This window comes from Paraglaciecola arctica, from assembly GCF_018861065.1.
Lineage (GTDB): Bacteria > Pseudomonadota > Gammaproteobacteria > Enterobacterales > Alteromonadaceae > Paraglaciecola > Paraglaciecola arctica_B.
Map to the genome: position 1 here is coordinate 57,672 of NZ_JAHKQO010000031.1, position 230,686 is coordinate 288,357.

Sequence of the window (230,686 nt, forward strand, 5' to 3'; positions counted from 1 at the left end):
TTGACCGGCTAGTTCACTGGTTTGATGATAAATATCGGCGCTTGGCACTAGCTGTTTGTCTTCAACTAACACTTTATAAAGAGGTGCAGATTTGCCATTCGCGAGGTATTCAAATAATACGTTTAATGCATAGGAGTCAGGGTGGTACTGTTCTACGGTAGGATAAGTGCGGGTAATTTGTGGCTGATTGGCAAAGTTATCTTCATGGTAACGTTTTTTAGTCTCTGTTAACTTTGCAGCGCGTTTTTTAAGTGGTGTGATTTTTTCACCCGCTTTGATTTCAGAAAAATATTTTTCTACCCACTGTTTTGCCTGCACAGGGTCAAAGTCACCAGCCAGCGTTAATGTTACGTTATTAGGCACATACCAACGTTTAAAGAATTGTTTAACATCATCCAAAGTGGCGGCTTGTAAATCTGCTAAAGAGCCTATGACTTGCCAATTATAAGGGTGATCTTGTGGATAAAGATTTTGGTCGATGACATACCAGTTGTGGCCATATGGGGCGTTATCACTGCTTTGGCGTTTTTCGTTTTTGACGACTTGTTTCTCTTTTTCTAAAACGGGCACTGTAACTGTATTAATAAACCAACCGAGCTTATCAGCTTCCGCCCAAATCATTTTTTCTAGGGCATCTTTTGGTATGGTTTGTAAATAATTGGTTCGGTCTCTCGAGGTGGAACCGTTAGCCCCAGAGCCGCCAATTCTCGCTGATAGTTTATCTAAGCCGCCTTTACCTAAGTTTTCTGATTCTAAAAACAACAAGTGTTCAAATAAGTGAGCAAAACCAGTGCGACCTGCTACTTCGCGAGCCGATCCTACGTGGGCAGTTAGGTTCACTGCTACAACCGGATCAGAACGGTCAATGTGAAATACCACTTCTAGGCCATTGTCCAAAACAAACTTCTGGTAATTGACCTCAAATTTCGGATTTTTAGCAGGTTCTTGTGCCGATATGCTGTGAAATGTAGTAAAAGTGCTAGTCAATAACACTAGGTAACAGAGTGCTTTTTTCATTTTGAGCCGTTATTAAGTGGAAGGAAATTAACCTTCAGATAATTGCATACTTAGGTAAGGACTAAAAGCTTTGGGGTGTTTATTGACTTCATTATATTGTTACATTGAATGTCAGCAAATAAGACGTCTATATTCCCTTCTTCCAAGTTTCTCAGGAAATCATTTGCAGCGAATTTAATGCCTAATCACGTGGCAAGTGAGAATTCGACTAATCGATGTAAGTAGCGACTAGCCGAGTGTAGACTCTTAATATTTCTGGCTGTTCGATGGCGTTATTTTATTTCGCACCGAAGGCTGTAATTAGTGGAGTGAGCTGCGCCTCAAAATTTTTCCATTGTTCTCTAGCACTCGAGTTTATCGGCTGGCGGACCTGCTCAGAGCTTGGGGTTTTAATGGTACGTTTAGTTTTGTGAAAATCTAAACATGATGCTTCAAAGGGCAATTGGCAAAAGTCTAATAGACGTCTGACTTGGCCTTCTAAATAATCAATCACGTCTTCGTGCTGCACTTTTAATACGTAGCCCGGTAACACGCTGTTCCAATGATCCATTAATGACAAATAGGATTGGTAGTAGTGGATCAGATTGTCTAAGTCATAAGAAAATTCTTGCCCTTCTGCAAACAACTGTTTGTATCCACTGAAGCAACAGGCTATGGGATCTCGTCTAGCGTCAATTATCTTGGCATTGGGTAAAATCGATTTTATCAGACCAATATGCATAAAGTTATTGGGCATTTTATCGATAAAAAATGCTGCTCCTTGACGATAACACCGCGTATCAGCGATAAATTTATTACCAAAACGGGTGAAATATTCATTGTCTAATTCGGTCACTATTTTGGGATAACCGCTTTTACTACTTCTTAATCTAGCTGCGAGCCCTAATACATTGTGCAACTCCATAGTGCCATCTACTTGAGAGTGTGAGGCTAATATTTGCTCTAGCAAAGTTGAGCCGGCTCTAGGAAGTCCAACAATAAAAATAGGATCAGGGCTCGGGTCGCCCAAATTTTGATGAGCGTTAAAAAAGTCTGTGGTGAAAACGGATTTTTGCGCCTCAACTTGTTCAGTCACCTTAGCCTGTGAATAATGATTACGCTGATTTTTTGAAGCATTACCGTTTTGGTAATAGTTAAAAGCCGTATCGAATTGTTTGCGATCTTCATAGGCTTTGGCCAAGGCGAACTCAAGATGCGCCTTGTCGTCTTGTTCAAGATCCGCTTTTTCCAGTTGAGTCTGCATCAAGGCTAATTCTTCGTCGGTAAAGCGGTAGGTTTTAGTGTTGGCCAAACTCCAGTATGCATCACCGAAGTCAGGGCGAATTTTGTAAGCTTGTTGATAAGCCGCTATCGCCTGTTCAATGTTGCCGTTTGCTTTGTAAGCATGTCCAAGAAGCAGCTGAATGCCTGGTAGATCGTTGCGATCACCAATAATTTGTTGATAAAGCTTGATGGCCGGTTCAACTTCTCCTATTCCCACCATAGCGCCGGCTTTTGCTGCAAGATACTGGTGATTGCTAGGATGTTCGTTTAGTAACCATTCGGCCTGTTGTTTGGCCTGCTCAAATTTACCTAATTTAGATAATAATTGTACGTACTCAGCTCTGGCTGCTTCATGGGTTGAGTGGATCTCAACGCAGCTTTCTAACAGGAACTCGGCTTCATGATAGATTTTTAACTTGATGCCAATCTCAGCTAGTAGCAGCATGGCTTCAGCATGGTGTTTGTGATTTTGCAAAAAACGTCGACATACGCTGTCGGCTAGACCTAACTTTCCTTCATACATAAGATCTCGAGCGCCACGTATTTCAACTGGTAGTTGCGATAGGTAGGTGATCCGTTGTGTTGCAATATTTTTTCCTACGCTATGATTCAACTCAGCATATAAAGGGGCTAGTTTCTGCCAACTTGATAATAATGCCGGATTAAGCCTAGTGGCTCTGGCGAAAGCTGTTGCTGCGCTGGGCTTATTACCTGAACTAAGGAATAGATAACCATTTTCTTGGTGAGCGCGAGCGTGGTTGGGATCTATCGCGATGAGTGTTTTGAGCGTTTCGGTCGCCTCGACTATGAGTCCTTTGGTGCGCTGGGCAACGGCTAGCATATAGTAGGCTTCGATTTTTTCTTGAGTCTCTTTTGGGTTTTCTAATACGCGCTGGCAAAGTGATATGGCGTTGTCACTATCGCCTGCTTGTAGCGCTCGTTTAATATCGTCAATCTTGATGCGATTTTTGCTGTTGTCTTCGCCAACGTTTGTTACCACGCGTTTCCTCCAGAGGATTAAATTTATTGTGCTACTGAGACGAGAGTTGTTTGTGGGATTTTTCACTACATAAAAAATAAAGGCAAGCTAAACGCTTGCCTTTATTAGTTGGGAAATTCACCCTATAACACTATCTCTAATAGAAATCGTAAGATAGTCTTAGCCCTAATGTACGAGGACGATTTGTGACAACTTTTGGCGTAAATTGTTGTGTATCTATATAAAGCACTGCACTTTCGTCTGTGAGGTTATCGATATACAACTCAGCTTTCCAGTCGTCTTTAGTGATACCTACAGATACGTTAGCAATAGCGTAGCTCTCTTGAATGTAACGTCCGCCTTGGAAAACATCACCATTCGAATCTGTAAATGAGGTGCCATCGTAAGTGGCGGCTTCATTTTGAATCGGTAAACCGGAACCTGTTCCGTAGATCAATCGTGTAGCATCTTCAGTTACATAGGCATCCATCGACATTCCAGCTAAACGGTCGCCCGTGTAGCTTACTGAAGCATTGAAATAACCATTGTAACCATCATCAAGCTCGAAATAATAACGTGCACGAATATTACCCGAAAATTCGGCTGAATAGGGCAGTTGTGCGCCTACTCCCGGTGCGATACCTGCTAGCTCAGCGTTAACTCGAGTTAATTCTGTATCGAGCACACTAAAAGCCGCATTGATTACTAAGTTGTCTGTTGCCAGCCAAGTGATATCCGCATCTATGCCTTTTATCTCTGCATCACCTACATTATCGGTAAATACTAAAAAGCTGATGTTGGTAGGGTCATAACGTGATGTTTGTAAGTCAGTAATCTCAGAATAAAAAGCAGTGGCATTGACTCGTAAAATACCGTCTAAAAAGTCACCTTTCATGCCTATTTCGAAGTTATCTAGGCTATCGGTAGTGGAATAAACCGGTATTCTGAATCCTTCAAACGCACCACTTTGATTGCTCGCAAGATCACCACCTTGGCGGTTGGTAACAGGCGGTCTAAATCCTTCTGAATAAGTCGTAAATAACAGTAGGTCGTCATTTACTTTGTAATCTAATGAGGCTTTGAAGATGGTGTCGTCAACAGTTAATGTGCCACTATCGTCTAGTAAACTTACATCTAGTTGACCGCTTGCAATGGCCGCTTGGAGCACTCCTGGGCCATCACCACCTGTTGCTAAATCTAACTCAGCAGGATCTTGGCTTCCAAAAGCGCGAATTCTGCGGGTAACATCTGTGCTGGTTGTTGAGCCTTTGAAAATATCATCAATTTGGTACCAACGAGCGCCGAAAGAAGCAGTCAGTTTATCGGTAAGATCGTATTCAATTTGACCAAACACTGCGACTTGTTCAATGGTGTGGGTCACATCATTAACAAAACTAATGCCTGACTCGAACGGTCCGCCGTCAGAATTAATTCCTTCACTACCTGGAAGTGTTCTAGCTAGATCAGGGAATTTTTCTGTACTGGCAATTTTGAATTGACCAACGGTTGCAACTTCTTGATCATCATAGAAAATACCGGCGGTAACACGCCAAGCGTTATCTACATCTGTATTGAAACGCAACTCGTGAGTTGTACGCGATGTATCTGTTTGTTCTTTGTAGTACTTAGTGGGGTCTAAGCAAAGCTCATCTTCTACTGCAACCGAACCACCGTATTGGCAAACATAATATGCTGAGAACAAGCCACCGTTGGTATAACCGGTGTAATCGATAGTAGAGCTAATTTCACGATCTAGATAACCACCAGTGTAAACTATATCAAGCTTGTCTAAACGACCTTTCAACGTCCAAGTGGTGAGTCCAAATTCATCATCATTGTCTTCAGGTGTAAAACGGTTGACCGAACTTTCACCTTCAAGGTTAGGATCGTAAGAAAACACACCTTCGGTCTCAAGAGACTGAGCGGTGTGCTGCACCAACAATGACCAATCGTTATTGATCAAATAAGACATACCAAATCGAACACCCGTATAAACTGCATCATTAGTATCATCTTCTACTAAGGAGCCATTTTCAGGCGAAATGATAGGGGTGTTTTCAGGGTCGTTAAGCACGCCACCTGATATTCTGTCAATTACAACAGCACTGCCAGTATAACCACCTTCACCGGGCTTATTGAGGATATTGTCAATCCATCCACCTTGTTTATCATTGTAAGCTACAACGCGTAGGGCTAATTCATCAGTAGGCGTAAAGTTCATAAAGGCTTCGACGGAATTGCTCATTTCGCCGCCTTTAGTGCTGCCAATATTGACATCCATACCTGCAGCAAAACCCGTGTGATCCGGTTTTTTACTGATCATGCGCACTGTGCCTGATTGCGAACTTGCGCCAAACAGGGTGCCTTGTGGACCTGGCAATACCTCGATTCGTTCCACATCAGCTGCATACACATCTAGGTTTCGCCCTTGCATGGAGACAGGCTGTTCATCTAGATAAAATGCGACAGAGGGCTGTAATGCCTGGACTGAAGATACCGAAATATTGGTTTGTGTGGTGGCCGCACCGCGAATATATATTTCATTTTGACCAGGACCTGTGCCCTGGAAAACAACGTTTGGAAGAAATTCTACGTAGTCGTTAAAGCTTTCTACGCCTAAATTTTCCAACGCTTCGCCGTTCAAAGCTGAAACTGATACGGGAACATCTTGTATCGATTCAGTTCTTTTTGTTGCGGTAACTTGAATGGTTTCTATTTGTGCTTTTGACGTTTTCTCTTGTGCTATCGCTGGATTAATAGCGAGAGCTGTGACTATTGCACAGCTTATTTTTGTTCTGTTCATGTGGTAAGAACCTTTTTTGGGTTTGCATACACTGCCCAGGGGTAAGATTTATTCTTAGCCCAATGTGTACAATATTTAGTTTTAATACAAATTTTAATTGACGTGGCGTAAAACACTATACCAGATTTTTGGGCCATTTTCTAAGGTGATTCCCTACTTTGGCAAAAAGTAGACAGAAATAAATGCATAGTATTCTAATTATCAGCTTGGTTTAAAATAAACCTAAAATAGAGTATATTGGCGAGATAATAATTAGATTTACAGGCTTAGCTACGTGGTCCTTACTCGAATAGATCAATACCTCAATCGCCCCGTTTTTTATCTTTCTTCACTTTCAATTCTAGTTTTAGTTTTATTTGCGTTAATTGCCCCCCAAGCGGCGGACGTATTTTTTACTGATTTACAAAGCGCCATTATCGAAAACGGTAGTTGGTTTTACGTAGTATCGGTAGCTATCATTCTGCTGACTGTGTTGTATGTTGGTTTCTCTAGCTTTGGCGAAATACGTCTAGGTCCAGATCACTGTAAGCCTGATTTTACGCTGCCTACTTGGCTCTCCATGTTGTTTGCTGCAGGTATGGGAATTGGACTAATGTTTTTTGGCGTAGCCGAGCCAGTTATGCACTTTTTGTCTCCGCCTACTGCCCCTGAAGGGACCACCGAAGCGGTACGAGAAGCGATGAAAATGACCTTTTTTCATTGGGGATTACACGCTTGGTCAATCTACGCAGTAGTAGGTCTAATTTTGGCTTATTTTAGTTTCAGACTAAATTTGCCCCTCACTTTACGCTCTGCTTTGTACCCAATGATTGGCGACCGGATTTACGGATGGGCTGGTCATACAGTCGATATTCTCGCTGTGGTAAGTACTGTTTTTGGTATTGCCACTTCGCTGGGATTAGGTGCTGCGCAGATCAACTCAGGGTTAAGCTATCTGTTTGGACTTGAAGAATCAGTTCCTGTGCAGATTTACTTGATGATAGGCATTATTGCGGTGGCAATTGTCTCGGTGGCTACTGGGCTAGATAAGGGCATTCGACGCTTATCAGAATTGAATATGATTTTGGCAATCGCATTATTGTTATTTATTTTGATTTTGGGTCCGACAGTGTTTTTACTGGCCGCATATGTGCAAAACACCGGCGCGTATTTGTCAGATATTGTGCGCAACACCTTTAACTTATTTGCCTATGATAAAACGGACTGGATTGGTGGATGGACCATTTTTTATTGGGGCTGGTGGTTAGCATGGGCTCCATTCGTGGGGTTGTTTATTGCGCGTATTTCCCGCGGACGAACTATTCGCGAGTTTGTGATTGGGGTGTTAGTTATTCCTACCGCTTTTACTCTATTTTGGATGACTGTGTTTGGTAATTCGGCCATTGATCTAATTTATACCCAAGGGGTAGACAAGTTAGGCGAGATGGTGAGCACTAATGCGCCAGTGGCGTTGTTTGTATTTTTGGAAAACTTTCCGTTTCAGCAATTGTTAAGTTTTATCGCAACCTTGATGGTTGTGGTATTTTTTGTCACATCATGCGACTCAGGAGCAATGGTAGTGGATATGCTTTGTTCCCATGGAAAAAACGATACGCCCGTTTGGCAACGTATTTATTGGGCTGTTGGAGTAGGCTTGGTCGCTGCAATATTGCTCACTGCAGGTGGTTTAAATGCACTGCAAACTATGACCATTGCTACGGCTTTGCCCTTCGCCATTATCTTATTGGTATCTTTGGTGGGTTTGATAAAAGCGTTACGTATAGAAACCCACAAAAAGGCTAGTTTGTCCATGAACTTGCACCCACATCCAACTACCACCGACAGTGGATGGGAACAACGTTTGTCCGCTATCATAGAATTCCCTAATAAAAGTGCGGTTACCCAATTTATAGAGGGCACAGTGCGCGCTGCACTGGAGAGCGTCAGTAAAGAATTGGCTAACAATCAAGTAGAATCAGAGATTTCCAGTTCAACTAATATGCTGAGATTGAGCGTACAACATGGCAATGAGTATTCATTTACCTACGGAGTGAAGTGCGAAAAATACCTACAACCTAGCTTTTCACCAGATAATGAAGAGTCACAAGAAACAGACGACGATTGTACTTATTATCGCGCCGAGGTGCACTTAGTTGAGGGCGGCCAAGACTACGATATTATGGGCTGGTCTAAACAAGCGGTTATTAACGATGTGATTGATCAATACCATAAACATTTACACTTTTTGCATCTATTACGTTGATATGCAGTTTGGCTATTTGTTAGCAGATAATGGCAGGCAATGAACCATAAAAAGCATCGGATCCTCGATGCTTTTCAGTATACTCGGGGCATAGAGTTAACCCTTTGAAACTAAGGAATAAACGTGCGTATTAAGTCGCCCCAAGGTATTTTGTCTTTAGACAGTATTCTACCCGAAGAACCATTATTGATGATGGGGGCGGGGCCAGTTCCTATTCCGGCCAGAGTGGCAGCGGCGAATGGTATCGTAATCAATCATTTGGGCGATACCATGGCGCAGATTATTGAACAAGTTAAGTTGATGTCGCGGTATGTGTTTCAGACAGAAACTGGGCATATTTTAGGTGTGGCAGGTCCAGGCTCAGCTGCGATGGAAATGGCCGTGGCTAATTTAGTGTTACCTGGTAGTAAAGTATTGAGTGTTTGTAATGGCTTTTTCAGCAACCGTTTAGCGGAAATGGCAGAACGAGTAGAAGCCAAGGTGACTCGTTTGCATGTAGAAGAAGGTCAAAGTGCCGACCCTGCAATTGTCGCTGAATATATTGAACAACATCAACCCCAAGTTCTGACTATAGTCCAAGGTGAAACCTCTAGTACCGTTTGTAATGCCGATTTAGCTGCAATCGCAGCCGCTGCAAAAGCGCACAATTGTTTAGTGATTGTTGATGCGGTTTGCACCTTAAGCACCATGAAGTTTGATATGGATGAATGGGGTATAGATGCAGTGATTACCGGTGGTCAAAAAGGATTATCTTGTATTCCCGGGGTGTCTCTTATTGGTTTTTCTAGTCGAGCTTGGGAACACATTCAGTCTCGTACAGATCAATTGCGGCATTGGTGTTTAGACGCTAAGTTAGCCGACCAATTTTGGTATAAAAAATCCTATCATTACACCGCGCCAGTTTCTGGAATATTAGCGATACATGAAGCGTTAAGATTGGTGTGCACAGAAACCTTGAGCGCTAGGTTTGACCGACATCTAAGAAGCTCATTAGCATTGCAAGCTGGTATTGAAGCAATGGGGTTATCCCTATACGTCAAACCAGATGCACGACTCAATTCTGTTGTAGGTATTACCGTGCCCAATGGAGTGAACACTAAACAATTACTCAGCACTATGTCTAGTCGTTATAAAGTAGAAATTTCTGGCTCCTTTGGGGCAAACATTGTGCGTATTGGGCAAATGGGTGAACAATGCCGTGCCCATAACTTATTCCGTACTTTGCATGCCTTTGGTGCGAGCTTTAATCTTTTGGGTCAAAAACTAGACTTGCCAGCAGGTATGGCTGCACTTGAAGGTGCGTTAGATCAACAAGGCTTTGTGGATCAGGTTTAACCGTCAAAAATGCATATTTTTATGTAAGTATTCGACTAATATTTCGCCTGCTTCAGAAATATGTTGTTTTAAGATATTTTTAGCTTTGCCTAGTTGTTTCGCTTTTATTGCATTTAATAGTTGATAATGTTCATGTTGGCTGGTTTTTTCATAATGTAGTTCAACCGAATGAAAACCAATATATCTTGAGCATAGTTGGTGTAGGTGGTAGATATTGTTGAACAAAGTAGGCCGATTGGCGGCTTGATAGAGGCACGCGTGGAACTGCCAATTGAGATCGCCATGTCTGCTAATGCTTAACTTTGGTTGGTCGAGTTGTTCTAGGATATCTGTGGCTTGGCCCAAAATTTGGTGATTGAATTTTGGCATCGCGTGACTAAGAATGAGCGGCTCTAAGTACATACGCATCATGTATAAATCTTCTGCTTCGGTGGCGCTTAGCGGATGCACCATCACCCCACGCTTGCCACTTTGTGTTAGCCATCCTTCATTTTTTAAACGCCCTAACACATCCCTAATCGGAATACGGCTCACCCCATAATCTGACGCTAATTGCTCTTGTTTTAAGGGGGTGGCGATTGGTAATTTGTTATCACGAATGTCTTGTTTTAATTGCTGATAGAGAGTTTCAGCTGGTTGCCGTTCAGTCATTAGTTAGGTTCTCGTTACTCGGCTTATGGCAAGTGTGACAAGCCCAAATGTAATACCCCAAAATGCTGATGCAATATCAAAAAAAGATACCCCAGAAGCCGTAACCAAAAATGTAATTAAGGCAGCATCGCGGTAATTGGTTTGTTCAAAAGACGATTGCAAACTTGCGCCTATGATACCCAATAACGCGAGCCCCGCTAACGCGGAAATCATCGCTGCTGGAAAAGCCGCAAATAAACTGACGACTGCTGCGCCACAAATACCTGCCAATATATTAAATATGCCAGCGAATACACCGGCAACATAACGTTTATCTGAATCAGGATGCGCTTCTTCGCTGGCACAAATCGCCGCTGTGATAGCTGCTAAGTTTAATGTAAACGCTCCAAAAGGCGCAAACACTACGTTTAACCCTCCTGTCCAGCTGAGTATGGGTGACACCGGTGCTTGATTGTAACCTGTGGCACGTAGAATAGCGATACCAGGCACATTTTGTGATGTCATGGTCACCACAAATAGGGGCAAACCAACACCTATTAATAGACTTAAATTAAACTCAGGCATTGTCCAAACAGGCATTGAGAGCTCCCATCTGACTTGTTGTAAACCGATTTTCTCAAATGTGAAGGCATATATAAATCCGGCTAGTAGCACTATCATAATTGTGTATCGCGGTAACCATTTTTTGGCGAGTAAAAAAGTCACCAACATGATCCCTACCATTACTGGCTCACTTTGTAACGAGGTAAAAATATTTAAACCAAACTGCACTAATATGCCTGCCAACATCGCAGAAGCGAGTGGTAGAGGGATACGTTTGGTAAGCGCGTCGAACCAACCTGATAAACCTGTCAATAACGTTAACACGCCCACAAATACGAAAATACCTATAGCTTGAGCAATGCTGCTACCACTAAGAGTTGTTGCTAACAAAGCAGCGCCCGGAGTAGACCAAGCAATGATGATTGGACGTTTGTAATATAACGATAAACCTAAACAGCCCAACCCCATACTCAGACCTAGGGCCCATATCCAAGAGTCAATCATTTCTTGACTAGCCCCAGCAGCGATTGCGGCTTGATAAACTATTACCCAAGCGCTGGCATAGCCAACTAAGACTGCAATAAAACCAGCGCTGATAGCTGAAAAGCTAATGTCAGAAAAACACTTCTTGAAGTTCATTTTTGTATTCAATTTTAAAAATGTATACAAAAAATAACATGGTTGTGAAAGTTTTCAAAGTGTATCAATGCATTACTCACTTTTTTCTCTGGGATTTAACAAAGAATTATAAGAGCAATTAATGTTCGGGAAGGTTGAGTATCACGCTGTCTTCGTGTTTTGGTTGAATGCGCAATTAGACAAGAACTTTGCCTAATTGCTTACCCGGGTCATATCGCAGATTTGAGCCATTTAATAAAGTCGTGAGTAATGTCGTCTCTGTTGATTTCATTAAACAACTCGTGCCGCGCGTCAGGATAAAACTGCTGGGTTACGTTTCTGAGACCGTTTTTTTCATAGGCTTTAAGTAGACGTTTGACACCTTTGCCATTTTCGCCAACGGGATCCTTAGTACCACTAATGACATAAATGGGTTTAGTTTTATCCCATTTTTTCAGAGTCTGATCTGTGGCTAATGTAGTCAACGCATCTAACATGCCTTGCCAACTTGCTACAGAGCATTCAAATCCACATAGAGGGTCGGCTACATATTGGTCGACTTCGTCTTTATCTCGACTCAACCAGTCAAACTCGGTACGGTTAGGTTTAAACGCCTTATTGAATGTTTTAAAGGTCATGGCTGACATAAGGGCACTGTGACCGTTTTTTCCGAGTCTTAATTTTTCAATACGTATAAGCAATTGCGCAACTCTTCCAAGCAATCCTGGTGGACCGTTGCTGGCTGATAGGGCTGCGGCAGCGATATTATCGCCGTATTGACTAAGATAAGACTGGGTCAAAAAGGACCCCATAGAATGCCCTAGCAGAATAATAGGTAAACCTTGATGACGGCGGCGAATCTCGCCGTTAAGCATATTGAGGTCGTCTACGGCTTTGTTCCAACAGTTTTCATCAGCCATGTGTCCAAGGGGCAGCCTTTCTGATATGGATTGTCCATGACCACGGTGGTCATTGGCGTAAACAGCAAACCCCTCGCCGTTTAAACTAGCGGCCAAGCGCTCGTATCGCGCGCCATGTTCTGCCATACCATGTGCAATCTGTACCACGGCTTTAATGTCTGCTTTCGGTAACCATTGGTAGCAGTGAAGCTGTAAATTATCTGCGCTGATCAGTTTAAAACTTGTGATATTGTTTTCTCCCTAACTGGATACGTTTTATACATGGATTGATTTAGGGTCACGTTGTGTATTAGTTTCATTCCTTTTTAGTGCCGCGTACACCGTTGTTGAGACTAAGATCTGTGATTGCGCCACTTTTGTCCCTTTCAAAGGTCACAGTACTGCCATCTATCGCAAAAAACGTGTCTTCACCTTGGTGCCAGTGTTTTTCATTTTCTACATAAGGAGAGGCGGTAAGTAGAAACCCATTTTCAGAGACTTCTATAACAATATCCACTACAACAGGCTGTGTAACTGCGTAGGTTCCAAGATATTCAGACAGTTCATTTGTGCTCAGAGCCACTATGGTTTTAGTTTCGGGCTCGGAATAACCTACGTCAAATGCTTCTTTTATTCTTATCTCAAGCTCACTAATTAATTGATTGCCGTTGTTACCATTGGTCATAATGGCGTAGCCGTTGCCTGAGTTTAATTCGAGATACAATTGCGACATAAAACCTTCGTCTGCACCGCCATGGCCAAATCCAAGAATTTCACCCTCATCTGACATATTAATAAAAAAGCCTATACCCACATTGGGACTTTCAGTTGTAGGGGCATTGGAGGTGAGTATTTCGACGGCGGTGGCCTGTGAAATCCAGTGTGTATCAGATCCTAAATAGGCACTACGTACAGCACGTGCCATGATTAACATATCTGTTGGTGTGCTCCACATTCCCGCTGCTGCAAGCGTGGCATAGGTGTGTGCTCCACCTAGCACTGCTGTGCCATCACTCTTGTAAGGTGTTGCCATATTATCTCTTAACTTCGAGGATATGGGTTGCTCGAAGCTAGAACGTTTCATGCCTAAAGGAGCGAACAATAAGCGCTCAGCCATTGTGGGTAAAACTTCGCCAGTCACGTCTTGCAAAGCTAGCTGTGCCAGGGTTGTGCCGCCACCCGAATACCGCATTCTAGAGCCTGGTTGGATATCGACCAGCACAGGTCCAGTGTTGGCAGGTTTAGTGCCATTTAAGACTTGTACCAAAGTAGGTACGGCTTCATTAGCTGCATACCCTGGAAAGCCATGCACTGTGGTACCTGCGGTATGACTTAATAACCTACGAAGAGAAACCACTTCTTGGGTATGCCATTCATGCTGTGGCAATTGCCAACTAGTGAGTAATTTGTTGACGTCAGTATCCAGATCTAAGCCATTTTCTTGACGATACTTCATCAATACTGCGCCAAATGCGGGCTTGGAAATACTGCCAGCTTGAAACATAGTGTTTTCATCTAGAGGGTGATGAGTGGTGAGATCTTTAACACCGCTTTGTAACGTCCAATTTAGTTGGCCGTTGCGCATAAAAGCCACTGATACGCCCGGAACATTATGGTGTTTTTGTCGCTGTTCTAAGGTTTGCAACGAAAGCGCTTGATCCTTAATACGAATTCGCTCAGTCAGGCCCGTTTTCAAAAGTTGTGATTCGCGTTGTGGCTTTGTTTGATTCGATTTTGTCTGTTGTGGTACTGACTTATCACAGCCAAGCACCGCTAGCATACAAATACTAATAGCGAGGGTCTTAATATTGGCGTTTATTTTCATCTGAATATTCCGTTACTTAGCACGATATCAGAATACGTTTATAGCATAACCTCGTCAATCAACCGCTACCTTTAACCAGTTGAGCTTTTTGTTTATGCAAAAAGGTCGTCAATTACTTGGGACAAAATTGATAGTCGCGAGATATTTGGTTGCGATACGTCACGGTGCTATTTACTGCTTTCAATTTTATTGGATGGTTGGCAGTGGTGTTGTTTAGTCTTCAGCAAAAACAGTATTGGGTACTTGCTTTAGCGATAGTTTTAGCGTCTGGCCTATGCTTTACCAGAATCAAATTTTGGTGTGGTTATACCAAAGAGTTAAGGGCATAAAAGTCATTGAAACTTTTCTCATAATTTTTTGTTTGTTTTATTTTTTTAGCTTGTGTTAAGTTATCAATAAGAAGCTTCATAAAATTAGGAGTTCATTACAGTGTCAACCAATACGCAAAAAGGTCTCTACCAATTACATTTGGAGGGCAATGTATTGTGCGTAGAGATGAATAGTGTTTGGTCAAAAGGCACAGTTAAAAAAGTATTAGAGGAAACCCAACAACTGGTTGCTGGTATTAAACATCAACCTTGGGCTGCGGTAGTTGATTTGCGCAATTGGATCATGCCAACCTTTGAAGCTGTCGAAGGCTTTCAGTTAATATACGATTGGTGTGCGGCGAACAATCAAACTCACGAAGTCACAATATGCCGCTTTGAGATGCAGAAAAATATTATTGGTGATGTGTCTAACTACGATATAGAACATCAATTTTATACTCAAAATATTGAGGATGCCGAACAATGGCTAGTCAGTAAGGGGTTTGTTGTTTCATTGGAATATTGGCAACAAGTTAAACAACAAAACTCATCTTGAAAATCTACGTATCATTATTCATTGTTGTTGCATGTGTGCTAGTGAGTTGCGAACGAACTCATGTTAATGACAACATTACCAAAACCTATGGCCTGCCAGATAACAGTTCAGAATACCAAAAGCTCAAAACACGGCAGCCTGAAAGCCTCAGCGACCAAGCTCTCTATAATCGTGTACTGACGTTATGGAATACAGCTTACCGTGAATTAAAACTGCCTACTTCAAAGGGTACTGCACATATCATTGTCTCTGGACCTGCCGATGGCCTACCTGTTGTTTTACTTCATGGCATGAGTGCAGACTCTACTATGTGGTACCCAAATATTAAGGCGTTATCAATAAACCACAGAGTGTATGCGATTGATGATATTTTAGGACCTGGAAAATCAGAATGGGATCATGACGAAGAGTCACTCGAAATACTTATCTCTTGGTATTTCGAAATATTTGACGTCCTAAAACTGCAAAAACCAACCCTTATTGGTGCGTCACAAGGCGGCTGGATCGCAACTAATTTAGCCTTGGCAAAGCCGCATCGCGTGAAAAAACTCATATTGCTTAGTCCAGCGCAAACGTTCACTTGGTTAGAGCCCAGCCTTGGTATTTTATCCAACCTACTATATGCAATAAATCCTCAGCGTGAAGGGTTGCGTAATAACTTAGCGACTCTATCGAGCAATGTAGACGGAATTGAACAAATGTATATTGATCATTTTTTCAGAACTATCACTACCGCATCTACATCGCCTTTGCTAATGGACATGAAACCATTCGACGAAACGCAATTGTCGTCGCTTGTTATGCCAGTGTTATTCTTAGCAGGAGACCATGATCTTTTTAATAATCAGCAAAGTGTCGATCGCGCCATTAAAATTTTACCTAAGGTACAAGCGGAAATCATTACCGATAGCGGGCACTTTATTAACGTGGATCAAGCGAGTTTAGTAAATGAAAAGATATTGACGTTTATCTCCGAGCATCACAAATAGCAAGAATTGGACTGGTAAAACTTCACAAAACTTACAACCGTTCATAACAATGAAAAATTCTACTTTTGTTCATTAGTGGGTACACTGCAGTTACGTTAAATTTCTGTTGAATTTGGGGAGAATTAAAAATGTTTAGTCATGTAATGTTAGGCGCGAATGATATTCAAGAATCGAAAAAGTTTTACGATGCGGTCTTAGGCGCATTAGGCTACGATGAGGGTACAATTGATCCTAAAGGTCGTTGTTTTTACTTTACTAAAACTGGCGTATTTGGTTTAAGTTTGCCAATTAACGGAGAGTCAGCTACTCACGGAAATGGCAGTACTTTGGGTTTTGCCATTGAAAACGAAGAGCAGGGCTTGGCATGGCATGCTGCGGGTCTAGCAAATGGTGGTACCGCCTGTGAAGATCCTCCTGGAGTACGTGATGGTGGTACAATGAAGTTGTATTTAGCTTATCTTCGCGATCCTGCCGGCAATAAAATATGTGCTATGAAACGTGTCGAGTAATTATAGTTAGACGATTTGCAATTAATCACATGTCGCATAAATGAGTGGTCACTTGTTTATGCGACTTGGATTAATTTAATGGAGAGCAATTACAAGTGATAAACCAGCAATGGGCACTGGATTCTAGTAAGGAGTGTAACTCTGGCGACATTGAAAAAGTTCTTGTCTTGTATAACGACAATTTTACTATGACGTCACCTTATATAGTGCAAAGTATGGATATTTAGCGGGTAAAGGAGCAAGTGCGACCCTATTGGCAACAAGCATTAAACTCAGAGTCCACATTGCAATTCAAATTGCTGAACCTATTTTCGAGTGTTTCATCGGTTAGTGTTCATTATGAAAGTATTGGCCGAAAAGTGGTAATCGAAACCTTTGAGTTTAATCAACAGGGTAAGGTAGTAGCTGGATGTTCCAGCCACATTATTTAAGCCAAGTATAACTGCGTCAATCATTCAGCAGAGCATTGCTAATTTGATACTGGAATACGCTTAGCACCAAAGATTAACAAGCCCGCACCTAAATACATCACCAAGCCATAAACGCCAGCTGCAATGGCATAATCGGGGCGATCTAGAAAGGTGATGGCAATTAATATCGCCATCGAACTATTTTGTACGCCAACCTCAATACCAAGTGTTACGCAGTCTCGTTTGACTAATCTAAATAGCAAACCCAACAGTAAACCAGTGACTATGGCTAGTAGGTTAAGTGATAAGGCTGCTTCAGATACTAAAACAAATGAATCAACCAAATTTTCACGTTCTTGGTAGGTAATAGCTACAATCATTAACACTAAAAATGCAGTAGAGAGGTGCCTAAAAAAAGCCTCGCTTCGGTTCGCAAATGCAGAAAATTTATGTCTGATCAAGATACCGATAAGTACCGGTATTAAAGTAATAAAAATAAGACCTAATGTAGTACTTAGCAAAGAAAATGATTCAGTTTCGGTTTGGCTAAACTGTTCAATCGCAAAACGAATAATAAGTGGAGTAGTGATAACACATATTAAGGTAGTGACAGCGGTTAAGCTCACTGACAACGCCAAATTTGCTCTAGCTAACTGACTAAGAATATTTGAGCTAGTGCCTCCGGGGCAGGCGGCTAATATCATGATGCCTACGGCCAAATGTTCAGAAAGGTTAAATGTAATCGCAATACCGTATGCCAATAGAGGTAATAACAGCAGTTGTCCAAACAAACCTACTGCAACGGGTTTAGGCTCTTTTCCTAATTCTAAAAAATCTTGTTTGGTGAGGCTTAAACCCATTCCAAACATAATCAGTGCCAACACCAGTGGCATGATGACTTGGGTTAAAAAAGAATCCGTCATTGAAGATGTGTTCCTGATAATAATAAAAAGTGGCTCGAGCTATGGAGTCAGCCCCATGGCATAACGGTGTGTGAATTAACTCATTTTGGCTAACTGACTAAGCGGTGCAATTCGCGCTAAATACCTAAACAAGGCCCACGGCCATTTAGGCACAAAACTGTTGGCGACTTCTTTTTCAATGTCTTTAACCATGGCTTTGCAACCTGTTTCTAAGTCAACAATAAATGGCACAGCTTTTACTTTTTCATTAATTTCAGTACGGATAAAACCAGGGTGCACAGTTGTCACTTTTATTGGGGTATTACGCACATCAATGCGGATCCCTTCGCTTAAAGAGCTCAGAGCGGCTTTTGTGGCAGCATATACTGTCATTGCTCTTTGCGCGCCGCGTATCGCACTCACAGAAGATATTGTCACTAAATGGCCGGCGTTTTGGTTGCGGAATATTTCCATTGCTACTTCACATTGAGCTATCGCTGAGACGAAATTAGTGACTGCAGTTTGTTTATTGGCATGAAAATATCCGGTGCCAATCGACGCCCCTTTGCCCATTCCAGCATTAACAATGACACGGTCCAAACTACCTAAATCCTCTGCAAAGGCTTTAATTACCTCAAATACTTGGTCATGGTCGTTTACATCAAGGGAGCGAATAAACACTTTAATGTCAGGGTTAATTTCTAATAGTTCTTGTTTAAGTGATTCTAGGTTTTCCATTCTTCTAGCACATAAGGCTAAGTTTCGGCCTAATTTAGCAAACTCAATAGCCATGCCTTTGCCTAACCCTGAACTCGCTCCAGTAATTAAGATATTTTGTCTGATCATAGTGTTCTCTTATTATTGTTTGATTAATTACCCCTTGGGAATACAAAAGCGGGGTGTTGTTAACTGCTAATGGCCTTACTTAGCTAATAGCTTCTATTGTCAAATTTCTTATTAGTTCGCATGCTTTATTGGTGTTTACTTGTACGTAAGAAGACCTTTGTTGTTGCCCTCAAATGCACTGTGTTCGTTGAGTGTGGACAAAATCACTGCTTTCTTGGTGTTAATGAGTTTAGTAATACCACAGTTCACTAAAGTCCAGTTAAGGGTCATTAGATTGTTTGCGGGGACGCCCAAAAGAGCCTGAGATAATAATGCTATTGGGCCACCAGAGGTGAATACCGCCACATTTTTTTCATCTTTTAGGTTATTCACTAGGTTAGCCAAAGCCGATTGTATTCTTGCCTGATAAACAGGCCAAGATTCAATGTAGTCGTCATTATGCAAACTACTTATCCAGCGATTAAAGGCCTGTGCAATAACTTGTTCTAAGGCTTTGTGCGGATTGTCTTGGCGACTAACATACTCTCTTACACCAGCAGCTGTGGCCAACTCGGGATTAAATTGTGCGAGTATGTCTTGATGGTCATATTCGTTCCATTTTGCATCCTGTTGCTGTGCAACATCGGCTTGCCCTAATGCTGTTAGGCAGCCGGTTGCCGTTTGTTGATGGCGTTGCATGCTGCCACGCACTACTTTGTCAAAGCCTGCTAATCTGGCTTTAAAGCTATTCCCAAGGTGGATGGCTTGTTGTTCGCCTAGTTCAGATAAACAATCATACTCGGCCTTACCAAAAGACGCTTGGCCATGCCTAATGAGATAAATTGCGGTCATTTTTAGAATCCTTTAACGTTTACCTTTGATGGCTTTACGACATTGCCACAGCAAATAATGTACGAAGAACCAGATGTTTTTAAAGGCCGGATTATCGGTTTGCTTGTGGTGATAACGGTAGTAAATCTGCTGGGCAATTGCCGCCAACCTGAACAAACCATACACTTCATAAAAAGCGAAATTTTCCACTTTAAATCCGGTTTTCTTGAGGTAATAGTCAATGACTTCTTTGCGGCTCAACATGCCTGGTAAATGAGTCGGTTGACGGCGTGTTGATTTCGCGAGCTTATCGTCATCTGCTTGTACCCAATAGGCCAAACTATTGCCTAAGTCCATTAACGGATCGCCAAGTGTGGCAAGCTCCCAATCTAATACACCCAAAATTTTGGTTGGGTCATTTACATCTAATACTAAATTATCAAACCTGAAGTCGTTATGGGTTAAACAAATATGTTCATGACTAGGCATATTGTTTCTAAGCCAATTCATGACATAATTACCGCTGGGAACGTTCCACGTTTTGGCTTTAGTATATCGGGCACTCCAACCTTCAATTTGACGTTGAGTGTAACCGTTGCCTTTGGCCAAATGACTGAGTCCTGCGGCTTGGTAATCGACTTGATGTAACTCAATTAGACTATCTAACGCGTTTAAACATAGTTGCTTTGTGGTTTGTGGCTCTAGCTTGAAACCTTTTGGCAGGTTTTTTCTTGGTATTAATCCGTTGAGTTTTTCCATGACGTAAAACTCGGCGCCTAATACTGATTCGTCTTCGCAATGGCCTAACATTTCTGGCACATAGGAATACACCGGTTTTAACGCGGCTTGTAAGCGATATTCACGGCCCATATCGTGTGCACCTTTGGCTTTTGTTCCTGCAGGCGCGCGGCGTAAAATAACGTCGCGGTTAGTTCCATTTTTGTCTGTATAAGTTAAACAGTATGTCCAGTTAGATGCCCCGCCAGAATATTGAGTCACCATGGGTTGGCCTTTTAGGCTAGGAATATTACTTTCAATCCAAGGGATTAACTTTGTTAAGTTAAGTTCTTCACCTTTCCTTACTTGGCCAGCGGTGTCTATCACCTGTTGATTGGTTGAGTTGGACTTAGAATCAGGCATCGGGTCTAGGCCTAAAGTTTCGTAATTGCCTTTTCATCATGGCTAAATAACGCATTGGTGTTAACCAGCGTTTTAAACGAAAAGCTGCTCGCCCGTCTTTATGGGTAACCGTCATAAATTTTAAATTTTCACTGTCTTGATAAATCGCTTCTGCTACCTGAGCTGCAGTGATGTCGGATGAACTGTGAAGCATTTTACTCACAAGTTTTGCCACCCCAGGCTGTTTACTGCGAAGTGATTCATCAAGGTTGGTTGAAAAGAAACCGGGACAAGCCACACTGACATGGATATTGTCGTGAGTGAGCTCTAAATGCATGGTTTCTGAAAAACTGACCACAGCGGCTTTACTGGCGTTGTAACTACCCATCAGAGGTGCAGGCGTGATCCCCGCTTGTGACGCGATATTCACAATTTTCCCCGCGCCTTGCTGCTTCATCATAGGTACAAAGGCACGGCACATTCGTACCATACCTAATACGTTAATATTGATTACCCATTGCCACTGTTCAATGTCTTCAAACTCTAAAGCACCCCCAGTTGCGACACCGGCGTTATTCACCAAAACATCAATTTTATTCCAACAAGATTGAAGTTGTTGTTTTAGAGATTCGATGTCAGAGTCGTTAGTGATGTCACAACGCAAAAAGAATGCTTTTCCTTGCGCATTATTGATGGCTTCTACCACCTTATTACCACGTTCGTGGTTGAGATCGGCGATACAGACTTCAAAATTTTGTTTGGCATAATGTAATGCCAGCGCTTCACCTAAACCTGAAGCGCCACCGGTTATCAGTACGGTTTGCATCATTGGTACTTCTTCAGCTCTAGACGAGCAACCATACCTTTATGCACTTCGTCTGGGCCATCAGCCAAACGTAAGGCACGGGCACCAGCTGCAAATCGAGCAAGGGGGAAATCATCACACATACCGGCTCCACCATGAATTTGGATCGCCATATCAACCACTTCTTCTAACATTTTTGGCACTGCAACTTTAATGGCAGATATGTCCACCATGGCATTTTTAACGCCTACGTTGTCAATTTTCCAAGCGGCTTGTAAGGTTAATAAACGAGCTTGCTCAATAGCGATTCGCGCTTCTGCTACACGTTCACGGTTACCACCTAACATCATTAGCGGTTTGCCAAAAGCAGTACGCGACATGCCCCGCTGCATAGCCAATTCTAAGGCTTTTTCAGCACCACCGATTGAACGCATACAATGATGTATACGGCCTGGACCTAGGCGACCTTGTGCAATGGCAAATCCTTTGCCCATGCCTACTAGTAAGTTTTCTTTAGGTACCCGTACATTAGTGAAATGCATTTCACCATGGCCAGATGGTGCATCGTAGTCACCGAAAGCTTGTAACATACGTTTAATTTCAATCCCAGGAGTATCAAGAGGTACAACAACCATGCTGTGCTGGCTGTGTTTATCATTTTCAGGGTTAGATAGAGCCATAAAAATAGCAATTTTAGCGTTAGGATGTCCTAAGCCGGTTGACCACCATTTTTTGCCATTGAGCACTAACTCATCACCGTCTGATTCAACTGTAGCTTGCATATTAGTGGCGTCAGACGAGGCAACGTCTGGCTCGGTCATTCCAAATACGGAACGTATTTCGCCAGCTAACAAAGGTTTGAGCCACTTTTCTTGTTGGTATTCGTTACCAAAGTGATAAAGCACTTCCATATTGCCAGTATCTGGGGCATTACAATTAAAAATTTCAGAGGCAAATAATACTCGGCCCATTTCTTCTGCAAGAGGCGCATATTCTAATGTAGTTAAACCTTTACCTAACTTGTCATCAGGTAAAAACAGATTCCAAAGTCCGGCTTCTTGGGCTTTTTTCTTTAGCGGTTCAATTAACGGATGGGCTTGCCAATTTTTCCAATTACCATCGGGATTGAGTTCAAGAGTTTCAGTATAAATTTGTTCTTCAACTGGATAAACGTGTTCATCCATAAAGGCTCTAACACGTTCGATATAACCTTGTGTTTTTTCGCTGTGGTTAAAATCCATAATAGTGACTCCAAAGTAGGGGTAAATGAAACTTAACGCTAGCATAGTCTCTTTATTTGATTGAATGAAATGAAAAATACTATATGGTTAGTGTGAATTTAATTCATTGGGTTGAAAATGGCAGACGTATCAAAAATTCAGCATCTTGACCTTAATTTACTTAAGGTGTTTGAGAGTATTTATCATGAGCAAAATATGTCTCGGGCGGCCGACGTATTACATATTACTCCCTCGGCGGTGAGTCATGCGTTAAAGAGATTGCGAGAGTATTTAGGTGATCCACTTTTTCAGCGAAGCAATAATCGCATGTTACCTACGCCTGCTTGCCAGCGTATGGCGCCACAGATAATTGACAATCTAACGAGGTTACGACAAATACTTCAGCACTGGGGGGAGTTTCAACCCTTCAACAGTCAACATCATTTTCGTTTGGGGATTCATTACGCTCTCGAACCCTCCATTTTACCAAGGTTAGCTAAAAAGTTGGCTGAGTTAGCGCCCAAAGCAACGTTTTCTAGTGTCAAAGTGGATAGAGAAAATTTAACCAGAGAGCTAGGGGCAGGGCATATTGATATGGCATTTGATGTGGCGTTGCCAATTAAACCTCCGGTATTGCATACCAAACTAATTGACGGAGAGTTTTGTGTATTAATGCGTAAAGGACATCCTCTAGAAAATAACTTAACTCAAAATAATTACTTTGCTGCCAAACATATTGGTGTGTCCAACCGCCCAAGTGGTGATGCGGCAGAGGATATTTTGTTTCAACAGCAGGGGCTTTCAAGAGATATCAGTATTCGTTGTCAAAATTACTATGCTGCAAAAGCCATGTTGATCGAATCTGATTTTCTATTAACCGTACCCTATATGTTGAGCAAGGAGTTGCTGGCAGATTCAAAAAGGCCCAATGATTTAACTGAGGTGTCTATGCCTGTGCGCCTCACCAATATTGAAACCCACCTTTACTGGCATAAAAACACCCAAGATGATGAGGCTTTAAGCTGGTTTAGGGGAGTGGTGCAGTCAATGTTTGAAACATTCTAAGTTGTAATAAAATACGGATTAAGTAAATTTTTCAGCTGTGTTTTAAGACCATATCCTTAATTTTTATGGCTTTTTCAAAATGATCTAATTGATGAGTGGCAATCCACCATGTGGCGGCTTCCATTAGTAGTTCGGGATCGTCGTTTGTGTTGGCGAAAAAGGCATAGAACGATAAACCTACAGATGGTCCTTTTGTTGCTATTTTTTTATCGCACACTTCGATGATTTTGTTACGCAGCGAATCTCTCATGATTGGGATACAGTCTTGATATGGGAGAAGGGAAGTTATGAGGCATATCCTATGCCTCATAACTTGTATTTTAGTTTTGTTAAAACCTAAAAGATGCAATGTTTGGCAAAGTCTTTGCCTTCTGTTGCTGTCCAATCTGCTTTAGGCTTTTCTTTCATGTCTGCGCACCATTCTTCACTACCGATTTCTGGAGCACAACCACTTAAAAATAATGCGACGGCAAAAACACCAATTAACTTTTTCATAAATTACTATTCCTTAAAATTGCAAACAAAGTTCTTAAATTAAATTTTAATGTTTAGCATAAAAGAATTTGTTTATGGAGTACAGAGACCATAAGCTAGTCTAGTGTTTATTTAATTGTTGTTTTAACCTTTGTTATTGCGCCTGTTAGTTTGGTTTGAACAGGTGAAAATCGAAAAGAGCCACTTACCTTGCTTAGTATTGTAATTCCTACCTTAAATGAATCTAAAACTGGTTACTTGGCTAAAATTCTTAGCACATACCATGGTTTAGCAAATATTGAGATCATTTGTGTAGACGGTGGTAGTCACGATAATACTGTTTCGCTAATTCAGCAGTTTAATACTCGCCTAATTAAAACAGATATTGATTCTCGGGCTGGGCGTCTAAATATAGGGGTTAAGCAAGCTAAATTTAACATGGTACTGCTACATCATCCTCGCAGTTTATTAGATGTTGCGGCCATTGAAGACTTAGTTAGTTCAGCAACAACAATAAAATGGGGGGCGTTTACTCACCAGTTCGATATTCAACATCCGCTATTAACTTTTACTTCTTGGTATTCGAATCGAATTCGTGGTGATTGGCGGGAGATATTTTATTTGGACCATTGTTTATTTGCCCAGAAACAGTTGTTGCTTGATGTAGGACTGATTCCAGACATCGATATTTTTGAAGATACAGAAATTTGTTTGAGACTTAAGCGCAAAGCGAGGCCAGTTAGGCTACCCCACATCAGTCGAACCTCTGCCATTCGTTTTCAAACCAATGGGATCTTGAGTCAGGCGCTTAAGAACCAATATATGAAGTGGCGTTACTATTTTAGAAGCTCTGATAAAAACATGAATGCCCATTACGAAAAGGGTATGGATTTAAATACTAAGTATAAAAAATAACCCAAAAATAAGGCTGATTTGAACGCAGAAATTGTTAATATGTTCAAGGCACAATAAGTTTGCATTCTGTTCATACAGCTTAAGTTAAGGAAGATATGGCTGCCCTAGAAAAATTTCACATGGCTATTTGGTCAAAAACGCTATCCATCGCCTTGTTCAGCGTGACTATGTTGTTATTTTTGCCGCTGATTTATCATTTTGGTTTGGCTTTGAAACCCGCTACCAAAACAGCAATTAATGGCCACGCCACAATTGAGTCCGCTGATTTTTTACAAAGAAAAACTCTCGCATTAGATGGACAGTGGTTATTTTATTGGAAGCAACTACTTGAGCCCGAACAAATACAAAAGTCGGAGGGTAAGTCGACTTTCATCCAAGGACATGGCGGCTGGCAATCCTCAAATAATAATCAACACTATGGTGCTATTGGATTTGCTACCTATCATTTAGAGGTTGAATTAGAGTTTGGTGCGAGCAATTTGGCTCTACAAATACCGCAAATTGAAAGTGCCTATAGTGTTTATATAGACAAACAACTTATGGCATCAGGGGGCGCGGCGTCAGATACCGAATTATCTGGAAAGCCCGGTTATAACACTGCCATTGTAAGAATTCCTGAAGGTCTTAAACAGTTTACGATAACGATACAAGTCTCAAATTATCATTCAAGCTGGGGTGGGTTATGGGCACCAATCGTTTTGGGGGATGCTGATGCTTTACATACCTTACAACGAGACAAAGTGGCACTAAGCCTTTTTATTATGGGAGCCTTGCTAATAACGGCGATCCACTCTTTGATTCAATTTTTTGTACGGCCAACAGACAACATTCCTCTGGTATATACTTGCTTGTGTTTACTACTTTTTCTTAGGGAATTTACGGTTGAACACATGAGTTTTGCATTGTCATCACTCGCTGGTGGTTTTGTTTTGATAACTAAGTTAAATTTCTTGAGTTTTTATGCTGGCATTCCAATCGCGCTGTATTTTTTTCATCTGAGCTTCAGTGAAGAGTTCCACCACAAATTTTGCCGTTTTATCTATGTGCTGAGTATGTTGTTTTCAGCCTACATTTTATTTTTCCCGACCCGTTATTTTGGCGTCCCTTTAATTATGTATGAAGTGATCGCGGTGTTCGTGATGCTTTATATCTTACAACGTGTTTGGGTTGCAACTAGGCATAAGCAGCGTGGCGCAGGCGTCTTATTGATTGGCTCGTTGATCGCTTTTTCCTTTGCTCTCAATGATATATTAAATGCTTCTGGTGTGATTACAACTGGCCGATTTTTTAGTCTTGGAATTATTGGTTTTATTATGTCGCAGAGTTTTGTGACAAATAATCGTTATAATCAATTGAGTAGTAACAATGAAACACTGACAGATAAGCTTAAAGAGCGAAATGCCGATTTAATGTTAATGAGTGAACTGTTGGAGACAAAAGTTGAACAGCGAACCCGACAACTTAAGTTGGCTAATAAAGAACTTAAGGCTTTGGCTAATAATGACCCTCTTACGAATACATACAATCGACATGGTTTACAACAATACATACAGGCGGCTTTTGAGCGCTATCGTCGCTCCCAAGAGTGTTTTTGTATCCTACTGATTGATTACGATCATTTTAAAGAAATTAATGATAGTTACGGCCATGATGTGGGCGATATTGTGTTGATTACCGGAGCAGATCTAATTAAGTCCGGCATTCGGGAACAAGATAAACTAGCACGCTGGGGAGGGGAGGAGTTTTTGGTTTTGCTACCTAACACGGACCTAAAAGGTGCATTTGAAATCGCCAATAAACTTAAGGATGCAATTTGTGCCTACCCGATAGGCCAACCTGTAGGTGTGAAAGTATCGGTAAGTGGCGGGATCGCTGAGGTCCAGAAGGATGATACCTTCGAAACATTGTTTAAACGGGCCGATGATGCATTGTATCAAGGTAAACAGAACGGAAGAAATCAAATACGTAGTTAGCCCGTAACGGGCTATAAACCATTTAACATGTCACGCAATTTTTTGTCCGCCAACTCAGATGGCGATAAGGATTCATCTTGTTGCGTTGCTTCTGGAAGCTCGTCGCCAAATAAGGCTGCTAAATCAGCTTTGGCTTGAGCCGATTTTTGTTTGTCTAGGTTACTAGTTGATTTGTTACTGGGTTTGAAATAGTCGCAAAAGTTAGCTTTTTCGGTAACACTGATATGTTCGGCTCGTTCTTCCTGGCAACGCTGGCTAACAAAATAAACGCACATCTTGCAAACATGTTGATCTGCTTTACAGTTGTCACATTCTTCTCGTCGTGACATTGGCTGGAGAACGTTTACCAATGGTTTTGTGCATTTCCAACAAACAAATTCAGTAGACATAACTTCGAGTGCTCACTAAAACTGGTCAAACATAATTGAGTTTCCATCTGGATCTTTTAATACACAATGGGTCGGTCCAGATTCGCCTTGTGTTGGGGTATCGATGACAATGCCATTGTCTAACAAATGTTTTTCAATTGCTCTTACATTTGTAGGGTTAAATGTGAGAATGTTGGACTCGAACATTCCTTCAAATATTCCAATCACTGTGGTGTCTTTCTGTAAAATTAACCATTTATCTTCGATTGAGCCACATTGAGGGTGGGCCTTAAATCCTAGGGTTTCATAAAACGTTTTTGATTTATTAATATCTTTGACACTAAGGCTAACTGAAAACTGACCTAACTCCATTGGAGCCTCCTTATGTTTGGGTAGTCGCTTGTTTCTGAGATGTACGAAATGCAATTGCACTTACTACAGAAAACAATAGTCCAATAATAAACACAGTGGCAAACATCACTGCCGATTGCGTAAGGTTACTACTCATCAATTCGCTATATCGAGCTAATTCTTCGAGCTGTTGTTCAATACTAAGGGGGTCAAGATCACTGTCGCGAATTTGTTGTTCTGAATATTGTATATAAGTAGTAGTGAACTCTGGATTGATAAATTCTAAATATACCCAGTTATATGCTGCAAAAATGCTCGCGGCAAAAAAACTGATGCCTAAACCCACATTAAAGCCAACTATAAAACCTAATGGAGCAGGCGCGATGTTTCGTTTGAATTCTTTGATCCCCATTACCACAGCTAGCGAACTGATAATCATCACGCTATAGCCAACAATTTCACCTTTTGTGAAATTATCTGGACTGGTTCCTAACAATAAGTGTGACAGGTAAAAACTGATTACCAGCGCTAACCCATATAAAAATCCAAAGCGAATAATAGAACTCATGCTGCTAGCCTGTATTGAGATTGGAAAATCTAACTGTATGTTATTTATGTGGAAAATAAAGCTTTTGTAGGGGTGAAAATCGGGTGAGTTTGAAAATATAAGTGATTTACATTGATCAGTAATTTGCTACAAGACTTCGTCCTTGAAGTCTTCTGAAGTATTCAAGTTAGTCGTGATTAACAGAGCCAATGCTGTGGATGCTTAAGTCGGCACCTTTAAACTCTTCTTCTTCCGATAGTCGTATGGTTGTGACTTTATTAACTACTCCATATACAACTAGACCACCTATTAACGCGATAAGTATACCGGCAATGGTGCCAATAACTTGTGCTGTAAAAGAGACGCCACCCAGACCACCTAATGACTCAAGACCAAATATACCCGCGGCAATACCGCCCCACGCACCACAAACGCCATGCAAAGGCCATACGCCTAACACATCATCAATTTTTTTGGTTTGCTGCATGATGGTAAACAGTTTTACGAAAATCCACCCTGCAATTAAGCCTACAAATAAAGAGCCAATGGGATGCATCACGTCTGAACCAGCACATACGGCCACTAAACCCGCTAACGGTCCGTTATGAATAAACCCAGGATCATTTTTACCGAACCATAAGGCCGCTAAAATACCTCCGACCATAGCCATTAACGAGTTCATCGCGACTAAACCACTGATCCCGTCCATGCTTTGCGCCGACATGACGTTAAAACCAAACCAACCAATGCATAATATCCATGTCCCTAAAGCAAGAAATGGAATATTGGATGGGGCAAAGGCAATGAGTCTGTTGTCTTTTTCCCTGCCTCTTCGTAATCCTAAAAAGTAAACACCCACTAACGCTAACCATCCTCCCATACCGTGCACCACAACGGAGCCGGCAAAATCATGGAAACTCGCCCCTGTAGTTTGTTGTAACCAAGCTTGAAAACCATAGTTACCGTTCCAAATTAATCCTTCAAAAAACGGATATACCACAGAAACAATGAGTGCAGAGGCAATTAAAAATGGATAAAACCTAGCTCTTTCGGCAATGCCACCGGAAATAATTGCAGGTATAGCTGCGGCAAAGGTCATTAGGAAAAAGAATTTTACTAAGTCATAACCGTTGTTGGATGCAAGCGTTTGGGCACTGTTAAAAAAAGTTACGTCGTAAGCTATCCAATACCCGATGAAGAAGTAGGCAATGCATGAAACTGCGAAGTCGGTAATAATTTTAACTAAGGCATTAACCTGATTTTTATGTCTGACTGTACCCACTTCTAAAAATGCAAAACCAGCGTGCATGGCAAAAACCATGATTGCACCTATAAGTAAGAAGTATGTATTAGAACTATGTACCAGTGTTTCAACGGCACTATTAATATCTTGCATGTGGGCTCTCAATTTATAATTAGAATAATTTTTCTGGAAGTACTAGGTTTATTAACGTTAAACCTTTTATATGGCGTCTTCGCCTTCTTCTGAGGTGCGAATACGTATGGCGCGCTCTACGTTAAAGACAAATATTTTACCGTCACCAATTTTGCCAGTATTAGCCTTAGTGGTAATCACTTCAATACACCGCTCAACTTGATCATCAGCCAGTACAATCTCAAGTTTCATTTTAGGTAAAAAGTCTACCTTGTACTCAGCCCCACGATAGGTTTCGGTATGTCCTTTTTGGCGGCCATAACCTTTTACCTCTGTTACTGTTAACCCTAATATTCCGGCTTCTGTTAAGGCTTCTCGCACATCCTCAAGTTTAAATGGTTTAATTATGGCTTCTATCTTCTTCAATTTTTTATGCTCCATATTGTAAAAATTGACATATATTACAGAAGCATAACGAACAGGTGAGGCAGTCTTTAGAACGAAATAAGATAAATAATTATTTTTAGTTAACACCTGATTAACACTTGGTTGATGTTCTCTAGTGTTCTAATTAAGACTCAATGAGCTTTAACTGTTTTGCTTTGGCAACCGCTTCGCTGCGATTTTTCACTAATAATTTGCGGTAAACTGATTTTAAGTGGGTTTTGATCGTATTAACTGAAAGAAACGAGGCATCGGCTAATTGTTGATTGGTTAACCCTTGCGCTAAACCCCGGAGCAGTGTCAGTTCTTTGATTGTTAATATAGGTGGAGCCGCTTTTTTGACCCTAAGGCTTAAACGCCACCATAAACAAGTCGTCGCCACCCCTAAAAACAAGAAAAAGCAGGCAATAATACCAATATATAATTGTTGATTCAGTCGGAAGGAAAAGACTTGGTACTCGAGTGTTTTGATGCATACCAGTGCAAAAGCTAACAGTGTTCCATACCGGATCACTAAGGGGATGGTTGTAATTTGTTGCCGCAGATTTTGAAAGTGTTTTTTCATATTTAGACTTTTTTTGAGTGAACAGAGTGTCTCAGACAATCATTCAAGGGTAAACCTCTAAGGGTAAATAATGAATTAGTCACACTAGATAGACTGTCATCAGGGGACATGAAATAATTGCACCGCTATTGAAAATAGCGTCACATTATAAAAGGCAACTAAAAATAGATGAGTAATTTAAAACGCATACAATTGATATTGGTTATTTGTTTGATCAGTATAGGAATTGATCAAGGTACTAAGTGGTATGCCTCTGAGTATTTACCCAAATTTGAGATGACTAGTTATTGGGGAGACTTGTTACGTATTGGTTATATCGAAAATACCGGTGCTTTTTTAGGCATGGGAAGTGGGATGTCAGACACGGCCAAGTTTTGGATATTTGTGTGTGCAGTAGGTTTGATTCTTGCCGCTTTGTTGGTTTATATTTTAAGAACAAAAACCCATACAGCATTTGGTTTATCTTCGTTAATTCTTATTTTTTCTGGCGGAATTAGTAATTTTTACGATAGGGCGCTTAATAATGGCGCAGTGATTGATTTTTTAAATATTGGAATTGGATCTGTAAGAACTGGGATCTTTAACGTAGCTGATATGGCAATTATGCTAGGGGTCTTTTTATTATTGTTTGCCAAAGATAGAAAAGCTGATTCTAAGGTGTAAAAGTCAGGTGGTAAACAACACTCAATCCGCTAAGTCAGGGGTGTATCAATCACCCTTATCAAAACTTTTTGCCCGCCAGCAGCCTAAAGTGAAAGCTAAAAAGGGTATGGCAAATTTGCTACTTACCTATGCCGAGCACGACAACGAAAGAATTGCAGATCTTTTAGGTCGTTGGATAGACGATAAGAAATAGTGTCAATTAGGTTGTAGTGGTTATCGGCTTGACTCAAATATTTGATGAAAATGACTAATCCCTATGAATTAGTAAGGTTTGTGAATATATAGTTAAAGTACGAGCGTGTCTTAGACCGATAAAATGGCAATTGTTGTTGTTGAACGTATTTTCTCATTACAAATTGGCATATAGTGAGCCTATTGGATAGCTAGATTAGTTGTGTATCTAGACGAGTTTAATTCCGCTAGTTAAAAAGGATTGCCAGCGTTTTATGTCTATAGTTAAAAATAATCGGATTACCCTGGTATCTCGCTTTACATCCATATTACTATTTTTGGCTTTCATGGTGATATTTGCTCCGATAATCGCGCACTTTGGACACGCATTAAGCCCAGCAGAAAAAAACGCCGAAAAAGGTGAGGTATTTCTAGAAATCTCTCACTTTGAAGAAGATAACAAAGTGGCATTGACCCATGGTTGGATGTTTTTCGAAAGCCAATTGCTGCTGCCTCATGAAGTTGCCGGCTTGCGTCAACAAGCTAACTTTATTCAAGGGGTGAATGGTTGGAAGTTTAAGGGGCAAAAAGGCAACCACTTGAATGGTTTCGGCACCTATCATTTGACTATTCATCTACCCACAGAAAAACCCAATTTAGCCATAAAAATTCCTCAGATAGAATCTGCATATCGACTCTATATTGATGACAACCTTGTTGCCCGAGGCGGTCAAGTCTCAGATGTAAAATCTACCGCTAAACCTGGCTACAACAGCAAAATTATTTTAGTACCCAATAGTAAAGATAGTTTTACGTTAACGATACAAGTGTCAAGTTACCATACCGCTTGGGGCGGATTGTGGACACCAATTGTGATTGGCAATGCTGATGATATGTTTGCTACTCAGCGCGACCTTGTTGCCCTGAGTATGTTTATTCTTGGGGTGCTAACCATCACAGCGGCTTTCTATTTAATTCAATTTTACCTGCGACCGACTGAGAAAGTGCCGTTAGTGTTTGCCTGTTTATGTGCGTTGTTATTACTTCGGGAGTTTACTAACGAACATATGCTGTTTGTTTTACAGTTTTTAGGCGTCAATTTTGTCGCAACTGTAAGAATGAATTATTTAACCTTTTATCTCGGTGTTCCAACCGTTTTGTATTTTATGCAGCTGTGTTTTCCGCAAATCTTTAAGGAAAAAGTCACTAGAGTTTGTTATTTAATTTCCGGGATTTTTTCAGTATTTGTACTAGTTGGTCCAACACAAGTTATTGGTTATTCGTTATTGAGTTATCAAGCTTATTGTCTTGTGATCGCACTCTATTTGATTGTCTGTTTGTGCATCGCTAGCTTAAAAAAATTACCTGCAGCAAAAATGATGTTGCTTGGATGCCTGATTCTGAGTATTTTTGCTATTAACGATATTCTCTTTGAGATGGATTTATTAGCAACAGGACGTTTCTTTAGTTTAGGTATAGTGGGATTTATATTATGTCAGGGTTATGTAATCAATAACCATTTTAACCAAGTACGCAGTCGCAACGAAGCGTTGTCTGAGCAATTGCAGCAACGTAACAATGAATTACTGCAACTAGGTTCTGAGTTGGAATCAAAAGTTGAACAACGTACTCGTGAGTTAGAAAAGGCTAATAGTGAATTACAGACCTTAGCCGATTTTGACCAATTAACCGGCTCTCTTAATCGTCATGGTATGCAGAAGTATTTACAATCTTCATTTGAACGATTGCGCCGCTCAAATGAGCCAAGCAGTATTGTGTTATTCGACTTTGACAATTTTAAGAATATTAATGACTCTTATGGTCACAATAATGGCGATAAAATATTAAAGTCAGCGGTTACCATAACCAAAGAATTGATCAGAGAGCAAGATAAGATAGCAAGATGGGGAGGAGAAGAGTTTCTGGTTTTACTACCCGACACTGAAATTAACGGTGCCCTGGCTATTGCAGAAAAGTTGCGTTTGGCAATTGACGAGCAACTATCCAATAGCATAGCTGCAGAAGTGCCAGTCACCATTACAGCGGGTGTGGCACAATTTCAACATAACGAGATTTTTGAAATTTTGTTTAAAAGAGCAGACAACGCCATGTATAAAGGCAAACGTATGGGTCGAAACTGCGTACAGAGTTAGTGGTGTTGGAGATTAAGTTTGCGCAGCCTTTTAATGATTTTCTTAGTTTTTTAGACCTGGGTGTTTTGGCGGATTAAATTATGATAAATGTGGTGTAATCGGTCTAATTCCTCGCGGTCAATGTGAGGGTTCTGCAGAAGTGCTTGAATACTTTGATCTAGTTGGTATAAGGTCTCACGTATGGCTCCGTTTGGTACTAAACTTTGCATCCAAGTGATGGCGGCTAATCGCTGGCCTTTAGTCACTGGGGTCACTTTATGTAAGCTACTTGATGGGTACAATATTGCATCGCCCGCCTGACCTTTAAAACGCTGTTCACCAAATTCTGTTTGAATAACTAATTCGCCACCTTGGTAGGTATCCGGATCAGATAAAAATGTGGTCATCGACATATCTGAACGTAAAACATCTTGGCTATTCGGCATACGCATAATGGCAGCATCGACGTGAAAACCGTAGGTTTCACCTGTTGTGTAACGGTTAAAAGCGGGGGGAAATATTCTGTGGGGTAACGCGGCCGACACCAACTTTGGATTGGCACCAAAAATACCTAATAGTTGGTTGGTTAATTGTTTAACTTTGTCATCATCAGGATTGGCTTGAGCGTTTTGTTTTACGGAAGACGCCATTCCCATTGCAGTTGTTTTACCATCAAGCCATGGTACATGATTAAGGCTATCTCTGAAGCTAGTGACCTGTGCCTCAGATAATAATTGCTTAATAATGACCATGGCTAATTTCCTTACTGACTAATTAAAACTCGTATGTGAGGGTAGCGCGAACCGTGCGACCGTCACCTAAATACATAAATGCGCCTGAACGATAGGCTGCTGTCCAATATTCTTTATCGGCTATGTTACCGATATTAAGTCTTAAGGTCATATTTTCAGTGGCATTATAGTTAGCAAATAGGTTGACCACATTGTAACTAGGTACCACTATGCTGTAATCACCTAGCTCAGCATTGTAACCCGCTGCTGAGTCTGGCTGCCCACCGAACATTTCGCTTTTGTAGGTAAAATCACCACCAAAGGCGAATTTTTCTGTAGGTTGGTAGCGCAACTGCAAATAAAAGCTGTCTTCAGCAAAGTTACTTAGAGCTAGACCCACATTTTCCGCTGTATAGGATTCTAATACTTCAGATTCCATGGTTGAGGCACTAATTTGTACGCTCAATGTTTCTGTTACATTACCGTTAAGAGCGAATTCAATACCGTCTACACGGTTCTTACCCGTGTTTAATGTACCTAAGGTAGAATAGTCATCACCCACACTTTCCATGACATCAGATTTGGTCATTTGGAACCAAGTCGCGGCTAGAAATAGGCGTTCGTCCAAAAATTCCCACTTTGTACCAAGTTCAATGTTTTCCACTAACTCAGGGTCGGCTACTGAAGCTTGGTCGGGATCGCCACATAAGCCGCCATAACCACAACTAGAACCCACGTCAGATTCACCACCATTGATATTAGTGGCTGTGGCGTAAGTCGCATAAACGTTGCCGTGCTCAGCGACACTATAAACTAGGCCTAAGTGTCCATTGTAGAAGTCATCTTTATAAGCATAATCTAAAGGTGTACCGCGACTAACTACATCATTGCTGTAATCAATACTATCAACACGGACCCCAAAAAATATCTGCCAATCTTCACTGATTTGTGCAGTATCCATTACATAAGCCGAAATGGTTGATGCGTCAAACAATGAATCTGAGCTGCCTTGCGAAAATGTGCGACCAATGATTTGTGAAGGGTTGGCATACATCTCGGTGTTTTCATCTAACAAACAATAACCTTCACTTACTCCATTTCTGCCAGATGTGGCACAATTAGTTGGGTTATTGTAGGTAATATCATAGGTCCCGTTAGTTACTTGCTCATCGGTAAATTCAATGCCGAACACTAAGTCATGTTCAATTTCACCGGTTGTCACGTCCCATAAGAAGTTAAATTGTGTGGCGAAATATTCAATTTCTTGCCAACCTTGGTGTGTACTTAAGCCAATACTTGCAACATTGGGAGCCAATGTATCTTCTTCGGCTCTAACGTTGCCTCGCGCACCTGTTGAGATATAACCGTTTTCTGTTTCACCGTAACGGGTGGCATTGTAAAACTTGAAGTTTTCGTTGATGTCATATTCAGTTCTGACCGTAAAGGCCATAATTTCTGAATCAAGAAAATCTTCGTCTTGAGCGTAAACAGGAATATCTTCTACAGGTTTACGTGTGTCTGAGTCAAAATAGCTACCTAAATCAGGGGTATCTTCGCTTTCAAGGTAATAGAAATCAGAAAATACTCGCAGATCATTAGTATTGTCATATAGACCTGATAACAACACGCCGTCTCTACTTCTTTCTATGCCATCTCTGTTTGGCGCTTCCTCGCTCGCGGTTAATAAGTTGATTCGTGCCGCAAAATTTTCGGTTAGCGGTTTATTGTAATCAACCACCACTCGATTGTAGTCATCGGTGCCAAGTGAGGCGTCAACACGTCCAAAGTCATAAGCTGTTGACGCTTTTTTGGTGATACTATTTACCGCACCTCCCGAAGAACCTCGACCTGCAAAGGTAGAGCTTGGACCTTTCGTTATTTCAATTTGTTCCGCTGAGAAACTCTCTCGGGTAGACATGCCGGGGTCTCGTAAACCGTCAACAAAAACATCTGAACGAGCTTCGTGACCGCGAATAATATATCGGTCGCCAAAGGCATTACCATTTTCGCCCGTACCCAGTGTCACACCAGCTTGCGAAGATAAAATTTCTTTTAAATCGCTGCGACCTGATTCATCAATTTGGTCTTTAGTTAATACCGTAATAGTTTGTGGGATATCAAATAATTCAGCCTGACGCCTAATATCACCAGAATGATCAACTTTATAAATAGAATTTCTGACACCGTGGATCCTGATTAACTCCATTTCTTCTTGGGAGCAATTTGTCTCCTCGCATTGAGTCGTTTCGTCATTTGCCAGTGCATTGGTTGACGATAAAGCTAAGGTCGTAAGTAAGGCAGCAGAGCCCAATTGTAAAGGAGAATGTTTGTGTTTAGACATGAGTTTTGTGTTCCCAGATAATTATTCGGGGAGATACTAACTCAATGAATACACCAACGCAAATGATAGTTATTATCATTTGCGTTGGTAATGTTATTTATAATTCTTTCTTTTTATATAGGTAAATAAGTGACAATCAAGTAAGTGGCTCGCCATCAAATTTTAGCCCAGACCAACCTGTTGTTATGAAGTGACGAATATTGAGGTGATCTTCGCCCATTGGGTTGGTTAATACATCGTCTCGATAATAACTTCCAAACAACGCTAGAGTTTGGTTTTCATTTAATTGCTTTAGTTTTGCAAAATAAAAGATCTTACAGGAGCCCTCATTACTGCCCGCTGGATTTATCAAAGTACCATTTGTAAAGCGAGTAGGTGTGTAGGCATAGTCCCGATTAATTAACGCTATGACTTCTTGAAAATCAATTGAGTCGGTGGCGTGACGTAACTGTAACAATAAGTCGTTTATGCTCATAAAAAATTCCTGATTTAATTCAATTTATTGAACAACTGAGAGTCGCTATAGGGTTATTAAGGTTGCAAGGTAGACAGCTAATTTGCGGTTAAGGCAACGGTTATTTTACAGTCGATATGTTTCAGCACTTTATTAACTAGGGCAGGTATTTCAATCTTTGAGGGGGGATTGTGCGAAGAAACTGATATTAGGATATCACAATCTTCTAAAACCACTTGTTGGCGTACAAAATAGATATTCAGATCGTTGATGTTGTCTAACATTTCAGTTAATGCAACCACACCAGTAAAGCTATCGTTGTTGTGGTTGGCATGATAAATCGCCCCTGTGATTTCTCTGGTAAGGGTAATCCCTTGCAATTTATTCAAATTCAAAAAGCGAAAAGAAACCTGTGTCTTAATGATTAACACCTTAATTTAAACGGTAATAGACATAACTTAGAGCTCAAAATATAGCTTTATTCCAGCTAACGTATTGGTGGTCGCCACTGCCGCTAGAATAAGCCCCATGACTCTACTCACTACACTTGCACCGCTGCTACCTATCAAGCGGTTTATAAAGTTTGATGCAAGCATCAATATATACACAATAACCAATACTAATAACATCATACTGACAGTTTGCATTTGCTCCAAAATATTAAAGCGAGAATTCTCAGTTAGAATAACCGCTCCAAGCATGGCTCCAGGGCTTGCGATTGAGGGCACCGCTAAAGGGAAAATTGCGGTATCGCTGTGGGTTTCGGCAAGTTTTACTTCAGAGTCAGGTTTACTCTCGCCAAATATCATAGATAGAGCGAATAGGAATAAAACGATGCCGCCTGCTATTTGAAAAGCACTAAGTGGTATACCCATAGCAGTTAATATAAGCTCACCCGCCACAACAAAAAATATCAACATGGCGGCTGAAGTTAAGGTCGCATACAAAGCGATTTTACGGCGCGCCGCGTTGTCAAACTTCTGGGTCACGGCAATAAAAACAGGTACAGTGCCAATAGGGTCGATAACTGCAAAGAAGAAAATAAAGGTAGCTAAAAAATCAATCATAAATCGGAACCTCCAAAGGCGTGTGGCGCGTAGTTAATTCTTTGTACCTATTTAATTTTCTTAAGAAGGATTGTACAAAGTGCTGGGTACAATAAGATTTTGCAAATGTCCTCTAGGAATTGATTGGTAAGTATCTTATCAAAATAGTTGCTTTAACTGAAATTGAATACTTAATTAACCGCAGAGCAAAGGAACAAAAATTCAAAAATTACAGTAATTTCGCTCCCAAATTAGGTAACCTAATGCGAGAGTTAACAAAAATATTCGAATTAATGAACGTATGCATTTCTTAAAAACAGGACAGATATGAAAGTTGTCATTGGGAAGTTTAGTCATGAACCTTTTCATGCATTGTCAAAAAAAGACCTGAGTTTGTTATTAAAACTCGTGCCAAAAGAATGGATAAAACAGGTATCTAGCGTTGTTTTAAGCTCGAAGATATTTAACAAAACCAAGTTACCCCATCCAATAGAATATAAAGTGACAACTCAACAGCTATGTATTTATTCTAGAGGCCTAGGGCGCGAGGAGATTGCCAGACAGCTACTGTGTGAATTAGCCATATTGGGTGAGCCAAAAGAACAAGCTAATTCTGATAGAGCACCCGAACTAGCTAGTCTGATAAAGCCGTTTATGGATAAATTTTTGAAAACTAAAGTGTGACGAAAAAAATGCATTTGGACAAAACGTGCGTCAATTAAACGGCGCGAGATGCCGTAATAGTTCAGCAAAACCTTCCCAAATTTATTTATTAGGTTTGGTTTTGCACTTTTGTTAACCACTGCTCCAATACTTGCTGTAGTTTCAGAGATTCCACCGGCTTTGAGATAAAGTCATTCATGCCTGAATCAAGACATTTCTCACGATCACCCTGCATAGTGTTGGCTGTCATGGCAATAATAGGAATTGAGCGGTCGCGCACTTTTGATTGTGGATCTCGAACCCTACGGGTAGCCTCAAAACCATCCATCACCGGCATTTGACAGTCCATCAATACTAAGTCGAAGGGGAAGTTTTCTAGGGCTCTCAGGGCTTCTTCACCGTTAGCGGCCACGTCAGATTGAATTCCAAATTGTTCCAGCATTGACTGGGCGACCATCTGGTTGATGGCATTGTCTTCAACCACTAAAATTCGAGCTTTAAACTGTGGCGTCTGGCGAGCACTATATTCATTGAGTATGGGCGCATCATCTGTTGTGATTTTTGCTACTTGTAATAATGTGTTGTACAAAACGGCTTGATCGACTGGTTTATTAAGATAAGCGTTAAACCCTGCGGCTTTTAGTTTTTTTGTATCGCCACGTTTTCCTTGAGATGTAAGCATGACTAAGTGTGTGTTGGATAGGGCCGGATTATTTTTGATTTTTTTCCCCAATTGTACGCCATCCATATCCGGCATCTGCATATCGATTATAGCAATGTCATAAGGTTGCTGCTCTGCTGCTGCGGCGTTGAGGCTTTCAAGCGCCACTTGGGCACTCTCGTCCAAAGTGTGTTCGACATGCCAATTAGTCAATAAATGCCCAAGCAAAGTGCGGTTGGTCAAGTTGTCATCTACCACTAAAATCTTTTGTCCTCTTAAGTCCGCCATAGAAAAGGTGGTTGCAGAAGCCTCTACATTTTCAAGATCTAGAGTGAACCAGAACGTAGAGCCTTTACCTAGGGTGCTCTTAATGCCAATTTCGCCTCCCATTAAGTCTACTAACTGTTTGCTAATAGCGAGGCCTAGCCCAGTACCACCATGACGGCGGGTTGTCGAGCCATCAGCTTGACTGAAACGCTCAAATAGACCAGTTTGTTGTTCTTCACTGAGACCAATGCCGGTATCAGATACTTCAATGAGCACTTTGCTACGTGTCTCATTCTTTTGCTGCACATGATAATAAACTGCAACTTCACCTTGTTCGGTAAACTTGATGGCATTGCCAACCAAATTATTGAGGATTTGTCGTATTCTACCCGGATCAGCGCTGAAACACTGATTTTGTATCGGATTAGCAGGACAGATTAACTCCAGACCTTTTTCGTGGGCCCGCATCGCAATACTGCTTCCAAATTCGTTCATGAGCAAATCCATATCAAAATCTATTGACTCCATTTCCAACATTCCTGCTTCTACTTTAGAAAAATCCAGAATGTCATTGATAATGGAAAGTAATGACTTGGCGCTGCTTTTGACTATTTTAGCGAAGTTGTGCTGTTCCGGATTCAGCGGGGTGTCCAATAATAAGTTGGTCATGCCTATCACTCCGTTCATCGGGGTGCGGATTTCGTGACTCATATTAGCGAGAAATTCACTTTTGGCCAGATTGGCTTGCTCGGCCGTGTGTTTGGCTTCATTCAATGCAGCTTCAACTTGTTGGCGCTCAGTGCTATCGCGGATGATGCCAACAAAACGTTTCGTATTGTCGATAGCCAGTTCACTTACCCCGAGTTCCATTGGGAAGGTAGAACCATCCTTTCGTTTACCAATAACGACGCGTGCAATCCCGATAAGCTTTTTTTCACCTGTTTTAATATGATGCCGCAGATAATCATCATGTTCTCTGTAATAAGGCTCAGGCATTAAAATTTTAACATTCTTCCCAATTACTTCCTGTTCGCTATAGCCAAATATTTTCATTGCTGCTGGGTTAAATGATTCGATAATACCGCGTTCATCAATGGTAATAATTCCATCCACAATATTATCAATAACTGCAGAAAGTCGCTTGGTTTGTGAGGCAACTTCGTTTTTTAGTTGCGTTGTCGTCTGTTGCTGATTTTTAACAAACGAATTGATGCCTTGGTATAAAGTAAGAATTTCATCATTAACTGAAGCTGTATCGAGACGTACTGCCAAATCGCCGCCCTGGAAGCGTTCATACACTGCAGCCATAGTAACTATTGGAGTTAAGATTTTTCGAGAAACAAACCAAATAATAAATACAATTGCCAATATGCCTATAAATAGACTGAACAAAAGCAAATTTTGCAGGGAGTCTGTGATCTCAGTAAATACGAGGCCTTCTGGAATATGGAAAGTCAGTACCCAATAATTAGTTCTATCTTGAGGTGAGTAAAATATTTTCTGAAAACCTTCCAGTTCTTTCTCGCTTTGGTCATAACGTATGAAAGAATCCTGAGAAAGAATGGTCTTAGCCATTTTAGGCTCATCGTTACTCAATTTGTTGTCAACACCGAGATCAAACCCAAAAGTTTTAGACACATCGGAATGTTTAATATAGAAACCATGGTTGTCAACAATACTTCGTTGAATACCATTGTGCTCAGAAATAATACCTGCAAAAAGTTGTTCTGTAGATAAATTTAATACCATTAACCCAGCTATTTTTTCGTCTTTTGCGAATACTGGAGTCGCAATTCTTAATACAGGCAGGTGTGGGATCTGGATCTCGCCGTGCTCTCGGTTTAGACTGACATTAGAATAATAGGTTTCTCCATGTCGTAATTTAAGGGTTTCTATGACATAAGGTGAATCCGCTTTATTCTGTAAATCATTCAATGCAACTTCAATTGGCCCGCCAGACATACTGCGTTGAACTCTTACCATTTCATCTCCAGTTGCACTAATAAATCTCAATTGCTGGTATTCAGTATGGTTGGTTATAAATGCCTTCATTATGACGCTTAGGCGTTGCCGCCATTGTTCTAAAGTTGCTCCGCTTAAGGGATCAATGTCATTGTTGGCACGAGTTCTTATGATGGCTTGGATAGGTGGAGTATCGCGCAGTGATTGTAGGTTTTGATGGTGATTTTTCAAAGCCAATTCTATTGCCTGTTTAAGCACGAATGACTTACTTTGCTCCAACTCAAGCACTGTAGTTTCGGCAAGGTGTCTTGACTGCCAGTTACTGGTAAAGCTGATAACAACCAATGCAATAGCAATCAGTCCGCCCAATACTAGAGTCGTCTTAGCCCTAAGCCCAAACTTAAAATTTTTTGTCATTGTAAAAGTCCTAGATCATTTTCGGGCAGTAAATGGGAATGCATAACTGTATCATCAGTTTTATACAACCCATGATATAAGTGAAAGCATTATACAAGCAAGGCAGAAGTGTTTGGATAATTTGATATGTTCCGTACCTAAACTATAGGATTTTTCTGAAGTTTTTTGACATATCTGTAAGCGACCCTTAAGTTAAAGTTCAAATTATGTTCTTGGACCACTAATAATTTGCACAAGTTTTCCATTGTGAAATACGAGTGTCTTCGATAGTTTCCCTCTACCTTAATCATAAATATATTGCTTAGCATTAACGTATTCATTGTCGACTTTGATATATCCAATATCTTCTTCATATGAGGGAGTTCCGCACTTATCTTTAACTTCAAAAGTACTATAGCCAACCATAACCACTTTGCTATGACATCTAAAACTATCGGCCTTAACGGTTGCAGAACAAGTAAGAAAAAGAATGAGTATGTTAAGTTTTACTAATTTATAAATATTTTTCATAGAGTTAGTGGACATCAACTAATTAGATGAATGTTTTTTGAAGGTCTTTCATCTTTTATTTAATTTCCTTTCTTTAAACGTTAACTACTAACGAATGACAATATTGAAACTATAAAATTGGTGGCCAAGAGCTGTACAGTAAGGAAGCGTTGTCAAAAACATCTATAGATGACTCTAAACGCAATAGTTGTCTCTAGATATTAACCTTTGTTTAAGTTAATAAAAAACCGGCTTACGCCGGTTTCAATTTAATCTTTTAAAAGCTAGAAGATTAAGACTTAGCAGGACGTCCAGCTTGCTTACGTAAGTTTTCAGTCAATAACTTCTTACGAATACGTATACTTTCAGGAGTCACTTCTACTAACTCATCGTTATCGATGAATTCAAGTGCTTGTTCCAACGACATATTAACAGGCGGTACTAAGCTTTGTGCTTCATCGGTACCAGATGCACGTACGTTAGTTAACTGCTTACCTTTAAGAGCGTTTACAGTTAAGTCATTCTCACGAGAGTGGATACCTATTACCATGCCTTCGTATACTTCAACACCGTGACCGATAAACAAACGTCCACGACTTTGTAAGTTAAACAATGCGTTAGTCAAAGCTTTACCTGTTGCGTTGGCAATCAATACACCGCTCTTACGTTGACCAATTTCGCCGCCTTTGTGCGGACCGTAGTGATCAAATGTGTGGTACATCAAACCAGAACCTGAAGTCATAGTCATAAAGTCAGTTTGGAAACCAATCAAACCTCGGCTTGGGATCATGAAATCCATACGGATTCGGCCTTTACCATCAGGTGACATATTGGTTAACTCACCTTTACGGGTACCAATTTGTTCCATAACCGAGCCCTGATGTTCTTCTTCAACATCGATGGTTACTGACTCAAAAGGTTCGTGAGTTTGTCCATCAACTTCTTTCAAAATAACTTCTGGACGTGACACTGCTAACTCATAACCTTCACGACGCATATTTTCAATCAATATACCTAAGTGTAATTCACCACGACCCGATACACGGAATTTGTCTGGATCAGGCATTTCTTCTACTTTAAGCGCTACGTTGTGCACTAATTCATTATGCAAACGTTCTAGAATATTACGCGAAGTAACATATTTACCTTCTTTACCGGCGAAAGGTGAATTGTTTACTTGGAAGGTCATTGTTACTGTTGGTTCATCTACAGACAATGCTGGTAATGCTTCTACAGTACTAGGGTCACATATGGTATCGGAAATCTTAAGTTCACCTAGACCCGTAATTGCGATGATATCTCCGGCATCTGCTGCGTCTACTTCGTGACGAGCTAGGCCTAAATAACCTTGAACTTGGCCTACTTTGCCATTTCTAGTTTTACCATCAGCACCAATAATAGTGACTTGTTGGTTAGGCTTAACAGAACCTCGGGTAATTCGACCAATACCAATTACACCCACATAAGAGTTGTAATCTAGCTGTGAAATTTGCATTTGAAATGTACCATTGATGTCAGCGGCTGGTGGCTTAACGTGTTCAATGATCGTTTCAAACAAAGGAGTCATAGTGTCGCTTTCTACATCTAAATCGTTGGTTGCCCAACCATTAATAGCCGATGCATATACAACTTGAAAATCAAGTTGGTCATCTGTTGCACCTAAGTTATCGAATAAATCGAATACTTGATCCATTACCCAATCAGGACGAGCGCCAGGTTTGTCGATTTTATTGATGACCACTATAGGTTTCAAACCTTGAGCGAAAGCTTTTTGCGTCACAAAGCGAGTTTGTGGCATTGGGCCTTCTTGTGCGTCAACCAATAATAATACTGAATCAGCCATAGACATGACTCGTTCTACTTCTCCACCAAAGTCGGCGTGTCCAGGAGTGTCTACTATATTGATGCGGTACTCGTTCCATTTTATTGCAGTGTTTTTTGCAAGAATGGTGATGCCACGCTCTTTTTCAATATCGTTTGAGTCCATCACACGCTCTTCGGCTTCGCCGCGGCTTTCTAAGGTGCCAGACTGTTGTAATAGCTTATCAACTAGGGTGGTTTTACCGTGGTCAACGTGCGCTATTATGGCTATGTTCCTCAAATTTTCGATTGAGGTGGTTGATGAACTCATTGTCTTTTCTCTGTTAGGGCCAAGTATTCTTCATTTTGGAATGGTTTTTCGCCAATCTGCCAATGAAATACACAGCTAAAATTTACTGAAATTTATTGGGCGCGGATTGTACAGTTTTATCCTACGTTTAGCGAACTTCAAATGCATTTTGCCGTAAATAAAAGATAGCGCAGCATTTCTCTAACGTTACGTTAACATTAGGAAGTTAAAATGAAGCATTAAAGTGCGGTTGAGCTGTAATGGTGCGTGTATGCATTAGTTTGGTGCGTTTGTTGATGTTTTTTTCGTTTACTCTATGCTAAAAAAACATAAACAAAAGGCATTCCAAACACTTAGGTATGTGGCATGATTATCGCAATGTTTTGGCACGTTTTAGAATTTGGAGTGAGTTGACTCCGAGTAACGCATTTATACTTTTAAACTGGAGGACACCATGTCAGCACAAAAGGCCTTTGACCTTATTAAAGAAACCGAAGCTAAATTTGTAGATTTACGTTTTACTGATACTAAAGGTAAAGAACAACACGTTTCTATTCCCACTCATCAAGTTACCGAAGACTTTTTCGAAGAAGGTAAAATGTTTGATGGCTCTTCAATTCTTGGCTGGAAGGGCATTAACGAATCAGACATGATCTTAATGCCAGACGGCGACACTGCTGTTCTTGACCCATTTGCCGAAGAAGCACAAGTTAATATCCGTTGTGATATTTTAGAGCCAATGACAATGCAAGGTTATGATCGCGATCCGCGTTCTGTTGCCCGCCGTGCCGAAGAATATTTGAAATCAACAGGTATCGGTGACACTGCGTTTTTTGGTCCTGAGCCAGAGTTTTTCTTATTTGACGACGTACGTTTTCACACTGATATGTCGGGTTCAATGTTTAAAATTGATTCGAGTGAAGCTAAGTGGAACTCAGGTGCGGAGTTTGAAGACGGTAACATGGCACACCGCCCAGGCGTTAAAGGCGGTTACTTCCCGGTTCCTCCTGTCGATTCTGCCCATGATACCCGCGCCGCAATGTGTATGGTTATGGAAGAAATGGGGTTAACTGTTGAAGCGCATCACCACGAAGTTGCTACTGCAGGCCAAAACGAAATTGCTTGTCTTTTCAATACGTTAGTTAAGAAAGCTGATGAAGTACAAATCTATAAGTATGTGGTACATAACGTTGCCCATGCATACGGACAAACCGCTACTTTTATGCCTAAGCCAATTGTTGGAGACAATGGTTCAGGTATGCATGTGCATCAGTCTATTTCTAAAGATGGTAAAAACATCTTTGCAGGTGACAAGTATGCCGGTATGTCTGAGGAAGCTTTGTTCTATATTGGCGGAATCATTAAACATGCTCGTGCAATTAACGCTTTCACTAATGCTTCTACTAACTCTTACAAGCGTTTAGTGCCTGGATTCGAAGCACCTGTAATGTTGGCTTATTCTGCTCGTAACCGTTCTGCATCTATTCGTATTCCTTTTGTGACTAGCGATAGAGCTCGTCGTATTGAAGTGCGTTTCCCTGACCCAACTGGCAACCCATACCTAGCATTTACTGCTATGTTGATGGCTGGTCTTGATGGGATTAAGAACAAAATCCACCCTGGTGATTCAATGGATAAAGACTTGTATGACTTGCCTGCTGAAGAAGCCGCAGCCATTCCACAAGTATGTAGTTCATTTGAGCAAGCACTAGAAGCACTTAACAATGACAGAGAGTTTTTAACTGCCGGTGGTGTAATGACAGATGACTCGATAGATGCGTATATCGCTCTTAAGAGTGAAGAAGTACAGCTATTGAATATGTCAACTCACCCAGTTGAGTTCGACATGTACTACAGCGTTTAATATCAGTGATTTAATAACTATTTCACTTAGTTATTAAATTAGATAACAAGCCCGCATTTGCGGGCTTTTTTTTACTTGAAATAACGCTACACTTGGATTTACTGGTTTGTGACCTAAGTGTCGCTGATGATTGGAGTAGAAACCTGCTATGAAATTTGCCGCGATTGTATTGTTATTTCTACTGTGTATTAGCGCCTCTGCGCAGGTTATTTATAAAACTGTAAAGGCTGATGGAACCGCAGTTTACAGTGATATACGCAGCGATGGAGCAGTACCTGTTAATTTATCGGCAATGAATACTGTTGTAGTACCTTCGCTAAATAACCCGTCAAACCCTACTGCTAGTCACAATAAGCCCGTATCTAAATCAAAACCGGTTGTTCAATACGTGGTGTCTATCCGTTCGCCTTTGGATGAGGAAACGTTGCGTGATAATTCAGGTGCCGTCACAATTAATGTTGATGTATCGCCAAAAAAATCAGGTAAGTTTGAATTAATACTTGATAATCAAATAGTTAAAACTCAATCAAACAATCAATTTCAACTTGAATCCGTCGAACGTGGCGCCCACACTATTCAAGTTAATTTTCTCGACAACTCAGGCAAGATCCTTGCATCGTCTAAGTCGCAGACCTTTTATCTGCATAAAGCTTCTGCTCTGATCAATGCTAACTAGTGCAAATTAAAGATTTAGCAAAAAATAGTACCAATATCAAAGCAGCTAAATAATACTTTGCACTATATGAGTGCGTAAAATGTTGAGTTTATGTCTGAATCCGTTACTACAGAAAATTTGCTAGATAACCTATCTACAGCGGTCGTTATACTGGATGGCAATTTGATTGTGCAATATGCTAATCATGCTGCTCAGGGGGTATTTGAGCGTAGTTTGAATTTACTTATTGGTTATTCAGTTAATCAGTTTATTACCTCTTCTAGCTTGGACTTCGATCGCTTTCAAAATGCTATGCAATTTGGCGAAGTGTATTCCGATAGTGAAGTCACCTTCAAGTTTACTGATGGAAGGCACACCCAAGCTGATGTATCTGTTACCAGTATTTTGGAAAATCAAGATAAACGATTATTAGTCGAAATTAGATTGGTTGAACAACAGAAAAAAATCAGTCAGGAAAACCATCAATGGGCACAACAGCAGGCTGCTAGAGAGTTAGTCCGTGGTTTAGCCCACGAAATTAAAAACCCTTTGGGTGGAATTCGAGGGGCAGCACAGTTATTAGGAAAACAATTACCTAATGAAGAATTAAAAGAATTTACCCAAGTCATTATTGAACAATCCGATAGATTAACTAATTTAGTTGATCGTTTGTTAGGGCCCAATCTTCGCCCCAATTTTGATTGGCACAACGTGCATCAAGTGCTCGAAAAAGTCTGTACGTTAGTGCGACTGGATCCAAGTCATAATATTTCCATTATAAGAGATTACGATCCTAGTATCCCTGATGTGTATCTTGATCAAGACATGCTGCAGCAAGCTACGTTAAATATAGTGCGTAATAGTGTGCAAGTGTTATCAGAAAACCCAGACATTATCGGCGAGATCAATGTGGTCACTCGGATAGAGAGACAGGTGATTATTCATGGTGAATGTTCGCCTCTATGCGTGAAAATTCAAATTATTGACAATGGCCCTGGCATACCAGCCGAACTTAAAAACACGTTGTTTTATCCTATGGTGACGGGTAAAAAAGAAGGCAGTGGATTAGGTCTATCTATATCGCAAACCTTAATTGGGCACCACAGAGGAAAAATTGAAGTGGATAGTTGGCCTGGCAGAACAGAATTTACTTTATATATACCTATTGAAAAAAAGGATCCCCAGACATGAGTGCAGAACCCGTATGGATAGTCGATGACGACAGCTCGATTCGCTGGGTATTACAAAAAGCGTTACAAGCGGCGAATATCCCTTGTTTTAGTTTTGAAAACCCCGAAGATTTGTTGTTACAGTTAGAAACGTCGCAACCTCCTGAAGTGATAGTGTCAGATATACGCATGCCACAAATGGATGGCATGGTATTATTAAACGAAGTGCATAAGCGCTTTGCTAATATACCTGTGATCATTATGACCGCTCACTCAGACTTAGACAGTGCGGTTAACGCCTATCAAAGTGGTGCATTTGAATATCTGCCGAAACCTTTCGATATAGATGAAGCGGTCAACCTAGTGCAGCGAGCGTTAACACATGCCCGTGAACAATCCAGCAAAAATCAACAGCCTGAACAAATAAAAGCTACTGAAATTATTGGTGAAGCACCGGCAATGCAAGAGGTGTTTAGAGCGGTGGGACGTTTATCTCGTTCTAGTATCAGTGTCTTGATCAATGGTCAGTCGGGTACAGGTAAAGAGCTAGTGGCCCATGCATTACATCGTCATAGCCCCCGTTCAGACAATACTTTTATTGCCCTTAACATGGCTGCTATACCCGCAGACTTAATTGAGTCTGAATTGTTTGGCCATGAAAAAGGTGCGTTTACTGGTGCTCAAGCTGCAAGACAAGGGCGCTTTGAGCAAGCCAACGGCGGCACACTGTTTTTAGATGAAATCGGGGATATGCCTTTAGATGTTCAAACTAGGTTGTTAAGAGTTTTGGCTGATGGGCAATTTTACCGAGTCGGGGGGCATAATCCAGTTTCAGTTGATGTACGTATTATCGCTGCGACCCACCAAAATTTGGAACTGCGGGTGTCTGAAGGTAAGTTCAGAGAAGATTTATATCACAGATTAAACGTGATCCGAATCCATATTCCGACCCTTAGCGAAAGACGTGAAGATATCCCTCTGCTGGCTGGCCATTTTTTACAAAAGGCGGCAGCAGAACTAGCGGTAGAAGTTAAATCTCTGAGTAAAGAGACTAAAAAAATTCTATCTAACCTGCCTTGGCCCGGTAATGTTCGGCAGCTTGAAAACATGTGTCGCTGGCTAACAGTCATGGCTAGCGGGCAAGAAGTTTTGCCGCACGATTTGCCTCCAGAAATTAATCAACAACCTGTATCAGTAGAGAAAACGGCTCAGTCTGGAGATTGGCAAACACTATTAGCCAGTTGGGCTGATCTACAATTGCAATCGGGGCACAACAATATTCTAGATGATGCCATTATGAGCTTTGAGAAAATTTTGTTAGAAAGAGCTTTGCACTACACCCATGGACATAAGCAGGACGCAGCTAAACGTTTGGGTTGGGGCAGAAATACTCTGACCCGAAAATTAAAAGAACTGAATATGTAATACGCTAACCAATTGGCTTTGCTATTGTTTCGGGCAACAATAGCATGGCTATTGGTTAAAGCGTTCGCTACAAGACTTGAACAATACTACTGCTTATCTGGCTCGCTCACTGGTTAATAATGCGGCCATACCTGTATTGAAAGCCTGCATCCATTTAGTTGAAAACTGCCCTTTGGCGATACGGTTAATTTCGATAACCGCCTTTTTCTTGGGGCGTTTTGTGTGGCTCTGATGTGCCCGAGCGTGTGTAATGGCGTCAAAGGTATCTAAAATGGCTAATAACTTGGCGCCTTCGCAAATATCATTTTCCTTAATTCCTAGTGGATAGCCACTGCCGTCGATACGCTCATGATGTTGCATTACAATTTTTCGTGCTTCATTCCATTGCGTGAGGTTTTCTAACAAGCGTGCACTTTTATACACATGTGAACGCATTAAATTAAATTCGACTTCTTGAAGTTTTTCTTGTTTGTGTAGCACTGCAATTGGCATAAAGGCCATGCCAAAATCATGCATATAACAGGCTACTGCTAGCTGAACTTCGTTAATAGGCGAACCTGCTATTTTATTGATATAACCGGCTAGTTTCGCAATTCTATCGCCGCGGCCATCCCAATACTTAGAGCGTTTTTCTATGGGTTTCATCAATTCTCTAAAAAATACTAAATCTTCCCTCTCTTCGTTGCTAATGGATTTTGGTATGCCTGTTGTCGCAATACTGACCGGCGCCTCAGAAGCTGTGGTTTCATTGGATAATTCATGCTCTTGGCCAGTATCAAAACTCGGATCTAATAAGACCACAGCTTTGGCTAGCAAATGTTCATGCTGGGGGCCATTTTCTGGCGTAATACGTTGAATGGCGGTAACCAATTGTTCAAACAATTGTTTGTCATATTCAGCTTGCCCAGTTTGAATGCAGCTTTGAACAAACACTTTCACTTTGTCCATTATCAGTAGCACTAAGTCACTCATGTTACTGGTATATTGAATTTGCCCTTTACGCAGGTAGTCGAGCAATTCTTCAGCGTACTGTAGCAGCGGGATAAGGGGAGAGAAGTTCACTAAGCCTAAGTCACCCTTAATGGTATGGATAGAACGGAACAATGAACGTTGTAATTCGTTATCTTCCGGCTTCAACTCTAATTCAATTAAGGTTTGTTCGCTGGCTTCATAAAGCTCGTTAATTTCTTCCAAAAGGTCTGTGAGAATGTCTTCATCGAGTTCTTCATGTTTAAACATTTGCATAGAGTGAATGGCCTTAATGATTGAAAGAATTTATTGTTTTTTTAAGTATCGGCTAAATACAAATTTTATTCATTTATTTATGCAGCAAAAAGAACAACCTATTATGTAACTAAGTAAATCAACGACCATAATTGTTTTAGGAAACAGTTAAAATGAGTATACTCAGCGCCCATTTCACTGGTTAGGGTATGCCTTGTTAGCGTTACTACGCATTATTGCGATATTCTTTTATTTTTTGCTGATCAATTTGTTATTGATTTTGGTGTGTGTGTTGCGGCCTTTTCACCGTGACAACGTTCACGCTGCCGGTGTGTTGTATAGTTCTGTTTCTTCTTTATTAGGATTAAAACTTGAAGTACGAGTCCCTGATAGTGTTAAACAAGGAGGGCCTTATGTCTTTATTGCCAACCACCAAAATAGTTTTGACTTACTAACTATATGCGCCGCAGCGCAAAAAGGCACAGTAACTGTTGGTAAAAAAAGTCTCATATGGATCCCAATAATAGGGCAAGTGTATTGGCTAACGGGAAACATTATGATCGACAGGAAACACTCAGGTCGAGCACATGATACTTTACAAGACACAGTACAAAAAATTCAAAAAAGGCGCTTATCTGTGTGGTTTTTCCCTGAAGGAACACGCAGCAATGGTCGTGGCTTGTTGCCTTTTAAAACCGGCGCATTTCGAATCGCTAAAGCGACTAACGAACCCATAGTAATGGTGACAGCCAGTAGTTTACATAACAAAATAAAATTGAATAGATGGGACAACGGTACGTTAGTGATACAACTGTCTGAGCCAGAATTCATCAATGAAACTCAGTCGGTTAAATACAATGCCGAATATTTTCATCGTAAAATGCAGCAACAAATTACACAAATCAATACAGAAGTAGATAACAAAAAAGTCTAACTAACTTGCCCATAGGAGTATTTCATGAATTCACAGCAAACATCCGAATTAGCCGAATGGCATGCATTTAATCAAGAAACAATCGAAGCGTTAATCGAAGATGGTAGTGACGCCAGTAAAGCACATACCATAGAGTATCATTTTGCTAGTGCCGACTTTGAGTTGTTAGAAAAGGCTGCAGTTGATGCCTTTAAAGCAGGTTTCGAAGTAGGAGATGCGGAAGAGTTTGAGTTAGAGGACGGTGAAGAAGTGTTTTGTTTTGATGCCGTTGTTGAGCGTATGTTGGATGTGGATTTAGTTAATCAGGATACCGATAAACTCTTTGCCATTGCCGAAAAGCATGATGTGGATTACGACGGTTGGGGCACATTTTTTATTGAAAAATAGCCACTAATAATAACTACGGCTAAAATTCGAATTTAAGTTCAAAAAGCAAACTATTGACATAAAAGTGTCATTAGTTTGCTAAAAAAGTGTAGTAAAACCATCATCTAAGCGTCAATAAAAGTACATCCCAGTTACACATTGCTCATTCATATTACGCCCCATAAAAATAAATCAACTGGGACTACACATTTAATGAACAGCAAAACACCATCTAAATTAGCTTTATCGATATCCTTAGCGCTGAGTGCCTGTGCGATGACTATGCCAGTGATTGGCGCTGAAGAGTCAGACAAAAACGAAAACTTGGAGTCAATTACAGTAGTAGGCAAAAGTGTGTCGTACGCCAACAATCAAACTTCTGATGAGATGGCGAAGCAACAAAGTAACTTAACGAGTGTGTTAGCCCAAATAGACAACTTACCAGGCGTACTGATAAACGAGGGAGACACTTTTGGCTCAGACGATTGGTCTACTACTGTTTCAATTCGTGGTTTCCAGCTAAGCCTAGACGAACAGCAAATCGGTATTACTATCGATGGGATCGCTAACGGTAATTCTAACTATGGTGGTGGAGCCAAAGCGAATCGTTACATCGACACTGAAAACTTAGCTGCTGTTGAAGTATCACAAGGTACCGGCGACATCGCTTCCCGTTCCAATGAAGCTCTAGGTGGCACTTTAAATTTTACAACTATCGCACCTAACGATGATGAGCAAATGACTTTGAGTTGGTCACAAGGCAACTTTGAAGCACAGAAATTTTTTGCACGTTACGATACAGGTGAAATTGCTAAAGATACTTTTGCTTGGGTGAGTGTTTCAAATAGTCGAAATTCCGATTGGGTTGATCAATCTGCCGAAAATAGACGTGATCATATTGCAGCCAAGGTAGTCAGTCTTTTTGGTGACATTGAAGTCACAGCTTATGGTTCTTGGGATGACACTCATGAAGATAACTACCAACGTGTCAGCCTTGCGCAATTCCAGCAAAACCCAGAATCAGATGGTTTGATTTCTCAGTGGACGGGTATTCCTTACGTTGACCAAGTGTATCGTCAAGGTTGGTCTACTCTGCGAGAGAATCTCTTTGGATATGTGTCTGCCCAATACAAAGGCGACAATATTGACTTGAGCGCCAACGTTTATTATCACGAAAATGAAGGTCGTGGTGACTGGGTACCGCAATATGTTGTTGATGTGAAAGCGGATGGTGACAATGCGCCTCATTCTGAATTAGTGTCTGGCCAAACGGTTAGTGGCGGTTCGGCTTTAGGTCAACTTTTCTTTGTTGATAAAGCGGGCAATGCTCTTAGTCCTGAAGCGGGATGTGAGAGTTCGATTACTTTCCCTTATGGTGGTGCCGGTGCGGTATATGATCCTGCATGTTATTCAGATGGTGCGATACCAGTGGGCTCTTACCGACATACTCATTATGAAAAAGAACGTTTCGGTTTTAATGCTGACTTTACTTGGTACACCAAAATTGGCGACATGGATAACTCCTTACGAGGCGGTGTTTGGTATGAAGACTATAGCCGTAATGAATCTCGCGATTGGCATAAAATTATCGATTCTCGTTCTAGCGCTGAATTTGACCATACCCCATATTGGGTGGAATACGAACGCACGTTCCCAGTAGAAACTACTATGTTGTATTTAGAAGATGAATTGGATTTGGATTTTGCAGTGATACGTTTAGGTGCCAAGAAATTCTTAGTCGATTTAGAGCGTGAAGACAACTTCGACTCTACTAATGGCGCTACGGTATCATCAGATTCTGATGTGTTAATTTCAGCGGGTATAGTGGTGCCAACCCCTGTGGATGGCTTAGAGGCCTTTGCTGGGTATGCAGAAAATTTTGCTGCAATCAAAGACACCGTACTTGAACGCGACGCTTCCACTTTGGATTTAGTGACTCCCGAATCAGCCGAAAACTTAGACTTAGGTCTACGTTATGTGTCGCAAGATATTAATGCGAGTTTAACTTACTACAGTATTAAATTTGATGACCGTTTAACCTTTATTGCACCTGATTCACCTGATGGTATCGATTATCTAATTGGCACTAACGGCAGTTACGTGAACGTAGGTGGGGTTGAATCAAGCGGCATCGAAGCCTCACTATCAGTACGATTAACCGAGACAATCTCTGTTTATGGTGCCTTTACTGCGAACGATTCTGAATACACAGAAGGCTCTATTGGTTACCCAGCTGGAAACACAGTATTTGGTTCAGTCGAAAACATGATAGTGGTGTCGCTAGATTGGCAACAAGATAACCGTTTTGGAGGGCTTTCCTCGAAATGGGTTGACGATCGTTTTATTGATGCTGCCAATACCGCTGTTGCCGATGCTTACTTAGTCACAGACTTGTACGCTGGGATTAGTATCCCTTCTTTAGCTGAAGGGATGGGCGATTTAGAGCTTCGTTTTACAGTCAATAACTTGTTTGATAAGAGTTATTTAGGCGGTATCGCTGGCCAGTCTGCTTGGATTGGCGCACCTCGCACAGCAGCATTCAATGCTACTTTGAAATTTTAAACTTTTACAATAACCAGTTTTCCCTGTGTGTCACTTTTGGGACGGACTTTATGTTCGTCCCTTTTTTTATTTGCGATGAATTAATATGAAATACTTATACGTTTATGTGCTGTTGTATCTAGGATTTTTTAATGCGCCAATAATGGCTGCGGATAACCTGTTAGTAGTGAGTCTCGACGGACTGCGCTGGCAGGAAGTGTTTCGGGGTTATCAAGATGATGTGCTCAACTTAGAAGACTTTGAAGGAAAGAGAGAGGCGATTGAGCAAGAGTTTGCTGGTAATTCGGCACAGGAGAAGCGTCATAAGTTACTGCCATTCTTATGGCAAGTTGTCGCCAAACAGGGCATTTTACTGGGTGACCGAGATAATCATTCATCGATGCAACTCACTAATAATTTATGGTTTTCGTATCCTGGTTATAACGAGTTATTAACAGGTAAAGCGGACCCCAAAATTGACTCTAATCATGCCAGTGATAATGCAAACGTCACCTTTTTAGAGTGGCTAAATAGTCAGTCTGGCTACCAAAATCAAGTGGCTGCATTTGCCAGCTGGGATGTCTTTCCGGCAATTATCAACCGAAAACGCAGCAAAATTCCCATAAACGCAGGGTTTGAGTCAGCCGCTTGGCCTAATTTATCTGAAAAGGCCAAGTGGTTAAATGCGCTACAAAAGGAAATTCCCAGTCCTTGGCACAACGTGCGTTTAGATGCTTTTACTGCTGGTTTTGCACAGGAGTATATTTTGCAATATCAACCTAAAGTGATCTATCTTGCCCTTGGAGAAACTGATGATTTTGCTCACCAGGGTAACTATCCAGAGTACTTGCGTGGAGCCAAAAGAGCGGATCAATTTATTGCCAATATATGGGAGTTATTACAATCCTTAGAGCAGTATCAAGGCAAGACTAACTTAGTGATTACCGTTGATCATGGCCGTGGAAATTCAGCAAAAACTTGGCAACATCATGCAAGTGCTAAAGCGGTAAAGGGGTATTTAAATGGCCTCAATCATTTTGAAAATGGCATACCTGGTGCGGATCAGGTTTGGTTAGCCGCGATGGGACCTGATGTAAAAACTCGCCTAGATACTAAGCAACAACAGAATTTGAGTTTGAATCAGGTTGCGGCTACTGCAATTCAATTGCTCAACCTAGACTATCAGAAATTTTCTGCTGATATTGGACAACCTTTACCTATAGTCAAACAGAGATAAATGATCATGACATATGTCGTAAACAGTATTTTGCTCGTTCTTATATCAATGAGCATTCCGGCCATGGCTAAAGAGGTCTCCGCGACCAAGATTAAAATTTTGTTTGGTTCATGTTTGCATCAAGACAAACCTCAGCCCATTTGGCAGCCAATGAACCAAGAGCAAGCCGATTTGTTTGTTTTGTTGGGTGACAATATTTATGGCGACACCCAAAATATGTCAGAGCTGGAGGGTAAATACGCCAAACAATGGGCCACCGCAGGTATGCAAACTATGTTGGCTAACACCACTACTATTGGTATTTGGGATGATCATGATTTTGGTGAAAACGACGCCGGCGCTGAATACCCACAAAAAGAAGCCTCGCGTCAAATCCTCTTGGATTATTTTAAGGTTCCAAAAAATAGCATAAGGCGCACTAGGGCTGATGGTATTTATACGAGTCATATGTTGACTCAGGATGAGATTCGAGTACAAATTATTCTTCCCGACTTGCGCTGGAATAGAGGCCCCCTTAACTCGGTTTCTAAGCTTGAATATATCAGTAACAAAGCACCCAATAATTTAGGCCCCTATTTACCTCACTCTGATCCCAAAAACACTTTGTTAGGGGATGCTCAATGGCAATGGTTAGAGCAACAATTACAACAACCAGCGGATGTGCGTATATTTGCCAGTAGTATTCAATTATTGCCAGAATTTTCTGGGTGGGAGTCATGGGCAAATTTACCCCATGAAAGGCAAAGATTTTTAGGCTTACTAGATAAATATCAAATTGATAATTTGATTATTGTTAGTGGTGACACCCATTGGAGTGAGTTAAGCCAAATATCCCGACAAAACGGCAAAGCCTTGTGGGAAATGACCACCTCAGGTTTAACTGAAGAGTGGAAGGCCGTAAGCCCGAATACCCATCGTCAAGGGCAAAGCTATAGTAAAGCGAACTACGGGGTAATTGAACTCAATAATAAGCAACTTAGTATGTCCATTAAAGATGTTACAGGCAAAAAGGTCATGACAAAAACACTGTCTTTGGACAAAGGTTAGGGAGTAAAGGTAGACTCAATCATCACACTTTTTTGGGAAACGATGATGAGTATGTTTAAGTTGGGTTTGATGGTGTTAATTGGCTTGAGCCTAGTTAAGGTTCAAGCTAAAGAACATTTAGCTGAATTCTCAATTGCAGGCTCACAAATACGCACTCTTGAGTCTCACGTTGTTAATCAAGAATATCAACTTTTGATTAATACACCGGCAAGTTATGGCGAGTCAGATAAAAGTTATCCCGTCATTTATTTTCTTGATGCGCAATGGGACTTTCCTTTGATGGTGTCTACCTACGGACAATCCTTCTACGATGGTTTTATTCCCGAAGCCATTTTAGTGGGTATTCAATGGGGAGGAGAAAATCCTAATCCAGACGTTTTACGGGCGCGGGACTTCACACCAAGTCATTTGTCATCAGTGCCAAATTCTGGCGGTGCTGAAAAGTTTTTGCAGTTTATCAAACAAGAGCTTATCCCTTTTATGAGCAGTGAATATAGTACTAGCGATGATAGAATTTTGATGGGAAGCTCCTACGGCGGGTTATTTACCTTATACACTTTGTTTACACAGCCCAATTTGTTTAATGGATATGTTCCCACGGCATCGGCCTCTGGTTGGGATAATGATATTTTGTATTCTTATGCAAAAGGGTTGAAGCATAAAAAACTCACTCGGCCCATTAAACTGTATTCTGCAATAGGTGAATTTGATAGCTTAATCTCAGCCTTCGATGATCTTGAAAGTTACTTCAAAACACAACACTTCAAAGATGTGTCATTTAGGTTTGAACGTATAAAGGGGTTGGGCCACGCAAGTGTCAAAGCTGCTGCTAATACTTGGGGGTTACACTATGTGTTTGCGAAAGAGAATGTTGTTTTAAGCAAGCAACAACTGACTCAGTTTGTTGGGCTTTACCGAAGTAAAACAACAAACATTTTAATCGAAGTTTTGCTGCAAAAAGGGCAGTTAATGCTGCAACTCGAATCTAACAAACATTCGCTACTAGCTAGCTCAGTTCAAAAATTTTATCAGCTAGGGGAGCGATTTGAAGTGGTGTTTGATTCATCTGTTGAACCACAAAAATTGTCACTAAGTCGCTTTATGAATGTCGATGAGTTTTTTCGAATTCAAAAATAGTCAATTGAAAGGCGCTGTTTAAAAGCGCCTTTTTTATTCGTCAATAAAGAGTAACTGGAATTAATCGTTACTATGTAAGCTGGCGTTTAGACCACCCCATTTTGAAGAGTCAGCAACTACGGCTTCTACTGCACCTGATTGACTGTTACGACGGAACAATAAACCGTTTAAACCTGATAACTGACGGGCTGCGACAACTTCACCATCTGGGGTAGTGACTTTAGTACCAGCTGTGACGTATAAACCCGCTTCAACGATACAATCATCGCCTAACGAAATACCAATACCCGCGTTTGCGCCCAACATACTATTTTTGCCAATAGCGTTAATTGACTTACCGCCACCAGACAAAGTACCCATAGTTGAAGCTCCGCCACCAATATCAGAGCCATCACCTACTACTACACCCTGTGAAATACGGCCTTCGACCATAGAGCTTCCTAAAGTACCCGCATTAAAGTTCACAAAACCTTCGTGCATAACAGTTGTGCCCGGTGCCAAATGTGCTCCCATACGCACGCGATCAGCGTCACCAATTCTGACACCTTCGGGGATCACATAGTCGACCATTCTTGGAAATTTATCGATAGAAGTAACAGCCAAATGATGAGGTTCTGAGGCAATGAGTTCTCTCAATTCTTCTACCTTATTAGGTAATACTGGTCCAGCTGAAGTCCAAGCCACATTGGTCAATAAACCAAATACCCCTTCAAGGTTGATATTATTGGGCAACACTGCACATTCTGATAGTAAATGCAGACGCAAATAGGCGTCTTCAGCAGATTGCGGTGATGCTGTGATATCAACAGTGATTTCCACAAACTCGCCTTTAATCAAGCCGACTTTGCTGGCTAAGCAATGACGCTCAATTTTTTTGTTACTACGAGGAAACCAAACATCTAAGGTTTTGCCACTTTCGACATCAATATATCGGTGACCATTGCGGGTAATTGTCATTATTAGGTCCTAAAAAAAGAGAATTTGAATATAGTGGGATTATCGCGTGAATTGGATCTGTTCGCAGCCAGTATTTGTTTATAGGTTATGCCATAAGCCCATACTGCCGCGAAATGGATATTTCAGGATGTGCGGTTTTATTGGTTACAACAATATTTTAGGTTTGTCATGTGGGTTCCCTAGCTCCGTAATTTGTTGACTAGTAGGGAAGTCATGTAAGTCTAACTCAACACCTCTGGAGTTGGGGTTAGCACTAGTTTTATCAAAAAAGCAAAAGGTCAAAATTTGTTGAAATGTATTAGTTTGCCATAAATAACAGCGGTCAAAGCCACTGTGCATAAGAGCGTAATCTTGTTCTCCTTTCACCCATTTTGAGCTTCTAGAAATGTTACGCTTTTGAAAATACTCTAAGGCTAAGGGGTGTATCTGATCATTGCTTTGTAGTCTTTTAATAAAACGTTCAAATTTAACTTCTCCATTTTTTTGACCACTTAAATCATAGACTTGCTGCATGGTCATAGGTGTGCCAAATTTATCAATTGCGACACTTAGGCTCTGCTCCCTAATGGGGACTATGCTTAAATAGGCATCTTGCAAGAAATAAGTGGCTGTAACTTGTTTAATAAACCCATTGTATTTATCGAAGTACAATTCCACTTTTTGCTCTAGGCGAGAATCTTCATAGGGCTGGTAAAAACTAAGTTTAATCTTATCGCTACGGGAGCCTCCACGAATACGACCTAACTGCCCACCTTGCTCTTCTAGATTGATGGCTTGTTGTAATATGTTGTCGCCAATTTTAATCCCTTTAATTTCAAGTAAAGCATCGGGCGTTTGAGTCACATCGTGCATGGCCAAAGTACTGGATTTATTAAAGCGTTCTAAACCGCGCAATGTTTCAAATGGGTGAGTTTGAGTTGGCGATTCGGCCCATACTAGTGGCGTTGCCAAGACTGCTACCAATCCACTTATTAACGCAAAACGTTTACCCACAATTAAACTCCTAATTGATTTAACTAATATTTTTAAGCATACCACTGCGAGTGACATAAGGATCAAGTTTGGGTTATCTAACCTAACGCAACACTAATACGTAAGCACTTACATTTTTTAGCTTTTTAAGATTATATAATTTGCTAATGTATAACACGTATCCTTAATCTATATGGAATTGTGTTACTTAATGGCTCATCATTTTCGTTACTTTTTTTTATTTACCTGCTTTGGGTTTATAGCTACTTCATCTAACGCGAAAATTTCTGGCATTTTCTCGCAACAGCAAATTGACGTAAATTTTAATATTGATCAACCGGTTTTAATCGCTGACCTGTTACCCCATGCAGGCAAAGAGTTGGTTGTGGTTGGGATAGATGACCAACAACAGCGGATGTTAGTGATTTATTATTTCGATACCCACAGCGATAGCTATATTGCACAGGACACTATCCAAATTGCTCCTAATGTATTTGCTTATGACGTGGGCGAACCTCTACTTGATGGTTTGCAACGATTATATCTTTTAGACAAAAGCAACGTGTATCGATATGAGCCAGCGCATTTGTCACAAAAATCAACTTGGGTGCAGGCTGAGTCAGTTGCGTCTATGTATATTGGTGATAAACCTGACGCGTTTCAAAAAATGGATTTTGTACGACACATCAATAACGACAGCCTTGACGACATAATTTTGCCACACTTTGAACACCTGAATTTATGGTTATCTGACTGCTGCGGCGCGAGGCATCCACAAACATTACCAATAGCTGCGCGGATTGAAATGGAAGAAGGTGGTGTGGGGTATCATGATCAAAAACTATACTTTCAAGATATGAATGCAGACGGTAAAACGGACCTAGTAACAGTTGAGCAAGGGCAACTCAATGTGTTTGCGCAACAAGATGATATGCGGTTTTCCGACATTGCCACCAAGATAGAAATTAACAATAACATTTATGCCTTGGATTGGTGGGATATCAAAGCTGCAAATGGGCAGAGGATGGACCAAAGCAATATTCAACACAGAGTGGTGAGGAAAATTGAGGATTTGAACGCTGATGGTATTCCTGATATCGCGGTTCAGTTTACTAAAAGTTCTGGGGTTTTAGATAAAATAATCGACTTTGAGTTTTATTACTCCGTGATAGAAAAAGGGAAGTTGAGCTATCCAAATATCGCCAATACTAGTGTTACTTCAACTGAAACTTTGTCTGATCTTGTCGTGTTTGACTCAGATTTGGATGGTAAAAAGGAAGTCTCTGTTTCCTCTTTTGATATCGGAATTTCACAAATTATAGGGGCATTATTATCCGGCAGTATTGACCAAGATGTATTAATTTTTTCGATGGATGAAACGGGACAATATAGTAAAAAACCCATTGTAAGCCAAGAAGTAGAAATGACCTTTAGTTTATCCTCTGGGGCACAGGGGCAGCCTTTAGTTAAAATGATAGATATCAACGGTGACGGGGTTAAAGATATAGTGTATTCAGATAGCGATGATAGGATTCGAGTGTTGTTTGCGACTCCTGACCATAAAAGGCCCTATGCAAAACGCGCCCAAAAACAAAAAATAGCCATGCCTAAAAACCCTTTCGACGCTGCTACTGGTGATATTAACGGCGATGGCAAAACAGATATAGTGTTACATCACGGGTCCGCAGATAGTTCAGAGTTATTAAAACGATTTATAATATTGATGGCCAATTAGCGGGAGATTCATTGAAAGTTGTCGAGACTGTGTTGTTATCAGATATGATTTTTATTCCCTATTTATGTGTAGATTTCCGCTTATACTATTGTTCCCTGTAGGCGCAGGGTCATAGTTTACCTAGCTGAGTGGTTATTTTGATTTTCAGAGGTTTTTCCGCTGTGGTAAACTTTGTAAGCGTGTTAGATATCATTGTGGCGAGTAAACTTGATATCATATTATTTGTGTTTTTAAGGGGTTCAAATCTAGATGATTCGAACGACGTGATAATTCAACCAACAACTAAAACTGTTGGCCTTAGGTTTTAATGAAAATACCAAAAAGATTACAACCACTTGTAGAAGATGGTTTGATAGATGAAGTCCTTTATCAGCTTATGAGCGGTAAAGAAGCCACAGTGTATGCGGTGCAATGCGGAACTGAAATTCGTTGTGCTAAAGTCTATAAAGAGGCAATGAAACGCAGTTTCAAAAAGGCCGCGCAATATCAAGAAGGTCGTAAGGTACGTAATACTCGCCGTGCCAGAGCCATGGAAAAAGGCTCAAAGTTTGGCCGTAAGCAGCAAGAAGATGCATGGCAAAATACTGAAGTTGACGCCTTATTTAAGTTAGCGAAAGCCGGAGTCAGAGTACCAGAACCCTACGGTTGTTATGAAGGGGTGTTATTAATGGAATTAGTAACAGACGACGAGGGGGAAGTCGCCCCCAGACTAAACGACGTATCCATGTCTGCCGAGCAAGCCATCGAAGATCATGCCTTAGTGATGCTTTACGTCATGCGAATGTTGTGTGCGGGACTGGTACATGGCGATTTGTCAGAATTTAACGTATTGGTCGATGACTACGGCCCTGTCATTATTGATTTACCCCAAGTAGTCGATGCCGCTGCAAATAACAATGCCTTTAGCATGTTACAGCGAGACGTTAGAAATATGAATGAGTATTACGGACAGTACGCCCCTGAATTAACAAAAACGTTTTATGCAGAAGAAATGTGGGCGTTATTCGAGGCCGGTGAATTAACCGTTGATACTGAATTAACCGGACAATATTTGCAGCCAGAAGAAGATGCAGACGTAGATTCGGTATTAGAAGAAATCAAAGCCGCTTTCGCCGAAGAACAAGCCCGCCAAGAAAGAGTCAAAGAAGCCAACGAACCGCTTTAATCAGTTTACACGGCGTAACAAATCGCGAATCTGATGAAGCTTAGAGAGTAATGAGCTAAGCGATTCTAGGGCAAACAATTAAAGACTCACTAAATTTGTTTAATAGGAAGGTGAAAGGCGACTTTTTAAGATACTTCATTATATCTGCGTAAATGATCAGCAATAGGTGAGGGAGTATGTAAATAACTGTTTTGTAGCTCAACTCACATTAAAAATAGCTTATCTCACCAATAACAATACTCTTGAAACTGACCTTAATTTTTCAATAAATTAAGGTCAGTTGGATACATAGAAAGTAATGTGATTAGAGTACTGTTTAATGTTTTAGTCGCGGTTACGGCCCAGTTTATCGTGACTACTGACCCAATGGCCGCCGATTACGGCACAACCTAATGATATGTCACCCGCTAAAACTGTGGCGGCTACAATTTCGGCTAGTTTGTTTGCCTTGCCTTGACCATAGCAACCTAACAATTCAAGGCACTCCTTTTGTGTGGGAAGTCCGGTTCCACCGCCATAAGTTGCGACTATTAAAGAGGGCAGGGTGACCGACATGTAGATGTCGCCATTATCTAGTAATTCATGGGCTAACAATCCTGCGTGTGATTCCACTACGTTGGCTTCGTCTTGGCCAGTGGCAATAAACAATGACGCAATACCATTGGCAGAATGAGGGCCATTGTACGCAGCTCCAGCCATCATGGCTCCGGTATTTGCTAAAACCGTAGCCCTTGCGAGTGTTTTGGTATCTACCTTCATTATTTTCTTAAGAACGGATTTTTTAAGCACTACTTCGGCGATCACTCGTTTACCGCGAGAATGTAACACGTTCAAATGAGAGTGCTTTTTGTCGGTGTCCATATTTCCTGACAATAAATATTCGCATTCATGGGGATAGTTAGCAGTAATCCATTCACAGGCAGCCAAGGTGGCCTTTCCGACCATGTTTTGTCCGGCGGCATCACCAGTTGTATAGTTAAACCTTAGGTATTTAGTTTTCGAGACTGACCACTGCTGAATATGTTCCAATTGACCTATGCTAGTAGTGACTTCTGCGGCAGCTTTGATTTCGTGGAAATGTTCGGTAACCCAGTGACCAAATTCTCTTGCTTCACGAGCGTCAGCAAATATAAAGGCTGGTGCCCTTTGCATAAATTGCTCAACAACTGTGGTTTTCACACCGCCACATTCGTTAATAACGCGCATTCCTCGGCTATAGCTGGCTACTAAGGTACCCTCTGTTGTTGCTAAAGGTACATAAAACAATCCATTAGCATGCTCGCCATCTATTTGAATCGGTCCAGCTATGCCCACCGGTAACTGCACAACACCGATAAAGTTCTCAACATTGCCGGGTAATTGGCTTGGGTCGACTGAATAGTGCCCAGTGTTATCTAATGTTGCACCAGTTTTTTCTGTTAAAAACTGTCTTCTTTTTTCGGCCCATTCATGGCTATGGTCATTCATCGTGTTGCGGGGAATACGGGTAGGATCACTCATTGTTTTATTTCCTTAATTAAATAACGCTTCCTTCATACAGCTTAAGCTTCTTATGTTTGTTTGTCAGTATTCAATCTAGGCTGACAAACAAACAAAAAAGCGGGTTTGAGTATGTAAGGCATGTGAGTATATGCAGGAGTGAGGCCAAGCTGTAAGCCTATATTTTTTAGGCTTTTTTTGTGCACTGTTAACTAGCATGTGTATAAATAACTGCACCAAAAAACATCCTCCTTGCACTAATATAAGACCAATCTCAATTTATATTACTAGTCGATCGTTATAAATTATGAGATAGCCATATTAAACTAAAATGACAAAATAATAGGAAAATTTTTAACCGAAATGAGAGTCCAATATGTGCATTAAACGACATTTTTTGAAAGTAAAAATGGCTTCTGTTTGTAGATGCCTCAACTAAAAACAAAAATGGTGATGGCAGTGCACCGTAGCACTATTATTTGATAAACATCACCGATTGCTGTTGGTCAATCTTGAAGTCAAATTCCCGTAGAAAGTTCATGCCCAATAGCCCATCGGCGTTTTCAATGCTTTGCAGTGGTAATACCACCACGGGTAAGTTTTCCACAGTCGCATGGTTGATAGTTAATTCTCGAAATTGGTAGATTCTTGCCATTATGCTTCCAGCCGCCGTGGCAATGGTGAATCTGCCTAAATAATTAACCTTATATCTATTGCTTAAATTATCAAAATATTGCTTAGATATGGCGGTAATTGATGCCCCAGTATCAATCAATAACGCCACTTGATTGCTGCTTAGTCGTGCATTGACTACATATTGGTCACCAAATTGTTGCAGTGGGATGGGGTGCCCTAAGTTTGTTTCTAGCTTATTTGAGTCGAGGTTATTGGTTTCGTTTATCTCGGTGTTTTCGGTTTGTGAAGCTTGATGCGCCACAATGATTCGTCTGATTTTTTGAGCGTCTTGATCGTCAAAGTCCAGGGAGGCAAGCGCGTTTTCCATTAAGCTTTCTTGATAAAGTTCAGCGTAAGCTTTTGCAAGACTTAGAATATATAACCTATTATCTGGCTCTAGTTGTAAAAGTGGCTCCACAAACATCGCTAAAATATCCCAAGAGTAATTGCGGGTTAACTGTTCGATGGTGTTAGTGGTTAATTGTTGAATTTGATCTGTAATTTCATGCCGCTGGGCAGCAGTCATCGGCTTTCTTAATAAATCGTAATAATGGGCGATGGCATCACTTAATAAGGTGGTTTCAACATTCACTTTGGCTTCTATCAATAAGAATTCCATGTCTTGGGGATAGCGTTTTAAATAGTCACGTAAAAAGGGCACAAGTTGCAGAAAGTTTTCATTTTTGAGCCACAGATTCGCTTGTGCTAATAACTCAAGGCGCTTAGCAGGGCTTTGTTCTTGTTGTCGTACTTGATTGTTTATTTCGGGAAATTGTTCTCGTGGTGCAACTTTTAGTTCATTAAAAGTAGGATTAAGTGCAGAATTTTGTTGTTGTTCGGATATTCGTTCAGGTTGTGTTGTGAAATGTTTTGATGTTGGCGTGTTAACATCAATAGGAGCAGAAGCATCAGACAATAAATACACGTTTAAGGTGACAGAAACGCTTAGTAATAACAGCAATAAAACTATCCATTTATTCATATCGTTTCAATCATGAACAACTGGCTGTACGTTAACGCCGTATACTTCGGAAAATTCTTTCGGCATTCGTTTAGGTTTGCCTGAAGACAAAGCGATACACACGAACTCTGTTCGAGCCGTCAATAGGGTAAGTTGGTCGCTACGGCGAATAAACTGAAACTGCCGCGCTAATTTAAGTCTATTGTCACATTCTACTATCCAGGTGGCGCAATCAATTAAATCATTCATATGTGCTGCGGCTAAATAATTGATTTCGTGGCGACTGATCGCTAGCCCTCTATCTAACTCTTTATATTGCTCGATAGTTAATCCCAATTGATTAGAATGTTTCCAAGAAGTGATTTCTAACTGACTGACATAGGCCACGTTATTGGCGTGTTGATAATGATCTATCTGCTCTGGCATGACTTGCCATTGGCATAAAAACGGATTAGGAAGCAACCAAGACATCTATTGGTTACACATTCGGTAATGGGTTCGGAAGGTTGGGGTTAATTAATTGCTGCATGATCTGGTGTTCTTTATCCATAACTGGGTTAATAAAGTCGTCTACATCGCCAATGTTCTTAAAGGATTTAAAACCTTTTTCAAGAAACTCATGTAAGGCTAACACTCCTGCTACTTTTGCCGGCTTTCGAGAGATAAATAACAAGCTGGAAATACCTTTCATTCTCACTACATCAGCCAAATCGTTTCCCAAGGTACGGATATAGTCAATTTGTTGTTGTCTGGTTGCGTGATTGTTGCACTTTACATAGGCTGTCGCATAAGTATCTCGATTAATCTCAGTGCCTACTAACTCTTTGGCGAGGTCAAAATCCAACTCGAAAGATAGAGTGTTCAGGTGTAATGCTGAAGCTAATGATTGCAAAGCACTTTCAGGTAAAAATTTCGACATTTTAGGAATAATTCGCGCTATGTCTTGATCACGCTGACTAAAGTCGTTGGGTCCGTAGAGTTCGTTAATAAAAAATTCAACAGCTGGTTTAAAACGTTTCTGTTGGTACATGTGCTGATGACTGGTCAACAGACGTTTGCACTGCCAAGCTTGCACTGCTCTGATGTTTGGCATTAATCCAGCTTTTTCTGCAATTTCTTGCATCGTACTTATGCCATGTAAATGGCGAATAATTTGTTTGGTGCTGTCGCTCATATTTTTAGCTTAGTGTGCCAATATACTTTGGCATCCGTCCATCCAAGGTTAGTGTTTCCATTTTTAAGCTACGATACATCAATTTGTTGGTAAAATAGAAACCTTAGTCACAAAAGACCACCCCTATTTTAGCTGGGTAATCATTTCATAGCTTGGCGTAATTTATGAGCGAAAACAATAGGTAAAACTTATTACACAAAATATTACTGCAATTTGCGACTAAAGCTGCATCTGAAGTAGTTTTGCGTATAAAATGCGGCCCACTATGAATGAATACCTGACCGAAACATCCGAGCAAACATTTTCAACGCTGTCTTTGGCGCAGAGTAATGTACATAACTATCAAGATCTCATTGACCTGTTTAACGCAACTTTTAGCAAAACTGAAAATACAGTTTTAGTGAAGGGAGCCCATGAGCCTATCTATATTCCAGCCAGCGTGAAACACCAGAGTCATCGGATCGTTTTTGCACATGGCTACTTTGCTAGTGCGCTCCATGAAATTGCTCACTGGTGTATCGCGGGCAAAAAAAGGCGGTTATTAGAAGACTATGGGTATTGGTATAATCCTGACGGCCGTGACGCAATACAACAAGCTGAATTCGAAAAGGTTGAAGTCAAGCCCCAGGCTATCGAGTGGGCATTTTCATGTGCAGCAGGTAAATCATTTAGAGTGAGTACCGATAATTTAAATGGTGCACCTGTGAATGTTCAAGGGTTTCAAGAGGCAGTGAAACTGCAAGTTATGCAATACGTAGAATATGGATTTCCCCCTCGTGCTGCTGAGTTTATAAAAGTTTTACAGCGCTTCTATCAAACCCGTGAATTAGACCTAGGAGCCTTTGCTGATGAATCAAAATAAATCGAGTAGATTGTTTAAATTAGGCATCTTAGTGAATCCCTATGCTGGAATTGGTGGTGCCTTAGCATTGAAAGGTAGTGATGGGGCCGCAATTCGAGAAAAGGCCCTCGCCATGGGGGCCGAGAAAAAAGCACTAGATAAGGCGCGTTTAGCCCTTGAACATATTGTACCCATAAAAGAACAAGTGAGCTTATATGTTGCATCGGGTGATATGGGGGAAACCCTAGCTCAGGAGTTGGGGTTTAGTTACAGTTTGGTATATCAGCCTGAAAATATTCAAACGGAAAGCCAAGACTCTGAAGCTACGGCTCAAGCGCTGCTCGATGAGCAAGTTGATCTTATCTTATTTGCGGGTGGCGATGGGACTGCACGCAATGTTTGTCATGTGATTGGCAACTCAGTACCCGTGTTAGGTGTACCAGCAGGCTGCAAAATTCACTCTGCAGTGTACGCGGTAACTCCAGCCGCTGCCGGAAGAGTGCTAAAACAAGTTGTTATGGGTGAAATTGTCAGTGTCAGTGATGCTCAAGTCATGGACATTGACGAAGCTCTATTTAGGCAGGGCAAGGTTAATGCTCAACAATTTGGTGAAATGCAGGTGCCCACTGAACTAAGATATATCCAAGCCGTGAAAATGGGTGGCAAAGAATCAGATGAATTAGTTCTGGCGGATATTGCGGCCCACATAATCGAAATCATAGAGGACCATCCACAACACCTATTTGTAATGGGATCAGGCTCTACAGTTGATTTTATTATGCAAGAGATGGGTATCAAGAATACCTTGTTAGGCGTTGATTTAATTAAAAATAAGCAACTGATTGCCAGTGATGTAACTGCACCTGAGCTATTGAACCTAACTGCCAATCAAAGTCACAAGTTAGTTCTGACGTTAATTGGTGGGCAAGGGCACATCATAGGTAGAGGAAACCAACAATTGAGCCCGAGTTTCCTTAAAAACCTTGGAAAAGAAAACATATTATTAGTCGCGACAAAAAATAAAATAAATAATTTGTCTGGACGTGCACTGATCGTTGATTCGGGTGATCTAGCTTTGGATCAACAGATGGCGGGGTTAATTAACATCATTACCGGCTACCATGATCAAGTGTTATACCCCATAGACAATTTACATTTTAAGGAGCCAGTTTGACAATTGCTAAACAAACACCCAATGAACTGACACTGTTCATCAAAAAAACCGAAAAATACTTAGATCAAGTAGTTGAAAATGGCAGTGATCAAGAGTTATTTATCGCTAGTTATTTGCAGGGGCATTTTGCGGTTGCCGCAGGACAAAGCCAAGTCAGAAAAATGACACAAGTGACTCAATTAAATGACTTAATGGAAACCAGTTTAGATGCAGCTTTTGATAACAACGAATTAGACAAAAATGATCAGCATCAAGTGTTAAAGCTATGGCAAACACTACTTGCAGATTAAGCGAAATAGGCCAACTTAAGCGTAATTAACCTGAACTCGGGATAACCAACGCCTGTAAGCGACGCTATTTTTGCCCTTATCTTCGTTGTTCAACATGAGTTTAGAATGACTAAACAACATGATGAACGCCTCGATAAGAACAAAAATAGCATCACTTACCCCAAATTGACCGTTAATAAGTATCGATGACGTTCGTATCTCATTGAAATTTAATTAAATTTGTTGTTGTTGTCGACATTTCTTATCCCGAGCTCAGGTTAATTAGACTAAGGTATAATTTAAAACGAACAGAAAAAGCACTACTATTTTAGGCTCTGGTGAAACCTTAGTGTCAACAAAATAGGAGCTTGATACGTGAATATTAGTAGCATTTTAGTCAAACACGGCAACGAGCTTTTCAAAGTCGATGCAAAAGATGAGTTTGGGGTGTTTATGCATGTTGACGGATTCAAAATTCATGTGCGTCAATACGATGTCAATCTTGTCACGGGAATGCCACTTAGAGAATGTTATCCACTTATCGATAGTTTGCAAAAAGTGTAGAATATGAGTTACCCAAGTGAGGGTGACAGCTTTATTGTTTATAAAATACGCAGTGAAAAAACGTTACATTTTGACTCAATTCGGCGTTCTCAGCTCGAAGTGTCGCAAATCCTTGTTCACTTATTAGTTTTTTGTTTTTCTTGGTCAATCCTTCAATCGTCGAGTTCATTTTGACGTGTTAACACTTGAAGTTTTTTCAATTGTTGTTGTTCGGTCTATTTAACAGCTGTAATCACGCCAGTAAACTTCATGTTTGAGATCACGCTTGGCGGCGGATAAGCCCCCTGACTAAAAACCGATTAGGGTTTAGGGCGTCTAATAAGTGGTTAGATAAAGGCATGGGTTGGTCCAATATATGGCTCACCAACATTTCGGCACAAAGGGGCGCAGTAGTTAATCCTCTTGAGCCTAGTCCACATAGCATAAATAAGTTTTTATGATTAATCGGCTGTGGGTACTTATGGGCTGGCAAAGCTTTATACAAGTGTTGATATTGCTCGGTTTGTGCGCTGATATCTGGGATTGCGCCTACCATGGGTAAGTGATCAGGTGTACTGCACCTTATCGAAGCCCGACCATTGGCGGTAGGCTGAATGTTGTGTATCCAGTCACATTTGGTTAGCGCTTTTTGATGCATTGCTAGATTAGTTTGTTGCTCAGATAGTCGATAATCGCAGTTTTTGTCTTCCTTAACGTAAGTAGAGCCCAGCGCATGAGACCCTTGATATGCAGGCGTTAAATACCCTTTATGACACAACACTGTGGTTAACTCGGCTAGTTCGTTTTGGCTATGTATGGCTTCGACTTGCCCTCTAATCAAACGAAACGGCAACTGCGACATTTGCTGGCAATTGCCGCTATCACTGCCGGTAGCCATTATCACAATATCCGCATTGTCTTGAGCACCATCTTGCCAACTAAGTTGCCAGGTATTATCAAGAGGGGTTAGGGAAGTCAGTTGTTTCTTAACTATCACTGCCGCATCAGCTGCACGGGTTAGTTCGGCTACCAATTCTGGTAGATTAATCCAACCTCCTTGGGGGAAGTACAAACCTGGATAGGGTAACTGCAGGTTTGCTAACAACGATGCTTGTGGTGCATCAACCCAATTTAGCAGTGCTTCTGGCCAGGTTTTATTGTCAATTAACTTACGGTAGCGACTGATTACCTTGTCATTAAAGCCTAGCTGCAACGTTCCGCACCACTGGTGGCTAAAGCGGAAGCCTTGGCTTATTAATTGTTTATATAGGTTGCTAGCAAAATTAAAAGCTAAGGCTTGAATTTGACTTGAATGCCCAGCATCAGCATTTAGCAAAGGGTAAAACCCTCCTTGAGCATTGCCCGACGCGCCTAGAGCTAATCTGTCCTCTTTACAATAAATTGTAGACGACAGCCCCCGTTTACTCAGTGCATAGGCACAGTTTGCACCAGCTAAACCCCCTCCTATAATCGCAATCTTTGGAGCTGTGTGGCTTGTCGCAGGTACTCGAACAAAATAAGGTAGGCGACTTAGATTCATTGTTGACTTAATAATTGAGCCGGCTAACATATCGCGTTTACGTCCATGACCAGGTCGTTTTTCGACACTAAAGCCTGCTTCTCTTAAGCCACGTTTAACATGACCTGCTGCGGTGAAAGTCGCAAAGTGACATTGGTCTTTAGCTAACAAAGCCATATTTTCAAATAGTGCTTGAGTCCACATATCTGGATTTTTACTAGGGGCAAATCCATCCAAAAACCAGCTATCGACTATGCCTAGAGGTTTATTTTCAATTTGCGGTAGCACTTGGTGTACATCCCCTAACCACAGATCCAAGGTCACCTTGCCTTCTAGAAAGCTCAAACGATGGCATCCTGCTATTGGGATCGGGTATTGTTCGAGCAAAGGTTCTGCATACCGCTGTAGTTGCGGGTAGAGTGCTAAGGCTTTAGACAAGTCTGCGTGACTAATAGGAAATTTTTCGATAGAAATAAAATGTAAGCGAAATTCAGGGGAATTGATTTGTTCACAAAACTTTTCGAAGTACATAATAGTCACTAACACATTCAAACCCGTACCAAAGCCGGTTTCTGCGATAGTAAATAATCTGTCCGAGTGGGTGTGCCAGCGTTCTAATAATTGATTGTTCTTGACAAACACGTGAGTGGTTTCATCAATACCTTGAGCATCAGAAAAGTATAGATCTTCAAATTCAGTGGCGTAGGGGGTGCCATTTTCATTGAAACGAATGTTTGCATTGGTAATAGTCAAATCAGGTAAACTCTTTATTGTCACTGGTAAATCGCTTTGTGTATTATACATGTGCTTTTTTACAATAATCCCAGTTATAATTTGCAAGCATAAGAATTTATATTTAAGCTAACACGTGTACGCTGAAAGCAGACCAGTTAACTGAGTAATTTCATTAGAATGTGGAAAATTTTTTCCTGAAGGGTTAAACATGAGAAGAGCGGTAATTACTGGGCTAGGTATAGTATCCAGTATTGGAAACAATAAAGATGAAGTCACAACCTCTCTAAGAGAAGGTCGTTCGGGTATTACTTTTTCTGAAGAATTTGAGCAAGCGGGTATGCGCAGCCAAGTTTGGGGAAAAGTCGATTTAGATATCAAAGATCATATCGATCGTAAAATAATACGCTTTATGGGCGAAGCAGCAGGATATGCATATATTGCTATGGAGCAAGCTATCGCGGATTCAGGTTTGAGTGACGATATGGTCTCAAACTTAAGAACAGGTATTATTGCAGGGTCTGGTGGTGCATCTTCCAAAAACCAAGTTGAAGCCATCGATATTTTACGCGAGAAAGGTGTAAAACGTATTGGGCCGTATATGGTGACTCGTTGTATGGGCAGTACAGTTTCAGCTTGTCTAGCCACTCCGTTTAAAATTAAAGGGGTGAATTATTCGATTAGTTCGGCCTGTTCAACCAGCGCTCATTGTATTGGTAACGCGTTAGAACAAATTCAATTAGGCAAACAAGACATTATTTTTGCTGGTGGTGGTGAAGAATTGCATTATACCTTGTCTGCTGAATTTGATGCCATGGGAGCCATGTCTACTAAGTTTAACGACGACCCAACCAAAGCTTCCCGCACTTATGATACAGATCGTGATGGATTTGTTGGTGCTGGCGGTGGTGGCATGGTGGTTGTCGAAGAGTTGGAACACGCTTTAGCTCGCGGCGCTAAAATTTATGCTGAAATTGTAGGTTATGGTGCGACATCAGATGGTGCAGATATGGTCGCTCCTTCTGGTGAGGGCGCCGTGCGTTGTATGCAACAGGCCATGCAAGGACTAGATAAACCTATCGACTACATTAATACTCACGGTACCTCTACCCCTGTGGGTGATGTGAAGGAGTTATGGGCGATACGTGAAGTGTTTGGTGATACAACACCACCACTTAGTGCCACTAAAGCTATGACAGGTCACGCACTTGGAGCGGCAGGGGTTAACGAAGCGATTTACAGTATATTAATGATGGAAAACGATTTTATTGCTCCATCGATTAATATTGAAAATCTAGACGAACAAGCTAAAGGCATGGACGTAGTCACCGAAACTCGTGACAGTAAATTAACTACTGTAATGTCAAATAGTTTTGGATTTGGAGGCACTAATGCCACCTTGGTTATGCAGAAATACCAAGGGTAATTATTAATCCTACTTTTAGCATTGTTGAAAACAAGGCTTGAACAAAAAACGCTCACTTAGATGGGCGTTTTTTTTGATTAAGAGTACTGATAGAGCGATTTTGTTGGTTTTATCAGCAGTTAGCAGGATTTAATTAAACTAAGCTTGATTAGTGGACTCAATGTCGCTATCTTGCGGCTCGAATCGGACGCGGGATGGAGCAGTCTGGTAGCTCGTCGGGCTCATAACCCGAAGGTCGTAGGTTCAAATCCTGCTCCCGCAACCAACCGATTCTTCAGTTAACCTTTCGAAAAACTCAAAGCATATTCGCCTTCTGGCTCACTCTTAATATCCGCGAAAGGTCGTAGGTTCAAATCCTGCTCCTGCAACCAACCGATTCTTCAGTTAACCGTTCGAAAAACTCAAAGCATATTCGCCTTCTGGCTCACTCTTAATATCCGCGAAAGGTCGTAGGTTTAAATCCTGCTCCCGCAACCAATTCCGATTTTTCAGTTAACCTTTCGAAAAACTCAAAGCATATTCGCCTTCAGGCTCACTCTTAATATCCGCGAAAGGTCCTAGGTGCGAATCCTGCTCCTGCAACCAACCGATTCTTCAGTTAACCGTTCGAAAAATTCAAAGCATATTCGCCTTCGGGCTCACTCTTAATATCCGCGAAAGGTCCTAGGTTCAGATCCTGCTCCCGCAACCAACCGATTCTTCAGTTAACCTTTCGAAAAATTCAAAGCATATTTGCCTTCGGGCTCACTCTTAATATCCGCGAAAGGTCCTAGGTTCAAATCCTGGTCCTGCAACCAACCTATTCTTCAACGTTATTTTCCAAAGTTCGAATATAAATTCGCACTAAATCTCGATCTTAATCTCCACCTATTACAAATCTATTTTCTAATAGTTAATCTTATTGATACAGGTTTTAGTTTTTCAACGTAAAGGGTTTAAGACTAAAGTATAAAGTAAAGTTTCGATCAGCTTCTGCTTTGGTGTGCTACCCTATCTAAGTGTCTTTCAACATAACCCAATTCTGAATTTTGGGCTTTATCCTCAATAGAAGTATGGGAAGGTTAATAACGAATATGCTAAAAGCTAACTGTGGTAATGTTGATCGTATTATTAGAGCTTTACTTAGTTTGGCCTTGATTTTGTACTGCTTGTTTTTTTGGGGGGAAATAGGAGATGTTTTCCTGCAAGCAATTGTTTTGACTTTTGCCATTTTAAATTTGATATCCACAACCATTGGATGGTGTCCTATTTATCAACTTGCTAATATAAATACTCGTAAATCAGATTTGAATTAGATTTCTGTTTGTAACATGCGAGCCAACGGATTAATCAAATCAAATGCAAGTTTACGCAGGCGTTTGCTTTTTGGCTCTGTTGGCCTAGCAGTTGCGGTATCGGCAATATTTATCTCTGTTGCATACAAATTGGCTCGTGATTTAGGCGAGACTACCGAGCTTGAACACACAAATAAGTTAGCTAAACAACTATTTTATCAAATACCCGTCATAGCTACTCAGGCATCTGAAGATGCGGTCTTTAGTGAAATTCTAACCAACAGTCCCTTAATTCAATCTTTAAATCCAGAAGTACTTGGTTTAGAAATTTGGTTTGCTGGGAATCATGTTAAAATCAGAAGTAACCGAGAATGGACATATCCAGCTTAAATTTCTTTGCTGATGTCAACAGGTGTCAATGGCAGTGGCTTCACTTCTCACCAGAAAGAACGTTTGCTTTGGGTATATAAATCAGACGTTAATACTGGCCTATCAGTTTTATTGCTGCAGAAAACTAATTCACTAAATATTGCGCTAGAATATGTTGCCAATAGACTCTCCATTACCGCTTTTTTGACCTTTTGGCTGGCTGTTTGGGCTGCTCTTGTTATGTCGGCCTTAATTTCCAATCGCTTCGAGCAAAACAACAAAAGATTGGCTTTTATGGCTAGCCACGACGACTTGACGGGATTACCTAACCGCTATCACTTGGTATCGATGTTAAATAACTTTTTAACTAAAGAAGAAACCAGTGGTGTCCCACCTGAAGATCGCAAAGGCGCGTTGTTGCTAATTGACCTAGATAAGTTTAAGGAGGTGAATGACACTATGGGTCATGCTGCGGGAGATGAGTTGCTAGTATCTATTAGTAAGCGACTCTCCGAGTTAGCCGGCACTAAGGCGCAAGTCACAAGGTACGGAGGTGATGAATTTGTTATTTGGCATCAAGAATTGGACAGGATGGAAGCAGAAGTTTTAGCTCAAGATATTGTTGCCGCATGTCGCCAACCTCTTTTAGTTAATAATATTAGGTTTGAAATTGGTGCTAGTATAGGAATTGCCTGTTATCCACAACACGGCTCAGAGGTTGATGTATTGTTCAAGCGTGCAGATGTAGCCATGTACCACGCTAAAAAACATCGATTTGGCTATCAAATGTTTGACCAAACCCTTAGTTCCCAAACCGCGTATTGGACTTCATTAAGGGGGCAACTAAATAATGCTTTGCAGCAAAGTCAGTTTGTTTTGTATTACCAACCTAAAGTGACCTTACCCCAAGGAGTTGTGGTGGGTGTAGAGGCGTTGGTTAGATGGGAGCACCCGGAAGAAGGTTTGCTAGCACCAGGTATGTTTATCGATATCATAGAGCAAAGCACTGTTGTTCATGAGTTTACCCGCTACGTCTTACGACAAGCAATTATGCAATGTCGCCTCTGGCTGAACCAAGGTATACGAATTAGCGTGGCGGTCAACTTATCGCCGTATAATCTTAGGGACGATGAGTTTATCCCTTTTTTAAAAGAGCAGTTGAGCGCTCACCTAGTCCCACCTGAATTAATGGAAATTGAACTAACAGAAAGTGGAACTATGTCAGATTTAAACGTCGCCCAAAGAATGTTTCCACTTCTACGGGCGGTAGGAGTGAAAGTGTCAATTGATGATTTTGGTACAGGCATGAGCTCGCTAGCGTATGTGAAAAAGTTAGATGTTAATTACATTAAAATCGATCGGTCATTTATTACTAATATCACTACAGACTTTCGAGACGTTGCAGTGATAAAAAGTATGTTATTGCTTTGTTCCAATCTAAACAAAGAAGTGATTGCTGAAGGTGTAGAAACGCCAGAGCAAGCTGAAAAACTGCATGAATTAGGCTGCCAACTAGCTCAAGGCTATTATTTTGGTAAGCCAATGCATCCTTTGGTTATTACTCCATTGCTTATCAAAGATATACCTGATTTAGCGATAGTAACGCCTATAAAACCTATAAAAAAGGCTACTCCTTAAACATAATAGTTATATCGATTTGAATCAACTTACATCTTTGTTTAACAATTTAATGCAGCCTATTCTAGTGCAGCTACAAGAATTTAGCATTGAGCATCGCGAGGTTTTTACAAGCATGAGATTTCTTGATTGGGACAAAGGGAAGGCTGTTGTGGTTTCAATATATATGGCTTGGGTATATGAGTCATTCTATTCTTCAGTTAATTATTTATAAAACTTGGCTTAAAAATTGCTAGTATTTATGGATGTTAAGGTTCAACTTTATTGCCCTTACTGTGAATAGGTTAACCTGTGTTGGTTTTTATTTATTAGAGAATTTAATAACGCGATTGCCCATTCAACAAATGGCAATATTCAAGAGTAAAGGGTTACTTTTTAGAGCTATTGGCGATTGCTTTCCATGGAGTAGGGTAAAGCGGCAACGAAGTGCCATCATTTATTCGAGGACCAAAGATGATCAACAGCATTCAATTTAGCGAAAAGTCACTCAACTTATTGAGCCTTAGGCAGCTTAATAACGATGAGGTCCAACAATTCTCTGACATTCTAAACCAAGCCAAAGACCAGCAAGGTTCAGCAAAGGATAAATTATCCGCAATGTCCTCAGATGAACTGGCATTAGTGCAAAAAGCGAATTCGTTAGCCGCAGCAATTAATGTCTCAAGTTTGACTGAAGAAGGTGCCGCGAACCTGTTAAGTCAGCCTGACAACTCAGATAAGGTCGACTTAAATAATGATGGAATTGTTGAAGTCGGCGCAGCTAAGAACCTTATTTTTCCACCGGTTAATGCTCCCGCTTACGTTAATACAGCGTGGGAAAGTGCTACCGCAGATATGAGTGAGTCAGACAAATTCGTACTTGAGTTAAGCATGCATATTGCAGTGTTTGGGATCAATATTGACGGAGTGCAACAGCAACAAGCCCTCAGTCCACAGCAGCAATGGAGTCAACAGGGCATAGATGACTTATTTACCAATTTAAAAAGTAATCTTGAATTTAGAGTCAACCTAGAAGGCTGGACCGACCACAATCTAATGCTGAAAGGTTTTTATGAACGTTTTGAATCGGCCCTTAGCCAAACCTCATCGCTGCTAATCCCTAGTGCTCAAACTAATGCTAACGCCACAACTAACACCACTGAAAACAACCAGTCAACTTTCGAAGAAAGCAACACCACTTATTCCAACATGATGCAACTTTTGCTTGACGCCCGTATGGGCATTGATCGCGAAAAACTTGAGGAAATCGAAGAAAAAATCCAAACCATTGAAAATAACCCAGACCTTAGTGGCAAGCAAAAACAGCAACTGATAAAGGCATTACAACAGCAAAAAGAAGTCATATTTGAAGAGGCTCAAAGGCGCACAGTAGAAAACGAAAAACGCAAGTCGTTGTTGCCTAACAATATTAATCTACTTGAACGTTTAGAAGAACAGCAATTGAAAGAGCTGGGCTAGTTCACTTTTTAAACGAAAATTAAGGGCTTTCTGTGCAACATTGTGCCGCGCTCATTCAAATAATGGACAGACAAACAATATTAATTTTGCGTTTAAACGGATGAGGGAATTGTCAAAGTGCCAGAGCCGTTTTATTCGACTAAATTAACAACGACCCCTTTTATTTTCTAATGATGTTTGGGTAAAAGGATAATTCTTTTTACTCGAACATCTCTTCTTTTTTAAATGTATCAGCAAGATGATCAAGCAAGGCCCGTATTCTTGCCGGTAGGTGCCGGTTTGAGGCGTACACAGCGTTTAATTCCAATATGCTTGCTTCATAGGGTTCAAACAATAACTGCAATGAGCCGTCTTTTACGTAAGGTTCAGTCACGTATTGTGGGCCCATGCCTATTCCCAGCCCTTGGGAAGCCATATGGGTGACGGCTCTGGGGGAGTTAGAAGCAAAATCGCCGCTAACATTGACGGTAAAAGTATTGCCACCTTCTTTGAACTTCCAGTTTTCAGGGTCGTTTTGAGAAGTCTGCAACAAACAATTATGTGTCTCAAGCGCACGGGGATGGTTTGGTTTGCCATTGCGCTTTAAATACTCAGGAGAGGCAAAAAAAACAATACGCATATCCATCAACCTTTTAGCGATCAGCGTTGAATCCTTCAACGGTCCGAACCTCACAGCAACATCCACACCTTCATCGATGATAGCCACGTACCGATCAGACAAGTTCAACTCAACATTGATCTTCGGATGCTGGGCTAAAAATGGGGCCAGTGTATCGACTAATTTGGTACTACCAAATGCGGTAGGTGCGGTTAAGCGAACCGTGCCAGACAGTGCAGACTGTCGATGCTGAATGACATCTTCTAGCTCTTCAAATTGTTCCAACAAAGGAACGCATCGCGCAAAATACGCCTGCCCAGTTTCGGTCAAGGTAACACTGCGCGTAGTGCGGTGGAACAACAAAGCACCGTGCTTTTGCTCCAGCTGAGCAATGTATTTACTCGCCAGTTTAGTGCTTATGCCTAGTTGCTTGGCACCACCAGTGAAAGATTTTTGCTTAGCCACCGCAATAAACGTGCGCATGCCATCCAGTGTATCCATAAAAGCTCCCTATGTTTCCCCGTGTAGTGTTCGGCCTAATTTATGAACATTTTGTACATAGTGATTCTATAAATCAACATATTGTTCATAAGAAACTCAACGCCTAATATTTACCCATGTCACGACAGGTCAGTGGCTAACATCAGAAGTCATCAGTCAACGATTAAATAAGGTAAATATCATGTCAAACGCCATTAAAATTCACGGTTTTCCATTATCCGGTCATGCCCACCGAGTAGAGTTATTTGCGAGTGTTGCAGGCATAGCCCATGAAGTTATTTATGTAGACTTACCCGCTGGGGAGCATAAACAAGCCCCCTTTCTGGCTCTCAATCCATTAGGTGTAGTACCAGTAATTGAGGATTCAGACGTGGTAATTCACGATTCAATATCAATCTTGATTTACTTGGCACGCAAATATGCCCCTTCATATATTCCGCAAGATCTTGCCAGCGAAGCTGAGATGCATCGTTTTCTTGCCATGTCTGCAGGGGAGATATCCTACGGCCCTGGTGCAGCAAGGTTAATTAACGTTTTCAACTCGCCGGTTGATCCTGTTTTCGCTAAAGAAACAGCAGCAAAAGCCCTGACAAAATTGGAACAACAACTCGATGGCAATGACTTCTTAGTGGCTAATAAAGTAAGCCTAGCCGACTTCGCGATATACAGCTATGTCGCCCACGCTCCCGAGGGTGATGTGTCTCTTGACCCATATCCGAATATACGTCGCTGGTTATCTAACGTAGAAGGGTTAAGCGGTTTCGTTCCTATGCAGGCTACAAAAGCGGGACTGGTAAAGTAAGTGTTTGTTTTAGCGGCTCTGCCTTTCAATGAATAGATTTGAGCCCGACATTCTTTTGCATCACCAGTTTAATATTTTGGCAAATGCTTTTCCGGCGCACTGCGCTAATGGAGTCATTATGAACACACACATTACTTCAAGTGCTTTTCACGAAGGTGAACAGCAAATGCAAAGAAGTGCCGGAAGTTACGAAAAAATGCGTACTATTGGCCGCCGCGCGATTCGCGAATTTATGCCTGATCAACACAGGCAGTTTTTCCAACAACTCCCGTTTATGGTGCTGGGTAGTACATCAGATAAGGGGCAACTTTGGGCGTCAATTTTGCCCGGCATACCGGGCTTTGTGATGTCTCCTTCACCGACCAAGCTCACAGTAAACAGCCCAATTTTATCAGGTGACCCATTAGCCACAGCAATCAAACAAGGCGCTCGCTTGGGTTTATTGGGGGTAGAAATGTCGACCCGGCGTAGAAACCGCGTCAACGCTTGTGTTACTAGCGCAGCGAACAACCAATTTGCTTTAGAGGTTGAGCAATCTTTTGGGAATTGTCCGCAGTATATTCAAACTCGCGACCTTCATTTTATCCGTTCGCCAGAACTACCATATCAAGCACCGGCAGCTGAAACGTTCTTCGAATTAGGCGATGCCTTAAAGACCTTCATCCGCCAAGCGGATACGTTTTTTGTTGCCAGTTCTGCGGGTCACGAACCTTCAAACGAAGTAAACCGTCAGGTATCTGCCCATAATGCTATGGGGGTTGATGTGTCACACCGTGGTGGCATGCCAGGTTTTATAAAGGTTGACGAAAACACCCTCACTATTCCTGATTATGCAGGGAATAACTTCTTCAATACGCTGGGTAATTTCCTGTTAAACCCCAAAGCGGGTTTACTGTTTGTTGATTTTACCAGCGGCGATGTTTTTATGTTAACCGGCACGGTTACATTACTGGCGAGTGACTCACCTTTAATAGAAGGGTTTCAAGGTGCACAGCGCGGCTGGCAATTTACCCTAACCCAAGGCGTGACATTAAAAGCGGCACTCCCATTTCGCGCCAGCTTCGATAGCTACTCTCCCAATTCTCAAGCCACCGGTACTTGGTCACAGACAGAAGCGGTGTTAAAAGCACAAGCTAAACGTAACCAGTGGCGCACATTTACCGTCAGTAAAATCGAAGACGAGAGCAGTACAATCCGTTCATTTTACTTGCAGCCAAAAGATGATTCTCCTGTACTGCCATTTTCCCCAGGGCAACACTTAACCCTGCGTATTAAACAGCAAAACTCTGATAGTTGGCTTGTGCGCAATTACACTGTATCCAGTCCCCCAACGCAAAGTGGTTATCGTATTTCAGTCAAACGTGAAGAGTATGGTGTGGTATCAAGTACCTTGCATTCTCGAATATCGATTGGCAGTGAAATACAGATTAAAACACCAAGCGGCCATTTTTTTATCGATAACACACAACAGCGCCCAGCCATTTTAATAGGTGCAGGTGTGGGCATAACGGCAATGGTGGCCATGGCAAATGATGCACTTAATGAAGGTATACGCACTCGCTATATCCGCCCAATGGCAGTTATTCAAGCGGCCAAAAATAGGCAGCAACGTGCTTTCTATGCAGAACTGAGCAACATTGCAAAGCACAGCGCTGGGCGTATTCAGTATCATTCTGTACTAAGTGATATTCACTACGCTCAGACAGAGAGTTCTGCGGCATCGAACGATTACACTTCCCAAGGGCGAATTAGCCAAAGCTTGGTAATGGACGTGCTTAATGCAACGGCCACAGAGCATAGCGACGATTTCCCATCGCTGTTCGACAAAGACTTTTATCTGTGTGGTCCTCAGGGATTTATGCAAAGTATGTATGACTTACTGATCGGCATTGGTGTAAAAGATGAAGATATTCATGCCGAAGCGTTTGGGCCGTCTTCTTTAGCCCGTCAATTAGCAGATACCAGCAACCACGCTGAGCAAGAGGCTGAATTTGCTGTGATAAAGTTTGCTCACTCGGGTATTGAACAAAGCTGGAATAAAGGTGATCCCCCCTTACTAGATGTGGCCGAAAGCAAAGGGCTTACGCCACCATACAGTTGCCGCAACGGCCAATGTGGCTCATGTGCGGCTAAACTAAAAAGTGGTGCTGTAACGTATCGTACCAAGCCAAGTGCGCATATTGACGCATCAGAAGTATTGTTATGCTGCGCGGTACCAGCGAAAGATAGTCAAACAATCACGTTAGCCTTGTAATCGAATTAAAAACGTTAATTTACCCAAAGAGGATTTAAAAATGAGTACACGCCCACCACTGCCCCCCTTTACCCGCGAAAGCGCCATCGAAAAAGTGCGTCTAGCAGAAGATGGCTGGAACAGCCGTAATCATGAAAAGGTATCACTTGCTTATACAGTGGATACCAAATGGCGTAATCGCAGCACTTTCGTGAATAACCGCGAAGAAGCCGCCGCATTTTTAAAAGGAAAATGGGAAAAAGAATTGGAATATCGCCTGATAAAAGAGTTATGGGCTTTCACTGAAAATCGTATTGCAGTGCGTTACGCGTATGAGTGGCACGACGACAGCGGCAACTGGTTTCGCTCCTACGGCAACGAAAACTGGGAATTCGATGAAAATGGTTTAATGCAAAACCGCTTCGCTTGCATCAACGACTTACCCATCAAAGAATCAGAACGAAAATTCCACTGGCCTCAAGGACGCCGCCCCGACGATCACCCAGGGTTATCGGAATTAGGGTTGTAAGCACATCGGATACATTCGATAAAGCTAGCTCTAGCTAGGCGTTCGTGCAGAACGCCTTACCTAATTCCCCTGATCAAAAACACCGAGTGCCCTCACGCGCACCAACAGTGCACTAACAGACAGGCATGAAAATTCTTTTATTTTCAGAGTCTCTATAATGAAAAATCAGCAGTAAAGTTATTCGACTTGTTTAAAATGAATGACTTTTTATCTTCCCCCTTAACGTTAATAAATAGCTTTGTGCTGTGCCTATAAATATCTTTGACTGCACCATTTATTAGTTGAATAACACTTGCTTGTTTAGGTATTTTTATCTGCATAAAAGACACCGATGCTTCATGTCCCAATTTTACAGTACCTTGTCCAAGCGCTATGCTTTTATCTTTTACCTTGCTCTTATCCAGAGCCATATTTTTATCTCTTACAGTGATTTTAAGTGTGGAGTTTAAATGCTCGAGTAATTGTTCTTTAAATTGTTCAGGAGTGGCGTAAGGTGAATCAGAGAAGTGTATTCGCACTTCTTTTCTAAAGGCATCCAAAGATGATGTAATACGTAAATTCCAAAGATTATTTTCCGTTTCGGTCAACACTATAACCGAATAGTCAAATCCATGGGCTTTAACTCCTAACGGAAAACACAATAAAAAAAATAAAAACATAGTAAGTTTCATAAAAATAAATCCAGTAAATATATGCTTGCTTAGGTAAAAAACCTGAATCACGTTAATGTGACCCAGGTACTCTTTTTAGTAGTTAAGGAGGTCCATCACCACCTTCGTCTTCATTTTCAGCCCAAGCACCGTAGAAACAATCGAGAAATTCATTACTTTCTAAAGACAGTACATGATAGTGATAACCTCTGGTTGCATCTTCATGTCCTCTACACTCATCTAAATCAGTCGCGTCATTACCATTCGCATCTAATTTAGCGTAAAGCCCATGTCCATCTAAAGCATATCCAATCATGGCAGAGTGGTCGTCAGACTGTTCAATTCTAGTTGTCATACCAGTATCACCGTGATAATGGTATCCCCCACTATTATTTACATGCCCACCAGCATCATCTACAGGCGCAATTTGATACCCTGCAAGAATAATATCTATGTCTGCTGGATGGTCAAAATTAACACCATTAAATGCAAGCCCTCTGACTGAAGGACCATACTCAACGCCTCGTTCCTCTAAAGTGGGCCCGTCACTTAACACTACAGGTTCATCTTGTTTACTAGGTGTAATGGGGATTAAATATGAAGTCTCAGTACTCACCCATTCAGGTAGGCATTGTGCGCACATATTAGTAAATTCATCTTCTATATTTGGATCCGCACCCTGTTCGCATTGCTCTGCAGTTTCCATTCTGCGCACACTGCCGTCATCTTCATACATCTTAAAGCCTGGATCATCATAGTATGTCGCGAGATTTAAAATAAACGGACCATCCAGGTCGTTTATTTCACCGTTATCAAACCATAACCCGCCACTTTCCGCGGTATCATAAATGGTTTCTGGACACCAAGGCCCCATGTCATGTTCCGATGCGACGTGTTTAGACGTGATTTCATAACACAGTGTTTCGGTACCATCGGTCAATGTACAAGATACGGTATCCACACTGAGATTATCACTGGTTAAAAACAAAGTGGCATCAACGTCTAAGACAACAGATGACTCATCTGAATCACTATCATTGGTATCATCAACTACTGTACTATCACCATCATCACTACTGCCACATGACGCCATAGCAAGGCCAAATAAAATAGCAGCTACTTTTATTATCGTATTATCCACACAACTCTCCTTTAAGAAAATTAAGACAGTGTTATACATAGGTGTATTTTCAATATGCCAAGCTACGCGTAACAAAAGGGTAAACATCAGGCATTGGAGAACATTATTAATCCCCTATGCCATAGCTTTAAGTTACATGTTCTAGAATAAAAAAGTGTGCAAAAAATAAGGACTCTATCAGGACATAAATGGTCACTCCCGTTTGATCAACAGGTTTTCGTTGTCTTTCGCAAACTTCTAAGCGTTATGTTGTCATAATTGGTCTTTTTCCAAACAGCTTTTGCATAAAATGAAGTACGGTCTTGTGACTTATATCCGGCATCTTTATGGCGATATTCATGCTCGCTGTGCCCTCATGTGCACTAACATGCATTAAGTCGTCTAAACCTCACACCTTAATATAACTTGTAACAAGGGATGTTTATTGGCCCGCGAGAATAGCTTTATAAAAATGGGTCGTTAATAATGTCGTCTTCCATTTAAGTCCTCGCGCGACCGCCAAAGAGACTTTATCTTCAATTTCTGTATAAGGACATAATGCATGCGCTTTGCGTCTATTGATGTACTTCGTGGTGTTGCCATTTTGGGTATTTTGTTCATGAATATCCCTTTTCACGCCAACATTTATCTCGGTTATGTGCCTTTTGAGCCAATGTTACTGTCAGATAAGCTGATGAATTTGTTTTACAGCATTTTTGCTGACGGTCGGTTTAGAAGCGTGTTTTGTATTTTGTTTGGCGCTGGTATCGCAATTCAATATGAGTCGTGTAAACGAAAAGGAATAGATAGCAGCATATTTTTAAAGTCTCGTTTGAATTGGTTGTTGTTCTTTGGGGTTTTGCACGGCGTGTTTATTTTTGGTGGCGATATTCTCATGTTATATAGCGTGGTGGGGGTTGTGTTGGTCGGTGGTCTATCCGAAGATCCAGACTCATTACTAAAAAAAGCCCGTAAGCTTTTGACTATAGGTAGCGCGTTAATCTTAATAATCGCGATTGTGCTCATGGTTTTTTCTGATCCTAGTGAAAAAATACTCAGAGGCTCTGAACAATACATAGAAGACATAGCACTTTGGCAGGGCAATTACGGCTTTCAGACATTAGTTAACGCAGGGGTCTCTATTGGTTTGTTACTTTTGTCGCCGTTAACTCTTTTTTGGCAGACTTTGGGGCTGATGTATTTGGGGGTGTATTTGTATCGAACTGACTTTTTCTCTCAGGGGTTTTCGACTGCGACATGCATTAAAATTCTAATTTGCAGCATCGTAAGTACCCTTTTGATGATTGCTCCTCAATTATTAATAGATGACCTTAGTCCTGAAGTGTTGCCATTGTTGTCGAGTGTTTCAGCCATTTTTGTTGGATTACTTTACGCCCACATTATCGTTAAGGTGTGTCAATCGCACAGCAGATTAGTCAAGGTATTCGCTAATACGGGCAAAGTGGCATTTAGTCTATATATTTTGCAATCTATTGTAATGGGCATTTTACTGCGATGGCTAATACCTGATTTTGCTTTAGCGGCCAGCCTAGTGGATTACTTTCTGATTGCCTTGAGTTATACGCTCATCCAAATCGTGGTGGCGAATCTATACCTACGCTACTATGCACAAGGCCCTCTAGAAACGTTATGGAGAACACTCTACAGCCGAAGTGTTGATAAAAAACTGCAGGCGGCAAATATACAGTCAAATACAAAGGAGCTTGGCCAGTAATTCTTGATGGTCAAGTTAATCAATCGTTTTTGCAAGCTCCGCTAGGTCTATATGTTTGAATGGACCACCATATACTTGTGATATCAGATCATACTCTTTTTCTTTCTTAAATAGGCGGCAAACTAGTAGTTGACAATATACCAAGATGATTAACGCTGGGGACTCCCACCCATGAGTATAATTGGACATAATCGCAACTAATGCTTATTCTGTAAAAGTTGGTAGAGCAAAATAAATTAATCTTTTTGTTATAAGAATGTTAACGGCGTTGGGGCAGATACGGCAATTATGGATTCTATTCTTCTTATTATTTTTATCTCTCTGGCTATTGCCTGCGTGCTTAATTTGGTCTTAAAAAAATTCTCAATTTCACACATTATCGGTTACATCATTACCGGTACGATTATTAGCAATATTTTTGATTTTAATGGCAGTGAGAATTTAAGTTCGTTAGATTTAATTGGTGAATTTGGCATAGTGTTTTTGATGTTTACCATAGGGTTGGAAATGTCCTTTGCCAAACTCAAAAAAATGCGTGAAGTGGTGTTTATAAACGGTACTTTGCAAGTGGTGCTCAGTGCGCTGGTGATATATCCTGTTGCCCATTATATCTTTGCATTGGATTCCATTTCTTCAATCGTAATCGCCTTGTCTTTTAGCTTGTCGTCTACCGCCATCGTGCTGACTTATTTAAAAAAATCCAAAGATATCGTCACGCCTTATGGTGAAAAATCTGTGGCTATTCTGATATTTCAAGACTTGGCGGTGATACCCATTCTGCTATTGATTAGTTTTTTAGCGAACAACGAACTGTCAATGCAGGAAATTCTGATTAAAACCTTGCTGTCTGCCTGCGCCGTCATTCTGTTTATGTTTACCTTAGGCAAAAAGCTGATTGAATGGTTATTACATTTTTCTACTAATGCCAAACTTGAAGAGCTGTTTTTAGGTTCGGTTTTAACCATAGTGATAGGTGCATCGTTACTGGCTCACGAAATGGGATTTACCTATTCTCTTGGAGCATTTATCGCCGGGATGATCATTGCCGAAACCCATTACCACGTTAAAGTTGAATCGGATATCGCTTCATACAAAGACGTGTTGCTTGGAGCGTTTTTCTTTTCTATTGGCACTAAGATAGATATCTATTATTTCTACTATGAGTTTTTCTTAGTACTCGGTGTATTACTATTGGCTATGTTAGTTAAAGGGGTAATCATTTTTGGTTTGATTAGGCGTAAAGCTAACAAAAGTGACGCCATTAAATCTGCCATTGCGTTGTGCCAAATTGGTGAATTTTCATTTGCGATTTTTTCTTTAGCTGCAAACCAGCAAATTATTTCTGAGCAGCTGGGAAGTTTCCTAATTTTAGTGACAGTGTTGTCAATGATAGTGACACCTTTTATGGTGAATAATATCTATAAGTTAGCCTCGTATTTTGTGGTGGAGTTTTTTGAGTCAGACAAAATTACACCTATAGCAGCCACTAACCATATCGTTATTTGTGGTTTCACAATTGTAGGGCGTATTGTTGCAACTGAGTTAAGTAAACAAGGCAAAAATTTCGTGATTATTTCGGATAACTTATCTCATGTGTTATTGGCTCGTGATCGAGGTTATATGGCTTATTTTGGGCACTTAGAAAAGCTACCAGTATTAGAGTCGCTTAAGGTTGAGCAGTCTGCAAATATCATTGTCACAATGAATACGTTGCTAACCAAAAAGATAATCTGTCAAGCAGTATTGGATTATTACCCTGAAGCAAAGCTTATCGTTAAGGTCAACAGCCGCGCCGAGCAATCAGCCTTGTCAGGGTTGCATATACAGGCTTTTGTTCACGCTCGTCGTGAAGCTGCTTTGTTACTGGTTAAAAAAAGTTTGGATTCGGCAGCTTGATTGCATTTTTGCCTTCAATATAAAACTTAAATCATTGAACACCCTAGAGTTGTAAAAAAATTCTAGGTTATTTGTACTTAACTTAACAGCACAATGATTGAACCTAGTCTGCTGCTGTGCCAAGATCATTGGCGATATTACTCTCACAATTCTAATGGACAGCCGTTGCGTCAGATACTCCTGTTATTGTTGCTACTGCAATTTTTATTCTTTGCGTTTAGTGTACGTGCCGAATTTAGTACTTGGACTGAATTCAAAAGCTCACATTTTAGGCTTTATTCTGATCTTGATAAGCAACAAGTAGAAAGTGCCTTGTTGGATTTTGAGGTGTTTAGAGCGACCTTGGTTGAGTTATTACACTTAGACAATAAGAACTTTGCACCAGTCGATATCTACGTTTTTAAAAGTCAAAACGATTACGCAAAAATACAACCCAACCGCAAAGTCAGTGGTTTTTTCATGGATACCGTTCGGGGACCAGTAATGGTAGTTGGGCCCGGAAATTTAAGAAAACTCGATTTGAGTACTTTATATCACGAATATTTACATTATTTGCTTAGAGTGAATTCAAGTTTCAGATATCCACGTTGGTTTGATGAAGGCATTGCCGAACTTTATTCGAGTTTGGAATACGATGAGAATTATGTGGTTATTGGTAAAATGGCTAATCGAGCAGCAGGGAAATACGCGAATAGTGGTTTGCTCGATTTAAAAAGTTTATTGACCCAAACCGATATTATGTCTGCATCGAATAACATCATTCAGAAATATTATTCAACGGCTTGGCTTTTTGTACACTTTTTGCAATTTAGTAGTGTGAATGGATTTGAGGATTACAACGATTCGTTGACTAAATTTTTAAATCTGTACAATAAAGGAATGGCTCCTATTGAGGCGTTTGAGCAATCTTTTGCTGTCAGTATTGATGAACTACAAAAACAATTAGAGCGCTACAATCGTAAACGGATCTTATATGCCAAGCGCTTTACAATACCTGAGTTTAGTTTGGATTATCAAAGCGAAGAGCTTAGTCAGGGCCTGCTTTATGCCAATATGTCTCATTTAGCTTTTTCCAAAGGTCAACGCAAAAGTTCCGATAGGTTTCTCCAACAAGCCTTAGAGCTCAATGAGCCAAAGGCGCTATCGGTCAAGTCATTTTTGTTGGTACGCCAAGGGAAAACCACTCAAGCATTAACTCTATTGGATGGATTAGTTCGCACTAAAAATCTGGATGCAGAGGTTTACCTAAATATAGGGCAGGCATACAAGGAACTGATCAAGCGATTACCCAAACGCAACGATGAAATGCGTCGGCTAGCGATATATTATTTAGAACAAGCGAAAAAGAAGGGGCGATTCAGTCAAACCCAAGTATTTCTAGCGGATTTATACTGGCAGATTGGTGAGTACCAAAAATCATCCGAGGAAATTATCGCAGCGGTGAGCCTAATGCCTTCGAATATCTATCTTAACTATAGAGCCGGCTCATACATGGTGAAAATGAAAAACAAGGAATATGCTCACTTTTTCCTAGGCAACGTGATTAATTGGTCAAAAAACTCGCAGCAAATTGCCCAAGCAAAAATATGGTTGGAGAGCCTTTAATCTTTGTCACCATGGCCAGAGCAAGTTATTTTCATTATCGTTAGCGGTGTTCTAGTACTTTGCATACTTGCTCCCCTTCAAAGAGAGTTGCAAGCTTTGACGGCGAGCGCTTCAAAAGTTGCGTGTCGTTATTACCTAACGAATAAAAGCCGAATCAAAAAAGCAAAGGAGGGGATTTGCCGTTGCATCAGGAACCATAAATCAACACCAAAATAGCGAAAACAAATCCAATCCCCGCTATTTTTAAACCATTCTTAAATAATTTGGTTTTGGGTAGAAACATTATAAAAGCCGACACCACAAAAAATAATAGGCTTAGACCAAAACTAATATTGAGCCAATAAAGCGGGCTATTAGTGGTCGCTTTGTGTAATTTAACTAGCTTTTGAAGCACTTTGGGATAGTCTTTTTGGTTAACGACCGCTAGTCCAGAGGTTTTGTCATAGGTTCCTTGTTTAAAGATAATCGTAGATTCATCTTGCTCTAGTACTGCAAAACCCTTGATCCGTAGTTGCTCACCTAAAGCGTCAGCGCTGAGTTGTGTCGCTAGCTGATGTTGTTCTTGTTGTGGGTATTTCAGTATGTCGGTGTTTCTGAAAATTAACAAAATACCGCTGATAGCATAAACGGCCATAATGCCAGAAAGGAAAAATCCTAACCAACGATGGTATTGACGCAAAGTACTGTGAAGCTTAGTAGATGCCATAGAGTTTATTAGACCAAACATAGGTGGTGAATTGGCTTATAAGGTACTTCATTCATCCGCTAAGGTTAATATGCTTGACGGATTTTTTACCAAAAACCAACTGTTGTTTTGATTTAGATCTATTTAAAGGGTCGCCACAGGTTTGATAACACAAAAGATTTGGTGAAAATCACGCAAAGGTATAACCTATTGTTAATGTTTTATTAACTTTATCTGCACAGGAGCCTTATAAATATGGCAAAGAAAAATCTATTGGACGTCTTTAAAAGTGTCGCTGCCAGTATGCTAGGCGTACAAAGTGACGCCAATTATAAGAGTGATTTCGAACAGACCTCTTTTGTGCCTTATGCCATAGTGGGAGTGTTATTTGTACTTGGTCTGATTGGTATATTAGTGTTGATAGTGAATCTAGTACTTTAAAACAGGAATCGTTAAATTTGGCTTAACTTTTCGAGTGCGCTTTTGTCTAAGATGATGATCTTTCCATATTTAATGTTTATGACATTTTCTTTTTGTAAGCTTTTCAATATTTTGTTGACCGTTTGCCTAGAACTATGAATCAGTTGCGCGAGGGCATCTTGAGAAATAGTTAATTCATTTGCTAGTGTATCTTGTTGTTCTTCTAATCCTTTGTGTAACAAGCTTAGCCTTTTACACAGCTGACCTTTTAAAGATAAACACCCCGTTTCATCTAAAAGGGTGAAAGTAGCACGAACTCTTTGACACAGAAGGCGCATAAGGTGCTGCGACCAATCCTGATGCTCATTGAACATTTTCTCAAAAGCTGACTTGGTGATTTTTAATAGCGTCGTTGTATCTTCAGCATGTCCATCGTGCGTGCGTGGTTGTCCATCAATCAGTGAAATTTCGCCAAACCAATTTCCCGGTTGAATCCACGTTAGTACCAGCTCCTTGCCTTCTACTGAAAAGTTACTGACGCGAATTCGACCACTGAGTACACAGTAAAATCCGTCCGCCAAATCATTTTTTTTATGCAATATTTGTTGATCGTTCAGTACTTTTAGCTTTCCATTATCAAGTAATGTATTTGCTAATGATTCTGGAAGGGAAGCAAACCATGGATTTTGCGAAAGGATCTGACGGATTTCGTGTGATTTCATAAAAACTCGACAATTGTCAATTTGGCGACAGTTTAGTTTGTGCCCTCTAGCTTATCGTAAGCTGATTAATATTCAACAGAGAAAGAAACGAATGACAACTTCAGTAAAACAACAAGTGAGTGAACAAGAATGGCAAACCCGAGTTGATTTAGCTGCGTGTTATCGAGCCGTCGCCATGCATGGTTGGGATGATCTAGTGTTTACGCATATTTCAGCCAGAGTGCCGGGGCCAGAACACCATTTTTTAATCAATCCTTATGGAATGATGTTTGAAGAAATCACTGCGTCCAGTTTGGTTAAAATTGACTTACAAGGCAATAAAGTCATGGAGTCGGATTATGAAATTAATCCAGCAGGATTCACTATTCATAGTGCTGTGCACGAGGCCCGAGATGATGCGAAGTGTGTGTTGCATTTACATACAGCCGCAGGTATTGCAGTGTCAGCAAGTAAACAAGGGCTTTTACCCCTTAGTCAACAATCGTTGTTTCCACTTTCGTCACTGTCTTACCATGACTATGAAGGTGTGGCATTAAACCCTGATGAAAAATCACGTTTAGTAGCAGACCTAGGTGAAACGTATTTTATGATTCTTCGCAATCATGGGTTGTTAACCTGTGCTGAAACTATTGCAGATGCATTTGTGTATATGTATTTTCTGGAATGTTCTTGCCAAATTCAGCTTAAAGCACAAGCTAGTGGCCAAGAATTGAACCTTATTCCGTCGCAGATTTTAGCAGGAATACAAGCCCAAGCTAAACAAGTTACACGCTCCGCTGGCGGTGCTTTGGCGTGGCCTGGAATATTACGTAAGTTAGACCGTATCAATCCTGGATACGAGCTTTAATAGTTGTTACAACGTGATTTAGAAGCCTATATAAAAAATGCTGAATTCAGTGAGTTGTGCGGACACCGTATTGCTCACTGGCAATCATTGGACTTCCAAACAAACCCTCACAAAGAAACCATTTTGTTTATTCACGGATTTCCTAGTGCAGCGTGGGATTGGCATTATCAATGGCAACATTTGGCTGAGCAATACCGCTTAGTTAGCTTAGATTTATTAGGCTTTGGTTTGTCTGCTAAACCGACAAACTATCAATATAGCTTGCTGGAACAAGCTAATATTATAGAGTTGCTATTGAGGCAATTGGGAATTGAAAACTATCATATTCTTGCACATGACTATGGGGACTCGGTGGCACAAGAGTTATTGAGTCGCCACAATATATCGGGTCAATCGGCTAAAATTCTGTCGCTTTGTTTTCTAAATGGAGGGTTATTTGCCTCTCAACATCGACCACTATTGACACAAAAATTATTAAAAAGTCGAATCGGTGGTTTGGCAAGTTATTTCATGAACAAGGCGAGTTTAAGTCGAGGATTTAAAAAAATATTCGGTGCTAAGAGTCAGCCCCAAGATGATGAGATAGATACTCTGTGGCAACTCATTGAATATAATCATGGTAAAAGAGTGTTACCGAATTTATTGAGCTATATTGACGAGCGCCGCGAACAAGGCCAACGTTGGACCTCAAATATGCTCAGAACATCGATACCTCTATATTTTATCAATGGGGTACAAGATCCTATCTCTGGCCAACATATGCTTGACCACTATATTGAAATTATTCCTAATCCGAAAACTACCGCTCTAGATGTGGGGCATTATCCACAACTTGAGGCACCTCAAGACGTTTTAGATTTGTATCAAGCATTTTTGAATGAGGTAATTGTTTAAACTTTGTGCAATAGACACTATGTTCTAAACAAACTTAACTTTGATTAGAAACGTGTCGAAACAGCGCCAATTTGTTGCTGTCAAATAAAGCTGTACCTAGCTGCTGTGAGTTATATAGATTCTCGGTAATGGGTCGGCAACTGGGAATAGTTAATTCAAAAAAACATCTCAGAGCGTGGCATAATAATCCCCATCACAAAATTTGTTATTCTCAAATCATGAAAATTTATTATGAAGACAGTATGCCTTATGCTGCTGAGTTTTTTGAAGAGCTCGGAGAGTGTCAGGTTTTCTCCCACAAAACCGTTAACCCTGAAATGCTGGCTGACGCAGATGTTTTATTAGTTCGCTCTACCACTAAAGTTAACGCTGATTTACTTTGTAAAAATTCACGCCTTAAATTTGTAGCCACTGCTACTGCAGGTACTGACCACGTTGACCAGAATTATTTAGAATCGAGAGGTATTCCTTTTGTTTCAGCAGGTGGATGTAATGCAGTCGCGGTAGCTGAATATGTGTTGAGTGCCATGGTGGTGACGGCCAATAAACATAATTGGTCGTTACAACACAAAACTGTAGGTATTATTGGGGCAGGGCATGTTGGGACAGCTTTATCTGAGCGCTTGAGCGTGCTTGGCATTAAATACAAATTGTGTGATCCACCGCTAGATGATGCTGGCGATCCCCGTGATTTTGTGCCCATGGATGACATTATGCAATGTGACGTTATTACTCTACATGTGCCATGGATAAAAGCAGGTAAATATCAAACTCAAGGTATGTTTGATAAACCTAGATTAATGCAATTGTCTGAGCAACAACTGTTAATTAACGCTTGCCGTGGTGAAGTATTGGACAACCAAGCGGCTCTGGAATTATTCGAGCAAGGTAAAAAACTTAATCTAGTGTTAGATGTTTGGGATAACGAGCCGGATATTCAATTACAGTTAATTCCCTATATTACTCTCGCCACGGCACACATTGCCGGGCATACAATTGAAGGTAAGGCTAGAGGCACCGAAATGTTGTATGTGGCATTAAGTGAGTTGTTGGGAAAGCAGGCTCACAAGACTCTCAGTGATTATTTACCGAAACCTAATGTTGGGCCATTTGAGGTGGATGCTGAACAGAGTTTTGTAAAGGTTGCGAGTCAATTGATTCTTAACGTCTACGACATTGCTAAAGATGATCAAGTGTTTAAAAAACAAGCCTTGGGCCCTGAGCAATTTAGATATATCCGAAAACACTATCCTATAAGAAGAGAATTTTCAGCAATCGCGGTAAATACTGGAAATTTTGTTGATTCAAAGGCAATCTACGCTCTTGGATTTTTAGCTGCAAAATAGTGCGGCTTAAATTCATGATAACCCCATTTTATTTAAATTTTTAGGAGTAATAAAACCATGTCTCGGGCCTTTGATGTCGCCGTGTTGGGCGCTACTGGATTAGTAGGACAACACATGATTGAAATTCTTGAACAAAGAGATTTTCCAATCAATAAACTTTATCCATTAGCCAGCGCACGATCTGCAGGCGGAAAGGTGACCTTCAAAGGAAAAGAGATTACCGTTTTAGATGCAGATAAGTTTGATTGGAGCCAAGTTCAGCTCGGCTTTTTCTCGGCTGGTGGCAGCGTGTCTGAGAAATTCGCACCGATTGCGGCTGATGCAGGTTGTGTGGTAATCGATAATACCTCTCACTATCGTTATGATGCAGATATTCCTTTGGTTGTGCCAGAAGTTAACCCTCAGGCATTGGCGGACTTCCGTAATCGCAATATTATTGCCAATCCGAATTGTTCTACTATACAAATGATGGTGGCTTTAAAGCCTATTCATGACGCGGTGGGTATAGAAAGAATTAATGTTTCTACTTATCAGTCTGTATCGGGAGGCGGAAAATCTGCAATAGATGAGTTAGCCCATCAAACGGCGGCCTTGCTAAGTGGTAAAGAGGCCAAACCTGATGTATTTAGTCGCCAAATTGCTTTTAATGTTATTCCACAAATAGATGCTTTTATGGATAACGATTACACCAAAGAAGAAATGAAGATGGTGTGGGAAACCAAAAAAATAATGGGCGATGACTCTATTTTAGTGAATGCAACAGCAGTGCGTGTACCGGTCTTTTATGGTCACGGTGAAGCGATTCATCTAGAGACACGTGCCCCTATTGATGCTGAAGCAGTGAAGGATTTATTGGAAAATGCGCCAGGAGTTGTTCTGCATAGAAGCAGAGAGGATTTTCCTACCCAAGTAAGCAGTGCTAGTGGCAACGATGATACCCATGTTGGGCGTGTCAGGAATGACATATCTCATCCTAACGGGATCAATATGTGGGTTGTTTCTGATAACGTGCGCAAAGGCGCAGCAACTAACAGTGTACAGATCGCCGAGGTGCTTGTTAGGGATTATATGTAGGTCACATTCCAGCGAGAGTCACAGCTCAACTGTGACTCTCAATAATTCCCTATTGTTGCCGATAATATCCTTAGCTAAACCATTAAATCAGACATTTTAGCGTTATACTTTTTTAGGAACCAACCGCTACAGTGATCTTTGCAAACTAAGTTGTGATTCTAGATCAAACTGACCTTCTAGTTTATAGTTGTATAAATAGTTAGTGGTAGCTTTCAAACTTGGAATACGAATTGCTTTAGGTATACGTCTGGGAATGTATCAGTCAATAAAATGACATTAATAGCAATCACTTAGTCAGTTATTCATAACAATAAAAGATACTTTTTAAAACGAATTTATTCTAGATCGGCACTGCTGCGAACAACCATGTTAATAGTGGTAAGTTGATGTTTTGGGGAAAAGGAAACATATGAATTTGCGAAAGATAGCATTACAGCTTTTTATTATGCTGAATTTCGTTACTGCTGTTTATGCTGCTGATTTTCAACAAGTTCAGATAAAAGGCCCCAAGGACGCAAGCGATCAATACTCCGGTACTATTTATGGACCAATAGAATCTTCCGATACCTTATGGCAAATTTCCCAGCGTTATAGACAAAATAGTGGTTTGTCGGTTTATCAGGTTATGCAGGCGATCTATGAACTAAACCCTGATGCGTTTGAACAACAAAATATAAATTTATTAAAAGATGGTTCGATTTTAAAGTTACCGTCCGAACGTTATATCGCCAGAGTTAGTAATCAACAAGCAAGACAAAAAGCGGATCTGGATTCACAGAACTTACAAAACCTCTCATCTAATTCATCCAATGGAAGTAGCGCAAATAGCCAAAACCAATCAACTAACAACAACGCCACTTTGGATGAAACCAAAGAGCTAATAGAGCAAAAGTTAGGGGCTATCGACGAGGCACAAAATCGCCAATTTATGGCAATTAGGAAGCAGTTTGCCGAGTCAATTAGTAGCGTTCAAAGTATCTTAGATGAAAATAAAAGGTTATTTGAAAGACTCGATAAAGTGAATACCGACATTGATGAAATGCGCGGTCAGGAACAACAAAAATCTCTGCAAATGGAGCAGATGGGTGAAAGCATTGAGGAGTTGTTAGAGAAGTCTCGTCAAGAAGATGCCAAAAAAGCGGCACTCTTGGCAGAGCAAGGAGAGTCTTGGTTAAATAACCCAATTATGCTTATTTTGCTGTTCACCCTTCCTGTTTTATTAGTGCTTGCAGCTTTTGCGTATTGGATGATTAAACGCAAAGAATCGGTAGCCGTTACTGCTGAAGAAGATGATATCGACGACCTTTCTTTGGATCCCTTAACCGCAGAAATGGATGACTTGTCAGACGCACTCAGTAACGAGTTGTCGTCGGATGATAGTGACGATCTCGATAACGACAACCTATTTGGTGATGATGATTTACTCGACGATGTTTTAGCTGAAGAGCTTGAAGAATCCTTAGATGATGCGCTTGGCGATAGTATAGAAGAGCCCCTCGTTGATGATTCAGAAATCTTTGATGAACTAGGTGATGACGACCTCGATAATTTACTTGATGAAGAAGAATTCGAAGTTGGCGCCGAAGTTGTAGAGCAAGATGACCTAGACAGCTTATTTGACGAAGATGATGAATTGTTATCTGAATTGGATGAAGAACTTCCAGTTGATTCTGATGAGATCTCTAATGATGACTTGTTAGCGAAAGTGTCTGATGGTGCAGATAACTCAGATATCGACGATATGTTGATTGAAGAAGACGAGCAACAAGTCGAGTCGGAAGCCGATGACATAGAATATGAAGAAGATGCGACACCTGATGAATCTTTGTTGGCGCCAGTAGAGGTTGACGAAGAACAGCCAGAAATTAGTATTGATGAATTGCTTGAAGAACCTGAAGACAAAAACGTGGCCAGCGAGCTACTTGAGGATTCTGGTGATATTAATGAAGAGGTGTTACAGAACCTTGATAATGAGATAGCGTCCCAAAATGAGGAGCTCGACAATGTAACAGGTAGTCTTATTGAAGAATTAGAACAAGTCGAACAAATGCGTTCGATGATGCCTGATGAGGAAGACGAGTTACCTGAATCTGCAAACGAACCACAACTTGATATTCAGAAGTACGATGGTTTAGAAGAAGACATTGATGATGATTTATTAGCTGAGAACTTTGCAACACCAGATTCAATTGATGCAGACGATGATGTTGAAATTGATATATCTGAAGTACTTAACGAGACTGTACATACTGATGTAGACGAATTACTTGATGTTGAGTCACAGCTAGAATCCGAAGATATCGCACCCTCGCAAGAAGAGACAGAACTAACCGATGCGCTAGTAGATATTCCCCAAGTAGCCCCCGCCTCTGAAGAAGCAGAACCTGTCGAAGCAGAAACAATCGATGAAGTAGAAAAATCTGCAGATGTTGGGTCAGTTCAAGAAGCTTCAGAGTCGGCAGAAGCTGACATAGTCGATGAACCCACAGAAATAGAGTCAGTAGAAGATGCCGCAGAACCAGCCCAAGTTGAGTCTGTTGATGAAGCATTAGAATCTACCGAAGCAGAAAAAATCGATGAAGTGGAAGAGTCGGCAGAACTAGAGCCAGATGATGAAACAGCAGGGTCGGCTGAAGCAGTTGAAGTCGATAAAGCTGCAAATATAGAGTCAGAAGTAGAAGCTGCAGAACCAACCCAAGTTGAGCCTGTTGATGAAGTAACAGAATCAACAGAAACAGTCGATGAAGTGGAAGAGCCTGCAGAGCAAGACCCAGAGGATAAAACAACGGAGTCGGCTGAAGCTGTCGAAGTCGATGAGCCCGCAGATATAGAGTCAGAAGAAGCTACAGAACCTGCCCAAATTGAGCCTGTTGATGAAGTAACAGAATCAACCGCAGCCGCGGAAGAATCTGCAGAAGTGGAGCCAGATCTTGAAACAGCCGAGTCTGCTGAAACAAATGTAGTTGACGAACGGGAAGCAATGGAGCCAGCAGAAGAAGCCACAGAGGCTGCTCAAATAGAGCCGGTTGATGAAGCGGTGGAATCTGCCGAAGCAGAGACAATCGATGAAGTATTAAATACAGAATTGGATTCGTCTAGCGACAGTGACACTGCTTTAGACGAAGACCAATTAGAAAAAGCATTAGAAGATTTTGAAAAAGCGGAGCTGGACGAGGTCTTAGAAGATCTTACCTCAAATGAGTCTGCTTCTATCAGTTCTCTTGACGATTTAGAGTTTTCAGCAGATGACTTCGTCTCTAAAGAACAAAGCCCAGATCCTGCGCCTAAACAACCTAAATCTTTAGATGACTACGATTCAATAGAAGATTTTGATGATAGTGAACTTGATAATGCATTTGACGAAAATTTTGAAAACACAAGGGTTGACTCATCACCAAGTGGTAGTGATGAATTAGATGATTTACCTGGTTTGGGGGATTGGTTAGATGATGATGCTTTGCACCCGAGTGAACAGCAAGCGACAGTTAGTGAAGATAAAGAGGTTTTGGATGAATTAGAAGAATCAAACTTTGATGAAATGCTTGAGTCTATTGATCTGGACGAAGAGTTATCAACAATTGAAGATGATGATACTGGGTTTGATATTGCAGCGTTACTAGATGAGACACCTAAAAACGAAGAGAACAATGAGATTCAAGCCGATTCAGAAGACTTTTTAGATGTGGAAGCATTATTAAATGAAAGTGTAGGTGCTGAATCAGAAGATGAAGTAGAAAAAGCATTAGACTTAGATATACCCCTTGAGCCCTTTGTAAACGAATTCGATAATTTGGAAATGATCGACGTTGATGCTGACGATGGGTTAGGCGCGAAATTAGACTTAGCCCATGCTTATATAGAGATTGGTGAAGAAGAATCAGCCAAAGAGTTGCTTGAGGAAATTTTGCAAAAAGGCAGTCCAGAGCAGATAGCCGCAGCGAGAAAAGTCATAGATAAATTGGACTAGAAAGCTATCTTATGAGTCGAATGAAATAATTAAAACTCAACTAGCTGAAAATTAATGAACGATTTTGACGGGTTGCTCTGTCTATGAAGTTTACGAGTCATCAATTAAAGCGAATATTAATTCACTGCGCATTGCATGGATTTTTATGTTGTAGTCTGACATTCAGCTATGTAATAACATATTAAATACAGCGTTTATCTAAGCAGCAGATTACATTCGAATTTAGGCATCTATGTTAAAGTTAATTTTAGTGTTCACTCTATTCTCAGTTTCTTTTTTTGTTCAATCCAATAAAATCTCTGTCAAAGTACTGACACAGGAGAGGCAACGGGTGGGCAATGTTGTGGTTTATCTCACGCCAAAAGCGTCAAAGGTTAGCGCTATCTCTAATAAAATAGAAATTATGGATCAGGTAAATACACAATTTTCACCGCATATCTTGGCTGTTCAAAAAGATACACAAGTGCGCTTTCCTAATTCTGATTCAATCAAACATCACGTTTATTCATTCTCTCAAGCAAAGACTTTTGAACTGCAGTTGTACAAAGAGCTACAAGCTGACCCATTGCTGTTCTCAAATACGGGGGCAGTTGAATTGGGGTGTAATATTCATGATTGGATGTTGGGCTATATTTTTGTTGTGGATACCCCTTATTTCGGTAAAACGGATAGCGAGGGCAATCTCACTCTAGAGTTACCTGACGGAGACTATCAGCTCGACGTCTGGCATCCAAGAATTCAAGATAAATTTAGTGTTTTGTCTCGTCCATTGTCGTTACCAGCTACCTCTGATATTGAAATTGTACTTTCCTCACCGCTTCTGCCTGACGTAAATCAGTATGAAGATATTTCTGGTGAATTTTCCGATTATGAATAATGCGGTAAACTGCAAATTAGTAGGCTTGCCAACTATACTGAAATGGTTGGTTTTGAGCGCGCTGGTTTTCAGTGTTAGGGGGTTAGCGGTCGAAGTTACGGGGCTAGTACAACTTAACTTTGTTAAAGCAAGCGAACAGACCTCATGGTTTGATGAAGGAACGGGGATCCTTGCATACTCTAAAGACGGCGCTCACGTTCAACAAGCATTTGTTGATTTATCAGATAGTTTTTCCAATGGTTTGAGTTATAACCTTGTAGCCAATTATTATCAGTTAGGTGAGCAAAATTTAGGTATTTCTCAAGCGTACATCAGTTACAAACCTTTAAGTCGTTCAAAAATTAGATGGCGTGGTCGTATAGGTTTTTTTTACCCAAAACTCTCATTGGAAAATGTTGATTCGGGTTGGTTGTCTCCTTTCACCTATACCCAATCAGCGGTAAATAGTTGGATTGGCGAAGAACTGCGCACCCCAGGTTTAGAACTTAGCGTATTTAGTCCAGGACGAAGTCGAAACAGTCCCATTTCTTTTGAGTTGCACGGATCCTTGTTTAAAGCCAATGATCCCTTAGGTACTGTAATTAGTTGGCGTGGTTTTGCACTGCATGACAGGCAAAGTTTAAATAATGACCGTGTCCCATTTGCCGCCTATCCAAGTGTCATTGCTGAAGATAGAATCTTTCATCCTAACTATGTTGAGCCCTACCATGAGTTAGACGGCAACATTGGTTTTTATCTAGGCGCACACATCGATTATTATAGACAGTCAACTTTGCGTTATTACTATTACGACAATCAAGGCGATCCATTGGCGGTGAGTCATGAAAGATTGTACGCGTGGCGAACCAAGTTTCACTCCCTTGCGCTGCAGCATAAGTTTGATGGTAATACTCGTGTAGTTGCACAATGGCTGTCAGGTAGCTCAGTGATGGGAACACGTTTTGTTTATATTGATTTTGACGCTTGGTACATAATGCTAAGCCATAAATACAAAGCGCATAGGATCAGTCTACGTTTTGATAAGTTTAAAGTGCGAGAAGATGATGTTTTTGAGTGGGATCAAAATAATAGTGACGGCCACGGTTATACCTTGGCGTGGCGTTACGATTTAAATAGAAATTGGCAAATAGGTTTAGAGCAACATATAAATGAAAATAGTGCCGATATTAGAGCAACGCTAGGAGAAGACCTTGAAGTCAACCAGCAGCAAAGCCTAGCGGTACTGCAATATCGCTGGTAATGACGAGTTTATCTAAACGCTACCTTGTTTTTCAATGACTAACACTCTTGCTTCAGCAATAGGGGCGGCATAATGTTTACTGCCCGCCGGCACGTAAAAAATGTCACCGGTTTCAAGCAATGTTGATAGCTGTTTAGTATCTTGTTGGTAATGCATCATTACCTTACCATCTAACACCACAAACACCTCTTCTCCGTCGTTGATATGCCATTGATAGGGTTGATCTGTCCAATGTAGTCGAGTGGTTATACCTTGCATGCAGGCTATGTTTATTGCGTCCCATGCATTTTCAGCGGTGTAGTCTTTGGCTCGAATAATTTGCATTAGCTACTGCCCCTTTTAGTTGAAGGTGGATATTTTGCTAAGAGTGCTTTTGGACGGATTGGCCTTTTTTCCAAATTCCCTAAGCAGTTTGGACACTGAAGAATATGTATATTTTCAGTACAGGTATCGCAAAAAGTACATTCAAAGGTACAGATATAGGCTGTTGAATCAACTGCTAAGTCGCAGTGACACGTTTCACAGTTGGGTCTAATCTGAAGCATGTGAGTTATCCTGATTTTTGTTAGTCAGTCCATTATTGTTCCAGCGGAATTCCATTTGTTTAGCGGTCGCTAGGGCAAGTTGTTGGCTACTTAATTTGCTCAACAAATGTAGACTCATATCTATGCCTGCACTAATGCCAGCAGAGGTAATAACCTTTTGGTTGTCTACCCAACTCACATTTTCAATTATTGGGATAGTCGAAAACATTTGTGTAAATTGCCGTATGTCACTCCAATGGGTTGTGGCTTTGTAGCCATTCAACACACCTGCTTGCGCTAACAAAAATGCTCCTGTACATACAGAGGCCAAAATAGGCACAGTGATAGCTTGTTGTTGTAACCACTCAATAATACGTGATTTTTGCATTTCTACGGCGTGTACACCTCCTGCAACTATGAGCAACTCAAGTGGTGGGTGACTATCAATATTGTAGTGTGGAGTAACACAAAAACCGCCTCTAGCAAGAACTGACGAGTCGTTTTCTGCGATCAAAAATACCTTAAATTGTTGTGCTGTTTGGTTTAAACGGTTTGCGGTTGTAAACACCTCAAATGGTCCTGAAAAATCCAATACTTCAGCATTTTCGTACAGGTAAATGCCGATATTAAGCTGCGGTTGTTTATTTAACATTTGTTTGATTCCATTAAAGGTAAACCTAGTCTTTACTGTTTCTTGCTGATTTAAGCTGATTCATTAACTTGCGAATTTCGATTCTTAAATCTGTAAATACAATACTAAGACACAAAGTAATTGACTGAAATGACATAAAAGTATAATTTTCTGCCATGTTTATGCCTCGCCGAATTTTGTTTGTAATATTTGACCAATTTGAAATGTTGGATCTCTCCGGGCCGTCCTCGGTTTTTAGTGCTGCTCAAAGGTTTTTAAAACATCCTGCTTATTCTGTTCATACTTTGTCAGTGACTGGTGGAGTAGTGCATTGCCGTGCTGGTATTGAGGTAATGACTCAAAGCTGTGAAGGGGTTAGGGTGTGCCCATCTGACACTATATTAGTTGTAGGCGGAGACAATAACGCTATCGCTGAGATTTCCAATCATCCTAGTTTGCACGCTTGGTTAACTCTCAACGCTCCTATAGCTGAGAGGTTTGGCTCTATTTGTTCAGGTGCGTTGGTACTAGCAGCAAACGGTTTATTGGATGGTAGAAACGCCACAACTCACTGGGCTGACCTCGCACTGTTGGCTCGAGATTATCCTGCTGTGAATGTGCAACAAGATGCACTGTATTGCATAGACGACAATTTATGGACTTCTGCAGGGGTGACGACAGGGATAGACATGGCTTTAGCCATGTTAGGGAGTGATCATAGCAGTAAAATAATGCGAGAAGTCGCTAGTTGGTTAGTGGTTTATGCCCATCGTCCCGGTCACCAAACGCAGTTTAGTGAACTGTTAGCAGCACAGAACCAGGATGTTTTCGCAGATATTGTAGTCTGGTTAGATGCCAACCTACATAAGCCGTTGAGGGTACAAGATATGGCAGAGAAGTCAGCGATGACAGAACGTACTTTTTATCGGCGATTTACTGATCAAGTGGGTTGCACACCTTCAAAATTTTTAGAAAATAGGCGCTTATTTAGAGCTAAACAATTGTTGGAAACAGGAAGCGTGGTTAAGTCAGCTAGCGCAAGTGTTGGTTATAAGTCGATATTGGGTTTTAGTAAGGCATTCGAAGCGAAGTATGGGTTATCTCCAGCTCTGTATAAACGGCTGCATGGCAATAAGGAATAGTGAGGTTGATTATCAGGCCTATAATACTAGGCCTGATATACTCAGTGGTATTTTTAGAAGAAGCTATATACCAAAGTGACAGCAGTTTGTGTATCTAACTTGTCAGTATCACCTTCAACATCAGAGTTATGATCCATCAAAAAAGAGAGTTTAAGCGATAAACCACCACTGATTTGAGCGGATACTGATGTTTCTGATTTAGACTTAGTATTATCGCTACCTACTTCAGTACTCAATAATTGCTTGAAGGTGGCAGTATCAGAAATTTTCCAGTTGTAGTCTAACGCTGCCCTAACAATCATGCCGTTTTGTTCAACACCGTCAGTGGTTTCTGCGAATGAATAACCAGGACCGATGCTGTAGCTAAATTTACTGGTATCGTCTTCCCACATCTTTTGTGACCAACCGGCAGCTAAGGTTGCTTGATAGTTATAGCTGCTAAATCTGTCATCTTCGTATGAAGCAAAACCAAATAAGCGGTGATCTGGGTTTTCTAACTTGTAGTTTCCTTGTGCAGACAAAAAGTACTTTTGTGCGGTTGTCTCGTCTACGGGGCTATCACCCACCTCGTCTTTTTTATAAAGGGCTTCAAGGGTATAGTCATTACTCCACTGTGTGAGTTCTTGATGAGCTGACAATTTTCCTTTCACAGAAGTTGTTTCAGTATTACCTGTTGTGGCTATGTACCCAAATTCACCGTCCATTGTAAATGGTTTTACTTCGTCAGCAGCAAATGCATTTCCAGCAGCACATAGCCCAAGTAAAATTAGAGGTTTTTTCATTCGTATATCCTTTGTATGTATATTTAATTCGTTTTGTGCAGATGTGGGTATTTTGACAGAAGCTAAGCCTCAGAAGAACCCTACTTTAGTCTTACCGCACTATTAAAAAAATTGGTAAACCAGAGTCACAGCCGCTTCCGTGTCTAATTCTTCAATATCGGGTCCAACGCTAGTATCGTGATTCATTATTAAACTTAGCTTCATCGCTAGTGCGCCAGTCAGTTTTGTTGATAGAGAGGTTTCGGATTTAGTTTTGTAATACTCTTGATCAGCTTCGGTGCTAATAAACTGCCGAAATGTCGCATTGCTAGAAAATTTTTGTTTGAATTCCATTGCCGCCCTAACAATCAATCCTTTGGTGTCTTCTTCAGTATTGTGTTTTTCAACTTCTGAAATGGCATAACCGGGTCCTACACTGTATTTAAACTCACTTTGTTTATCGTGCCACAGTCTTGACGTCCATCCTGCAGCTAATGCGGCTTGATAACGAAAACCACTAAATCTATTGTTTTCATATTCACAATAGATAAAAAGCCTATCGTCAGGTTCGGTTAGTTTGTGATCGAATTGTCCAGACAAGAACAATCTTTGAGCCGATGCCAAGTCTTCTTCTTCTCCCTCTATTTCTTGTTGGCTTTGTTTGTACAAAGCGCTACCAATAATTTGATAACTCCAAGATGTTAACTCTTGGCTAGTATTTATCTTAGCTGTGGTGGTTGAGGCATTAGTATTGCCACTTGCAACCAAAAAACCAAATTCGCCAATCATAGATAACTCATCATCATCTAAATCGGGTCTATCCGCTAAATAAAGCGAATGCATGATGTTTTGCCCAGCGAAACAATTATTAGCTGTTAGTAAAACAAAAAGGAGTGGGAGCCACTTCATAGTGTAAACATACTATTAGTCTAGAAATTTAGCGGGAATTATATATAACTTCACGGTAATTGTGCATAGTTAAAGGGCAAAATCTATGAAAAGCTGTTATTTTCCGAATTCAATTAACTAAGTGTCGGGTTCATCACTCCTAAAACACCGTCCGCTTCCATTGATGCAAATTTGACCGCATCATTCAGATCTTCTTGATCTAGTTTTAAGTACTTCAAAACGAGAGGCGTAATTAACTGACTCGCAGAATATAAATTATCATGAGTCATGGCTACGCTGGCACGTACAGCTGTGTAAATAATTGCGATATCTTTGTTTTGTAGCGCTTTATTTTCATCATGTAGATCCATTACTGGAATATATAACTGGCTAGGTAAGCGCCAATATTCCATTAGTTTTGCGCTGCAATTTGCGTAGTCAAAACCTAATACTTGGCGTTGAAGTTTCCAAGGTGAAGTCTTTTTGTCATATTGACTGCAGTCTATTGCCAAGTTTGGCGCTTGCACTGCAACTAACAACTCGCCTAAATTATGTAGTAAACCTAATAAAAAAAATCGTTCACTTCCGCGTATCTTTACCATCTTAGCAAGATGTTTTGCGACCAAAGCTGCGTAAATACTCTGTAACCAAAATCTTTTTAAATCAATCACATCGCTGCTGAAATGTTCAAATGCAGAGCTTGCGGTTTCTGCCATGACCAGATTATATAAGGCTTCACCACCAATAATGTTAATGGCTTTAGCCAGAGAATCAATTTGTGATTCGAACCGAAATAAAGGGCTATTGGCTAACTTCAATAGTTTTGATGATAAAGAAGGATCCAATGCAATGAGCCGACCAATATCTTCAAGATCGGATTGATCGTCATCTAACATGGAGCGAATACGCACACAAATATCCGGCAACGCAAACGATTGCCCGGCGATTCTAGTGATTTCTGAAAGGTTAATTGATGACATAGTTCAGTATTTGGGAATTTGTATTAGCCTAGTATAAACATTCATGATTTGAAAAGAGAGGGTCTTTTTATTTGTAATCACTAATATACAGAAAATAGGTTGATTTTTATTAGTAATTATATAGGGTGTTTTAACAAGTAGTTAACATTTTGAGTTGTATATCTATGGAAGAGCTTTCTGGAATAGACGCATCATTTTTATATCTGGAATCACCAAAGATACCTATGCACATAGGTGGAGTAGCCATTTTAGAAGGTTCTCTCAAGTTTGATGATTTTCGAAAATTTGTGAGTGACCGCGTACACACAGTCGAAAAGTTAACGCAAAAATTGGTCACCGTTCCCTTTAGTTTAGATAGACCTTACTGGGTAGAAGATCCAGACTTTGATATCAATATGCACTTACACCAAACTGCGTTGCCTCGACCTGGTGGTTGGAAAGAATTACGCTATTTGGCTTCAAGGCTGTTTTCTCAACAGTTAAATCGGGAACGCCCGTTATGGGAGTTTATTTTTGTGGAGGGTGTGGACAATATTCCACAAGTTCCAAAAGGTTCGGTTGCCTTAATTACTAAAGTCCACCATTCGGGATTCGATGGCAAGTCTGGGGCCGATTTAATGTCGATGTTGTTTGACGTTTCTGATACTCCTGCCCCTCCAAAGCCAGTTGTTATCAAACCTAAGAAACCCATTCCCGGTCCTGTTGGGTTGATGGCCAAAAGTGCCTATAACTTTATTTCTCGTCCAACTAAGCTGCCGGGGTTATTGTGGGATACTGGAAAGGCGACTTTTAAAGCCGGTTATATGACCCGTGCTCAAGGCATAAAAATGCCAACGATGCCGTTTAATGCCCCAAAAACGAGGTTTAACAATTTGGTGGAAATGGAACGCACTTGGGATTCAGCAATACTGGATATCAATCGGGTTAAGGCTCTTAGAAAGGTGGTAGACGGGGCGACATTGAACGACGTGATTCTCGCCATCTGCGGTGGAGCGCTTAGGCGGTATCTATTGGAAAAAGGTGAATTACCTGATAAACCACTTGTTGCAATGGTGCCAGTATCCACACGTACCGCAGAAGAAAAAAATGCCATGGGTAATCAAGTGTCAGCAATGTATGTGCAACTGGCAACGGATGTTGAAGACCCTTGTAAGCGCCTCGAAAAAATTCAAATTAATACCATGGTAGGTAAACTCTACCAAGATGCCATAGATGCCAAGAGTTTAATGGGGTACGCTGAATTAATTCCTTTTGGATTAGCTGGCGTGGCGGCGCGGTTCTATTCTAGAGCCGCTATCGCCAAACATCATAGTCCGCTATTCAATGTGGTGATTACTAATGTTCCAGGGCCGCAAATTCCCATTTATCTAGCGGGGCATAAACTCATTGTTAATATGGGAACTGCCCCAATATTTGATGGCATGGGTTTAATTATGCCAATTTGCAGTTATAACGGAACTTTGACTATTAGCCCCACAAGTTCCGCTAATTTAATGCCTGATTTAGAGTTGTTTACCCGTTATATTCGTGAAAGTGCCAATGAATTGGAGTTGGCAGTACAAGAAAAACTAGCGGGTCGAGCAGCTCTTGATGCGCTTATGCAAGATGAATAATCTCAACGTTTTATAGGATTTGTGATGAAACATGTATTACCTAATATTCCAAGGCCTTCTTTATTTCATATGTTTGGCGAAGGTCGGTCGTTATTTGAGTTGAGTGCTTTTGGGATTACGCTACCTTTTCTAAAAAGGGCTCCCAACGGTGACGGTCACCCAGTGTTAGTGATCCCCGGTTTTTTAGCCAGTGATCTGTCTACCAAACCCATTCGCTCCTTCTTAAAAAGAAAAGGTTACCAAAGCTATGGTTGGGAGCTTGGACGCAATTTGGGTACACATATAGTAGGCGGCGAACAAGTACTAAGTGATAAACTGATTAATAGAGTAATTGAATTATCAGTAATTCATAACGCCAAAGTGAGTATTGTGGGGTGGAGCTTGGGGGGCATTTTAGCTAGGGAACTTGCTCGTATTATCCCTGATTGTGTGCGACAAGTGATTACATTAGGTAGTCCGTTTAATGGTACACAAGGCTCATCTCTTGCTGTTGCAGGATTATTTGAAATGATAAATGGAAATGTTTCAAAAACTAATCCGGAAATAGTACAACATATGCATACGCCGCCCCCTGTGCCCAATTCTGCATTATATTCTAAAAGTGATGGTGTCGTGCATTGGCAATCCTGCATTAATCAGAATATTGAAGATCATCACCTGGCTGAAAATATCCAAGTCAGGGGCAGTCATTCAGGTTTAGGACATAATCCACAAGCTGTGTGGATTATTGCAAATAGGTTGGCACAGAATGAATCTAATTGGCGACCGTATAATAACCAATCATTTCAAGACGTGACTACTGGGCAAAAACTTGAGCAACTCAGCCAAGGTGTATAAATTGCAGCAGTATTGGTGCTTACTCAAACCTATAAAATATTAAGGTGTAAATGAAAAAAGGACGAACTTGTAAAAACTAAATATTCAGGCAAGCTAAGGCTTGCTTAATTTTTGTGAGTCTACACCTTTGAGTTCAATTATTTATCATCCAGAGCAAAGAGTTTCGGCTAACCAAATCCAAATAAACTACGATAGTTTTGGAGATACAAACCATCCCCCTATTGTATTGATTATGGGGTTAGCCACCCAGATGATTTATTGGGATCGACAATTTTGTCAATTGCTTGCTTCTCAAGGTTATTGGGTTATTAGGTTTGATAACCGTGACATAGGTAAGAGTACTTGGCTAGACTCACTACCTACCCCCTCAAGTCTCGCCTTATTAACTAATGCGGTATTCAGACGCCCGCTAGGTGCAGCTTATTTGTTGTCGGATATGATGGAGGATACGCTGGGCTTGTTAGATGCCTTAGGCATAGAAAGTGCCCATGTTATCGGTGCATCTATGGGAGGCATGATTGCCCAAGAACTGGCCATTCATCACCCTCAACGAGTTAAAAGCTTAACTTCAATTATGTCTACCACAGGTAATAGGAAACTACCTAAACCGTCAGCATCCTTTAGTCTCAAAATGCTTAAATCGCCACCTAAAGAAAGCAGTAAAGCCGTTGCTTATGGAATTCAATTGTGGAGATTGATACACGGCGAACACTATCCTTTTGATCAACAAAAAATACTGTCTTTGATCAATCAAGCACTACAAAGAGGTTTTAACCCCAAGGGAAATACGCGGCAATTAGCTGCTATTTTAGATTCTCCCGATAGAACCATACCACTGGGTTCTTTACGGGTGCCTAGCTTAGTCTTACATGGAGCGGATGACCCCTTAGTCCCTGTCGCATGTGGCGTAGCGACTGCAAAGGCGATACCCAATGCCAAAATTAAAATTTATTCGGGAATGGGGCACACCCTTCCTAGCCAACTTTATGATGAAATTACTGCTGAGATACTAGATCACATCAAAGCCACTAACTCTTAATGGGGCTAATTAAAGCGGGCAAATAAACCATTTACGCCTCTAACCAACCATTTTGGATAGTGGGTAGCCCATTGTACTAATAATTTATTGGCTATCTTATCCAAAAATATGACATCTCCTTTCATACTCGCTTTATATGCTTGTGCAGCAAGTTCCATAGGATCGGCTTTAAGAAACTTAGGGATGAATTTTTCCAAGCCATCGGCATGGCTAAGCATTTTCGTTTCCGTCATGCCAGGACAAACACAAGTGACAGTCACTCCAGTGCCGCGTAACTCTTCTGCAATACCTTCTGTAAAGGACAATACAAAAGCTTTACTGGCACCATAGGCTGCAAAATTAGGTGTAGGCATGAAACTCGCTATGGAGCCAATGTTGACAATTTTTCCTTGTCCTCGAGCCAACATAGGTTTTACAAACTGTTGTGTCATGTTAACTAGGCTTTGGATATTCAATTGCAGCAAGTTATTGAGTTGTTGTGTATCACTGAGGCTTAATTTTTCTACTTGCATCATGCCGGCATTATTCACCAAAATATCGACGTTGATTCCTTTTAAAGTGATCGCAGAAAATAGCTTTTGCGCCGCATCAATTGGGATCAAATCCGCTGCGAAAACTTCTACATTTATTAAGTATTGGCTTTGAAGCTGTTGTGCAAACTCTTCAAGCTTGGCTTGATTACGAGCCACTAATACTAAGTCATGTCCGTTTTTTGCATATATTTCTGCAAAACTTCGACCAATGCCTTCCGAAGCGCCTGTGATAAGTGCGGTATCAAGTTTGCCCATTAAAAACCTCGTACGTTGTTGTTATTCTTGTTTTTGGGGATCAAATAAATCGTCTATAAATCCAAGTTGTGGCGACTTATCGGATTGAGCTGGTTTTCTCTTCAGTGCGGCTTTTGCGCGCCTTTTACGTGCAGCACAGGCTTTGATTATTTTACTCTGTACATCTTGCTCTAGTTTAATCCAATGCACCCTTTCATCTCTGGAGCGAAAACAACCAACACAAAAACCTTTAGGCCCAGATTGGCAAACACCAATACAAGGGCTGGTAATTTCAAAGATTTCAATCTGCTTCAATGCTTGCCTCAAAGCCGTATTCAACGTCTAACATTAATAATAACATGTTGCGTGAAAACTGAGCAGACACTTTATTGCTAGACAAAAAAAAAGGCCGCAAACATGCGGCCTTCATTATTAATATGTCACTACCAGATTTGTACTCTATCTTCTGGTTTAAGATACATTGCATCACCTTCTTTTACGTCGAATGCTTGGTAGAAAGCATCAACGTTACCTACAATGCCGTTGACTCGGAACTCGCCAGGTGAATGTGGATCGCTTAGCAATCGAGCTCGTAATGCGTCTTCACGGGACTTGCTGCGCCATACTTGGGCATATCCCATAAAGAATCGTTGATTACCTGTTAGCCCATCAATAACTGGCGCTTCTTTGCCTTCGAGTGTCATTTGATAGGCTTTGTAACCTATGGTCACGCCCGCTAAATCACCAATGTTTTCTCCTAAGGTCAATTCACCGTTAACGTGTTGCCCTTCAATTGGTTCAAATTCATTAAACTGGGCAACTAGTTTCTTGCCTAATACATCAAAGGCCGCTCGGTCTTGATCAGTCCACCAACTGCGAAGATTGCCTTGGCCATCATACTTTGAACCTTGGTCGTCGAATCCGTGACCAATTTCATGTCCAATTACTGCACCAATTGCCCCGTAATTTACTGCGTCGTCGGCATTCATATCAAAGAAAGGGGCTTGCAAAATACCGGCTGGAAACACTATTTCGTTTCTAACTGGTGAGTAGTAAGCATTGATAGTTTGTGGCGTCATACCCCAGTCGGCTTTGTCGACTGGTTTACCAATTTTGTTGGTATCTTCAAAATGGTCAAAAGTAGAATATCGAATGTAATTACCAACGAGTTCATCGGCTTTGATTTCTAAATTTGAGTAATCACGCCATTTGTCTGGGTAACCAATTTTAGGTGTAAAAGCTGCCAGTTTTTCTAATGCAGCAGTTTTGGTCTCGGCTGTCATCCATTCTAGTTGTTTAATACTATCACCGTAGGCTTTAGTTAGGTTTTTAACCAAGGCATCCATTTTGGCTTTCGCTTGCGGGGTAAAGTGGCGCTCAACATATTGTTGCCCTAATACTTCGCCTAACACGCCACTAGTAGCGGCCACGGCGCGCTTCCAACGAGGACGTTGCTCAGGAATACCGTTTAAGGTCGTTGAGTGAAACGCAAAATGTAGGTCAACCATGTCTTGGCTTAGACGTGAAGCATAGGAATCTACAAGATTGAAGGTTAAATAATCTTTCCAAGTTTGTAAGTCGTGGGCCGCAAAAATACCAGCAATTTTTTCGAAATAGGGCATGTTACGTACGACCATATCATTCACTTCACCTACACCACTGGCATCTGCATAGGCTTGCCAATCGAAGCTACCAAGCAATGCGGCAACTTGTGCGGCGCTTTGTTTGTTGTAGTTTTTCTCTGCATCTCTACTTTCCACTCGAGATAAATGTTTGCTAGCAATATCCTTTTCCAACGCCATAATTTTAGTGGCTGCATCGGCACCCGCTTCGTGACCGGCTTTTGTTAGTATATCGGCCATGTATTTTTCAGTGGCCGCACGGAAGTTAACAAATTTTGGTTCTTCTTTACTGTAATAATCTCTATCTGGAAGGGTTAAACCACTTTGATAAAGATACATAGTGACAACATCAGGATTTTTAGCGTCGGGAGACGTATAGAAGTTAAATGCGCCGCCTACTCCTATTACTAGCAACTCTCCGAATACCGCAGAAAGTTGCTGCATGTTTTCTGCACTGTTGATCTTATCAATAAAAGGCTGCATTGGAGTCAGTCCTTTTTCATTGGCTAATTCGACGTTCATGTAGCTGTTATACATGTCACCTAACTTTTGAGTGTTTGAGCCTTTCTCTGCTTGGGTGTTAGCTGCCTCTTGGATTAATGTTTTTAAATTTTCTTGGGTGTCGTCGTATAACACGTTGAACAATCCATAGCTGGATTTTTCTGCCGGAATTTCGGTTTGTGATAACCATGCGCCATTTACATGATTAAAAAAGTCATCTTGGGCGCGCACATTTTTATCAACTGCGCTTAAATCGATACCAGATACTTTAGGTGCTTCGCTAACTTTAGCCACAGTTGTTTCTGTGTTATTTGCGGGAGTACATGCACTCAAACCCAAAGCAAGACTTACACTTAACGCTACAATATTGATTTTTTTATTGATTCTCTTCATCTGCCTACCTTTTGTGGAGCAATATATTTTGCTCTCGTGTTGTTTTTATAAAAAGGTGAGTTTACTGGTAGCGTGAAGTAACTGCAAAAACTGCAAGGAGTTAAGTGTGAGTAATTGTTTCAATCAGGCAATAAAAAAGGGCCAAAAGGCCCTTCTTAGTAAGAATAAAGAAAGAGCTACTTTTTCTTTGCCTTAGGGTTCGGCAAGTCTGTAATGCTGCCTTCATACATTTCAGCGGCTAAACCAATAGATTCATTTAGGGTAGGGTGAGCATGAATGGTTAACGCGATGTCTTCTGCATCAGCTCCCATTTCGATGGCTAGACCAATTTCACCTAACATTTCACCGGCGTTAATACCAACAATTGCACCACCAATTATACGGTGTGAATCTTTGTCAAAAATTAACTTTGTCATACCTTCTGTGCGTGCAGAAGCAATAGCACGACCTGAAGCCGCCCATGGGAAAGTTGCAGACTCATATTTGATACCTTGCTCTTTAGCTTCTTTTTCAGTGAGGCCAACCCAAGCCATTTCTGGATCGGTGTAGGCGACTGAAGGAATACATTTAGGATCGAAGAAGTGTTTCATGCCCGATATGACTTCAGCTGCCACGTGACCTTCGTGAACTGCTTTGTGAGCGAGCATGGGTTGCCCAACTAAATCACCAATCGCAAAAATGTTAGAAACGTTAGTACGCATCTGTTTGTCAACATTGATAAAGCCACGCTCATCTACTTTAACACCGGCTTTTTCGGCATCAACTAAACTACCGTTAGGACGACGGCCTACGGCAACCAATACTTTGTCGTATTTGACTGCGTCAGCTGGCGCTTGTTTGCCTTCAAAAGATACATACAAGCCATCTTTTTTCGCTTCAACACCGGTAACTTTAGTTTCAAGCATGACGTTAAATTTGTTTTTAACGTATTTTTGGTAGATTTTGACGACGTCTTTATCCGCAGCAGGTACCAATTGATCAAGAAATTCCACTACGTCAATTTCAGTGCCTAAAGAGCGATACACAGTACCCATTTCAAGACCAATAATTCCGCCGCCTAATACCAACATTTTTTCTGGTACATCTGCCAGTTCAAGGGCTCCGGTTGAGTCAATAACACGAGGGTCGTCTTGCGGGATGAAAGGCAAGTTAACTGGTTCAGAACCGGCTGCGATAATAGCGTTATCGAAAGTAATAGTGGTTTTTCCATCTTTACCTTCTACTTCTAAGGTATTGCCGCCAGTAAATTTACCGTAGCCTTGCACATGTTTCACTTTGCGCATTTTAGCCATGCCAGACAAACCACCAGTAAGTTTACTTACTACGCTATCTTTCCAACTACGAACTTTATCTAAATCGATTGTTGGTTCGCCAAAGGTTACACCATGGCCAGCCATTTCTTTAGCGTCATCTATTACTTTAGCAACGTGCAATAACGCTTTAGAAGGAATACAACCAACATTCAAGCACACACCACCTAAAACATCGTTGACGTCTACTAAGATAGTTTCTATGCCTAAATCAGCAGCACGAAAAGCGGCTGAATAGCCTCCTGGGCCTGCACCTAATACTACTAATTGAGTCTTAATTTCGCTCATATGATCCTCAAATTCTGTTTTTGAACAACATGTATAGCCAGCTGTGCAGGTAACATGTTGTGTATAAATTCAGCCTAAATGGCTTGATAACAGGTAGCAGAAACTGCCACCTATTGCTTACTAAAGTATTATTCTACGTAAATCAGTTAAGTTTGCAGCAACTTCAGTTGAGAAGCGAGCACCTACTGCACCGTCAATGACTCGATGATCGTAGGACAAACTTAAAGGTACCATCAAACGTGGTTCAAACTCTTTACCATTCCATTTAGGTTTCATATCTGATTTAGAGACCCCTAATATAGCAACTTCAGGCGCATTAACAATGGGGGTAAACGCAGTTCCACCAATACCACCTAAGCTTGAAATGGTAAATGTGCCGCCTTGCATATCGGTTGCTTTTAATTTGCCTTCGCGAGCTTTGAATGAGGTTTCAATCAATTCTCGTGAAAGTTGTTCAATGCCTTTTTTGTTAACATCTTTAATCACTGGAACCACCAAACCACCTGGTGTTTCTACTGCAATACCGATATTAATGAATTTTTTAAGAATTAAACTTTCACCATCATCAGACAGTGATGAATTAAACGCTGGGAATTTTTCTAAGGCTTTGGCTACTGCTTTCATAATAAAAACCAAAGGAGTGATTTTTAATCCCGATTTGATTTTCCCATGGTAAGCGTTTTGTTCTTTTCGGAAGTTTTCAACATCAGTAATGTCAGCTTCGTCAAATTGAGTAACATGGGGGATAGTAGCCCAGTTACGGTGTAAGAAAGGTCCTGATATTTTCTGAATGCGAGTTAAGGGTAAAACTTCAATCTCACCAAACTTGGCATGATCTATAGGTTTAACAGTCGCGATTTGTAGAACGTTATCAGCCACTATCCCATTGCCACTTGATGAACGAGGTTTAGCTAATTCTGCTTTTACATAGGCTTGCACGTCTTCTTTTAGAATACGCTTTTTCGGCCCAGTTCCTGCGACTTGGCTTAAGTCTACACCGAACTCTCTGGCTATTCTGCGAACCGACGGTGAAGCGTGGGCTTTGCCGCCTGTTGTTTGAGTCGCTGGTTCCGCTGGAACTGGAGCTGGTTTTGCCGGTGCAGCCGCTGCCGGTTTTTCGGCAACAGGAGCCGAAGCAGGAGCGGCGAGTTCCGGTTCTTTGGCTGCTGGTGCGCTACCCATAGTTTCAAGTTTTATGACCAGCGTACCTTGTTTAACTTTATCGCCAGAAGAAATAAAGACTTCTTTGACTGTACCAGCATGAGTTGAAGGTACATCCATAGTGGCTTTGTCGGTTTCTAAGGTAATTAAACCGTCTTCTTGTTCAATCACATCGCCAACTGATACCAAAACATCAATAACATCTACTTCACCGTCTTCGCCAATATCAGGCACTGCTACTTCCACAAGTTCGCTTGCAGATGCGGCTGCGGGTGCAGAGCTAGGTTCTGCTTGGGTCTCTGGTGTGCTGGTTGTTTCAGATTTTGGTTGTTCTGCTGGTGCAGCTACTTCTGTGTTTTCTTTCGCGACTTCTGCTGCACTTCCTTCCGCATTTTGTGTTGCGGACTTGATTTCACCAATAACATCACCTTCTTTGATCTTGTCTCCCACTTTTACCGACAAACTTGCTAGCTCACCGGCAAATGGCGCAGGGATGTCCATAGAGGCTTTATCGGATTCAACAGTGACAATACCGTCGTCGGCTTCTAATGTGTCACCAACGGCGAAACAAATTTCTATTATTTCAACTTCTTCGCCACCCACATCAGGGACTAGAATTTTTTGAATATCAGACATATATAAGACTCCTTATCTAGCCGCTATTAGGCGTAAAGTGGATTAAGTTTATCTGTATTGATGTCGAAACGTTTAATTGCTTCGGTTACAACACTCTTGTCTACTTCGCCACGTTTTGATAATTCGTACAATGAAGCCACAACGACATAAGCTGCATTCACTTCAAAGTGTGTACGTAAGTTATCACGGCTATCACTGCGACCGAAACCGTCTGTACCTAAACAACGATACTCAGTTTCTATGAATGCACGTATTTGATCTGAATAACCTTTAACGTAATCAGTTGCAGCAATAGCTGGACCAGCGTCTTTAGTAATAACCTGACCAATGTGTGCGGTAAGAGGCTCTGCTTCTGGATTAAGCATGTTCCAACGAACCACGTCTTGACCTTCACGTGCTAATTCATTGAATGAAGTCACAGAGTAAACATCAGAAGATACGTTGTAATCAGCGCTTAATATTTGAGCAGCTTTACGTACTTCATTTAAGATGGTACCCGAGCCCATTAGCTGTACATTAGACTTTGACTTGCCTTTACCTTGGGCTTCAACACGTTCTAACTTGTAAATACCTTTAATGATATCAGCAGCCACGTCATCACCTTCAGGCATAGCAGGGTGTTGGTAGTTTTCGTTCATTAGGGTTAGGTAATAGAAAACATTTTCGTTTTCACCATACATGCGGCGTAAACCGTCTTGTACGATAACAGCCACTTCGTACCCGTAAGTCGGGTCGTAAGTGACACAATTAGGAATTAAGTTAGCTTGAACATGTGAATGTCCATCTTGGTGTTGTAAACCTTCACCATTTAGCGTTGTACGACCAGCTGTTGCACCTAACAAGAACCCACGTGCTTGGCTATCACCCGCAGCCCAGGCCAAATCGCCTACACGTTGGAAACCAAACATAGAGTAGTATATATAAAAAGGTATAGTCGTCGCATTACAGGTTGAGTAAGACGTACCAGAAGCCACCCAAGACGCCATCGCGCCGAGCTCGTTAATACCTTCTTGCAATACTTGGCCTTTTTTATCTTCACGATAATAAGCGACTTGGTCAGCATCTTGCGGAATGTATTTTTGACCTTCGTTGGCGTAAATACCGACTTGTCTGAACAAGCCTTCCATACCAAAAGTACGGGCTTCATCAGGAATGATCGGGACTACACGTTTACCCATCTTTTTATCTTTCAACAAGACATTTAGTACACGTACAAAGGTCATAGTAGAAGACACTTCACGATTGCCCGAACCTTTTAAAATAGCATCAAACGCTTTTAATTCAGGCATTTCAAGCTGTTCTTCTGCTTGTACACGACGCTGTGGCAACGAGCCGCCTAGTGCTTCACGACGTGCCTTCATATATTTATATTCTTCACTGTCTTCAGCGAATTTGAAATAAGGTAAGTCTACAATTGCTTCGTCAGCTACGGGAATATTAAAGCGGTCACGGAATTTCTTAATTGAATCCACATCCATTTTTTTAACGTTGTGGGCAATGTTCAACGCCTCGCCTGATGCACCTAGCCCAAAACCTTTAATTGTTTTGGCTAAGATAACAGTAGGACGGTCTTTAGTATCCATCGCTTTTTGGTAAGCAGCAAACACTTTCACTGGGTCATGCCCACCACGGTTTAGACGGAAAATATCTTCATCGGACATATTGGCGACCAATGCCGCCGTCTCAGGATATTTGTTAAAGAAGTTTTCTCGGGTGTACTTGCCACCTTTGGCTTTACAGTTTTGGTATTCACCGTCCACTGTTTCGCTCATTAGTTGTAAAAGTTTACCGGATTTATCGCGGGCAATCAGTGCATCCCAGTAGCTTCCCCAAATAACTTTGACCACTTCCCAACCTGCACCACGAAACGTACCTTCAAGTTCTTGAATGATTTTGCCGTTACCACGTACCGGGCCATCTAAGCGTTGCAAATTACAGTTAATAACAAAGGTCAAGTTATCTAGGCCTTCACGGGAGGCTAAACCAATCGCACCTAATGATTCTGGCTCATCACATTCACCGTCACCCATGAAACAATAAACTTGTTGGCCAGAGCAATCTTTTATGCCGCGGTTAGTGAGATACTTTAGGAAACGAGCAGTGTAGATAGCTTGCAGTGGTCCCAATCCCATAGATACAGTAGGAAACTGCCAATAATCTTTCATCAAATGTGGATGAGGATATGAGGATAAGCCTTCGCCATCACATTCTTGACGGAAATTGTTCAAGCGTTCTTCTGATAAATTGCCTTCAACAAAGGAACGTGCATAAATGCCTGGAGATATATGCCCTTGTGAAAAAATAAAGTCACCACTATTTTTTTCATTCGGCGCCTTAAAAAAGTGGTTAAAACCTACATCGTACAACATGGCAGACGACGCAAAGCTACCAATATGACCGCCAAGTTCCAAATCTTTTTTGGAGGCTCGCAATACAATCATCAAGGCATTCCAGCGAATAGCACCACGAATACGCGCTTCAATGGTTTGATCGCCAGGCATTGTGGGTTCTTGTGCTACTGGAATGGTATTGATGTACGCAGTAGTTGCATCATAAGGTAAATGCGCTCCACTGCGACGAGCTTTGTCAATCAAAGCCTCTAAAAGGAAATGCGCACGTTCTGCACCTTCTTCTTCAAACACTGTTTCTAGAGAATCTAACCATTCTTGCGTTTCTTGTGGATCCACATCCGGATGCATCATATCAGCCATGGTGCTTTCCTATTTTATAGTTTGTTAATAAAGGAACTTATTAATAATCAATAAGTTGTTATTCGTTTCATGTTCGAATGTGCCGAAACACATACAGTGAAATCGTTAATTTACTTCAATCCTGCGTAACGCTCTTTGCATACGCATGTCTTGTCTATTAATGTTGAGTAAAGTGTCTTCAATATAGGCCAAATGTTCGTTACTAGCCTTGCGAGCCTCTTCAGGATCTCTGGCTAAAATAGCTTGAACTATATTTCGCCTTTGGCGATTTATGTTTTGTTCTACATCTGCATGTTTAGCTAACACTTCAAGGTTACGTTGGATATTATCCTGCAACATAGACTGTAGACTTCGCATTACGTGCTGTAAAACCATGTTGTGTGCCGCATTGGCCATCGTCAGATAAAAGTTAACTAAGGCAGTCGCCTCCTGACTTTTATCTGCCGATTTTGAACCTGTTGGTAATCCGTCCAACGCATTTTCCAGTGCCTGATAATCTGCTGGTTGTCCCCGCAATGCGGCGTAATAAGCTGCCATACCTTCAAGGGCATGACGAAATTCAAGTAAATCGAATTGCATTTCTGGTTTGTCGGACAACAGTAATAAAAGAGGCTCGGTAATTAATTCGTTAAGACGAGGCTTAACGAAGGTGCCTCCACCTTGTTTACGTTCCACCAAATTCTTGGCTTCAAGTTTTTGGATCGCTTCCCGAACTGAGGGTCTAGAAACAGCAAATTGCTCCGCTAAGGTACGTTCTGATTGCAACTTTTGTCCTGCCAACAATCTACCGTCTAAAATCATGGATTCTAATTGTTCCATGATATCGTCAGATAATTTTCTAGATTGCACTCTGCGCATTCAATAATTCCATAGAAGATAACGGCAACAAAAACACTATTTGGTAAATTGGTTATACCATTTAGCCGCAATAGCTTAGTAGACATTTGGCTTGGGGTAAATATTAATTTTATGAAAGAATAATGAAATGCAGTGAAAGATTAAAAAATTGTTGAAAAACAACAAGGTAAAGAAATATGGTTGTGGTCAGACCTTTAGTTGATCCAACCAGATAGAGTGAGCAATGCGATAATTACTAACAAAAACATTACGTTTCTTTTAGCTAAACGCACTAAAGTACAGGGTTCTTCGGTGCAATCATTATCGTCTGGTTCGATTTCTTCGGCTCGTTTAGAAACTTGCATTAAAAGTGTTTTAGCTTCAATGGAAGGGTCGGGTAGGTAGCCAAGCCAAGTTGGGAATGCTCGAGAAAAATGCCCCACTAATAAAAAGCCTAATGCTGTTAAGCGCACCGGTATCCAATCAATAATACTTAGTAAACGTTTTATTTGACTACTTATTTGCTCGTTGTTAGACGCTAGCCTAGTGTCCATTTCTCTGACCAAAACATAAAAAACTGCACCAGCGGCGCCACATGCAGCAAACCATAAAATAACGGCTGTGTAGTGCCGGTAATTTTGCCAAACTAAGTTGAGGCCAAAAGAATTAGTTGTTTTATCACCACCGCTGATTTGGTCTTCATACATGCTACAGGCCTGCAAATCACCACGATTTGCTGCTTGTAAAAAACATTTATAAGTTGCGCGGATGTTGGGGCATCCCACACAAATCATTAATATAGCAGTGCTAATAATTAGTTCTAACAGCCCTCCTGCAAATTCTTGAACAACAAAATAAACAATAAAAACAGGAACCAAGATAACTAAGGCTAAAACCCAAGTCTTAGAGGACGAATCAAACCAACCTCTAGGCTCTACAAGTTGTATGTATTTATCTGCATAAAATCCACCTTGCCAATATTGGGATTTAGTAGTGACGCGTTCAACTAGTAATACCAGCAACAAGCTGATTAATGTCATGATTTTATCTCTTGTTTTGTCTTAATTAGATTGGACCGATAAATTATATCATCTGCCGAAAACGAGACCAGTCAAAAGCAATCCCTGGATCGGTTTTTCTACCAGGGGCAATATCGTTGTGGCCAACAATTCGTCCTAGCGTAATCGCTGGATAAATTTGCATCAATTGTTTAGTGGCGATACCCAAGCTTTGATATTGTTCTTGGGTGTATGGAATATGGTCAGCGCCTTCGAGTTCAATACCAATAGAAAAATCATTGCACTTATTCACTCCTTGAAAACTTGAAACACCGGCATGCCAAGCTCTTTTATTAAAGGGCACAAATTGCAAAATATGTCCGTCACGTTTGATTAAACAATGAGCTGACACACGCATTTGATAAATACTGGCAAAGTAGGGATGTAACTTAGGATCTAAACAGCCAGTAAAAAAGTACTTAATATAATCACCACCGAATTGATTGGGTGGCAATGAAATATTGTGTACTACCAATAGTGAAACACTAGTTTTTTCGGGGCGTTCGTCCCAATGCGCAGTAGGACAATATTCGGCTTCAGATAAAATGGCGTTCTTAATCAAGGTATTAGCGGTATAAAAGGCCTGATATTGTTATCATAACAAAGTGAATTGGCGAAAGCTGAAAAATTTTTAGAGAGTAGTTTAAGCAATGCAGCAAAGTAAAATGGGTAAGGGCATGTTGATCGTTGCTTGGGTTATTGGTTTAGGCCTATTAACTTTGTTATTTGATGATCAACTTGCCAAACAGTTTAACCCGAACGCCGAACCCATTTCGTCTTTTAGCCAAGGTGTGCAAGAGGTACGTCTAAAGCAAAATCGAGCGGGGCATTATGTCAGTGGTGGCGCCATAAACGGTCAACCAGTAGTTTTTTTGTTAGATACCGGCGCTACCCATGTCTCGGTACCTATGCATTTAGCTGAACAACTTAATTTGCAAAAAGGCAGAATGTCTTGGGTGCAAACCGCTAATGGGCGTGTTCAAGTGGCGCAAACCAATATTCAACGATTATCAATTGGTGATATTCAATTGCATAATGTCAGAGCGAATTTAAATCCGGGTTTTAGAGATAATGAAATTCTGCTGGGAATGAGTGCCCTAAAACAATTAGAATTCACCCAAAAAGGTGAATGGCTCATTTTAAGAAACTTGTAAATAAGGCCAACTTAACCTTAAGTCCCATTGTTATAAGAGAAATTATGCTAGATATTGATATTAACTCAGCAGTTGCAATTGCGTTATCGGAAGATTTAAACGGTTTATCCGCTGACGACGGCGACATTACCGCAAATTTGATCCCTGCCAATCAAAATATTACTGCCGATATTATCACTCGCGAAGAGTGTGTGTTAGCAGGAGTGGCTTGGGTGACAGAAACTTTTGCGCAACTTGATAAAGCAATACGGTTGCAGTGGTTTGCCAAAGATGGAGATAGGTTACACGCCAATCAACCTATAGTGCGCGTGACGGGTAATGCCCGACGTATATTAACGGCAGAGCGTACCGCATTAAACTTCTTACAAACATTATCCGCTACTGCCACTATTGTTGCCAAGTGCGTAAAGGAACTTGAGGGTACTAACACTCAGTTATTGGATACTCGTAAAACATTGCCCGGAATGCGACTAGCACAGAAGTATGCGGTAACTTGTGGTGGTGGCACGAACCATCGTATCGGTCTTTTTGATGCCTATCTTATAAAAGAAAACCATATTTTAGCCTGTGGTTCGATACAAGCAGCGGTGGAAAAGGCAAGGCAGCATCACCCACACCTACCAGTGGAAGTTGAAGTTGAGAATATTCAAGAATTACTTCAAGCAATTGCTGCTAAGGCCGACATTGTAATGTTAGACAATTTTAGTTTGGACATGTTAAAGCAGGCCGTGACCCTCAACGAAGGTCAATGCAAACTAGAAGTATCAGGTAATATTACTATTGCAGAGTTAAAAAGATTATCTGGACTAGGTGTAGACTTTATATCGTCAGGCGCCCTCACCAAACATGTTCAGGCGGTAGATTTGTCTTTAAGAGTAATTGAAATAACCACCACTAAACTTTGATTGAAATGTTTACAATAGAATGGGAAGTGTATTTGAAGACAAGATTTAATGGTTAAGACTTGGGTATATATCTACATACTTGTCAGATGCACAACTCGATCTATACTGAACAGGAATTCAAAAACAACGCCCTAATTCGGCAACCGGCAAAACCTTTAAAACTTAAATTTACACAAAACGTGTTGGAGATAAAACCATGAACATGACTCAAATGAACAATGCAAAAAAACAAGGCGGCTTCACTTTAATCGAATTGATGATTGTAGTGGCTATTATCGGTATTTTGGCAGCGATTGCTTTGCCAGCTTATCAATCTTATACAGAAAAAGCACGTTTTACTGAAGTAACTAGTGCAACTTCGGCGGCCAAAACAGCTGTCGAGATATGTGTTCAAATGGGTACTGCTTTAGCTGATTGTGATGGTGGTACAAATGGTGTTCCTGCTGACATAACTGCAGGTACAGGGGTTACTGGTGTCGGCACTGTTGATGGTGTGGTTACAGGAACCAAAGCTACTGATTCAGCAGTAAGTGGTGCAGGTACTTATACTATCACTCCTACTCAAGATGCGACTACAAAAGTTATTACTTGGGCTGTAGCTTGCGACCCAACAACACTTTGTTAAGTTTATAATTCTTCAAAAATACAGGCCCGGATTCTCCGGGCTTTTTTGATTTTAAACTGGAATAAATAAGGTGATTTATGGCTACAGCACCCACAGTATTTGTTTACAATGGCTCTAATCGACGAGGCCAGATGGTTAAGGGCGAAATTGCAGCAACATCTATTGTTGAAGCAAAAAATCAACTACGTAGGCAAGGGATATCCGCGAAAAAGGTAAAGAAGCTTGCTAAACCTATGTTTGGTGGCGGAGAAAAAATTAAGCCTGTTGATATTGCGTTAGTATCTAGACAAATTGCCACTATGTTAAGTGCTGGTGTAACTCTTATTCAAACCTTAGATATGATAGCTTCAGGTCACGCTAACAGAAAAATGCGAACCCTACTCGGAGAAATTGGTGCCAGCGTAAGCGCGGGTAATCCTTTGTCAGAAACATTGCGTAAACATAATGACTATTTTGATGACTTGTATTGTGATTTAGTAGAAACAGGGGAGCAGTCCGGTGCCTTAGAAACAATCTATGACCGTATTGCTATTTATAAAGAAAAAGCTGAAGCGCTTAAGTCTAAAATCAAAAAAGCCATGTTTTATCCAATAGCGGTAATTGTTGTGGCTTTTATCGTAACTACTATCCTATTGATTTTTGTAGTTCCTCAATTTGAAGAAATATTCTCTAGCTTTGGAGCTGAGCTTCCCGCATTTACTCAGTTTGTATTAGGTATCTCTCGAGGGATGCAAGATTACGGATTGATTATAGGTGGAGTGGTGATTGCCGCTGGTGCGTTATTCGCTAGAGCCCATAAGAAGTCTTTGAAATTGCGGGATTGGGTAGACGCTAAAACCTTAAAAATTCCAGTGATAGGCGAGATACTTAAAAAGGCTTCTGTTGCTCGATTTACACGAACCTTAGCGACGACTTTTGCTGCTGGTGTACCATTGATAGGCGCGCTGGATTCTGCGGCCGGCGCTGCAGGTAACTCAGTGTTTAGAGATGCGATTTTATTTGTGAAAAAAGAAGTATCGGGTGGTATTCCAATGAATGTTGCGATGCGTACAACTAATGTATTTCCTGAAATGGTGGTGCAAATGATTGCCATAGGTGAAGAAGCCGGAGCCGTTGATGAAATGTTAAGTAAAGTCGCAACCATATACGAAGCCGAGGTAGATGACATGGTGGACGGTCTGACGAGTTTATTAGAACCGATGATTATGGCCGTTCTGGGTGTGGTGATTGGTGGATTAATTGTTGCGATGTACTTGCCAATATTTGAAATGGGTAATGTGGTCTAAACAATTTCACTTTTTACGTTTTTTGATCGCTCTCTCGTGGCTTGCTAGTTAAAATTCTGGCAAGCTAACGTCACTAAATTTTTATCCTACTGTCTTAAAAGTTAATTTATGCAAGCAACTTTTCAATTGATGGCTGACTCCCCAGCCTTTTTTATGGGCTTTGTGTTTATCGTCAGTTTGATGGTAGGCAGTTTTCTGAATGTGGTTATTTACCGTTTGCCGGTTATGATGGAGCGCTCTTGGAAAGCTGAAATAGCTGAATATACTGGGTCACAAGAAGCGGCTAAAAGCAACGCGTCGCAGCCATCAGCGCCTCCATTTAATTTAGTTAAACCCGATTCTACTTGCCCCAAATGTCAGCATAAAATTAGAGCGTGGGAAAATATCCCCGTCATAAGTTGGCTGGCATTAAGAGGTAAATGCAGTCAATGTAACAACCCCATATCGATTCGATACCCATTAGTTGAGCTAGCAACGGGGCTTTTATCAACGTTAGTTGCCTGGCATTTCGGTTTTGGTTTAGCAGGCTTCGCCGCTGTTGGTGCCACTTGGTTATTGATCGCCATGACATTTATTGATTTGGACACTATGTTACTGCCCGATCAACTAACGTTATCTTTGTTGTGGTTAGGTTTATTGCTAAGCATAGAAAGCCCTTTTGTATCGAGTCACGACGCACTTATTGGTGCGGCCCTAGGGTACTTAAGTTTATGGAGTTTATATTGGACATTTAAATTACTGACTGGAAAAGAGGGCATGGGGTATGGTGATTTCAAACTCCTCGCCGCAATAGGTGCTTGGGTGGGGTGGCAACACTTGCCTGTGGTTGTATTGCTATCGTCATTTGTAGGGGCAATTGTGGGGGTAACATTACTGACAGTGCAAGGTAAAGATAAAAGCCAGCCTATTCCATTTGGACCTTATTTAGCTGCAGCCGGTTGGTTAACTTTGTTGTACGGAGATTGGATTGTTGAACAATATTGGCAGTGGATGTTGCCATGAGTGATTATGTTGTTGGTATAAGTGGTGGCATAGGCAGTGGTAAAACTACTGTCACAGACTTATTTGCAAAACTTGGCGTAGACATAATCGATGCCGACGTGATTGCAAGGGAAGTGGTTGAGCCTGGCACTCCTGCACTAAAAGCAATCGTTGCCAAATTTGGTGTATCAGTTCTTGATGAGTCAGGAAAACTTAATCGAGCTAAATTACGAACTTTAGTTTTTGCTGATATTGAAATTAAGAATTGGCTAAACCAACTTTTACACCCAGCGATTAGAGAACTCATGATGATGCAAATCCAGCAAGCCAAGTCAAAATATTGCTTGTTGAGTGTACCTTTGTTAGTAGAAAACAAAAGTTATGAATGGGTTGATAGAGTAGCGATAGTCGATGTTGACGAGCAAACTCAGCTTCAAAGAACGGTGTTGCGTGACAAAACCAATGAGCAACAAATACGCGCGATTATGAGTGCCCAAGCGACTAGGCAGCAGCGTTTGGCCGTTGCAGAGGATGTAATTGATAACACGGGAAACCGTGAAGATTTAATTGAAACAGTCTCGCAGCTGCATCAACAATATCTAAAATTAGCTAATCAAAAAAACGGTGAGTTAAATACAGATTAATTTTAGCCTATTGATTTGATTAAAAATTCTTTACAATGTTTATCCACTGTAAGTATTACAGTTTAATCAAGGTAAATAGGTGATCATGTCTCAAGCAATTTACGAATTTCCACTCAATGAAAAGGTACGTACTTACCTTAGGCTTGAGCAGTTATTTAAGCAGCTCGAGCAAGGGAAAACAGCCGGTGAAAATTGGCAATATATTAATTTTCTGGACAGTTTATTCACTTTACTCGATTTGTCTGAACGTATTGATCTGCGTAACGACGTTCTCAAAGACATTGAGTCACACGAAAAAAATCTGGTCATTTGGTCGCAACACCCAAATATAGATGACGAAGCTCTGCAGTTTGCTTTACAAAAGATTTTACGTTTGCGTGAGTCCCTCAAAAGCAATAAAAAGGTTGGCGCAGAGCTCAAAGAAGATCGATTCTTGTCCTCAATTAGGCAGAGATTTTCGATTCCAGGTGGTACCTGCAGTTTTGATTTGCCTAATTTACATTACTGGTTACAACAACCTAGTGAATATAAACAACAGGACGTTAAAAGTTGGTTACTAGAACTAACTCCAATTCAACAAGCAATGGAAATTACTCTTTCATTTTTGCGTGAAAGAGGGAGATTTAGTGCGGTTGAAGCCGAAAAAGGATTTTATCAAGGTATCGCTGAAGATAAAAATGAGTTGATTAGAGTATTGAGCTCTACTGACCAAGGTTATTATCCCATGTTGTCGGGTAATAAATATCGCTATGCAATTCGTTTTACGTTATTTACGCCTACTATGGAGGGAAGTTCATCTGTGGAGTCTAAGGTGAATTTTAAGTTGGCGTGTTGCTAAACCTATCATTTTTTCAATTCGAGATTATACACATCAATGACTATAGTTAATTGCCCCAATTGTCAGAAGCAAGTGGAGTGGGTTGCCACTAGTGTTTTTCGTCCTTTTTGCAGTAAAACCTGTCAGTTAGTTGATTTGGGAGAGTGGGCTGACGAAGCGAAGTCTATCCCTTGTGGCGCAAATAAAGATCAAGAAACAATTAAAATACCTGACTTGGATATTGAAGATATCGAAGCCATGTTAAGTGAACAGTCTGAAGACTTTTTTAAAGAATAGTTTGATTCTAAAAATAGATTAAACTAATCAATATTAATTATTTTAAAAGATGAGCGGAAAAGCGTATCTTTCCAGTATTGAATCTTCACTTACTTATTTAACTTTTTAGGAGACATATATGACAAATCCAAATTTTGCAGATAAATCAGGACAAGCGGTACCACAATGTAGTTTTGCTGCGCGCATTAACGATGAATGGGTGAAAGTGACGACCGACGAATTGTTTAAAGGTAAAACCGTGGTTGTGTTCTCCTTGCCAGGAGCTTTCACTCCAACTTGTTCATCAACTCATTTACCTCGCTACAATGAATTGGCTAAAACCTTCAAGGCTAATGGTGTAGATGAAATTATTTGTGTTTCTGTCAATGATACATTTGTAATGAACGCGTGGGCTGAAGATCAAGAGTCGGATAACGTAACCCTTATTCCTGATGGAAATGGTGATTTTACCGCTGGTATGGGTTTATTAGTAGACAAGTCTGAAATTGGGTTTGGCAAGCGTAGCTGGCGCTATTCTATGTTGGTTAAAGACGGCGTAGTTGACAAAATGTTTATCGAGCCTGACCTACCTGGTGACCCTTTTGAAGTATCTGACGCTGATACTATGTTGGCTTATATTGCACCAGAAGCTAAGGCTTCGGTGGCCACTGCTATTTTAACTAAGCCTGGCTGTCCGTTCTGCGCTAAAGCAAAAACTTTGTTAGACTCCAAAGGATTCGAGTACGAAGAATTAGTGATGGGTAGAGAAGTATCGTTTACATCACTGAAAGCGATTTCTGGAAACGAAACTTGGCCTCAAGTGTTTATTGGTGGCAAATTAATTGGTGGTTTTGACGACTTAGAAGCTTATTTTGCTTAAAGTCTAAGTACGGCAGAAATGGCGCCTATGTGCGCCATTTTTTGTGTCTGCAAATTAGTAAATTATGATGCAACTGGATATAGTAGGGGTTATTCGAAATCAGAGCCTTACCCATATGAAGTTAGTTTTTGTGCTGTGCATTTTAAGCACTATTTCATTCTCTTTTGTCGTCAATTCTAAGTCGATTGACTCTAAGTTTGATCGATTTGACAGCATTTATCGAGCACAACTCGGTAGCACCAATGGTTGCCAAAAGCCTGAACTCAATGTATTTAAAGTGTGTTCAGAAAAATTAAAAAACGACGGCAATGCACCTTATATTTTGCATCATAATCAAAGCACCTCAAAAGTCGTGGTGTTGTTTCATGGATTAAGTGACTCTCCTTTTTATTTCCGCTCGATTGCTGAATCTATTCATCAGCAAGGTATTAATGTAGTTGTAGCCTTACTGCCCGGACATGGTAAAAAACTTGCCGATAAGGATATGCAGGATCCTGAGCTGGCAAATCGTTGGCGTAATCATGTAGCGGACTTGGTGGATTTTGCAGCGGGATTAGGTGAACACGTTTATGTTGGAGGTTTTTCTACAGGTGGTGTGTTAGCAACGGAGTATATTTTGCAAAATCCGCAAGTAGTGAAAGGCCTAATGTTATTTTCTGGCGCTTTAGCCCTAGATTCAAGCGTAGAATCTATCGCCAAAATTTGGGGCATCCAGTGGTTAGCGAAACTTATCGATGGTGATTATGACACCCAAGGTCCTAATCCTTACAAATATCCCAAAATTGCGCGTTTTTCAGCATTCGAATTAACTGAGGTCATATTTTCGGTTCGAGCGTTAATTGAAAATGGCGCGACACTCAATTTGCCTGTCTTTGCTGCACACTCAGTTGCAGATAAAACTACCCCTATCGCGGGTGTTAGAAACCTTATGGCGATCAATCAAGGTGTGAATACATTATTTGAAATCCCCATAAGTGCTGACCTATGTCATGCCGATGTGGTGATAAATAACCAACAAATTACAGACATAAACTATGATGCATCAAGGTTGCAAGAAATACTGCCGTGCGATGTGCCTAAAGCTAATCCCAAACATGCAGAAATGCTGATGTCGTTGCAGAAATTTTTGAGGGATTATTAGAATGAATCATTGGATTGTTTTATTCAGAGGCATCAATGTAGGCGGTAAAAACATAGTTACTATGAAGCAGCTCAAAGAAATGCTGTTTGGACTTGGCTGTCAAAATGTTGAAACTTATATTCAAAGTGGAAATGTTGTGTTGCAACATTCAGAGTCAAATCCTCGGGTATTGTCTAAACAGATCGCCAATGAAGTCCGCGTTGGCTTTGGCTTTCAGCCACATATATTGGTATTAACATTGGCTCAACTTCAACGAGCTGCGGAAAATAACCCGTTTCCTGGTGCTCAAGCAGACCCGAAAACGCTACATCTGTATTTTTTGGCGGCACCTGCTGAAAACATAACCTTTGATATAATGGAGCAAATTAAAAAGGACAATGAAGCGTTCAAGCTGATCGAACAAGTATTTTATTTACACGCGCCAGATGGCATTGGCCGCTCTAAATTGGCCGAAAAAGTAGAAAAGTTGTTGGCAGTGCCGACCACGGCTAGAAACTGGAATACAGTAAACAAATTACTAACATTGGCTAGCCAGTAATAAAGCAGAATAAACAGAAAGAGTAGAATGAACAGAATAAGTAGAATAGAGCAGTAAAAGCTGTAAATGAAATAAAATCTGCAGCAGTGGTAATAACATCAGAATGGATAGTGCAGCATGGGCTGCACTATTCTAACTTTTTTTGGGGTGTAGGTGCCTTTAATTATCTCTTAGAGATTTTTTGGTCTTTAGGGTATTTTTGATCAGTTTGCCAAAGGCTTTATCTTGCTGATGAGATTGGGCCAATGACATACTATTTCTAGCTTGTTCCTTAAGCATTTTTTGATAGTTTTCTAATCTGCGAGGGGCCAATTCACCGATTTCTATCGCCGCTAATACTTTACAACCGGGTTCTGTTTGGTGTTGGCAATTGCTAAACTTACACTGGCTCGCGATTAGCTCTATATCCGAAAATACTGTCTTAATTCCGTCTTCACAATCGGTGAGTTGCAATTCACGCATTCCCGGACAATCTAAAATTAGCCCTCCTGAATGAGTAAAATATAAAGAGCGGCCTGTTGTGGTATGCCGGCCTTTGCTGTCATCCTCTCTAATTGGTGCAGTACTTTCTTGTCTTAAACATAATGTATTGCAAAGGGTGGTTTTCCCCACACCAGATGAACCTAGTAACACGACCGTTTGCCCGACCTTGCACCAATCGTTGAGCTGATGAACGTCCTCGATGTTCAGGGCATTAAGTGTTACTACATTCAAGTGTGACTGTAACTCACGCAATTGTGCCAAATAAGCGCTTTTTTGTTCCTCGTTAATCGTATCTATTTTGGTTAAAATTAATACCGCTTCTACTTGTGCCTCCTTCGCTAGGGCTAAATAACGCTCAATGCGGGATAGGTTGAAATCGTCGTTGCAAGAGCTAACAATAAAAGCCGTGTCTACATTAGCTGCAATCAATTGGCTGGTATTGGAGCCGGGTGATTTTCGTTGGAACACACTCTGCCTTTCTAAAATGACAGGTTCTTCTGTTATTGTTTGCGGAATCAGCAACCAATCACCCACAGTGCAGTTTTGCAAGTTAGGGTATTGGGCTAAATTCAAGTCAAGTTCGCCGTTTTCGCCTAACACAATAAGACGATTTCTAAAAACGTGGGTGATTCGATAAGGTGTAGTTTGTTCTAAGTTATCTAAAGTTAGCTGTTGGTTGAAAAACGTTTTCCAACCTAATTGCGCTAAGGTAAAGTTTATTTCAGGCATGATAATTCCTGTTGTCTAATAGTTAATGAGTCAATTTATGGACAATAAAATAGACATCGCTCAACAAAACAACGGGCAGTGGATAAGAGAAAAAAGCTCTTAGTTTAGACAGCTACCCGCTTAAGCAAAGCAATGTAGGTAGTGACAACAACCATCAAAAAATCTCCTTAGTTACGAAATAGTTACACAGCTAAAATAACAGCGCACTACAAACCTGTAAAGCTGTAACTTGTCTCAGTCTGCTTATCACAGATAAAATTTATAGTTAACCATCAAGTAAAGAAATGGCGAATAGTTGAAAGCGTTTTATTCTAGAGTCGGTTTATATAGCTGCATTAGATTAACTCTTCTTAAGGATAATACATGTCTGAACAATACACTCTTTATGGCGCCCCAATGTCTCTATATACGGGTAAAGCTAGAGCTTATTTAATTTTTAAAAGTTTGCCTTACACAGAGGTGTTTTCTTCGTTAAAGGTATACAAGAGTGTCATTGTTCCTAAAACTGGAGTCCGTTTTGTACCCGTGGTTAAAACTCCTGAAGATGAATATTTACAAGATACCGCTCAGATTATTGATACTCTTGAGCAGCGCCATCCGCAGCGTCCTGTTGTGCCTGCAACCCCTAAGCAGAAGTTAGTTTCTTACTTATTTGAAACTTGGGGTGATGAATGGCTAGTGATACCGGCTATGCATTACCGCTGGAATAAAGATAACTTTCCGTTTATTTATCAAGAGTTTGGAAAAGTTATAGCCCCTAATATGCCTGGGTTTATTCGTGCTTTTTTTGGTAAAAAAATCGGCGCTAAGTTCAAGGGATTTGTGCCATTGTTAGGGATTACCGATAAAAGTATTCCAGCAATTGAAGATTGGTATGAAAACCATGTTTTACCCCTTTTGGACAAACATTTTGCGGAATATGATTATTTATTGGGAAGTAAGCCTTGTGTTGGTGATTTTGGTTTAATGGGTCCTTTGTATGCACACTTATACCGAGATCCTGAGCCAGGCTCTATAATGAAAGAACGGGCTCCTAACCTAGCACGGTGGGTTGAAAGGATGAATCAACCGCAACAAGTTGAAGGAGCCTATTTAGCTGATGATGTTATTCCAGATACTCTACTTGAACTATTAACCCGTATCTTTAAAGAGCAGTGGCCAGTGTTAATTAACACTGTGAAAGCATTACAGGATTGGACAGAGCAAAATCCACACATTGCTGAAATACCTAGAACCATAGGAGAGCATGCATATACTATTGGTGAAGTAACCGAAAATCGTGCCATAGGTACCTTTCATCAATGGAAAGTACAGCGAATAGTTGATTGTTATTGTCAATTTGAGGCTCAACAGAAACAATCCGTTGATACTTTTTTGCAATCGGTTGGTGGATTAGAGAGTATGCAGTTAGATATTAAAAAGAGGCTGCGTAGAGTAAACAATAAATTAAAATTTAATTAAGTCACATAAAGCAAAGTAAAGGAAAATAAATGCACATAGTTTGTTCCCATTGCCATGCAATAAACCGAATTCCAGAAGGCAAAAGCCATACACAGGCAAAATGTGGTAAGTGCCATGAGGTGGCTTACTCCGCGACTCCCATTGAGTTGACTGATAATTCATTTTACCGTTATATCGAAAAAAATGACTTACCCGTAATTGTGGATTTTTGGGCAAGTTGGTGTGGACCCTGTCAGGCTATGGCTCCAGGGTTTAATTCGGTTGCGAAACAGTCTGAGGAGCTTTTGTTTGCCAAAGTGAATACCGAACAAGCGCGGCAGGTTTCCGCAGATGCGGCTATTCGTAGCATCCCCACCTTGATTTTTTTCCTTCACGGTAAAGAAATCAATAGAGTATCCGGTGGTTTAAGTGAGTCGCAACTGAAAAGCTGGATAATGCAGTGTTTGCAAAAACTAAATTGAGCGAAGTGTCACTTCTTAGATTCGTATTAAAAGCGCCATTTCTTTTTAAAAGACATGGCGCTTTAATTGAGGTTAGCAGCGAATAGCCTGAACTATATCAACGCTTTTACTGCCTTAGCCGTAATAGGTAAGTTGCGAACTCTGGCACCTACAGCATTAAATATTGCGTTGCCGATCGCAGGAGCAACAGCAATTAAACCAGGCTCACCTAATCCGGTAGGTATTTCAGTATTTTCTACAAAACTGATATCTAATTCAGGTACATCTGCCATGCGCAGCGGGGTATAGCTATTTAAATTGGTATCCGCCACCTGACCTTCTTGAATCGCCGTTCCTTCGTGTAACGCAAGGCTGAGTCCCCAGAGCATGGCGCCTTCTGTTTGGGCTAATGCACCATCAGGATGAACAACAGTGCCACAGTCCATAACACTGGAAAGCTTTAATACTTTGACTCCACCCGTTTTAGGATCAACTCTAACATGGGCCACACAGGCACTCCATGTAGGCATACTACGTTCTTGTCCCGCCGCTATTGCTATGCCTAACCCTTCATCTTTGGGTAAGGTTTTACCCCACTCGGATTTCATTTTTATTTCTGTTAACACATGAGCTAGACGTTTTGCTCCACCTACGGCTACTGGAACAGTTCCAGCGTTTTTACCTTTTGCGTCTAACAAATTTAAACGAAAATCAACAGGATCTGTATTTTGAGCATGGGCGACTTCATCCATAAAAGACTCTACGCCCCATGCAATCCAACCTGGACCTACAGCACGTAACCAACCTGGTACAAAGGTTTTTTGCGCCAGTGTATTGTTGATGGCGCGTACTCTATGATTATTGAGGCTGTACCAATGGTCGGCGCCACTAATAGAAAAACTATCAACTTTGGTTTTTTTATCAACACTGTCTGGCATAAATCCGGGCGCCATGGTTAAGGTTGGCCATCCTGCAGCGGCGGCATGATCAATACCTTGTAACGCGTTGTTGCTATCCCAATAGGCCGCAAAATGTTGTACTGAAGGAGAGCGAATACAGTCGAAACGTGAATCATCTTCGCGGGTAAATACCAGTTTCACCGGTTTACCTATGGCTTTAGCGGTCAGTGCCGCTGGAATCATGTAGTCACCTGCTAGGCGTCTACCAAAACCACCACCGAGGTAATATTGATGAATAATGACTTTGTCGTCAGGGAGTCCAACGGATTTAGCGACAACCGGCAAAAATAACGATTGCCATTGGTTGCCTGTATGAACATGACAAATCCCGTCTTTGAATTCGACTACGGCATTGACTGGCTCCAAAGCAAAGTGCAATACAGAAGATGTTTTGTATATAGCATCGATAGATTTTTTGGCTTCAGAAGACGCTTTATTTATGTCTCCGTAATCAACAAACCGTCCACCAGAGGTCTTGTCAGCAACTAGTTTTTCGCCTTCATCAATTAAATCTTGTTCACTAACATTGGCAGTTTCACCCGCTTGATATTCTACATTCATAGCTTGGGCAGCTTGAATTGCGCCGTAGTAGGTATCCGCCAGCACAGACACCCAACCTTGCAGAATATTACTGGGATCCTGCAAAATCTCATAACCTATATAACCTTTAACCTTAGTCGCTTTGCTATCGTTCACTTTCAGTACTGTTGAACCATAACGAGTGGGAGGTATCAACGGACGGGCGTACACCATGCCTGGGATTTCTACGTCAATACCATAATTTGCGGTGCCTGTCGTTTTTGCAGGTATATCCAAAGCGTTACTAGGTTTAGCCACTAACTGTCTGGCTTTGGGATCTTTAGGTGTGAGTAGCGCCAATTCCTCGGCACTATAAGTTCTATCTATACTGCCCTGACTAATTATATCGGCGAAACTTATCGACTTGTTACCACAAACCACATGACTATTTTGTGCTTTACAATCACTAGCTTGAACCTTAAGCAATTTTGCTGCGGCGTCAATTAAAACTGCGCGCCCTGCTGCACCTGCCTGGGACATAGGTAAGTAAGATTGCCAAACAGACCATGAACCGCCAGTGACCATATATCCCCATTTGGGATCAGTATCCACATGTTTGATCGAGACTTTATCCCAATCAGCACCCAATTCATCGGCAACAATACGGGCGATGGCAGTACCTACGTGTTGTCCCATTTCAGCTCGTGAAATGTTGATTAGAATCGAACCTGATTGGTCAATTTCAAACCAAACGGTTGGACTAAATCGTTTTTTATTGAGGGCGGTTGCCGCTGATTCTGAGGAGTAAGCAGTCATTACCGGTGCAAAGGCCATAACTAAGCCTGTACCTACTGTGCCTATTAGAAAGTTACGACGGCTTTGTTCAATTTTTTCGGTTTTATTAAGGCGAGTCATTTTACACTACTCCCTGTTCATTGTTATCTACTAGGATGCTGTCTCTTTTGGGATCATAAATTTCTACGACACTGGTACTTGATGAAGACACTTGCTTAATCGCTTCTTTAATACGCTTATATGACATGCAACGACATAAGTTTCCGTTCATATAATTAACGATTTCCGCATCTGAAGGATTGGCATTAGTCGCCAATAGCGCAGCGGCTTGCATGATTTGACCAGACTGACAGTAACCACATTGAGGCACTTGATGCTCAACCCAAGCTTTTTGCAAAGGGTGTTTATTTTCAAGCCCTTCAATGGTTGTAATTTTGCCTCCATCAATAGCGCTAATTGGCAATGAACAAGACCTTACTGGACTACCGTTTAAATGCACGGTACAAGCCCCACACATAGCAATTCCGCACCCAAATTTAGTCCCTTTGAGTCCAAATTCATCGCGAATGATCCACAATAAAGGCGTATCTTCAGGTGCATCGGTACTCATTTTGTTACCGTTAAGTGCAAATGTAATCATAGTTATGCTTCTTGTCCGATTGATAGATTAGCTTAGTTATGTTGCTTAAACAGTGTAGCAACAAAAACTAATGTTGATCGTGACGTGTTTGAATGAGCTTGAAGTAAGACTTGCACACATTTAAACGGCAATTTACGTATCAGTTGTATTGATTGGTTAACATCTTAAAAGCTTATTTATAGTTTGCTTCAGAGGTTGTTAATCTATTGTTCACTAAGAAATTGAGAATTGAGTCAATGCATAATAATAAAGGCTTTTTAGGAAAAATCGTTTTAGTCACTGGTGCCGCTTCAGGCATAGGGCAAGCCGCTGCTCGCTCTTTCGCTCACCAAGGTGCTAAGGTGATTTTGACGGACATTGATACTCAAGGCGAACACTTGGCACAAGAACTTGTTTCCCTTGGTCTTCAAGCAATTTTCCACGAATGTGATGTGAGTAATAGCGGTTCAGTCACAGCACTTTTTGACTTTATTCAAGACTCTTTTGGACGTTTAGATATAGCATTTAATAATGCTGGCATCGACATAGAGTCAAGCAAATTGGCTGAAGGAAGTGAAGATGTGTTTGACAAAATCATGGATGTTAATGTCAAAGGTGTGTGGTTATGTATGCAACATGAGATTCAAAGCATGCTAAAAACTGGTGGTGGAGCTATAGTGAATACCGCCTCTGTAGCGGGATTAGGTGCTGCACCTAAAATGAGTATTTACGCTGCAAGCAAACATGCCGTTGTTGGGTTGACTAAGTCGGCGGCAGTCGAATATGCCAAAAAAGGCATCAGAGTGAACGCAATTTGTCCTGCAGTGATTGATACCAATATGTATCGACGCGCCATTGCGGGAGATGAAAAGAAGAGCCATATGATAGGTTCTATGCACCCCGTTGGTCGCGTGGGAACAGTAGAAGAAGTCGTGGCTGCAGTTATGTATTTAAGTTCTGATGCAGCAAGTTTTACAACTGGATCTACCTTACCTGTGGATGGTGGCTCGACCTCAATATAAGGCATAAGGACGCATACAAATAAAAGTAGTCTAGAGTAAAAAATTGAGATGACGGATTGGCATTAGCTCGTTAAGAGTGCTTTTTAAACTTGAATCTATCAATTAGGATATAACTAGTTGCAGCTGAGTTGGACCGACGGCTGCTTTGTTTAACTTATTTTAGATTCTGGAAAGTCATGCAAAAGTCGCAAGCTGAAGCCCTTCAAGACTCAGAAAATGTAGAAAAAAGTCAAAGATTAGCTAATATTCCGAGCATCAAATGGATCCTGATGTTGGCAGTTTTTTATACTCTATATTTTGCTCAATCACTCATTATCCCATTGGTATTAACTATACTCATTGCGCTCCTATTGAGTCCACTAGTGACATTGTTAAAACGCCTACACATACCACGTTCTCTATCATCTATAGCATTAATGGCTATGCTCATCGCTCCTTTTACATTACTAGGGCTCGAATTATTTGAGCCAGCCCAGAAGTGGGCAAAACTTATCCCTAAACTATCTGTGCAGCTTACTCAGCAAGTTGAATCTATTAGTGACGCATTTGAAAAACAACAACACGAAGAGTTGGTAAAAGCTAAACCAGTAAAAGAGTTTAGCTTTTTAGATTGGTTCAGTAGTGAAGATGTTGAAATTCAACCTAAAGAAACGACTAGCGACGTGGTGACTGAACACATTAAACAGGGAGGCCTCGAGTTTATTCTTGAAGCATTGGGAGCCGCCCCAGTTTTTTTAGCACAAGTTTTGGTTAGTATTATATTGATTCTGTTTTTACTTATCTTTGGTCCGAGTCTTTTCAACGCCTTTATTAAGGAATTGCCTACAAAAGAAAAGCGCGATAAAGCAATCAATTTGGTGAATATGACCCAAGCGCAGCTTTCTCGTTACATTATCACTGTCAGTATTATTAATACTGGATTAGGTTTATCTACAGCCTTGGTTTTATATTTCATTGGTTTAGAAGATGCGCTTTTGTGGGGGGTCATGGTGGGAATTCTAAATTTTATTCCGTATGTAGGCTCAGTATTAGGGGTATTAATATTATCTTTAGCCGGATTAGTGCAATATGGTGTCAATATATCTGTGTTACTACCAGTGGCTGCTTATCTAGTGTTAAATATGCTTGAGTCACAGTTTATTACGCCAACAGTTTTGGGTAGGAACATGCTAATTAATCCATTGGTTATTATGTTGTGGTTAATCATCTGTGGATGGCTGTGGGGGCTGTCGGGTATTTTGTTGTCTGTACCACTATTGGTGTGTATCAAACTGGCTTTGTCTGAATTAGGCCTTTGGGGAAATTGGCTTAGGATCATAGAAGCTGGTGGATAATGGCTAATTTTATTGGTCCAATGCTAATAGTGATTGTTTGCTTTATCAATAATGGTTTTACCGCGTCCTTGCTGTAAAACCATTATTGATATGTTTTTATTCACTCAATATATCAACAATTTCTTTTAAATCTGCTAATTGTTTAGTCAAGGCTGTTACCTGATGTTCTAGTTGACTAAGACGCTCTTGGTCTATAGTGGTTGTAGAGGTTGAATTTTCTTCCTGGTCAGTAGAATAACTGTAAGTTGAAGGTTGTGATTGGATTGAAAATTCTTGGTCGCTACCAAATAAGTGTGCATAACGAGAATCACGTTTGCCCGGTTCCCGCTCTAGTTTCACTACTAATTGTTGGTCGTTCAAATCATGTAATTTGTTAAGGGTTGTTTCTACTTCATCGACATTTGCAAAGTCGGCCAAGCGGTTGCTGCGAGTCCTAAGTTCCCCCGGAGTTTGCGGGCCGCGTAGCAGTAATACACATATAATCGCTAATTGTTGTCGGCTAAATTTTAAATCACTGAACTCGGTATTACAGAAACGGTGTTTGTACTTGACCACTCGACTGCCAGTACCAGTATATTCAAGGATCAATTTTTTATCTTTAAGTTCATCCAAGCCATTTTGAACTTCAGATTCGCTAAGGTTTATGACTGGATCTCGGTTACTTTTTTGGTTGCATCCTAGGGTTAAGGCATTCAGAGATAAAGGATATTGATCCGGTGTGGTGACTTCTTTTTCGAGTAATACACCGATAATCCGTGCCTGTATTGGTGAGAGTTGTATAAGCATTTAAATGTCCGTTGGTACCGCTAATTTATGCCTTATTATAAGGCGAGAATAATCTTTGCATATCCACTTTGGCTTTTAATTTTATTGCCAATAAAAATAACCCTCCAAGTTTTCGGTGTAAAAATATTGCGTTGGCAGAAGGTGTATGCGCATATTCTCGTTCTAGTCCCAGTTGCATCCCGTGTTGCTGCAAGCGTGAAGATAGATCTGAACTAGCAAAGTCGTAGGGCGATTCTACATATAACGGTTCGCAAGCCATGTAAACTAAGTCTGTAATATTGCGCTGAACATTTTCAGGTAAATCGAGACGAATAAGCCCAATATTTAAGATTGCTTGGCGAATTTGTGATTTGTCATGACGGCAGGCACCTTGCATTAGCTGACGGTAACCTTCGGCCATTTGTGATGTATAAGCTCGGGTGGCGCCAAAATCTAAAAGTACAATTTTTTGTGATTCTTGATCATATTGAAAATTGCCAAAGTTAGGATCGGTTTGCACCAATTTGAAGTCAAATAACTCTTTGAAAAATAGCCGCATTAACTGTGTCACTACTCGATTTCGAGTTTCTTGAGATTCGTTGATTAACTGTTCTATTGGTAAACCATCAACAAAACTCATTGCGAGAATCGAATCTGAACTCAACTCTTCATCTAGCACCGGCATCACAAACGCATCATCGTTTTCAATAACAGCGGCGTAGCGATCTAAGTATTTTCCTTCAAGCTTATAATCTGCTTCATCATGCAGTTGTTTTTTTGCTTCTTCCAATAGCGGCTTAATGTCCAAACCTTTGGGTAATAACCCGGTTAATTTTATTAAGGTCGCGACGTTATCTACATCACTATTAATACTTTGTTTGATTCCTGGATATTGAATTTTAATGGCTAAACGTTTTAAGTCTTTAGTGATAACTTTATGAACTTGGCCAATAGAGGCGGCAGCTATAGGTTGTAACGGAAATTGTATAAACTCTTTCTGCCAGCCTTGCCCCCATTGTGTTTCTAACAAACCAACGAGTTCTTTTTCTGGCATAGACCTAGCGTCTGAACGCAACCGAGCGAGTAAATCTGTCAGCTCTTTTGGCAACATATCACCTGCATCCATAGATAACATTTGCCCCACCTTCATCGCCGCTCCACGCATTTGGGCGAGTTGCTCGGTCACACGCATCGCGTTTGATGGGGTGAGCAATAAGTCTTTTATTTTTGGTCGATTTCCTTTGGCTAATTCACTGACCCCTTCAGCAAGCACATTTCCAGCTACCCTCCCTGCCAAAGATCCTAATTTGCTGAATCGACTTAATCTGCCCTTGGGTACAGAGGCTGCATTTGTGTTTTTTTGCGTCTTTTTTTGCATTTAGAGTCACGCCTCATAAAAAGGTCAATACGTTGGGTAGTGCGTTTCGGATGTATTCCACCACCAACAGATTGGAAAAATTAGTTTATAACCTTGCGGCGCGAGTGGCTAGAAAGTGTTTTCAAAGTGCCAAGACAAGAACTTAGCACTGAGTACAAACTACTAATTATTGCCGTTTTATGTGCAATTTAGATGGCTCAATTACACTTTATTCCGATTGTGTGACGTCATAAAGGGTACCCACTTCTAACAGTGGCGCTGCGTCTATATCTTCTGCATCCATCATGGATGCGATACGTTGCATGGTAGAAACCAATTGAGTTTGCTCCCATTCTTGAAGCTTTTCAAAGCGATCAATAAAATGTGCTTGCAGAGGGCGAGGCGCATTTTCTATGACTGTTTTCCCTTGCTCGGTAAGATGCAAACCGACCCTGCGCTTATCTGTAAGTGAACGTTCTCGAATAACGTAATTACGTGCTTCAAGTCTATCTAGAATACTTGTTACTGTTGCGGAACTAAGATTAATACTTTGCGCTATATCCTTAACCATACAGCCGTTATGTTGCGCAATTTCCTTTAGAACAATAAGTTGCGGACTAGTAAGTCCACTTTCTTTGGATAACTTTTTTGAATAGAGCCCGATGGCCCGAGTGACCTTTCTTAATGATACTAATAATTCTTCATATTTTTGCATATAACTGACCTTTGCATACCTTTGAACACCGGCCGAAAAGTCTAATTATTAACGCCCGATAAATGTCGCTTAATGTAAGAGTAATTAACCTAGAGTTCAATTTTTAAATTCAGAATTAACCCCATTATTTATCTGAGGTAAAAGTTCAACTCTATCTAATTACCACCTCAATGAACTATGTTATATCGATTCTGGTGTAGAAATTTTATTAAAAAATAGTTAGTATACGAATTATTAGATTACTAGGTAATTTTAGTCAAACTTTTAAGAGGACCAAAATGCAGCTTTCAAACCCATCATGACCTCTCCAAGAGAATAAGCTTTAATTTCAAAAGCTCTTCAAATAATCGAAACATCAGGCAATGAAGCCTACATCAATAAAATAGCGTTGAATTTCGCAAGGTAAGAAATTAATTATTATGAATAGATTTAATTGGAAACGTATTGTCATAAAAGTTGGAAGTGCATTAATTGCGCCCCATGGAAAGGGCTGTAGTAGTCAGTATTTAGAAAGTATTGCGCAATTTATTAAGAGTTGTCGTGCACAAGGAATCGATGTGGTTCTAGTCTCGTCAGGGTCCGTAGCGGCAGGCTCACATTTGTTTCCAAATGAGTTACAACAAACTATCCCTATCAAAAAGGCAATGGCAGCTGCCGGCCAAGCGGAAATGATTGCAACATGGGAAAAGCTTTTTGATTTTGCAACGGCACAGATGCTACTGACGCGTTGCGATTTGCGTGATAGGGAACGCTACATCAGTGTAAGGGAAACCATCTTTACGTTGCTAGAACATGGTGTTTTACCCATTATCAACGAAAATGACACGATAGTGACCGACAAGTTAAAAGTAGGGGATAACGATAATTTATCTGCGATTGTTGCGGCCGCTGCAGACGCTGATGCCTTGATCATTTGTTCCGACATTGATGGTTTGTACAATAAAAACCCACATAAACACCAAGATGCAGTTCTCATCCCTAATATCTCAGAAATAAATGCAGAAGTGTTTGCGATGGCTGATGGAGCGACAAGTGCCGTGGGCACCGGTGGCATGATAACTAAAGTCGAAGCAGCAAAAAAAGCAACCTTGCATGGAATTGACACCTATATAGTCAATGGTTTTACCGAATTGTCTTTTACTAAGTTATTAAACGGTGAAAATCCTGGCACGCGGTTTTCTTCAGCATCCTCTCCTATGCAGGAGCACATTCATTGGATGACACATACCTCTACGGCTCAAGGTGAGGTGATAGTTGAGGATGACTTTAAAGCTAAACTTGATGCCCACAGTGAACAACTTACCAGTGAAGACTTGGTGGAAATTAAAGGCGAATTTGCAGTAGGTGATACGATTTTGGTACGCAGGAATGACGGGACTAAATTGGCGAAAGCCAAGTCAAATTATAGTAGTTGTTTGCTGAGCTTTATTACTAATCAAGAAGATAAAAACTTTGCGAGTGATTTTCAAGAACAAACAGGGCCGATTATTTCAGACAAAAATGTCGCGTTGTTGGAGACAGTATGAGTGTAATAAAAAATTTAACATTGGGCGCGGTTAAAGCATCCAAAACCTTAGCCGTGTTAGATGAGTCAATTAAAAACCAAGTATTATTAGCGATGGCCAAGGCTTTGCGTCAACAACAGCAGGTTATCTTAACGGCTAATGAGCAAGATTTAGTGTCAGCAAAACAAAACAATTTGGGTAGTGCTATGCTCGACAGGCTGACTTTAGACCCCCAGAGAATTGAAGCAATGGCATCGGGTATTGAGGTGATTGCCGGGCTCGAAGATCCTGTTGGGGCGCAGCGAGTTGTTAGTGAGCGTCCAAATGGACTACAGATCCATAAAATGCGGGTTCCCCTTGGTGTTGTTTGTATGATTTTCGAAGCCCGTCCTAATGTAACAGCGGACGCTGGCGCCTTGTGTTTTAAATCAGGGAATGCAGTAATTCTGCGTGGCGGCAAAGAAGCACTGATCTCTAGTTTAGCCATAGCCGATGTTTTACAAGACGTTTTAATATCATTCGATTTGCCCAAAGAGCTGATTACAGTTGTTCCAGATCCCAGTCGTGACTTGATGTTCGAGTTGATGCAGCAGCGGGATAGTATCGATGTGATCATCCCAAGAGGCGGCGAGGGCCTGATTAATTTTGTAACTGATAACAGTAAAATACCGGTGATTCAGCATTTTAAAGGGGTGTGTCATCTTTATATAGACAAAGATGCTGACCAGAGTGTTGCTATGGATTTATTAATCAATGGTAAAACTTCTAGAACCGGCGTGTGTAATGCAATTGAGGGATTATTAGTCGACCAATCTATTGCTGCGGAATTTTTGCCAAAAGTGGCCGAAAAGTTAAAAGAAAAGCATGTCAAAGTCCACGCTTGTGGGAGCGCTTGCCAATATTTCAGTAATGCAAACTTGTTAGAAGTGGAAGATTTTGGTCAAGAATACTTAGAGCTTGAGATAGCGATCCGTATTGTGGGAGGGGTCGATGATGCCATGGCGCATATAGATAGGTTTGGTAGTCATCATACTGAAGTTATCTGTACCCGAAATGAATTAACAGCAAAACGTTTTCAACGTTCAGTTGATGCCTCTGTGGTAATGGTGAATGCTTCCTCGCGTTTTTCAGATGGCAGTGAGCTTGGGTTAGGTGCAGAAATCGGTATCGCAACCACTAAGCTACATGCATATGGCCCAATGGGAATCGAGTCTCTCACCACTGAGAAATATTTGGTTATGGGTGATGGACAAATTCGCGCTTAACTTAAATCGTATCAGAGCGGGAGACCGTAGCTCTATTATCTTATGTTTTTTGTTCCTAGCCTTGAATAATCAATTGTTAATGGAATCTATTTTAAAAACATTAATAACTAGAGTTTGGGGTGTTATCAGGGTCTATTTCACCAGAGACTTCGTCTGGATCTACATCGTTAATTAACAAGGTTTCTCGCACAGCCTCAATATGATTCAGGACGATTTGGTAGCGGTCACCATATTCGTATTTAGTGACTTCAATGGCCTTTGGCATGTAGCTAAAGGCTATCTTAAGTGACATAAGTGCGTCACCATCCAATTTTTCAGTCATAGCTTTCCATTTCTCTTAGTTAAGTTGTAATCATAATGATTGCATTGTTTGTGTCGGTGATTTACTCTCCGTACACCTAGTCATTATGAGTCTATCTAGATGGAATACCATAATAATTCGATTGAATTGGAAATAAATAAAAAGCTTGCTGAGTTAACCCATGCTCAAAAAGATCGTTTAGCCTTTATTGATTTTAGTTTGCAGTTTTTTGGTCATGTAGCGCGTAGCGACTTGATTCAACGTTTTAGAACGGGATTGGCAGCTAGCACTCGAGACTTTAGTGCTTACAAAGAGCTTGCCCCGCAAAACCTTATTTTACGACATCAAACTAAAAGTTATCACCGCACAGAAAATTTTCATGCAGTATTTAATCATGATCCTGAAGTGATTTTGACTTCCCTAAGTCGCGGATTTGGCAATGGTATTTCTACCGGATTGCAGCCGTCAGAGCAGTGTTTTGACGCGGTCAGGCTTATACATCCCGAAGTGACTATTATCGCAAGCATCATGCGTGCTATTCATAATAAACAAGCCATTAAATGCGGATATGTATCAGTTTCTTCTGGAGAGACAGAGAGGGCGTTAGTACCGCATTCCATAGTCAATAACGGCCATCGATGGCATGTTCGCGCCTATGATCGAAAGAGTAATAGTTTTCGAGATTTTGTGTGTACGCGATTTACTTTTATTGAGTCTATTCAAGGGGCAGTTCATGTACATGAAGCTAGTCACTATGATCAGCAATGGCAACAAATAGTAGAAATAGTGCTTATTCCGCACCCTAAGATCCAGCATCCCAAAGCGATCGAGATGGATTATGATATGTTGGATGGAAAACTGACCGTGCAATTGCGTGCGGCTGTCGCTTCTTATGTTTTGCGGCAGTGGCAAGTGGATTGCTCAACACAGTATGACAATAGTACATCTAGTTGTCAGTTGGCGCTTGCTAACTTAGATGCCTTAGAACTTATTGAGAATATTTCTCTGGTGTCCGGTACTAGTTAGATGAACATGTTATCTAGTCTAGATCTCGAAATGTGATCACAGCATCTACCCTATGTTTTATAGCATGGTGCTTAGACTGCTCTTTCAGTGAGAAGATCGCAATACCGGGAAATAGTGATAGGCGTTTAAGCAAATAGCTTGTTTCTTGGTTGGCATATCTATCCCGTGAATCTTGAACTTTGGGCGCTTTTCCAAACAAAGCGTCAGCTTCGTCAAAGAATAATATCCAGTGACGGGATTCTGCCTGTGCAACCAGTTTTGACAGATTTTTTTCAGTTTCTCCAATATACGTTTCGACCAACCGATGGCAGTCTAGGAAACATACTGTTTGATTTGTGACATAGGCGAGTTGATTGAGTTGTAGCGCTTTCTCGGTATTATTGTTACCGCAAAAAACGAGCTTGGTATTAATGTTTTTTGTGGCTCTAAATCGCGCGTTTTTTAACTTGTCGGCATCGTCCTGACTGATGGCGGTATCCCGTGTGGTGGCAACGGGTTTTGAGAGTAAGTGGATGAATGGGGCTGGACCATGATGATACTCACTAAATACGGGTTTGTAGTTTGTGATTGCCAAAATCCTTCTCCTAATTTAATTGTTTAACGCAATAAAAAGACACAAGTATAACTATAGCAAACCGAATTATTTGTCATGGAATTTAATTTTAGTGTGGTGAAATAAACAAGAACTCAGTTTGTTAAGCACTTAGAGAATAAGCAATAGCCATAATTGCTTTCTAATTTATGAGAATTCTGCTATTTTTCATCCTCAAATAGACGTCCAGATGTCTCAAACTAAAATCTCAGTCGGAAAATCTCATGAGCAAAGTGTCGTTGCCAAAAGAAAAAATCAAAATTTTGTTACTAGAAGGTCTACATCAAAGCACCTTGGATACTCTTCATGCTAATGGCTATGAAAACATCGAGTATTTAAAAACATCACTTCCAGAAGACGAATTAATTGCCAAAATTAAAGATGTACATTTTATAGGTATTCGTTCAAGAACTCAGTTGAATGAGAATGTGATTGCTGCCGCTAAAAAACTGGTTGCCGTTGGATGTTTTTGCATAGGTACCAACCAGGTTGACTTAGCTGCCACACAAAAGCGTGGGATCCCAGTGTTTAATGCACCGTTTTCGAATACACGTTCTGTAGCAGAGCTGGCGTTGGCGCAAATTATTTTGTTATTACGTGGTGTTCCTTCAAAAAATGCCAAGGCACATAGGGGTGTTTGGGATAAAAGTGCAGTTGGCTCTTTTGAGGCGCGAGGTAAGACTTTAGGTATTATTGGTTATGGACATATTGGTACCCAATTAAGCATATTAGCCGAGCACCTCGGTATGCGCGTGCAGTTTTACGATATAGAAAATAAGTTGGTTTTGGGTAACTCAACACAAAGCAAAACTCTAAAACAATTATTGAATACTTCTGATGTAGTCACGCTACATGTTCCAGAAACGCCACAAACCCAAAATATGATGGGTGCGAAAGAACTAGGAATGATGAAAGACGGCGCAATTCTTATGAATGCTGCCAGAGGCACAATTATCGATATCGATGCTCTAGTAGAAGCTCTGAAAAGTGGTAAGTTGGCGGGTGCGGCAATTGATGTTTTCCCAGTGGAACCTAAGTCTAACGATGATCCCTTTGAATCGCCACTTACTCAATTTGACAATGTGATTTTGACGCCTCATGTTGGTGGCAGTACTCAAGAAGCCCAACAAAATATCGGAATTGAAGTGGCAGGCAAGTTAGCTAAGTACAGTGATAATGGCTCGACTTTATCAGCGGTTAATTTCCCTGAAGTGTCTTTACCTGAACAAGTTGATCGTTCTCGTTTATTGCACATTCACAGAAATATACCGGGTGTGCTAACACAAATAAACCAAGCGTTTGCGCAAAAGGGGTTGAATATTGCCGCTCAGTATCTACAAACAAATGAAAATATTGGTTACGTTGTGATTGATGTCGAAACTGACCATGCTGAAGAAGCATTTGAGCAATTGCAAAAAATTGAAGGCACAATTAAAACCAGAATTTTGCATTAGTCATCACGATAATCAGTTATAAATAAAAATGCCTGCTTTTTAGCAGGCATTTTTATTTTGTACGTGACGTTTTGTTTGTTTTTGGGGAGTGGTTATGAAATGGGTAACACTATAGTGAATTCGACGCCTTTACCCAATTCAGAGCGACAGTCAATCGTGCCTCGAAGAACTTTCATTATAATATTATTGCAAATATGCATACCTAAGCCGCAACCATCCTTTTCTCTGGCTAAAGTGAAAAATGGCTTGTACATGTTTTCAATCGTTTGGGTATCCATTCCTTTGCCATTGTCTTTATAAACTAAGATTAATTTTCTGTTTGTCGCTGAGTCATAGTCAATATTCGCCTTTATCGTAATTTTCCCTTCCGCATCGTTAGCAAAAGCATGATGTGCTGAATTCATGATTAAGTTAATCAATATCTGACTCAAAGCACCTGGATTACTATCAATAGTTAAGTCAGTCGGGATATCGACACAAATTTTGTGTGGCGTATGCTTTAATCTAGGCTTTAACGAGAGCAAGACTTCGTACACATATTCACACAGGTTAAATTTACGGACGTCTTGACTGTGTTGATCAACGGATAAGCGTTTAAAGGTTTTGATTAATTCATCGGCTCTGAGCATATTACGCTCGATAATCCGCGATGCTTCCGCAGATTCCGTTAAATAGGTGATAAGTTCCGAGCGTTTGAGTTGTTCATGCTGTACTTTTTCTAGACAAGACTTTTGCATGTCATCTAAAAAGCTAGCAGCAGTCACTGATACTCCGATTGGAGTACTTATTTCGTGAGTTAGGCTAGACATCATTGTGCCTAAAGCCGCCATACTTTCCAATTCTAATAATTGACCTTGTACTTCGGCCCGTTGCTCAATGGCTTTTTTCAACAAACCGTTTATGTCTTCTGCAGTTTCCTTTTGCATCATAAACTTTTGATGAAGGGTTATTTTGTGCTGCAACTCCTGTGTTTTTCTTTTTGAATGAAATAACAAGGCACAAATACTCTTAGCTGCTCGACTTAGCAATGACAACTCGGACGAACTAGCCTTTCTAGTGGTATTAAACAAAGCACTAAACAAACCAATAACCGACCCGTCATCGGTTATTATTGGAACCATCCAGTTAGCAACAATTTTCAAATTTGATGCTTCTACAAACATAGGTTGCCATGCTTTAGACGTACTCATATCAGGCACTATTACGTCAATGCCTTGCGCTAAATCGGTACCTAAATCAGATTTAGGATTGTTTAGAAAATGTTTGATGAGGTTATGAATAAAACTAGCGTAGTGATCATTACTTCTATTAAGGGAACGGAAAGTTGTCTTTTTGCTATCTAGTAGCAGTACCTGACAATGACAACTGTCTAAAATAGTTTCTAAACATTTGGTAATAGTATTTAGTGCAAGATCTAAGGGATTACCATTTAGCATGCTTTCCATCGCACAAGCACGGGCTTCATCTAATAGGTGCTGAGACGCTAACGAAGTGTCTAATCCATTATCGTCGTTGGAGATAAGTTTTAGGGGCTGCATAGAATTTATTATTTTTATTGGAACTATACTTTGCCGCTTAAGTTAGCATAAATGTAACCAGTTGTAAAAGTAACGGGCTATTTTATAAATCACCATGTATAGCTTGCAGCGCTGATATGGCGGCTATTGCAGCGGTTTCGGTGCGTAATACTCTTGGACCAAGTTGAATGGTCTGAAACCCATTTTGTTCTGTTTGGTAAATTTCTTGCTCTGTAAAACCCCCTTCTGGTCCAATTAGTAATCTAGCACCAGCAGCAGGCATACTTACATGTCTAAAGGCTCGATCAGCGCGGGGGTGCAAAGTAAGGCGAATTTGGTTGGTAGAGAGTGTTATCCAGTCCGCAAATGCTAAAGGGGGATGTAATACAGGCAACACGTTTCTGCCACATTGCTCGCAAGCAGCGATTGCCAGTTTTTGCCATTGTTGATGTTTTTTGGCCCATCTTTCTTTACTGAGTTTTACACCACAGCGTTCAGTGATAAGCGGAGTAATCTCTGTTACTCCTAACTCTATAGACTTTTGAATCACCCATTCCATGCGATCTCCCCTTGATATTCCTTGCCCTAAGTGAATATTCAGAGGTGATTCTATGCTAATAGAAATTTTAGAATCAATTTGAGCAACAACTTTACGTTTTGTGACTTCAGTTAACTGCGCACTATATTCGTTTCCATCGCCATTAAATAACACCACCGCTTGTCCAGTCTTAGCGCGAAGTACATTGGCAAGATGATTAGTCGCATCTTCTGTCAAAGTGACAAAAGAATCCGCCGACATGTCAAAAGGGTAGTAAATTCGGATAATACGCATTGTTCCACTCAGTAACCAATATTGTTTAAAAGAATGGTATCAATACAAAGATATTTAAAGAAGAACAAGCAAGCAAAATAATAAGCATCGGCGGATGGTCCAATTCCGCCTAGCCATTAAATGTTGCTCATCTGGACTAGATTACATCAAACATGCTGATGGATTAAGCGGTCTCTTTTTTAGGTGATATGGCGTTAGCACCTTTTCGAGCAAACTTAGTATTTTTTCCCTTTTCTGTTGACATAGAAAAAACGAAAAGTAAAACCAATGAAATAACTAATAAACTGACTAGTAACATTTTCAATTCCTTTAAAAATATTAGATCACCAAAAATCGGTGAGCTATATTATAGCACTATTTTTTTTTATGTTTAAAACAAAAAAAATTATTAAAAAAACACTTCCGCTGCCTCAACTCAAAGGCAATTATAGGTGCGCTAAATGACAAAATTATGAAGCTAGAATACTCAAATAAAACTAATATCGTAACTAGACTTTTGTCTAATTGATTAATAAAACAAATCAATTATTATGTGTGTTGCATGGAGAATGGCATCTCATTAATCGCAATAATTAATCAATAAAAAGGTAGGAAAAAAAATGTTTGGATTTGACGCGGAAAAAATGTCCGAAATGATGGAAACTTATGTGATTCCATGGGGAATTAACATTGTTATGGCGATTGTCATATACATTGTTGGTAAGATTATTGTAGGCATGTTGGTTAATGTCTTTGGTAAAGTAATGGCGCGTTCAAAGTACGACGATATGTTGATTGATTTCGTCAAGGCCATTATCAATGCAATTTTAATGTTGTTTGTTATTGTTGCTTCATTAGACCAGCTTGGTGTTGATACAACATCTCTTGTTGCCATCTTAGGTGCGGCAGGTTTAGCCATTGGTTTATCCTTGCAAGGCTCGCTACAGAATTTTGCTGCAGGGGTTATGCTGCTTGTATTTAGACCGTTTAAAGCAGGTGATTTCATTGAAGCTGGTGGTGCAATGGGTGTAGTGAAAAGTATCAGTATTTTCACAACAGTGATGACAACTGGCGACAATAAGGAAATTATTATTCCTAATGGTTCAATTTATGGCGGCAATATTACTAACTACTCTGCTAAAGAAACTCGTCGTGTAGATATGGTTGTAGGTATTGGCTACGATAGTGATTTGAAGAAAGCCAAAGAAATATTAAAAGAAATGGTTGCTGCAGATGAGCGTATTTTAAAAGATCCTGCTCCAACTGTTGCTGTGGCTGAGTTAGCTGACAGCAGTGTTAATTTTGTAGTTCGCCCTTGGGTCGCGTCTGCTGACTATTGGGCAGTTAAATTTGACTTTAATGAAGCGGTTAAGTTGAGATTTGACGCTGAAGGTATTTCTATACCTTTCCCTCAAATGGACGTACATGTTCATAAAAACGATTAGTCTTAAATCGTCATAAAGAAATGCCGCACTAGTATTCATATATAGTGCGGCTTTTTTTTGCTTTCACAAAATTAAATTTTGCAATTAGGTTTGGTACTCGCTGAACGGTAATTACTCAAGGCGTTAGGCATATTTTTTGATAAACTTTTGATTCGTGTCGCGGGAAGTGGATGAGTGGATAAAAGCTCAGGTTGCCTATTACCTTCGCTGGCTTTTTCCATGTTTTGCCACAAATTAACTGATTGTTGCGGATCAAAGCCTGCTTTAGCCATTAAGTCTAGCCCTATGAGATCCGCTTCAGATTCATGAGTTCGTCCGAATGGTAATTGCACGCCTACTTGAACGCCTAAACCTAAGCCAGCCATGATCAAATTGCTACTGGCAATGCCATTGGTTTGCAATAGTTGATTAGTGACTTCCATTCCTATACCAATTAGAGCACTGCTCGACATTCTTTCATTTCCATGTTCTGCAATAACATGTCCTACTTCATGACCAATTACGGCGGCTAATTGATGTTGATTTTCAGAAAGCTCAATTAAACCTGTATACACGCCAATTTTGCCTCCAGGTAGGGCGAAAGCATTGATTTGCGGAGAATCAAATACTACTAGCTCCCATTCTCCGGCAAACACTGATTTGGGTACATGTTGAGTAATGGCGTCTGCAATACATTCAACATACTGATTAGATACCTGTTGGGTGGAAACCTTCTGCTCAGTTTTTATGCCTGCAAAAGCTTGTTCGCCCATTCCAGCTAACTGAGAGCTTGAATAGAGTTTTAGTTGATTTCGACCTAATGGAGATTTAGCGCATGATGAAAAAAGGGTCAAAATGATAAATGTTAAACACAAATATTGAATACAACGCATAGTGATTATTCGCATAGTCTAGAAGTGAGCCAAATAATACCTTAAATTGTCAGTTGATTAAGCTTCTGTTCAGATAAATACAGCTAATTTATGCAGGTCTAAATTACTTATTTATAATTATTATGCATAAATCTTGTGTTGTTTCTTCGACCATTTTAGGGATATTTCTGCTGACTGCATGTGCTAACTCTAACCATGTAGACCATCAAGCAAAGAATCAATTTGTCACTGAGTTTTATGCTTGGGTACAAAATGTAGAAAAAATTAAATTTAAGTCCTATGTCGGTGAAGGCGCTGCAATTGGAGCAGTTGATGGTTTGCTCAGCAATGCCCGAGGCAATAGTGATGATATGCTCGCAGGAGCCATAATTGGTGGATTGTTTGGGGGAGTGTTGACTGCTTTGTTTGAGGGAGACACTAGTGGCTACCAATATGAACTTGCTGCGGTGGATGGAGATCTTGTTAGTGTTATTGCCGAAGATAAAGCCGCTGAGCTAGGCCAATGTGTCAGTGTAAGAGTTGCAGGTGATGTACGTATTAAGCTAGAACCAATGGCTGTTTGTAATGAAGCTGCACAAGAGTTCTCCCAATTTTGATAAGCTCAAAGTAAATATAGCCTCTATTAGAAAGAGGCTATATTTTATTGACTTTCGCTGTTTAAATACTCGCTTTTAGGCGTTCAGCAATGTCAGTGTTTTCCCATGGAAATTCTTCTCTGCCAAAATGTCCATAAGCTGCAGTCGCTTGGTAAATTGGGCGCTCTAAGTCGAGCATTTTTAGCAATCCAAAAGGTCTAAGTTCAAAATTTTCACGAACTAAAGCAACCAACACACTTTCTGACACTTTACCTGTACCAAAGGTCTCAATGCTGATTGAAGTAGGCTCTGCCACACCAATGGCGTAAGACAGTTGGATTTCGCATTTGTCTGCTAATCCTGCGGCCACAATATTTTTAGCAACGTAACGACCAGCATAGGCAGCTGACCTATCGACTTTAGATGGATCTTTACCTGAAAAAGCTCCGCCACCATGTCTTGCCATGCCACCATAGGTATCAACAATGATTTTACGGCCAGTTAAACCACAATCGCCCATTGGCCCTCCGATGACAAACCGGCCAGTGGGGTTAATAAAAAATTTGGTGTGTTTACTCAACCATTTTTCAGGGAGCACAGGTTTAATGATTTCTTCCATTACCGCTTCACGTAAATCGGCAGTACTAATACTCTCATCATGCTGTGTTGACAATACCACTGCATCAATTGCAACTGGCTCGTTATTTTCATACACAAAAGTGACCTGACTTTTCGCATCTGGCCTTAACCAATTTAGTTTTCCACTCTTACGCACTTCAGACTGACGTTTCACCAATCGATGTGAATAGGTTATGGGGGCGGGCATCAGTACGTCTGTCTCGTTACTTGCGTAACCAAACATCAAGCCTTGGTCACCGGCTCCTTGTTCTGCTGGTGAGCTACGATCCACACCTTGATTAATATCAGGTGATTGTTTACCAATGGCATTTAATATGGCGCACGAATCTGCATCAAAGCCCATATCTGAATGTACATAGCCAATTTCTCTAACGGTTTTACGGGTTATTTCTTCTATGTCGACCCAAGCTGAGGTTGTGACTTCGCCACCTACTAGCACCATTCCGGTTTTTACAAAGGTTTCGCATGCTACTCGCGCCTTTGGATCTTGAGTCAATATTGCGTCTAAAACTGCATCAGAAATTTGATCGGCAATTTTGTCTGGGTGTCCTTCAGAAACAGATTCTGATGTAAATAAGTGTGAGGTCATAAAAGCACCTTGGTTTAATGTCGATATACGAATTTATGGTGGTATTTTAGCAATTCAAATATAAAATACCAGTCTTTACTTCTAGACGTCCAAACGTCTATGAATTTTATTCTGCTAAGGTGTAAAAAAAAGTCATATGTAAATAATGATTCATAAGGGATTTAGCATTGCAGTTATAAGCTAGCTAATACAAAATGCAGAGCTATCTTAGGTGGCTGTCGCATAGAGTTACGGTACACCATAATTATTGGATCAGTCAGGAGACTACATGTCGTCATCACGTCGAGAACTCGCCAACGCCATTCGCGCCCTTAGCATGGATGCGGTTCAACAAGCCAACTCAGGACACCCTGGAGCCCCAATGGGTATGGCTGACATAGCACAAGTGTTATGGTCAGATCATATGCAACATAATCCTAGTAACCCAGATTGGGCGAACAGAGATAGGTTTGTGTTATCTAACGGGCATGGCTCGATGTTGATTTATTCACTATTACATTTGACAGGTTATGCACTACCTATTGAAGAATTAAGAAACTTCCGTCAATTACATTCTAAGACGCCTGGACACCCAGAATATGGATATGCGCCCGGAGTTGAAACGACCACAGGGCCGCTAGGCCAAGGTATCAGCAACGCAGTAGGTATGGCTATTGCCGAAAAAACCTTAGCTGCTCAGTTTAACCAACCTGATTTTGATGTCGTTGACCATTTTACGTATTGTTTCTTAGGTGACGGTTGTTTAATGGAAGGTATTTCTCACGAAGTCTGTTCTTTAGCTGGCACCTTAGGTTTGGGTAAACTGGTTGCGTTTTGGGATGACAACGGTATTTCAATTGACGGTCATGTTGAAGGTTGGTTCACCGACAACACTCCTGCTCGTTTTGAAGCTTATGGATGGCATGTCATTGCAGACGTAGATGGCCACGATCCACAAGCAATCGCCGATGCTATTGTGGCTGCAAAAGCAGAAACCACTAAACCGACTTTAATATGTTGTAAAACTATCATCGGCTTTGGTTCTCCGAATAAGTCAGGTAGTCATGACTGCCATGGCGCGCCATTAGGTGCTGATGAAATTAAAGCTGCGCGCGAGTTCCTGAATTGGCCACATGCTCCCTTTGAAATTCCCGAAGATGTTTACGCTGGTTGGGATGCAAAAGCAGCAGGTGCTGAAAAAGAACAAGCGTGGAATGCACAATTTGCAGCCTATCAACAGGCACATCCAGAATTAGCCTCTGAGTTAACCCGACGTTTAGCCGGTGACTTGCCTGCGGATTTTGCCCAAAAGGCCGATGCGTTTATTCAAGAGTCGCAAGACAAAGCTGAAAATGTGGCAAGTCGAAAGGCCTCGCAAAATTCAATTGAAACCTTTGCAACATTATTGCCGGAAGTGTTAGGTGGTTCTGCTGATTTAGCAGGTTCAAACCTTACTATATGGTCAGGCACTAAAGGTATTTCAGCCGACGATGCAAGCGGCAATTATTTATATTATGGTGTCCGTGAGTTTGGCATGAGCGGTATTATGAATGGTATAGGTTTGCATGGTGGGTTCCGTCCATTTGGGGCGACTTTCTTAATGTTTATGGAATATGCGCGCAACGCTGTGCGTATGGCCTCATTAATGGGTATCCCGAATATTTTTGTTTATACCCATGACTCTATTGGGCAAGGTGAAGATGGACCTACCCACCAACCTATTGAGCAAGTGGCAAACTTACGCTTAACCCCTAACTTGACTACATGGCGTCCATGTGATGGTGCAGAAACCGCAGTTGCATGGAAATCTGCATTAGAACGCAAAGACGGCCCATCAGCGCTAATCTTTAGCCGTCAAGGATTACCCGCCCAGCAACGTGACGCTCAGCAGTTAGCTAACGTTGCTAAAGGTGGATATATTCTGAAAGATTGTTTAGGTACACCAGATGTGATCTTAATTGCCACGGGGTCTGAGGTTGGCATCACAGTCGAAGCGGCTGAGCAACTCACGGCCGCTGGCATGGCAGTGCGTGTAGTGTCTATGCCTAGTACCTCTGTATTTGATAAGCAGGACGATGAATATCGTGAATCTGTGTTACCTAAGTCTGTTACTAAGCGTGTAGCGGTTGAAGCTGCTCATGTCGATTTTTGGTATAAATACGTTGGATTTGGTGGCACGGTAGTGGGTATGTCGACCTTTGGTGAATCTGCACCAGGAGCGGCGTTACTGAAACACTTCGGTATTACCTCAGAGGCAGTGGTTGAAGCTGCCAAAGGCTTAAATTAAAAGCCCTATTATTTTTCAAAGGCGCTTTTAAGCGCCTTTTTTCTATCGTCAAGTAATAAATAAAGAGTGTTATGTTACGTATCGCAATTAATGGGTTTGGTCGAGTAGGACGCAATGTTGTTAGAGCTTTATATGAAACAGGCCGCAATACTCAGGTTGAAATTGTGGCGATTAATGAGGTAGCAGAGCCAGAGGGTATAGCCCACTTACTTAAATATGATACATCCCATGGTCGATTTGGATTTCCTGTAGAATTGCAAGGGAAACAATTAGTTGTTGCTGGGGATGAAATCTTGTTATTACAGCATGAAAACATAGATGCGCTCCCATGGAAGCAATTGAATATTGATTTAGTCTTAGAGTGCAGTGGCGTGCATAATGACAGAATCGCTGGTCAAGCACATTTAGCACAAGGAGCGACAAAAGTACTGTTTTCCCAGCCATGTGGTCCAGACATGGATGCAACTGTGATCTATGGAATCAATGACCATCAACTCAGCGCTGACGATTTAATTGTTTCCAACGGTTCCTGTACAACTAACTGTATTGTGCCGGTTATACAGGTACTAGATGATGCGTTTAATGTACTCAGTGGTACGATTACAACCATTCACTCATCAATGCACGACCAACAAGTTATAGATGCTTACCATACAGATTTACGACTGACCCGTGCTGCCAGTCAGTCAATCATTCCTGTGGATACCAAATTGGCAAGGGGAATCGAACGTATATTACCTAAATTTGCGGGTAAATTTGAAGCCATTGCGGTACGAGTACCCACCATCAATGTTACCGCTATGGATTTAAGCGTGACCCTTGAAAAACACGTTTGTATTGATGAAGTTAACCTAGCGCTAAAACAGGCTAGTGAAGGTCGCTTAGGTGGAATTTTAAGCTACACTGAAGAGCCTTTAGTATCGGTTGATTTTAATCATGATCCGCATTCTTGTATAGTAGATGGAAGTCAAACAAGGGTAAGCCATAAACAGCTCGTTAAAACCCTAGTTTGGTGTGATAACGAATGGGGCTTTGCTAATAGAATGATTGACACTGCTTTGGCTATGTTCAACACCAATCAAAACTAAATTTTGAAGTTAATTTTTACAAGGTAAATTATGTCCATATTGAAAATGTCCGAGCTGGATTTAGCAGGTAAAAGAGTACTAATTCGTCAAGACTTAAATGTGCCAATTAAAGATGGCAAGGTGACTTCTGAAGCGCGTATTCGAGCGTCATTGCCTACCATTAATGCTGCCGTTGCAGCTGGTGCAAAAGTGATGGTTATGTCGCACTTAGGCAGACCTACGGAAGGACAGTTTGCTGATGAATTCTCATTGCAACCGGTAGTGGATTATGTTCAAGAGAACACCGAATTAAAGGTGCGCTTAGTGAAAGATTACCTATCAGGCGTTGCAGTCGAAACGGGTGAAGTGGTGATTCTGGAAAATGTACGTTTTAACCTCGGTGAAAAGAAAGACGATGAAGTCCTAGCAAAACAATACGCTGCGTTATGTGACATCTACGTCATGGATGCATTTGGTACTGCACATCGCGCCCAAGCTTCGACTCATGGGGTAGGGGTCTTTGCGCCAGTTGCTTGTGCGGGCCCGTTACTTGCCGGTGAGCTAGATGCACTAGGAAAAGCGCTCCATAATCCGCAACGTCCACTAGTGGCAATAGTAGGGGGCTCAAAAGTCTCCACCAAACTTACCGTACTTGATGCCTTGTCCAAAATAGCAGACCAACTGGTGGTAGGAGGCGGTATTTCGAATACTTTTGTGGCGGCCAGAGGTTACAATGTTGGCCGTTCATTACACGAAGCTGACCTTATCCCTGAAGCTAAGCGTTTAATGGATTCGTTAGATATTCCAGAAACTGTGGATGTGCGTGTTGGTAAAAACTTTTCAGAGTCTGAACCTGCCGTTATAAAAGATGTTTCTGAAGTGCAAGATGATGAAGAAATTATGGACTATGGGCCGCAAACAGCAGAGAACGTAGCCGAAGTATTAAAAGGTGCCAAAACGATTTTATGGAATGGACCTTGTGGGGTATTTGAATTCGATAATTTCGCCAAAGGTACTGAAGTCGTTGCTCGAGCTATTGCCGATAGTGATGCGTTTTCAATTGCTGGTGGTGGTGATACGCTAGCGGCAATTGATAAATGGGATTTAAGTGACAACATCTCTTATATCTCAACAGGTGGAGGTGCGTTTCTAGAGTTTGTTGAAGGAAAAGTACTACCCGCTGTAGCAATGTTAGAAGCTAGAGCGACTAAATAGCCTGTTTATTTGGTACCGAAAAATATAATAAAAAGAAGAGTTTTAGCTCTCAGTTTACTACCTTAAACCCTACAAGCCGTTATGCTCATCGGCTTACAACACAATAATAAAGGAGTGTTGCACATGGCATCACAAGCCCAGTTAGATATGCTTGCAAAAATCAGCAAGCAAAATGGATTTATCGCTGCATTGGATCAAAGTGGAGGCAGTACACCAAAAGCATTAGGTTTGTATGGCGTAGAACCGTCTGAGTATGAGGGTGACCAAGAAATGTTCGCCAAAGTACACGAAATGCGTACCCGTATTATTACATCAAAAGTATTTAACGGAGAGCGAGTATTAGGTGCAATTTTGTTTGAAAACACCTTAGATAGAGAAATTTTAGGGCAAAGTACCGCTAGTTATTTATGGCAAGTCAAACAAGTTGTACCTTTCTTAAAGGTTGATAAAGGCCTAGAAGCTGAAGTTGACGGCTCACAATTGTTAAAACCTATACCTGATTTAGATGGCTTGTTAGCCAAAGCTAATCAACAAAACGTTTTTGGTACCAAAATGCGTTCTGTTGTAAAGCTGGCTAACGCTCAAGGTATTGAAGCGGTTATTTCGCAGCAATTTACTGTGGCTAAGCAAATTTTAGCCGCCGGATTAATGCCAATTATTGAGCCTGAGGTAGATATTCACAGTCCTGAAAAAGCTCAAGCAGAAGCTTTGCTAAAAGCGGCAATTGTGAAACATTTAGATGATTTGGCTGCAGATCAACAAGTGATGTTGAAATTGACGCTACCTGAAACCGCTAATTTTTATCAAGAATTAGTCAACCATCCTAAAGTGTTGAAAGTCGTAGCATTGTCTGGTGGATACTCACGGGAAGAAGCGAATAGCAGGTTGACTGAAAATAATGGCATGATTGCCAGTTTCTCACGAGCACTTTCTGAAGGACTTAGTGCTAAGCAAAGTGATGCTGAATTTGATGCAACAATGGATGCATCAATTGAGAGTATTTATCAAGCATCTAAAACTTAAGCTTGTTAAGTTTAAAGCTGGGCAACTAAGTGCCCAGCTTTTTTATTTGGAAGATTGTATTGATAGGGCTATGATTTGCTCTGAGTTGTTATGTTGGATGAGAGCTAATTACGTATGGCCTATGACCTGCCTTTGCCTTTGTATAAAAAACTCACGGTAACATTTAGAGTCGAGCCGGGTTGTTTAGGTCCTGATGGGATTGAGCATATCGACGATTTTTGTAAATTTGCTAAAAAACAAGTAGCCGGATTAGACTCCGACTTTGTACGATGGGTTATTACTCCTCGTTATGATAAATCACTGCTTGAAACGGAATATAAAACCAATAACAAACGCCTAGATCATGACAAAGCAGAGAAGTACCTAAAGGTATTTGGTAAAGAACTTGATGAGTTTGAAGAACATCTGCAAGACAAGTTATCCCTATTAATTGATCAATATCTGGGGCGTTAATGCCGCTCTATTGTTACTTCACCCCTTCATAAGGTAAAAAATTCTCCCGTAATGTGTAAATATTAAGGATCCTTTACCTTCGAGGCTGACAAGAGAAGCAACTCCGATTACCTTAAGCGAGATATATTGAAGGACTAGTTTATGCTAGTTGTCCCATCAAACAATGGAGTGACCGCAACGCAATGCGTATACAGAATAAACTCTTTGCTATTTTCTTCCTCACTAGTGCTGTTCTAGTAGTCGCTCAAGTGCTGGTGATGCAGTGGAGCATTGGTAAAGGCATGGTCGACTACGTGAATGCGAGGGAGCTTAAAGCGTTAAATGGTGTGGCGACCTCTTTAGCTGAAATTTACCAAAAAGAGGGATCTTGGAAACAAATCACCGGTAAGCATCAACGTTTCAAAAATATCATAGATCAAGGATTAGCTGACTCGGAATTTAGCCACCCTCAAGCTGCTAGACCTCCTCATCAAGTAAGAGGGCCTCGTCCCGAAATGGGACAAGAAAGACCTAGAATAGATACACAAAGAGGCACGGATAAAGGCCCTCCCCCGAGACGAGGTGGGCCGCCTATTTTCGAAGTGAGTTATGCCTTGTTAGACGCTGATAAAGGATTTTTAGTTGGAATGTATTCCCCAAAACTCAGTTTTAGCTTTGTTGATATCCTAGATGAAGGAAAAGTAATTGGCTTTTTAGCTGTTTCGAAAAGAGATCAGCTCACCTCTGGCTATGAGTTGAATTTTGTTGAGCAACAACAACGCTATATTTTGCTTATCGCCCTTGGTTTAGTTTTAGTTGCTGTGTTGATAGCCATGCCATTAGCCGCACATTTTGTTAAACCAATTAAGGGTTTAACTTCGGCCATGAGCAAGCTCACATCGGGTGATTTCCAGCAGCGAATCGATCTAAAAAGAAAAGATGAGTTTGCGCACCTCAGCCGTGACTTTAACGAACTAGCAGCTACCTTGCAGCAAAATGAACAGGCAAGAAAACGTTGGCTTGCTGATATATCTCATGAGTTACGTACCCCAGTTGCGGTTCTTAAAGGTGAGTTAGAAGCCATGCTTGATGGAGTAAGACCATTATCAATAGAGCGCATTCAATCAATAAATGAAGAGGTAAAACAACTGGAGCAGCTGTTAGATGATTTACACGAATTAACTAGAAACGATTTGGGAACCTTACACTACCGTAAAGAATCCTTGAATTTACCCAGCTTACTCCATGAAGAAGTAAATCATTATCAAACATTATTGACAGAAAATGGCTTTAAAGTCAGATTTTCAGAACTGCCAAGTGAGTTATTTGTATTTGCAGACAGTAAGCGTTTACGACAATTATTTGGCAACTTATTTATCAATACTGCAAAGTACGCAAATGACGGTAATATGCTGAAAATAAGTGTCAATGAACTACAACAATCTCAACAAGTCGAAATTCGATTTGAAGACAACGGTTGTGGAGTTGATGAGGCTGATTTGGATAAATTATTTGAACATCTCTATCGAGCAGAAAATTCTAGAAATAGAGAAACCGGCGGCAGTGGTTTAGGTTTATCAATCTGTCAAAAAATTGTTGAGGCTCATCATGGAAAGATTAGCGCCTTTACATCAAACTTAGGTGGGTTGGGAATTTTGATTGTCTTGCCTTTAGAGTAATTGTTTATGTCGAAAAAAACACATGTCTTGATTGTTGAAGACGAGAAAAAAATCGCCTCTTTATTAGCTGACTATTTGGCTGCAGCTGAATACGATACGAGTTGTATCCATGACGGATTGGAAGTTGAGACTTGGTTGTCTGAACACCACACTGACATCATTTTACTTGACCTTATGTTACCCAGTAAAAGTGGGATCGAAATATGTAAGTCAATCCGCCTAACTAGCCAGATTCCCATTATCATGGTGACTGCTAAGGTTGAGGAAATTGATCGCTTGTTGGGACTAGAAATTGGAGCAGATGACTATATTTGTAAACCGTTTAGTCCCAAGGAGGTGGTTGCCAGAGTTAAAACCATTTTACGACGGGTTTCAGTCGCGGACACCTCTGACAATTTTACTCTACCGTTTGAAATCGATGCTCATAGAATGCTCATGACGATAGACAAACAAACAATAACCCTAACATCTGTTGAGTTTCAAATGTTAACCTTGCTTAGCTCTGATTTAGGCAGAATTTTCTCTCGAGATCAATTGATGAACGCCTGTTATAACGATCACCGTATAGTCAGTGATCGTACTATCGATAGCCACATTAAAAAACTCAGAAAGAAAATAGCCTTGATCGGAAATGAGCATTGGATCCAGTCTGTATATGGCGTAGGTTACAAACTGGTGGTGTGAGTTATATTCGTTAAATGGTTAAATTAATGTACTCAAAAACTTGCGTAAAAGGCAGTGACACACATAGTTTGATTTTACAGGCATTAGACTGTCTATAATTGCTGTTATATGTAGCTTAACTTCAACCCTAACTCTTTAATGTATTCGCTTTCACTTTCAAAATCGGCTCTAAATACTGGTTTTTGTTCAAGCCACTTATCGGGAAATTCAATGTGCAGCTTGTCTCCGTCGGCTTGCACGGAAAATTTTGGTAAAATGCCGTCCTGACGTTTTATGTTAAGCAATACTCCCAAACGCAGTAGTGCAATTAGTTTAAATACTTTCTCTTGTGCTAGCAGCGTAAACTCAGGAACTTCTGCCACTTTAATTTTCTTACGGTAGAACCTAGTTAACGTTGCTAATAAGTTTTGTTGCTCTTGCCCAAAACCGGGTAATTCAATATTTTGCAGTATATAACCAGAATGACGTTGAATTCTGCGAGTATTAATTTGCAAACCTACCTCATGCAATAGGGCTGCCCACGCCAACATGTTTTTTAATTCTTTATCGTCTATCTTCCATGCCTTTTTACATTGCTGATGTAATGTCATGGTAGTGGCAAGCACACGTTTGGCTTGCTCCACGTCAACGTCATATCGGGTAGCTAAGCTCTCAGCACTGCGTTGCCTGATATCTGGATGGGTCAGATGTTCTTCCATTTCATACAATACCCCTTCTCGCAGAGCATCCTGTGAATACTCCATTTCTTGAATATCTAAACTTTTAAAGGCGGCAATTAAAATGGCTAGGCCTGCTGCAAAAACTGGGCGTCTGTCGTCGGTTATTCCTTGAATTTGTAAGTCTCTACTATGGCCCGCTAGACAACATAAATCCTTCAAGGTGAGCAGGTCAGTAAGACAAACATGGTTTTCTCTATTGGTACTATCAAGTTGCCCTGCCAATTCAATAATAATTTTTATCGTGCCCGATGTACCTATACAAGTATTCCAACCTATTTGCTTATACTTTTTATCAATCATCTCCAGTTCTTGTTGGGCACTGGTTATCGCTTTTTCAAAGGCTTTGGGTTTGAGTTCTCCTTGCCTAAAGAATCGATTGGTATAACTGACGCACCCCATTTGTAGGCTTCGTAGCGCTGTTGTTTCAAAACCTTCTCCAATAATAAACTCAGTTGAACCACCACCTATATCAACGACTAGGCGTTGTCCTTGTTGGTGATTGGTATGGGCTACGCCTTGATAAATAAGACGGGCTTCTTCTGCGCCAGATATCACCTCTATTGGAAATGGAAATACTTTCTTTGCCGCTTTTAGAAAAGTTTTTGCATTACTGGCTTTTCGCAATGCGTGTGTGGCAACCACTCGAACAGACTGGGGATCAAATCCCTGCAAACTCTCGGCAATCACTTTTAACGTATCTAAGCCACGCTGCATGGCCTCTTCAGATAAAGCGCCATCAGTACCTAATCCGTCTGCTAAGCGTACTTTTTGTTTAACGCGGTGCAAAATTTGCACTGAGCCGGCCACAATGCGAGCAACCACAAGGTGAAAACTATTTGAGCCTATATCCAATGCAGCGACCTTGCTATTGTCTCTTATCTCGACATTATCGAATGTAGAATCAGGTACATGATGAGGGTTAGACATTTTTGTCCTTTTCAAGAGTTTTCAAATAACGATATATTTCAATCTGTGATCTCAACTTTTTGCGATTGCCCCTAGGCACATAATGATTGTTTTGTTGTTTGTCTATCACTCGAGCTTTGAGGGTATCCTTAAATTGAATATTTAATATATCCATAATTCTTCGTTTTAGGCTCTCATCATAAATAGGACATCCTACTTCAATTCTAAAGTCCATATTACGCGTCATCCAATCTGCAGAAGATATAAACATTTTTGAATCCCCAGCATTTTCAAACACCATTACACGAGGGTGCTCTAAAAAGCGGTCAACCACACTTATAACACTGATATTTTCACTCAAACCTCTTACGCCAGGCACGAGTGAACACATACCACGAATTATGGCTTTTATCTTGACCCCAGCTTGACTCGCTTTGTATAAATCATCAATTAAAAGTTTATCATCTAAGTTGTTGATTTTAAGCGTTATCTCTGCCTTTATTCCTTCGTTGGCGTTTTGTATTTCTTGACGCACTAAGGCTTGGATTTTAGTTCGGGCATTGAGTGGCGAGACTTGCAAATGTTGGAACTTTTGTCTTCGGTAGGGCTGCTGAATAAATGTAAATACGGCTTCTGCTTCATTTGCAAGTTCTTGATTACGGGTAAATAAACTAAAGTCTGTGTATATTTTCGCTGTTTTTTCGTTGAAATTACCGGTGCCAAAATGAGCATAATTGATTAGCTCTCCATTTTCTTCTCGGGTGACCACACACAATTTACTGTGGATTTTCAACGAATGCATGCCGAAAACTACTTGAACCCCAGCATCGGTCATTTTTTTGGACCATTCAATATTGGCTTCTTCGTCAAATCTAGCGCGCAACTCAACTACCACTGTAACCTTTTTGCCATTGTCAACGGCATCAATCAAGGAGCTAATGACTCTTGACTGACTGGCGACGCGATAAATATTGAGACGAATATGTTTAACACTCGGATCAAACGCTGCTTGACGAATGAATTCTGTTACATGTAAGAAACGATGGTAGGGGTAATGCAACAGAATATCTTTAGCAGTAATGGCGTCAAATACGGTGTCGTAATCTGAAAAATCCCTAGATGTCAGAGCCGGTAGTGACCTATTTTCTAAATAATCACGGCCTACGTTAGGAAATCCTATAAAGTCTTTAAAGTTACGGTACGGACCACTAGAAATGAGACTGTCATAGGAAGAAATTTTAAGGCGCTTTTTTAAGTCCTTGAGCATGTCGTTTGGCATTCTGCTGTCGTAGACCACTCGTACAGGTTCTGCAATTAACCTTTGTTTCATGCTATCAGACATTTTGTCTACATAACTCTCATCGATTTCATCGTTGAGAGAATATTCTGAATCTCGCGTCATTTTGAAAGAGAATGCCTCAAGAGAATCGAAGTCAATAAAACCTTTAAATATACTCTCCAAGTTCAGACGAATGATGTCATCCAACAAAATCATATATTTCTTTTTACGGCTTTTTTCTGGAGGGATAACCACAAATCGAGACATGTTTTGACTGGGGATCTCGATAGTGGCGTATGCCATAGCCTTTTCACCTTTATGAATGCCAACGTAAAGATAGGTAGAAAAGTCATTTAACCTAGAGAGTAACTTTACCTTCTTGTTTAACAATACGGGGGCAATGTGGCGCAAAATTTTATTTTTGAAATAATCGCTTAGCCACTGGGTATGATATTCGTTTAGGTCTTCTTCGCCGAGTAAAAAAATATTATATCGCGCTAAACCTTTGACCACATTGGCATGTATGCGATCAAAATTATTGGTCATCTCTAGAACTTTCTCTTGGATCCGTTCCATCAACAACTTAGTTTGTTCAGCTTCTTCGATCTCACCTTCATTTAAGTGAATATAAATTTTTCGTTTAACATCCGCTACGCGAACTCGATAAAACTCATCCATGTTATTTGAATAAATACCCAAAAATCGTATTCGTTCAATGATGGGGTTATTTACATCAGCAGCTTCTTGTAATACTCGTTGATTAAAGGAAAGCCAACTTAGTTCTTTAGGATAATAAATGTTTTGGGTATCAGGCATACATCACTCTTAACATAGTTAATGTTATCAATCGTCTATTGCAATTATGACAATTTAATGACAATCGCCTTAGTTTACTGAATTTCAATATCAACCATTAAGTCATTAGCGACGTTTTCTAACTTATCTCTCAAGGTCTCTAAGTCAAAATCTGCGGCAACTGTAATGATGGCTTTAGCTTTAAATAGTTCGCCTCCCCAATTCGGAGCACTCTCGAGTCGGGAATCAAATTTTACGATGTTTAAGTTAAATTGGCTTAAAATTTGGGTTATCTCTTGTACTATACCGGTTTTGTCGTTACCCATAATGTCTATTTGTACACTTTGTTGAGCGATTGAATGCTCGGTTAAACCTGGTAACAAGTGTATTTTTAAATCTGGGTGTTGTGAAAATAGCTCCATAAGTGTCTGGTGTTTTTCTGCAGGCAAGTCAACTTCAACAAATCCAGCAAAATGTCCCGCCATATGTGAAAAATTACTGCCTAACCAATTGCCTCCCATTTCGTAGACTGTTTTGGCTAAATCACTTATTAATCCTGGTTTATCGCTTCCAACTAAAGTAAATATTATGGGTTTCATAAAAGTGTCACATATCTGTAATAAAGTAAAAATGAGAGCCTGATGCTCGACTAAACTGCTTAGATAAATAGCCTAATACATTCTATCTAAGATGTAAGGTATTATTTGAAATCAAAAAATACCTTAATTGTGGTTGTGCTGAATCTTCAAACTTTAGAAAATTCAATGTAATCAAAATGCCATATTCAATTGATAACATGGTTTAGAGGGTCACAAATAGAGGCCATATTTGTGTTTAGCCCTCAAATTAGACTAACGTTATCTGTGTTTTTAATCGAAGAGAAAACTTATGCCAATTAATTCTTTTTTGGGGGTGTTTGCTAAATCACCGCTGAAGCCCCTAGAAGATCACATCAACATTGTTCACAAATGCAGTCGCGCATTATTACCCTTTTTTGAAGCGGTATATGCACAAGATTGGAAAACTGCTCAAGAACATCAAAAAGCTATTTCAATGATGGAGAAGCAGGCTGATGTGATTAAACGTGAACTTCGGATTAATTTGCCTCAGGGTATTTTTATGCCCATTCAACGTCAGGATGTATTGGACTTGTTGACGCAGCAAGACAAAATTGCGAATAAAGCAAAAGATATATCAGGACGCATTTTAGGTCGTCAATTAGCCATACCAGTGGAATTACATGAGTCATTTCTTGAATATTTGAATCGTTGTTTGGACGCGACTAACCAGGCAAAGAAAGTCATTAACGAACTCGATGATTTACTCGAAACTGGCTTTAGAGGACGCGAGTTACGATTGGTTGAAGATATGATTGAACGCTTAGATGATATCGAAGACGACACAGATAAATTGCAAGTTAGCCTTAGAAGAGGATTGCTGGCTCTTGAAAAAGACCTCAATCCAGTAGATGTCATGTTTTTATATAGCATTATTGATTGGGTCGGCGAGTTGGCCGATATTTCCGAACGAGTCGGTTCTCGCCTCGAATTGATGTTAGCCAACTAAGAGATTCTCAGAATGGAAATAATTAACAATTACGGTTTCGTTTTAATCGTAGTCGCCGCTGCGGTCGGCTTTATTATGGCATGGGGTATTGGTGCCAATGACGTAGCCAATGCGATGGGAACCTCTGTAGGTTCAAAGGCATTGACCATAAAACAAGCGATTTTTATTGCGATGGTATTTGAGTTTGCAGGGGCGTACTTAGCCGGTGGCGAAGTGACCTCGACAATTCGAAAAGGTATTATTGATTCCTCCTATTTTATCGATAGCCCCGAGTTATTGGTGTATGGAATGATATCTGCACTCTTTTCTGCCGGCGTCTGGTTGGGCATTGCTTCCTACCTCGGTTGGCCTGTATCAACAACCCATTCAATTATAGGGGCAATTGTTGGTTTTGCTGCAGTAGGCGTGAGTGCAGATGCCGTGGAATGGGCCAAAGTGAGCGGTATCGTTGGTAGTTGGGTTGTCACGCCTGCTATTTCGGGATTTATTGCTTTTTTGATATTTCAGTCAGCGCAAAAACTCATTTTTGATACAGACAACCCCTTCGAAAGCGCCAAACGTTATGTACCTTTTTATATGGTGTTAGCCGGGTTTGTTATGGCGCTAGTGACAATTAAAAAGGGGTTGAAACACGTTGGTTTAAATATCCCAGCTGAACAAGATTATATTATTGCGATAGGCGTTGCGGTATTGGTTGGTATAGTTGGTAAGTTGTTTATTAGCCGTATACAGATCAACCCAAAAAGTAAAAGAGAAGATCAGTTTGCCAATGTTGAAAAAGTGTTTGCTATTTTAATGATAGTGACAGCTTGTTGTATGGCATTCGCTCATGGTTCAAATGATGTGGCAAATGCAATAGGCCCGTTAGCGGCAGTGGTCAGTATTGTTGAAAGTGGTGGTGAAATCGGTAAGAGTGCCCAGCTAGTGTGGTGGATTTTACCCCTTGGAGGCATTGGAATTGTGGCTGGTTTGGCTCTTTTTGGCCATCGAGTGATTAAAACTATCGGTAATGGTATTACCCATCTTACTCCAAGTCGCGGTTTTGCAGCAGAATTGGCTGCCGCTTGTACCGTAGTTATTGCATCGGGTGCCGGGTTACCTATCTCAACAACACAAACCTTAGTTGGTGCAGTATTAGGTGTAGGCATGGCGAGAGGTATCGCTGCCATAAACCTAAGTGTTGTAAGAAATATTGTGGTGTCTTGGGTGATAACTTTGCCGGCAGGTGCAGGTTTATCTATTATCTTCTTCTTTATGATTAAAGGTATCTTTGCGCCTTAGGACTTAGCTAGTAAAAATCTAATACTTTGAAAGCCAGAAGCAATGCTTCTGGCTTTTTTGTATGTATCCCCATTCTCAGTTTATGAACAAAGTCATTTAGCAGTTTGCAACAATTTAACACTCTGTCACTTTTGCTTTGTCATAAATTTGTAATAAAAACGTCATAAAGCTTATGGCTTGCCCTAATAAGAGAGTAGAATGAGAGGTTAGGTTGAACCCACAATAGTTTGAACGTCGAATTTATGAAATTGACTAGAAGATTATCAGTTGCATTGGTCACCAGTTGTCTTTCAGCTGTGGGTGCTGCAGATCCAATTAAGTTTTATGGTTTAATGAACGTTTCGGCGCAATCATCCGATGAAGGAGAGAGTCGTTTTACGGAATTACGAAGCAACAATTCACGAATGGGTGTAAAAGGTAATTTAAAATTAGACAGTGATCTAGAAGTAGTTTACATGGCGGAATGGCGAGTAGACTTAACCGACGAATCCGGCTCAGATAATATTTCAGCTCGTAACCAATACATGGGCCTTAAGGGGAGTTTTGGTTCGGTGTTACTGGGTAGAAATGACACAGTGTTAAAACAGTCGCAAGGTGAAATCGACCTATTTAATCATTACGAAGCTGATTTAAAAGGTTTATGGCAGGGGGAAAATCGCATGGAAAATTCCGTGACTTACTTTTCGCCAAAGTTTAAAGGATTTACATTTGGAGCGTCGTATATTGCACAGGATAATACACAAGGGAATGACGCCCAGTCATTTTCAATTTCTTATGGCGATAAATACCTAAATAAAAGTCAATGGTTTGCTGCAGTCGCAGCTGATATTGATATGAAAGGATATGATACGCAACGTGTCTCTGTTCAAACAAAATTTGATAACTTAAAACTTGGGATGATTTTGCATAATCAAAAGCTTATCGCAACAGGTAAGTCAGAAGATGGTGCTCTTGTTAGTGCAGCATACAGTATCGGGAAAATAGTTGTGAAAGTGCAGTATCAAGTCGCAGGTAACGATGATAGTGCCTCTGTAGGTGCAGACTATGCGTTGGGTCAATCTACTAAGGCATTCCTTTGGTTCACTAATCGAAATTTACAGGACAGCGCCGACAGCTCCTGGTTGGCAGCGGGTCTCGAACACAAGTTCTAGTATTTGTGAAAATTAGCTGAGTTATCAATCCCAAACTATTTGTATGCGGTACTTTCAAACGGGCCGTTGTTCTCTATGATGTTTGTAAGTTTTTGATTTAAAATGATAAAAAAATAATTTTGTCCATATTCTTTGATGATTAGAAATATCGCAACCTTAAACGGTAATCCAATATTAAACTTTTGTGACATCTGATCGGTGTAACAAAACTGTCATGCTCCTTCGCTATCCTAGCCGCGTTTTTTAATTCTAATAATTTTACTCGCATTTGGAGAGCACAATGGAAATCAATAATACTTTCAAAGCTAGCGCAATTGTTTTAGCGTTGGCACTAGCCGGTTGTGGTGGCGATATCAATATTACCCCTACTGTTAACGATACTAGTGTTAATAACAGTAATAATACAACGACTACTACTAATGAAGGTAATGGCAACGTTGACACAGGTACTGATGAAAACCCATGTGCTTCTTATGACGATTCTGGTTCTACAGTGCAAGGTGAATACACGGGTGGAAACTGTGAATATAGCAAAAACTTTGTAAGCGCAGCTAGTCCACTATCTTCAGATATCACCTTAGCCAAGCTTGATAACGGTGGTGTACATTTCTTTGAGAGCTCACTGGTTGTGGGTGAAAACTGTAATACTTCTGATAACTGTACGCTTGTGGTTGATGGACCGACTTTAGAAATTGAAGCCGGTGCAACATTAGCATTTGATGATTCTTCTTCTCGTGTCCAAATTAACCGCGGCGCAAATATCGAAGCTGTTGGTACTTACAGTGACCCAATTACTTTTACTTCAGCTAATGCAATCGCAAGCTTAAAAGTTTCTGATGCTCAACCTCAAGATTGGGGCGGTATTATGATTGACGGTTTTGGTATCACTGATCAGTGTTCTGATGCAGAGCGAGCAGCGGTTACATGTAATGCAGAAAGTGAAGGGGCCGTTACTTATTACGGTGGCAACGACAACACTGACAACAGTGGTACATTAAAATTCGTTAAAATTCATTATGCAGGTGGTTTGCCAGCAGGTGCTGAAGAAGGTAACGATTTGAACTCTCTAAGCTTATTTGCTGTAGGTTCAGGTACTACTATTGACTACGTCGACATCTATGCTGGATATGATGATGGTATCGAATTGTTTGGTGGTGCAGTTGATCTTAAGCACATTGTGGTAACTGATACTCAAGATGACAGTATTGATATTGACGCTGGCTGGAGTGGTAACGCACAATTCATCTTAGTTAAACATGGTACTGTTATGAACGCAGCAGGTAATTCTATCAACATGGGTAACGGTGGCTTTGAGTCTGACGGGACTAAAGTTAAAGATAACAACGTTGCGCCTTCTGCACCACAAATTGCCAACGTAACTGTTATTACTACAGATGTTAACTCTGTACGTGACGATAATCCTTCAGTAGCTATCAAGTTAGATGACTTTATCTCTGCTACTTGGTACAACACGGTTTTAGTTAAAACCTCTGCTACTCAAACACATTGTTTCGAAAACTCTTCTGATGCAGAGCAAGTGATTGTTGATGGCGACGTGTCAATGAAAAACTCTGTGGCTGCTTGTGCAGTATTAGCTAAATCAGAAACAGTTGGAAGCACAACTTTCACTAACTGGTTAACTGATAATGCAGACGACATGAACACTGTTTCTGGTGGCGATGCAGACGTACTTGCAAGCAACGGTTTTGCTACTATCGCTGACCTTAAAACGCCATTCGACATGACTACTATCGATGCTAATTTCTTTGAAAGTGTAGACTTTATCGGTGCGGTAAGCCCAACTGATACTTCAAGTGACTGGTATGATTGGGCAAAAGATGCCTATGAAAATGCCATGGCTGACGAATAATAAGTCGTTTAGCAAACAAATGTATAGGCGTAATAGGTTAAGTGCCTAGTTACGCCTTTTTTGTTCATTTTCAGTGTGGGATAAATGATGAAGACTCAATACAGCGCGAGTAAAATCTCGTTAGCAGTTGCATTCGGTCTTGTCACGGGCTCTTTACAAGCCCAACAACAAGATAATGTGATTGACGAAGTGGTCACCACGGGTAATCGCCTCCAGGGTACTGCAGCCGCAGTAATCGAAGAACGTAAAAACCAAGCCTTTGTTGCAGATATTTTGGGTGCTGAGCAAATTTCTCGAACCGGTGATAGTGATGCGGCATCAGCTTTGCGCCGGGTAACAGGTTTAACCTTGGTTGACGGCAAATATATATATGTACGTGGATTAGGTGAGCGTTATTCTAGTGCTCGTTTAAATGGAGCTAGTATTCCTAGCCCAGACCTAACTCGAAACGTAATTCCGTTGGATATTTTTCCAACTAATGTGATTGAAAGTTTATCGGTACAAAAAGCATTTTCGCCTGATATGCCGGCTGCTTTTGGTGGCGGTAGTGTGGATATTCGCACAAAATCTTTACCTTCAGAGTTTGTGGCTGAATTTCAGTTAGGTATCGAAGGAAACTCCAATAATTCAAGTGGGTTTACTTATGATAAAAACGATAGCGGCCTGCCTGATACATTAGAAAGCGCGATTGTACATTACCGTGGTGATTTCTCTGTTCGTAATATTATTGAAAGACATAACTTGACGGACAACGAAGAGCAAACCGCTTTTCAACAAGCGTTTGCTACCAATCAGGATTTATTAAAAAGCCTGCCACGTAATATGAGATTAAAGGATGAATCATTATCTCCTAACTATTCATTCCAAGGTGGTATAGGTAACTCTTTTGATGAAGAGTGGTTAGGGGGAACAGTCGGCTTTTTAGCCTCTGTTGCCTATGATAACAAATGGAATTACACCGACCAAACCAACGCTGTTGTCAGTGCCAATAAAACTGACGATTGTGCTACTTTATTAGAGACTACTGAAGATGTCAGTAATCCATGTTATGACAGTCTTACCGATTCTAAAGTGACCACAGAAAATGAAAGACTAAATGGTCTTTTCACTTTAGGTTATCGTTTGGATAGTCATGAAGTTAGTTACAGTAAAATCTACATTCAAGACAATGAAGATGAGTCTGAAATTGCAGTTAACCAAAACCCGACACAAAGCAATACCATTGCAGTTGATGATCAGGCCGCGCGCAGCCATCAATTTACCTTTGAAGAGCGTGAACTAGAAATTGACCAATTTAAAGGTCAACACACCTTCTTAGATTGGTGGGGAGTGGGCGCTGATTGGCAATATACTGAGTCAGAAGTACATACCGATATACCCTTAGATGTGACCTATAACTTTGCTGATGAATATGCAGACAATGTTTACCAAGGTAGTGGTATTAACGGCGGCAACGGTATTGTTAACTATCAGTTTGTTGAGATGCGTGACTTTATGAAGTCATGGGGTGGCAATTTTAATCTACCCATTTCTAAAGGGAAGTTCGATATAGAACTCAAAACAGGTTGGGACTATTCGGATAGAGCTCGATACTACACTACATCTAGCTTCTTTATTAATAATAGTGGCGCGGGTGTCGATGTCGATCAAGGCAGTGAAAACATAGTCGGTCTTAGTGCCTATTTAAGCGATGACTTTATTGATAATAATGAAGTCTGGATTTCATTTAACGAGCCTGAAGCACCAGAAGCTGACGATTACATGGCGGCACAGAAGGTACAGGCAAGTTATGGCGCCTTTGATGTCATTTATGATAATACGTGGCGTTTTAGTGGTGGGTTACGCTATGAGTCTTTTCAACAGGTGACACTTGAATCGTCTAGTTTGATTTTCAATCGTGAAGACATTGAAACGTTTTACAGTGAAGAGCGTATCGAAGACCGCACTATCAATGATGACGATATCTATCCTGCATTGAGTTTAACTTACTTAGGCGGTGACGGTTATCAATTGCGCTTTGGTTATGGTGAAACCGTGGTTCGCCCTGATTTGCGAGAAGTGGTACCTGTTGGGTATTTTGATCCATTAACCGATATTCGTACGACTGGTAGTTTGTCTCTGATATCAAGTCAGTTGAAAAACTATGATGCCCGTTATGAATTATATGGCGATAACGGCGATAACTTAGCTATATCTTTGTTCTATAAAGATATTACTAACCCCATTGAATCAGTGCTAGCAGTAGGCGATTCTAGTTATACCGCATCATTTACTAATGGTGAGTCAGCGGAGCTATATGGTATTGAAACTGAGTGGTTATATGGCTTAAATTGGTTAGCCGAAGGTTTCTTTACCTCTGGTAATCTGACGTTAAGTGATTCTGAAGTGTCTATTGATGCTGCCGATTCAGGGAATTTAACCAACACTGTTAAGCGCATGAATGGCCATTCCGAATATGTTGTTAACTTACAGTTAAACTATGACTCGGCAAATGGAGAACATAGTGGCTCTTTAGTTTATAACGTCTTCGGTGAGCGAATTCTCGCTTCGGGTATCGGTGGTCGTGGCGATGCGTTCGAGCAACCGTTCCATTCTTTAGATCTTGTGTACACTTGGTACCCTAATTTTAATACTAATGTAAAGTTCAAAGTTAAAAACCTATTGGGTGAGAATCAAGAAGTGCTGCAAGATAACGTGGTCGTTAGATCTCGCGAAGTGGGCTCTACCTTTGGTGTGAGTTATAGCTACGAGTTTTAGATTAGCGCTACATGTTTAGATGCTGTGTAAAATCCGCTATTAATTTCGTTGATAGCGGATTTTTGTTTTTTGGGGAGGTTCAAAGTGGAGAGTTGACCAAAGAGGGCGTCGCGCATATTTAAATTACCCATTTCAAACTTATTGTTTTTAGGAAGCAAATTATTTTTGTGATAATTGCAATTATTTGCGAAAGAGCAAGCAGAAATAAATCTTGGGGTCATGCTTTGAAAGCCAAACAATCTAAGGTGTATCGAAGGTTCTAAATTTCACACTATGCAAACTTCAATAGCCTTTCATAAGTCCGTCATCTAACTGTAATATTTATGTCACATATAGCCTTTATTCTCTGCGCAGTTTTTAAATAACAGTAAATCGCTGTTATCCAATCTTTAGGGTTTGAGGTATGACACGACTGACCAAATTATCTGCCGCACTTGTAGGCGTATTTATGACAGCTGGCATTAGCCAAGCACAAGAAGAAAAAGCGCTCCAGCCTGCAATCAAAAAAGCGACTGAAATCAACCAGTCAGCAGCAAAATCCCAACAAAAAATCAACAGTATCACTGATCAAATTGATAACAAATTACAGCAATTTAAAGCTATCAATAAAGAAACCGTTGGATTGGACGTATACAACGGCCAATTGCAAAAACAAATAAATAATCAAATGCAGGAAATGGCGGATTTAAACGCGTCTATTGATGGCGTGAGCATTATTGAGCGTCAAATCACGCCGCTAATGTTACGTATGATTACTGGTTTAGCGCAATTTGTTGAATTGGATGTACCTTTTCTTGAGCAAGAGAGAAACAATCGTATTGCTGAGTTGCAAGCGTTGATGGACCGAGCAGACATTGCCCCATCAGAGAAGTTTCGTCGTGTTATGGAAGCTTACCAAGTTGAAATGGACTACGGACGCACACTCGAAGCTTATAGCGGATTACATACTATTGATGGACAAGAGCGCGATGTGGATTTTTTAAGAATAGGGCGCACCGCACTTATTTATCAAACTCGCGACGCTAGCCTGCAAGGCACTTGGAACAAACAAACGCGCCAGTGGGAAGCATTGCCGTCTAGTTATCGAACACAAGTCACAAAAGGCTTACGTATGGCGAAGAAACAACTCGCACCAGACCTACTTATGCTACCTGTAGCGTTGACGGATTAAGGGCCTGAAAAATGATAAACATGAATAATATCTTAAGAAACTTAGTTGTCATTACCGGTCTCGGTATGTTGTCAAGTGTGGCTGTAGCCCAAGAAGACAAAGCGTTAGATTTGGATGCTTTGTTACAACAACTTGAACAAGGACAGTTTCAGCAAGACAAAGAAAATGCACAACGTGAGAAAGAGTTTGCAGCGAAACGTTCTGAGCAAGATCAAATGTTACGTGATGCTAGGAAAAAGCGTGATGCGGCGTTAGCAGCTTCAGAGCGAATGGAAACTCAGTTCGAAGAAAATGAATTCAAATTGGCTGACTTAAATGAAGCCATGAATAAGCGTTTAGGCTCTCTAAAAGAGTTGTTTGGGGTGCTACAACAAGTATCAGGTGATACCAAAAGTAAATTCCAAAATTCTATTATTTCGGCACAAATTCCAGGCAGAGCTGAGTTTTTGGATGAGCTAGCTCAATCTATGGGGTCAACCTCTAAACTTGCGTCAATCGATGAAATTGAACGTGTTTGGTTTGAAATGCAGCGTGAAATGACAGAGTCGGGTAAGGTGACTAAGTTCACCACTGATGTAATTGAAGCGGGTGGTAATAAAGTCAGCAAAGAAGTCTTACGTGTTGGACCTTTTGCATTGGCCGCTGATGGTAAATATTTAGATTACAACGGCACCACAGGTTCAGTTGCAGAGTTGGTACGTCAACCAGCTGGTCGTTACGGTGAAAGCGCCGCAGCTTTACAAAGCTCTTCGGGAGAATTAGTTGAATTTGGATTAGACCCAACAGGTGGCTCAATTCTTAAATTGTTGGTTCAAGCTCCGAGTTTAAAAGAACGTGTTGAACAAGGTGGAACTGTTGGTTACATCATCTTAGCTGTTGGTTTTGTAGGCTTGTTGATAGCGATTTGGCGTTTCATCTCATTGTCTATTGAAGGCGCGAAAGTGAATCGTCAACTTAAGTCGACTGATTTCAAAGACAATAACTCTCTTGGTCGTGTTATGAAAGCCAAAGATGATTTCCCAGAAGCTGACACAGAAGCGCTAGAATTACATCTAACAGAAGCAATTCTAGGGGAAGTACCTAAGTTAGGTCGCTCACTTAGTATCATCAAAGTGATATCTGTGGTCGCACCTTTAATGGGCTTGCTAGGTACAGTTTCAGGTATGATCAACACCTTCCAAGCGATAACCTTATTCGGTACAGGTGACCCTAAATTAATGGCCGGTGGTATCTCTACTGCGTTGGTAACCACAGTACTAGGTTTGGTGGTGGCGATTCCTATGACTTTGCTTTACGCCATGCTAAATACTCGCAATAAAAACATCGTTTATATATTGCAAGAGCAAGCTGCCGGCGTAATCGCCGAGCGAGCTGAAGCTCATAACACTACTCGCAGCGACAAAGCTTAATTTATCATGATTGAGATTCTCGAAACCATTCGCGATTTTACCGAAACCGGTGGACAAGTTCTGCTGATTATTGGTGGCTTGATTTTTGTTATGTGGTTAATGATTTTAGAGCGCGTTATGTATGTGTTTGTTACTCACAAACAATATAAAAATGCGGTGATAGCTAAGTGGACAGCGCGAAGCGAACGTTCATCTTGGAACTCCGAGCAAATTCGTCAAGCGATGATTTCGCGAGTATCCCTAAAACTGAGTGCAGGTGTACCTATCATTCAATCTTTAGTGGCGTTATGTCCATTATTAGGTTTGATGGGAACAGTAACCGGCATGATTGAAGTGTTTGATGTGATGGCGATATCGGGTTCAGGTAACGCGCGCTCAATGGCATCGGGTGTGTCTAAAGCCACCATTCCTACAATGGCAGGAATGGTAGGGGCTTTGTCTGGTGTATTCGCTTCTACTTGGCTAGCACGAACTGCAAAAAATGAAAGAGCAAGCTTAGAAGATTCATTACGTATGGAACGTAAAGTTTAGCCCTGAGTATCGGATTAAAAGAGAAAAATATGAAACAGCATTTCCAAAACTTGATGGACGAAGAAGAAGCAGCAATCGATATGACCCCTATGCTAGACGTCGTATTTATCATGCTGATATTTTTTATCGTAACCGCGTCTTTTGTTAAGGAGGCCGGCATTGATGTGAACCGTCCTGAAGCTGCGACTGCAGTGAAAAAGGATCGCGCTAATATCTTGGTTGCCATCAGTGACAAAGGTGAAATTTGGATAAATAAGCGCAAGGTTGATGTACGTGCAGTACAGGCCAATATTGAGCGTCTTTATGCTGAAAACCCTCAAGGTACAGTGGTTATTCAGGCCGATAAAAAGGCCACAACTGATGTATTGATTAAAGTTATGGATGCATCACGGGCAGCGGGCATTCTAGATGTGTCTATTGCAGCGCAGGAGCCGTAAGTCGTTATGTCGCAGACTATGACAAAAACACTGCCGCAGACTTTGTCTAGGTTAGTTATAGCCATTCTATTGGCAGCGTTTGTCACCTTAGCGTTGTTCTTTTTGATGCAGTCGTTAATTCAAAGTGGTGGCAGTGCTTTAACGGATGCACCCAAGGGAAGTGTGTTGGATTTTGTTCGTGTTAAACAGGAAGAAGTGGTTCAAAAGAAAGACAGAAAACCTAAGAAACCACCCAAGCCTTCAGATCCACCACCCGACATGGCGCCGCCACAAATGGACGCTCCTAGCCCAGAAAGTGCAACGAGTGGGATGGATTTTGGCGCGGATGTCGCTGCCGATGTCTCCTTAGATGGTGGACTAGCACTGGAATCTGGTGACGGTGAGTTTTTACCCATAGTGCGAGTCGCAGCTGTCTATCCAAGGCGCGCTTTGCAGCGGGGAATTGAAGGTTATGTGGATGTTGAATTTACTGTGTCTAAGTTGGGTTCAGTTATCAACCCTAAAGTAATTCAAGCTTCACCTGAAGGCATTTTCGAACAAGCGGCCTTAGATGCCACTTTAAAATATAAATATAAACCGCGCGTCGTAAATGGCGAACCTATGGAAGTGTCAGGGGTTGAAGTGCGGGTTAAATTCGAACTTGGGGGCTAAAATGGCTATCAATAAATTACTACTTAAGTTGGCAACACCTGTCTTGATGACAGGTGTTTTAATGTCTGGCATACAAGCAAATACTGTAAACGCAGAGCAGGCAAAAGTAGAGCGTAAAACTAAACGTGTGCCAACGTTGCGATCGAAAGTGTATGATCAATTATCCCGCGCTCAAGGTTTAGCTGATGCGGGAAATCAGACTGAAGCCTTTGAAGTATTAGACAATGTTAAGTCTAAAAGCAGTTCAATGAACAGTTATGAACAAGCCATGATGTATAATTTTTATGGGTTTATTCATTACGAAGCTGAAAATTACGATCAGGCCATTGCTGCATTCGAAAATGTTGTGCTGCAACAACCTATTCCAGAATCGTTTGAGCAAGCAACTTTGTTCAGCTTGGCGCAACTACATATGATGCGTGGTAACTATGATCAGACAATAGCTAAAATCGAACAATGGGAAAGCATTCAAACAAGGCTATATCCTAATAAAGAAATCCCCGCTAAGAATTTAGTTTTAAAAGCACAAGCTATGTATCAAAAACAAGATTACGCAGCGGCTTCTCAATATATCAATGCAGCGGTTGAACAAATTGAAACTAACGACTTGGGTTTTCAAGTAGACGAACAATGGTATGTTTTACAACGCGCGATTTACTTTGAATTAAAGCAACCTGAAAAGGTTAAAGACGTATTGCTTAAGTTAGTCAAAAAATTCGAAGCACCCAAGTATTGGATACAACTAGCTGGTATGTACGGTGAACTTGAACAAGAACAAAAGCAACTAGCGGTGATGGAAATTGCTGAACAAAAAAGTTATGTGGCCACCGGCTCAGATATGTTTAATCTAGCGCAACTCTACTATTACCATCAATTACCTTTTAAGGCTGCGGCTGTGATGCAAAAAGCGATAGATGAAGGTAAATTACCTGAGAACGAGCGTAATTTAACCTTCTTAGCGCAATCATTGAATTCTGCAAAGGAAACTGAAAAAGCGGTTCCTGTGATGTTGGCTGCTGCTAAAATGTCTGAAACAGGCGAGCTTTATGCCCAATTAGGTCAAATGTACTTAAACATGGATCAATGGACTGATGCTATCGCTATGTCTCAAAAAGCTTTGGAAAAAGGTGGTCTGCGTAACGAAGGCATGTCGCATCTAGTTATTGGCATGGCGCAATTTAATATGGGTGAATACAACCAAGCGCTTACTCAGCTTGCTAAAGCCCAAGAATTTGATGGTAGCCGTGGCATGGCGAAACAATGGTCAAAATTTGTTGAGGGCGAAAGAAAACAAGTGGAATCTTATGCTTCTATAGGCCATTAGGTGTCATTTTATAGTTACCAAAAAAAGCGCCTGATGGCGCTTTTTTTATCTGTAAATCTAATCTAGAATGGTGGTCTCAATCGTTTTTATAGATGAAAAGTATGAAATGGCCCAACCTTAAACATCTTCACTATTTAGTAGTACTGCATCAAGAGCAACATTTTCACAGAGCCGCACAACATTGCCATGTTAGTCAGTCCACGCTGAGTACTGCAATTCAGAATTTAGAAGAACAATTTGGATCACAATTGTTAGAGCGCGACCACAAAACCTTTGTGTTTACACCCCTTGGTCTTGAATTAGTAGAGCGCAGCAAGGCGATACTAAACGACGCCCATGAGTTGGTCGATTTTGCTCAAAGTGCGGGTAATTGGCAAGCAGGCAAACTCAAAATAGGGGTGATCCCAACCATTGCCCCTTTTATTTTTGAAGGGTTAATAGACAAAGTGCATCAGAATTTACCTGATATCACGCTGCAGTTGCAAGAAGACACCACAGCTAATTTGCTAACTCAGCTTAATGAGGGCGCCTTAGACTTATTAGTGTTAGCTTTACCAATGGAAACACCAGGGTGCAAACAACTTGTATTGGGTCATGACCCTTTTCATTTAATCGCACATAGTGATTTGGTTACTAGTTTACCTGTGCCCTTAGATGTATCGGCCTTACCGAAACAAAGTATCTTTCTTTTACAGCAAGAACATTGCATGACCGGGCACGCAGTCAGTGCTTGTGGTCTCAAGCATAGTGAGCAAGTGAATTCTCTTGCTGCCAGCAGTTTGTACACCTTAGTGCAATTAGCGAATAGTAAATTGGGGTTCACTTTTATGCCTGAGTTGGCCATAAAGAATCATATATTGAGCACTAAATCTCTAGTTTCGATGCCAGCTGAAGACATGGCCTATCGTGAAATTGGCATGGTGTGGCGTAACGGTACAACACGAGTTAGATTGTTTCGTCATTTGGCTGAATTAGTCGCACCCCTCATCCCTATTCCTACATTGACCCGCTAATTTCAAAATTATTTTAATTAAAAATAAACTTTTTTACTTGTCCCCTCGACTTTAATGAGCAAAGGGGACAAACCCTAAGAGAAGGGAATTAAAACAGTGTTTGAGAAAACAGACGAACAACTCATAAGCAAAGCGCTGCAGGGCAATAAACAAGCCTGGCTGAATTTGCTTAAACGTTATGAAAAACCTATTTACAACTACGGCATGCGCATGACTGGAAAAAACGAGGATGCGTTGGATCTGATGCAAGAAGTATTTATTTCGGTGTTTCGTAACTTAGCGAGTTATAGAAATGAAGGGAGTTTCAAAAGTTGGTTATTTCGTATCGCACATTTTCGATGTATTGAGTTTTACCGGCGTAAAAAACCTACTCAGGGATTGGATGACGCCCCAGAGATAGAAAGCGAAGAGAAAAGTGCGGCAGAGAGTATTCATACAACTCAAGAGAACAAACAGTTAGTGAACGCGATGCAACAATTACCGCTGTCACAAAAGGCGGTAGTAGAACTGAAGTTCTTTGGTCAGTTTACTTTTGATGAAATCGCCGAACAAACCGGGATTTCAGTGAACACCGCCAAATCGCGTTTATATGGTGCATTAGAAAAGTTGAAAATATTGATGGAGGTCGATTATGCCTAAACATGATTCGCGGCTAGATGGGATAGATAAGTCTCATAGTAGTCATGCTAATTTAAGCAACGAACAATTGTTAGGTCTGTGGTCAGAGCAACAACTGACTGAGTCTCAGCAACATGAATTTGAGCAACGTTGTCTGCAGCAAGAGGATTTTGCTAAACAAGTTGAAACCTACAATATCTTTGCCCTGCAAAGTGAACATTATCACGATGACGAGGTGCCCAATTGGGACAGGGAAAGTACCTTTGATATGCCGCAAAAAGCGAAGTGGTGGCAATGGCAAGGTTTGCCGACTCTATCCTTTGCTACTTCAATGTTGGCCATAGTTATGGTGCTAACTGGACTGCAAGTGCGAATGGATGATGGGGCAATGACCATTAGTTTTGCTGGAAAACAAAGTACCCAAGAGATTGACCGCTTAGTGAATGACCGATTAGTCGAGTTTCAACAAGCACAGCAGGTAGCGTTAACAGAATATACCCAAGCATTAGGGCAACAACAAATGGATACCAGTGCGCAGTTAACACAATACCTGTTAGGTGCGAGCCGCAAAGAGAGACGTGAAGACTTTGCTGAACTGATTAAATATGTCAACGAACAGCGTGGCGACGATCAGCTATTTTACGCACGCCAATTAAACAAATTACAACAAAATATTTATGCCAAGCCCGAGCTAACTGGCACTATTAACGAATGAGGAAGTAACCATGAGTGTATCAATTAAACAAACTTTATTGGCGTTGGCTATAGGGAGTTGCGTTATTAGCCCGCTACAAGCTAAAACTAAAGAAACCAATATAAAAGAAGTGCGTAACGAAGTCGGCATAATGCTGAATATTCTACAAGCCACATTAAAACAGCAAAATTCAGACAAAAACATACGTTTTCGTGCTGACGCGGTTTTTTATCTTGCCGATCAAGGTGTGGTGTTTGAAATAGATAGCGGTAGGCATGGCGGCAATTTTTTTGGTTTTGATTTGAATGGTTTAGTTAACAGTATTCCACAAGCACCAAAAGCACCTAATTCCAACCGCTTTGAAATTAACATTGACGAAGACGAAATTGAAAAAATGGTGATGAAATTTGTCGAACATGGTGATGATTACGATGACTATGATGACGAATTAAGTGACAAAATGCGTGATTTGCACGAAGAGCAGCGCGAGTTGTCTTGGGAAAAGCGTGAATTTGATCGCACCCTACGGGACTTGGAATTTGAAAAACGCAATGCTGATACACAACGTCGTAAAGAGATTCAGAATCGTCAGAAAGAGCTTCACGACCAGGTGGCGAGACTTGAATCAAAAACCAAAGAGTTAGAAAAATTTCGCAGCGAATTAGAAACTGAACGTCATCAGGCGTTAGCGAAACGCCAAGCGGTAAAACAACAGTTGTATAAAGAATCACTTTCGCTATTTGAAGATACAATAGGAAACATGTTGTGCCGCTACGGTGCCGGTCTTAGATCTTTGTCTGATGACGAAAATGTCACTTTCCTGTTGTCCGACTTTGTAGACGCAGATAATGACGCGGTAATTGGTTCACACGATAAGGTGTACGTGTTTAAACACAAAGATATTCAAGCTTGCGTGACTGGAAAATCAAGCAAAGATAAATTATTAAGTGCAGCGAATACTTATCTATTTTAAATAACAATTAACTTATTATTTCAAAAAGTCAGCTTCAGGCTGACTTTTTTATTACAAACCGATAAGCTAACTAGATCTCAGTCGCATTTTGATATGCGACCTCATATCCCTTAGTTAGGACTTTACATGACATCTAGTGTAGTAATTAGCGGCTCTGGTTTGTGGAAACCCGCTCATAGTATTAGTAATGAAGAACTAGTCACCGCATATAACGCTTATGCCACTCGCTTTAATCAGCAGCATGAAATAGCAATCGAAAACGGAGAACTCGACTCCAAACCCCTCTCAAGTGCTGAATTTATTGAAAAAGCTTCAGGAATTAAAAGCCGTCATGTTTATGTGAAAGACGGCATATTAGACATTGATAGAATGCGTCCGAAAATTCCGGTACGCAGCGAAGAACAATTATCAGATCAAGCAGAAATGGCAATCCATGCGGCTAAAGAAGCATTAAAGTCGGCCAATAAGACTGCCGCTGACATAGATGTTGTCATTGTTTCTTGTGCCTATACTCAGCGCTCGTATCCAGCCTTAGCGATTGAAGTGCAAGGAGCCTTAGGTATTAAAGGGTTTGCGTTTGACATGTTAGTAGCTTGTTCTGCGGCTACTTTTGCATTGCATCGAGCGTACGAAATGATTGCGGCTGGTACTGCAAAACGAGTGTTAGTCATCAATCCAGAATTGACCACACCACAGATTAATTTTCGCGACAGAGACAGCCATTTTATTTTTGGTGACGTAGCAACGGCTATGGTAATTGAAAACTCAGCGACTGCGGACTCGGAACATATTTTTGAGATTTTAAGTACCAAAGCGGTGACGCAATATTCCAATAATATTCGTTCTAATTTTGGTTATGTTAGCCAGGCTAATGATGTTGATCCCTTTGCTGCAGAAAACCTGTTTCATCAAGAAGGGCGTAAGGTATTTAAAGAAGTCTGTCCTATGGCCGTAGAGCATATTTCTGAACATTTACAACGTCATCACTTGGGTGCTAACAACGTTTCACGGTGGTGGTTGCACCAAGCCAATATTAATATGAATACGTTAATTAGCCGCAGATTGCTTGATAGGCAGCCGACTCTTCAAGAGGCGCCTATAGTATTAGATACCTTTGCCAATACCGCTTCTGCAGGTTCAATTATTGCGTTTCATCTTCATCACCAAGACTTACAATCGGGTGATATTGGATTGTTATGTTCCTTTGGCGCTGGTTATTCAATTGGCAGCTTAGTGTTGAAAAAGCAATAACGGGCTCATTATGATAGCAACTGTTGGATACGCAATCAGTACAATTGGTTATGCCTTTCTGTTATTGCTGTTGTTAACAGTTCGTAAGTCTGGATTAGCCAAGTATTTGCTGATTCTAGCCACAGGAGCGACTTGTTTATGGTCTGTTGCTCCGTTTATTTTTGCCCAGCTTCCCGTCGAAAAAATATTACTGTTTGACAACCTTAAAAGTTTGGTTTGGCTGCTTTTTCTAGCCTCATGCTTAAAGGATAAGTTTACCAATATTATTGAAGTTCTATCTCGAAAAGAGACTTGGTTCATTTTAAGCTTACCGATTACAGCGATTGCCATGCCTTATCTAGGGATAGAAAAAGAGTCTTGGAAGTTTCTTCTGCAAACGATTATCGCTCTAGAAGTATTGGTTTTACTCGAGGTTATATATCGTCAAGCCGGTGAAAATAGGTGGGCACTCAAGCCATTAATATTATATCTGGCGGTCATTAGTGTTTTTGAATTTGTCACCTTTGCAAATGCTTTGATGGTAGAACAAATTCATATTAATTACATTGCAGCCAGAGGTTACATCTATTCTGCGATGATCCCGTTTTTAGTACTGGCTATAAGGCGCGTTGAAAATTGGGGAGTAGAAATCTATATCTCTAGAGATGTAGTGATGCACAGTACCCTGCTAATGGTAGCTGGGGGGTATTTATTCGTCATGGCCTTGCTTGGATATGCGGTTAAATATTTAGGAGGGGAGTGGGGAGCAACCATTCAAGTTGTATTGATAGCCTTGTCGTTGGCGCTATTAGTGTCTTTGTTTCTTTCGATGAGTTTTCGCACCAAAATTAAGGTGTTTATCACTAAACACTTTTTTGCCAATCAATTTGATTATCGATACGAATGGCTGAAGTTAACACATTTTTTGAATACCAAAGAGTCAGAGGACAACGTTTATGAAACTGCTTTGCGTGGACTCACTCAAGCCATTGATTATCAAACTGGCTGTTTGATCCAAGTTCAAAATGGTGAATTGAATGTGCTTGCGAACATTGATAAACCACAATTGAATGAAGATGAATATGCGGTATTGTTAGAATTTGCCGCGTTTTTTAACGTTAAAAATTGGATAATTGACGTCGAGGAACTTAGAACCCAGCCCTATGTATATGAAGAACTAAAAGTAAATCATGGCCTCTTAAACGGCGTCTCTTTTCAACTGGCGATCCCTATCTATGATGATGAAGAGTTTTGGGGAATGGTGGTGATGAAAGGTACTGATAACACCAGTAAAAAACTCAATTGGGAACTAAGAGATTATTTGACTGCAGTTAACGCGCAAATTTCTAATTTTTTGTTTCATCATCGAGCAGCACAAGAACTAGCTGAAAACGCCCAATTTGCCGCTTTCACTAGGATGTCTGCTTTTATAGTTCATGACTTAAAAAATGTTTTGGCGCAAATAGATCTGATTTTGTCGAACGCCGAGCAGCATAAGAACAATCCAGAATTTATTGACGATACCTTTGAGACTTTAGAGCACACCAAGGCAAGAATGGACAAAATGCTTTATCAATTGACTGAAAAAAATGCGTTGCAAGATGGTGCTGATAGTTTAGTGAGCGTATCTGAGTGTGTGCAACAGGTGGTTGAACAACGATGTGGTTCCTATTTGCCTACTCCTAAAGTGCAAGTGAACAGCGAAGTGCCAGTGGTATTAGATAAAGATAAATTTAGTAACGTTATCTATCACTTAGTGAGTAATGCTCAACAAGCAACCAGTGATGATGGTAGAGTGGAGATAGAAATAGAATTATCTGTTGATGAAAGGCATATGTTGATCAATATTGTGGACACAGGTTGCGGTATGAGCGAAGATTTTATTCAAAAGCGCCTGTTTAAACCATTTGATACCACTAAAGGCAATGCTGGGATGGGCATTGGTGCATTTGATGCGAAAGCCTTTCTAGAAAAAATAGGCGGGCAGTTACTGGTACAAAGTAAACAACAACAAGGTACAACTTTTACATTACGTATACCAACAAGCTAAGGGTTTTGACACATGGATAAGATTTTGGTCGTCGATGACGATTTAGGGATCCAAAAACAATTAAAGTGGAGCTTTTCAGGCTACGAAGTAATTTTTGCAGAAGATCGCACCTCGGCCATCGCGCAATTACGGCGCTTTGAACCTAAGGTTGTCACCTTAGATTTAGGGCTCCCGCCTGATCCTAGCAATGCATCTGAAGGATTAGCCACCTTAGAAGAAATTTTAGCGTTAGCTCCTCAAACTAAAGTCATAGTAGTCACAGGTAACAACGACAAAAAAAATGCTTTAAAAGCAGTGAATTTAGGGGCTTACGATTTTTATCAAAAACCTATCGATTCAGAAACCATTCAAATTTTAGTCAGCCGCGCTATCAATCTTTTTGATTTAGAAATGGAAAATCGCCATTTAGCTGAACTGGCACCTTCAATGGACAAAATCATAGGTCAAAGTGAAGGCATTTTAGTTGCGAGTAGAAAAGCGGAACGTATCGCACAAACAGATATTAGTACCTTGTTGCTGGGAGAAAGTGGCACAGGTAAAGAAGTGTTTGCTCGCAGTATTCACGAGCATAGTTTACGTAAAGATAAACCTTTTGTAGCCATTAACTGTGCCTCTATCCCAGAAAATTTGCTTGAAAGTGAATTATTCGGTTATGAAAAAGGCGCGTTTACCGGTGCCAATAAAACCACTCCAGGCAAGATAGAAACGGCGCAAGACGGCACCCTGTTTTTGGATGAAATTGGCGATATGCCAATAGGGCTGCAAGCGAAGATGTTAAGGTTCTTGCAAGAAAGAGTGATTGAACGAGTCGGTGGACGTTCTGAAATACCGGTAAATATAAGGGTGATTTGCGCTACTCACCGAGACATTCCAGCCATGGTGGCTGAGCAGACTTTTCGGGAAGATTTGTTTTACCGGGTAGGAGAAATCAGCATTCTGATCCCTCCACTTAGACAGCGAGATAATGACGTAGTGTTATTGGCCAAAACATTTTTGGTGCAATATAACGAAGAGTTTAATACCAAACTAAAAGGTTTTAGCGATACTGCCATTAAAGCCATGAAACAACATCAGTGGCCGGGCAATATTCGCGAGCTACAAAATAAACTCAAATCGGCGGTAATTATGGCGGAGGGAAGCCATATTCAAGCTGAGGACCTAAGTTTAGTATACCAAGATGACGGACCGAGCATTGATACCCTCAATTTGCGAGAAGTCAGAGAACATGCAGAAAGTCGAGCAATACGTAATGCTTATTTAGTGGCGGAACAAAATATGTCTAAAACGGCTGAGCTATTAGGGGTGACTCGACCCACTTTGTATTCATTGATTGAAAAATATCATTTAGAAGATGTTAAAACTGGCAACTAACCCTGCCAAAATTGCCTGAGCTGCGTAATGTCAAAAAGATATATTATTGAATCGGTGCTGGCTTTTTTTACACTTATTTTGTTTTTGTTTCTAGGAAATAGATTAAGTCACTATATTGCTTTGCCCGCCGCATTATTGGGGCTATTGCTATTATTTTTGGGGTTGCTTGTGTTAGGGCGAGTGCCCACAGCCCTTGCAAAAGTCAGTCAATTCTTACTCAGACATCTGTCTTTCTTTTTTATTCCCCCGCTAATCGGGGCTTGGTTTTACGCAGAACAATTAGGCAGCAAATTATGGTTGTTTTTGTTGGCCATTATTGTCAGTACTTTTATTAGTTTGTGCATAACGTCATGGTTAGGACTGCGTTTGTTTAAAGGCGCAAATAACACCGCGACCCAGGACGACCATCAGTAGTGAACTGGCAATCTCTCACCCAGCTAATTTCAATTGAGCAACTTATATGGTTAACGCTTACGTTATTTGCTTATGTATTAGCGATTGGGATTTTTAAGGGTTTTTCATACAACTTATTGTTTCACCCCATAGTAATTGGTGCAATTTTGATTGCAGCCATGATTGCTGTAAGTACAACTTCATTGCCGGATTACCAACTATTTGTACACCCCATAAGTTGGATGTTAGGTCCAGCTACTGTGGCATTGGCAATCCCTCTATATCAGCAAATTAGAGTGATAGTTGCTGCCGGTAGTAAAGGTATGTTGGTGATTTTTATTGGTGGATGTATTGCTCCATTGTTGGCACTTGGTTGGATAGCTATATTTGATTTTTCGGACTCGGTTCAATTGTCTTTGCTAACTAAGTCTATAACGACACCTTTGGCCGTGGATACCACACGGATTATTGGGGGGATACCAGAACTTGCCGCGGGTGTAGTCGTAGTAACCGGTATTTTAGGTGTGATTTTTAGCCAAGTTGTTTTTAAGTTGACTCGCTGCGATGACTCAAGAGTTAAAGGACTTGCACTAGGAACCGTTTCCCATGCAATAGGCACGGCGAGAGCCCACCAAATTGATGCTAAAGCGGGGGCTTTCTCCACTATGGCGTTATGTGTCAACGGTATTATTACTGCTATCTTACTACCTCTATTTTTCTGGTTGTTCGCTTGAGTTAATCTTCTGGCACAACTCATTTAAGTTGGCAGATTGTTGAAATGCCAAATTTACGGTGTGCCAGTGGCACAGTAACTGCTTAGCTTTAAATATTAAACTGCTTTAGAAGATAAACATTTGTCTATTATTATGTCCATCCAACAATCCATTTTGACAGTTTTGGTCCTCGGCGTATGTTTAGCTGGTTGTTCGGGGAGTAAACTCGAGAACGACTCTAATACGTCTACACCAAGTGTATTGGTCAATGCCGGTGGTGACCAATCTGTTGATGAACAAATAACCGTCACTTTAGACGCGCTGGCCACTGGGGAAAGCGATGAGTTAACCTACAGTTGGACGGTTACGCCTAATATCGCAATTACTCATGAGGATACTAGCCTAGCGACTGCTAGTTTTACAGCACCGACTACCACCAGTACCCTAACCTATACTTTCACTGTGGAAGTGACAGACGCAAATGGCAATAAGGGTAGCGATTCAGTGGAGTATCAGGTTAACCCAGTAAACAGCCCCCCATCGGCACAAATACAAGTCACACAAGTTGCAGATTTAGCTAACAACCAATTTCCCGCAGGTGTTGAAGTTACTTTAGATGCTTCTGATAGCACTGATATTGACAGCACAGATGTTAATGACTCCATTTCGGCATACTTATGGCAACAAACTGCCGGTGAATCGGTTTTGTCCGGTATTAGTTTACAAGGTGACAGCTTAGCTTTTATTACTCCAATTCTAAGCGAAGCGAACTCAGTGACTATATCAGTGACGGTTACCGATGAAGAAGGGGCACAGGACGTTGAATCGGTGACTCTGAATATCCAAAGTGCCGCAGATACGCTACCTCAAGTGAATGCCGGCACAAACCATCAGGTATTTAGTGGTGAAAGTATTAACTTAAACGGTACGGCGAGTACCACAGTTTCTACCTCTGAACCTTTAGTCGCCAATTGGTTGAATGACTCTGAAAGAGACCCGCAAATAGAAAATATCAATGCTTTACAAACTGTAGCCATTGCACCTGCAGTAACCGCTACCGAAATAGTGACATTTACGTTAAGAGTCGCAGACGCACTAGGGAACGTGGTTGACGACAACCTTACTGTCACCATTAAACCACTACCCATCCAACCACTGAACGATACAGGGGTCATTTTACAAGGCAATGACACGCAAATATTAGATCAGTACCAAGCTGATTACCCGGGGCAAGATGGTCAACGAGGCCAAGATATCATTCATGCAAATGGTTTATCTGAAAAAGCCGGTAGGGGAGAGCAGGGGTTTGACTTTACAAGGCTAGATGAGATTGGTGACGAAGTGGATGATGAAAATGCTGCTTGGAGTTGTGTTCGAGATAATATAACTGGCTTGATTTGGGAGTCAAAAACGGCTGCCCTTAGTTCTACTCTACATAGTAGTCAATTCAGTTATTCTTGGTATCAAATTGATGATGAAGAAGTGGCAGATGGCGATGCAAGTGGCGTAGGGGCGAGCTGTTCCCTTAATAGTTGCAACACCCAGGCTTTTATAGCTGAAGTTAACTCTCAAGGATTATGTAACTTCAGAGATTGGCGATTGCCGACACATAACGAATTACTATCGATATTACATTTGGGGCAAGCGAGTGCTCCAATGATTGATGCCAATTATTTTCCTCATACTACAGAGTCATTAACTGCTCCTGTTTGGTATTGGACTCAAGATTCAAGCGCCGATGGTTTTATCAACGAACAAGCTCAGAATGCATGGGCGATTGATTTTTCGTCGGGTAATGATAATTTTCTAAACAAATCAACGGCGGCTAGAGTGCGGTTGGTCAGGGCAGGGCGATAATATGCGAGCAATTATATGAGAACTTACGTTGTAAAAATACTGGGTCTAGTTTGTTTTTTTATTTCTTATATGGCGGCTAGCCAAACTTGTCTTCCAGACTTTGATGCTGACTTAACAGTAGATGAGTTTGTCGATAATGCGGATGGCACTGTAACCGACGAATCTCTGGGGCTAGTTTGGATGCGCTGCAGTTTAGGGCAAATTTGGGAAAACGAAACTTGCACTGGGGATGCCAATGAACTGACATGGCAACAAGCATTGCAAGCGGCTCATGGATATGAATATGCCGGGCAACTAGGCTGGAGGGTGCCGAATATCAAAGAACTAGCCAGCTTAACTGAGCGAAGTTGTGTGCGCCCAGCCATTAATGAATTGTTTTTTCCCAATACCTACTCTGACGACTATTGGACTTCTACTCCTTCAATCGTGGATCCTAAACGTGCTTGGGTAATTGCATTTTTTAATAGCAGTAATTCTCTTAAAGATAAAAATCTGTTTGTTTTCACTCGACTGGTCAAAACTGCAGATTAACGTGAGTTTTGTCTGTCCTATCTGATCTCTTATTGCTTTTGTTGCGTTTAAAGGCAAACTAGCATCCGAATTACAATTTTCGAGTTTTTATGCGTTATCTGATTTTTATATTGTTAATGACAAGCTCCTTGGTTCACGGAGCCTCAACTTGCGAAGTGTCACTGAACTACGGCGTCGTGGTGAGTAAACAGCAGATCAGAGTGATCAGTGAAGGTGGTAGATCTGTTTATCAGATTAACCACCCCGCTCAGCTTATCGTTCAAGGTAACTGGATTGAACTTGATACACAACAAGAGCAAGAACTGACGGAGCTTTCTGCAGGTATTCATCAAGTTGTACCTAAAATGATTCTTTTAGCCAACGAAGGTGTTGAGCTTGCGATAGGAACTATTGAACAAGTGTATGGTGGATTGGTGAAGGACGACGCAAGCCGCAAGAAACTTCAAAAATCCCTCGAACGTGTACAACTTAGTGTTAAAGAAAAGTTTATCCGCGCCAATGATAACTTCTACATGGGACCCGGTAAGCTTGAACAAGTGAATGACTTGGTCGATCAGGAGTTAGAAGAACAAATCGAAGAAGCGATGAGCACCTCTGTGGGTGGTATCTTGTCGGCCATTGGTGGTTTGGTCACTAACGGTGAGGACAGCGAAGAAAAAATTGCCGCAATAGCTGAACAGTTAGAAACGATGGGAGAAGGATTGGGTCAAAGTGTTGGGCCTAAAGCAGAGAGCCTAAAACTCAAAGCTCAATGGTTTTGTAATAAGTTCAAAGAGTTAGACAAATTAGAAGATAGACTTAGAGCCTCAGTAAAAGAACTTCAACCCTATAATGTTTTACTAACAAACACTAATGCATATTTGAATGAGTAGTGAATGGGGGGGGATGTGCTTAACTAAGCTACACCATCATCTCTAAAAGAGTATTCAAATAACGCCTACCTAAAGGCGTGACTTGCCATTCGTCGCTAGATTCAATTAATAACCCTCGCTTTACCGCAACCTCAAGGTTTTGTGCAGTTTTATTATCTAAGCCTAGTCCTGTAAAGTTTTCGTAGTCTGTCTTAGGGCAAGGCTCAAGTAAGCGGAAACGATTCATAAAAAACTCAAAGGGTAAATCTTCAGTTGGCACCACTTTGTTGTCGCTCATATAACTGCGGGTTAAATCCATATAACCTTTGGGGTGTTTTACCTTAACTGTGCGAATGATTTGATTTTTCTCAGCCAAAGTGATTTTTCCATGGGCGCCACAACCTATGCCTAAGTAGTCTCCAAATCGCCAATAATTTAAATTATGCTGACATTGTTGCCCAGGCTGACTGTAAGCTGATATTTCGTATTGTTCGAATCCTGCTTGTTTGAGCAAAGCATCGCCTTGTTCTTGTATGTCCCACAACATCTCATCTTCCGGCAGTTTGGGCGGTTTGGAGTGAAATTGGGTATTGGGCTCAATGGTTAATTGGTACCAAGAAAGGTGTGGCGGTTTTTGACTAATAGCGGTATCTAAATCAAACAACGCATCCTCTAAAGACTGCTTGGGTAAGCCGTGCATCAAATCTAGATTAAAACTGTTAAGGTCGATGCTTTTAGCCAATGTAGCGGCTTTCAGCGCCTGATTTTCATCATGAATACGACCAAGTGCGGATAACTTTTCTGGTTGAAAACTTTGTACACCTATGGATATTCGAGTGATACCAGCTATGACATAATCTGCAAAACGTTGACTTTCTACTGTACCGGGATTCGCTTCCATGGTGATTTCAGCATCAGCTAAGAGGTTAACCCTTTGTTTGACTCCATCCAATAAGGTCTTTATGGAGTGAGCTGAAAATAAACTCGGGGTACCGCCTCCGATAAAAATACTATGAATTGCTCTGCTACCCACCAACTTTGCATCTTCGGCCAAATCATCTAACAAGTGGCTGACATATTCAGTTTCGGGCAATTGCTGTTGTTTTTGTCCGTGGGAGTTAAAATCACAATAAGGACATTTCTGCACACACCAGGGAATATGGATATACAAGGCTAAGGGAGGTAATTTTAGGGTGGTAGGTGCTGACAAGCCGTTAACCAATCTTGCTTTTTAGTTGAGCCAAAAGCAGTTGTAACGCCTTACCACGATGACTTAGGGCATTTTTTTGTTCCGCAGACAATTGCGCCGAACTACAGTTTTGATGAGCGACCCAGAATACTGGATCGTAACCAAAGCCGTTTTCACCGTGTTGCTCAAAGGTGATTTCGCCCTGCCATTCGCCTTGACAAATAATAGGAGTGGGATCATCTGCATGGCGCATAAACACCAACACACATAAAAACTTGGCTTGACGTTTCTCTTTTGGAACCGTCGACATGACCTCAAGTAACTTGATGATGTTGTTTTGGTCTGAAGCATGCTCGCCAGAATACCTAGCGGAATACACCCCAGGTGCACCACCCAATACGTCCACAGCTAAACCAGAATCATCAGCAATTGCCGGTAGACCTGTTTGTTCAGCCGCATGACGAGCCTTGATAATAGCGTTCTCAATAAAAGTCGTGCCTGTTTCGGCCACATCACTTACCGCAAATTCGCTTTGCGGCACGACTTCAATCGCTAAATCAGTCAACATGCGAGCCAACTCTTTAACTTTACCTTGATTGCCCGTTGCCAGTACTACCTTTTTAATATTGTTATAATCGAGCATTTAGGCTTTGGGTCCTCGTCCTTTCTTTTTACGACTTTTGGCTTTTGCGGTTCGTTTTGCCTTAAGAACTGCCTTCTTAGTTTTATTACTGATTTTTTTCTTAGTCGGTGGTTTCGCTTCTTTATTTTGTGGACGAAGCTCGGCAATGACCCGACGTTTAAGGGCTTGTTTGGTATAACGCTCAATTTTGGGTACCACACCAATGTCATGGGCCTCAACCAAAGATATTGCAGTGCCTTTGTTACCAGCACGTCCAGTGCGACCAATTCGATGTACGTAGACATCAGCAGTACGTGGCATATCATAGTTGATCACGTGGCTAATGTTTTCTACGTCTATACCTCTTGCCGCGACGTCAGTGGCAATGAGTATTTTTACTTCTCCGCTGCGAAACCGCTCCATAGCTTCATTGCGTTTATCTTGGGGCATTTCGCCCTGCAGCCAACAACAGTCAATATCGATAGATTGTAATTGACCAACCAACGACGCTAAACGCTCTCGAGTTTTGACAAAGACTATTGCAGTATCGACTTGGTTTTGTAAAAGGTGCGTTAATAAATCCAGTTTATGTTTAGCGTCATCAGCTAGATGGAGCCATTGATGGATCACGCCTTTTTCTTTACGGCTCGAATCTGCTTCTAATTTAACGGGATCATTCAATAACTCATCAGAAAAACGGGTAATACCAGTACCTTCTAAGGTGGCCGAAAACAACATAGTTTGTTTACGCCAGCGTGCTTCTGCGGCTATTTGATTAACAACGGGCGAAAACCCCATATCCAGCATACGATCTGCTTCGTCTAGAATTAGGCATTCGATATCGCGGCAATCAAAACTTTCTTTTTCGATATGTTCAAACAGGCGGCCCGGAGTTGCGACTAAAATATCTAGATTTTTCTCTAATAAATCTCGATCTGTACCGTAGTTAATACCACCAGTAATCACCCCACAGGTAATATGTGGTAGGTATTTGCATATTGCTTTAGCTTGCTCAAATATTTGCAATGCCAATTCGCGGGTGGGAGTCAGAATTAAAATCCGTGTCGAACCGGGTTGGCGCCTGGGGTAATCCAACAAAAACTGGCAAGCCGGTAATAAAAAAGCCGCTGTTTTGCCGGTACCAGTAGGGGCTGAGGCTAAAATGTCTTTGCCATTCATGGCCTCTGGAATGACCTGAGCCTGAATGCTGGTGGGTGTTTTATACCCTAAATCCGTCACAGCGTGGATTAGGTCATCGTCTAGTTCTAATTGTTCAAACATGTATGTTTAAGCCTTGTTTAATCGTTGGCTTGGGAATTGTGGGGATTATAAAGGAGTGGCGAGGGAATTGCTTATTGATTTTTCAAAGTCAGGGCGATGAATGTAGCTCCTTGCTGTATTCTACATTCATTACCGAGTTGAAAACTTAATATTGAGATGGAGGTTACCCCAGACCGATAAATCTCATCGCACTACTTTTCTTCTTAGCGAAGAAACCTTTTTTGGTATGGGTGCCTTTGTTGCTTTGTAATCCGCTGAGTTGCAGTCGCGACTTTTCAATGTCTTTAGCGGCGAGTTTGAGCATAGGGTCCATTTTCTTTTTCTTAATTTCTTCTACTTTGTCCTTCCATCCGGGGATCCCAATATCTGCTATGAAGAAATTCGCCACTGTTGAAGTATCTGCACAAGTTAAAAAGTAACAACCGAGTATCGGGCATTCATTGAATACGGTCAGATCTAAAGTAGAAGGGCTGCTAAGTCGTTTATTGCCGGCTTGCATTTCTTTGATTTCCAAGCCCAGTGCAAATAATTCCATGCCTAAAGCCGCTACCGCATTACACATGCCAATCGCCGCTGTAGTGGCAGTACCTCCATCTAGTACTAGACCCGCAATTTTTCCTCCTGTGGCAGCACTATGTCTGGTCAGGTTGATAGAATCTTTGGCTAAGTCGCGTTTGATTAGGACAATAATGGCTTCTGCCGCAGCCAAAGGGTCGCCTGCGCGAAAACCATGTTTTTGAGTACGGCTTTGATATAAGGCTTTGGCATCGGTCGCCACGGCTTTTGCTGCTTTTGCTGTTTTTAGGGCACTTGCGGCGACGCTGATAAAAGGGATAATTTCTGAGATTAATTCACTTAGAATTTCAGAGGTCAAGGCTTCGACAATGTCTTCTATATTGTCTACGTCAGCACAGGTTTTAATGAACTCTTTTGCCACCGTTTGCATTTGTTGCGCCGCAAAACCACCGCCTGAATGAGTGGCGTTTTTGACCTTGTCGGCACTTTTCTTAATTTTGTTCCCTGACTGCAACAATGATTTTGCGGTTTTGACTTTTTCTACGTTGCCAAAAACCAGTTTCGTGCCGCCAAACATGTTTTGCATAGCCATACGTCGGGCTTTTGAAAGTTCCGACATGGCTGCAAAATCTGCCATTGTGAGTTGTTGAGCCATTTTGATTCCTTTTCGTTAATTAACCCTAGCGAAAAAGAGTATAGTATTATTGGGGAATATGGAATCGATTAATATTCAACCGGAAGTGAAATGGATTAGATTGAATTTTTGCGAAGAAATGAATCTTTATATTCGATTAATTATTTACAGAAATTTAGGCAATCAAAATCGAGAATATAGCCATTTTGGTCAAATTCACGGAATTTTCATAGTTGTTTATTTTTGCATGTGTAAGTAAAGTAATGTCAGATATCAATGTTACATTGATCTGCTAATTAAAATAACTAGGGAGAGTTAAGTTTGTCTAAAACAACCGAAGAAGCCCTTAGAGCTGAGTTGAGAAGAGTAGCTACGCCAAATACTAAAATGGTCTTGAATGATTCTGATGCTTTTAGTTATATGGTTAAGATGTTTAACGGTACTTTGGCAATGGCGAGTGGCAAAGGAATTGACATTGCTATGGGCAGCCTAGATAAAAGTATCGCCACTGTAGATTTAACTTCACAGGCTTCTAATTCAAATAAAATTCTTCTCACTTCTCGAACAATTCAACTCCTATTGGAGTCAGCAAAATTAGCTTCTCTTGCTGGGAAAACCAATCCCTTAGGAATTATGGCAACTGTTGGTGCAACACTGGCAACAAAAACATCAATAGCCTTGAGTATGGCTGGCAGTGACAATAAGCAAGCAACTTGTATAGCAGCGTTTTCGGACATGGCTGCGGGAGGGTTAACACTTACAGCTGGTATAGCTTTTAGCGCAACTGGTTTAGGTTCTTTGGCAAGTGTCGCATTAGTTGTCTCAAGTGTCTCGCAAATTCTAATAGGCGGATATAATGCACATAAAGCCTGTATAAGGAAATAGAGTATTGACTACCAGCACAGTCATTTTGAGTTCTACTGTATATCATTCTAAATACGTATTGAATCAGGGGTAAACATTTAACCTATTTAGCGGGTATTTCGAGTTTTCGCTAACTCCTGTTTTTTAACCTTGTTAATTGTCCATCGTACTTGTGTCCAAATGATGTCAAAATATAGTTCAAATTAAAGACTTTGATTTACAGACTGCCAATATGAAAAACTTCATAGTTACAGCATGATATGAAATTGTCTTGACCAAATGTTTGAATTTCCTCACCTAATCACTACAACTTGGCATCAGGTACTCGATTTAATATGTTTAACAAAACTATCTTGCAAGCAGCTTTAAGCACTCAAACTTGGTCAAAGGGAGCAAGGCTTTATCAAATGAATTATGTTGTCAGTGCTGCCCTGAATGACAATATATTGAGAGGGACAGTAAGAAGTGAGTCGGCGTTAAATGAAACCTATTTAACCCGTTTTGAATTTGACGAGAGTTTAAATCGAGCTAAAGCCTATTGCAGTTGTTATCTTAAAAAAGATTGCAAACATGCCGCGGCTTTGGCCCATCATTATCTTGAACATTTGCATGTAGGTTCGGCATCTAACAATACAATACAAGAGTGGCTAAATGAGTTTGTAGCCATGGAACCTCTGGTTTTTCAGCAGAAAAAAGCCTTACTGTATTTTATTAAGCAAAATAGTTATACCCCAAATGATTATTTACAACTCGAAGTTAACAGTTCTAACCTAAAGAAAAATGGTGGCTGGAGTCGTACCTTAAATTTCGAAAGCTTGGATAGTTACTTAATTAAGCAGCCTTATGTTGATGATCAAGATGTGCGAATCATTAGTGCGATGATCAGAAATCAACATTATTCCAGTGCCATTAAAGATCATGATTTATTGCAACTGATGGTGAATACAGGGCGCTGTTTTTGGCAAGCAGGTGCAGATTTAAACCATCCCATTTCGTTGGGGGCGCCCTTAAAAGCAAATTGGCAGTGGCAAAATAATAGGTCAGTGCACAAACTTAATCTTGTTTTAGAAAAAACTAATGCTGATATTAAATTGATAAAATCCCAGCCTATTAGTTATTACGACAGCAAAGCCAATTGTTTGGGATTAGTCGAGACCAATTTAAATTCCGAATTTGATATGCAGTTTCTCGATAGCCCGGCTATTTCAGAAGAAAAAATGCCTTGGGTGTTGAGTAAACTTGATATGACTCTAGGTGAAGTGGCTCAACAACTGCCTAAACCTAAACTTAAAAAAGAGTACAGCTTAACTCGCCCTGTTCCACATATAAGGTTAGCTACTCCCAATATAAATCAAGCGTACTACACTCAATTGTCATTATGGTTTGCCTATAATGGGCAACTGGTTAGCCCGTTAAATAATAAACATCAACTGCCTTCACAAGAGGGGGAAGAAAGCACCTATCGAGATTTTGCATTTGAAAAGATGATCATAGAATCTCTTAAATCCTGGAGTTTTATTGCGCAATTGCAAGCAGTGAGCACCCACAAAAGTTTCGAGGGGGGGTATATGATGGTGTTGCAAGGCAGACAACTTAATTTGTCGTTTTTGCATAATCAATTACCGCAGTTAAAGAAACAAGGATGGCAAGTTGAATATGATGCTAGTTTTCACTATCAAGAGTTGAGCACTGACAGTGTATTTGAGGCCAACGTTGAACAAGAGCAGGGTCATGATTTCTTTTCTTTAGGCTTAAACTTAAATATAGATGGCAAAAGTGTTGCGGCGTTTCCTATATTACTCAGTGCCTTGGAACAAATCCCAAAAGAAATCTTATTGAATGATGATAGTTACACAGACAGCGAAGATAGTGTTTTTGTTGAGCTTAGTGCTGGGAAGTTCATTGCTTTGTCTTATCAGAGTATTCGACCTTTATTAAAACAATTTGTGGAGTTATATATTCCAGGTGCTTTGCAAGACGATGACACTATGCGTTTGTCTCGCTTTCAAAGTCATCAGACTCTCAGCGAACTCGACAATCAAGGAATAGTGACACAAGGCGCCAATCGACTACGTCATTTGGCCGAAAAATTGAGAGATTTTGATGCGATTCAAACAGCAACTGTTCCCCAATCACTGCAGGCTGAACTACGAGAATATCAGCATCAAGGTTTGAATTGGCTACAGTTTTTAAGAGAATATGAGCTCAATGGCATTTTAGCCGACGACATGGGGTTAGGTAAAACCATCCAAGCTCTGAGTCATTTGTTACTTGAAAAAGAGCAAGGGAGATTGACTGCTCCTTGTTTAATTATTGCGCCTACCAGTGTGATCTTTAACTGGGCTAAAGAAATCCAAAAGTTTACTCCTGATTTGTCTTATATAGTGATTAATGGGGTTAAAAGGCAAGAGCATTTTGACAAGATTAATGAATACGACATAGTGATCACTAGTTATCCGTTACTCCTAAAAGACAGTGAAATACATCAACAGCACAATTACTATTATTTAATTTTGGATGAAGCTCACTACATTAAGAATCCTAAAACTAAGCTTTATCAAGAGATGTTGACACTTAAGGCTGAACATAAATTATGTTTGACTGGTACACCTATGGAAAATCACCTAGGTGAGTTTTGGGCGCAGTTTAATTTCTTATTGCCAGGATTTTTGGCGGGCTACCAGCAATTTACGCGCTTATTTAAAACGCCTATTGAAAAACACAATGATCATGAACGTAAAACACTACTCAACCAGCGTATTAAACCTTTTATTTTACGGCGCAGTAAAGAACTCATAGCCAAAGAGTTACCTAAGAAAAGTACTATTATTCAAACTTTAAAAATCGACGGTAAGCAAGCTGAGTTGTATGAATCTGTGCGCTTGACAATGGACTCTCGCCTAAAAGAGATCATTGCCGCAAAAGGCTTACAACGCAGCCAAATTGAAATTCTTGATGCATTATTAAAATTGCGACAGGTTTGTAACCATCCTCAGTTATTGTCGCTACCCAGTGCTAAAACAGTTCAGCAATCGGCCAAGTTAGAATTTTTGATGGAAACGCTACCTGAAATGGTGGACGAAGGCCGAAAAGTCCTGATTTTTTCGCAATTCACTAGCATGTTGGCGTTAATTGAAAAAGAGCTAGTAGCGAGCAAAATACCCCACGTGAAACTCACTGGAAGTAGCCAAAATCGCCAGCAAATCGTTGATAAATTTCAATCCGGTAAAGTGCCTGTATTTTTGATTAGTCTAAAAGCTGGGGGAGTGGGATTGAATTTAACCGCTGCAGATACCGTGATCCATTTTGATCCTTGGTGGAATCCTGCTGTTGAAAATCAAGCCACAGATAGAGCTTACCGTATTGGCCAAGATAAGCCGGTATTTGTATATAAACTGATTATCGAAAACTCTATCGAAGAAAAAATTCTACAGATCCAAGAGAAAAAAGCCGCGCTGGCGAATGCGCTTTTATCAGAGGAAGTCAGTCAAGGTAATTTGAGTCTAACCGACGATATTTTAGATACTTTATTGGCACCGCTTAGTTGATGTGACAGGAGATAGGAGAATAGTAGTTAGGAATTAGTAGATAGGGACTAGAGGGAGTATATGGGCGAGTTTATGAATTCAGTTTATTAGCTTGTCTTGCACAGTCTAGCGGCCAAGCAGAAGGACTACCCGCTCATTCTATACCAGAAGGGACGGGAGCTTAATCAACCTGTTAGTTTGGTCTTTTCTGGATTACCGCAAGACGAGTTTAGATTAGATGCCAATAATGATGGCAGCAGCAACTTGCTCGAATATCAAGCGGGTAGCGACCCTCTAAACCCTAATTCTAAGCCTGAACAACCAGAGTCTCTTCAGACCAAAGGTGGTGGAGGCAGTGTAGACTTACTATGGTTATTAACCTTAGTGATGTTAATTAGGAGCAGAAGCATCACTAGTTGAGGGTTGCCGTGGCATATATCGGGCGCGCTTTTTGGGCTTTAAGGTCGTTAAATCGGCTAACACTAATCCGTCTACGCAGTTATTAAAACCAGGGTCGATATTGAAGTCGATGAAATGTACGCCACCTTCCTGATAGGTTTCGGTGTATTGTTTATAGAGTGTTGGTACTGCCATGCCCATATTGGCTAATTGATGTTTAAGTTGACTGAAGTCTGCTTTGTAATTGTCACCACTAAAACTATGAGAGTGATCTTTGGGTAATAAATACGGGAGTTTAGAACGGGCAATATTGCCACTGTGGCCAAAATATAAGCTGTAAAATTGCACTAATAAATCTTTGGCGGCTTTAGGGTAATGGTCGCTTAAGCTAACGGCTCCGAATAAATAACGATAGCCTGGATGACGTTGTAAAAAAGCCCCTATTCCAAACCATAAATAATCTAGGCTACGTTTTCCCCAGTACTTAGGTTGGACAAAACTTCTTCCTAACTCTAAACCTTGCTCAAAATAAGGCGCCATTTCTGGACCATAATCAAATAAGCTAGCCGAATACAGGCCCTTAACCGATTCATTTTCGATGATTGTTTTGGCGTCGCCAAATCGATAGGCCCCGGCAATCTCTAAGTCCTCTTTATCCCACAATATTAAGTGATAATAATAGGCGTCACAGCGATCGATATCACGGCGTTTATTGGTGCCTTCACCAACGGCTCTAAAGGCGACTTCCCTAAGGCGTCCAATCTCTCTAAGTATGGGAGAACTGTCTCGGTGTTGATACAGATACATCACCTTAGCATCACTGGTTTCACCTAAATACTCACAATGATTCTTGAGAGCATGTTGTAATTCCGCGCGGTTTTCAGCGGGTGCGATAGCGGTTTGGGTTTTAAATACCCCGGTTTTACCATGACCAATTTTGTATAAATGTTTCTTAAATAATGCCACATGTTGTGAACGGGCAATGTTGTTACTACTATAGGAATCGAAAGGAATCAGTTCACCGATGCGCATGGGTAAGTGTTGGCGCTTATGTTTAAACATTTCTTTAACCAAAAGCATTCCGGCCAAGGGCTTGTAGATCATAGACAAACCATAAAAGAGTGAGGAATTTTTAGCGTCGATAAAGACCGGCAAAATCGGGGATTTAGCCTGTTTAGCTATCCGTAAAAAGCCACTCTGCCAGCGTGTGTCTCTAATACCTTGTGGTCTTAGACGCGAAACTTCACCAGCAGGAAATACTATCACCACACCTTCTGCTTGAAGGTGAGATTGGATGTTCTGAACGTGTTGTTTGGCCGTGCCCCCTTGCACGTTGTTAACGGGCAATAGAATACTGTGCATGGGTTTGAGAGCCATTAACATATCGTTGCCAATCACTTTAATATCTTGTCTGACTTCGCTGACTAATTTTATTAACGCAAGGGCATCAAGAGAGCCAATAGGATGGTTGGCAATAATCACCAATTTACCTTGGTTCGGCAGGCGCTCCTTTTCTACATCTCGCGCCGAGTAACTGATATTAAAGTATTCGAGTACTTGCTCAACAAAATCCAAACCTTGGTAATGTGGGTAGGCTTCAGAAAACTCCTGCATTTCCCGCTCATGTAACAGGTGTCTGAGCACAAAACTAAGAGTCTTAGATAATAGTGGTTTGTTAACAATTTGCGGATAGTGTTTTTCAAGGACTTCGGACACGGTAAACATAAATCACCCTACAGCTCAGAATTTTCTGAGCTAAGAGTAATCACCAATTATGACAGTTTAGTGCCACTTAAATGGCGGTTTGATGACAGTATTTGTAAACAACATTTGCCCGCTATTCTTTAGTGGACATGGGGTACTTAGTCAAGAAGGCGCAGTGGATGTTTGCCATCTACCATGCCCATAAAAGGCGGGTAAATTGAATATCCCACCAAAGAGCGCAACTCGGGAGATAAACAACGCACTGTATCTTTGTCTAATTCTAACAAGTAGTTTTCTTGTTGTCGTAAAAACGCTTCGCAATATTGATGAGTGACGGCCAATCTTGATTGGTTTGATTGGTTTTCACCACCACCATGCCAAGTTGTGCCAAGAAAAAATATGGCAGAGCCTGCGGGCATCACTGCTTTTATGGTTTTTTCATCAGCAGGGTAACGGTCACCATCCCACTCTTGGCTTCTAGGGATAACAACAGTCGCGCCATTTTGTTCTGTAAAATCATCTATGGCCCAAATACTTGCTGCGCCCAAAGGTGGACGTGGTCTGGGGATTTGATAAAAAGAATCATCGTAATGAAATGCTTGTTTGCTTTCACCGGGCAAAATATTGATCACTTGGCTTTGACTAAGTAAATAGTTAGGTCTAAACAGTAAATCCATTAAGCCAAGTATTCTCGGGTGATCAGCCAAATCATCGATACATCTAGTTTTTCCCAATACGTTATAGAGTCGCTGGGTTTTTTCGCCCTCAAAGGTATTTCTACCCGTGTGTTTGAGTAACGGTGCGCATTGCTGCTTAATTTGTTCGCACTGACTTGCAGAAATTAAGTTTTCGATAATGACATAACCTTCAGACATCAGGGTTTTAAAGTCTTGGTTAATTAACGCCGATTGTCGTTGTGGAGAGGGTTGTAACTGTTTGAATGTTCTAGCAAGGTCTTTGCCGGTATAGTCTTTAATAGCGCCTTCGATTTTCATAATAAAAGCCTCTTACTGCAATGTATAAAATTCTCAGTCTACTTAAGCTATACCCGTCATCTCCTAATTTTAAAAAAACATTGAAAATATATATAATTGTTATTTAAGAGGTTTTTCACTTTTACTTAGTTCGTTATAGAAGTAGACAACTTCACTTCGATTTCAGTATCCAACAACAATGGACAATAGCAGCACACTAGCATTATTTTTGAAGGCCATACAAATGCCGTGGATTTTTTGCAGTGCTTTTAAAGGTTTAAAACTCATATGACGACTGGGTTTGTCTGGGATATTTTGATTATTAATAGTAACCAATAATCCAGAGCCTAGAAAGAGAATTGGGATAATTGATTACAGCAACAAGGTTGAGTTTTCTAAGTGAAGAAGGTAGTGGCGGTAACAGTAATAGTGAGTGCTTCAAGTGTGTGAAACACTCACTGTAATCAGATTATAAATAGCATCATCAAAAACTTAACGACTTGCTATTATGAAGGATACCGTTGTACCAAACCTTGGTAGACTTTGTCGCTATAGTCACTCAAGCTAATATCAAGACTATTTAACACCTCTACAAGGTGTTCGTTATCTTCTCGGCCATTCCAAATCTTTTGGTAAGTACCATCTTTATAACCGTGATCTTGACGGAAAAAGTTTAATACATTTTTACCCACATACTGTCGATATAATTCGTCCGAGTCCATTTCAGCTTGTTCGACTATCTTCAAAAACAAAGGCACATCGAAACGTTTAGCCGCGCATAAACCAGCCATTAGTTCTAAATTATCTAAAATGTGTTGTTCGGTGAACGGGTAGTCATTGCCGTCAAATGTCACTTCACTGCGGTTTGAAGCGAGTTGTTCGGCTATAGTGTTGGCAGATTGCTGAATATCGCCACCAAAACCAATTATGATGTCAGACAATGCAAAGTGCCAAATATCCACCAGCTCCATTTGTAACTGAGGTAAGTCTTTGTGCTGGGCTTTCCACCATTTCCAACCATGGTGCTCAATGCCTTCTACCGATTCAATCATAGCAGCGCGTAAATAAGCATAACCGGCGTTGAGCCAATCAGGGTTCACTTTTTTATTCATGCCGTCTTGGAGCGATAACATAGTGGCAAGTTGGGTAGAGCTAAGCATAGTGGCGGTTGTCCTTTATATTGGGTGTTGCGTTTTATAAAAATTCTTAAATTCATTAATAGCGAGAATACGTTGCTGCTCGGTTTGTTCTTTAATCGCTTTGCCTTGATAACCTTTGGCGACTATAGCTTTGATATCAACTTCAACTGCTGCTTGGTAAGCTCGCCAAATATAATCGGCGTTGTTGTATTCGTTGTTTTCAAAAGTTGTTCTACCTCTGGCGTCGGCTTTACAGGTCAATAGAAAGTCGCTAAACCTTTGGGGTTTGCGCCATACGTCACAGCGATTCAACATGCCCAATATAGTGCTGGCTTTGAGTTCGAAAGCTTTATGTATATGAGTATGATATTCACTGACCATTAAACCGAGTTCGCGGCAGTCATTTGGTGCTTTTAGTCGGTCGCATAACGCATTTATTCGCTCTAATCCTAACTTTTCATGACCTGGATGTGAGGGCCATTTTTCCTGAGGTGTCGCACCTTTACCTAAGTCATGCACCAGTGCGGCAAAACGTACAGTTAGTTTATCAGACAGTTTCACCCCTTGTTGTAATACCATCATGGTATGAATACCGGTGTCGATTTCAGGGTGCCACTTTGGCGGGTTAGGAATGCCCCAAAGCAAATCCAATTCCGGGAACCATACAGCTAAGGCGCCACATACTCTAAGATTTTCAAAATACACTTCGGGGTGGGTTTCCAACAGACTTCTGGCAGTTTCTTGCCACACCCGTTCAGCGCTTAGGGCGGTGAGTTCATCATTGGCCACTATGGTTTGCATCAGTTTCATGGTGTCTGGTGCGATACTAAATCCTAAACTATGATATCGGGCTGCGAATCGGGCAACACGTAAAACACGTAAGGGATCTTCAACAAAGGCGTCTGATACGTGGCGCAACAATTTGTCTTTGAGGTCTTGCTGTCCATTGTAGGGGTCGATGATATTGCCATCACCATCCATTGCCATGGCATTGATGGTAAGGTCGCGGCGTAATAAGTCCTCTTCTAGCGTTACGTCGCTAGAGGCGTCGCAACTAAAGCCGCTATATCCGGCTCCTATTTTTCGCTCGATACGCGCGAGGGCATATTCTTCTTTAGTTTCGGGATGTAAAAATACCGGAAAGTCAGCGCCTACGGCTTGAAAACCTTTAGCTAACATTTGTTGAGGCGTGCTACCAACTACCACCCAATCTTGATCTTTTATGGGGCGGCCTAATAACTTGTCGCGCACTGCGCCACCAACTAAATAAGTTTGCATAGGAACTTGGAAAATTTCATTGTATCTATTATGCCTTAGACTCTCCCATTGCAGAAGATGCGCGACATAAAAATTAACAATAGTCTCTTTGACAAAATCCAGTGAACTGGTTAGTTTAGGCGTTATATTCTTGCGGTATTTTTCACGGACTTGTCTACCTAACTTATGTATCTTAGCTACTTTGGATTATCTGATAATCCGTTTTCTATTGCCCCCAATCCCGACTATTTGTATATGAGTCCTCGACATAAAGAAGCACTGGCTCACTTGATTTTTGGTTTGCGTGAAAGTGGCGGTTTTGTGATGTTAACCGGTGAAGTGGGCACGGGGAAAACCACCGTATCTCGCAAACTCATGCAGCAATTGCCCGAAAATACCCAAGTAGCCATGATTTTAAACCCTACTTTATCTGCACTAGAACTGCTGGGCACAATTTGTGACGAGCTTGGTATTGAATATAAACGTAAACATGCCAGCTTAAAGTATTTTACTGACCAAATTCTCAACAAGTTAGCGAACAACCATGATAATGGTGTGAATACTGTGTTGATTGTTGATGAAGCGCAGCACTTGTTGCCTGAAGTATTAGAACAGTTAAGGTTACTGACAAATTTAGAAACCAATCGCGAAAAACTACTTAAAGTGGTGTTGATTGGCCAGCCAGAGCTACAACAATTATTAAAACGTAATGAGTTACGTCAGCTAGCTCAGCGTATCACCGCCCGTTATCACCTGTTACCCTTAAGTTCCACCGAAGTCGGTGCCTATATTGCGCACAGATTAAGTGTAGCCAATGGCGATATTAGTGTGTTTTCTAAGGCCACTATTCGAGCCGCATTTGATATAACTGGTGGGATCCCAAGAGTTATCAATTTATTATGCGACAGGGCGCTGACCCTCACTTTTACGAAACAAATGGCTGTGGTTCCGCAGCATATTTTTATCGCGGCAGCGCAACAAATTTTAGGTGAAGATGTGGTGCAACAGCGACAAGGAAAACGCTGGAAAGTTATATTGTTGGCTTTATTTATAGGTTCAACCGCCCTTGGTTTTGCAATAGGCCAAATCAATGCTTAAACAAATTAATATTCAAAACTTACAACCCGGCATGGTGATTGTGCGGGTCACTAAACAAAACGGGCCGGTTAAGATTAAAAAGGCAGGTTTAGTTACCAGTCAAGATATGGTTCAGGGTTTGATAGAAATGGGTATTCAACAAGTAGAGATCGACCCTGATCAAACTGTAGAAGTTGAAGCGCCAAGAATTAAAAAATCCACTACACGTAGAATGTTAGAAAGCAATACGGTTAATCATACTAGGGCGAATGACGGTTTATCAGACCAGTTCCACCGCAATTTGTATTTGCCTTCAGTGCAAGACATACCCTCTCCCTGGCAACTTTATACAAAACGTTATTTGTTGGCGGCCTTTATTGTTTTAAGTGGTTTAAGTTTAGGTTGGAGCTTAGCCAATTACCAAGCAGTATTCGGTGTTTTTAGCTCCGAAGAAGACACGCCTGTCGATGCGGTTGTTGTGTCGGATGATCTATCTTTAGAGCAACCAAACAAACAGTTGGATAATGCGCCGCAATCATCAACACAAAGCGATGACTCGCTAATTATCGAGCCCAATCAAAAGGTAGCCACTTCTGAGAATCAACTTGCGACTACGCCTAAAGAGCAAATTACTCAAGATACAAGCAACCCAGAAGCAACAAGTTATTCAGCAACAACTGAAACGGAAACCAATGATTCCGAATTGTCCGAAGGGGCAGCAACAGACTCAGAAGTCGAAATTTCTGGGACTCAAGAGCCTGAGCCGCAAATTTCAGCAGACGTCTTAGCCAGATTTAAAAAAGCGATTTCAGATGTTGAGGAATCACCTACTGTAGCCACTCCCGTTGAGCCTGTATCGAGTAGCAATAATGTCCCTCGAATTGATCAACTTCCACCATGGGCCATGACCAGACTGCCGCGTATGGCATTTTCAGCACATATGTACGCATCGGTTGAGTCTGAGAGATGGGTCAGAGTTAATGGCATCAGAATGGTCGAAGGAGATAAAATTGATGACATGATTGAAATTGTTCGAATTGAACCACAACATGTCATTCTAAATTTTTCTGGACAAACCTTTTCTATGGCGGCACTGACTGATTGGTAAATATTCAGTCATAAAGATGCTTTTTATTACTGGGCTAAATTATCAAAAAGCTGATTTATTAAGACAACTATTTATTAAAAAAAGAATGGCGTAGGAAAGTTGGCAAGTTTAGGCTAAATTCGTCAGGCGAAACACTTGCAACAATTTCATCGTCTTCTTTAGATAAATTGATTTGAATAACTTGCTCTTGCTTGGTTGCTAGATCGTAAAAGGCCATCACTACTGGTGATAACGGATAAAGGCGATTAAGTCGCATTACCATCGCAAGTTTTCCACTGCCTAATTTAACCAAAGAGCCAATTGGGTGTGGGCCTATACAACTAATAAATTGGCCCAATAATTCTTTGTCTAATCCTAGATCTTCATGTTGCATTTTTTTCAAGGCATCCGCGGGTTTGTATGCATTGCGATAAGGCCTAGTGGTAATGAGTGAGTCGTAGGTATCGACTATGGCTGCCATTCTGCCATAAAGTGAAATCTGATCTCCACGCAACCCATCGGGGTATCCAGTGCCATCAAGTCTTTCCTGATGCTGTTTAATAACGATAAGACTTAGCTCATCTATACCTTCAATCGGTTCAAGCAGATTTAATGCTATATCCACATGACGCTGCATTTTTTGGAGCTCCGTTTCTGATAGCTCTATTGCTTTTTGAGTCAACAAAAGTGGTAGTTTTAGCATTCCGATATCCATCACCAAAGCCCCCACGCCCAAATGTTGTAAGGTGGTTTTTTCGATATCAAGTGAACGCCCAAAGATCACCATTAAAATTGCGCAATTTATACTGTGCTCCAGAAAATATTCATCATTTTGTTTCAGTAAAGTGGTAATGGCTAAGGCGTCGTCACATTCAAAGGCTCTTTTGACAATTTGTTGAGTAATAGTGTCGATTTCATCAAGGTCGGCTACTTTACCTTTTGCCACACGTTTAATTAAACGACCTTGAATTTGATTGGCTTGATCATGAAGTTTAAGAGAGTGTTGTAACTGTTCGTTGTAACTTAAACCCGAGGCGTTAACGTAGGTATCATCAATATCTTGTTGGAGGTTGAGGTGGCTACTTTTTGAGAGATCAACTTGAACTTGTAAAATACCTTTATCTACCAGTTCTGCTATATCCTGCTCGTCGTTCACTTTTCCTGCAGAGGCAACGTTAAGTTCCCCCTGTTGTTGGGTCACTTTTGTCACGAACATTCCTGGCAAAAGAGCATCAATGTTAATCAGTCGCAGCATATTTTTGTACTCTATGTGAACTCGTTGACCAAGTTTTAGAGAATTTCCTATTTCAGTCAAGTGGAACCGAATAATTCTGTGCGGTATTATTTTTTTTGTGGTAGAAATGTGCATGTCTATAGGGTCAAATATCAACCAAGGGATTTAAGTTTGTTGAAGTTTAGTAGTCAGTTGAAAAAGACCCACATTCACTTGTTATATATGCCATTTGTAATCTTACTGGTTATTTATTCTCATCATAGTGTGGCACAGTCTGGGGCAAATAAAGGAAAGGTTAAGTTAGCAACCGGCGCCGGGTATTCGCCTTTTGTTGATAGCAAACTACCAGAAGGTGGGGGGTCAACTAGCTTGGTTAAACAAACATTTAGTAAAATGAATTTGCTGGCGACAGTTGAGGTTTTACCTTGGAATAGAGCATTAAAATGGACTCAAGAAGGTAAGTTTCTGGCTACCTTTCCTTTTGTTTACTCAAAACAGCGGGCCGAATCTTTTTTGTATTCGGATGCAATTAACTTTGTACCAGTTCACATGTACGTAGCGAGTAACTCACCATTTACATCACCTGAGCAATTGCAGAATAAACGATTGTGTTTTCCTTTTAGTTACAGCTTAGATTCTCTTGAGCAAGGCATAGTAGACAAGTACCAAATGACAATTAACCGCGTAAAAGACGGAATTGGTTGTGTTAAACATGTACAAAAAGGCTGGAGTGATGCAGGTTTAACCAACGGCTATATTCATGCCGAGAAGCTACCCAAAAACATCACAAATGACGTGACTATCGTTATTTTCCCAGAACAGTTGGCATTAGTTCCCTTGTACTTGGTAATCAGTAAAGATTACTCTAATGCGCAACAGTGGATAGAAGAATTTAACTATGCCTTTGGACTACTGCAAAAAAGTGGTGAAAAAATGGCTACCGAAAAAATGTACCTTGAATTGATTGATAACTTACGGATCTCCACGCAATAGTTATTTTTTTAAACTAGTTCTGCAAACGTTTTCATTATTGTTAATTTTTTGTGTATAGTCAGCACATTATAATTATTAAAGTGAACAGCGAGAGACACTATGCAGCAAAGATCCTCCACTCAGCAATTATCGTTTGGTGAAAAAGCCGGGTATGCAGTAGGAGATACCGCCAGTAATTTATATTGGGGGGTATTTAGCGGCTTTCTTTTATATTTTTATACCGACGTGTTTGGTTTATCTCCTGCCGCTGTTGGCACTATGCTACTTGTTACTCGGATCATAGACGCCTTTACTGATCCAATGATGGGGGCTCTGGCCGACCGCACCAAAACTAAACTGGGCAAGTTTCGACCCTACCTATTGTGGGGAGCGTTACCTATCGCTTCTGCAGGTGTATTAACATTCACCGTTCCCGATTTAGACGATGGCGGTAAGTTAGTCTACGCCTACTGTTCTTATATATTGATGATGTTGGCCTACACCTTTATAAATGTGCCATACGGGGCATTATTAGGAGTGATGACTTCAAATTCTCAGCAGCGCACTATGTTGACCAGCTTTCGTTTTATTGGTGCGTTTTCAGGCGGTATTTTTGTATCCCAATACACCTTGAAGTTAGTCGAATGGTTGGGGCAAGGTGATGAAAAACTTGGCTGGCAGTTAACTATGGTGTTGTATGGCGTGATTGCCATTTTGCTTTTCGCTTTTACTTTTTTAGTGACCAAAGAGCGTATTGAAGCGCCACAAAAACAGGCTACCCCGATTAAGGAGGATATTCTTGATTTGTTCAAAAATAAACCCTGGGTGGTGTTATTTTGTTTAGCGTTAATCGTTATGGTTACCATTACCCTGCGCGGTAGTTCCGGTACCTACTATTTTAAATATTATGTTGAGCGTGAAGATTTAATTGGCGACTTTTTAACAATTTATATGATCTCTCTGGCAATTGGTGCCGCAAGCACACCTTTACTCACCAAGTTTTTTGATAAAAAAACACTCTTAATGCTTTTGATGGGAGCAGTGGCAACACTATCGATAGCTTTTTATTTTGTGCCTAAAGATCAGATCTGGTTAATATTTACTATACACGCAGCAATTGGTTTGTGTTTGGGGCCTAAATCTCCTTTAGTTTTTTCTATGTATGCAGATACCGCAGATTATTCAGAATATAAAACCGGTCGCCGTGCCACCGCGATGATTTTTTCAGCAGCTGCGTTTTCTCAGAAGCTTGGCGGTGCAGTGGCCGGAGCAATGATTGGGTGGACCCTTGGGGCATTGGGTTACGTGGCTAATCAAGTACAAACTGGTGGCTCAGAACACGGCATAGTTTTACTTATGACCCTTGTTCCTGCAATTTTTGCGGCCTTAGCGGTTTTTGTGGTGCGTTTTTATAGTTTAGATGAGGCGCAAATGAAGACGCTTCATGCCGCGCTTAAATACGATCAATAAGGACTATTACCCAATGCCAACACTCGATAAAAATACCCTAGAGTGCCGCGACGGCGGTGCAAAGTATATTTTAAAAAGTCCTACTTTATTACCTAATGCCAGCGGCTTTTTATGGAACAAAAATATGCTGATTCAGGCGAATTGTCGTGGTTACGCCATTGCACAGTTTATGCAGCCCGAAGCGGGGAAATATGTCTCAGGACCAGCGCTAGAGGCAAAAACCTTTATGCAACCCGAGCAGCCTTATTATGCCCATCACCCAGGACGTTTCGTGTACGTTAAAGATAATGCAGATGGAAGCATATTTTCAGGGCCCTATGAGCCAGTCCGAGCGGCGCTAGATAGATTTGAGTTTATTCCAGAGCCCGGGCAAATTACCTGGGTGTCAGAGTTTAACCAAATTCGACTGACCTTATGTTTACGTTTGCCAACACAGACCGCTGTTGAATGCTGGAAGGTGACGGTTGAAGATTTGTCGGACACCGAACGCGACTTGAGTATTTACCCGTATTTTCCCATTGGTTACCGTTCATGGATGAATCAATCGGGGCAGTTTGATGCAGCATTAAATGCCGTGGTGTGTCGCAGCATTGAACCTTATCAGAAAGTCCAAGACTACTTTAAAAATCAGTCTTTACATGAGCTAACGTTTTTAGCTGCAGATAGACTAGTCGACGCTTGGGAGACCAGTCAGCAAGTCTTTGAAGGAGAGGGGGGATTACATTGTCCAAGCGCTATTCAACAACCCTCATTAAATAATAGCCGCGCAAACTATTGTACGCCTACTGCCGTTATGCAGTTTAACTTGGGCTTGCAAGCGAGGCAGTCAAAAAGTATTCATTTGTTGTTTGGCCCCGCAAAAGATCAGCAACAAATTCGCGACTACAGCAAAGCGTTTTTAACCCCAGTCAATGAGCGTTTCAGCCAAATCGCTGAAAAATATCAAGCCTATTTAGATGAGGGGCGAGGAGTGATTCAAGTGGAAACGCCGGATGCAGAGTTTGATGCTTATGTTAATCATTGGATGGCGCGGCAGCTTTATTATCATGGGGACGTTAATCGTTTAACCACAGATCCGCAAACTCGTAATTATCTGCAAGACAATATGGGCATGGTTTACATAAAGCCTAACGTCAGCCGTGACGCTTTTATTCTTGCATTCAGCCAACAGCATAACAGCGGTGAAATGCCCGATGGCGTTTTGCTTAACGATGCAGCAGAACTCAAATATATTAATCAAGTACCCCATACCGATCATTGCGTATGGCTACCTATTTGCCTAAAAGCTTATTTAGATGAAACCGCCGATTATGAGTTGTTACAGTTGCAAGTAGGTTTTAATGACACCCAAGATACCGCGACTGTAGCCGAACATATTATCAAAGCGTTGCAGTGGCTAGATAAAAGCCGAGACGAGCGTGGCTTAAGTTTTATTAACCAGGGAGATTGGTGTGACCCCATGAATATGGTGGGTTACAAAGGTAAGGGAGTGTCTACTTGGTTAAGCCTCGCGTCAGCTTACGCTATGAAGGTTTGGGCGCAGATTGAGCAAGATGCGTTTGGTTGCCTGTCGAGTGATGGCCAATATTTATTGACTCAAGCACAACAAATTAATCATCAAGTGAATCAACATTGCTGGTCCCACGACAGGTTTGCACGAGGCATTACCGACCATGGGCGGGTATTTGGCATAGACTCTGATGTCGAAGGTAAGATATTTCTAAACCCTCAGAGCTGGGCCTTTTTAAGCGGCGCAGCGAATCAACAGCAGCAACCTCTGATGTTACGAGCCATTCAACAAAACTTGGCTACACCTTACGGTTGTATGATGCTGGCGCCTTGTTATACACAAATGGTCGAAGACATTGGACGTGTGACTCAAAAATTTCCAGGTACCGCTGAAAACGGCTCAGTCTATAACCACGCTAACGCGTTTTACGCTTATAGTTTGTATACCATTGGTGAGGGTAATCTGGCGTTTGAACAGTTGAAAAAAATGTTACCTAGTCACGAGGATATGCTCAAACGCGGCCAGTTACCTTTATTTATACCCAATTATTATCGCGGTGCGTTTTATCAATATCCTGATGAGACAGGTAAGTCGAGCCAGTTATTTAATACTGGAACGGTTGCGTGGTTTTATCGTTGTTTGCTAGAAAATTTATTTGGTTTGTTAGGTTGTAGTCAAGGTTTGAGTATTTCTCCACAATTGCCTGATGCTTGGCAATCAGCCAAAGTGACGCGAAAATTTAGAGGCGCAGTCTTCAATGTAGTCTACACCCGGAACCAAAAGGTTTCACAGCAACGAGTGAGTGTAAACGGCGAATTAATTGAAGGTCGAGTAATCGGCGATATCCAAGCGGGTAGTGAGTTTGATGTGTTGGTTGAGCTTCCTTTACCTTAATGGGTAGGGAGCCTCGCGCTAAACTAAACTGCTCTCCTGAGGATGGCAGCTCCTTAGGTTATCCAGCCTTTGAACTTGGCATGAACTGTTAACCAAACAAGATACAGGGAAATAATCATTATCATCACTGGCAAAATGGTCTCCTGTGGTGCAAGTTGTTCATAAGATTTCGTTAGCACAAAACCGTGAAACATCTGCATGATTGTGCCCACCAAGGAAATTAACAAAAAGGGTAAGGCAATTGCTTTTTTGAAAGCCAATGCAATACAGCCTAACGTGCCGCCAAATACCGCACAACCAAAGGCAATATTGACCCATAACGGAATGTCTTGATATAAGGATTGCTGTTTTGGTGGCAAAGCCGCGATTTGTTCAGCAGTCATCGAAATTTGCATCATAAACGCCATTACCCCCATAAGATTCCAAAGTACTAAAACAACGGCTAAAACAACAAACCATTTGGGTGCCTTGGTAGTGATGCTAGTAGTGTTATTAATAGGGGTTTTCATTGCTCATACTCTCGTTAATTGTTTAACTCGAATGATAATATTAACAAATGGTTAAATATTAGGCGAATTTACATTTTCAATATCAATCACAGATTGAATACCCTTGTGATTTTCTACACACTGTTGTGACACAAAATTCGGGAAATTTAAATGAGCATCTTAGGTTCAGCAGTAATCTTTTTGGCCGCAACTGTGATTGCAGTGCCTATTTTTAAGAAACTAAAGTTGGGGGCAATATTAGGTTATTTGGTTGCTGGGTTGGTGATAGGCCCACAAGTGATGAATTGGGTCAATGATCCCGAAACCATATTACATTTTGCCGAACTAGGCGTTGTATTGTTGTTATTTGTAATAGGCCTAGAATTACAGCCCGAAAAACTTTGGGGAATGCGAAATCAAATTCTATTTACTGGTGGTGGACAACTACTAATCAGCGCCGTTGCCATTGGGCTAATACTGCATTATTTGTTGGGGTTTTCGTTGGTAATTTCTGTAGTCATTGGTTTGTCTTTGGCGCTTTCGTCAACCGCTTTTGCAGTACAACTCATGACCGAACATCGCATTCTTAAATCGTCTCCCGGTCAGCAGGGATTTTCTATCCTTCTAATGCAAGACTTAGCCGTTATTCCGATTTTATTAACAGTTGAGCACCTTTCATCTGGTGACAGCAGTTCAGGTCCTCCCTGGTGGATGGGAGTGTTAGCTATTATCACCGTTTTAGCTGTGGGGCGTTACTTAACCAATCCATTTTTAAGGCTGGTATCTAAGTATGGTAGCCAAGAAGTAATGACGGCTTCAGCATTACTGATTGTGATGGCAACCGCTATAGGCATGGAGCAGGCGGGGTTATCAATGGGAATGGGTGCCTTTGTCGCCGGAATGTTATTGGCCAATTCGAGTTTCAGGCATCAACTTGAAACCGAAATTGAACCCTTCAAAGGTTTGTTGCTTGGGTTGTTTTTTATCGCTATTGGTATGAATTTAGATTTAAAAATATTAATGGCTAAACCGCTATTTATAGTATCAGCGAGTCTGCTGTTGGTAGCGATTAAAACCTTGATTATTTTCTGTATTTTTAAGTTGGCCAAGCAGCGTAAAACTGATGCGTGGCGCGTCGCTTTAATGTTGTCCCAAGGTGGCGAATTTGCATTTGTGGTGATGGCTCAAGCGGCAAGTAACGGATTATTGCCAGTGCAAATCAGTAGTGAAGTCACTTTAATAGTGGGGATCTCAATGGCACTCACTGCTCCCTTGGTTATTTTACATAGCTTATGGTTTACCAGTAAAAATTGCCCCGCCGTATATGATACTAAAGCCGATCTCAGCGAACCTGAAGTGCTGATTGCGGGCTTCGGGCGTTTTGGGCAGGTATCTGGGAGAATTTTAGCGGCGAATAATATTCCTTTTACTGCATTGGACAAAGATGCCGAACACATCGAATTTGTAAAACAGTTTGGGAACAAAGTGTTTTACGGCGACGCGTCTCGCTTGGACTTACTCGAGGCGGCGGGGATAGAACACGCCAAGGTGATTTTAGTGGCGGTCGATGATGAAGACGACGCCCTGAAAATTTGTGAATTAGTTAAAGAGCATTTCCCAGAAGTGAAGGTAATTGCAAGGGCAAGAAATCGTTTTACCGCAATAAAACTCTTTAACCTGGGTATACAAACCAATGTCAGAGAAGTGTTCAGTGGCGGTTTAGAGGCGGCACTTATGTTGTTGCAAGCCTATGGAATGGATGACCAAGAAGCCAAAAATCTCATTGATATCTTTGCCGCTCACGACAAACAACTACTAGACAACACTATCACCGAAGATGTGGATTTTGAGGAGTTAATTAAAATTAGTAAACAGGGGCGTTTAGAATTGCAGCACCTTTTTGAAGAAGATAAACAAAACATGGATTAACAGTTTTTCGCTATAAAAATAGTGGCTTATAGGGCTTTGACTTGGCTAGGCTCAGTTTCTCTGGCATATTTAATCCTCATTGCAAACGATAACAAGGACCAATATGAAATGCACTGCATGTAACCAAGGCACATTAAACCCCAGCTTTATCGACGGTTTATTTAGAGCTCATACCTGTTCAAATTGTGGCGGCGATTGGATTTTAATTGAAGATTACGCCGCTTGGCGCGAACGACATCCTGATTATGAATTTGCTAATAATATTCAGTTTCAAGAAGAGCAAGTCTTAGACAATAAACACGCTATATTGTGCCCAGTGAGCGGCACTATTATGCGTAAGTTTAAGATCTCAGCACACAATAGTCATAGAGTAGATTACAGCTCTAAAATAGGTGGCTTGTGGCTGGATAAAGGCGAGTGGGAATTGTTGAGCCGTGAGGGGCTTGCAGGTAGCCTTAACGCGTTAGTAACGGACGCTTGGCAACGAAAAATTCGCGAAGACAGCGCCAAGGAACACTTCAGTGATATTTATAGTGATAGATTTGGCGATGATGTGTACAACAAGATAAAAGAAATACGCGCTTGGTTACAAGCCCAACCACATAAAGCTGATTTACGGGCTTATTTGATGGCAGAAGACCCCTATTCTGCTAGGCGTTAACGCTAGTGCAATTCATCACCTATATTTGTTGTTTATCTTTCGTGCATTAGTAAACAAGCGAAAGATAAACAATGACATTGTCTAAGCAAAATATCACATTCTCGAAAATTTTTAGACTTCTATACCGCAATAGTGATTTAGCGAAAAGCCTGTCCTATTACTTTTTGGTAACCTTTATATTGTCGGTAACTCATTAATAAATAAGAAGAATAAAAATATATTGTATTCTTAAGTAATAAATTCTTTCGCCAAGCCACAAACTAAGCAAAACAAACAAGTGTATTACAGGATTTAGATGGGAAGTGACTTTTACCAATTATCTATTCTGCCCTTTGCGGGAATTATCATTAAAATCTGTCGCGCTTATACCAATAGCCAAGAAGATTTTGAAGACTATTACCAAGAAGTCTGTCTGCAAATTTGGCGCAGTAGAGACAACTTTAATCAAGAAAGTGCATGGTCAACGTGGATATATCGTATCTCACTTAACGTGTGCCTGACTTATTTAAAGCGTCGCAAGAATGGCGATAAACAAATAGTGTCGGATTCTTTACCTGAAGAAGTGATTGATGACAGCAAGGCATTTATAAGCGATGAAATTAATCAATTGTATGGGGCGATCAAACATTTATCTGAAACAGACAGAGCCGTTATTTTGCTTTATCTCGAAGAAAAGTCATATGAAGAAATAGCCGAAATTATTGGCAGTAATGCCAACAATATTGGTGTGCGTATAAAGCGAATTAAAGACAAACTTAACAAATATATCAATCCGGAGGGCTAATACATGAATAAATCAATTGAAGTGATGTGGAAAGAAGGTTTTGTGAACGAGGCACATTTGTCAGCCCCTAAAGTAAATGATTTATATAATCGCAAGTCACAGAACCTAGTTGACAAGCTTCTAAATATGTTTGCAGTCAATATTAAAGCCATAGTCTGGGGCTGTGTAGTTATGCTCATTATTATGAGTCTTGTTGGTGCGCCATTTTTGGGATTATACATTTGTTGCTTACTTGCTCCAATTGTCATCTTAGCTAAGAAGGAGCTTAAAAAATCTGTAGATTTGTCAAAAGGTCAAAGCAGTTATGACTACATTGTGAATTTTAATCACTGGTTAAAAAGTTCGATAAAGGTGTATTCAGGCTATTACAAAATATTCTATCCACTGTTTTTTCTTGGCATGGCCACTCAAGCGATTGTGAGTAAAGCGGGGGGGAAATTGATTGCATTATTACTTGAAGTATTTCCAACGAGTCTATTTATTCTGGGGCAACCCTATTATATTTTGGTCGTTTTAGTAGTGGGTATAGTTTTTTTTGCTAGATACGCTGAAGCGATTTATCAATGGGATCTCAATATGGTGTATGGTCGCCAGTTTAAAAAGCTAGAAGAGTTAATTGCTGATATGGAAGAGCTGAGAAAATAATATCCAAAATGACACCCAAAGATACTCCATACTTTAGGCCGTGCTCGTAGACTTTTTGTGGTATTTTTATGGCCGTTTTTAAGGGTAGGGGTGTTTAAATAGTGCAGTTGTGGCTCCAAGATGATTTATTGTCCAGAAAAGTACTGGTGCGAAGGGCATTAATTTTTTCTGCAGTGACTTTGTTTGTTTTATTTTTGTTTCAGCCTTTTGGTACTAATAACGATCTTATTTCCTACAAATTTCTGCGACTGGCAGGTTATGGCTTAGTGACGTTTTGTGCTTTATTGTTATCTGGTGCATTAGAGATAGGCTTAACTCGCCTCAAGTTAAAGAGTCAATTCCAACGATTGCTTATTCCTAGTCTTTATATTGTGATAGTTGCAGTGTTTAATCACAGTTATTTTGTGGTGGCAATGTTGGGCTCTTGGCATTGGCAAAATCAGTTGTTGTTTGTTTTTTATACCTTAGCAATAGGGTTATTTCCTATCTGTTTTATGTTTCTAGTTAATCGTCATTCAGTCACTATCTCGCCACAACAGCAGATAGATCTTCAGAAACCTCAACCTGAAGGCACCCCATCAACTCAAGGTAAGCTAATAACCTTAAGGGGTGAAAATAAAAACGATTATGTGCAATTTGCCTTATCGCATTTATTGTTTATCAAATCCGCGGATAACTATTGTGAGCTTGCTTTACTTGATGGTGAGAGTTGCAGCCATAAATTATTGCGCTGTTCCTTAAGCAACCTTTTAAAACAGCTGCCGAATAACTCACAGGTGGTTCGTTGCCATAGATCTTATGCGGTGAATGTTTTATTAGTTAAAGCATGGCAGGGTAATGCTGGTGGTTTGCAATTATCCATGCAGGCAGGTGATGCAGTGGTTCCTGCATCACGTACTTATGTGGATGCCATAAAACAGGCTTTGTCATTGGTCCCTAAAGCTTGTTAATCACCCCGATTTTTTGTCACTAGCCCCTTAACAACCAGGTTTATCCCTAACTTATCGCTCTTTTGGATTGTGCTGTCATGCTTAGTGTGAATTCTAAATTTCACATTAAGCAGGTAACTATGAATCACATAATAAAATCACTGGTGTTATTAACTACCTTTATGTTCTGTCATTATTTGATGAGAGAGTTTTGGGGCGATAGTTGGAGCGACGTTTTACTCAGATTAGATCAGCAATCTTACGTTTTACATACAGTGGCCAAGTATCTATTTATTTACGGGCCACTAGTATTAGTAGCGACCTTTCTGTTTAAAGAACATCCTTGGTATGACGTTTTAGGCCTTAATGTGGCTGGCTCTCAACATTACTTTTTGGCGGCAGTTGCTTGTTGTATCCCTATGACTTTAGGTTATGCATTTTTAAGTAGCGAGTTAAACCTGTCACTTTCTGCCATCATTACGGGTTCAATATATGCCGGTGTGTTCGAAGAAATTATTTTCAGAGCCGCGTTATTTGGAGTGTTATTTCACTATTGTCGCTGGGGGTTTATACCTGCCGCATTAATTAGCTCAATTATTTTTGGTTTAGGACATATTTATCAAGGCCATGATGTTATTTCGGCTGTGATGGCGCTGTCAATAACGGCGATTGCTGGGACTTGGTTTGCGTGGTTATATTGTGAGTGTGGATACCGTATTTGGTTTCCCATGTTTATGCATATCTTTATGAATGCAGCATACGGCATATTTGGTATGTCAGGGGGCGCAGCAGGGGACATAGAAGGTAACCTATTCAAAGCTACCTCAATTATCTTAAGCATTATTTACGTGTATATGCTGGTTCGTAAAGGTAAGCCTAGGCAAGTAACCATGGCATCCTTATGGCACAACAAAGCTAAAACTAACCCTAATCCAAAACCAACAAAACAAAACAAGCACTTGGAGCACCACTATGTTTGAATTATTTTTAGTTATGATGGCTCTGACATCACCGATTTTATTTATTATCTTTGTGCGTAATTATTTTAATTATAAATCTGAGGTCAATCAGAAAATATTAGCACTGCAAAAAGACAGTGATACCGAAGCTGTGGTAACCATGCAAGAGAAGGTAGAAGTGTTGGTTGCAAGAGTGATAGTGCTTGAAAAAATTGTGACAGATAGCAAGTTTGATTTGGGGCAGCAAATCAATCAATTATGACTTAATACCAATTCCATTAAAGAAGTGACCTCTCAGCGAGTGAGTGAACACTTCTTTAATGGGATTGGTATAAGTCTGCAGAGGATAAAAAAAACGGCTCAAAAAGAGCCGTTTTTTTATTATTAAATTTACGCTTTTTGCCACTGTGGCAAATTATTCTCAAACGCGGTAATTTTATCGTCTAGTTCTAAAGTTTGACCTATTGCATCCAAACCTTTGAGTAGATTGGTTTTATGCTGCTCGGCAATGTCAAACCCAAAACTTAAGTCGTTAACCTTAACTGTTTGATCTTGCAAATTAACAGTGATTTGCGCATCGGCGTCTTGTTCAACAATGGCAAATAACTGATCCATTTGTTCACTTGTAAGTTGTACTGGCAATAATTGATTGTTGATACAGTTGCCGTAAAAAATGTCTGCAAAGCTGGTGGCAATAATCACTTTAAAGCCATAGTCGTCGAGTGACCAAGGGGCATGTTCGCGACTTGAACCACAACCAAAGTTTTCGCGGGTAAGTAAAATACTGGCACCTTGGTATTGTGCTTTGTTTAACACAAAGTCAGGGTTGGGTACTTGTTCGTGTTGATCAAGATAACGCCAATCGTGAAATAAATGCTTGCCATAACCACTACGAGTAACAGCGGTTAAAAATTGTTTTGGGATAATCTGGTCGGTATCGACATTGGCCTGATTAAGGGGCATTGCGCTACCAGTGTGGATATTAATACCTGTAGTCATGATGAATTTGTTCCTTATTGCCTAGCGTTTATTGATAGTCGCGCACATCGGCGAAGTGACCAGCCAATGCCGCAGCCGCTGCCATAGCAGGGCTAACTAAGTGGGTACGCGCCCCACGGCCTTGACGACCTTCAAAGTTACGGTTACTGGTTGAAGCGCAGCGATCACCCTGTGTAAGGATGTCGTCGTTCATGCCAAGGCACATTGAGCAACCCGGTAAACGCCATTCAAAACCCGCTTCGATAAAAATTTTATCTAAGTGTTCAGCTTCAGCTTGAGCTTTGACTGATACCGAACCTGGCACCACTATAGCGGTCACACCTTGGGCCACTTTGCCCTGTTTAGCAATGGCGGCAGCGGCGCGCATGTCTTCGATGCGGCCATTGGTACATGAGCCGATAAATACGTTGTTAACGCTTAAGTCAGATAATTTCTGACCCGGTGTTAAGTCCATATAACTCAGGGCTTTGTTGGCAGAATCTTTGTCTATTGGATCGGCAAAATCGCTAGGGGAGGGCACGGCTTGATTCACGCCAATCACCTGACCAGGGTTGGTGCCCCAGGTGACTTGTGGGGTGATGTCGGCAGCGTTTAGTTCAACCACAGTGTCAAAACTGGCGTCAGCATCAGAAACTAAAGTCTTCCAGTAAGCGATGGCTTGTTGCCAATTTTCTCCTTTAGGGGCGTATTCACGGCCCTGTAGATAATCAAATGTGATTTGATCTGGGGCTATTAAACCGGCTTTGGCGCCTGCTTCGATACTCATGTTGCATACTGTCATTCGCTCTTCCATAGAAAGGCCAGAAATCGCTTCGCCACAATATTCGATTACGTGTCCGGTCGCGCCAGCGTGACCAATTTTACCAATGATTGCCAAGATAATATCTTTGGCAGTGATGCCAATAGGTAAACTACCGTTGACTTGCACTTTCATGCTTTTGGCTTTGCTTTGTTTTAGGGTTTGTGTTGCAAACACATGTTCAACTTGGGAGGTGCCAATACCAAAAGCTAAAGCACCAAACGCGCCATGAGTGGCAGTGTGAGAGTCGCCGCACACTACTGTCATGCCAGGTTGAATTAAACCCAACTCAGGGCCCATTACGTGCACTATGCCTTGTTTTTGATGGCCCACTGGGAAAAGTTCTATACCGTGTTTTTCACAGTTTTCAGCCAACGTTTGTAGCTGTAGTTTATTCGTAGGGCCACAAGCGTCTAAGGCCAACGAGCGGGTCGAAATACTGTGATCCATAGTGGCAAACGTACGCTTAGGGCAGCGCACTTTGCGGTTTTTATCATCTAAACCAGCAAAGGCTTGAGGGGAGGTGACTTCGTGGATCAAATGTCGGTCGATGTACATTAATCCTTCTTCGCCCGTTTCAGCCGTTTTTTTTGCTTCTACAATATGGGCTTGCCATATTTTGTCATATAAGGTGGTAGCCATGACTGATTCCTAAATTTATTAAATTAACGCGGCGATATAGTCGCCCACTTCACTGGTGCTTTTTGCTAAATGACGTTGTTCAGGGCTAAGTAAGTCACCTGTTAATATGCCATCACCCAAGGTTTTGACTACTGCTGCATCAATCGCATCGGCCGCTGCGGTTTCGTTTAAGCTGAAACGCAATAACATGGATGCTGACAAAATTTGCGCAATAGGGTTAGCAATGCCTTTACCGGCGATATCAGGAGCTGAACCGCCTGCTGGCTCGTACATACCGAAATTGTCTTGGTTGATGCTAGCTGAGGGCAATAAACCCATTGAGCCGGTGATCATCGCACATTCGTCAGAAATAATGTCGCCAAACAAGTTCGAACATAACATCACGTCAAACTGACTTGGGTAACGAATAAGTTGCATGGTGGCATTGTCGATATAGATGTGTTCAAGTTCAACTTCAGGGTAGTCTTGGGCCACTTCTTCGACTACTTCACGCCATAAACGGCTACATACCAATACATTGGCCTTATCAACAGAGGTGACTTTTTTACCGCGCTTTTGCGCCGCTTCAAACGCACTAATCGCGATTCGGCGGATTTCTTTTTTGCTGTAACGCATAGTGTCGTAGGCAAATTGTTCTTCACCTTCGCCTTCTAGGCCTTTGGGTTGACCAAAGTAAATGCCACTGGTGAGTTCGCGCACCACTATCACATCAAACCCACTGGCGGCAATATCAGAGCGAAGCGGCGAGAAAGCCTCTAAACCTTGATAAATTTTAGCCGGGCGTAAGTTACTGAATAAATCAAAGTGCCCGCGTAAGGCTAAAAGAGCGGCGCGTTCAGGGCGTTCTTCTAAAGGTAAGCTGTCCCATTTGGGACCACCAATTGAACCGAATAATATCGCACTTGCGTCTTCACAGCCTTTTAGTGTGGCAGCGGGTAGGGCTTTGCCATGATTATCAATGGCAAAGCCACCGACATCGAAATCGCTGAGATTAAACGAAATATTAAATTTTTTGCTAACGGCTGCTAACACTTTTTTGGCCTCAACCATGACCTCTGGGCCAATCCCATCGCCAGCCAATACTGCTATGTTGTAGTCAGACATTCTTCTTTATACCCCTGCAATTTTTACTTGTTGCTCTTTTTGCTGATCAATCCGATCTGCTAAATGAGTGTTGTTTAATACGTAAATTAACGCTTTCACCCCTGACTCCACAATGTCTGTCGCCAAACCTATGCCATTAAAGCGGCGGCCTTTGTACTCGGCAATCACAGATACTTGCGCTAGCGCGTTAGCACCTTCACCTTTGGAATCGAGCTTGAAGTCGACAATTTCAACTTGGTTGTGACCTACCACTTTAGTAATCGCATTGTAGGCGGCATCTACTGGGCCATTGCCTGTGGCAGACTCTGTGATTTCTTGATCGCCTACTAACATACGCACTGTGGCGCTAGGTATGATCTCTTTACCTGAGTTCGCCTGTAAGTAGGTCAGTTTATAATGTTCGTCTTCTTGTTTGGTTTGGCTGAAAAACAATAGTGCTTCTAAGTCATAGTCAAACACTTGGCCTTTTTTGTCGGCAAGTTTAACAAAAGCTTCGTACACTGTTTCTAAGTCAAAGTCGGTTTCTTCATAACCTAACTCAATTAAGCGATGTTTAATCACATGGCGGCCAGAGCGAGAGGTAAGATTCAAATTGTTTTTGTTAATGCCAACACTCTCTGGAGTCATGATTTCGTAAGTATTTTGGCCTTTTAATACGCCATCTTGGTGAATACCTGAAGAATGACTAAAGGCGTTCGCACCCACAATGGCTTTATTGGCCTGTACCGGCATGTTGCACAAGTTACTGACTAACTTAGAGGTACGAGAAATCTCTTCACTTTTTATATTGGTGTGCAGCCCAAGTCGTGCTTGTCGAGTTTGCAAAATCATGGCGATTTCTTCTAATGAACAATTACCCGCGCGTTCACCTAAACCGTTAATGGTGGCTTCTACTTGTCTGGCGCCTTGTTCTACAGCCGCCAATGAGTTGGCTACCGCTAAACCTAGGTCATTGTGGCAATGCACTGAAATAATCGCTTTATCGATATTAGGAACACGGTTAAATAGGTTATGAATAATGCCACCAAATTCGGTAGGGGTGGTGTAGCCCACTGTGTCGGGGATATTTACTGTCGTCGCCCCTGCGTGAATGGCGGCTTCTACCATGCGGCATAAATAATCAATATGGGTACGACCTGCGTCTTCGCAAGAAAACTCCACATCGTTGGTATAACGGCGCGCATGTTTCACCGCTTGTACCGCCATTTCTACTACTTCATCCTGAGACTTACGTAATTTAGTGTTCACATGAATATCAGAGGTGGCAATAAAAGTATGAATGCGGAACTGTTCGGCGACTTTTAAGGATTCACCGCAAGCATCTATGTCTTTGGCTAGGGCGCGAGACAAACCGCATACAGTGGCATTTTTTATTTCACGGGCGATAGTTTGTACTGATTTAAAATCACCAGGAGACGACACCGGAAAACCTGCTTCGATAATGTCTACGCCAAGACGCTCCAGAGCCAGAGCAATTTTTAATTTTTCCTTAACACTTAAACTGGCAGGCAAGGCTTGTTCGCCGTCCCGCAAGGTGGTGTCGAAAATTTTGACCTGGTTTGCATTGTTTTGGCCAGACATACCTTACTCCTTATTGCTCTATTGATTGATTACTCTAAGTAATCTCAGAAATACACATACAAAAAACCCGTGCTAAGCACGGGTTTTGTAAACTGGTCAACGCTTGCTTACAACCTACCCGTGCAGTCTTGCTGCCAGCAGGAGTAAAGTAGATAAAAAAGCGTTACTTATGTTTAACATGTTTAAAATTCTTACATTTGCGTATCACAAAATTGATGTGTATTTGTAACTCGGATAGCCCCAACACGTCAACCACCGATTGCCAGAAAACATATAACTTAAAGGTATAAATTTAAATATTAAGTGTTGATACTTAAAAATTGGAATGGCTTTGGACAGAATATATCTGAACGTCATTGGGACACATCATTGGCTGTTACTGACAAAATAGCACCTTGAACCTTAAATTTGTACGAAGCAAATTAGTTAATAGCTAGTCTAACGCTACTTGCCCCCAATGAAGTCTTAATTGTTCGCGTTTTTTATGGTGTTTGATCTGTAGGCCTTTAAGTAACGTGCTGCCTTTAGGTTACCTTGCTCATAGGCAAGTTGTAATAGTTTTAAGCTTGCTTCTGAATTTCGCTCTGTGGCGAGTCCTTGCTCGAACATCATAGCGAGGAGTATCATTGCGTCAGTATTTCCTCCTTCAACAGCGAGGTCAAAGTACTCGAAGGCTTTCTCATATCGTTTATTGATAAGGTGGTCTTTTCCTATTTCATACCGCGCTAGTACACTACCTTGTGAGGCCGCTTCTGAAAACCAGAAAATGGCCTTCTTACGATCGTATATTGCCAATGCTTTGTCGTCATATAACAAGGCTAAGTTTATTTGTGCATTAACAAACCCGCGTTTTGCAGCTTTTTCTGCCCATGCAATTCCTTCGTCAATATTTTGCTTAACACCTTTACCCTCCAAATACATGACAGATAAATTGACTGTACCATAGGGGTCGCCTGACTGGGCTGAGAGTAAATAATACTCAAAAGCCTTTTTATTATCTTGGGGATATATTTCACCGGTTTCGTATAAACGTCCTATTTTATAATGCACTGCAGCGCTGTCACCCTTTGCCGCCTTGTTTAACCAATACATACCTTTTTCTTTATCTTGGTCTACACCTTCGCCATGAAAATAACTGTATCCCAAATTGTATTGTTGGGTAGCAATGCCTTTTTCGGCCAATGGAATGATCTTTTCCAAATCTAACTTTTGTGCTGAAGCACTGTTGAAAGTAGATGTCATGACAATAATAAGGAATATTATAATTTGCTTCATAAGTGTAAACCGCTAGTTAGAGTTTGAATTGTAGAAACCGAAGTATGTTAAAGATAAATCTGCTTAAAAGGCCTAGTATCATGTCAACAGGGCCTTATAAGCAAGAGTAATTGGCGCTTTCGAATTTTTACGGAGAGGGAAAAAATCTAGTTAAGTTTTTTAACCCATGTTTTGAAGTCGTAGATAGCTGTCGCACAGTTCACATTTTCTAATTGCCATTGTTGATGTTGAGCATCAAGTTCTTGGATGATGTTCCATCTAACTTGGCATTTAGGGAAGTTCACCAAATCGTTACTATCCGTAATATCAACAATAATTGCGTCTGGTTCTTTGCTATAAGTTCCGCTGGCTAGATTGTTTACTTTTACGTTTGCTAAGGGGGCGTTATAACATTGTGTTGTGCAGTCTTGTGTGACTAAAGGCTTTACAACTTTACCTACTGTAATGTTGTCTCCATCAAATTGCCAAATAAAGGTATCGTATAAAGTACAACTCTCGATAACCGTTTCTTGGGTTAAGGTTTTATCATGGCAAAAAGACCACGATCCTTGTATTCCAGCTCCGCTTTTCTGTAATGGGGTAACGGCATTTTCGGCTTCTTGCTGTGCTGAGTCAGCTGTCGTTAATTCAATGTTTTCTTGTTTACTGCATGCACCTAATAATAGGGTGCTAACTGCTAATGGTAATAATAGTTTTTTCATAAGGTACCTTGTTTGCAAATAAGTTCAGTTAATAAGAGTCATTAATCAATGGAATTGTTCAATTTTTTTATTACTAAATTGTACTTTTCTGTATTTGGTTTTAAAACACAATTTAAACCTGAGAGAAATAAAAAAGGAGCCCGAAGGCTCCTTTTAATTTCATTATTTTAACTAAAACATATTAGTCAAAGTTAACATCTATTCAAATTAGTTAGAGTTAACAACTGTGTATGTTTCGTTAGCCAATGCTTCATCAGTGATAGCACTTTCAACAGTATCTTGGAATATCAACTGTGTAGTCAATGCATCAATAACATTCACACCTTCATCCAACACAACTGTGATTGTGGTGTAATCACTGCTGAAGTAAGCACTGAAATCACCGTTAGCATCAGCCATGTTACCAGCTGCACCAACACCAGGACCGTCCAAATCGATTTGGAATAAAGCATTTGCTTCTGCAAGTGTCAACGAAGGACCACTAAACGTACCACCAACTGCTGCAGCATCTAACGCTAGACCTTGTGCTGTACCATCCAAATCAATTGGGTGGCTGAATGTAAAGCGTAATGTTACAACGCCATCGTCATCACCATCAAGAGGTGCACTAGTATCGCTATAACCAAGTGTTTGTTTGGTGATAGTAAAGATACCAACATCGTTATAAACCATGAAACGAGGTGCATCAACTAAGTAACGACCCTGACGGTCATCAGTAGAATCATTATCAGAATCTACAGTGTCACCTAAAGCTGTAAAGCTTTCATCACGGTCAAATGTAGCCCAGCTGTTTCCACGGGTATCTTCGATGTCATCAAAGTTTAATGCTAAGTGATTTTCAACAATAGAATCACCGTCTGAATCAAACTCAAACTCATCATTAGGACCATTTTGGAACAATCCAGCAATGTTCGTTGCATTAATTGCTACTGTTAACTCATCACCAGCAACATTCAGACTATATGCACCTTCAGTTGGGAAAGTAGCAGTAGAGCTTAATGTTAATGTGTAATCATTAGTTGTAGTAGCTAAGTCAGTTAAAACTAGATCATCATTGTTTTCAG

General features: G+C 40.9%; 206 protein-coding genes and 1 tRNA gene (2 of these 207 only partly in view). 118 read left to right on the plus strand and 89 right to left on the minus strand.

Annotation, left to right across the window (positions count from 1 at the left end):
* From KO534_RS11540 to KO534_RS11550, 3 genes are all read right to left on the minus strand, one after another.
* A protein-coding gene (locus KO534_RS11540) for a M16 family metallopeptidase (protein WP_215929809.1) crosses the window boundary here: on the minus strand, positions 1 to 1,017 show its start. The gene continues 1,818 nt to the left of window position 1, outside the view; only the first 1,017 of its 2,835 coding nucleotides appear in the window; the start codon lies at positions 1,015 to 1,017; its stop codon lies beyond the left edge, outside the window.
* Between the two features lie 277 nt (positions 1,018 to 1,294).
* Positions 1,295 to 3,280: a sulfotransferase gene (locus KO534_RS23715; RefSeq protein WP_215929810.1), complete on the minus strand. Its 1,986-nt coding sequence runs from the start codon at positions 3,278 to 3,280 to the stop codon at positions 1,295 to 1,297.
* Positions 3,281 to 3,416: 136 nt separating this feature from the next.
* Positions 3,417 to 6,062 carry a TonB-dependent receptor gene (locus KO534_RS11550; protein WP_215929811.1) on the minus strand — a complete coding sequence of 882 codons (2,646 nt, stop codon included), beginning with the start codon at positions 6,060 to 6,062 and terminating at the stop codon, positions 3,417 to 3,419.
* Positions 6,063 to 6,336: 274 nt separating this feature from the next.
* Between KO534_RS11550 and KO534_RS11555 the strand changes: the two genes are divergently transcribed.
* Both KO534_RS11555 and KO534_RS11560 read left to right on the plus strand, forming a co-directional pair.
* Positions 6,337 to 8,304 carry a BCCT family transporter gene (locus tag KO534_RS11555; RefSeq protein ID WP_215929812.1) on the plus strand — a complete coding sequence of 656 codons (1,968 nt, stop codon included), beginning with the start codon at positions 6,337 to 6,339 and terminating at the stop codon, positions 8,302 to 8,304.
* Positions 8,305 to 8,427: 123 nt separating this feature from the next.
* Positions 8,428 to 9,639: a pyridoxal-phosphate-dependent aminotransferase family protein gene (locus tag KO534_RS11560; RefSeq protein ID WP_215929813.1), complete on the plus strand. Its 1,212-nt coding sequence runs from the start codon at positions 8,428 to 8,430 to the stop codon at positions 9,637 to 9,639.
* Between the two features lie 3 nt (positions 9,640 to 9,642).
* On the opposite strand, the gene KO534_RS11565 is transcribed toward KO534_RS11560, so the two are convergent.
* The 4 genes from KO534_RS11565 to KO534_RS11580 form a co-directional block, all read right to left on the minus strand.
* On the minus strand, positions 9,643 to 10,290 hold the full coding sequence (locus tag KO534_RS11565; protein WP_215929814.1) for a GntR family transcriptional regulator: 648 nt from the start codon (positions 10,288 to 10,290) through the stop codon (positions 9,643 to 9,645).
* A gap of 3 nt (positions 10,291 to 10,293) precedes the next feature.
* A complete protein-coding gene (locus KO534_RS11570; RefSeq protein ID WP_215929815.1) occupies positions 10,294 to 11,472 on the minus strand; it encodes a benzoate/H(+) symporter BenE family transporter in 1,179 nt (392 codons plus the stop codon).
* Positions 11,473 to 11,681: 209 nt separating this feature from the next.
* Positions 11,682 to 12,518: an alpha/beta hydrolase gene (locus KO534_RS11575; protein WP_354667928.1), complete on the minus strand. Its 837-nt coding sequence runs from the start codon at positions 12,516 to 12,518 to the stop codon at positions 11,682 to 11,684.
* 148 nt (positions 12,519 to 12,666) lie between these two features.
* Positions 12,667 to 14,175: a serine hydrolase domain-containing protein gene (locus tag KO534_RS11580; RefSeq protein WP_215929816.1), complete on the minus strand. Its 1,509-nt coding sequence runs from the start codon at positions 14,173 to 14,175 to the stop codon at positions 12,667 to 12,669.
* 429 nt (positions 14,176 to 14,604) lie between these two features.
* On the opposite strand from KO534_RS11580, the gene KO534_RS11585 reads away from it, so the two are divergent.
* From KO534_RS11585 to KO534_RS11595, 3 genes are all read left to right on the plus strand, one after another.
* Complete coding sequence (locus KO534_RS11585; protein WP_215929817.1) at positions 14,605 to 15,039, plus strand: hypothetical protein; 435 nt, start codon at positions 14,605 to 14,607, stop codon at positions 15,037 to 15,039.
* A 41-nt stretch (positions 15,040 to 15,080) separates the two neighbouring features.
* A complete protein-coding gene (locus KO534_RS11590; RefSeq protein WP_354667929.1) occupies positions 15,081 to 16,028 on the plus strand; it encodes an alpha/beta fold hydrolase in 948 nt (315 codons plus the stop codon).
* A 128-nt stretch (positions 16,029 to 16,156) separates the two neighbouring features.
* Positions 16,157 to 16,537: a VOC family protein gene (locus tag KO534_RS11595; RefSeq protein ID WP_215929819.1), complete on the plus strand. Its 381-nt coding sequence runs from the start codon at positions 16,157 to 16,159 to the stop codon at positions 16,535 to 16,537.
* Positions 16,538 to 17,006: 469 nt separating this feature from the next.
* Here KO534_RS11595 and KO534_RS11600 read toward each other — a convergent pair whose 3' ends face one another.
* From KO534_RS11600 to KO534_RS11625, 6 genes are all read right to left on the minus strand, one after another.
* Positions 17,007 to 17,870 (minus strand): bile acid:sodium symporter family protein, encoded by an 864-nt coding sequence (locus tag KO534_RS11600; RefSeq protein ID WP_215929820.1) that lies wholly within the window; start codon positions 17,868 to 17,870, stop codon positions 17,007 to 17,009.
* 75 nt (positions 17,871 to 17,945) lie between these two features.
* Positions 17,946 to 18,695, minus strand: a complete 750-nt coding sequence (locus KO534_RS11605; RefSeq protein ID WP_215929821.1) for an SDR family oxidoreductase — start codon at positions 18,693 to 18,695, stop codon at positions 17,946 to 17,948.
* A 135-nt stretch (positions 18,696 to 18,830) separates the two neighbouring features.
* Positions 18,831 to 19,526 (minus strand): histidine phosphatase family protein, encoded by a 696-nt coding sequence (locus KO534_RS11610; RefSeq protein WP_215929822.1) that lies wholly within the window; start codon positions 19,524 to 19,526, stop codon positions 18,831 to 18,833.
* Positions 19,527 to 19,538: 12 nt separating this feature from the next.
* On the minus strand, positions 19,539 to 20,645 hold the full coding sequence (locus KO534_RS11615; RefSeq protein ID WP_215929823.1) for a phosphotransferase family protein: 1,107 nt from the start codon (positions 20,643 to 20,645) through the stop codon (positions 19,539 to 19,541).
* Complete coding sequence (locus tag KO534_RS11620) at positions 20,638 to 21,450, minus strand: SDR family oxidoreductase (RefSeq protein WP_215930030.1); 813 nt, start codon at positions 21,448 to 21,450, stop codon at positions 20,638 to 20,640. Before KO534_RS11620 ends, KO534_RS11615 begins: the two co-directional genes overlap by 8 nt.
* Entirely contained in the window at positions 21,450 to 22,670 is a 1,221-nt protein-coding gene (locus KO534_RS11625; protein WP_215929824.1) for an acyl-CoA dehydrogenase family protein, read from the minus strand. Before KO534_RS11625 ends, KO534_RS11620 begins: the two co-directional genes overlap by 1 nt.
* Positions 22,671 to 22,787: 117 nt before the next feature.
* On the opposite strand from KO534_RS11625, the gene KO534_RS11630 reads away from it, so the two are divergent.
* On the plus strand, positions 22,788 to 23,714 hold the full coding sequence (locus KO534_RS11630; RefSeq protein WP_215929825.1) for a LysR family transcriptional regulator: 927 nt from the start codon (positions 22,788 to 22,790) through the stop codon (positions 23,712 to 23,714).
* 31 nt (positions 23,715 to 23,745) lie between these two features.
* On the opposite strand, the gene KO534_RS11635 is transcribed toward KO534_RS11630, so the two are convergent.
* Both KO534_RS11635 and KO534_RS11640 read right to left on the minus strand, forming a co-directional pair.
* Entirely contained in the window at positions 23,746 to 23,964 is a 219-nt protein-coding gene (locus KO534_RS11635; RefSeq protein WP_215929826.1) for a DUF6500 family protein, read from the minus strand.
* 86 nt (positions 23,965 to 24,050) lie between these two features.
* Complete coding sequence (locus tag KO534_RS11640) at positions 24,051 to 24,209, minus strand: DUF3012 domain-containing protein (RefSeq protein WP_215929827.1); 159 nt, start codon at positions 24,207 to 24,209, stop codon at positions 24,051 to 24,053.
* A gap of 189 nt (positions 24,210 to 24,398) precedes the next feature.
* On the opposite strand from KO534_RS11640, the gene KO534_RS11645 reads away from it, so the two are divergent.
* Together KO534_RS11645 and KO534_RS11650 are read left to right on the plus strand one after the other, a co-directional pair.
* Positions 24,399 to 25,103, plus strand: a complete 705-nt coding sequence (locus KO534_RS11645) for a glycosyltransferase (protein ID WP_215929828.1) — start codon at positions 24,399 to 24,401, stop codon at positions 25,101 to 25,103.
* A gap of 95 nt (positions 25,104 to 25,198) precedes the next feature.
* Positions 25,199 to 27,076 carry a sensor domain-containing diguanylate cyclase gene (locus tag KO534_RS11650; protein ID WP_215929829.1) on the plus strand — a complete coding sequence of 626 codons (1,878 nt, stop codon included), beginning with the start codon at positions 25,199 to 25,201 and terminating at the stop codon, positions 27,074 to 27,076.
* Positions 27,077 to 27,087: 11 nt separating this feature from the next.
* Here the strand turns inward: KO534_RS11650 and KO534_RS11655 are convergent, their stop codons facing one another.
* The 6 genes from KO534_RS11655 to KO534_RS11680 all read right to left on the minus strand — a co-directional run bounded on the left by KO534_RS11655 (position 27,088) and on the right by KO534_RS11680 (position 30,726).
* Positions 27,088 to 27,405, minus strand: a complete 318-nt coding sequence (locus tag KO534_RS11655) for a hypothetical protein (protein ID WP_252732102.1) — start codon at positions 27,403 to 27,405, stop codon at positions 27,088 to 27,090.
* A gap of 75 nt (positions 27,406 to 27,480) precedes the next feature.
* Positions 27,481 to 27,816 carry a VOC family protein gene (locus tag KO534_RS11660; RefSeq protein ID WP_215929830.1) on the minus strand — a complete coding sequence of 112 codons (336 nt, stop codon included), beginning with the start codon at positions 27,814 to 27,816 and terminating at the stop codon, positions 27,481 to 27,483.
* A gap of 10 nt (positions 27,817 to 27,826) precedes the next feature.
* Positions 27,827 to 28,363: a DUF4199 domain-containing protein gene (locus tag KO534_RS11665; protein ID WP_215929831.1), complete on the minus strand. Its 537-nt coding sequence runs from the start codon at positions 28,361 to 28,363 to the stop codon at positions 27,827 to 27,829.
* A 166-nt stretch (positions 28,364 to 28,529) separates the two neighbouring features.
* On the minus strand, positions 28,530 to 29,738 hold the full coding sequence (locus tag KO534_RS11670) for an ammonium transporter (RefSeq protein WP_215929832.1): 1,209 nt from the start codon (positions 29,736 to 29,738) through the stop codon (positions 28,530 to 28,532).
* A gap of 66 nt (positions 29,739 to 29,804) precedes the next feature.
* The gene (locus tag KO534_RS11675) at positions 29,805 to 30,143 is read right to left on the minus strand and encodes a P-II family nitrogen regulator (protein ID WP_215929833.1); all 339 of its coding nucleotides are present in this window, start codon (positions 30,141 to 30,143) and stop codon (positions 29,805 to 29,807) included.
* A 145-nt stretch (positions 30,144 to 30,288) separates the two neighbouring features.
* Positions 30,289 to 30,726 (minus strand): response regulator transcription factor, encoded by a 438-nt coding sequence (locus KO534_RS11680; protein WP_215929834.1) that lies wholly within the window; start codon positions 30,724 to 30,726, stop codon positions 30,289 to 30,291.
* Between the two features lie 168 nt (positions 30,727 to 30,894).
* Here KO534_RS11680 and lspA point away from each other — a divergent pair, with 168 nt between their 5' ends.
* From lspA to KO534_RS11695, 3 genes are all read left to right on the plus strand, one after another.
* A complete protein-coding gene (lspA, locus tag KO534_RS11685) occupies positions 30,895 to 31,389 on the plus strand; it encodes a signal peptidase II (protein WP_215929835.1) in 495 nt (164 codons plus the stop codon).
* Positions 31,390 to 31,396: 7 nt separating this feature from the next.
* Entirely contained in the window at positions 31,397 to 31,582 is a 186-nt protein-coding gene (locus KO534_RS11690; protein WP_215929836.1) for a hypothetical protein, read from the plus strand.
* 253 nt (positions 31,583 to 31,835) lie between these two features.
* A complete protein-coding gene (locus tag KO534_RS11695) occupies positions 31,836 to 33,713 on the plus strand; it encodes a sensor domain-containing diguanylate cyclase (RefSeq protein WP_215929837.1) in 1,878 nt (625 codons plus the stop codon).
* A gap of 50 nt (positions 33,714 to 33,763) precedes the next feature.
* Here KO534_RS11695 and KO534_RS11700 read toward each other — a convergent pair whose 3' ends face one another.
* From KO534_RS11700 to KO534_RS11720, 5 genes are all read right to left on the minus strand, one after another.
* Positions 33,764 to 34,444: a Fe2+-dependent dioxygenase gene (locus KO534_RS11700; RefSeq protein WP_215929838.1), complete on the minus strand. Its 681-nt coding sequence runs from the start codon at positions 34,442 to 34,444 to the stop codon at positions 33,764 to 33,766.
* 22 nt (positions 34,445 to 34,466) lie between these two features.
* Positions 34,467 to 36,764 (minus strand): TonB-dependent receptor, encoded by a 2,298-nt coding sequence (locus KO534_RS11705; RefSeq protein ID WP_215929839.1) that lies wholly within the window; start codon positions 36,762 to 36,764, stop codon positions 34,467 to 34,469.
* Positions 36,765 to 36,900: 136 nt separating this feature from the next.
* Complete coding sequence (locus KO534_RS11710) at positions 36,901 to 37,239, minus strand: HopJ type III effector protein (RefSeq protein ID WP_215929840.1); 339 nt, start codon at positions 37,237 to 37,239, stop codon at positions 36,901 to 36,903.
* 77 nt (positions 37,240 to 37,316) lie between these two features.
* Complete coding sequence (locus KO534_RS23430) at positions 37,317 to 37,613, minus strand: hypothetical protein (protein WP_252732103.1); 297 nt, start codon at positions 37,611 to 37,613, stop codon at positions 37,317 to 37,319.
* 63 nt (positions 37,614 to 37,676) lie between these two features.
* The gene (locus KO534_RS11720; protein WP_215929841.1) at positions 37,677 to 38,285 is read right to left on the minus strand and encodes a MarC family protein; all 609 of its coding nucleotides are present in this window, start codon (positions 38,283 to 38,285) and stop codon (positions 37,677 to 37,679) included.
* Between the two features lie 306 nt (positions 38,286 to 38,591).
* On the opposite strand from KO534_RS11720, the gene KO534_RS11725 reads away from it, so the two are divergent.
* The gene (locus KO534_RS11725; RefSeq protein WP_215929842.1) at positions 38,592 to 38,948 is read left to right on the plus strand and encodes a hypothetical protein; all 357 of its coding nucleotides are present in this window, start codon (positions 38,592 to 38,594) and stop codon (positions 38,946 to 38,948) included.
* A gap of 88 nt (positions 38,949 to 39,036) precedes the next feature.
* Here the strand turns inward: KO534_RS11725 and KO534_RS11730 are convergent, their stop codons facing one another.
* From KO534_RS11730 to typA, 3 genes are all read right to left on the minus strand, one after another.
* The gene (locus tag KO534_RS11730; protein ID WP_215929843.1) at positions 39,037 to 42,234 is read right to left on the minus strand and encodes a response regulator; all 3,198 of its coding nucleotides are present in this window, start codon (positions 42,232 to 42,234) and stop codon (positions 39,037 to 39,039) included.
* A gap of 282 nt (positions 42,235 to 42,516) precedes the next feature.
* Positions 42,517 to 42,759 carry a DUF2845 domain-containing protein gene (locus KO534_RS23720; RefSeq protein ID WP_354667930.1) on the minus strand — a complete coding sequence of 81 codons (243 nt, stop codon included), beginning with the start codon at positions 42,757 to 42,759 and terminating at the stop codon, positions 42,517 to 42,519.
* A gap of 256 nt (positions 42,760 to 43,015) precedes the next feature.
* Positions 43,016 to 44,854: a translational GTPase TypA gene (gene typA, locus KO534_RS11740; RefSeq protein WP_215929845.1), complete on the minus strand. Its 1,839-nt coding sequence runs from the start codon at positions 44,852 to 44,854 to the stop codon at positions 43,016 to 43,018.
* A gap of 433 nt (positions 44,855 to 45,287) precedes the next feature.
* Here typA and glnA point away from each other — a divergent pair, with 433 nt between their 5' ends.
* The 4 genes from glnA to glnG all read left to right on the plus strand — a co-directional run bounded on the left by glnA (position 45,288) and on the right by glnG (position 49,946).
* Positions 45,288 to 46,697, plus strand: coding sequence for a glutamate--ammonia ligase (gene glnA, locus KO534_RS11745; protein ID WP_215929846.1), 1,410 nt, complete (start codon positions 45,288 to 45,290; stop codon positions 46,695 to 46,697).
* Between the two features lie 148 nt (positions 46,698 to 46,845).
* Positions 46,846 to 47,373: a DUF4124 domain-containing protein gene (locus tag KO534_RS11750; protein ID WP_215929847.1), complete on the plus strand. Its 528-nt coding sequence runs from the start codon at positions 46,846 to 46,848 to the stop codon at positions 47,371 to 47,373.
* 90 nt (positions 47,374 to 47,463) lie between these two features.
* A complete protein-coding gene (glnL, locus tag KO534_RS11755) occupies positions 47,464 to 48,543 on the plus strand; it encodes a nitrogen regulation protein NR(II) (RefSeq protein WP_215929848.1) in 1,080 nt (359 codons plus the stop codon).
* Complete coding sequence (gene glnG / locus KO534_RS11760; RefSeq protein ID WP_215929849.1) at positions 48,540 to 49,946, plus strand: nitrogen regulation protein NR(I); 1,407 nt, start codon at positions 48,540 to 48,542, stop codon at positions 49,944 to 49,946. The genes glnL and glnG overlap by 4 nt, the downstream gene beginning before the upstream one ends.
* Positions 49,947 to 50,039: 93 nt before the next feature.
* Here the strand turns inward: glnG and KO534_RS11765 are convergent, their stop codons facing one another.
* The gene (locus KO534_RS11765; RefSeq protein ID WP_215929850.1) at positions 50,040 to 51,191 is read right to left on the minus strand and encodes an HD domain-containing phosphohydrolase; all 1,152 of its coding nucleotides are present in this window, start codon (positions 51,189 to 51,191) and stop codon (positions 50,040 to 50,042) included.
* Between the two features lie 193 nt (positions 51,192 to 51,384).
* On the opposite strand from KO534_RS11765, the gene KO534_RS11770 reads away from it, so the two are divergent.
* From KO534_RS11770 to KO534_RS11795, 6 genes are all read left to right on the plus strand, one after another.
* Positions 51,385 to 52,104, plus strand: coding sequence for a 1-acylglycerol-3-phosphate O-acyltransferase (locus KO534_RS11770; RefSeq protein ID WP_215929851.1), 720 nt, complete (start codon positions 51,385 to 51,387; stop codon positions 52,102 to 52,104).
* Positions 52,105 to 52,128: 24 nt separating this feature from the next.
* Complete coding sequence (rraB, locus tag KO534_RS11775) at positions 52,129 to 52,491, plus strand: ribonuclease E inhibitor RraB (RefSeq protein WP_215929852.1); 363 nt, start codon at positions 52,129 to 52,131, stop codon at positions 52,489 to 52,491.
* Between the two features lie 192 nt (positions 52,492 to 52,683).
* Complete coding sequence (locus KO534_RS11780; protein ID WP_215929853.1) at positions 52,684 to 55,032, plus strand: TonB-dependent receptor domain-containing protein; 2,349 nt, start codon at positions 52,684 to 52,686, stop codon at positions 55,030 to 55,032.
* A gap of 85 nt (positions 55,033 to 55,117) precedes the next feature.
* Positions 55,118 to 56,248 (plus strand): alkaline phosphatase family protein, encoded by a 1,131-nt coding sequence (locus tag KO534_RS11785; RefSeq protein ID WP_215929854.1) that lies wholly within the window; start codon positions 55,118 to 55,120, stop codon positions 56,246 to 56,248.
* Positions 56,249 to 56,254: 6 nt separating this feature from the next.
* Positions 56,255 to 57,295, plus strand: a complete 1,041-nt coding sequence (locus tag KO534_RS11790; protein WP_215929855.1) for an alkaline phosphatase D family protein — start codon at positions 56,255 to 56,257, stop codon at positions 57,293 to 57,295.
* Positions 57,296 to 57,340: 45 nt separating this feature from the next.
* A complete protein-coding gene (locus tag KO534_RS11795) occupies positions 57,341 to 58,432 on the plus strand; it encodes an alpha/beta hydrolase (RefSeq protein WP_215929856.1) in 1,092 nt (363 codons plus the stop codon).
* Between the two features lie 60 nt (positions 58,433 to 58,492).
* Here the strand turns inward: KO534_RS11795 and KO534_RS11800 are convergent, their stop codons facing one another.
* Complete coding sequence (locus KO534_RS11800) at positions 58,493 to 59,389, minus strand: DapH/DapD/GlmU-related protein (RefSeq protein WP_215929857.1); 897 nt, start codon at positions 59,387 to 59,389, stop codon at positions 58,493 to 58,495.
* A 144-nt stretch (positions 59,390 to 59,533) separates the two neighbouring features.
* On the minus strand, positions 59,534 to 60,382 hold the full coding sequence (locus KO534_RS11805; RefSeq protein ID WP_215929858.1) for a hypothetical protein: 849 nt from the start codon (positions 60,380 to 60,382) through the stop codon (positions 59,534 to 59,536).
* Between the two features lie 190 nt (positions 60,383 to 60,572).
* On the opposite strand from KO534_RS11805, the gene KO534_RS11810 reads away from it, so the two are divergent.
* Positions 60,573 to 62,096 carry an FG-GAP repeat domain-containing protein gene (locus tag KO534_RS11810; RefSeq protein WP_215929859.1) on the plus strand — a complete coding sequence of 508 codons (1,524 nt, stop codon included), beginning with the start codon at positions 60,573 to 60,575 and terminating at the stop codon, positions 62,094 to 62,096.
* A 307-nt stretch (positions 62,097 to 62,403) separates the two neighbouring features.
* A complete protein-coding gene (locus KO534_RS11815; protein ID WP_215929860.1) occupies positions 62,404 to 63,261 on the plus strand; it encodes a PA4780 family RIO1-like protein kinase in 858 nt (285 codons plus the stop codon).
* Between the two features lie 324 nt (positions 63,262 to 63,585).
* On the opposite strand, the gene KO534_RS11820 is transcribed toward KO534_RS11815, so the two are convergent.
* The 4 genes from KO534_RS11820 to KO534_RS11835 all read right to left on the minus strand — a co-directional run bounded on the left by KO534_RS11820 (position 63,586) and on the right by KO534_RS11835 (position 67,550).
* Positions 63,586 to 64,761, minus strand: a complete 1,176-nt coding sequence (locus KO534_RS11820) for a hydroxymethylglutaryl-CoA reductase (RefSeq protein ID WP_215929861.1) — start codon at positions 64,759 to 64,761, stop codon at positions 63,586 to 63,588.
* A gap of 454 nt (positions 64,762 to 65,215) precedes the next feature.
* On the minus strand, positions 65,216 to 66,397 hold the full coding sequence (locus tag KO534_RS11825) for a retropepsin-like aspartic protease family protein (RefSeq protein WP_215929862.1): 1,182 nt from the start codon (positions 66,395 to 66,397) through the stop codon (positions 65,216 to 65,218).
* 6 nt (positions 66,398 to 66,403) lie between these two features.
* Positions 66,404 to 66,847 carry an acyl-CoA thioesterase gene (locus KO534_RS11830; RefSeq protein ID WP_215929863.1) on the minus strand — a complete coding sequence of 148 codons (444 nt, stop codon included), beginning with the start codon at positions 66,845 to 66,847 and terminating at the stop codon, positions 66,404 to 66,406.
* 7 nt (positions 66,848 to 66,854) lie between these two features.
* Positions 66,855 to 67,550 carry an FFLEELY motif protein gene (locus KO534_RS11835; protein ID WP_215929864.1) on the minus strand — a complete coding sequence of 232 codons (696 nt, stop codon included), beginning with the start codon at positions 67,548 to 67,550 and terminating at the stop codon, positions 66,855 to 66,857.
* A 265-nt stretch (positions 67,551 to 67,815) separates the two neighbouring features.
* Here KO534_RS11835 and KO534_RS11840 point away from each other — a divergent pair, with 265 nt between their 5' ends.
* The 4 genes from KO534_RS11840 (at position 67,816) to KO534_RS11855 (ending at position 70,398) form a co-directional block, all read left to right on the plus strand.
* Positions 67,816 to 68,412 carry an elongation factor P hydroxylase gene (locus tag KO534_RS11840; RefSeq protein WP_215929865.1) on the plus strand — a complete coding sequence of 199 codons (597 nt, stop codon included), beginning with the start codon at positions 67,816 to 67,818 and terminating at the stop codon, positions 68,410 to 68,412.
* On the plus strand, positions 68,399 to 69,565 hold the full coding sequence (locus tag KO534_RS11845) for an ATP-NAD kinase family protein (protein WP_215929866.1): 1,167 nt from the start codon (positions 68,399 to 68,401) through the stop codon (positions 69,563 to 69,565). Before KO534_RS11840 ends, KO534_RS11845 begins: the two co-directional genes overlap by 14 nt.
* Positions 69,562 to 69,855 (plus strand): YfcL family protein, encoded by a 294-nt coding sequence (locus tag KO534_RS11850; protein WP_215929867.1) that lies wholly within the window; start codon positions 69,562 to 69,564, stop codon positions 69,853 to 69,855. The genes KO534_RS11845 and KO534_RS11850 overlap by 4 nt, the downstream gene beginning before the upstream one ends.
* Before the next feature lie 354 nt (positions 69,856 to 70,209).
* Positions 70,210 to 70,398, plus strand: a complete 189-nt coding sequence (locus tag KO534_RS11855; RefSeq protein ID WP_215929868.1) for a hypothetical protein — start codon at positions 70,210 to 70,212, stop codon at positions 70,396 to 70,398.
* 259 nt (positions 70,399 to 70,657) lie between these two features.
* Here the strand turns inward: KO534_RS11855 and mnmC are convergent, their stop codons facing one another.
* Positions 70,658 to 72,649 carry a bifunctional tRNA (5-methylaminomethyl-2-thiouridine)(34)-methyltransferase MnmD/FAD-dependent 5-carboxymethylaminomethyl-2-thiouridine(34) oxidoreductase MnmC gene (gene mnmC / locus KO534_RS11860; RefSeq protein WP_215930033.1) on the minus strand — a complete coding sequence of 664 codons (1,992 nt, stop codon included), beginning with the start codon at positions 72,647 to 72,649 and terminating at the stop codon, positions 70,658 to 70,660.
* A 190-nt stretch (positions 72,650 to 72,839) separates the two neighbouring features.
* Between mnmC and fabB the strand changes: the two genes are divergently transcribed.
* The 6 genes from fabB to KO534_RS11890 all read left to right on the plus strand — a co-directional run bounded on the left by fabB (position 72,840) and on the right by KO534_RS11890 (position 78,793).
* A complete protein-coding gene (fabB, locus tag KO534_RS11865) occupies positions 72,840 to 74,054 on the plus strand; it encodes a beta-ketoacyl-ACP synthase I (protein ID WP_215929869.1) in 1,215 nt (404 codons plus the stop codon).
* A gap of 188 nt (positions 74,055 to 74,242) precedes the next feature.
* Positions 74,243 to 74,319: transfer RNA gene (locus tag KO534_RS11870), tRNA-Met, on the plus strand.
* Between the two features lie 808 nt (positions 74,320 to 75,127).
* Positions 75,128 to 75,349 carry a YgaP family membrane protein gene (locus KO534_RS11875; protein ID WP_252732104.1) on the plus strand — a complete coding sequence of 74 codons (222 nt, stop codon included), beginning with the start codon at positions 75,128 to 75,130 and terminating at the stop codon, positions 75,347 to 75,349.
* 15 nt (positions 75,350 to 75,364) lie between these two features.
* On the plus strand, positions 75,365 to 75,718 hold the full coding sequence (locus tag KO534_RS11880) for a hypothetical protein (RefSeq protein ID WP_215929870.1): 354 nt from the start codon (positions 75,365 to 75,367) through the stop codon (positions 75,716 to 75,718).
* A 12-nt stretch (positions 75,719 to 75,730) separates the two neighbouring features.
* Positions 75,731 to 77,335, plus strand: a complete 1,605-nt coding sequence (locus tag KO534_RS11885; RefSeq protein ID WP_215929871.1) for a putative bifunctional diguanylate cyclase/phosphodiesterase — start codon at positions 75,731 to 75,733, stop codon at positions 77,333 to 77,335.
* Positions 77,336 to 77,788: 453 nt separating this feature from the next.
* Positions 77,789 to 78,793, plus strand: coding sequence for a hypothetical protein (locus KO534_RS11890; protein ID WP_215929872.1), 1,005 nt, complete (start codon positions 77,789 to 77,791; stop codon positions 78,791 to 78,793).
* Between the two features lie 199 nt (positions 78,794 to 78,992).
* On the opposite strand, the gene KO534_RS11895 is transcribed toward KO534_RS11890, so the two are convergent.
* The gene (locus tag KO534_RS11895) at positions 78,993 to 79,892 is read right to left on the minus strand and encodes a LysR family transcriptional regulator (protein ID WP_215929873.1); all 900 of its coding nucleotides are present in this window, start codon (positions 79,890 to 79,892) and stop codon (positions 78,993 to 78,995) included.
* Between the two features lie 181 nt (positions 79,893 to 80,073).
* Between KO534_RS11895 and KO534_RS11900 the strand changes: the two genes are divergently transcribed.
* The 3 genes from KO534_RS11900 (at position 80,074) to KO534_RS11910 (ending at position 83,456) form a co-directional block, all read left to right on the plus strand.
* Complete coding sequence (locus KO534_RS11900) at positions 80,074 to 80,694, plus strand: glutathione S-transferase family protein (RefSeq protein WP_007992017.1); 621 nt, start codon at positions 80,074 to 80,076, stop codon at positions 80,692 to 80,694.
* A 118-nt stretch (positions 80,695 to 80,812) separates the two neighbouring features.
* A complete protein-coding gene (locus KO534_RS11905) occupies positions 80,813 to 82,948 on the plus strand; it encodes an FAD-binding oxidoreductase (protein WP_215929874.1) in 2,136 nt (711 codons plus the stop codon).
* Positions 82,949 to 82,988: 40 nt separating this feature from the next.
* Positions 82,989 to 83,456, plus strand: a complete 468-nt coding sequence (locus tag KO534_RS11910; RefSeq protein ID WP_008306371.1) for a DUF1348 family protein — start codon at positions 82,989 to 82,991, stop codon at positions 83,454 to 83,456.
* A gap of 152 nt (positions 83,457 to 83,608) precedes the next feature.
* On the opposite strand, the gene KO534_RS11915 is transcribed toward KO534_RS11910, so the two are convergent.
* Entirely contained in the window at positions 83,609 to 84,127 is a 519-nt protein-coding gene (locus KO534_RS11915) for a hypothetical protein (RefSeq protein WP_215929875.1), read from the minus strand.
* Between the two features lie 82 nt (positions 84,128 to 84,209).
* Complete coding sequence (locus KO534_RS11920; RefSeq protein WP_354667931.1) at positions 84,210 to 85,247, minus strand: YHYH protein; 1,038 nt, start codon at positions 85,245 to 85,247, stop codon at positions 84,210 to 84,212.
* A 541-nt stretch (positions 85,248 to 85,788) separates the two neighbouring features.
* Here KO534_RS11920 and KO534_RS11925 point away from each other — a divergent pair.
* From KO534_RS11925 to KO534_RS11935, 3 genes are all read left to right on the plus strand, one after another.
* Positions 85,789 to 86,961 (plus strand): DUF418 domain-containing protein, encoded by a 1,173-nt coding sequence (locus KO534_RS11925; RefSeq protein WP_215929876.1) that lies wholly within the window; start codon positions 85,789 to 85,791, stop codon positions 86,959 to 86,961.
* Between the two features lie 288 nt (positions 86,962 to 87,249).
* Positions 87,250 to 88,857: a cation:proton antiporter domain-containing protein gene (locus tag KO534_RS11930; protein ID WP_215929877.1), complete on the plus strand. Its 1,608-nt coding sequence runs from the start codon at positions 87,250 to 87,252 to the stop codon at positions 88,855 to 88,857.
* Positions 88,858 to 89,022: 165 nt separating this feature from the next.
* A complete protein-coding gene (locus KO534_RS11935) occupies positions 89,023 to 90,462 on the plus strand; it encodes a tetratricopeptide repeat protein (protein WP_215929878.1) in 1,440 nt (479 codons plus the stop codon).
* A gap of 187 nt (positions 90,463 to 90,649) precedes the next feature.
* On the opposite strand, the gene KO534_RS11940 is transcribed toward KO534_RS11935, so the two are convergent.
* Positions 90,650 to 91,168, minus strand: a complete 519-nt coding sequence (locus KO534_RS11940) for a PepSY domain-containing protein (RefSeq protein WP_215929879.1) — start codon at positions 91,166 to 91,168, stop codon at positions 90,650 to 90,652.
* A gap of 234 nt (positions 91,169 to 91,402) precedes the next feature.
* Between KO534_RS11940 and KO534_RS11945 the strand changes: the two genes are divergently transcribed.
* Positions 91,403 to 91,588 carry a DUF2970 domain-containing protein gene (locus tag KO534_RS11945; protein WP_215929880.1) on the plus strand — a complete coding sequence of 62 codons (186 nt, stop codon included), beginning with the start codon at positions 91,403 to 91,405 and terminating at the stop codon, positions 91,586 to 91,588.
* An 11-nt stretch (positions 91,589 to 91,599) separates the two neighbouring features.
* Here the strand turns inward: KO534_RS11945 and KO534_RS11950 are convergent, their stop codons facing one another.
* Complete coding sequence (locus KO534_RS11950; protein ID WP_215929881.1) at positions 91,600 to 92,289, minus strand: Crp/Fnr family transcriptional regulator; 690 nt, start codon at positions 92,287 to 92,289, stop codon at positions 91,600 to 91,602.
* Between the two features lie 91 nt (positions 92,290 to 92,380).
* On the opposite strand from KO534_RS11950, the gene KO534_RS11955 reads away from it, so the two are divergent.
* The 7 genes from KO534_RS11955 to KO534_RS11985 all read left to right on the plus strand — a co-directional run bounded on the left by KO534_RS11955 (position 92,381) and on the right by KO534_RS11985 (position 102,534).
* Complete coding sequence (locus KO534_RS11955; RefSeq protein ID WP_215929882.1) at positions 92,381 to 93,136, plus strand: class II aldolase/adducin family protein; 756 nt, start codon at positions 92,381 to 92,383, stop codon at positions 93,134 to 93,136.
* A gap of 3 nt (positions 93,137 to 93,139) precedes the next feature.
* Positions 93,140 to 94,030: an alpha/beta fold hydrolase gene (locus tag KO534_RS11960; protein WP_215929883.1), complete on the plus strand. Its 891-nt coding sequence runs from the start codon at positions 93,140 to 93,142 to the stop codon at positions 94,028 to 94,030.
* 218 nt (positions 94,031 to 94,248) lie between these two features.
* Positions 94,249 to 95,376 (plus strand): 4-phosphoerythronate dehydrogenase, encoded by a 1,128-nt coding sequence (locus KO534_RS11965; RefSeq protein WP_215929884.1) that lies wholly within the window; start codon positions 94,249 to 94,251, stop codon positions 95,374 to 95,376.
* A 57-nt stretch (positions 95,377 to 95,433) separates the two neighbouring features.
* Positions 95,434 to 96,450, plus strand: coding sequence for an aspartate-semialdehyde dehydrogenase (locus KO534_RS11970; protein ID WP_215929885.1), 1,017 nt, complete (start codon positions 95,434 to 95,436; stop codon positions 96,448 to 96,450).
* Between the two features lie 409 nt (positions 96,451 to 96,859).
* Positions 96,860 to 100,417, plus strand: coding sequence for a FimV/HubP family polar landmark protein (locus KO534_RS11975; protein WP_215929886.1), 3,558 nt, complete (start codon positions 96,860 to 96,862; stop codon positions 100,415 to 100,417).
* Positions 100,418 to 100,748: 331 nt separating this feature from the next.
* On the plus strand, positions 100,749 to 101,294 hold the full coding sequence (locus KO534_RS11980; RefSeq protein ID WP_354667932.1) for a methylamine utilization protein: 546 nt from the start codon (positions 100,749 to 100,751) through the stop codon (positions 101,292 to 101,294).
* Positions 101,287 to 102,534 carry a hypothetical protein gene (locus KO534_RS11985; RefSeq protein ID WP_215929888.1) on the plus strand — a complete coding sequence of 416 codons (1,248 nt, stop codon included), beginning with the start codon at positions 101,287 to 101,289 and terminating at the stop codon, positions 102,532 to 102,534. The genes KO534_RS11980 and KO534_RS11985 overlap by 8 nt, the downstream gene beginning before the upstream one ends.
* 12 nt (positions 102,535 to 102,546) lie before the next feature.
* Here the strand turns inward: KO534_RS11985 and KO534_RS11990 are convergent, their stop codons facing one another.
* The 3 genes from KO534_RS11990 to KO534_RS12000 are packed head-to-tail and all read right to left on the minus strand — an operon-like array spanning position 102,547 to position 103,710.
* Complete coding sequence (locus tag KO534_RS11990; protein ID WP_215929889.1) at positions 102,547 to 102,858, minus strand: cupin domain-containing protein; 312 nt, start codon at positions 102,856 to 102,858, stop codon at positions 102,547 to 102,549.
* On the minus strand, positions 102,858 to 103,079 hold the full coding sequence (locus KO534_RS11995; RefSeq protein ID WP_215929890.1) for a DUF1272 domain-containing protein: 222 nt from the start codon (positions 103,077 to 103,079) through the stop codon (positions 102,858 to 102,860). The genes KO534_RS11990 and KO534_RS11995 overlap by 1 nt, the downstream gene beginning before the upstream one ends.
* Positions 103,066 to 103,710 (minus strand): DJ-1/PfpI family protein, encoded by a 645-nt coding sequence (locus KO534_RS12000; RefSeq protein WP_215929891.1) that lies wholly within the window; start codon positions 103,708 to 103,710, stop codon positions 103,066 to 103,068. Before KO534_RS12000 ends, KO534_RS11995 begins: the two co-directional genes overlap by 14 nt.
* A 155-nt stretch (positions 103,711 to 103,865) precedes the next feature.
* Here KO534_RS12000 and KO534_RS12005 point away from each other — a divergent pair, with 155 nt between their 5' ends.
* Entirely contained in the window at positions 103,866 to 104,831 is a 966-nt protein-coding gene (locus KO534_RS12005; protein WP_215929892.1) for a GlxA family transcriptional regulator, read from the plus strand.
* A 53-nt stretch (positions 104,832 to 104,884) separates the two neighbouring features.
* Here the strand turns inward: KO534_RS12005 and KO534_RS12010 are convergent, their stop codons facing one another.
* The 3 genes from KO534_RS12010 to KO534_RS12020 form a co-directional block, all read right to left on the minus strand.
* On the minus strand, positions 104,885 to 105,613 hold the full coding sequence (locus KO534_RS12010; protein WP_215929893.1) for a DUF481 domain-containing protein: 729 nt from the start codon (positions 105,611 to 105,613) through the stop codon (positions 104,885 to 104,887).
* A 102-nt stretch (positions 105,614 to 105,715) separates the two neighbouring features.
* Positions 105,716 to 106,435, minus strand: coding sequence for a DUF481 domain-containing protein (locus KO534_RS12015; RefSeq protein WP_252732105.1), 720 nt, complete (start codon positions 106,433 to 106,435; stop codon positions 105,716 to 105,718).
* 179 nt (positions 106,436 to 106,614) lie between these two features.
* On the minus strand, positions 106,615 to 107,460 hold the full coding sequence (locus KO534_RS12020; RefSeq protein ID WP_215929895.1) for an HDOD domain-containing protein: 846 nt from the start codon (positions 107,458 to 107,460) through the stop codon (positions 106,615 to 106,617).
* A 149-nt stretch (positions 107,461 to 107,609) separates the two neighbouring features.
* On the opposite strand from KO534_RS12020, the gene KO534_RS12025 reads away from it, so the two are divergent.
* The 3 genes from KO534_RS12025 to KO534_RS12035 all read left to right on the plus strand — a co-directional run bounded on the left by KO534_RS12025 (position 107,610) and on the right by KO534_RS12035 (position 110,949).
* Positions 107,610 to 109,073: a WS/DGAT/MGAT family O-acyltransferase gene (locus KO534_RS12025; protein WP_252732106.1), complete on the plus strand. Its 1,464-nt coding sequence runs from the start codon at positions 107,610 to 107,612 to the stop codon at positions 109,071 to 109,073.
* A 24-nt stretch (positions 109,074 to 109,097) separates the two neighbouring features.
* A complete protein-coding gene (locus KO534_RS12030; protein ID WP_215929896.1) occupies positions 109,098 to 109,910 on the plus strand; it encodes a hypothetical protein in 813 nt (270 codons plus the stop codon).
* Between the two features lie 100 nt (positions 109,911 to 110,010).
* Positions 110,011 to 110,949: an alpha/beta fold hydrolase gene (locus tag KO534_RS12035; RefSeq protein WP_252732107.1), complete on the plus strand. Its 939-nt coding sequence runs from the start codon at positions 110,011 to 110,013 to the stop codon at positions 110,947 to 110,949.
* A gap of 5 nt (positions 110,950 to 110,954) precedes the next feature.
* Here KO534_RS12035 and KO534_RS12040 read toward each other — a convergent pair whose 3' ends face one another.
* The 9 genes from KO534_RS12040 to ampD form a co-directional block, all read right to left on the minus strand.
* Complete coding sequence (locus KO534_RS12040) at positions 110,955 to 111,737, minus strand: SDR family NAD(P)-dependent oxidoreductase (protein ID WP_215929897.1); 783 nt, start codon at positions 111,735 to 111,737, stop codon at positions 110,955 to 110,957.
* 21 nt (positions 111,738 to 111,758) lie between these two features.
* Complete coding sequence (locus KO534_RS12045) at positions 111,759 to 112,031, minus strand: DUF1289 domain-containing protein (RefSeq protein WP_215929898.1); 273 nt, start codon at positions 112,029 to 112,031, stop codon at positions 111,759 to 111,761.
* Positions 112,032 to 112,159: 128 nt separating this feature from the next.
* Complete coding sequence (locus KO534_RS12050; protein WP_215929899.1) at positions 112,160 to 114,232, minus strand: M13 family metallopeptidase; 2,073 nt, start codon at positions 114,230 to 114,232, stop codon at positions 112,160 to 112,162.
* Between the two features lie 176 nt (positions 114,233 to 114,408).
* On the minus strand, positions 114,409 to 115,830 hold the full coding sequence (lpdA, locus tag KO534_RS12055; protein WP_215929900.1) for a dihydrolipoyl dehydrogenase: 1,422 nt from the start codon (positions 115,828 to 115,830) through the stop codon (positions 114,409 to 114,411).
* A gap of 120 nt (positions 115,831 to 115,950) precedes the next feature.
* Positions 115,951 to 117,627 carry a dihydrolipoyllysine-residue acetyltransferase gene (aceF, locus tag KO534_RS12060; protein ID WP_215929901.1) on the minus strand — a complete coding sequence of 559 codons (1,677 nt, stop codon included), beginning with the start codon at positions 117,625 to 117,627 and terminating at the stop codon, positions 115,951 to 115,953.
* 26 nt (positions 117,628 to 117,653) lie between these two features.
* Positions 117,654 to 120,338 carry a pyruvate dehydrogenase (acetyl-transferring), homodimeric type gene (gene aceE, locus KO534_RS12065; RefSeq protein ID WP_215929902.1) on the minus strand — a complete coding sequence of 895 codons (2,685 nt, stop codon included), beginning with the start codon at positions 120,336 to 120,338 and terminating at the stop codon, positions 117,654 to 117,656.
* A 105-nt stretch (positions 120,339 to 120,443) separates the two neighbouring features.
* Complete coding sequence (locus KO534_RS12070) at positions 120,444 to 121,196, minus strand: GntR family transcriptional regulator (protein ID WP_215929903.1); 753 nt, start codon at positions 121,194 to 121,196, stop codon at positions 120,444 to 120,446.
* 194 nt (positions 121,197 to 121,390) lie between these two features.
* Entirely contained in the window at positions 121,391 to 122,215 is an 825-nt protein-coding gene (gene ampE, locus KO534_RS12075) for a beta-lactamase regulator AmpE (protein WP_215929904.1), read from the minus strand.
* A 43-nt stretch (positions 122,216 to 122,258) separates the two neighbouring features.
* A complete protein-coding gene (ampD, locus tag KO534_RS12080) occupies positions 122,259 to 122,795 on the minus strand; it encodes a 1,6-anhydro-N-acetylmuramyl-L-alanine amidase AmpD (protein ID WP_215929905.1) in 537 nt (178 codons plus the stop codon).
* 88 nt (positions 122,796 to 122,883) lie between these two features.
* On the opposite strand from ampD, the gene KO534_RS12085 reads away from it, so the two are divergent.
* From KO534_RS12085 to KO534_RS12135, 11 genes are all read left to right on the plus strand, one after another.
* On the plus strand, positions 122,884 to 123,387 hold the full coding sequence (locus tag KO534_RS12085) for a retropepsin-like aspartic protease family protein (protein ID WP_215929906.1): 504 nt from the start codon (positions 122,884 to 122,886) through the stop codon (positions 123,385 to 123,387).
* 44 nt (positions 123,388 to 123,431) lie between these two features.
* Positions 123,432 to 124,292, plus strand: coding sequence for a carboxylating nicotinate-nucleotide diphosphorylase (gene nadC, locus KO534_RS12090; protein WP_215929907.1), 861 nt, complete (start codon positions 123,432 to 123,434; stop codon positions 124,290 to 124,292).
* A 196-nt stretch (positions 124,293 to 124,488) separates the two neighbouring features.
* A complete protein-coding gene (locus KO534_RS12095; protein ID WP_289848952.1) occupies positions 124,489 to 124,917 on the plus strand; it encodes a pilin in 429 nt (142 codons plus the stop codon).
* A gap of 77 nt (positions 124,918 to 124,994) precedes the next feature.
* Complete coding sequence (locus tag KO534_RS12100) at positions 124,995 to 126,203, plus strand: type II secretion system F family protein (protein WP_215929908.1); 1,209 nt, start codon at positions 124,995 to 124,997, stop codon at positions 126,201 to 126,203.
* A gap of 108 nt (positions 126,204 to 126,311) precedes the next feature.
* Entirely contained in the window at positions 126,312 to 127,205 is an 894-nt protein-coding gene (locus tag KO534_RS12105) for a prepilin peptidase (RefSeq protein ID WP_215929909.1), read from the plus strand.
* Positions 127,202 to 127,828, plus strand: coding sequence for a dephospho-CoA kinase (coaE, locus tag KO534_RS12110; RefSeq protein WP_215929910.1), 627 nt, complete (start codon positions 127,202 to 127,204; stop codon positions 127,826 to 127,828). Before KO534_RS12105 ends, coaE begins: the two co-directional genes overlap by 4 nt.
* A gap of 85 nt (positions 127,829 to 127,913) precedes the next feature.
* Positions 127,914 to 128,666, plus strand: a complete 753-nt coding sequence (gene zapD / locus KO534_RS12115) for a cell division protein ZapD (protein WP_215929911.1) — start codon at positions 127,914 to 127,916, stop codon at positions 128,664 to 128,666.
* A gap of 36 nt (positions 128,667 to 128,702) precedes the next feature.
* Entirely contained in the window at positions 128,703 to 128,942 is a 240-nt protein-coding gene (yacG, locus tag KO534_RS12120) for a DNA gyrase inhibitor YacG (protein WP_215929912.1), read from the plus strand.
* A 118-nt stretch (positions 128,943 to 129,060) separates the two neighbouring features.
* A complete protein-coding gene (locus KO534_RS12125) occupies positions 129,061 to 129,801 on the plus strand; it encodes a glutathione peroxidase (RefSeq protein WP_215929913.1) in 741 nt (246 codons plus the stop codon).
* 115 nt (positions 129,802 to 129,916) lie between these two features.
* The gene (locus KO534_RS12130) at positions 129,917 to 130,942 is read left to right on the plus strand and encodes an alpha/beta hydrolase (RefSeq protein ID WP_215929914.1); all 1,026 of its coding nucleotides are present in this window, start codon (positions 129,917 to 129,919) and stop codon (positions 130,940 to 130,942) included.
* A gap of 1 nt (position 130,943) precedes the next feature.
* Positions 130,944 to 131,480, plus strand: a complete 537-nt coding sequence (locus KO534_RS12135) for a DUF1697 domain-containing protein (RefSeq protein WP_215929915.1) — start codon at positions 130,944 to 130,946, stop codon at positions 131,478 to 131,480.
* Positions 131,481 to 131,639: 159 nt separating this feature from the next.
* Here the strand turns inward: KO534_RS12135 and rsgA are convergent, their stop codons facing one another.
* Positions 131,640 to 132,692: a ribosome small subunit-dependent GTPase A gene (gene rsgA, locus KO534_RS12140; RefSeq protein ID WP_215929916.1), complete on the minus strand. Its 1,053-nt coding sequence runs from the start codon at positions 132,690 to 132,692 to the stop codon at positions 131,640 to 131,642.
* Positions 132,693 to 133,055: 363 nt separating this feature from the next.
* On the opposite strand from rsgA, the gene KO534_RS12145 reads away from it, so the two are divergent.
* Entirely contained in the window at positions 133,056 to 134,153 is a 1,098-nt protein-coding gene (locus KO534_RS12145) for a glutathione S-transferase family protein (protein WP_215929917.1), read from the plus strand.
* Positions 134,154 to 134,182: 29 nt separating this feature from the next.
* A complete protein-coding gene (trxC, locus tag KO534_RS12150; RefSeq protein ID WP_215929918.1) occupies positions 134,183 to 134,614 on the plus strand; it encodes a thioredoxin TrxC in 432 nt (143 codons plus the stop codon).
* A gap of 92 nt (positions 134,615 to 134,706) precedes the next feature.
* On the opposite strand, the gene KO534_RS12155 is transcribed toward trxC, so the two are convergent.
* Both KO534_RS12155 and KO534_RS12160 read right to left on the minus strand, forming a co-directional pair.
* Positions 134,707 to 136,986 carry a xanthine dehydrogenase family protein molybdopterin-binding subunit gene (locus KO534_RS12155; protein WP_215929919.1) on the minus strand — a complete coding sequence of 760 codons (2,280 nt, stop codon included), beginning with the start codon at positions 136,984 to 136,986 and terminating at the stop codon, positions 134,707 to 134,709.
* A gap of 1 nt (position 136,987) precedes the next feature.
* Positions 136,988 to 137,506, minus strand: coding sequence for a (2Fe-2S)-binding protein (locus KO534_RS12160; RefSeq protein WP_215929920.1), 519 nt, complete (start codon positions 137,504 to 137,506; stop codon positions 136,988 to 136,990).
* 236 nt (positions 137,507 to 137,742) lie between these two features.
* Between KO534_RS12160 and KO534_RS12165 the strand changes: the two genes are divergently transcribed.
* Complete coding sequence (locus tag KO534_RS12165) at positions 137,743 to 138,507, plus strand: SDR family oxidoreductase (RefSeq protein WP_215929921.1); 765 nt, start codon at positions 137,743 to 137,745, stop codon at positions 138,505 to 138,507.
* A gap of 176 nt (positions 138,508 to 138,683) precedes the next feature.
* On the plus strand, positions 138,684 to 139,841 hold the full coding sequence (locus tag KO534_RS12170; RefSeq protein ID WP_215929922.1) for an AI-2E family transporter: 1,158 nt from the start codon (positions 138,684 to 138,686) through the stop codon (positions 139,839 to 139,841).
* Between the two features lie 96 nt (positions 139,842 to 139,937).
* Here KO534_RS12170 and KO534_RS12175 read toward each other — a convergent pair whose 3' ends face one another.
* The 3 genes from KO534_RS12175 to KO534_RS12185 all read right to left on the minus strand — a co-directional run bounded on the left by KO534_RS12175 (position 139,938) and on the right by KO534_RS12185 (position 142,678).
* The gene (locus KO534_RS12175) at positions 139,938 to 140,627 is read right to left on the minus strand and encodes a YceH family protein (RefSeq protein ID WP_215929923.1); all 690 of its coding nucleotides are present in this window, start codon (positions 140,625 to 140,627) and stop codon (positions 139,938 to 139,940) included.
* 25 nt (positions 140,628 to 140,652) lie between these two features.
* Positions 140,653 to 141,984: an ABC1 kinase family protein gene (locus KO534_RS12180; protein WP_215929924.1), complete on the minus strand. Its 1,332-nt coding sequence runs from the start codon at positions 141,982 to 141,984 to the stop codon at positions 140,653 to 140,655.
* Positions 141,985 to 142,192: 208 nt separating this feature from the next.
* Positions 142,193 to 142,678, minus strand: coding sequence for a MarR family winged helix-turn-helix transcriptional regulator (locus tag KO534_RS12185; protein WP_215929925.1), 486 nt, complete (start codon positions 142,676 to 142,678; stop codon positions 142,193 to 142,195).
* Between the two features lie 419 nt (positions 142,679 to 143,097).
* Here KO534_RS12185 and proB point away from each other — a divergent pair, with 419 nt between their 5' ends.
* Together proB and KO534_RS12195 are read left to right on the plus strand one after the other, a co-directional pair.
* Positions 143,098 to 144,204 carry a glutamate 5-kinase gene (gene proB / locus KO534_RS12190; RefSeq protein WP_215929926.1) on the plus strand — a complete coding sequence of 369 codons (1,107 nt, stop codon included), beginning with the start codon at positions 143,098 to 143,100 and terminating at the stop codon, positions 144,202 to 144,204.
* Complete coding sequence (locus KO534_RS12195) at positions 144,201 to 145,448, plus strand: glutamate-5-semialdehyde dehydrogenase (protein ID WP_215929927.1); 1,248 nt, start codon at positions 144,201 to 144,203, stop codon at positions 145,446 to 145,448. Before proB ends, KO534_RS12195 begins: the two co-directional genes overlap by 4 nt.
* Before the next feature lie 100 nt (positions 145,449 to 145,548).
* Here KO534_RS12195 and KO534_RS12200 read toward each other — a convergent pair whose 3' ends face one another.
* Complete coding sequence (locus KO534_RS12200; protein ID WP_215929928.1) at positions 145,549 to 145,770, minus strand: penicillin-binding protein; 222 nt, start codon at positions 145,768 to 145,770, stop codon at positions 145,549 to 145,551.
* Positions 145,771 to 145,869: 99 nt separating this feature from the next.
* On the opposite strand from KO534_RS12200, the gene KO534_RS12205 reads away from it, so the two are divergent.
* Positions 145,870 to 146,775 (plus strand): WYL domain-containing protein, encoded by a 906-nt coding sequence (locus KO534_RS12205; RefSeq protein ID WP_215929929.1) that lies wholly within the window; start codon positions 145,870 to 145,872, stop codon positions 146,773 to 146,775.
* A 13-nt stretch (positions 146,776 to 146,788) separates the two neighbouring features.
* On the opposite strand, the gene KO534_RS12210 is transcribed toward KO534_RS12205, so the two are convergent.
* Positions 146,789 to 147,349, minus strand: coding sequence for an AAA family ATPase (locus KO534_RS12210; protein ID WP_215929930.1), 561 nt, complete (start codon positions 147,347 to 147,349; stop codon positions 146,789 to 146,791).
* A 242-nt stretch (positions 147,350 to 147,591) separates the two neighbouring features.
* On the opposite strand from KO534_RS12210, the gene serA reads away from it, so the two are divergent.
* Positions 147,592 to 148,821 carry a phosphoglycerate dehydrogenase gene (gene serA, locus KO534_RS12215; protein ID WP_215929931.1) on the plus strand — a complete coding sequence of 410 codons (1,230 nt, stop codon included), beginning with the start codon at positions 147,592 to 147,594 and terminating at the stop codon, positions 148,819 to 148,821.
* Positions 148,822 to 148,913: 92 nt separating this feature from the next.
* On the opposite strand, the gene KO534_RS12220 is transcribed toward serA, so the two are convergent.
* Both KO534_RS12220 and KO534_RS12225 read right to left on the minus strand, forming a co-directional pair.
* Positions 148,914 to 150,359 (minus strand): GAF domain-containing sensor histidine kinase, encoded by a 1,446-nt coding sequence (locus KO534_RS12220; RefSeq protein WP_252732108.1) that lies wholly within the window; start codon positions 150,357 to 150,359, stop codon positions 148,914 to 148,916.
* Positions 150,360 to 150,441: 82 nt separating this feature from the next.
* Positions 150,442 to 151,170, minus strand: coding sequence for a 16S rRNA (uracil(1498)-N(3))-methyltransferase (locus KO534_RS12225; protein ID WP_215929932.1), 729 nt, complete (start codon positions 151,168 to 151,170; stop codon positions 150,442 to 150,444).
* A 599-nt stretch (positions 151,171 to 151,769) separates the two neighbouring features.
* On the opposite strand from KO534_RS12225, the gene KO534_RS12230 reads away from it, so the two are divergent.
* The gene (locus KO534_RS12230) at positions 151,770 to 152,594 is read left to right on the plus strand and encodes a mechanosensitive ion channel family protein (RefSeq protein WP_215929933.1); all 825 of its coding nucleotides are present in this window, start codon (positions 151,770 to 151,772) and stop codon (positions 152,592 to 152,594) included.
* 71 nt (positions 152,595 to 152,665) lie between these two features.
* On the opposite strand, the gene KO534_RS12235 is transcribed toward KO534_RS12230, so the two are convergent.
* Positions 152,666 to 153,481, minus strand: a complete 816-nt coding sequence (locus tag KO534_RS12235) for a M48 family metallopeptidase (RefSeq protein ID WP_436836585.1) — start codon at positions 153,479 to 153,481, stop codon at positions 152,666 to 152,668.
* Positions 153,482 to 153,588: 107 nt separating this feature from the next.
* On the opposite strand from KO534_RS12235, the gene KO534_RS12240 reads away from it, so the two are divergent.
* Positions 153,589 to 154,062, plus strand: a complete 474-nt coding sequence (locus tag KO534_RS12240; protein ID WP_215929934.1) for a hypothetical protein — start codon at positions 153,589 to 153,591, stop codon at positions 154,060 to 154,062.
* Between the two features lie 61 nt (positions 154,063 to 154,123).
* Here KO534_RS12240 and metK read toward each other — a convergent pair whose 3' ends face one another.
* A complete protein-coding gene (gene metK / locus KO534_RS12245) occupies positions 154,124 to 155,269 on the minus strand; it encodes a methionine adenosyltransferase (protein WP_215929935.1) in 1,146 nt (381 codons plus the stop codon).
* A gap of 268 nt (positions 155,270 to 155,537) precedes the next feature.
* On the opposite strand from metK, the gene tkt reads away from it, so the two are divergent.
* The 7 genes from tkt to KO534_RS12280 all read left to right on the plus strand — a co-directional run bounded on the left by tkt (position 155,538) and on the right by KO534_RS12280 (position 163,635).
* The gene (tkt, locus tag KO534_RS12250) at positions 155,538 to 157,535 is read left to right on the plus strand and encodes a transketolase (protein WP_215929936.1); all 1,998 of its coding nucleotides are present in this window, start codon (positions 155,538 to 155,540) and stop codon (positions 157,533 to 157,535) included.
* 71 nt (positions 157,536 to 157,606) lie between these two features.
* Positions 157,607 to 158,623 carry an erythrose-4-phosphate dehydrogenase gene (epd, locus tag KO534_RS12255; RefSeq protein ID WP_215929937.1) on the plus strand — a complete coding sequence of 339 codons (1,017 nt, stop codon included), beginning with the start codon at positions 157,607 to 157,609 and terminating at the stop codon, positions 158,621 to 158,623.
* A 30-nt stretch (positions 158,624 to 158,653) separates the two neighbouring features.
* Complete coding sequence (locus KO534_RS12260) at positions 158,654 to 159,817, plus strand: phosphoglycerate kinase (protein WP_215929938.1); 1,164 nt, start codon at positions 158,654 to 158,656, stop codon at positions 159,815 to 159,817.
* Positions 159,818 to 159,940: 123 nt separating this feature from the next.
* Complete coding sequence (locus KO534_RS12265) at positions 159,941 to 160,840, plus strand: fructose bisphosphate aldolase (RefSeq protein WP_215929939.1); 900 nt, start codon at positions 159,941 to 159,943, stop codon at positions 160,838 to 160,840.
* A 114-nt stretch (positions 160,841 to 160,954) separates the two neighbouring features.
* Positions 160,955 to 161,293, plus strand: a complete 339-nt coding sequence (locus tag KO534_RS12270; protein ID WP_215929940.1) for a hypothetical protein — start codon at positions 160,955 to 160,957, stop codon at positions 161,291 to 161,293.
* Positions 161,294 to 161,475: 182 nt separating this feature from the next.
* On the plus strand, positions 161,476 to 162,951 hold the full coding sequence (locus KO534_RS12275; protein ID WP_215929941.1) for an ATP-binding protein: 1,476 nt from the start codon (positions 161,476 to 161,478) through the stop codon (positions 162,949 to 162,951).
* A 6-nt stretch (positions 162,952 to 162,957) separates the two neighbouring features.
* Positions 162,958 to 163,635, plus strand: a complete 678-nt coding sequence (locus tag KO534_RS12280; protein WP_215929942.1) for a response regulator — start codon at positions 162,958 to 162,960, stop codon at positions 163,633 to 163,635.
* Between the two features lie 104 nt (positions 163,636 to 163,739).
* Here the strand turns inward: KO534_RS12280 and ppx are convergent, their stop codons facing one another.
* The 3 genes from ppx to KO534_RS12295 form a co-directional block, all read right to left on the minus strand.
* Positions 163,740 to 165,281, minus strand: coding sequence for an exopolyphosphatase (gene ppx / locus KO534_RS12285; RefSeq protein ID WP_215929943.1), 1,542 nt, complete (start codon positions 165,279 to 165,281; stop codon positions 163,740 to 163,742).
* Positions 165,274 to 167,355: a polyphosphate kinase 1 gene (ppk1, locus tag KO534_RS12290; protein ID WP_215929944.1), complete on the minus strand. Its 2,082-nt coding sequence runs from the start codon at positions 167,353 to 167,355 to the stop codon at positions 165,274 to 165,276. The genes ppx and ppk1 overlap by 8 nt, the downstream gene beginning before the upstream one ends.
* Before the next feature lie 74 nt (positions 167,356 to 167,429).
* Positions 167,430 to 167,933 (minus strand): glycine cleavage system protein R, encoded by a 504-nt coding sequence (locus KO534_RS12295; protein ID WP_215929945.1) that lies wholly within the window; start codon positions 167,931 to 167,933, stop codon positions 167,430 to 167,432.
* Positions 167,934 to 168,222: 289 nt separating this feature from the next.
* Here KO534_RS12295 and KO534_RS12300 point away from each other — a divergent pair, with 289 nt between their 5' ends.
* The 23 genes from KO534_RS12300 to KO534_RS12410 all read left to right on the plus strand — a co-directional run bounded on the left by KO534_RS12300 (position 168,223) and on the right by KO534_RS12410 (position 193,797).
* Positions 168,223 to 168,900, plus strand: a complete 678-nt coding sequence (locus KO534_RS12300; protein WP_215929946.1) for a TIGR00153 family protein — start codon at positions 168,223 to 168,225, stop codon at positions 168,898 to 168,900.
* Positions 168,901 to 168,912: 12 nt separating this feature from the next.
* On the plus strand, positions 168,913 to 170,181 hold the full coding sequence (locus KO534_RS12305; protein ID WP_215929947.1) for an inorganic phosphate transporter: 1,269 nt from the start codon (positions 168,913 to 168,915) through the stop codon (positions 170,179 to 170,181).
* A 242-nt stretch (positions 170,182 to 170,423) separates the two neighbouring features.
* Entirely contained in the window at positions 170,424 to 171,332 is a 909-nt protein-coding gene (locus tag KO534_RS12310; protein WP_215929948.1) for a porin, read from the plus strand.
* Positions 171,333 to 171,612: 280 nt separating this feature from the next.
* Positions 171,613 to 173,202: a hypothetical protein gene (locus tag KO534_RS12315; protein WP_215929949.1), complete on the plus strand. Its 1,590-nt coding sequence runs from the start codon at positions 171,613 to 171,615 to the stop codon at positions 173,200 to 173,202.
* Between the two features lie 87 nt (positions 173,203 to 173,289).
* The gene (locus KO534_RS12320) at positions 173,290 to 175,959 is read left to right on the plus strand and encodes a TonB-dependent receptor plug domain-containing protein (RefSeq protein ID WP_215930041.1); all 2,670 of its coding nucleotides are present in this window, start codon (positions 173,290 to 173,292) and stop codon (positions 175,957 to 175,959) included.
* A gap of 448 nt (positions 175,960 to 176,407) precedes the next feature.
* A complete protein-coding gene (locus KO534_RS12325) occupies positions 176,408 to 177,130 on the plus strand; it encodes a DUF3450 domain-containing protein (protein WP_215930042.1) in 723 nt (240 codons plus the stop codon).
* A 65-nt stretch (positions 177,131 to 177,195) separates the two neighbouring features.
* A complete protein-coding gene (locus KO534_RS12330; protein ID WP_436836586.1) occupies positions 177,196 to 178,539 on the plus strand; it encodes a MotA/TolQ/ExbB proton channel family protein in 1,344 nt (447 codons plus the stop codon).
* Positions 178,540 to 178,545: 6 nt separating this feature from the next.
* Complete coding sequence (locus KO534_RS12335; RefSeq protein ID WP_215929951.1) at positions 178,546 to 179,070, plus strand: MotA/TolQ/ExbB proton channel family protein; 525 nt, start codon at positions 178,546 to 178,548, stop codon at positions 179,068 to 179,070.
* A gap of 29 nt (positions 179,071 to 179,099) precedes the next feature.
* On the plus strand, positions 179,100 to 179,507 hold the full coding sequence (locus tag KO534_RS12340) for an ExbD/TolR family protein (protein ID WP_215929952.1): 408 nt from the start codon (positions 179,100 to 179,102) through the stop codon (positions 179,505 to 179,507).
* Positions 179,508 to 179,549: 42 nt separating this feature from the next.
* Positions 179,550 to 180,158, plus strand: a complete 609-nt coding sequence (locus KO534_RS12345) for an energy transducer TonB (protein WP_215930043.1) — start codon at positions 179,550 to 179,552, stop codon at positions 180,156 to 180,158.
* Between the two features lies 1 nt (position 180,159).
* Entirely contained in the window at positions 180,160 to 181,482 is a 1,323-nt protein-coding gene (locus KO534_RS12350) for a tetratricopeptide repeat protein (protein ID WP_215929953.1), read from the plus strand.
* A 101-nt stretch (positions 181,483 to 181,583) separates the two neighbouring features.
* Positions 181,584 to 182,495, plus strand: coding sequence for a hydrogen peroxide-inducible genes activator (locus KO534_RS12355; RefSeq protein WP_215929954.1), 912 nt, complete (start codon positions 181,584 to 181,586; stop codon positions 182,493 to 182,495).
* A gap of 96 nt (positions 182,496 to 182,591) precedes the next feature.
* Positions 182,592 to 183,134 carry an RNA polymerase sigma factor gene (locus tag KO534_RS12360; RefSeq protein WP_215929955.1) on the plus strand — a complete coding sequence of 181 codons (543 nt, stop codon included), beginning with the start codon at positions 182,592 to 182,594 and terminating at the stop codon, positions 183,132 to 183,134.
* A complete protein-coding gene (locus KO534_RS12365; protein WP_215929956.1) occupies positions 183,127 to 183,828 on the plus strand; it encodes a hypothetical protein in 702 nt (233 codons plus the stop codon). Before KO534_RS12360 ends, KO534_RS12365 begins: the two co-directional genes overlap by 8 nt.
* Before the next feature lie 10 nt (positions 183,829 to 183,838).
* Positions 183,839 to 184,780 (plus strand): hypothetical protein, encoded by a 942-nt coding sequence (locus KO534_RS12370; protein WP_252732109.1) that lies wholly within the window; start codon positions 183,839 to 183,841, stop codon positions 184,778 to 184,780.
* A 126-nt stretch (positions 184,781 to 184,906) separates the two neighbouring features.
* A complete protein-coding gene (locus KO534_RS12375; protein WP_215929957.1) occupies positions 184,907 to 186,031 on the plus strand; it encodes a beta-ketoacyl-ACP synthase III in 1,125 nt (374 codons plus the stop codon).
* Between the two features lie 10 nt (positions 186,032 to 186,041).
* The gene (gene prsK / locus KO534_RS12380) at positions 186,042 to 188,060 is read left to right on the plus strand and encodes an XrtA/PEP-CTERM system histidine kinase PrsK (protein ID WP_215929958.1); all 2,019 of its coding nucleotides are present in this window, start codon (positions 186,042 to 186,044) and stop codon (positions 188,058 to 188,060) included.
* A gap of 12 nt (positions 188,061 to 188,072) precedes the next feature.
* The gene (gene prsR, locus KO534_RS12385; protein ID WP_215929959.1) at positions 188,073 to 189,431 is read left to right on the plus strand and encodes a PEP-CTERM-box response regulator transcription factor; all 1,359 of its coding nucleotides are present in this window, start codon (positions 188,073 to 188,075) and stop codon (positions 189,429 to 189,431) included.
* 27 nt (positions 189,432 to 189,458) lie between these two features.
* Positions 189,459 to 189,845: a CidA/LrgA family protein gene (locus tag KO534_RS12390; RefSeq protein ID WP_215929960.1), complete on the plus strand. Its 387-nt coding sequence runs from the start codon at positions 189,459 to 189,461 to the stop codon at positions 189,843 to 189,845.
* On the plus strand, positions 189,845 to 190,558 hold the full coding sequence (locus KO534_RS12395) for an LrgB family protein (protein ID WP_354667934.1): 714 nt from the start codon (positions 189,845 to 189,847) through the stop codon (positions 190,556 to 190,558). Before KO534_RS12390 ends, KO534_RS12395 begins: the two co-directional genes overlap by 1 nt.
* 120 nt (positions 190,559 to 190,678) lie before the next feature.
* Complete coding sequence (locus KO534_RS12400; RefSeq protein WP_252732110.1) at positions 190,679 to 192,394, plus strand: DUF1566 domain-containing protein; 1,716 nt, start codon at positions 190,679 to 190,681, stop codon at positions 192,392 to 192,394.
* 15 nt (positions 192,395 to 192,409) lie between these two features.
* On the plus strand, positions 192,410 to 192,925 hold the full coding sequence (locus tag KO534_RS12405) for a DUF1566 domain-containing protein (protein WP_215929961.1): 516 nt from the start codon (positions 192,410 to 192,412) through the stop codon (positions 192,923 to 192,925).
* 89 nt (positions 192,926 to 193,014) lie between these two features.
* Positions 193,015 to 193,797, plus strand: coding sequence for a YggN family protein (locus tag KO534_RS12410; RefSeq protein WP_215929962.1), 783 nt, complete (start codon positions 193,015 to 193,017; stop codon positions 193,795 to 193,797).
* A 28-nt stretch (positions 193,798 to 193,825) separates the two neighbouring features.
* On the opposite strand, the gene hemW is transcribed toward KO534_RS12410, so the two are convergent.
* From hemW to KO534_RS12430, 4 genes are all read right to left on the minus strand, one after another.
* On the minus strand, positions 193,826 to 194,986 hold the full coding sequence (hemW, locus tag KO534_RS12415) for a radical SAM family heme chaperone HemW (protein WP_215929963.1): 1,161 nt from the start codon (positions 194,984 to 194,986) through the stop codon (positions 193,826 to 193,828).
* Between the two features lie 4 nt (positions 194,987 to 194,990).
* On the minus strand, positions 194,991 to 195,608 hold the full coding sequence (locus tag KO534_RS12420) for an XTP/dITP diphosphatase (protein ID WP_215929964.1): 618 nt from the start codon (positions 195,606 to 195,608) through the stop codon (positions 194,991 to 194,993).
* Entirely contained in the window at positions 195,609 to 196,868 is a 1,260-nt protein-coding gene (gene srmB / locus KO534_RS12425; RefSeq protein WP_215929965.1) for an ATP-dependent RNA helicase SrmB, read from the minus strand.
* Positions 196,869 to 197,031: 163 nt separating this feature from the next.
* The gene (locus KO534_RS12430) at positions 197,032 to 198,039 is read right to left on the minus strand and encodes a hypothetical protein (RefSeq protein WP_215929966.1); all 1,008 of its coding nucleotides are present in this window, start codon (positions 198,037 to 198,039) and stop codon (positions 197,032 to 197,034) included.
* A gap of 300 nt (positions 198,040 to 198,339) precedes the next feature.
* Here KO534_RS12430 and KO534_RS12435 point away from each other — a divergent pair, with 300 nt between their 5' ends.
* From KO534_RS12435 to KO534_RS12445, 3 genes are all read left to right on the plus strand, one after another.
* A complete protein-coding gene (locus tag KO534_RS12435; protein ID WP_215929967.1) occupies positions 198,340 to 198,903 on the plus strand; it encodes a hypothetical protein in 564 nt (187 codons plus the stop codon).
* Positions 198,904 to 199,217: 314 nt separating this feature from the next.
* The gene (locus tag KO534_RS12440; RefSeq protein WP_215929968.1) at positions 199,218 to 202,430 is read left to right on the plus strand and encodes a DEAD/DEAH box helicase; all 3,213 of its coding nucleotides are present in this window, start codon (positions 199,218 to 199,220) and stop codon (positions 202,428 to 202,430) included.
* Between the two features lie 96 nt (positions 202,431 to 202,526).
* Complete coding sequence (locus KO534_RS12445) at positions 202,527 to 202,829, plus strand: hypothetical protein (RefSeq protein WP_215929969.1); 303 nt, start codon at positions 202,527 to 202,529, stop codon at positions 202,827 to 202,829.
* On the opposite strand, the gene KO534_RS12450 is transcribed toward KO534_RS12445, so the two are convergent.
* The 4 genes from KO534_RS12450 to KO534_RS12465 all read right to left on the minus strand — a co-directional run bounded on the left by KO534_RS12450 (position 202,800) and on the right by KO534_RS12465 (position 207,903).
* The gene (locus KO534_RS12450; protein WP_215929970.1) at positions 202,800 to 204,533 is read right to left on the minus strand and encodes a GNAT family N-acyltransferase; all 1,734 of its coding nucleotides are present in this window, start codon (positions 204,531 to 204,533) and stop codon (positions 202,800 to 202,802) included. The genes KO534_RS12445 and KO534_RS12450 overlap by 30 nt on opposite strands.
* Positions 204,534 to 204,670: 137 nt before the next feature.
* On the minus strand, positions 204,671 to 205,507 hold the full coding sequence (locus KO534_RS12455; protein ID WP_215929971.1) for a phytanoyl-CoA dioxygenase family protein: 837 nt from the start codon (positions 205,505 to 205,507) through the stop codon (positions 204,671 to 204,673).
* A 485-nt stretch (positions 205,508 to 205,992) separates the two neighbouring features.
* Positions 205,993 to 206,646: a dUTP diphosphatase gene (locus tag KO534_RS12460; protein WP_215929972.1), complete on the minus strand. Its 654-nt coding sequence runs from the start codon at positions 206,644 to 206,646 to the stop codon at positions 205,993 to 205,995.
* A gap of 15 nt (positions 206,647 to 206,661) precedes the next feature.
* The gene (locus tag KO534_RS12465; protein ID WP_215929973.1) at positions 206,662 to 207,903 is read right to left on the minus strand and encodes a multifunctional CCA addition/repair protein; all 1,242 of its coding nucleotides are present in this window, start codon (positions 207,901 to 207,903) and stop codon (positions 206,662 to 206,664) included.
* 165 nt (positions 207,904 to 208,068) lie between these two features.
* Between KO534_RS12465 and KO534_RS12470 the strand changes: the two genes are divergently transcribed.
* Complete coding sequence (locus KO534_RS12470; protein WP_215929974.1) at positions 208,069 to 208,980, plus strand: ExeA family protein; 912 nt, start codon at positions 208,069 to 208,071, stop codon at positions 208,978 to 208,980.
* Positions 208,973 to 210,067 carry a general secretion pathway protein GspB gene (locus KO534_RS12475; RefSeq protein WP_215929975.1) on the plus strand — a complete coding sequence of 365 codons (1,095 nt, stop codon included), beginning with the start codon at positions 208,973 to 208,975 and terminating at the stop codon, positions 210,065 to 210,067. Before KO534_RS12470 ends, KO534_RS12475 begins: the two co-directional genes overlap by 8 nt.
* A 67-nt stretch (positions 210,068 to 210,134) precedes the next feature.
* Here the strand turns inward: KO534_RS12475 and KO534_RS12480 are convergent, their stop codons facing one another.
* Entirely contained in the window at positions 210,135 to 211,301 is a 1,167-nt protein-coding gene (locus KO534_RS12480) for an HD-GYP domain-containing protein (RefSeq protein WP_215929976.1), read from the minus strand.
* A gap of 150 nt (positions 211,302 to 211,451) precedes the next feature.
* Here KO534_RS12480 and KO534_RS12485 point away from each other — a divergent pair, with 150 nt between their 5' ends.
* The 3 genes from KO534_RS12485 (at position 211,452) to KO534_RS12495 (ending at position 216,126) form a co-directional block, all read left to right on the plus strand.
* Positions 211,452 to 212,273, plus strand: coding sequence for a substrate-binding periplasmic protein (locus tag KO534_RS12485; RefSeq protein ID WP_215929977.1), 822 nt, complete (start codon positions 211,452 to 211,454; stop codon positions 212,271 to 212,273).
* A gap of 99 nt (positions 212,274 to 212,372) precedes the next feature.
* Complete coding sequence (locus KO534_RS12490; RefSeq protein WP_215929978.1) at positions 212,373 to 213,722, plus strand: MFS transporter; 1,350 nt, start codon at positions 212,373 to 212,375, stop codon at positions 213,720 to 213,722.
* A 13-nt stretch (positions 213,723 to 213,735) separates the two neighbouring features.
* On the plus strand, positions 213,736 to 216,126 hold the full coding sequence (locus tag KO534_RS12495; protein ID WP_252732111.1) for a GH36-type glycosyl hydrolase domain-containing protein: 2,391 nt from the start codon (positions 213,736 to 213,738) through the stop codon (positions 216,124 to 216,126).
* Positions 216,127 to 216,179: 53 nt separating this feature from the next.
* On the opposite strand, the gene KO534_RS12500 is transcribed toward KO534_RS12495, so the two are convergent.
* Positions 216,180 to 216,635, minus strand: coding sequence for a hypothetical protein (locus KO534_RS12500; protein ID WP_252732112.1), 456 nt, complete (start codon positions 216,633 to 216,635; stop codon positions 216,180 to 216,182).
* Positions 216,636 to 216,785: 150 nt separating this feature from the next.
* Between KO534_RS12500 and KO534_RS12505 the strand changes: the two genes are divergently transcribed.
* The 7 genes from KO534_RS12505 to KO534_RS12535 all read left to right on the plus strand — a co-directional run bounded on the left by KO534_RS12505 (position 216,786) and on the right by KO534_RS12535 (position 222,783).
* Positions 216,786 to 218,543, plus strand: coding sequence for a monovalent cation:proton antiporter-2 (CPA2) family protein (locus tag KO534_RS12505; protein WP_215929980.1), 1,758 nt, complete (start codon positions 216,786 to 216,788; stop codon positions 218,541 to 218,543).
* Positions 218,544 to 218,646: 103 nt separating this feature from the next.
* Positions 218,647 to 219,204, plus strand: coding sequence for a zf-TFIIB domain-containing protein (locus KO534_RS12510; protein ID WP_215929981.1), 558 nt, complete (start codon positions 218,647 to 218,649; stop codon positions 219,202 to 219,204).
* Between the two features lie 295 nt (positions 219,205 to 219,499).
* Positions 219,500 to 219,988: an RNA polymerase sigma factor gene (locus KO534_RS12515; RefSeq protein WP_215929982.1), complete on the plus strand. Its 489-nt coding sequence runs from the start codon at positions 219,500 to 219,502 to the stop codon at positions 219,986 to 219,988.
* Positions 219,989 to 219,991: 3 nt separating this feature from the next.
* The gene (locus KO534_RS12520) at positions 219,992 to 220,633 is read left to right on the plus strand and encodes a hypothetical protein (protein ID WP_215929983.1); all 642 of its coding nucleotides are present in this window, start codon (positions 219,992 to 219,994) and stop codon (positions 220,631 to 220,633) included.
* A gap of 101 nt (positions 220,634 to 220,734) precedes the next feature.
* The gene (locus KO534_RS12525; RefSeq protein WP_215929984.1) at positions 220,735 to 221,583 is read left to right on the plus strand and encodes a LytR/AlgR family response regulator transcription factor; all 849 of its coding nucleotides are present in this window, start codon (positions 220,735 to 220,737) and stop codon (positions 221,581 to 221,583) included.
* Positions 221,584 to 221,702: 119 nt separating this feature from the next.
* Positions 221,703 to 222,542 carry a CPBP family intramembrane glutamic endopeptidase gene (locus KO534_RS12530; RefSeq protein WP_252732113.1) on the plus strand — a complete coding sequence of 280 codons (840 nt, stop codon included), beginning with the start codon at positions 221,703 to 221,705 and terminating at the stop codon, positions 222,540 to 222,542.
* Positions 222,535 to 222,783 (plus strand): hypothetical protein, encoded by a 249-nt coding sequence (locus KO534_RS12535; protein WP_215929986.1) that lies wholly within the window; start codon positions 222,535 to 222,537, stop codon positions 222,781 to 222,783. Before KO534_RS12530 ends, KO534_RS12535 begins: the two co-directional genes overlap by 8 nt.
* Positions 222,784 to 222,911: 128 nt before the next feature.
* On the opposite strand, the gene leuD is transcribed toward KO534_RS12535, so the two are convergent.
* The 7 genes from leuD to KO534_RS12570 form a co-directional block, all read right to left on the minus strand.
* The gene (gene leuD / locus KO534_RS12540; RefSeq protein WP_215929987.1) at positions 222,912 to 223,520 is read right to left on the minus strand and encodes a 3-isopropylmalate dehydratase small subunit; all 609 of its coding nucleotides are present in this window, start codon (positions 223,518 to 223,520) and stop codon (positions 222,912 to 222,914) included.
* A gap of 28 nt (positions 223,521 to 223,548) precedes the next feature.
* Positions 223,549 to 224,961: a 3-isopropylmalate dehydratase large subunit gene (gene leuC, locus KO534_RS12545; RefSeq protein WP_215929988.1), complete on the minus strand. Its 1,413-nt coding sequence runs from the start codon at positions 224,959 to 224,961 to the stop codon at positions 223,549 to 223,551.
* Between the two features lie 18 nt (positions 224,962 to 224,979).
* Positions 224,980 to 226,065, minus strand: coding sequence for a 3-isopropylmalate dehydrogenase (leuB, locus tag KO534_RS12550; protein WP_215929989.1), 1,086 nt, complete (start codon positions 226,063 to 226,065; stop codon positions 224,980 to 224,982).
* A gap of 6 nt (positions 226,066 to 226,071) precedes the next feature.
* Positions 226,072 to 227,646 carry a 2-isopropylmalate synthase gene (gene leuA / locus KO534_RS12555; RefSeq protein WP_215929990.1) on the minus strand — a complete coding sequence of 525 codons (1,575 nt, stop codon included), beginning with the start codon at positions 227,644 to 227,646 and terminating at the stop codon, positions 226,072 to 226,074.
* A gap of 465 nt (positions 227,647 to 228,111) precedes the next feature.
* Positions 228,112 to 228,921 (minus strand): SEL1-like repeat protein, encoded by an 810-nt coding sequence (locus tag KO534_RS12560; RefSeq protein WP_215929991.1) that lies wholly within the window; start codon positions 228,919 to 228,921, stop codon positions 228,112 to 228,114.
* 146 nt (positions 228,922 to 229,067) lie between these two features.
* Positions 229,068 to 229,622 carry a hypothetical protein gene (locus KO534_RS12565; RefSeq protein WP_215929992.1) on the minus strand — a complete coding sequence of 185 codons (555 nt, stop codon included), beginning with the start codon at positions 229,620 to 229,622 and terminating at the stop codon, positions 229,068 to 229,070.
* A 207-nt stretch (positions 229,623 to 229,829) separates the two neighbouring features.
* A protein-coding gene (locus KO534_RS12570) for a carboxypeptidase-like regulatory domain-containing protein (RefSeq protein ID WP_215929993.1) crosses the window boundary here: on the minus strand, positions 229,830 to 230,686 show its 3' portion. 2,572 nt of this gene lie beyond the right edge of the window; 857 of the gene's 3,429 nt are visible here — the last part of the coding sequence; the start codon falls outside the window, past its right edge — the gene reads right to left on this strand; its stop codon occupies positions 229,830 to 229,832.

What these genes read in the sequence shown, in the direction of transcription:
- KO534_RS11550 (WP_215929811.1), bottom strand. Translation starts at nt 6,062, where the DNA reads ATGAACAGAACAAAAATAAGCTGTGCAATAGTCACAGCTCTCGCTATT.
- KO534_RS11565 (WP_215929814.1), bottom strand. Translation starts at nt 10,290, where the DNA reads ATGACTGAACGGCAACCAGCTGAAACTCTCTATCAGCAATTAAAACAA.
- KO534_RS11570 (WP_215929815.1), bottom strand. Translation starts at nt 11,472, where the DNA reads ATGAACTTCAAGAAGTGTTTTTCTGACATTAGCTTTTCAGCTATCAGC.
- KO534_RS11580 (WP_215929816.1), bottom strand. Translation starts at nt 14,175, where the DNA reads ATGAAAATAAACGCCAATATTAAGACCCTCGCTATTAGTATTTGTATG.
- KO534_RS11595 (WP_215929819.1), top strand. Translation starts at nt 16,157, where the DNA reads ATGTTTAGTCATGTAATGTTAGGCGCGAATGATATTCAAGAATCGAAA.
- KO534_RS11600 (WP_215929820.1), bottom strand. Translation starts at nt 17,870, where the DNA reads ATGACGGATTCTTTTTTAACCCAAGTCATCATGCCACTGGTGTTGGCA.
- KO534_RS11605 (WP_215929821.1), bottom strand. Translation starts at nt 18,695, where the DNA reads ATGATCAGACAAAATATCTTAATTACTGGAGCGAGTTCAGGGTTAGGC.
- KO534_RS11610 (WP_215929822.1), bottom strand. Translation starts at nt 19,526, where the DNA reads ATGACCGCAATTTATCTCATTAGGCATGGCCAAGCGTCTTTTGGTAAG.
- KO534_RS11615 (WP_215929823.1), bottom strand. Translation starts at nt 20,645, where the DNA reads ATGCCTGATTCTAAGTCCAACTCAACCAATCAACAGGTGATAGACACC.
- KO534_RS11620 (WP_215930030.1), bottom strand. Translation starts at nt 21,450, where the DNA reads ATGCAAACCGTACTGATAACCGGTGGCGCTTCAGGTTTAGGTGAAGCG.
- KO534_RS11625 (WP_215929824.1), bottom strand. Translation starts at nt 22,670, where the DNA reads ATGGATTTTAACCACAGCGAAAAAACACAAGGTTATATCGAACGTGTT.
- KO534_RS11630 (WP_215929825.1), top strand. Translation starts at nt 22,788, where the DNA reads ATGGCAGACGTATCAAAAATTCAGCATCTTGACCTTAATTTACTTAAG.
- KO534_RS11635 (WP_215929826.1), bottom strand. Translation starts at nt 23,964, where the DNA reads ATGAGAGATTCGCTGCGTAACAAAATCATCGAAGTGTGCGATAAAAAA.
- KO534_RS11640 (WP_215929827.1), bottom strand. Translation starts at nt 24,209, where the DNA reads ATGAAAAAGTTAATTGGTGTTTTTGCCGTCGCATTATTTTTAAGTGGT.
- KO534_RS11650 (WP_215929829.1), top strand. Translation starts at nt 25,199, where the DNA reads ATGGCTGCCCTAGAAAAATTTCACATGGCTATTTGGTCAAAAACGCTA.
- KO534_RS11655 (WP_252732102.1), bottom strand. Translation starts at nt 27,405, where the DNA reads ATGTCACGACGAGAAGAATGTGACAACTGTAAAGCAGATCAACATGTT.
- KO534_RS11660 (WP_215929830.1), bottom strand. Translation starts at nt 27,816, where the DNA reads ATGGAGTTAGGTCAGTTTTCAGTTAGCCTTAGTGTCAAAGATATTAAT.
- KO534_RS11665 (WP_215929831.1), bottom strand. Translation starts at nt 28,363, where the DNA reads ATGAGTTCTATTATTCGCTTTGGATTTTTATATGGGTTAGCGCTGGTA.
- KO534_RS11670 (WP_215929832.1), bottom strand. Translation starts at nt 29,738, where the DNA reads ATGCAAGATATTAATAGTGCCGTTGAAACACTGGTACATAGTTCTAAT.
- KO534_RS11680 (WP_215929834.1), bottom strand. Translation starts at nt 30,726, where the DNA reads ATGAAAAAACACTTTCAAAATCTGCGGCAACAAATTACAACCATCCCC.
- lspA (WP_215929835.1), top strand. Translation starts at nt 30,895, where the DNA reads ATGAGTAATTTAAAACGCATACAATTGATATTGGTTATTTGTTTGATC.
- KO534_RS11695 (WP_215929837.1), top strand. Translation starts at nt 31,836, where the DNA reads ATGTCTATAGTTAAAAATAATCGGATTACCCTGGTATCTCGCTTTACA.
- KO534_RS11700 (WP_215929838.1), bottom strand. Translation starts at nt 34,444, where the DNA reads ATGGTCATTATTAAGCAATTATTATCTGAGGCACAGGTCACTAGCTTC.
- KO534_RS11705 (WP_215929839.1), bottom strand. Translation starts at nt 36,764, where the DNA reads ATGTCTAAACACAAACATTCTCCTTTACAATTGGGCTCTGCTGCCTTA.
- KO534_RS11710 (WP_215929840.1), bottom strand. Translation starts at nt 37,239, where the DNA reads ATGAGCATAAACGACTTATTGTTACAGTTACGTCACGCCACCGACTCA.
- KO534_RS11720 (WP_215929841.1), bottom strand. Translation starts at nt 38,285, where the DNA reads ATGATTGATTTTTTAGCTACCTTTATTTTCTTCTTTGCAGTTATCGAC.
- KO534_RS11725 (WP_215929842.1), top strand. Translation starts at nt 38,592, where the DNA reads ATGAAAGTTGTCATTGGGAAGTTTAGTCATGAACCTTTTCATGCATTG.
- KO534_RS11730 (WP_215929843.1), bottom strand. Translation starts at nt 42,234, where the DNA reads ATGACAAAAAATTTTAAGTTTGGGCTTAGGGCTAAGACGACTCTAGTA.
- KO534_RS23720 (WP_354667930.1), bottom strand. Translation starts at nt 42,759, where the DNA reads ATGTCCACTAACTCTATGAAAAATATTTATAAATTAGTAAAACTTAAC.
- typA (WP_215929845.1), bottom strand. Translation starts at nt 44,854, where the DNA reads ATGAGTTCATCAACCACCTCAATCGAAAATTTGAGGAACATAGCCATA.
- glnA (WP_215929846.1), top strand. Translation starts at nt 45,288, where the DNA reads ATGTCAGCACAAAAGGCCTTTGACCTTATTAAAGAAACCGAAGCTAAA.
- KO534_RS11750 (WP_215929847.1), top strand. Translation starts at nt 46,846, where the DNA reads ATGAAATTTGCCGCGATTGTATTGTTATTTCTACTGTGTATTAGCGCC.
- glnL (WP_215929848.1), top strand. Translation starts at nt 47,464, where the DNA reads ATGTCTGAATCCGTTACTACAGAAAATTTGCTAGATAACCTATCTACA.
- glnG (WP_215929849.1), top strand. Translation starts at nt 48,540, where the DNA reads ATGAGTGCAGAACCCGTATGGATAGTCGATGACGACAGCTCGATTCGC.
- KO534_RS11765 (WP_215929850.1), bottom strand. Translation starts at nt 51,191, where the DNA reads ATGCAAATGTTTAAACATGAAGAACTCGATGAAGACATTCTCACAGAC.
- rraB (WP_215929852.1), top strand. Translation starts at nt 52,129, where the DNA reads ATGAATTCACAGCAAACATCCGAATTAGCCGAATGGCATGCATTTAAT.
- KO534_RS11780 (WP_215929853.1), top strand. Translation starts at nt 52,684, where the DNA reads ATGAACAGCAAAACACCATCTAAATTAGCTTTATCGATATCCTTAGCG.
- KO534_RS11785 (WP_215929854.1), top strand. Translation starts at nt 55,118, where the DNA reads ATGAAATACTTATACGTTTATGTGCTGTTGTATCTAGGATTTTTTAAT.
- KO534_RS11790 (WP_215929855.1), top strand. Translation starts at nt 56,255, where the DNA reads ATGACATATGTCGTAAACAGTATTTTGCTCGTTCTTATATCAATGAGC.
- KO534_RS11795 (WP_215929856.1), top strand. Translation starts at nt 57,341, where the DNA reads ATGAGTATGTTTAAGTTGGGTTTGATGGTGTTAATTGGCTTGAGCCTA.
- KO534_RS11800 (WP_215929857.1), bottom strand. Translation starts at nt 59,389, where the DNA reads ATGACAATTACCCGCAATGGTCACCGATATATTGATGTCGAAAGTGGC.
- KO534_RS11810 (WP_215929859.1), top strand. Translation starts at nt 60,573, where the DNA reads ATGGCTCATCATTTTCGTTACTTTTTTTTATTTACCTGCTTTGGGTTT.
- KO534_RS11815 (WP_215929860.1), top strand. Translation starts at nt 62,404, where the DNA reads ATGAAAATACCAAAAAGATTACAACCACTTGTAGAAGATGGTTTGATA.
- KO534_RS11820 (WP_215929861.1), bottom strand. Translation starts at nt 64,761, where the DNA reads ATGAGTGATCCTACCCGTATTCCCCGCAACACGATGAATGACCATAGC.
- KO534_RS11825 (WP_215929862.1), bottom strand. Translation starts at nt 66,397, where the DNA reads ATGAATAAATGGATAGTTTTATTGCTGTTATTACTAAGCGTTTCTGTC.
- KO534_RS11830 (WP_215929863.1), bottom strand. Translation starts at nt 66,847, where the DNA reads ATGTCTTGGTTGCTTCCTAATCCGTTTTTATGCCAATGGCAAGTCATG.
- KO534_RS11835 (WP_215929864.1), bottom strand. Translation starts at nt 67,550, where the DNA reads ATGAGCGACAGCACCAAACAAATTATTCGCCATTTACATGGCATAAGT.
- KO534_RS11840 (WP_215929865.1), top strand. Translation starts at nt 67,816, where the DNA reads ATGAATGAATACCTGACCGAAACATCCGAGCAAACATTTTCAACGCTG.
- KO534_RS11845 (WP_215929866.1), top strand. Translation starts at nt 68,399, where the DNA reads ATGAATCAAAATAAATCGAGTAGATTGTTTAAATTAGGCATCTTAGTG.
- fabB (WP_215929869.1), top strand. Translation starts at nt 72,840, where the DNA reads ATGAGAAGAGCGGTAATTACTGGGCTAGGTATAGTATCCAGTATTGGA.
- KO534_RS11875 (WP_252732104.1), top strand. Translation starts at nt 75,128, where the DNA reads ATGCTAAAAGCTAACTGTGGTAATGTTGATCGTATTATTAGAGCTTTA.
- KO534_RS11880 (WP_215929870.1), top strand. Translation starts at nt 75,365, where the DNA reads ATGCGAGCCAACGGATTAATCAAATCAAATGCAAGTTTACGCAGGCGT.
- KO534_RS11885 (WP_215929871.1), top strand. Translation starts at nt 75,731, where the DNA reads ATGTCAACAGGTGTCAATGGCAGTGGCTTCACTTCTCACCAGAAAGAA.
- KO534_RS11890 (WP_215929872.1), top strand. Translation starts at nt 77,789, where the DNA reads ATGATCAACAGCATTCAATTTAGCGAAAAGTCACTCAACTTATTGAGC.
- KO534_RS11895 (WP_215929873.1), bottom strand. Translation starts at nt 79,892, where the DNA reads ATGGATACACTGGATGGCATGCGCACGTTTATTGCGGTGGCTAAGCAA.
- KO534_RS11900 (WP_007992017.1), top strand. Translation starts at nt 80,074, where the DNA reads ATGTCAAACGCCATTAAAATTCACGGTTTTCCATTATCCGGTCATGCC.
- KO534_RS11905 (WP_215929874.1), top strand. Translation starts at nt 80,813, where the DNA reads ATGAACACACACATTACTTCAAGTGCTTTTCACGAAGGTGAACAGCAA.
- KO534_RS11910 (WP_008306371.1), top strand. Translation starts at nt 82,989, where the DNA reads ATGAGTACACGCCCACCACTGCCCCCCTTTACCCGCGAAAGCGCCATC.
- KO534_RS11915 (WP_215929875.1), bottom strand. Translation starts at nt 84,127, where the DNA reads ATGAAACTTACTATGTTTTTATTTTTTTTATTGTGTTTTCCGTTAGGA.
- KO534_RS11925 (WP_215929876.1), top strand. Translation starts at nt 85,789, where the DNA reads ATGCGCTTTGCGTCTATTGATGTACTTCGTGGTGTTGCCATTTTGGGT.
- KO534_RS11930 (WP_215929877.1), top strand. Translation starts at nt 87,250, where the DNA reads ATGGATTCTATTCTTCTTATTATTTTTATCTCTCTGGCTATTGCCTGC.
- KO534_RS11940 (WP_215929879.1), bottom strand. Translation starts at nt 91,168, where the DNA reads ATGGCATCTACTAAGCTTCACAGTACTTTGCGTCAATACCATCGTTGG.
- KO534_RS11945 (WP_215929880.1), top strand. Translation starts at nt 91,403, where the DNA reads ATGGCAAAGAAAAATCTATTGGACGTCTTTAAAAGTGTCGCTGCCAGT.
- KO534_RS11950 (WP_215929881.1), bottom strand. Translation starts at nt 92,289, where the DNA reads ATGAAATCACACGAAATCCGTCAGATCCTTTCGCAAAATCCATGGTTT.
- KO534_RS11955 (WP_215929882.1), top strand. Translation starts at nt 92,381, where the DNA reads ATGACAACTTCAGTAAAACAACAAGTGAGTGAACAAGAATGGCAAACC.
- KO534_RS11965 (WP_215929884.1), top strand. Translation starts at nt 94,249, where the DNA reads ATGAAAATTTATTATGAAGACAGTATGCCTTATGCTGCTGAGTTTTTT.
- KO534_RS11970 (WP_215929885.1), top strand. Translation starts at nt 95,434, where the DNA reads ATGTCTCGGGCCTTTGATGTCGCCGTGTTGGGCGCTACTGGATTAGTA.
- KO534_RS11975 (WP_215929886.1), top strand. Translation starts at nt 96,860, where the DNA reads ATGAATTTGCGAAAGATAGCATTACAGCTTTTTATTATGCTGAATTTC.
- KO534_RS11985 (WP_215929888.1), top strand. Translation starts at nt 101,287, where the DNA reads ATGAATAATGCGGTAAACTGCAAATTAGTAGGCTTGCCAACTATACTG.
- KO534_RS11990 (WP_215929889.1), bottom strand. Translation starts at nt 102,858, where the DNA reads ATGCAAATTATTCGAGCCAAAGACTACACCGCTGAAAATGCATGGGAC.
- KO534_RS11995 (WP_215929890.1), bottom strand. Translation starts at nt 103,079, where the DNA reads ATGCTTCAGATTAGACCCAACTGTGAAACGTGTCACTGCGACTTAGCA.
- KO534_RS12000 (WP_215929891.1), bottom strand. Translation starts at nt 103,710, where the DNA reads ATGTTAAATAAACAACCGCAGCTTAATATCGGCATTTACCTGTACGAA.
- KO534_RS12005 (WP_215929892.1), top strand. Translation starts at nt 103,866, where the DNA reads ATGTTTATGCCTCGCCGAATTTTGTTTGTAATATTTGACCAATTTGAA.
- KO534_RS12010 (WP_215929893.1), bottom strand. Translation starts at nt 105,613, where the DNA reads ATGAAAAAACCTCTAATTTTACTTGGGCTATGTGCTGCTGGAAATGCA.
- KO534_RS12015 (WP_252732105.1), bottom strand. Translation starts at nt 106,435, where the DNA reads ATGCATTCGCTTTATTTAGCGGATAGACCCGATTTAGATGATGATGAG.
- KO534_RS12020 (WP_215929895.1), bottom strand. Translation starts at nt 107,460, where the DNA reads ATGTCATCAATTAACCTTTCAGAAATCACTAGAATCGCCGGGCAATCG.
- KO534_RS12030 (WP_215929896.1), top strand. Translation starts at nt 109,098, where the DNA reads ATGAAACATGTATTACCTAATATTCCAAGGCCTTCTTTATTTCATATG.
- KO534_RS12040 (WP_215929897.1), bottom strand. Translation starts at nt 111,737, where the DNA reads ATGGGCAAACTTGATACCGCACTTATCACAGGCGCTTCGGAAGGCATT.
- KO534_RS12050 (WP_215929899.1), bottom strand. Translation starts at nt 114,232, where the DNA reads ATGAAGAGAATCAATAAAAAAATCAATATTGTAGCGTTAAGTGTAAGT.
- lpdA (WP_215929900.1), bottom strand. Translation starts at nt 115,830, where the DNA reads ATGAGCGAAATTAAGACTCAATTAGTAGTATTAGGTGCAGGCCCAGGA.
- aceF (WP_215929901.1), bottom strand. Translation starts at nt 117,627, where the DNA reads ATGTCTGATATTCAAAAAATTCTAGTCCCTGATGTGGGTGGCGAAGAA.
- aceE (WP_215929902.1), bottom strand. Translation starts at nt 120,338, where the DNA reads ATGGCTGATATGATGCATCCGGATGTGGATCCACAAGAAACGCAAGAA.
- KO534_RS12070 (WP_215929903.1), bottom strand. Translation starts at nt 121,196, where the DNA reads ATGCGCAGAGTGCAATCTAGAAAATTATCTGACGATATCATGGAACAA.
- ampE (WP_215929904.1), bottom strand. Translation starts at nt 122,215, where the DNA reads ATGACATTAATCAGCTTGTTGCTGGTATTACTAGTTGAACGCGTCACT.
- KO534_RS12085 (WP_215929906.1), top strand. Translation starts at nt 122,884, where the DNA reads ATGCAGCAAAGTAAAATGGGTAAGGGCATGTTGATCGTTGCTTGGGTT.
- nadC (WP_215929907.1), top strand. Translation starts at nt 123,432, where the DNA reads ATGCTAGATATTGATATTAACTCAGCAGTTGCAATTGCGTTATCGGAA.
- KO534_RS12095 (WP_289848952.1), top strand. Translation starts at nt 124,489, where the DNA reads ATGAACATGACTCAAATGAACAATGCAAAAAAACAAGGCGGCTTCACT.
- KO534_RS12100 (WP_215929908.1), top strand. Translation starts at nt 124,995, where the DNA reads ATGGCTACAGCACCCACAGTATTTGTTTACAATGGCTCTAATCGACGA.
- KO534_RS12105 (WP_215929909.1), top strand. Translation starts at nt 126,312, where the DNA reads ATGCAAGCAACTTTTCAATTGATGGCTGACTCCCCAGCCTTTTTTATG.
- coaE (WP_215929910.1), top strand. Translation starts at nt 127,202, where the DNA reads ATGAGTGATTATGTTGTTGGTATAAGTGGTGGCATAGGCAGTGGTAAA.
- zapD (WP_215929911.1), top strand. Translation starts at nt 127,914, where the DNA reads ATGTCTCAAGCAATTTACGAATTTCCACTCAATGAAAAGGTACGTACT.
- yacG (WP_215929912.1), top strand. Translation starts at nt 128,703, where the DNA reads ATGACTATAGTTAATTGCCCCAATTGTCAGAAGCAAGTGGAGTGGGTT.
- KO534_RS12125 (WP_215929913.1), top strand. Translation starts at nt 129,061, where the DNA reads ATGACAAATCCAAATTTTGCAGATAAATCAGGACAAGCGGTACCACAA.
- KO534_RS12130 (WP_215929914.1), top strand. Translation starts at nt 129,917, where the DNA reads ATGAAGTTAGTTTTTGTGCTGTGCATTTTAAGCACTATTTCATTCTCT.
- KO534_RS12135 (WP_215929915.1), top strand. Translation starts at nt 130,944, where the DNA reads ATGAATCATTGGATTGTTTTATTCAGAGGCATCAATGTAGGCGGTAAA.
- rsgA (WP_215929916.1), bottom strand. Translation starts at nt 132,692, where the DNA reads ATGCCTGAAATAAACTTTACCTTAGCGCAATTAGGTTGGAAAACGTTT.
- KO534_RS12145 (WP_215929917.1), top strand. Translation starts at nt 133,056, where the DNA reads ATGTCTGAACAATACACTCTTTATGGCGCCCCAATGTCTCTATATACG.
- trxC (WP_215929918.1), top strand. Translation starts at nt 134,183, where the DNA reads ATGCACATAGTTTGTTCCCATTGCCATGCAATAAACCGAATTCCAGAA.
- KO534_RS12155 (WP_215929919.1), bottom strand. Translation starts at nt 136,986, where the DNA reads ATGACTCGCCTTAATAAAACCGAAAAAATTGAACAAAGCCGTCGTAAC.
- KO534_RS12160 (WP_215929920.1), bottom strand. Translation starts at nt 137,506, where the DNA reads ATGATTACATTTGCACTTAACGGTAACAAAATGAGTACCGATGCACCT.
- KO534_RS12165 (WP_215929921.1), top strand. Translation starts at nt 137,743, where the DNA reads ATGCATAATAATAAAGGCTTTTTAGGAAAAATCGTTTTAGTCACTGGT.
- KO534_RS12170 (WP_215929922.1), top strand. Translation starts at nt 138,684, where the DNA reads ATGCAAAAGTCGCAAGCTGAAGCCCTTCAAGACTCAGAAAATGTAGAA.
- KO534_RS12175 (WP_215929923.1), bottom strand. Translation starts at nt 140,627, where the DNA reads ATGCTTATACAACTCTCACCAATACAGGCACGGATTATCGGTGTATTA.
- KO534_RS12180 (WP_215929924.1), bottom strand. Translation starts at nt 141,984, where the DNA reads ATGCAAAAAAAGACGCAAAAAAACACAAATGCAGCCTCTGTACCCAAG.
- KO534_RS12185 (WP_215929925.1), bottom strand. Translation starts at nt 142,678, where the DNA reads ATGCAAAAATATGAAGAATTATTAGTATCATTAAGAAAGGTCACTCGG.
- proB (WP_215929926.1), top strand. Translation starts at nt 143,098, where the DNA reads ATGAATAGATTTAATTGGAAACGTATTGTCATAAAAGTTGGAAGTGCA.
- KO534_RS12195 (WP_215929927.1), top strand. Translation starts at nt 144,201, where the DNA reads ATGAGTGTAATAAAAAATTTAACATTGGGCGCGGTTAAAGCATCCAAA.
- KO534_RS12200 (WP_215929928.1), bottom strand. Translation starts at nt 145,770, where the DNA reads ATGACTGAAAAATTGGATGGTGACGCACTTATGTCACTTAAGATAGCC.
- KO534_RS12205 (WP_215929929.1), top strand. Translation starts at nt 145,870, where the DNA reads ATGGAATACCATAATAATTCGATTGAATTGGAAATAAATAAAAAGCTT.
- serA (WP_215929931.1), top strand. Translation starts at nt 147,592, where the DNA reads ATGAGCAAAGTGTCGTTGCCAAAAGAAAAAATCAAAATTTTGTTACTA.
- KO534_RS12220 (WP_252732108.1), bottom strand. Translation starts at nt 150,359, where the DNA reads ATGCAGCCCCTAAAACTTATCTCCAACGACGATAATGGATTAGACACT.
- KO534_RS12225 (WP_215929932.1), bottom strand. Translation starts at nt 151,170, where the DNA reads ATGCGTATTATCCGAATTTACTACCCTTTTGACATGTCGGCGGATTCT.
- KO534_RS12230 (WP_215929933.1), top strand. Translation starts at nt 151,770, where the DNA reads ATGTTTGGATTTGACGCGGAAAAAATGTCCGAAATGATGGAAACTTAT.
- KO534_RS12235 (WP_436836585.1), bottom strand. Translation starts at nt 153,481, where the DNA reads ATGCGAATAATCACTATGCGTTGTATTCAATATTTGTGTTTAACATTT.
- KO534_RS12240 (WP_215929934.1), top strand. Translation starts at nt 153,589, where the DNA reads ATGCATAAATCTTGTGTTGTTTCTTCGACCATTTTAGGGATATTTCTG.
- metK (WP_215929935.1), bottom strand. Translation starts at nt 155,269, where the DNA reads ATGACCTCACACTTATTTACATCAGAATCTGTTTCTGAAGGACACCCA.
- tkt (WP_215929936.1), top strand. Translation starts at nt 155,538, where the DNA reads ATGTCGTCATCACGTCGAGAACTCGCCAACGCCATTCGCGCCCTTAGC.
- epd (WP_215929937.1), top strand. Translation starts at nt 157,607, where the DNA reads ATGTTACGTATCGCAATTAATGGGTTTGGTCGAGTAGGACGCAATGTT.
- KO534_RS12260 (WP_215929938.1), top strand. Translation starts at nt 158,654, where the DNA reads ATGTCCATATTGAAAATGTCCGAGCTGGATTTAGCAGGTAAAAGAGTA.
- KO534_RS12265 (WP_215929939.1), top strand. Translation starts at nt 159,941, where the DNA reads ATGGCATCACAAGCCCAGTTAGATATGCTTGCAAAAATCAGCAAGCAA.
- KO534_RS12270 (WP_215929940.1), top strand. Translation starts at nt 160,955, where the DNA reads ATGGCCTATGACCTGCCTTTGCCTTTGTATAAAAAACTCACGGTAACA.
- KO534_RS12275 (WP_215929941.1), top strand. Translation starts at nt 161,476, where the DNA reads ATGCGTATACAGAATAAACTCTTTGCTATTTTCTTCCTCACTAGTGCT.
- KO534_RS12280 (WP_215929942.1), top strand. Translation starts at nt 162,958, where the DNA reads ATGTCGAAAAAAACACATGTCTTGATTGTTGAAGACGAGAAAAAAATC.
- ppx (WP_215929943.1), bottom strand. Translation starts at nt 165,281, where the DNA reads ATGTCTAACCCTCATCATGTACCTGATTCTACATTCGATAATGTCGAG.
- ppk1 (WP_215929944.1), bottom strand. Translation starts at nt 167,355, where the DNA reads ATGCCTGATACCCAAAACATTTATTATCCTAAAGAACTAAGTTGGCTT.
- KO534_RS12295 (WP_215929945.1), bottom strand. Translation starts at nt 167,933, where the DNA reads ATGAAACCCATAATATTTACTTTAGTTGGAAGCGATAAACCAGGATTA.
- KO534_RS12300 (WP_215929946.1), top strand. Translation starts at nt 168,223, where the DNA reads ATGCCAATTAATTCTTTTTTGGGGGTGTTTGCTAAATCACCGCTGAAG.
- KO534_RS12305 (WP_215929947.1), top strand. Translation starts at nt 168,913, where the DNA reads ATGGAAATAATTAACAATTACGGTTTCGTTTTAATCGTAGTCGCCGCT.
- KO534_RS12310 (WP_215929948.1), top strand. Translation starts at nt 170,424, where the DNA reads ATGAAATTGACTAGAAGATTATCAGTTGCATTGGTCACCAGTTGTCTT.
- KO534_RS12315 (WP_215929949.1), top strand. Translation starts at nt 171,613, where the DNA reads ATGGAAATCAATAATACTTTCAAAGCTAGCGCAATTGTTTTAGCGTTG.
- KO534_RS12320 (WP_215930041.1), top strand. Translation starts at nt 173,290, where the DNA reads ATGAAGACTCAATACAGCGCGAGTAAAATCTCGTTAGCAGTTGCATTC.
- KO534_RS12325 (WP_215930042.1), top strand. Translation starts at nt 176,408, where the DNA reads ATGACAGCTGGCATTAGCCAAGCACAAGAAGAAAAAGCGCTCCAGCCT.
- KO534_RS12330 (WP_436836586.1), top strand. Translation starts at nt 177,196, where the DNA reads ATGTTGTCAAGTGTGGCTGTAGCCCAAGAAGACAAAGCGTTAGATTTG.
- KO534_RS12335 (WP_215929951.1), top strand. Translation starts at nt 178,546, where the DNA reads ATGATTGAGATTCTCGAAACCATTCGCGATTTTACCGAAACCGGTGGA.
- KO534_RS12340 (WP_215929952.1), top strand. Translation starts at nt 179,100, where the DNA reads ATGAAACAGCATTTCCAAAACTTGATGGACGAAGAAGAAGCAGCAATC.
- KO534_RS12350 (WP_215929953.1), top strand. Translation starts at nt 180,160, where the DNA reads ATGGCTATCAATAAATTACTACTTAAGTTGGCAACACCTGTCTTGATG.
- KO534_RS12355 (WP_215929954.1), top strand. Translation starts at nt 181,584, where the DNA reads ATGAAATGGCCCAACCTTAAACATCTTCACTATTTAGTAGTACTGCAT.
- KO534_RS12365 (WP_215929956.1), top strand. Translation starts at nt 183,127, where the DNA reads ATGCCTAAACATGATTCGCGGCTAGATGGGATAGATAAGTCTCATAGT.
- KO534_RS12370 (WP_252732109.1), top strand. Translation starts at nt 183,839, where the DNA reads ATGAGTGTATCAATTAAACAAACTTTATTGGCGTTGGCTATAGGGAGT.
- KO534_RS12375 (WP_215929957.1), top strand. Translation starts at nt 184,907, where the DNA reads ATGACATCTAGTGTAGTAATTAGCGGCTCTGGTTTGTGGAAACCCGCT.
- prsK (WP_215929958.1), top strand. Translation starts at nt 186,042, where the DNA reads ATGATAGCAACTGTTGGATACGCAATCAGTACAATTGGTTATGCCTTT.
- prsR (WP_215929959.1), top strand. Translation starts at nt 188,073, where the DNA reads ATGGATAAGATTTTGGTCGTCGATGACGATTTAGGGATCCAAAAACAA.
- KO534_RS12390 (WP_215929960.1), top strand. Translation starts at nt 189,459, where the DNA reads ATGTCAAAAAGATATATTATTGAATCGGTGCTGGCTTTTTTTACACTT.
- KO534_RS12405 (WP_215929961.1), top strand. Translation starts at nt 192,410, where the DNA reads ATGAGAACTTACGTTGTAAAAATACTGGGTCTAGTTTGTTTTTTTATT.
- KO534_RS12410 (WP_215929962.1), top strand. Translation starts at nt 193,015, where the DNA reads ATGCGTTATCTGATTTTTATATTGTTAATGACAAGCTCCTTGGTTCAC.
- KO534_RS12420 (WP_215929964.1), bottom strand. Translation starts at nt 195,608, where the DNA reads ATGCTCGATTATAACAATATTAAAAAGGTAGTACTGGCAACGGGCAAT.
- srmB (WP_215929965.1), bottom strand. Translation starts at nt 196,868, where the DNA reads ATGTTTGAACAATTAGAACTAGACGATGACCTAATCCACGCTGTGACG.
- KO534_RS12430 (WP_215929966.1), bottom strand. Translation starts at nt 198,039, where the DNA reads ATGGCTCAACAACTCACAATGGCAGATTTTGCAGCCATGTCGGAACTT.
- KO534_RS12440 (WP_215929968.1), top strand. Translation starts at nt 199,218, where the DNA reads ATGTTTAACAAAACTATCTTGCAAGCAGCTTTAAGCACTCAAACTTGG.
- KO534_RS12450 (WP_215929970.1), bottom strand. Translation starts at nt 204,533, where the DNA reads ATGTTTACCGTGTCCGAAGTCCTTGAAAAACACTATCCGCAAATTGTT.
- KO534_RS12455 (WP_215929971.1), bottom strand. Translation starts at nt 205,507, where the DNA reads ATGAAAATCGAAGGCGCTATTAAAGACTATACCGGCAAAGACCTTGCT.
- KO534_RS12460 (WP_215929972.1), bottom strand. Translation starts at nt 206,646, where the DNA reads ATGCTTAGCTCTACCCAACTTGCCACTATGTTATCGCTCCAAGACGGC.
- KO534_RS12465 (WP_215929973.1), bottom strand. Translation starts at nt 207,903, where the DNA reads ATGCAAACTTATTTAGTTGGTGGCGCAGTGCGCGACAAGTTATTAGGC.
- KO534_RS12470 (WP_215929974.1), top strand. Translation starts at nt 208,069, where the DNA reads ATGTATCTTAGCTACTTTGGATTATCTGATAATCCGTTTTCTATTGCC.
- KO534_RS12475 (WP_215929975.1), top strand. Translation starts at nt 208,973, where the DNA reads ATGCTTAAACAAATTAATATTCAAAACTTACAACCCGGCATGGTGATT.
- KO534_RS12480 (WP_215929976.1), bottom strand. Translation starts at nt 211,301, where the DNA reads ATGCTGCGACTGATTAACATTGATGCTCTTTTGCCAGGAATGTTCGTG.
- KO534_RS12490 (WP_215929978.1), top strand. Translation starts at nt 212,373, where the DNA reads ATGCAGCAAAGATCCTCCACTCAGCAATTATCGTTTGGTGAAAAAGCC.
- KO534_RS12495 (WP_252732111.1), top strand. Translation starts at nt 213,736, where the DNA reads ATGCCAACACTCGATAAAAATACCCTAGAGTGCCGCGACGGCGGTGCA.
- KO534_RS12500 (WP_252732112.1), bottom strand. Translation starts at nt 216,635, where the DNA reads ATGAAAACCCCTATTAATAACACTACTAGCATCACTACCAAGGCACCC.
- KO534_RS12505 (WP_215929980.1), top strand. Translation starts at nt 216,786, where the DNA reads ATGAGCATCTTAGGTTCAGCAGTAATCTTTTTGGCCGCAACTGTGATT.
- KO534_RS12510 (WP_215929981.1), top strand. Translation starts at nt 218,647, where the DNA reads ATGAAATGCACTGCATGTAACCAAGGCACATTAAACCCCAGCTTTATC.
- KO534_RS12515 (WP_215929982.1), top strand. Translation starts at nt 219,500, where the DNA reads ATGGGAAGTGACTTTTACCAATTATCTATTCTGCCCTTTGCGGGAATT.
- KO534_RS12520 (WP_215929983.1), top strand. Translation starts at nt 219,992, where the DNA reads ATGAATAAATCAATTGAAGTGATGTGGAAAGAAGGTTTTGTGAACGAG.
- KO534_RS12530 (WP_252732113.1), top strand. Translation starts at nt 221,703, where the DNA reads ATGAATCACATAATAAAATCACTGGTGTTATTAACTACCTTTATGTTC.
- KO534_RS12535 (WP_215929986.1), top strand. Translation starts at nt 222,535, where the DNA reads ATGTTTGAATTATTTTTAGTTATGATGGCTCTGACATCACCGATTTTA.
- leuD (WP_215929987.1), bottom strand. Translation starts at nt 223,520, where the DNA reads ATGACTACAGGTATTAATATCCACACTGGTAGCGCAATGCCCCTTAAT.
- leuC (WP_215929988.1), bottom strand. Translation starts at nt 224,961, where the DNA reads ATGGCTACCACCTTATATGACAAAATATGGCAAGCCCATATTGTAGAA.
- leuB (WP_215929989.1), bottom strand. Translation starts at nt 226,065, where the DNA reads ATGTCTGACTACAACATAGCAGTATTGGCTGGCGATGGGATTGGCCCA.
- leuA (WP_215929990.1), bottom strand. Translation starts at nt 227,646, where the DNA reads ATGTCTGGCCAAAACAATGCAAACCAGGTCAAAATTTTCGACACCACC.
- KO534_RS12560 (WP_215929991.1), bottom strand. Translation starts at nt 228,921, where the DNA reads ATGAAGCAAATTATAATATTCCTTATTATTGTCATGACATCTACTTTC.
- KO534_RS12565 (WP_215929992.1), bottom strand. Translation starts at nt 229,622, where the DNA reads ATGAAAAAACTATTATTACCATTAGCAGTTAGCACCCTATTATTAGGT.